This window comes from Rothia nasimurium (assembly GCF_049068285.1).
GTDB lineage: Bacteria > Actinomycetota > Actinomycetes > Actinomycetales > Micrococcaceae > Rothia > Rothia nasimurium_I.
The window spans coordinates 1-174,956 of sequence record NZ_JBLKPV010000007.1 but is presented as its reverse complement, the minus strand read 5'-3'; the positions used below and the strand labels follow the sequence as shown (position 1 = coordinate 174,956).

Below are 174,956 nucleotides of genomic sequence, written 5' to 3'. Positions count from 1 at the left end.
AACCAGACGAACAGGAACGATAACTAAACTAAGAACAGACCACCCAACGGAGAACAAGGAAACCCCATGATCACACCACGAGAACCAAAACGGTTCATACCCTTTAAACTCACGGGCGGCCGCTTCGACAAAGCAGGCGTCAACCTCGACGCCTTCTCCGAACTACGCGCCTACAGAGACGTACTGCGCGCCATCGCCCGCGACATCTACTTCGCAGAATACCCAGACGCAAAACGAGCCCCAAACGGCATCGACAAAGCCCTAGATTTCAATTTTCATGACTACATAGATGGCTCTGTCGTCCCTACAGTCACCTGGGCAGAAGCTACATCTGACCTAGAGTGGATTCAAATGATGTCACATGGACAAGTAGAAGACATGTTCAACCGCATCATCGAAAATCAAGACTGGAGCTCCGCTGTTCTCATCAGCGATACCACCAAGAAAGTCATCGCAAAGTTTGGGGCCACACTTCGAGACGACGAAGCAATCGTCTACACCAACGGAATCCCTTACACTGCCAAAATACGTCAACGCCTTATGGAATCCCTGGACAAGAGCGAGGACATCAAAAGCCAACCACTCGTTGGATTCATTACCGAAATCGACGCCGGACGAAACAGCTTCAAACTTCGCCTACCCACAGGCAAAACAGTACCTGGTGAGTTTACGAACCCCGACCTCTTTAGGTCCCTTCTTCCGCACCTCAATAAGGTGGAAGAAGGCAGCGCACTACGCCTAATCTGTGACTACAGACTAGTCTTCGGAGGCGTCGAAAAAATTACAGACGTCTACGACATCGAGGTATTCATCGCAAGAGACTCCCCTTGGTCCGAGCGCATGTTTGAGCTCATCTTCCTGCGACAAGGCTGGGTTGATGGCCAAGGCAAAGCCGTCGTCATGGATACCGCCGAACTAGCCATGAAGGTACTCGAGGGAGCACAAAAAGCTGGATACTCCCTACCTCACATTTTCCCCACCCCTGAAGGCGGCATTCAGCTAGAACACCACCAAGGCACCAAACACCTTGAACTCACCATCTCACCAGATGATGAGCACGAAGGCTTCTACTACGACTCATCTACCGATGAAACCATCGAAGAAGAACTTTCGACACCAAACGCGATGGTTGACTTTCTGGGGCGGTGGGAAGCATGAGCGAATTCAACGAACTAGAAAACGGCGAAGTAGAAATGACCTCAACAGGCGAAGAATGCCTACGGCTCTGCAGCCCCAGCTGGATATCTGAAGATCGAATGCCCAGCAGCCAAATATTTGGTGACTTCCCCAAAGACAGTGGCAAACTCTCATGCGTCCAGGGCAGTAAAAGCTCAGCTGAAGCTGCATACAAAGACTTTACTGAGCGCCTGGGCCTCAATGCCCATAGCGTATGGGCGGTAACTGTCGGTGAGGTCAAAGGGTTAGCCCAAGAAACTGGTGGAGCCGTTGAGAGTCGTGTGGTGGATGATTCTAAACTGCCAGATCCGGATAAGACCCGAATGGCTAACCATTGCTACATAGACCAGCGCCACCTCAGTAAAGGGCAGAAGAAGAAACTACGCAACAAGCTTCTCGAGTATGCCTTGGCGCGTGGACAGATGCACCCTAACGATTTGACGACCGTGGGGGAGCAGAACATTTTTAGCCCCGGAAACTGATAACTCTAAGTAAATATTGAACCCCGCCCACCTGCACTAGTCGGCAAACTGAAACAGGTGGACGGGGTCGGAACCGAAGGCGCTGGGGCTTAACCCGGTGCCCGGCTCATCTGCACCCAAAAAAGACGGGGGCAGACTCATTTGAAAGGATACCTTAAACCATGGCAACCCGACGATCAAACGGTGAAGGAACCACCCCCAGAAAACGCCCAGACGGCCGCTGGGTTATACAAATCCGCACCACCCAAACCACCACCGGCAAAGAAACCCGCAAAACAATCTACGGCCGCACCCGCGCCGAAGCCGTCGCAAAAGCCCGCACCTACCGCAAACAACTCGAAACCGGAATCCTCGCCGACACCACCAACCAAACCCTCCACCAATGGGCAGAACAATGGGCCACCCACATCGCCGCCCAACGCGTCCGCCCCCAAACCCTACGCACCTACCAGGGCTACCTCCAACGCTGGGTCTACACCACCCCCATCGCCAACAAACCCCTCACCAACATCAAACCCAAAGACATCGAATACCTCTACCAACGCATGCGCGAGGCCGGCATGAAAGAATCCACCGTCCACCACCTCCACCGCGTCCTCGCCATCTGCTTCAAAGCAGCCGTCACCAACGACATCCTCGCCCGCAACCCCCTCGACCGCGTCCCCAAACCCCAGCCCGAAACCTTCGACCCCGTCGTCCTCTCACCCACCAAAGCCCGCGAACTCATCACAGCCCTCGAAGACGACGAAGAATGGGGACTGACCCACACCATCAACCTAGCCCTAGGGCTCAGGCAAGGGGAGCGGCTCGGGCTGTGCTGGGACGACCTGGACGTCGAAGCCGGCGTGCTACGGGTGGAACGCACCATCGTCATGCAAACCTGGAAGCACGGCTGCGCCCCTGCAGGCAAAGCCCCAGTGTGCGGCCGTAAGACCGGCAACGCCTGCCCGCAACGCACCGGCGGCGGGTTCATCATGGGCCCACCCAAAAACAAAGCCGGCGCCCGCCTCGTGCCCCTGCCCGCCCCTATCCTCGCCCGGCTCAAAACCCATAAGGCGAACCAACGACGCCTGCGCCTAGCCTTGGGCAAGGACTGGGTGGGCGCTGTCGACGTTGAGGGGCGGTCCTGGGATCTTATCTTCACCGACCAGTACGGCAGGCTAATCCGCCCCAACTATGATTGGAAGGCTTGGAATGAGTTCACCAGCAGGCACGGTATCGAGGGTATGCGTGTGCATGACGCCAGGCATACTGCTGCGACCGTGTTGTTGTCGATGGGGGTGAGCCCGCAGGTGACCATGTCGATTATGGGCTGGTCCTCGCCGTCCATGCTAGGGCGGTATCAGCATGTGCTTGATGAGATGAGGGCTGAGGCCGCGGAAAAGGTGGCTGGGGCGCTCTTTGGGTGAATGGCGGTCAAAAAGGCGGTCAGGGACCACTCCAAAACGGGCATTACGCCTAGTCCGCCAGTAAATTGTAGGCGGAATGTTTGAGGATTGGGACTTCTAAAAGCCCTAGTCATAGCTAGAAACTGGCCCCTCGCCGCGCCCCGAACTAGGGGAGTGGCGAGGGGTCTTTTCTTGCTAGCGAGTCTCCTTACAACACCCAAGACAGCAACTGGTGCAGCCGTTGGGCTATGGATCTTCACCAGTTGAGGTTTCGTCCGCCCCCGTGATGGGGCGTGGGTTGAGTGCCCGCTCTGTTGCCCCTGGGCGTGCGGGGCGAAATCTTGGGTATTGGGTATAAGAAAACCCTCTTAGCACAGGGGTGTAGGAGGGCTATAACAGTGGTGTAAACGGTTACTATTCTGAGGATAGAATAAACACACGGTTTTCCCAAGTGCCGATCGTATCTTGGAATTCCTCTGGGATGGGAGTTCCATCATAGATGAAGGAATTTTTGATGAAATCCATAGCCATAAAAGGTTCACCTACAAAGAGGAAATCTTCGATATCTTGATGGCGTTTTTTAGGGATAAGGTGCTTGACCCCATCGAAGATTTTTTGGACATCTGAACAGGTTAGTTCCATAGCCTCTGATTATACTTTCTTCTGGTTTTCTCTGAAAGGCTCTGAGATTCTTTACCCCCATCTAGGCTTTTCTTTACTACGCCTTCACCTCGTAATGGATGGACTGTTCCAATAGAAGAGCAATTCCCGGGGTACATACTTGATCTTCTTTAAGTTCCAGCCAAGAGGAAACTCAGTTTTCTCAGGCTTGCCAATCCCCTATGAATGGCGGCCACCCTGCTCATCCCCATCCCAAATGTGCAATGTGGGGCTGATTCACGGCACATGCGAATCAGCCCCTCGTTTTAAGTTTTATGCAACCTATCGTAGGCAAATACTTCAGATCGATAAAGGGCTTACACAACCTGATTCTGCCCAATACCACGGCCTCTGTTATGGCGTCTGCTGTGGTGGGCCATTGGGTCAGCAGGGGTTATGCCATCGCGTAGTTTTTGCTCTTGCTGTTGCTCTCGGCTTCGTTGAAGACGGGGGAATCCTCTGCGAAGATGCGTAGATCGAGCATGGTCTCACCGATGTACAGGGGAACGATTTCCTCTGTGTACTGCTGGAAAATATGCTTCATGGCTTTTTATTTGACTGGTTTCGAAGGGCAACATAAATGGTAGTTTGCTCCATAGCGGAGTTGTATTCGACGAGGAGGTTTGCGAGGTTGACCTTGCCGAAGTGGATTACGCTGAGTTCGCCAATGCTGGTGGCGAGTGCTTGGGATTCTGATGTGTCGTGAGTCATCTCGATTCACTGCTCTTTCCTGAATCCTGGCACCTCCATGGGTGCCCGGGTGCCTGCTGTAGGCTGCGGTTGTTCAGTCATGACAGTGGTCACTGTTGCCTACTGTGGCTTACTGTCGTGTCCTAAAGGCTACCTTATTCTGTGGGAAGGGTAGTGGAGGTCACGCCTGTTGTTGGCTTCTTACCCTCCTTTGCGCTGTGTTTGGGTTAATGGCGGTAAAAAGGTGGTCAGGGAACATCCTACAACGGGCAATACTCCTATTGACCGCTGGGCGTGCGAGGTGAAATCTAGGGGGCTTTTAGGGTGCAAAAAGGAGCACCATCAGATTTGGTGCTCCTTAACAGCCGAGACCTTAAAGTTCTATTTCGCTAATTTCAAGAACGGCTTTTCGAATGTCCTCATCAAACGATATCTTGTTCTCGTGAATGGAGGGCAACATAACTTCTATCGCAAAATCCTGCTCACCTGCAAAAAGTAGGTCTTTTACAAGGTCATCTTGCTTCTCATTCAGATATCTCTTAACTGATTTGTAAATTTCGCAGGCGACTGCATGGATACGGATTTCAGCATCAGTGTTGTAGATTTCATCTCTAGAGTATCTAGAGATTTTGCTATCCCTGTAGTCTGAGGCGATGACTGTAGACATCAGATAATCCTTTCCATACTACTTTCAGAGGTAAATCCTGAATGCTCCCGTCTTCTTTAAATTCTACTACTCTGTCTCCATTTTATTTTTAATGGCGTTGGCAAGCACAGTAAAGCGACCCCTATCCTTACAGTTCGCTCCAAAAGCCGCCGAGCTGGCGCTGCATACTGACAATAGCTCCTGGTTGCCTCAGCGGTCGCATAGATCCATCCTCGCGAGACAACCAAATGGCAAAAGGCGCAGGTCTCAGTACCAGCAGGAACTCGAGCCACTTTTTGGCAGCTTTGTCTTTAATGTCATTGGCAAGCACAGTTGAGCGAGCCGCATCCCTGGATGACAATATTTATTCGAACTGAATGGCTACCAGAGTTGCTGACTTAAGCTCGAATGACAACGATTTGAAGGGTAAAGACTTGCGCTCTGGAAAGGGGATCTGGAAGACAGGGGCGCTTTGTAAGAAACCTAGAGCTTAAGTTTGTGCAACTCTTCAATAGCATCCAACGAATTTTTGGATAACTTGTCGTTGGAATCCTTGTAGTAAGGCTCCATGAAGTCAATAGCAATGCCTTCTTCACCAACGAACAGCAACAATGGTATTTCTTCTAGAAGTATCTCAGGAAGAGATCCTTTAACGATGTCAAACATCTCTTCTGCGGCTGCATGTATACGATCCTCATCTGAGGCACTATGCGTAGACATTGATGGCTCTTTTCGCTTGGTGTGGAATTAGAATTGATGTCATAGAACTATCTGTCGCAACAATATAAACGCTATCACCCCGGAGACTCACTGCTGGTCGTCCTCACCCAGAAGTCACTACTATCACCTACCAGCTGTTTATTTATCTCCACCACCTCTTCCACACCGTTTTCTCGGGGTAGGTGCGGCGGACGTCCGCCAGGGCCTTCATGCGGGCGCGGCTTGGGCCGTCCCACAGAATCCACTTCACAAATTCGAGGTCGAGCTTCTCGGGGCAGCCCTCGGTCATATCCGGCCGGTTAGTGCCCCTGTAAGTGAGCCAGCGACGTCCTGCCCTCCACAGACGCACTAGGCGGGGCGCTAAGAGAATATAAATACGGTCAGCCTCAGCCAGTCGCCGCTCAAAATGCACATTGGAATAGCCGCCCTCAATCACCCAGCCCTCATGTTCGTCCAGAAACCCGCCCACAAGAGCGCGTTCGTCCGCAAGCTCCCGCTCAGCCCACCCCGGCAACCAATGAACGGTATCAAGGTGCAGCAGGGGAACACCATACCCGGCAGCTAACCGCCGCGCCCAGGTGGACTTACCGGCACCGCTCAAACCCAGAACAAGAATCTTCATAGACCCAGCATAGACAACACCACCACCGCATTCATCCTGAAAAAGCGCAACTAGTTGCGGGGAAACAGAATAAATGCGGGGAAAACCCACTCACCCAGCTACCAAGTCCCAACATGTCAAGGAACCACCGGCGTCCGCACCCTGCCCAAAACGAGTACCCTAGATACTGACCCCTTCGAGCAGAAAGTGAGCTATGCCCGCGCCTATCACCAGCTACCAGCAGGCTGAGAAGATTCTGGCAGCCCAGCTGTCTATTGACCTGTGCCTTCCGGAGCAGGCCATTGATATCGCCCAGCAGCACGGCTCAACCCATCTTTCAGCCCGTCGAATTCCCCTCGATGAGATGCATCCGGCCCGCCGCCGCTACCGCGACCACTGGGAGCTACGTCTGATTAACTATCGGGGGCTGACGGTCATCTGTGCCCAGCACCCGCGCGTGCGCGAGGCCGCCGACAACCTACTGGCCGGCGATAACGGCAACTGGGTGGGGGACTACTCTGAGCTGCGCAAACTCAACGACTACCTGACCCCCTACGCCCTGCAGATGAGTGGCACCTCCCTCTTTTTCACCCCCGGCAGGGATTTCTTTACCTCAGGTGCGGACGCCCGCCCCGTCTTAGTACCCGAGGGTTACACGGTGCGGTGGTTAGAACCAACCGAACTGGAGCAGTATCGTGGCAACCCAGATTTTGAGAACGCACTGGGTTTCAAGGAGCTGCGCCCCGATGTGCAGGTGCTGGGTGCCTACGTCGAGGGGGAGCTGGTAGCCCTAGCAGGAGCCAGTGAAGACTCCGATTGGTGCCGCCAGATCGGCATTGACGTACTGGCCGGGCACAGGGGTAGGGGGCTGGCCTCCTACCTGGTGAGGGAGCTGTCGCAGGCAATTCTCGCTGAAGGGTTTGTTCCCTTCTACGGCACCAGCCCCTCGCACATCATCAGCCAGCAGGTAGCTCTGAACGCGGGCCTGCGCCCGGCCTGGTGGGAGTTCGTTTCTACCAGCTTGAACGAAATTTCGGTGGACTAATGCTGCACCTTGACCGCCTTGACCCAGAAGAAAGCGGCACTATGGCCCAGATGGTTGATTCAGCTATGGCGACCGTCCGCGCTGTCGGCAGGGGAGAGGCCCCCAGTACCTTACGGCTTTATCGCCCCAAACCAACTGTGGCTTTTGGGCGCAGGGACGAGCTCAACCCCCGATTTGCCCAGGCCCGAGCAGCTGCTCTGAGTCACGGTTTTGAGCCCCTGGTTCGCACCGTGGGAGGGCACGCTGCCGCCTACCACTCGGGCTGCCTGGTAGTGGATCATTTTCAAAAAGCTTCGGACGCGGTCAGCGGAAATCACGAACGCTACGGTATCTTCGGGTCTATGTTTGCAGAGGCCCTCAAAAGCCTTGGCATTCCAGCTGGCGTAGGGGAGCTACCCGGTGAATACTGCCCGGGCGAATACTCGGTCTGGGGGCAGCTACCCGGTGGGCAGCGCGTCAAACTTATTGGAACTGCCCAGCGCGTAGTTTCAGGAGCCTGGTGGTTTTCTTCTGGCATCGTGGTGACGGGTGCCGATAGCCTGCGCCAGGTAACAACTGATGTCTACCGGGCCCTTGAACTGCCCCTTGCCCCCGCGACAGTGGGTGCTGCCGCCGATATCGAGCCCCTCATCACCGTCGATGATATTGAGGACGCTGTTATCGAAGCCTATGAAAGTGAGGGTTTTTGATGTGCGGCCGTTACGTTCTTGAATTAGCTATGGAGCACCCCCAGTACCTGGCTGGGGTAGAGGTTGATGAGCCTGTCATTAACTACAACGTTGCCCCCACAGCTACGGTGCCGATTCTTGTGGATCGGCTGCTTGGTCCCGATGAGGTGCTTCAGGACGGCGCCACCCCGCAGGGCGCCCAAGGCGGGCTGGTCACCGGGGACGGGACGTCCTCACCGGTCTTTACCCGGGAACTGCACTCAGCCAGGTGGGGTCTGCTACCGGGCTGGGCTAAGGATCCTTCTTACTCATCAAGGGCCTTCAACGCCCGGTCAGAAACCATCTTTGAAAAGCCCACCTTTCGCGAGGCAGCTGTCAGTGGCCACTGCGCGATTCCAGTCAGTGGCTATTATGAATGGAAAACGGAATCAACTGCTGCAGGAAAAACCGTCAAGACTCCCTACTTCGTTCACCGGTCAGATGGCCGCCCCATTTATTTTGCCGGCCTCTATGAGTGGTGGAAGATCCCAGCTGAATTCGCTGGCCCGGACGGCCCCTTCCCAGGCCAGGGTGGGAATTGGTTGCTTTCCTGTTCTATTATCACCATGGATTCACCGGGCAATGGGGAGTTTGACCCGGGTATTCTGGCTGATCTCGGCGAGCAGGTCTACGCCCACCCCGTTGAGCGGGATCTTGGTCAACTCCACGACCGGCTTCCCATTCCCCTTCAAGTATCCGACGACACTTCAAACAATCCGGCAGATACACTCACCTCCTGGCTCCGGTCTGGCTGCCCGGCAGGATCCCCCAAACCAGGCAATGACCCCGCCGGACGCCAGCTCAAGGGGGCATACCGGGCCGGGGCGGCGGCGTCCTTAGAAAATATTAGGAACCAGGCTTTCCCCCAAACCCACAGCTGGCAGCTTACCCCAGCCCACCGGGACGTCGGGAACGTTCGCAATAACGGCCGCTACCTTATCGAAGCAGAGACTGACCTGCTTACCGGCTTTAAACTCTAAAAAACTAAGGGCCCCACCTGGGTAGGTGGGGCCCTCATCGTCATCCGATGCCGGGGAATGCCGGTCTAGATGTAGTCGTTTTCGGGGAACCAGCGGTTGAAGTCCAGCGTCAGGTACAGAGCCAGGGCAGCTGCGTTGGTTTCGCTGATGCGGACGGAAACCTGCTCGTATCCGTCGGCGTGCATCTGGTCAATGCTCTTACGAATGAGCTGTTCAGCCAGGCCTTCACGGCGGCGGGAGGCTGCGGTGAAGAGCTCGTAAATAGTGGGAATGTCCTTGGGGTCTGTGACGACGCGGTGCTTGAGGCACAGGGAGGCTGCCACGATTCGATCGTGTTCGTCCACGACGACCGGGGACGCCTCAGCGTAGAACTCACCGTGTTCACCCTTGAGGATCCTCTCCATCTCAGCAGCTGCATCCTCCTGGCTGCTGAAGCGGTCGTCCTCGTAAGAAGCGAAGTAGAGGCGAGCCAGGGCCTCAGCGTCGCTGACCTGGGCGGGGCGGGTTGCCACGGTCAGAGGCTTTGAAGCCGGTGAGGTTTGTGAAATGAGGGTAATCAAGCCGCTCATTGGAGGCCTCCTTAGGTCAGGGTCTGTTTTACACTGTGATGTATAGAATAATCTGTTGGCTGACGAATTCCTACCGTTTAACCAAGAGTTCACCTAGCCACTGCAAAGTTGTGTCATATTTCAGTGTACTGAGTACCGCTCGATTCAGTGAAAATTGGCGTGTCACAGAAGGGGAAAGTTCACCATGAAGTTTGGGCAAATTCGTTATGAGGGCAAAGTTCGGGCTGTGGTTGAGAGCGGGGGAGAGTGGTACCGTCTTCCCAAGCCGCTTCATAAGTATCTGGGATCTAGCGATCTGCGGTCGGTGAGTCCTGCCCAGCTGGGTGCAGAAATTACCCAGGTTTCCGAACAGGACTTGATTGCCCCACTTCATAAGGTGAAGCGGGTGCTGTGCGTTGGCCTGAATTTTACGGATCATGCTGAAGAAGTTGGGGCTAATCTCCCCACCTACCCCACTATTTTCACCAAGTTTGGGAACGCCCTCATTGGTCCGGGTGAGCAGATCCAGCTGCCCCTGGAAAGCACGAAGATTGACTGGGAGGTTGAGCTGTGTGCCGTGGTCGGACGACGCGCCCGCCGGGTATCGGAGCAGGAGGCCGGGGAGTATCTCTTAGGGTATTCCGTCCTGAACGACGTATCTGTGCGTGATTGGCAGGGTCGCACGAGCGAGTGGTTCCAGGGGAAGAACTGGGATTCAATGACCCCCTTTGGGCCGGTCATCGTGAGCCCTGATGAAGTAGATCTTAAGAAGGGGCTGGCTATGACGTGTTCTGTGGACGGTGAGGTGCGTCAACAGGGGTCTACAGCGAATCTGATTTTTGGACCAGAAAAGGTTCTGGCCTATCTTTCAACCTTTATGACCTTGGAGCCGGGTGATCTCATTGCCTTGGGGACGCCCGCCGGGGTTGGTTTATCCTTGCGGCCCCGTCGTTGGTTGGCCCCCGGGCAGGTTGTTGTGACTTCAATTGAAGGCATTGGCACTTTGACCAATACCTGTTCTGAGCCCTGCTAATGCCTACCTGATTCTGTAGTTTGTACCATGGGTGGCTCGTGCTGAGATCTGTTGCGCCAGAGGTGATGCCCCACCCGGAGTCCGTCTTAAAGGTGTAAATAATAAGGGAAAAGCCCGCCGACCAGGAGCGATAAATACTCGCTGGTGGGCGGGCTTTGTGCGAGTGAACTACTATTCCGGGCGGAATAGCGGTCCAAACTTGTGGTTCACAAAAACTTTGACAATATTATGCAGCGTGCTGGCAGGTTGAGCAAGTGCAGTTGTCACAGGCGCAAGAAGCGCAGACATCCGAGCAGTCAGCGCACTGGCAGGTGTTGTGGTTGCAGGTTGCGCAGGTGCAGTCAGCGCAGGCGCAGGTGGCACACAGATCGTTGCAGTCCTTGCATTCACAGGTGGTGCACTCATCGTAGTGGCCTTCGTGTTCACGGTGGGCGTGGCCGTCGTGGAGGTAATCGACGTGGTCTAGGTGGATGACGGCCTGGTGGCCACAGTCGGGGCCGTGGGTGTGGGCGTGGGTTTCTGACTCACGGTGTAGGGTTGCGGTGCTCATGATTGCTCCTTCGTATGTTGGTGTACATCAGCGATGATGTGTTTGATGTGGTTGTCTGCCAGGGAGTAGAAGGTTTTGCGTCCTTCTTGGGTGCTGGTGACGACTTTGGCTTCTTTGAGAAGTTTGAGGTGGTGGCTGGCAAGGGGTTGGGAGACCCCTAGGCAGGTGTGGATTTCGCTGACGGTATGGGGCTGGCCCATAAGGTGGTGGCAGATCGCGAGCCGTAGGGGGTGGGCGAGTGCCGAGAAGAGCGCAATGGAGGGTTCCAGGTCTTCGGGGGTGGGGCTGCCAACGGTTTCCATAAAGAAAACTTTATATAAAACATAGTTTATGAGTCAAGGGGGGCTGGTTTGTTACAAGGACGTCCCCGCCCGGGCAATTGGGGACGGTTGGGCTGGCTTGGGTGCGGTGGAGCTGTGGATAACTTGCTCTAAAACCCTGTAATACCCAGACACAAACCCCCAACCACTTGCACCAACCCACCCCACCCGATAAAACTAAACACTAAAGACCCAAGCCACAGGCGCACCCCACACGCTTCGGCTACAACCAGGTCTTATCCAAACCCCTGAACAAAGACGTCACAGGAAAGGGCACCCAACCCTATGAACACCCCCAAACCCCACACCCTGCTTACAGCCCTGGCAATAACCACCTTGGTACTCACCGGCTGCGGAAACACCACCCAAACCGCGCCCCTACCAGAACCAACAACAAGCAGCACTTCAGCCAGCACAACCCCCACAGCAACAGACGCGGCAACTAGTACCGCCACTGCAGACCCGGCCCAAGCCAGCGCTTCACCTAGCCAGGCCTATTCAGGCGGTTCTAAAGCCCCGGAAGGTGAATACCGGGCAGCTGATGAATTTGGTCCGGCTCAGAATGTTTCCAAACCGGTTGCCCCGGAGGGAATGCATGTTGAGTCACCGGAGGCTTTGTTCCTTTTTGTTGAGTATTGGAATGATATGCGGAACTACGCCAACCAAACGGGAGATATTTCAAGCATTCAACCCCTAGTTGATGAATCTTTTGAGCAGGAACAAAAATACTATGATTCACTGCAAAAGATTTATGAATCTGGCGGATGGGTCATTGGAGGGAGCCGAATAATTCATTACAGCAAGGACTTGCTAATTTCACATGGCAACGGCGAATATTCGATAGGTTCAAACTTTGAAGTTGAAAATACTGTGCTATGGGTTAATAATGAAGCACGAGCCTACGATAACTCAGATTCAATCTATAAAGGAATTGATCTTCGCCTGAAATTTTTTGATGGCTCTTGGAAAGTCTTGAGCGCAAAGGTAGTGAGCTAAAGTGCGATTTAATAACATAACGCTTACTATAGCCACTCTTATTGTTTTCAGTCCTATAGGTGTTGCAAACGCTGAAACTAAAAGTGGTGCTGAGAATGATGGTTTTTATGTTTCCATTGAAGATATTAATAATTTCTCCATAGCACATGAAGGTTATGAAGAAAATCGAGATACACCTCAACCTATTAATGCGCCTTCTGCTGACGTAGCTGCAGCCGTCCGTCTCATCTACTTCGACACCCCCACCAACCCCAACCACGCAGCCCTCCAAAAAGGCGCCCCCACAGCCCCAGGCACCTACTGCCTAGCCACCAACGGCAACCTCGGCACCCTCAACCTCGTCCCACCCGACTGGGCCGACGGATCAGACACCCCCTACAACACACCCCAAGGCACCATCGGCTGCATCCCCCTCACCCCCAACGAACTCCAAGCCGCAGGCCTAGAACTCACCGAAGAAAACGGCCAACCCGTCCTACGCACCACCCGCATCACCCTCACCACCCACGACTTCAACACCTTCCCCATCCAAGCAGCCACACCCCACCAAGACCGAGCACCCCACACCCTGAAAAACTACAACACCAACTTCTGGGCCAACCCCAACCCCCAAGAATTCACCCAAACCATCAACGGCCAAAACGTCACCCTCAAAGCCACCCCGGTAAGCTACACCTTCGACTACGGCGACGGAACCACCCTTGGCCCGGTCACCTACCCCGGCTACCAGCTAGGTGAAGAAGTGTGGGATGAGCAGACTCCGACCAGCCATCGGTATGAGCAAACCGGTGAGTACTGGTTTACTTTGGCCACGGAGTATCGGGGTGAGTATTCGGTCAATGGTGGGCCCTGGCAGGTGATTGAGGGGACGGTTGTGCGGGTGAGTGAGCCTCAGTTGGTGAATGTGTGGCGGTTGAAGGTGGGTTTGGTGGCTGAGGATTGTGCTGCTAACCCGGACGCCTGGGGTTGTGGTAACTCCTAAGTCAGGCAATAGGTATAGGGGCCCAGCCCAGCTACCTTGACCCCTTCCTTGCCTCCTGGGTTCGCAGCCCCATGGTTTGAGGTGGCGGTAACTCCTTGAAACATCCGGTAAGCCCAGGCCTGGCCTAGTCCAGCCTGGAAGGGTGGCTTAACCCTCACCTGCCGGAAAACCCAGTGGGGGAGCGGGTGCGGTATTCTGTACCTTGTGTCAAAACGTTCTTTGTGGTCAGCAGATAGCACCAGCATGGTGATTCACGGCGATAATCTTGCCGTGCTCAAAAACCTGCCCGCAGAGAGTTTCCAGCTCATTTATATTGACCCGCCGTTCAATACGGGCAAGGTGCAGAAGCGTCAAAGTATCAAGACGGTACGTACCGAGGGTGGTAGTCGGGTCGGCTACAAGGGCCACACCTACGAGACCATCAAGGGCGATATCTACGGGTATTCTGACTCTTTTGAGAACTACTGGGAGTTCCTAGAACCCCGTCTCATGCAGGCCTGGCGTCTGCTCAAGCCCACTGGCACCCTCTACCTGCACCTGGACTACCGCGAGGTCCACTACGCCAAGGTCGTGCTCGATGCCCTCTTTGGCCGCGAGTCCTTCTTGAACGAGATTATTTGGGCTTATGACTATGGAGCTAAGTCCAAGAAGAAGTGGCCAGCTAAGCACGATAACATCCTGGTCTATGTGAAAGACCCCGAGAACTATTACTTCAATTCTGAGGCTGTTGACCGCGAGCCTTACATGGCGCCCGGCCTTGTCACCCCCGAGAAAGCTGAGATAGGTAAGCTGCCAACGGACGTCTGGTGGCACACCATCGTCTCGCCCAGTGGCAAGGAGAAAACCGGCTACGCTACCCAGAAGCCCCTGGGTATTCTGCGCCGCATTGTGCAGGCCTCCAGTGCGCCCGGTGACTGGGTGCTGGACTTCTTCGGCGGTTCCGGCACCACCGGCCACGCCTGCGCCCAGCTTGACCGCAACTTTCTGATGATTGACCAAAACCCCGAGGCTATCAAGGTCATGCGCAAGCGCCTAAAGGCCGTAGACGGTCTTGACGTGACTTTCAAGAAGTCTCGCGCTAAGGCTTCATTGGCGGGGGCCAAGGTCACACCCAAGACGGCTGCTATCAAGAAGATACAATAGGTCTAGACAATAAATTTGCGGGTGACAAGGCAAAGGAGCTTACATGTCCACGCAAGATTTTCCGCCGATTAAGCCCAACCGCACCTGGTTCCTTGTGGCCCTGGGACTGGTAGTAGCAGAAGCGATATATCTGGCCCTGGTCTACCCGTCACTGCCGCAGCAGATCCCGGTGCATTACACTCTGTGGGGTCGGGCGGACGGCTGGGCAGACAAGAGTGTCTGGTCGGTGTTCGGGCTGACAGGTATATTGCTTCCTCATCTTGCCCTCGTTTGGTGGGGCGGTACAGCCATGGGGCGTATGGCAAGCAAGGACGCTTCAGCCCAGTCCCACGACGCGTTTTCACCTCACGCGGGCAAGCAGGGGCAGCGCCAGTTGGCCGCTGCGCAGGCCCTGGGCCTGGACTCCCGGGTTTACTCTGCCCACCGTCTCTACGCCCAGACACAGGCCGTGGTTCCCTTCTTTTCCGGCCTGGCTCTTGCCCTGGTGCTAGCCGTCAAAGCCATTAACCTGACCATGACCGGGGTGCTGGGGGAGGCGTCCGTCCTTATCGCCCCTGTGCTGGTGGTGGGCTACTGCCTCTACCTGACAGCTCGCTCCTACCTAGTTGGCAGAAACTTCGATACCCGCGCCCTCGCAAAGGGCGCAAAGTAGCCTAACCAGCGGTAAAATAAGGTTTGTTCTGCACCCTCGTACCGTGCAGATGTAACGACAGCTCACCCGTTGTAGGGGTGGGCACAAACCTAGGAGACACATTTGTCCGCTCTTTCCATTTCCGTCGCAGGTGCCGCTCAGCAGGTTGAAGCCGGCACCACCGCAGCCGACCTGTTCGCAGAGAACCCCGAGATCGTCGTTGCCCGTATCAACGGCACCCTGGTTGACCTCTCCACCGAACTGACTGACGGCGACGCTGTCGAGCCCGTTTCTGTCCACGAGGAAGACGGCCTGAACGTCCTGCGTCACTCGGCCGCCCACGTCATGGCCCAGGCTGTGCAGAACTACCGCAAGGACGCCAAGCTCGGCATCGGCCCTTACATCACCGACGGTTTCTACTTCGACTTCGATGTTGAAGAGCCCTTCACCCCCGAGGATCTTAAGAAGATTGAGAAGGATATGGTGAAGATTATCAAGAGCGGTCAGACCTTCCGCCGCCGCGTGGTCACCCAGGCTGAGGCTGAGGCTGAGATGGCAAACGAACCCTACAAGCTGGAACTGCTGACCCTCTCCCAGGGCCCTGGCTCCGGTGCGGACGCCGCTGAGGGTGCCTCCGTTGAGGTCGGTGCCGGTGAAATCACCATCTACGACAACGTAGACAAGAAGGGGGAGACCGTCTGGAAGGACCTCTGCCGCGGCCCCCACGTGCCCAATACCAAGCTGATTGCTAACGGTTATGCGCTTATGCGTTCCGGTGGCGCCTACTGGCGCGGTTCTGAGAAGAACCCCATGCTGCAGCGTATTTACGGCACCGCCTGGCCTTCTAAGGAAGAGCTGGTTGCCTACAAGGAGCGCATTGCTGAGGCTGAGCGCCGCGACCACCGCCGTCTGGGTGAAGAGCTCGACCTCTTTTCCTTCCCCAAAACCGTTGGCCCCGGCCTGCCTGTGATTCACCCCAAGGGTGGCGTCATTCTGCGCGCCATGGAAGACTACGTGCGCGCCCGCCACATTGAAGAGGGCTTCGAGTACGTCAAAACTCCCCATATCTCTAAGGAAGATCTCTTCTACACCTCCGGCCACCTGCCCTATTATGCGGACGGCATGTTCCCGGCTATGGAGGACGAGGGCCAGGCCTACCGTCTCAAAGCCATGAACTGCCCCATGCACAACGAGATTTTCCGCTCCCGTGGCCGTTCATACCGTGAACTGCCCCTGCGTCTCTTTGAGTTCGGTTCGGTTTACCGCGATGAGAAGTCCGGCGTGCTATCCGGCCTGACCCGCGTTCGTATGATTACCCAGGACGACTCCCACTCCTACGTCACTAAGGAGCAGGCTCCTGCTGAGGTTGCCCACCTGCTCAAGTTCATGCTGTCCCTCCTCGAAGATTTCGGCATGACAGATTTCTACTTGGAACTGTCAACTCGCGACACCGAGGGCGATAAGAAGGATAAGTTCATCGGTACGGACGAGCAGTGGGAAGAAGCTACAGCTGTTCTGGAGAAGGTCGCTGCTGAGACCGGTCTGGAACTGGTGGCTGACCCGGGCGGCGCTGCCTTCTACGGCCCCAAGATTTCTGTTCAGGCTAAGGACGCGATTGGCCGCACCTGGCAGATGTCTACCGTGCAGTATGACTTCAACCAGCCTGCCCGTTTCGGTCTGGAATACCAGGCATCTGACGGTACCCGCCAGGAGCCGGTCATGATTCACTCAGCTAAGTTCGGTTCATTTGAGCGTTTCATGGGCGTGCTGATTGAGCACTATGCCGGTGCTTTCCCTGCTTGGCTGGCCCCTGTTCAGGTGATTGGTGTGCCGGTTGCTGAGGCTTTCAACGATTACATGGGTGAGGTTGCTGCCAAGCTCAAGGCCCGAGGCGTGCGCGTTGAGGTGGATTACGGTACCGACCGTTTCCCCAAGAAGATTCGCACCGCCTCTAAGGAGAAGGTGCCTTTCATTCTGATTGCGGGCGGTGAGGACGCTGAGAACGGCGCGGTCAGCTTCCGCTTCCGCGACGGCTCCCAGGAAAACGGCGTGCCCGTAGACGAAGCTGTGGAGCGGATTGTGAAGCATATTGAAGAGCGGGTGAATGAGGATCCCAAAGCTCAGATTGCAGAATAAGGAAAACTGAAAACTATCTTTACTGGGAAAAGATAGTCTGAGTAAAGCAAAAATGGGAGCCTACATATCGTGTAGGCTCCCACTGTTTTATGTAAATAATTTGTTAGGTATAGAATCTGGAACTGTCAGGATTACAAAATTAGACTGCCTGAACGGAACATTATCTCCAGTGTTGATATAGCCTGGGGTGAGTAAATCGGGCTGACATATGTACGGTCTCCTGAACCGCCCTGATACTGGGCAATACCGATGGAAATACCCTCAGCAGTTGGGTGCCAGGTGCCGTCAACTTTGGTGAGCAGACCAGCTGCATCCAGCGCGGCGTTGAACTGCTGGGCCTTCACTTTTGAGTCCTTAGGCAAAACACCGTTTTCTTTCCACATGTCAATGAGCTCAGTAGCAATCAGATAACCAGGTTCATGCCGGTCAACCATTTTTGGTTCTGATGCCATAGGGGGCGCAGGTGTTGGCTGCGGGACGCTCATTGGGGGCTCATCCTGCCGGGCCCACGGTGCTTGCTGCACCGGCGTGGGTGCAGATGCTGGCGCAGGTGCAGGTGCAGGTGCAGGTGCAGGTGCAGGGGGAGTGGGCTGCGGCGTCCTCTCCTCCACAAAGCTGACAGGTGTCTCCGATACCAAACCTTGCGAGCCACCGTTGCCAAACCAGTGCGGGCCAATAACCGCACGCTGGCGCACTAGTCCAAAGACAGGGCCAGTATCCTCCCAGCGCCGCTGGCCACCAAAGACAATAAACAAATCCTTGGCACGGGAAACAGCAACATTCATCAGCTCAAGAGTGCCATCCACGAAGGACGCCTTATCAGAATTATCACCGTAAACAGGCGAGAAAAGCACAACCTGACGCTCAGCGCCCTGCAAAGTATGGGCGGTGCCCACGGTTACCTTGTCGGCTAGATCCTCACTCTTCATCCGCAGGGTCTTCCGTACTTCCCGTGCCTGAGCCGCAAACGGGGTCACCACAGCAAACAGGGACTTATCTTTTGCGGCATCAGCATCGGGGTTGTAGATGGCACGGAAGTACTCAAAATTTCCGATAATCCAGTCGGCAATAGCCTCAGCTTCCTGGCTATTGACCCGGCTAGAACCGTTTCGGCGATCCTGGGAATTCTCAACTAACTGGAAAAGGAAAGCTCCAGGCGTTTTGCCCTCAAGCTTGTAGCCCTTGAGGGGGCGCGAAGGAACAAGCAGGCCGTCATAGAGCAAATCATTGCAGTACTCGATAATGTCTGTATGGCACCTAAAATGCTCAGACAGGAACAAGCCAGGATAGTTCTTGGCGCTATACACCCAATTCGAAGACTGGGCAGCTGCTAACATCAGGGACGATGAGTGAGAGGAAGTCAGCCCGAATTCCTTCATGGAATCCCAGCGCCAACCCAGCTCATGTGCATCGGCGATACCCTGATCGGTTTCTGGGTCAAGGCTCCACACCGGAGCTAGCTGCTGGACATCGCCCACGACGAGGGCACGCTTTGCAAGAGCAAAAGCGCCAGCGCCCACAGAGGTATCGACCTGTCCAGCCTCATCAACAATCAACAGGTCAATACGCTCTATATCGAAGTTGTCGGGCTCACCCTGAGGGGCATAGAGCTTAAAGTATCTCGGCACCTGGTAGGCAGTCATCACAAAACATGGTGTCAAGGAGGCAACTTGCTCCCAGTACCTAACCATTAACTCGGGAGTGTTCTTGAATCGTTCCTTATCAGCAATGAGTTGCTCTTCATCAGTAGCGGAAAGTAGCCACTCAGCTTCGTAGTAGTGTACAGCTAGCCAGAACTCGACATAGCGTAGGGTGATATCAAGTGCCTGGTCAAGTTCTAGAAGGGACCTTGCATTCAATAGCCGAGCTACCTGAGTATCGTTAAGAAGGGCAAGGTGGCGAACCTGGCTGATAATCGGTTCAGCTTGCTGTTTGAACTGGCAAGAAGCAAGTTCTTCCTCAGTTACAGCCGCAGCAATTCGGTTGTCGATATTTGAAAGCACAAGACCGATTTCATCCAGCCGGCCACGGTAAAAATCAACAAAGGCTTCGACAGTATAAAATTCATCCGCTGGCTCATGCGGGTCATAGGTGGCGCTGATGATTACTTCTGCTGGCAGGGGAGAGGCTGACTGATCGCTCCATGCGTCCAGCCTGCTCTGAACGATACTTTGCTCCTGCGAAAGTCTAGCCAGTTCTTCTGTGAGCTGGGCACTCGTTGAGTGGACGCGTCGGTCTGCTTCACGACGGGCACGCAGCAGGGCGCATTTTTGCTCTTCACAGGATTTAAGGAAGGCTGCCAATCCTCGTTGTGCTTGCTCTAGACTGTTGACGGCTGGGAGCGAGAAGGCAGCGTAGTAGTCGCTGATTTGCTCTAGGAAATATTGTGTACTTTCCTGTAGGTAAGCCTCTGCAGAATACTCGCTGTAGACGCCTTTCTTGGCAGTGTCTTCCAACAGGTAACCATCGGAACGTGCCTTCTGGGCCTTGGCTTGAGAAGGACAGTAGGTTGCCAGGCCACCTAGGAAATCTGAAGACGCTGCCCCGTCCTCAGCCTTCAGTAGCCAGCGATGTTCAAGCACACCCGGATCGTCCTTCGTGACCGAACCGAAGGAATCAATAATGTTGGTAACAGCCTGGTTATTTGTCGACATGCCAACAATCAGAGGTGCCGGCTTGGCCTCCAACGCATGAGAAACCAGCATGCTCGCAACTACAGATTGAAGCATTGTAGTTTTGCCGGTACCCGGAGGGCCGCTAACTGCCGTGATATCTCCGTAACCATCGTGCATAAAAGCGTGTACCGCTCGGCGCTGGGAAGCAGTCAGCGGGAACTGATCGCTCATACTTCCACAAGTACGCAGGGCAGATTCAAGAAGAGTATCAGCATTCGTGTCAATAGCATCGGCCTGAAAGTTTTGTGGTTTACCGGTCGACAAGAGACCCTCGTATAGGGGAGCGCTCTGATCCGTCGTGTGAAGGAATTGATAGAGACTCAGGACGTGGGCGTTAGCGTTAATGACCGTACCCGGGGTGATATAACAGTTTGCAATGTCAACGACCCACCGAGGGGCAACTCCTTCCTGCAAAGCGGGTTCAAACACGCCCTCATACATGCTGGTACTGTAATCGACAACGTCCGCCCAGGTCTCAATCTTTGACGCTAGCTCACTGCCCTTCGTGTTGCTCCACCGCCAATAGTTAGCGAGAGTTCCCACCATGAATTCGTGGTCGATGACGCTGGGGGACTGTAGGCGGGAGCTCGGAATCCACGGAGCGATCGAGGTGATATCAGCCTGGAGCTCACCCTTGTCGGTTAGCTTTGCGGCGATTAGAGCTAGACCGTTTTTAGTGTCACTTTCAGTGTCGGTAAGGGTCACCACCGAGATAATGACGTCAATGGGCTTAGCTTTCTGCGAGCCAGACTGAGTGCGTGGTTTTTTGAAACGTCCTTGGGCTTCGGCATCCCAGTCAAAGAGTTCCTGGGTATCCTCTTCAGAAAGCTTGCCTAATCTGACATCGAGGAAAGGAATGACCTTGTATTTGTTCTGTTGCCCGAATGCCTGATCTATAAGGTTTGAACGCTTTTGAACGTCCCTAAAATACCCGGTTAGTTGTTGAGTTACCTGATTCATGGAACTCCCTCTTAGCTGTGATGGTAATTACTGCTAAGTTTAGTTGAGAAGCATCCTCGATGAGGTGCGCCTGAAGAATTTTGTCTGAAGAGGGTTCTTGCCCCTTGAGTGATGGTATCAATAGCGATACCATAATTTTATGGGTAAGGAAGGAAAGATACTAGCTCAAATGCAAAGTGCACCTCAAAACGTCCGCTATGCAGAGCTAGTCTCCATCTGCGAAAGGTTCTTTGGCCCTGCACGACAATCTGGCACTTCCCATGCTGTGTTCAAAACACCATGGCAAGGCGATCCCCGTGTCAATATTCAAAACAAAAATGGTTACGCAAAGCCATACCAGGTTAAGCAAGCCCTCCAAGCTATCAACAGACTCAAAGGACAGACCTATGATTGAACACTACACCTACCGTGTTACCTGGTCGCCAGAAGACCAAGAATACATCGCAACCGTCCTCGAAATGCCTTCCCTCTCCTGGCTGGAACCCGACGAGCTAGCCGCCTTGAGTGGAATCAAAAAACTCGTCGCTCAAGTAGCTCAAGACATGCATGCCAATGGTGAAGAAATTCCCCAGGCCTTTGCTGACAGGACTTATTCAGGTAATCTCAGCCTGCGCATTCCGCCTGAACTCCACCGACGCGTAGCCATGGAAGCCCAAGAGCAGGGGATAAGCCTCAATCGTCTACTCAGTGCGAAAATCGCTGCTTAAAACCCAGCCTGTTTTCAACAATAGAAAAGGAATAAGCCTCCTACACATATAGGGCGCTCTTTCCTTCCTTGAACCGTTAATTTAGGCAGAATCTGCGTGAGAGCTGTACCTGGTTTTCCGTACAATAAAACTATGGGGACCCGAGAAAACTCAACGATGAGAATTCCCAAGAAGCTCGGCATGAGCTTTCTGATTGGCGCGGGCTGGATAGCTGTGGGCCTGTGGTTTATCCATAACCCACCGGACTGGAGATACCACCGCGCGCTGGCAACCGGCGTGGGGTGTATTGTCGCCGGCATCTTCACCTTTATCAACTACTACCGGCGCAGGTACGCCCTGATTCTCACGCCCGAGGGTTTCTACAACCACTCAACGGTTCTCGACCACGGCAACCACCTAATACTGTGGAGCGTCATCGGAGACATCACTGCCGATAGGCAGGGCAAGGAAATCAGGGCTGTCATCGCCGATACCCACGCCTATAACTGGACCTTAACCGGTATCCGCGCTCTGACCCGAGTGACCCACGAAGGCGCAGCAAACTCAACCATCGTTATCTCAACGATGGCCATGAAGCTACCAGAGGGGATGAGCATAGAAGATCTGGCAGCAGTCATGAGAGGCTACCGCGATAGAGCTTTGAATCAACCTACAGTAGAAGGGCCTTAAAAACCAAGAAGCTGATACTGAGCGCTTGGTTCAGAAAAACTACCACTCTAGCCGCATCCGTTCGACCTCGACGACCTGCCCGGCGCGAGTTTTTTGTTCAGCGAGATGAGGACGTCGGCCGTCAGTGCCTTGCCTGCCAGCTGGCAACAAGCCTTGGCTGGTAATCCTTTCTAATCTCTCCACTACGTAGCAGGAAACACCTTGACTTCGTTCAGCACCAAGACAAAAATGTAGGTAAGAACCTACATGAAAGGCAGGTGTTATGACTATTAGTACAACCCCAGCTGTTCTTACCTCGAGGCAACTGAATCAAGATGTCAGTGCGGCAAAACGCGCAGCTTCAGTAGGTCCTGTCATCATCACCGACAGGGGTACCCCCTCATTTGTGTTGATGACCTATGAAGATTACAGAAAGCTTGGAAAACAAGACCAGCCAGATGGGGCTCAGTTTCTTCAAAAGATGTCTATGCAAGAAGATGTTGACTTCGACTTCGAGCGCCTCAACTTCGAGCCTCGCTCTGTTGAGTTCTGATGTATGTACTAGACACCAACCTTGTCAGTGAGATTCGCAAGGTCCCAGCCAAGAAAAACCCTGCAGTGCAGCGATGGCTTGAGAAACAGTACTCCGACCAGCTTTTTATCACGAGTATCACGGTTTATGAGTTAGAGGTGGGCGTTCAAAGGCTGGCGCGTAAGGACTCTGCTCAAGCCGCCCTCATCGGTGACTGGTTGCATGGAACCTTACTTCCGGGGTTTGAGGGGAGGGTTCTTGACCTTGATTTCGAATCGTCCCTCATCGCCGCTGCTTATCAAGTGCCCGACCCCAGGCCATCGGCAGACTGTTTCATCGCGGCAATTACCCAGCGCCATCACATGAAACTTGTCACCAGGAACACAAAAGACTTCCTAGCTATGAATATTCCCCTTATAAACCCGTGGAACGAGTAGCCTGATTACTCGAAAGTTTTGCTGGGGCATAACTAATTGGCCGGCCGAGTAAAAACCTCCACCGTTGAAACCACATCACCCTGGGAAAAGTCCTTGATCTCACCACTGGGAGTGTAGCCTAGGGCCCGCCAGAAAGGTTCGGCAATCTCAGCATTAGTTGCCACAATCCCCAAACGTAAAATGCTGATATTTGGGTGCTGCCGAACCGCACCCAGGTAGGCGTCGTGCAGAGCCCGGCCCACCCCGCGTCCTCGAGCCTGCCCATCGACCAAGGCAAGGGCCACATGGGCGAACTCAGCAGATGGAAACCCCAGCACAGCAATCAAAACCCCAACCAGGCGTCCGTCCTCAAAGGCCCCCAACAGTACAGGGGAGTGGGATAAACCGGGTGGGAAGACAGTCAGGTTCTCCAACGCAGAGCCGGGCTCGGCGGGGCAGCCAGAAATCCGCAGGAAGTAATCAGGGTTCTGGTCATAGAGCTCCTGGACCAAATCAGCCTGGTTGGGCGCGAGCGTCTCAACCTGAATCATGCGGCTCCCACTACCAGTCGCTCAATAAACCTGACCGCATTATCGCGGGTGCGAGCTATGCGCTCTTCGAGGGATAGGGTCTCGTCCATCTGGCGAATACCCGCCGGCTTTTTCTTGCCCCGCACATAGTCGGTGCAGGCCAGGTTGGAGCACAGATAGGTGCCGATGGTGTTGCCGCGTCGCCCCGACTCGCCCGGCCGGGCCGCCGTATACAGCGAAATCCCCGACCCCGGGTGCAGAGTCAGGCAGAACTGGCACATCTGAGCGGCCTTACTCTGGGCCTTAGACTTTTGCAGCAGCACGCCCTGCACCTGCCCCTCATGTTCCACGACCAGGCAACCCTTGAGCGGGCTTTTCGGGTCGAGCCAGGAGAGGAAAATCAGGTCATCCCAATTCTGCTCCTTGAGGGTGGGTAGGTTGAGGCGTTTAGCCTCGCCCTTAGAGCAGTTAATAAAAGACGAGCGGACGGCAGCTTCGGTCAGTTCTTGCATACCTGCAAGTTTACCCTTTAATGCGGGAATATCTCGGCCCAGCACCTGGTTGTAACAGATACGCAATCCCTCGTGAAAGGCCGAATGAACATGACATCGCCCCTCTTTGAACCCTTTACCCTGCGTTCCATGACCACCCGTAACCGCCTCTGGGTTCCGCCCATGTGCCAGTACTCGGTTGAAGAGAAGGACGGCAAGCCCACCGCCTACCACATTTCCCACTATGGCGCCCTGGCCCGAGGTGGAGCCGGTGCCGTCATTGTCGAAATGACCGGCGTTGAACCTGCCGCCCGAATTAGCCCCTACTGCCTGGGCCTGTGGAGTGACGACCATGTCGAAGCCTTCAAGCCTGTCGTCGATGCCATTCACGCCGGGGGAGCCAAGGCAGGAATCCAGATTGCTCACGCCGGGCGGAAGGCATCGACACCTGGTGAGCTGGTTCCGCACGATGGCGGTTCTCTGGAGGAAGACGAAGGTGGTTGGGTCACGCTGGCCCCGTCCGCTCTTGCCTACCCCGGTATGAAAGAACCGCAGGCCCTGACCGAAGAGAAAATTGACGATCTGGTTCAGGCTTTCGCCGCGGCTGCAGCCCGCGCGGTTGCTGCCGGTTTTGACTTTATTGAGATTCACGGGGCCCACGGGTATCTGATCACCCAGTTCCTCTCACCGCTTTCGAATCAGCGAGTGGATTCTTACGGCGGATCCCTGGATAACCGGGCCCGCTTTGCCCGCAGGGTTGCCCAGGCCATGCGCGATGCTATGCCGGAGGATATGCCGCTCATCGTCCGCCTGTCAGCCACAGAGTTCGTGGAGGGCGGCATTACCGTTGAGGAAACAGCGCAGGTGGTGCGCTGGCTGGCTGAGGACGGCGTGGACTTCGCAGATATTTCCACCAGCGGTAACTACCCGGCAAAAATTAAGGTCTATGCGGGCTACCAGGTGCCCATGGCTGCCCAGGTTAGGCGTGAGAGCGGGCTGCCGGTAGGCGCTGTTGGCATGATTAACTCGCCGCGACTTGCCGAGTTCATTGTGGGGTCAGGCCAGGCCGATGTTGTGCTGGTTGGCCGTGAAGCCCTACGTAACCCAGCCTTTGCCCTGCACTGGGCTGACGAACTTAAGGCCGAAATTGACTATGCGCCCGCCCAATACCGCCGGGCCTGGGGCAGCCGGCGCTAACCGACGTCCGGCCCTGCCCCCTTGAAATTGAGAGGGGGCAGGAGCGGTACTCCGCTTGGAATCGACAACACAATGAGCAAGTAAACAGAACTGTCACCATGTAATAAAGTTGTCCACCTTTATCTGGGCTTTAGAGCCTAATAGATTTAAAAAGGAGTGAAACTACCAGTCAGGGAGGCGGTGAAGCAATGGCACCCAGTTTGATCAAGACCCGTGGAAAATGTCGGTCAAGCGGTAAGCGACGCTACGTGACTGTAATTGCAGCCAAGCTTGTCATGTCTACTATCCAGTCCATGCACCCCATTCTGCTGGCACCTGGCCGAAGAATGCCCGTCCGCGTCTACAGGTGCCCGGCCTGCAAGGACTTCCACCTCACCAGCTGGGAACGATGGGGGCAACATTTTAGCGCCCCAGCTCCAAGCGAGACAAAGAAGTCCCAGTATCCCAGCCGGGCCCTACCGATGAGGCTCAGCAATCTGCAGCTCAAAGAACTCTTTGATACCGCCTGTTTCGAGAACCGGGATGACCCTCAGACTGTTTCTCTGCTCATCGGAGCCTACAAGGACTGGAAACACCATAAGTCCAAGGCCCATGACAACACCTGTGAAATTTTCAAAATGCTGGTCTTGACGACCTACGATGAGGAAACTTGGTTGCACACGGTAGCCAGCCGGGGCTACTGGCTTGAACCGGGGCTGGAGGAGTACATCCTCCCACCGAATCCCACCAAACCCTTGGCTAAAAAGCCGTACTACCTGCGTCCTCTTGTGATTGGTTCAACGCGCCACTGGTTGGGGCTTCCCTATGCGGAGGCTAATCGGTTCGAACCGCCCACAATGATTCCTCTCGAAAATCTTTCTCCGAGAACCTACTCGCATACGCCGGCCCCGGGTCAGCCCCAGCCTAGGGTGTGGGGTGGGCCGACCCCGGGCGTCCCAACCCACTTTGAAGAAGGCCCCCTGAGGCTCTCTATCAGTCGGCAAAAGAGGGCTACGAAAGGCCTTGTGCCTGTTGTGGTTTTCTTCCACGGCGGATCCTATGTGACCGGGGGAGGAGATGCACCGGGTTACGATACTGAGGCCTTTCTTGCCACCAATAACTTTTTGGTTGTCAAGGTGAATTTCCGGTTGGGTTTATTGGGGTTTCTGGGTGGCGACGGGGTCCGTCCGGCCAATTTAGGGCTCCAGGACGCCCTGTGCGCCCTACGCTGGATCAAGGCCCATATTCGGGAGTTTGGGGGCGACCCCGACCGGGTGACCGTGTACGGCCAGTCAGCCGGGGGTGACCTGGTGGCTAAGCTTCTGCTGGCAGACGGGGCAGTCAATGGACCGAGTGAGGACATGCTTTTTCACCGGGCCATTATTCAGAGCGCCCCCTTGAAATTGGCCTATGGCAAAAAGAAACTCTCCCAGCATGTGTTGGCCAGAACTGCAGACCTTGATCTCCAGGCACCTGCCTCCATCTGGGCTAAGGCCTCGGGCCGGTTTCTCCTGGCCAACCCCATAAAATTTGGTTGGGCCGCCTTGATGCCCCTGGGCTGCCAGTTTGGCTACGACCCCTTACCTGCTGTGCAGGACGAGACAGCCCGCCTAGGCGAGGTAGCCTCCCGGGTGCCAGTTTTGGTGGGTTATCTACCTCGTGAGGTCGCAGGTCTGCTCCCTGCCCTATCTGCCTGGCTAGCCGCCCCAGCCCGTCGTTACCTGGATCCTGCAGTTTCTTGGCTATCGGAGCGTATTTATGGACAACCAGCCCGTGAATTTGTAGCCTGCTATCGGGCAGCCGGGGGATCAGCTACCTGCTACCAGATAGAGACAGGCGAAGACGGCCACTACCGGGAATCTGCCCACAGCACTGATTTGGGCCTCTTCTTTGGGGCCGAGCCGTGGAGTAAGGCTGGGCTCTTGCCCCCTGCGGAAGAGAAGCAATGGCAGGAGCAGGGTACAGCCTTCCGGACGATTTTAGCCGGGTTCATGCGTGATGGAATCCTGGACCGCCGCTTTTACCGTCGGGCCCGTTTTAAAGAAATACCGGTGGATGCTGAGAGGGTGGGGTAGCCGGTGAATGTCCTGGTAACGTGGGATGAAACAGAGCAACTGTGGTTCAGTGACGGTAGATTTTTCAGAACCACCCCACTTTTACTTCCTTGACTGAAAGTGACCTTCTATGCAGATACCTGACTATTCCACAGATGATTTTGAATTGCCCGGTGTGCCCGATGCCTTCCAGCGGCTGTGGACTCCACATCGTCGCGCCTATGTAAAGGGCGGGCAAAAGGACTATACAGAAAAGACCTGCCCATTTTGTGAAGCCCCAGAGCACGATGATGCTGAATCCCTGATTGTTTACCGGGGCGAGCATGCATTCGTCATTCTCAACCTCTACCCCTATAACCCCGGGCACCTATTGGTCTGCCCCTACCGGCATATTCCCAATTACGATGACGCCAGCATTGAAGAGACTGCTGAAATAGCAGAGCTTACCCAGCAGGCAATGAGGGTTCTGCGGCAGGTTAGCCGGGCAGCTGGCTTCAATATCGGCATGAACCAGGGAAAGGTCGGAGGGGCAGGGGTTGCAGCCCACCTGCACCAGCACGTCATTCCCCGGTGGAGCGGGGATACCAACTTCCTGCCCATTGTTGCTGGTACAAAGACTGTGACTCAAACCTTGGCAGAAGTCCGGGATCTCCTGGCGGACGGCTGGGACCGTTAGTTTGTATGAACCCCTAAAAAAGGGAAGCCTGAGTAACAGGTTGGTCGGTAAGACCTGCCACTAGCCTGCAGCCCCGGTTGCTGAGTTCTGCTGTGTTGACCAGGAAGGTCTGTTCGGGGTCCCCAAAATGGGCTGTGAGGAAGGGGCCAGTTCCGCCGGTGAGGTAGAAGCCGTGGGCCCCTGTGGTGAGGCTGGGGTAGGCAAGGAGGGGCTCGGGGTCTTTGGTGCGTAAGGACGCGTAGGCCCGGCCCATCGCCAAAGAGGGCTCCCAGCGGTTGGCGGTAATATCGAAACCTGAGATTGTATCTTCTGTATCTTCTAGGGCCCAGGTGGCTGCTTCTACTGCCATGAAGTGGGCTGATGTGAGTTCAGCTGGGCTGGCTGGATCAAGCCAGGCCTTGTACTTGGTGGAGGAGCGTTTGAACTGGGTTAGGTTTGCATCCTCTGAGACAAGGTCTTCAAGCTTGCGGACGATGATCCCATTGTCAGCGCGGGCTACAAAGGTGGCTGCGGCAACGGCCTGGTTATCTAGACGGCGGGGGTTGGAGTGGAGGGAGGCGGTTCCAACCTTGGAGGTGCCGTCTGGAAAAGTTGCTATATAAAGATAATGTTCAAGGTTAACGTAGGCGAGGGCTGCCTCTGTCATGCGGGCCCCCTGGTGAATACGGTGGATGGGAGCAAACTCATCCCTAGCCAGACAGGACGGGCACTGTTTTCCTTTGAGAATAATCTCCTGGCTGGGACAGGCGAGCTGGGTAAAACCAGGGGTATCTGGTGAAGGGTTAGAAACAGCATAACCAGAACAGTGGATGCCTGCCCCTGGGGTTCCGTCGGCTAGAACTTCTAAACCGAGTAAGGCGCCGGGAGCTAGCGGGATAGTTTGAACCTCACCCGTAGGTTTACCATTAAGTAAAGCCTCAACTTTAATTACCGGCTTCCGGTCGCGCCAGGACATTTCCCGCCAAATAAAATCCGCACCAGCCAGGGGCTGCTCAAGAAGGTTCACGTTCGTTCATTGCCTTTAGGTAGAAGGATACAACCGGCTCCTAGACTACCAGTCAGGCACAAACTCCCAGGGACTACATGAGTTGCCCCGGGCCGTCCTTAACCACTCTGAAACCTCCTGGTGGTAGCTCTCACGGCCGTCTTGCCTCTGAGCGTAAAGAATCAAGCAAGCAGATAGCCCGCCACTCGGTAAGATAGGTTCCATGTCTAGACCCCTAGTTCGCCTTGTTGGCCAAGGCATTCGATATGCAAGTAAGCTCCGCGGTGGAGGTTCTGCCTTCCCCGGCCTGGTCATGGAAAAACTGCACCCTCAATTTGTGGCCGAAGAACTGGCCAAGTTGCCACGGGGTGTCGTTGTCGTCTCTGGAACCAACGGCAAAACTACAACCACCAAGATGGTCGTGCAACTACTCGAGGCCCAGGGGCTCAAAGTCTTTACCAACCGAACCGGTTCTAACTTTGTACGCGGCGTAGCTGCAGCCCTCCTGGGCGAGATGAGCCTGACAGGCAAACTGGATGCTGATATTGCCGTCCTTGAACTCGATGAGGCCCACGCAGTTCATTTTGTCCGTATGGTCAAACCCCGCTATTCCCTCTTGCTCAATGTTCTTCGTGACCAGCTTGACAGGTTCGGTGAGATCGACACGACCCGTCGAATGCTAGCAACAGTGGCAGAAGCTACCACAGGCACCATTGTTCTCAACCGCGAAGATCCCCGGATTCGCTCACTTGCGGAGAAAGCTTCAGTAGGCACCCAGGTGGCTTACTTTGGCCTGTCTGAGAAGCTCCGGGAACTCTTCCCCTCAGATGACGAGATGCGCTCCGGCCAAGGGAAGGACGGAGCCACCCTGGCTCCCGAGCTTCCTGCAGCCAGCGTCGTCCTCACCGACTTCAAGGGAACCGACGCCACCTTCAACCTGGCGGGCCAGGAGGTGGCAGGCACTATCAACCTCTACGGCGTGTACAACATTTATAACGCTGCAGCTGCCATGGCCCTGACCCAAGAAGTCCTGGGTGACCAGCTGGATCAGGCGAAACTTCTGGCTGAACTTGAGCATATTGCACCGGCTTTTGGCCGGGGTGAAACACTTACCGTCAACGGCCAGTCCCTGCAGCTTCTGCTCGTGAAAAATCCCAGTGGCTTCCGCCTGTCCCTGGCTTCAGCAGATGCCCGCGATTACGCCACCATGATCACCATCAACGATGCCTACGCTGATGGCCGTGACGTCTCCTGGCTCTGGGACGTAGATTTTCATTCCCTGGTCAACGGGGGAGTTGCCATGGTGTCCGGCGTCCGGGCCTATGACATGGCTCTGCGTCTTCAGCACGATGACGTCTACGTGGAAGACATCAATGAAAATCTGGAGGAAGCCCTGGCCGCCTTCATCAAGAAGGCAGAAGGACGTCCCATGCGCATTTTCTGCACCTACACCGCCATGCTGGCGATCCGTAAAGAACTGGCAAAGATTACCGACGTGGAGACCGTATCGTGAGTGAATTCGACAAAGCACCTTCAGTTGCTGGGGAACACATCATTACCCAGACCGGTAACAACAAGAGCCTGAAAATCGTTCAACTATACCCCCGGGATATGAACATTTACGGCGACTGGGGCAACACCCTGTCCCTGGCTCGGCGGGCCCAGGCCCACGGCTTTAGCACCGACATCGTAGATTACAACCCGGGCGATGACTTCCCCCTTGACGGAGATATTTTTGTTGGCGGAGGCGGTCAGGATTCAGGCCAGTCCGTCATCCAACATGATCTTTTAGCTAATGCAGATAACCTGAAGAAACTGGCAGAGGACGGCACCCCCATGCTTGTCATCTGCGGTTTGTACCAGCTCTTTGGCCATGAATTCAAAACCGTCAGCGGCGAAAAACTGCAGGGAATCGGTATTTTCGATGCCCGGACGGTCGGTGGCGAAGAGCGGCTCATAGGCAATATCGTCGAAGAATCTGAAGAATTTGGAACAATTATCGGTTTTGAAAACCACTCAGGTCTTACCTACCTCTCAGGCAGCACTAAGCCCCTGGCGTCCGTCACCAAGGGCGAGGGGAATAACACCGAGGATTCTGGTGAAGGTGCCCGGGCCCACAACGTCATTGGAACCTACCTTCACGGCTCCCTCCTTCCTAAGAATCCGGCTATTTCAGACTTCCTGATTAAGCAGGCAGCCCTTAAGAAATACGGTGAGTTTACCCCTGTTCCTATCGACGACAGTTTGGTGGAGAAAGCCAGAGTTTCTGCGGCCTCCCGCCCCCGCTAAGACATTGGCGGCCCCCTCCCAGAAACCCTAGATGCCGCCGTCCGGCCCCTGCGAACTGCGCATACGGGCTGAAATCGCTAGAATAAACTGCTGAAAGGTTGCCCCAATCAGGGCACCGGTTACAACGAAACAAGGAGAATCATGGCAGGTCACTCCAAATGGGCCACCACTAAGCACAAGAAAGCCGCTATTGACGCCAAGCGCGCCAAGATGTTCGCTAAGTACATCAAGGCTATTGAAGTTGCAGCTCGTATGGGTGGCCCCGACCCCGCCGGTAACCCCGCCCTCGACCTTGCAATTTCCAAGGCCAAGAAGAACTCTGTCCCCAACGACAACGTCGATCGCGCCATCAAGCGCGGGGCAGGTCTGACCGGTGAAACTATCGACTACACCGAGATCATGTACGAAGCCCGCGGCCCCCAGGGTACCGCCCTCTACATTGAGTGTCTGACCGATAACCGCAACCGAGCTGCAGCTGAGGTTCGCACCGCTGTCACCCGTAACGGTGGCACCATGGCTGATTCAGGTTCTGTTGCCTTCCTCTTCGAACGCAAGGGCGTTGCAGAAGTTGCAAAGACCGAAGGCCTGACTGAAGATGACGTCCTCATAGCCGTTCTGGACGCCGGTGCAGAGGAAGTCATTGACGAAGGCGACGTTTTCACCGTGGTCTCTGAGGCAACTGATCTTCCTGCGATCCGTAAGGCCCTTGAAGAGGCAGAGCTTGAGTACAACAATGACGACCCCGTCTTCCGCCCCACCATGCAGGTTGACCTCGACGCTGAAGGGGCTAAGAAGTTCCTGAAGCTCGCTGATGCTATTGAGGAACTCGACGACGTACAGAACGTTTACTCCAATGCAGACATCAGCGAAGCCGTCATGGCTGAGCTTGAAGCCGAAAAAGGTAGAAAATGAAGGGGGACGGTATCCCAGTGAATAAGCTAACCCCCGGCATATCCGCCCAGCGCCCGGAGTCCGCAATTGCGCGGGTTTCGGGCGCTGCCCGCATTTTAGGGGTTGACCCTGGGCTGACCCGGTGTGGCTTTGGTCTGATTGATATGACGGCAAATCGGAAAGCCCATTTTGTGAAAGTAGGAGTCTCAGGAACTGCTGCTGCAGAAAAACTAGACCAGCGTATTTTGACAATTTTCCGGGCAGCGGAGGAGTGGCTGGACACCTACCAGCCAGATGTCCTTGCAATTGAACGGGTGTTTGCCCAAGAACAGGTTAATACGGTTATTGGTACGGCCCATGCCTCTGGTGTAGTTATTGCAGCAGCTGCCGCCAGGGGGGTACCGGTACATTTCCACACTCCCTCTGAGGTCAAAGCGGCAGTAACCGGGTCTGGCAGGGCGGATAAAGCTTCTGTGGGCCGAATGGTTACAAGGATTCTCGGCCTTGAAACTATGCCAAAGCCGGCTGATGCTGCGGACGCCCTTGCCTTGGCTATCTGTCACGGGTGGCGAGGCGGCGGGATTGGATCGGGTATCAATATGGCTGCAACTACCCAAACCCATCAGGGTTCTAGCCCGGTGGTAGCCCGCCAGAAGCAACAACTAACACCTGCTCAGCGGGCTTGGATGGAAGCTGAGGCCCGGGCAAGGCGTTAGTGTCTCGTAGCCTTGGGGGGCTTCCCCAAAGGCTTGTATTCGTATATATGTTCGATTAGAATGGGTGTTATGATTAGCTCCCTGACCGGTACCGTCACCCACCTTGGCCTTGAAACTGCTGTCATTGATGTCAATGGTTTTGGCATGCTGGTACATTTGAACCCCCGCACCGCTAGTAGATTGCGCCTGGGGGAGAGCGCTACCGTTTTGACCACCATGATTGTGCGCGAAGATTCCATGACCCTCTACGGTTTCTCTGAACCAGCAGAACGAGAGGTCTTCGACATGATGCTCTCTGTGTCTGGGATTGGCCCCCGCATTGCCCTTGCTGTTCTTGGCGTTCACAGCCCGGCTGAGGTGGAGCGGGCAGTGGCAACTGGCGATGACAAGGCCTTCACTAAGGTGCCAGGGATCGGCCCTAAGGGGGCCCGCCGGATCGTCCTAGAACTTGCCGGTAAGCTGATTCTGGCAGATGGTGCAAGCGATGAGCTCCCGATCAGCCAAGGTGTGAGCTGGAAACCCCAGGTTCAGGACGCCCTGACCTCCTTGGGCTGGACGGAGAAAGACGCCACCGGAGCCATCGAATCCTTCATTGAAGCTAACCCTGCTGCCGAAACTATGGGGGTTGCTGAAGCCCTGCGTGCTGTTCTTGCCACCCTGGGTTCAGCTAAATAGGTAGCACGAGACCGAGCAAACAGTAGAAAAATATGAGTCAATTTCCCCATGCAGACGGCCAGATGGCTGGCCAGCGCCTTGTCTCGATGGACGAGGAACCCGAAGAGAGAATGATCGAGGCGGCCCTCCGCCCGAAGTCTCTGGACGACTTTGTGGGCCAGCAGCGGGTGCGCCAGCAGCTGTCCCTCGTCCTTGAGGCCTCTAAGCTCCGTGGACGGTCGGCTGATCACGTCTTGCTGTCTGGCCCACCGGGGCTGGGCAAGACCACCCTTGCCATGATCATTGCTGCCGAGATGGACGCCCCCCTGCGGATTACATCAGGCCCTGCTATCCAACACTCAGGTGATCTAGCCGCGATTCTTTCCTCCCTGACCCCTGGTGAGGTTCTTTTCCTGGACGAAATCCACCGGATGAGCAGGCCAGCTGAAGAAATGCTCTATATGGCCATGGAGGATTTTAGGGTCGATATTGTCGTAGGCAAGGGGGCTGGTGCTACCTCTATTCCGCTAGAGCTGCCTCCCTTCACCCTGGTTGGCGCTACAACCAGAGCCGGTCTTCTTCCTGGCCCCCTGCGTGATCGATTTGGTTTCACCGGCCACCTGGAGTTCTATACCGTCACTGAGCTAGAAAGCGTCATTAGACGGTCGGCTGGCCTCATGGAGCTGTCAATCACCCCGGAAGGCTTCACCGAAATAGCAAGTCGCTCCCGTGGCACCCCCCGTATCGCCAACCGGCTGCTACGCCGAGTCCGAGACTGGGCTCTCGTCAACGGTATTGAGCGAATCGATGCTGGTTCAGCTGCCCAGGCCCTCAACATGTACGAGGTCGATGAACGTGGCCTCGACCGCCTTGACCGGGCCGTCCTCACCGCCTTGATTACCAAGTTTGGGGGAGGGCCAGTCGGTCTTTCAACCCTGGCTATTGCCGTCGGAGAAGAAACCGAAACAGTCGAGACGGTGGCTGAGCCCTACCTAGTTCGTGAGGGCCTCATGGGCCGGACCCCCAGAGGCCGGGTTGCCCTGCCCCTAGCCTGGGAGCACCTTGGGCTAGAGGTTCCAGAGAACTAAAAACCAGAACCTCAGCACTGGGCGGGCAGAATCTGCAAAAATCACAGGCTGTGAGCAGAACGGCAGGTGCCATAGCAAACCCTTAGCCTAGAATAGGGAGTTAGATCTAACCCCAACTCTAAGGAATACTGTGGAAACTGGTTCACCGGTATTTATGCTTGTCCTGCTTGCTGTGATGATGCTCGTTCTGATTGTGCTTCCTGCACGACGGGCCAAGAAGGCCCAACAGAAGCTCCAGGAACAGCACAACAGTATGGTTCCCGGAACCAAGGTGATGACCAACTTCGGTCTCTTCGGTAGCGTCGTCTCCATCAACAAGGACGATAACACCGCCCACCTTGAAATCGCCCCCGGAACCGTGGTCAAGGTCCACTTGATGACTGTCACCACCATTGAAGATAACTCAACATCAGCCCAATCAACTTCACCCGTCATCAACGGTGAAGTAGCTGAGGAACCAAAGAACTAACACTGCGTGCAGGTGCGCCACCGCTTTCCAGGTGGCGCGCCTTTTCACGTTTTTACCATGTCACCCACCATCAGAAGGGTTACCCATGGCCTATAAAGCCCCAGTCACGAAAGCTAAGGGAGCGCTTGTCTCCATGGCAGCAGTGATGCTCATCATTGCCGGAGGAATCTTCGGCACTACATTTGCCGGTGGAAACTGGCTCCCCAAGCTGGCCCTTGATCTCTCTGGAGGTACCCAGCTCATTCTCTCCCCCCAGGTCAATGACACTGACGGAGGCGAAGTCACCGCTGAACAGCTCGATCAGGCCGTTGAAATCATCCGCCAGCGCGTTGACGGCTCAGGCGTTGCAGAAGCCGAAGTGACCACCCAGTCGGGCAAAAACGTCGTCGTCTCCATTCCGGGCACCCTGAGCCCCGAAACCCGTGAGCTCATTCAGACCTCTGCAGAAATGAGCTTCCGGGCCGTCATCAATGCCGGTGCTCCCCAGGCAGTTGCAGCAGATCAAGCAACGCCTGAAGATCAGCTGCCCAACCCCACCGCCGACCCGACCGACGGTTCAGATTACAACTGGGTAACCCCAGAAATCTGGCGGGAATATGAGCAACTTGACTGCACCGATCCGTCACAGGTAAACACCGACGGCCAGGATCCCAACGCGGCAATTGTTGCCTGTGATGTCACAGGAGCCGAAAAGTATATTCTCGGCCCGATCGAGATCAATGGTACCCAAATTGATACCGCAAGCCACTCCCAGGTAGCTAGTTCATCGGGTTACGCCACCGGTATGTGGGGCGTCAACATCGACTTCAACGAAGAAGCTACCAGCATCTTCCAGGACGTCACAACCCGCCTGAACCAGATTCGCGGAGCGAACCCGAGTGATCCCCGTTCCCGCTTTGCCATCATGCTGGACGGAAAGGTCCTGTCTTCACCGGTGACCCAGGCTGTGATTACCAACGGTCAGCCCCAAATTACCGGCAACTTTGATGAGCAGTCAGCAGGTAACCTCGCTGAACAGCTCAAATACGGTGCCCTTCCCATCAACTTCACCATCCAGTCAGAACAGCAGATCTCTGCAACCTTAGGTGCTGACCAGCTGAAGATGGGTCTGATTGCTGGCCTCATTGGTCTGCTCTTGGTCTTTATCTATTCAATCTTCCAGTACCGCCTGGTAGGCCTGGTCAATATCGTCTCAATCATCATCGCTGGCCTCTTTTCCTACGGCGTCATTGTGCTCCTGGGCCAGGCGATGAACTATCGCCTGTCTCTGGCAGGTGTTGCAGGCCTGATCGTCTCCATCGGCTTGATGGCAGACTCCTTCATCGTTTACTTTGAACGTATTCGCGATGAAATCCGTACCGGCCGTACAATCCCTGCGGCTATTGACCACGGGTGGAAACGGGCAAAGCAAACCATTCTGGCTTCCAAGGCCGTCAACCTGTTGGCAGCGGTTGTCCTGTATTTTGCCTCCGTGGGTAACGTCCGCGGTTTTGCCTTCACCCTGGGCTTGACCGCTATCGCTGACCTCATCATCACCTTCTTGCTGATTCACCCCATGATGGTCATGCTCGGCCAGCGGGACTACTTCAAGAACGGTGGCCGCTACTCAGGAATGGACCCGGTTGCCCTGGGCTCCACCCCGCTCTACCGGGGAGCCGGACGAATCCGCACCCCGGAAGAGACTGAAGAGGTCATCAGCCTGGCCGAGAAGAAACGTCGGGAACGTCTGGCAGCTGAGCAAGCTGAACTGGAATCTGCCCACTCACCCTTAAACCCCGAGGAGGCCAACCGTGGCTAACGCATTAGCTCAATTCGGTAATGACCTACACTCAGGTCGCCGTTCCTTTGGTTTCGTCAACCACCGGGGCCGCTGGCTGGGTATCGCTTCGTTCCTTGTCATCTTGGCTATCCTGGTGCCCGTGGTGAAGGGAGGATTCAACCTCGGTATTGAATTCCGGGGTGGCTCAGAGTTCACTGTCTCCCAGGTGGCTAACACTGATATCTCTATTGGTGAGAAGGCTATCGCTGACGCAGCTCCTGAAGCCAGCGACGTCCGCGTCACGAACATTGCAGAAGGAACCATTCGTGCCCAGATGGGCCAGCTCGGGGATGATCAGACCCTGGCTGTTGGTCAAGCCCTGCAGGACGCCTACTCTGTTTCTGCTGACCAGGTCACCTCATCCTTTGTCGGCCCGACCTGGGGTGCCGGTGTTACCCAGCAGGCTCTCATCGGTCTGGTGTGGTTCATTGTGTTGGTGATGATCGGCATGGCCCTCTACTTCCGGACCTGGAAAATGTCAGTGTCGGCTATTGCTGGCCTGGTCTTCACCATTGTCACCACGGTTGGCTTGTATGCCCTGGTTGGTTTCGAAATCACCCCTAGTGCGATTATCGGCTTCCTCACCGTCCTCAGCTACTCCCTCTACGACACCGTCGTGGTCTTTGACAAGATCAGGGAAAACACATCTGGACTCGAAGACCGGTATGATTCGACCTTCGGGGAACAGGTTAACCTGGCTGTCAACCAGACCCTGGTGCGCTCGATCAACACCTCTATCGTTGGTATCTTGCCCGTGGGCTCTATCCTCTTCATCGGTTCGCTCTTGCTCGGGGCCGGTACCCTCAAGGATCTGTCTCTGGCCCTCTTTGTCGGTATTATCATCGGTACCCTAGGAACCCTCTTTGTAGCAGCGCCCGCCTATGCCGCCCTGCGTCTGGGGGAGAAGGACATCAAGGACCACGCTGAGAAGGTTGCCCGTTTCCGCGCCGGGGAATTGGTTGAGAGTGATGACCAGGACGTGCAGTCGGTAGAGGCTGCTCCCGTGACGATTCACATCAATCCGGTCAAGGTCCAGTAAGACTTCTTGTCTAGTTCTGACTAGGCGGCGGGGTAAGGCCAGGTGCCTTATCCCGCCGCTTATTTGTTCCCTCTGACATATTGTCGTGAACCGACCAATATTTCATCTAAGATAAACCCAAAGCACAAATAACTTGAGGAATAATCAAAGGGGACTGCCATGGACCGTACCGAGATGAAAGCCGCTGAAGGTCAGCACATGCCAGCGCCCACTCCTGTGCGCGGTTCTCACCGGGTGATGTCAGCTTCAGGGCGGGTCCCCACCCGCCTGGTCTTTGGACGGGAAGCCCAGCAGGGACCCGCACCCAGATTTTCACCCGTCCTGGCGCCTGTCATTCGGACGGTGAAAAAATACCACCCTGATGAGGATTTAGAGGTCCTGCAGCGGGCTTTTCAGGTAGCCAATAAGTACCACAAGGGTCAAAAACGCAAGAGCGGGGATCCTTACATCACCCACCCTGTGGCAGTGACGACCATCCTGGCAGAAATCGGGGCCACAGGGCCGGTGCTGGTCGCTGGCCTGCTCCACGATACCGTTGAGGATACTGACTATACCCAGGAACAGCTCACGGCTGACTTTGGTGAAGAGGTTGCCCACCTGGTAGACGGCGTGACCAAGCTGGATAAGGTGTCTTACGGGGAAAACGCTCCGATTGAAACAATCCGCAAATTGGTGCTGTCGATGAGCAAGGATATCCGGGTTCTACTCATCAAACTCGCTGACCGGCTACATAATGCCCGTACCTGGCGATTCGTTTCGGGTGCTTCTGCTGCGAAAAAGGCAGAAGAAACCCTGCAGATTTATGCCCCTCTGGCCCACCGTCTGGGACTTAACACCATTAAATGGGAGCTTGAGGACCTGTCCTTCTCGGCGATGAGCCCTGATATTTATGCTGAAATCGTGCGTATGGTGGGGGAGCGTTCCCCCCAGCTCGATAAGTATCTGATCGAAGCCAAAACCGTTATCCAGGACCGGATGGCTTCTGTTGGAATTAAGGCCACCGTGACCGGTCGCCCAAAGCACTACTACTCCATTCATCAGAAGATGAAAACCAAAGGCAAGGGCTTCGACGAGATCAACGATATCCTTGCTGTGCGTATTCTCGTGGATACCGAAGCTGAGTGCTACACGGCCCTGGGCCATGTGATGTCCCTGTGGACGTCAGTCCCCGGGCGTTTCAAGGACTACATTAAGCAGCCAAAGAACAACCACTACCAATCCTTGCATCTGACGGTTGACGGCCCGGGTGGCCTGCCCCTGGAGATTCAAATCCGCACCTACTCCATGCATGAGGAGGCTGAGTACGGGGTCGCGGCCCACTGGCGGTATAAGGCTGCTTCCCGGGGCGAGAAGATCGATAGCCCCAGCTTCAAGGAACCTAGCACTGCCACGTCAGCTTTTAACATCGGCATCCTGCAGTCAATTTCCGAGATTTCCAACTCCAACCCTGAGTCAAAGCAGTTCTATGACCAGCTGGCTGAAACCCTGGAAACCGATGAGATTGTGGTGTTGACCCCCCAGGGCAAGCCAATTCCCTTGCCTGCTGGTGCTACCCCCGTGGATTTTGCCTATGCTATTCACACTCAGGTGGGCGACCGGACCGTTGGCGCTAAGGTCAATGGCAAGCTAGTTCCACTGCATACCGAACTTGAAACCGGCGTCATGGTCGAGATTATGACGACCAAGGACGAAAACCACGCACCGAGCGAAGACTGGCTTAAGTTCGTCCGGACCTCCAAGGCCCGCACGAAGATCCGCCAGCATTACGCCAAAGGACGCCGCCTTGAGGCCGTCAATCGGGGCCGGGAGCGCCTGACCAAGGCGATGCGCCAGCATGAGCTTCCCCTGACCAAGATGATGACTCCTGAACTGATGTACCAGGTCGCCCAGGAGCTTCATAAGCATGATGTCGCCACCCTGTACCATGCCCTGGGCGAGAATGAGGTGGAGACCCAAACCGTCATTAATGCCCTCATTAGCCTCTACTATGGCGAAGAGGAGGTCGATACCACCCTCGAAGTTGATGCTTTCGATGCCTCCCTGCTGACCACTCGCAGTACCGTTGGCGACGATAACGGCGTTGTCGTGCCGGGGGCTGAAGGTATTTTGACCAAGATCGCCCGTTGCTGCACCCCCGTGCCTCCGGACGATATCGTTGGTATTGTCACCAAGCTTCAGGGTATTTCTGTTCACCGTTCTGATTGCACGAACGTGCTCAACCAGCAGGACGACCCCCGCCAGACCACGGTGGAATGGGCCCCCCGGACGAACTCAACCTATCGGGTTTCCTTGCAGGTAGAGGGTATTGACCGCAAGTCCCTGCTCTCTGACACGATTCGGGTCATTTCTGAGGCGGGCTGCAATATTGTCGATGCTAAGGTCCACACTAGCGATGACCGATTCGTGGTTAACCGCTATACCGTTGAGATTTCAGACCGCTTTATGCTGGAGCACCTGATCAATCAAATCCAGAATGTACCCGGTATCTTCAGGGCTTACCGCCTAACCGGCTCTAAGCCCCAGCCCGCGTCCTAGCGACTGTAAGTGGCCCGGCTCCCTCAAGGGGCCGGGCCTTATATTTTGGGTTAGGTAGTTGACGCAGGGAGGGTTGCTAGCTGGTGACGAGCGAGGTCTGCCAGGTACTGGGCCCGCCGGTAGGATTGACTTTTCACCCGGGGGCACTGGGCTGCAGCTTCAAGAAATGTTTCCGGGGTCGCCCGATTTCCGGGGGTGGTCAGGATATTCAAAACGGCTTGATTGGCATCTGGGTCAGTAGCGTGGTAGCTGATGAGGTCGAGAGCTGTTGTGAGTGGGGTGGTGAGGTTAATTGGCCCAAGGGTGATCGTTTCGTGGGGCAGGACGGTGGTTTGGTGGGCGGCGAAGGAGGGCCGGTAGGTGCGGGGCAGGTTCGTACGCCGGTTTCTGTCGTAATCAACATCAACTCGGGTTTCGGGCAGGGATTCGAGATAACCCATGACCCATGCTGCTGCGTAGCGGGAAAACCTGATGCGGTAAAGATAATCTTCCGGTGAGATGAGGGCCAGGCTTTGGGCCTTGAAGAGCGGGGTGAGTTTGGTTTGGTGGTGGGTATAAATCCCGTGATGTAAATGGACGAGATCTCCCCGGTAGACCATGAGCTCCCACAGGTGGTGGGGAAGGGCAGCTGAATCTTCGGTGATAAAGCAACCTGGTTCGCAAACCTGCCCAAGGACGGGTATCTGGCTGTTAGAGGCAAGATCCCCTTGAGCTTGGAGTGCAAAGAGATGGGTGACCTGGGTGGAAGGAGGTGAGCCTTCCTGCTGGTTCGTAGCCCGGGCGGAGCGGGGGGTGGGTTGCTGGATGGGTAGTTCTGTGAGGAAGTGGACGTACTGTGATGGGGTCATAACAAGGTTGTATCAAACAAAAAGGCCGAAAATGTGACCTTCGGCAAATCTGTGGATAACCTCCATTTTTATCCACAGAAAACCCCCGATTTCTGGTGAAACCGGGGGCTTTTCTGAGTCATCAACTGTCACATATGACGAGAGATGAATAGAGTTTTAGGCGCTGAACTCAGCTGAGGAGGCCTTCAGGGTTTCTAGCCACTGCTTGCGGGCGTCCAGAGCCTCCTGGGCCTTCTTGATCTTGCCTGCGTTACCGCTGGCCTCAGCCTTAGCCAGGTCAGCTTCCAGGCCAGCAATTGCATCTTCGAGCTGGGTCAGCATGGAGTTGGCTCGGGCCTGCTTTTCAGGATCGGTCTTCTGCCACTTAGCGTTCTCTGCCCGGTGGATTTCGTCCTGAACCTTGCGCAGTTCCTGCTCAACCCGGCGGACGGAGTTGCGGGGAACCCGTCCAATCTCTTCCCAGCGGTCCAGAATGCCTTCGAGGGCTTTCTTGGCTGCTGCAATGTCGGTGACAGGCAGGATAGCTCGGGCTTCTTCCAGCAGGGCTTCCTTAGCAACAAGGTTCGCTTCGAATTCCTTGTCCAGTTCAGCATTGACTGCGGTGCGGGCGTCGAAGAAGACGTCCTGGGCAGCGCGGAAGCGGGCCCAGAGGGCGTCGTCTTCCTTGCGGGTTGAGCGGGGAGCTGCCTTCCACTGGTCCATGAGGTCCCGGTACTTGGAGGCGGTAGCAGCCCAGTCGGTGGAGTTCTGCAGGGACTCAGCCTCGGCGATGAGGGCTTCCTTGATGCGCTTGGACTTGGCATTGTTCTCGTCCAGCTGGGAGAAGTGGGCCCGACGGCGGCGGTCAAAGGTGGTGCGGGCTGCGCGGAAACGCTTCCACAGCTCGTCCTCAATGCTCTTGGCCAGATGGTGTTCCCGCTGGGTCTTCTTCCACTCTTCGAACAGTTCGTTCATGCGGGCGTGGGAGTTCTTCCAGTGGATTTTGGCGTCGTCCTGGGCGGTAATAGTCTCAGCCTCAGAGACGATAGCCTCGCGTGCGGCGAGGGCAGCTTCGCGGGCTTCAGCAGATTCAGTCTTTTCGGCTTCTTCACGCTCGTTGATCTTGCTGACCAGGGCAACCAGGCGTTCCTGCAGGGCAGCGTAGTCACCAACCATGTTGCGGACGGCAACCTGCTGGCCAAGATGGGCAGCTGCCTTCTGCAGGTCAGCGGCCTTGGCCTTGCGCTCAACGCGTTCTTCGAGCAGGGCTACCTGGGCTTCGATGTTTTCAAACTTGCGGGCAAAGTAGGCGAGGGCTTCATCGGCTGAGGCGCCAGGTACCTGGCCAACTGCGTATTCTTCACCGTCGACGATGACGAAGACATGGCCGTCTTCATCGACACGGCCGAACTGGCGTGCCTTTTCGAGGTTGACGTTGAGGGTGTCGTCGGATTGTGTAGTCACCGCTATAACTCTTTTCGCATCAGGTGTTGGGGGTGGTCCCCTTTAAGTAATGAAAAGCGCACCAAGGCTGGGCGGTGTCGGTAGGGCTGGTTGTCTGAATTGCCGACAATAATCTACCGCGCTCAGTTGGCGCCTTCCTATCATAGCGATTTTTGGTGGCTTGTGGGGAGAAGGCTCGTGAGTTTGAGTCAGGACGCCGTGGGGCGGGTGGGATAATTTTTGGCTGCTGGGGTGGGGCGGTAGAATAGTGGAGACTGTGCTTGATGAATGGCACCTGTGACCGTTACTTATTTGATCTGGGGGAGCGCATGGCTCGCAAGCAATCTTTGTCTGGTTTTCCGGAGCACCTGCCTGAGGAGCGTCTGGTTGAGAATTATGTTCTAGATACCCTGCGCGAGACCTTTGAGTTGCATGGCTTCTCGTCAATTGAGACTCGCTCGGTGGAAACAATTGAGCAGTTGTTGCGTAAGGGGGAAATCGATAAGGAAGTTTATGCGGTTTCCCGCCTGCTTGATGACGCTGATGAGGCGCGGGGCGGCAAGAAGGAGAAGCTGGCTCTGCACTTTGATTTGACGGTGCCTTTTGCCCGTTATGTGGTGGAGAATGCCGGTTACCTGTCCTTCCCCTTCATGCGTTACCAGATTCAGAAAGTTTGGCGCGGTGAGCGCCCCCAGGAGGGGCGGGCCCGCGAGTTTACCCAGGCCGATGTTGACGTGGTGGGCGATGGTGCCCTTCCCTTCCGGTATGACGTTGAGTTGGCCCTGGTCATCGTTGATGCGCTCTCCAAGCTACCCATTCCCGACTTCAAGCTCCGGGTGAATAACCGCAAGCTGTCTGAGGGGTTCTACCTGGGACTTGGCTTGACTGATACTGCCGGGGTGCTGCGCAATATTGACAAGCTTGAAAAAATTGGTGCGGACGCTGTTGCCCAGCTTCTGAAGGATGAGGTTGGGGCTAGCGATGAGCAGGCAGCAGCCGCCTTGAAACTTGCCAGTATCCGGGCTGAAGATACCTCTTTTGCCGACCAGGTCCGAGCCCTGGGGGTTACCCACGAGCTCATGGAAGAGGGCCTTGCGGAACTCACCGAGGTTATCGGTGAAGCTGCCAAGCGGGCTCCTGGAAAGGTGGTCGCTGACCTGTCTATTGCCCGTGGCCTAGACTACTACACCGGTACCGTCTATGAAACCGTGCTGGTGGGTCACGAGCAGCTGGGTTCAATTTGTTCCGGTGGTCGCTATGAATCCCTTGCCTCCAAGGGCAATAAGACCTACCCCGGTGTTGGTCTGTCTATCGGCGTGACCCGCCTGGTTGCCCGTATCCTTTCCCAGGGTTTTGCCGCCCCCACCCGCAAGGTGCCCACTGCCGTCCTGATTGCTCTCACTAACGATGAGATGTGGTCCGGGGCCCAGGACGTCGCTGATGCCCTGCGTGCCCGCGGTATTGCCTGTGAGGTTTCAGCTACCGCAGCCAAGTTTGGCAAGCAGATTAAGTACGCTGAGAAGCGCGGTATTCCCTTTGTCTGGTTCACTTCAGTGGGGGAGGACGGCCAGCTGACCCACGAGGTCAAAGATATCCGAAGTGGTGAGCAGGTAGCTGCAGACCCGGCCTCCTGGGCCCCGCCGGCAGAAGACCTCACCGTTCGTATCCTGCCTACCGCCTAAACCGGCGTCCAAAAACTCACACCCGGTTCACCTGTGCTGCCCGGCAGCAACACGGTAAAATCGGGAACACCATGACTTGCGGTGCTAGATTTGTAGCGCCGTATCCCATCGAAAGGAAATCAGTGCTACGCACTCATACCCTTGGCGAACTGACCGCTGAGAACATTGGAGAAACCGTCACCCTGGCTGGCTGGGTTGCCCGTCGCCGCGACCACGGTGGTGTTGCTTTCGTCGATCTGCGTGACCGCGAAGGCGTCACCCAGGTGGTCTTCCACAATGAGGCTGACTTCGAGCACCTGCGCAACGAATACGTCCTGCAGGTTGTTGGCGAAGTTACCCGCCGCCCCGAGGGCAATGAGAACCCTAACCTGACCACCGGCGAGGTAGAGGTCATGGTCAAGGAAACCACGGTCTTGAACACCTCAGCCCCCCTGCCCTTCCAGATCGATGAGCACGTAGAAGTGGGCGAAGAAGCCCGCCTCAAGTACCGCTACCTGGACCTGCGCCGCCCCGAGCCCGCTCGTCTCATGCGTCTGCGCTCAGAGGCCAACCGGGCCGCCCGCGAGGTTTTGCACGGCCAGAACTTCACTGAGGTGGAAACCCCCACCCTGACTCGCTCCACCCCCGAAGGTGCCCGCGACTTCCTGGTGCCCGCCCGTCTGGCCCCCGGTTCCTGGTACGCCCTGCCCCAGTCACCCCAGCTCTTCAAGCAGCTGCTGCAGGTGGGCGGTATCGAAAAGTACTACCAGATTGCCCGCTGCTACCGCGACGAGGACTTCCGCGCTGACCGTCAGCCCGAGTTCACCCAGCTGGACATCGAAGCCTCATTCGTTGACCAGGAAGACATCATCGACCTGGGCGAGCGAATCGTTGAGGCTGTCTGGAACCTGATTGACGTCAAGGTGCCCCGTCCCATTGAGCGCATTACCTATAAGGACGCCATGGAGAAGTACGGCTCGGATAAGCCCGACCTGCGCTTCGGCCTGGAGCTCACCGAGCTGACCGACTACTTCAAGGACACCACCTTCCGCGTCTTCAAGGCCCCCTACGTCGGTGCTGTTGTCATGCCCGGCGGCGCCTCCCAGGCCCGCCGTACCCTGGACGCCTGGCAGGAATGGGCCAAGCAGCGCGGTGCTAAGGGTCTGGCCTATGTGCTGATCCAGGAGGACGGCGAGCTGACCGGCCCCGTTGCCAAGAACATCACCGAGGCAGAGCGCGAAGGCCTGGCCGCAGCTACCGGTGCCAAGCCCGGCGACTGCATCTTCTTCGCCGCCGGTGAAGCCAAGGCTTCCCGGGCCCTGCTGGGTGCAGCCCGCGTGGAAATCGGCCACCGCACCGGACTTATTAAGGAGGGCGACTGGTCCTTCGTATGGGTCGTGGATGCCCCCATGTTCGAGTCAGCTGCTGATGCCACCGCTTCCGGTGACGTTGCCCTAGGCCACTCAGCTTGGACTGCTGTCCACCACGCCTTCACCTCACCCAAGCCTGAATACTTGGACTCCTTCGATGAGAACCCCGGTGAGGCCCTGGCCTACGCCTACGACATCGTCTGCAACGGTAACGAAATCGGTGGCGGTTCAATCCGTATCCACCAGCGCGACGTGCAGGAACGCGTCTTCAAGGTCATGGGCATTACTGAGGAAGAGGCAGCCGAGAAGTTCGGCTTCCTGCTGGAGGCCTTCAGCTTCGGTGCGCCCCCCATGGGCGGCATCGCCTTCGGCTGGGACCGCGTCCTGCAGCTGATCGGTGGCACCGACTCTATCCGTGACGTCATTGCCTTCCCCAAGACCGGTGGCGGCTACGACCCGCTGACCGCAGCCCCTGCTCCGATTACCGCCCAGCAGCGGAAGGAAGCCGGAGTGGACTTCAAGCCCAAGAAGGACGGCGAGAAGTAAGCGCCCTTTCCCGGTAGGTACCGTTTAAATCAGAAATACCCACGAACCACGTGGGTATTTCTGTTTTGTCTGGTCTTTTCCAGACCTGTTGATAGGCTAGAAGCCTCAGCTAACCTAAAAACCAAGGAGCACCCATGCGCGCAGTTCTTCAACGGGTTACCTCAGCGTCAGTCACCGTGGACGGCGAAACGGTGGGGTCAATTGACCAGCCCGGCCTGCTGGTTCTGGTGGGCATAACCCACGAAGACGGCCCCGACCAGGTAGCAAAGCTGGCAGATAAAACCGCTAACCTGCGCCTCTTAGAAGGGGAGCGGTCTGTACTCGATGAGGGGGCTCCGGTGCTGGCGGTCAGCCAGTTTACCCTCTACGGGGATGCAAAGAAGGGACGGCGACCTTCCTGGTCACAGGCAGCTCCCGGCCCGGTCAGTGAACCCCTCTTTGATGCCTATGTGCAGGCCTTGCGTGACCTTGGGCTGACGGTTGAAACCGGGCTTTTCGGGGCCAATATGCAGGTCAGTCTCACTAACGACGGCCCTGTGACCCTGATTCTCGATACCGATTCCCTCTAGCGTGGTACCAGTGGAACCTTCCCTTTTTTACCTGGACGATTCAGAACCTGCCACCGAGACCCAGCAGGTACGAACCAGCCGCGAACGGGCCCCGCTGGCAGTTCGGCTCCGTCCCCGCACCCTGGATGAAGTCGTGGGGCAGAAACACCTTCTTACCCCGGGTTCACCCCTGCGGGTACTTGCCGGGGAGAGCGGGGGCCTTGCTGGCCCTTCTTCCGTCATTTTGTGGGGCCCACCCGGTACAGGCAAGACGACGCTGGCCAACGTCATTGCCGGGGGAGCCGGGCGCAAGTTCGTGGAGCTTTCTGCCATTACTGCCGGGGTGAAGGACGTCCGCGCCGTCATGGAACAGGCCCTTGAAGATCGGGATCTCCGGGGGCTTACAACAGTGCTCTTCCTGGACGAGATTCACCGTTTCACCAAGGCCCAGCAGGACGCCCTCCTCCCGGGCGTCGAAAACCGGTGGGTCGTGCTGGTAGCAGCAACCACAGAAAATCCTTCCTTTTCGGTGATTTCCCCCCTCCTGTCCCGTTCTATTCTGCTAACCCTCCAGGGGCTCACCGATGCAGATATTGCAGAACTAGTTGCCAGGGCCGTCACCGATCCCCGAGGCTTTTCTGGGTATGTCACCCTTGAGGACGAGGCTGCCGATCACCTGGTCAAACTCGCAGCCGGGGACGCCCGAAAGGCCTTGACCTCCCTCGAAGCTGCCGCAGCTGTTGCCTTTGGAGAAGCTGAAGCTCAAGGTATTGAGTACTCGGTGAAGCAGCCCCTACCGGTCACCGCTGAGCACGCCCAGCAGGCCCTGGATCGCTCCCTTTTGCGATATGACAAGAAGGGGGACCAGCACTACGACGTCACCAGCGCCTTCATCAAATCAATTCGCGGTTCGGATGTGGATGCTGCCCTCCACTACCTCGCCCGAATGATTGAAGCCGGCGAGGACCCCCGCTTCATAGCCCGCCGCCTCATCGTTCATGCCAGCGAAGATATCGGCATGGCTGACCCTACCGCCCTCACCGCTGCGGTCAACGCAGCCCAGGCCGTCCAGCTCGTCGGCCTGCCCGAAGCCCGCCTCAACCTAGCCCAGGCTACTGTGCACCTGGCGTCCGCCCCCAAATCAAATGCCGTCTACCGGGCCATTGACCAGGCCCTCGCTGACGTCCGGGCAGGAAAAGCAGGGCCAGTGCCATTGCACCTGCGCGATGCCCACTACCCGGGTGCTTCAGCTCTAGGCCACGGTAAGGGGTATATCTACCCCCACGACGAAAAAAACGGGGTAGCCCGCCAGGTCTATGCCCCAGACAAACTCCGGGGTGCAATCTACTACCGGCCAACTGTCTTCGGGGCAGAAAAAGAGCTGGGGGAGAGGCTCAAGCGAATCCGCCTGCTACGACAAACCGACTCAGAATAGGGGCTGTGCCCAAGCCCACCAGGTTCAAGGAAACTGGATACTGACAAAACCTGACAAGCCCGGTAGGCTAGATATTTGGCTGGCAGACTGCCCAAAACGCAGGTTTACCTGATCACCGGGCAGCTCGTAGTGGCTAGAGTGCGGCTGCTCTACACTCTCCACCGCCCAAAACGTGGGCGGCTCCCGGAGGCCAGACCACCAGAAGAATGGCACAGCACCGCTAGGTGAAGGTTCCACGCAGGACCGTGCCAACCGCTAAAGAAAAGGAATACGAACTGTGGCAAACCACAACCGTACCCGCCGTACCGTGCGTCAGTCACGCGCCCTCGGCATTGCACTGACCCCCAAGGCAGAAAAGTACCTCGAGCGTCGTCCTTACGGCCCCGGCCAGCACGGCCGTAGCCGCAAGAAGGCAGACTCCAACTACGCGGTACAGCTGCGCGAAAAGCAGCGTCTGCGCGCACAGTACAACATTCGTGAAGCTCAGATGCGTCGCGCCTACCTCGAAGCTAAGCGCATCGAAGGCCAGACCGGTAAGAACCTGGTCGAGATCCTCGAAACCCGCCTAGACGCCCTCGTCCTGCGCTCAGGTTTCGCTCGCACCATTGCCCAGGCCCGTCAGCTCGTCGTTCACCGCCACATCATGGTAGACGGCATCCGCGTTGACCGCCCCTCCTTCCGCGTCAAGCCCGGCCAGCTCATCCACGTTCACCCCAAGAGCGAGAAGATGGCTCCCTTCCAGGTTGCTGCCACCGGCGCCCACCAGGATGTTCTGCCTGACACCCCCGCTTACCTGAACGTTGAGATCGAAAAGCTCCACGCAAAGCTCGAGCGTTCACCCAAGCGTGAAGAAATCCCCGTCACCTGCGAAGAGCAGCTGGTCGTTGAATACTACTCACGCCTGGCCTAAACCCGCCAAGCTTTCCGACCCGTTCACCCTTGCTACCTTTGGTAGGGCAGGTGGGCGGGTCGCCCTTTTAAGGGGATAGGTTTGTGGGGACGCCCCCGTTTGGGCCCCAGAAGCCAGGGAACAAGGGGGTGTGATTGGGCAGACCGGGGAATGTGCCCCCTAAAAATCCCTATCTGGCCCCCGGGTGAAGTAAGATTGTTATCAAATCGTGTCCTTTGACAGGTGGGGTGTGTCCCTCCAGAGAGCAGGTGCCAATGAGCGGTGCAGATATTGCGGGCCTTATCGCAGCCGGTGTATTCGCTATTTTGGTTGCCCTTCTGGCCATGCCAATCCTAAAACTGGGCAAGGTATTCGATGAGCTAACGGTAACGATTCGGTCACTGAATCAGGAGACCACCCCTCTTATTGAAGAGGTCACCAAAACCGTAGCAAGCACTAATGCCCAGATCGACAAAGTAGACGCCATTACCAGCAACGTTTCTGACGCTTCGGCAAACGTATCTGCCCTCTCATCCCTGGTGACCTCTACTGTTGGCCAACCCCTCATCAAGGTTGCAGCCTTCTCCCATGGCATCCGCAAAGCTGTTAAGGGAACTGGCACCCAGCCTGCTGGGAAGTCTCAGACCGGACCAGAAGCTCCTGCCCCAAATGACGGGGGAGATTCATGGGCTTAATGAAGAACCTGCTCTTGATAGCCGGGGGAGCAGCCGCAGGCTACCTTGCCACCCGCGCTAAGGGGCAGACGTCCTCACAGGATCTAGAGCTGAAAACCAAAGCACCCCTGCAGAACTACCTCCAGGAAGGGGGCCCCGTGGCAAACTTTTTTGATTCCCCCTACGGCCAGCCCCTCAAAGCTACAGCCCTCAGGGCAATCAGCTTCGCAGCTGCCGTAAAAGCCGGTATGGATGAAAAAGAAGCAGAACTCAAAGACAAACTAGACCGGCAGACTCGTGACCCCCGACCAGGCTCCCTGGATACCTGGGATAGCCAAGAAATAAGCCAAAGTAGGACGCAGGACGTCCCTGCTTATTCACTTGAGGGTCAGACCCTCGATTCACCAGAAAATCAAACACCAACCGACCGCCGCATCGCCCGCGATGCTGAACTCGGAAAAGACTTCTTCGCCTAGGCGAAAACCATAAGATTTAGACACCAAAACGAAGGAAGAAAGCCTCGATGCTCTCACAGGAAATCTCAAAGCGCTGGATCGAATTCTTTGAAAAGCGTGGGCACACAGTTGTTCCCTCAGCCTCACTGGTCTCCAACGAACCCGGTGCCATGTTCACCATCGCTGGTATGGTCCCCTTCATCCCCTACTTCCTGGGTCGCGAGACCCCTAAGTTCTCCCGCGCAGTGAGCGTCCAGAAGTGCATCCGCACCCTTGACATCGACGAGGTCGGTAAGACCGCCCGCCACGGCACCTTCTTCCAGATGGCCGGTAACTTCTCCTTCGGCGACTACTTCAAAAAGGAAGTTATCCCCTGGGCTTATGAGCTGCTGACCACCTCTATCGAAGACGGCGGCTACGGCCTTGACCCCGAGCGTCTTTGGGTTACCGTCTATGAGGGCGACGACGAAGCCTACGACATCTGGGTCAACGACTTGAAGTTCCCCGCCGAGCGTATCCAGAAGATGGGCATGGCCGAGAACTACTGGTCAACCGGCCAGCCCGGCCCCGCAGGCCCCGACTCTGAAATCTTCTACGACCGCGGCCCCGAGTACGGTAAGGAAGGCGGCCCCGCAGCCGACGACGACCGCTACATCGAAATCTGGAACCTGGTCTTCATGCAGTACCAGCGCGGTGAAGGCACTGGCAAGGACAGCTTCGAGATCCTGGGTGATTTGCCCAAGAAGAACATCGACACCGGCCTGGGTGTAGAGCGCCTGGCTATGCTCCTGCAGGGTGTTGAAAACTTCTACGAGACCGACCAGGTCCGCCCCGTCCTGGATGCCGCAGCCAAGCTCTCCGGCAAGAAGTACCACGGCTCAGAAAACGCTAATGATGAGGGCTACGAGGACGACGTCCGTATGCGCGTGGTTGCCGACCACATCCGCTCCTCCCTCATGCTTATTGCTGACGGAGTCACCCCCTCCAACGAGGGCCGTGGCTACATCCTGCGCCGTCTCATGCGCCGCGCTATTCGCGCTATGCGCCTGCTGGGTGTGACCGAGCCCTGCCTGCCCGTCCTCTTCCCCGCCTCTAAGGACGCTATGGCCGGTGCCTACCCCTACGTTGCAGAAGACTTTGAGCGGATTTCCCGCATTGCCTACGCCGAAGAGAAGGCCTTCCTCAAGACCATTGAGTCCGGCACTGCCCGTCTGGAAGAAGCAGTAGCTTCTGCCAAGGCCGCAGGTAAGGCAGAGGTGTCAGGTGCTGACGCTTTCGCCCTGCACGATACCTATGGCTTCCCCATCGACCTGACCCTGGAAATGGCTGAAGAAGCTGGCGTGAAGGTGGATGAAGCCCAGTTCCGTGCCCTCATGGAGGAGCAGCGCCACCGCGCCCAGGCAGACGCTAAGGCCAAGAAGGGCGGCATGGCCGACCTCTCGGTCTTCCGAGAGCTAGCCGATGAACGCGGCTCCGTTTTCACCGGCTACGACGAACTGCGTACCGAAACTACCCTGCGGGCCATCCTGGTGGATGGTGTTTCCGTCCCCGCAGCTACCGCAGGTCAGAAGGTTGAAATTGTCCTTGATGAAACCCCCTTCTACGCTGAAGCAGGTGGCCAGGCAGCCGATACTGGCGTCATTTCTGGCAACGGTTTTGTCATTGACGTTTCAGACGTCCAGCAGCCCGTCAAGGGCCTGTCCGTCCACCGCGCTGTGGTGCGTGAAGGTGAAGTAGCTGTCGGTTCTGCCGTCCTTGCCCAGGTTGACGTTCAGCGCCGTCAGGATGGCGAAAAGGCCCACTCCGGCACCCACATCATCCACGCTGCCCTGCACCAGGTCCTGGGCAAGGAAGCAACCCAGCGAGGCTCCTTCAATAAGGAAGGCTACCTGCGCTTCGACTTCGCCTGGGGCGAGGGTCTTTCCGACGCTGCCAAGCAGGAAGTCGAAGAAGTTGCCAACGTAGCTATCCGCGATAACTTCGAAACCATCACCCGGGTCATGCCCCTGGCTGAGGCTGAAAAGCTCGGCGCAACCATGCTCTTTGGTGAGAAGTACGGTGATACCGTCCGCGTGGTCGAAATGGGTGGCGAATTCTCCCGCGAACTCTGTGGTGGTACCCACGTCGGGTCAACCGCTCAGATTGGCTCTCTGACCCTGCTCACCGAAGCATCCGTCGGTTCCGGTAACCGCCGCGTAGAAGCCCTGGTTGGTTTGGACTCCTTCAACCACCTGGCAGCTGAACGAACCCTGGTCAACCAGCTGACCGGTCTGATGAAGGTCCAGTCATCGGCTGACCTGCCCGAGAAGATCAACCAGACCCTGACTAAGCTCAAGGAAGCTGAAAAGGAACTGGCCAAGCTCCGCAAGGAAAAGCTCCAGGCAGAAGCCGGGAAGCTGACTGAAACCGCTGAAATGGTCGGTGCCGTCCGCACCCTGTTGCACAATGCAGGTGAACTCGACGGTAACGCCGTCCGTGAACTGGCCCTGGACTTGCGCTCCCGCCTGGGTGAAGAGGCCGCTACTGTCGCTGTAGCAGGCGTCAATAATGGTCGTCCTGTCGTCCTGGTTGCCACCAACCAGGCAGCCCGCGACGCGGGTGTCAAGGCCGGTGCCCTCGTCCGAGTGGCTGCCGGTGTACTCGGCGGTGGCGGTGGTGGCAAGGACGACGTCGCCCAGGGCGGCGGTCAGGATGCCACCAAGATTGATGAGGCATTCACCGCAATCCGCTCAGCAATTTCCGAGCTGGGAGCCTAACCCAGTGTCATTTACCAGAGGCCGCCGCATGGGGGTCGACGTCGGAAATGCCCGCGTCGGCCTTGCCCTGTGCGACCCCCACGGCATACTCGCAACCCCGCTCAAAACCCTGCGCCGGGATCTGAAGAAGAACTCTGACCGGCGGGTCCTTCGAAAGCTTCTTGAAGTAAACGAAGTGACTGAGGTGTTTGTGGGACTTCCTAGAACCATGCGCGGTGGGGAGAGCCCATCAACTCAGATGGCTCGCGAGTATGCCCAGGCCCTGGCGAATGAGCTAGCTACGGAAGGAATTGACCTTCCCATCTGGCTGGTCGATGAACGGCTGACCACTGTCAGCGCCCATCGGTCGCTGCATGAAGCAGGAGTTTCAAGCAAAGACTTTAAAGCAATGGTCGATCAGGTAGCTGCGGTCAATATTCTGCAACATGCCCTCGATACCCTCAAGGCTGGCCAGCATCTAGCTGGAGAGCGGGTTCATCTTGAACCTGCCGACCAGACTTCCACCGCCCTCCCTACCGACGAAACGGAGAACCCGAATGACTAACAGCTCGAGTTCTAGCCGCCCGCCGCGCAAACCCCGTACCCAGAACCAGCAAACTGACCTTGAAGGTCTGTTGGGGGCCTCGGGGGACGAGGGGTTCGATTCATTCTTTGCTGCAGGAGCTGAGGATGATTTCAACCAGGAGGAGCGGGAAAAGACCCGTAAACGCAGTCGCAATTTTGTGATTTCAGCGGGTTTAGTCTTCCTTGTGGCCCTGGTGCTGGTTGTTGCGATTATCAGCCCCCGATTGGGCTGGTTTGAGCGCAAGGATTATGCGGGTGATGGTAACGGCACCGAAGTGACCTTTACGATTCCTGAGGGTGCTTCCGTCATCGGTATCGCCAATTCCCTGGAGGAAGAAGGCATTATCGCTAACTCCAGCCGCTTCATCGAAGTTTACGGTGAGACTGCCCCTGATGTTTACTTCCAGCCAGGGGATTACAAGCTCCAGGAAGAAATGAGTAGCTCCTCTGTGCTCAATGAGCTGCTTCGTTTCGAAGAGGCCAACACCAACTATGTTGCTGTTGCCCGTACCTGGCGCATGGATAAAACCTTCGAGGCTCTAGCTACCGGTACTGGTATTAGCTCCCAGGAGTTTAAGAGCCTGGCCAATGATCCTGCCCGCTTTGGGGTTCCCTCCCAATTCCCGACCCTCGAGGGCTTCCTCTACCCGGGAGAATATCGATTCCCCAAGGACGCTACTGCTGAAGAAATTCTGCAGACTATGGTTGATAAAACCAAGAAGCAGCTAGAGGCGGTTGGCGTTTCTGGGGACGACCGGATTTTCCATGTGGTAACTGTTGCATCCATCCTCGAATTTGAAGGCATGGAAAAGGACTACAGCCCTATTGCTGGGGCAATCGAGAACCGACTGAATAATCCGGATGGTGAAACCAGCGGCTACCTGCAGTCTGACGCTACAGTAGCCTACGGTCTGGGTATTCAGAGTTACCATATCTCTACCGAACAGAAAAACGATAAGTCCAACCTGTACAACACTTTCTACTACAAGGGCCTGCCCGCCGGTCCCATCGGTTCTCCTGGTGAAGCTGCTATCAAGGCTGCAGCTGATCCTGAAGAGAATGACTATTACTTCTGGGTAACTGTCGATTTGTTCACCGGTGAGACCCTCTTCGCTGAGACCTATGCTGAACATCAGAAGAACGTCAAGGTGTACGAGCAGTTCTGTGAAGACCATGAGGATGTCTGTCAGTAAATGAGCATTTCAACCCAGGTGTGCCCCAAGGCTTTTGTCTTGGGGCATCCCATTAAGCACAGTAAATCACCCCTGCTCCATCGGGCTGCCTACAGGGCAATGGAGCTTGAAATGTCCTATGAGGCTCTTGACACGACCGAAGACCAGCTGGGTTCGGTCTTTGACCAGCAGGGGGCTGACCGGCCTGTCCGGGGTTTTTCAGTGACTATGCCCCTCAAGAGTGCTGTGAAAGAGTATCTCGATGAGTTGACCCCCTTTGCCCAGGCAGTTGGCGTCGTCAATACCGTCTACTGGCAGTCGCATGAAGCGGGGTCTGTGAGAGCTTATGGGCACAACACCGATGTGTCGGGAATTGTCAATGCCCTGGGCCAGACTGGCTACACTGGGCCTGCTGTTCACCCGGCCATTATCGGCGGGGGAGGGACGGCAACAGCTGCCCTGGCTGCCCTCCGGTGTATGGGTGCCACCTCCGTGACCGTATACGTTAGAGATCCAAACCGGGCTGGGGCGGTTCGGGCGGTTGCTGACCGTCTAGGGGTTGTTCTTGAGTTTCAGCAGCTGACGGGCTTCACCATGGGTTACTCCCTCCATGACGTCGTCATTTGCACCCTGCCCTCGGGTGCGGCAGATACCCTCTTGCAGGGAGCTGCTGAGCACCCGGCAGGAACCCTCCTGGATGTCTCGTATGATCCTTGGCCCTCAGTTCTGGCTGCTGAATGGGAGACCCGCAATGGTTCGGTGACGAGTGGCCTTGAGATGCTGATGTACCAGGCCGTTGACCAGGTCAAGCTCTTTACCGGCCACCAACTCCAGCAGGATCTACCCCGGCAGGACGCTGTGCTCAGGGCTATGCGGGAAGCTGTGGGTTTGCCTGCCTCTGACTATGTTCCCCAGAAGATTTGGGAACCTAGCCTGCTCACCATATAAAAAGATTTCTCCCGAATGATGAACCCCTGGTTTGCTATCGGGGGGTATTTTTGGAAATCTTAGGGTAAGAGAAGACCCTAGAACTTGTAAAGAAGGTTTGAGATGCTGCGATGGCTGACCGCCGGTGAATCACACGGCGAAGCTCTGGTCGGAATCATTGAAGGTGTACCTGCCGGCGTTGAACTTACTAGCGAGATGGTTCGTGATGCCCTAGCCCGCCGTCGACTGGGCTACGGCCGAGGCGCCCGTATGAAGTTTGAAGAAGACCGGGTCCGCATCCTCGGCGGTGTCCGTCACGGTAAGACCCAGGGTGGCCCCGTCGCTATTGAGATTGCAAACACTGAATGGCCTAAATGGGTTGATGTCATGTCGTCCGACCCGGTTGACCCTGCCCTGATTGAGGGCCGGGCCCGCAATGCTGCCCTGACCCGGCCCCGTCCTGGTCATGCTGATTTTGCCGGTATGCAGAAGTACGGTTTTGATGAATCCCGCCCTGTTCTGGAACGGGCAAGCGCCCGTGAAACCGCAACCCGAGTAGCTCTCGGTGTTGTTGCTGCCCAGATTCTGAAGGCCCTCAGTGTTGAGCTCGTTAGCCACACCACCTCGATTGCTGACACTGCTGCGCCTGTGGACGCGCCGCGTCCGACTCCCCGCGACGTCGATTACCTGGATGCCGATCCCCTACGCTGCTTCGACAAGGCTACTTCTGAGGCTATGGTCGCCACCGTGGATAAGGCCCATAAGGACGGCGAAACCCTGGGCGGTGTCGTTGAAGTTCTGGCTTACGGCCTGCCCCCGGGACTGGGTTCTTACGTTCACTGGGACCGCCGCTTAGATGCCCGCCTGGCTGCAGCTCTCATGGGTATCCAGGCTATTAAGGGTGTTGAGGTAGGCGACGGCTTTGAAACTGCTAAGCGCCCCGGCACCCGGGCCCACGACGAGATCGTCCCCGGCGAGAACGGCGTCCAGCGGGTTTCTAACCGAGCCGGCGGCATCGAAGGTGGCATGACCATCGGCGATTTGCTGCGCGTGCGAGCTGCCATGAAGCCAATTGCAACCGTCCCCAAGGCCCTGGCCACTATCGACACGTCAACCGGTGAGGTCGCCCGGGCCCACCACCAGCGCTCAGATGTTTGTGCTGTGCCCGCAGCTGGTGTTGTTGCTGAAGCCATGGTCGCCCTGGTTTTGGCAGAAGCTGCCCTTGAAAAGTTTGGTGGCGATAACATCGTTGAAACCCGCCGCAATATGGACTCTTACCTGGCAGCTATCCCCGAATCTCTTGCCTGGGAATCCAACGTAGCTGGGTGGGACGCCTAACTATGCCCAACCGGTCACGTACCCACGCGATCGATATGACGGAGGCTCTTGGACCCAACCAGGTGCGCGAGGTGCAGGAAACCTATATCGAACGAACCCGCCCTGTGGTCATTATTGGGCCCATGGCGGCGGGTAAGTCATATATAGGAACCCACCTGGCCCGCTTCTACGGGTACGAGTTCCTCGATTCTGACCACCTTATCGTTGAGAAATACGGTGAGGTGGCCCAGCTGTTTTCAGACCTGGGGGAGGCAGAGTTCCGCCGGATAGAGGCCGAAGTGATTCGGGACGTCCTGACCTCCCCGGCCCGCCGAAACACTATTTTCTCCCTGGGTGGGGGAGCGCCAATGACCCCTGAGGTTGCCCAGATGTTGAAGGACGAAACCGTTATCTACATCCAGGTGGACGCTGAAACAGTTGCCCCCCGGATTCAAAACAGCAAAACCCGTCCTCTGCTCCAACCCAACCCTGTTGAACGATGGACGGCAATTTTTGAAGACCGTCGTGAACGGTATGAGTCCTTGGCCAGCTATACCCTCAATGCTTGCGGAGGGCGCGGAATTGCCGACATGGCCGCTGAAATTCAAAACTTCATTATCTCCCAACGGAAGGGGTAAGCGTGAGTAGCGTAGCCAACACCGTCATACCTGTAACCGGTTCCCAGCCGAGCGAGAACTACGATGTTCTGGTCGGCCACAACCTCCTGGGCGAAATTCCAGGTATTTTGGGCAACCGAACCCAGCGTATCCTCGTGATCCACCCCCGGGCCTTACGCTCCACAGGCGAGCTGGTCATGGAGCAGATGAAGGCTGCCGGGTATGAGGCTTACTCAGCTGAAATCCCAGATGCAGAAGAGGGCAAGCACATCCAGGTAGCTGCTTTCTGCTGGCAGGTTTTGGGGCAAAACGACTTTACCCGCACTGACGCTATTATCTCTGTCGGCGGCGGCGCAGTTACTGACCTTGCAGGTTTCGTCGCGGCTACCTGGCTGCGCGGGGTCAAGGTTATTCACATCCCCACAACTCTCCTGGGTATGGTGGACGCCGCTGTCGGAGGAAAGACCGGCATTAACACCGCAGAGGGCAAGAATCTGGTGGGGGCCTTCCACCCGCCAGCTGCGGTTCTCTGTGAGCTGGGAGTGCTGCGGACCCTGCCCCAGCATGAGCTTCTCACCGGAATGGCAGAAGTCATTAAATGTGGTTTCATTGCTGACCCTGTGATTCTGGATCTGATCGAGAAGAATTCTGCCGATATTCGTGATTCTCAGTCTGATGTTGTGCGCGAACTGATTGAACGATCCATTCGGGTCAAGGCTGAGGTTGTGTCTGAGGACTTGAAGGAAAGTGGCCGCCGGGAGTTCCTCAACTACGGCCATACCCTAGGCCATGCTATTGAACACGCTGAGCGTTACCAGTGGCGCCACGGGGCTGCCGTTGCTGTTGGCATGGTCTTCGCAGCAGAGCTATCCCTGGCTGCCGGCTACCTGGATGAAGCTGCCGTCGAGCGGACCCGCTCAATCTGCACCGCCCTGGATCTGCCCACTACCTACCCGGCTGACCGCTGGCCGAAACTCTTAGAGACCATGCGCCGCGATAAAAAAGCCCGAGGCAATATGCTGAGGTTCGTTGTTCTAGAGGGCTTAGGCCGTCCTCGTATCTACGAGGTGCCTGATGACTCTATCCTCTTCATGACCTACCAGGAAATCGCAAGCTAAATCAGCGAAGGTTACTAACCGGGAAGAAGCTACCCCTTATCTCAGGGGTAGCTACTGCTGTTTTCTGGGGAAGAAGGTAAGAAGCGCTAGGGTGTGAAACACGCCAAGATACCTGCCAAACCCTTCCGGAACCCGGTAGACTGTTCTACGGTCTACTGCGGAAATCTTTCCGCACTGCTTATTGAAAACTAAACTATTGAGGAGAGTCTCTTGGCTACTACCGCAGATATCAAGAACGGTGTCGTACTCAAGATTGACGGCAACCTGTGGTCCGTCATCGAATTCCAGCACGTCAAGCCCGGTAAGGGTGGCGCCTTCGTCCGCACCAAGCTGCGCAACGTCACCTCAGGCAAGGTAGTCGACAAGACTTTCAACGCTGGCGCCAAGGTTGAAACTGCAACCGTTGACCGCTCTGACTACCAGTACCTCTACCAGGACGGCACCGACTACGTCTTCATGGATATGAAGACCTACGACCAGATCAACGTATCTGAAGTTACCGTCGGTGACGCTGCAAAGTACATGCTCGAAAACCAGACCGCAACCATCGCAATGCACGAAGGTTCCCCCCTCTACATCGAGCTGCCCGCTTCTGTCGTCCTCGAAATCACCTACACCGAACCCGGCCTGCAGGGCGACCGCGCAACCGGTGGCACCAAGCCTGCAACCGTCGAAACCGGTGCTGAAATCCAGGTTCCCCTCTTCCTCGAGACCGGCACCAAGGTCAAGGTAGATACCCGCACCGGCGACTACCTCGGTCGCGTTAACGACTAATTACCGTGCATTCAAGAACCAAAGCTCGACTTCGTGCCCTCGAAGTCCTATTTGAGGCAGACCAGCGCGGGGACGACATCATGGATGTTCTTTCCCGGCGCCGGGTCTATACCTCAGCGCAGATTTCCCAGTATTCCGAACAGATCGTCCGTGGCGTCCGTGACCACGATGAAGAAATCCGGGAATACATTGAAACCTACGCCCAGGACTGGACAATGGACCGCATGCCCAGCGTTGATCGGGTAGCCCTCCGCTTGGGCGCCTGGGAACTCCTCTTTAACGATGAGATCCCCGACGCAGTTGCCATTTCTGAAGCAACCGGCCTGGTTCGTCTGCTTTCTACCGATGACTCCCCGAAGTTCGTCAATGGATTGCTCGACCGCCTCCGTCAGGTCAAGCCCACCCTGCTGGCCTAATCGGTAAATTTTCTCTCCCCCGTCAGGTAACTTTCCTGGCGGGGGAGTTTTGTTTCAGAGGTTAGGTTCCACATGACAAAACAGGGGTCATATACTGGGTGAGCTGGGGGAGGGCATGGTAAATTGTGGGGTGACAGCAACCTTTAAGTCCGTCCTGTGAGGCGGGGAAGGAGGCCGGCACATGACCGACACCACCGGTGTATCTGCCCCAAGCTCGGCTTATTACTCTCCACGAGTGATTCTTGAAGCCGCTGACATAGATCGAGCTCTCACCCGTATTGCTCATGAAATTTTAGAAGCCAATAAAGGTAGCGAAAACCTAGTTCTCTTGGGTATTCCGCGCCGTGGCTACCCCCTTGCTGAACGTCTTGCGGCAAAGATCGCCCAGACCGATCCAGCTTTCACACCAGCCCTTTCACTGGGACAGTTAGACATCACAATGTACCGTGATGATTTGCGCTCCAAGCCTGCCCGGACGCCTGAGCCTACCCGCCTGCCCGCCGTGGGTATTGACGGTAAGAATGTGGTTCTGGTTGATGATGTGCTCTATTCCGGCAGAACAATTCGAGCTGCCCTTGATGCCCTGAAAGATTATGGACGCCCGTCGGTCGTTCGCTTGGCTGTTCTTGTTGACCGGGGCCACCGCGAGTTGCCTATCCGGGCTGATCATGTGGGTAAAAATCTCCCTACCAGTTCAGATGAATCCGTTAGGGTACTACTTGAAGACTTAGACGGTGTCAGCGACCGGGTCATTATTGACACCGAATCCCGGGAAGACAGGGGAGAGAAGTAAGCCATGCGCCATTTGCTCGATACAAAAGACCTCACCCTTGACGAAGCCCTGAATATTCTGGATACAGCAGATTTCATGGGAGAGGTGGGCCAGCGGGAGGTCAAGAAGCTCCCCGTCCTCCAAGGCCGCACCGTCGTCAACCTTTTCTTCGAAGATTCAACTCGAACCCGCCTGTCCTTCGAGGCTGCAGAAAAGCGGTTGTCTGCTGACATCATCAACTTCTCTGCTAAAGGCTCTTCCGTCTCCAAGGGGGAGTCCCTGAAGGATACCGCCCAGACCCTAGCTGCCATCAATGCTGATGCTGTGGTCATTCGCCACTCAGCCTCCGGGGCCCCGCAGCGTCTAGCTGAGGCAGGGTGGATTGACGTGCCCGTCCTCAATGCTGGCGACGGAACCCACGCCCACCCCACCCAGGCCCTTTTAGACGCAATGACCCTGCGCCAATTCAAGAGCCAGGTGGACGGCGTCCCCACCCGCGGTTTGACGCTAGAGGGTATGCGGGTAGCCATTGTCGGTGATATTCTCCATTCCCGCGTAGCCCGCTCAAACCTCTGGCTGCTTCACACCCTCGGTGCGACGGTCAAGTTCGTAGCTCCGCCTACCCTGCTTCCGGTAGAGATCGAAAACTGGCCTGCAGAAATCTATTACAACCTCGATGACGCCATCGAATCAGGCGTGGACGCGGTCATGATGCTCCGAATCCAAAAAGAGCGCATGAACGCTGCCTTCTTCCCCTCCTCAGAAGAATACTCCCGGCTCTGGGGGCTCACCCCTGAACGGTTCTCACGCCTGGATTCAGCAGACCACGAAACAGCCATCTTGCACCCTGGCCCCATGAACCGGGGCCTAGAAATCTGCGCCGAGGCAGCAGATTCACCCCGCTCCTGGGTACTTCGACAGGTAACGAACGGCGTCTCCGTCCGAATGGCTGTCCTCTACCTGCTCCTGACCGGCGGCTCCGCTTCTGACTTCTATTCAGGCTCCTAACACTCAAGGACACGACCAATGACTGAAACTACCTACTTGATTAAGGGTGCCTCCCTTTTGGGAGAGCAGACCGCTGACCTCTTGATTCGTGATGGCATGATCGCCGAAGTTGGCCAGGGCCTTGAGGACGCCAGTGCCCAGGTGATTGAGGCAGATGGGCTCATTGCCCTCCCGGGCCTCGTTGACTTGCACACCCACCTGCGCGAACCCGGCCAGGAGGACGCCGAAACTGTTGAGACGGGCACCCGAGCTGCGGCCCTGGGCGGTTACACTGCCGTCTTTGCCATGGCCAACTCCAACCCTGTAGCCGATACCGCCGGTGTCGTTGAACAGGTCTTTGAGCTGGGCAAGAATTCCGGCTGGGTCAAAGTGCAGCCTATCGGCGCTGTCACCGTCGGCCTGGCAGGGGAGCGCCTCTCTGATATTGGGGCCATGGCTGAATCCCGCGCCCAGGTGCGGGTTTTCTCTGACGACGGTATGTGCGTCTGGGACCCGGCCCTCATGCGCCGTGCCCTGGAATACGTCAAGACCTTCAACGGGGTCATCGCCCAGCACGCCCAGGAACCCCGCCTGACCGTGGGAGCCCAGATGAATGAAGGAAAGGTTTCTGCAGAACTCGGGCTAGCTGGCTGGCCTGCTGTAGCTGAAGAGTCGATCATTGCCCGCGACGTCCTGCTTGCTGAACACGTCGGCTCCCGCCTTCACATCTGCCACCTCTCCACCAAGGGGTCAGTTGAAATTGTGCGCTGGGCCAAGGAACGCGGCATTAAAATAACAGCCGAAGTTACCCCCCATCACCTACTGCTGACCGACGAACTGGTCCGCACCTACGATCCTGTCTACAAGGTCAACCCGCCCTTGCGCACCGAAGAGGACGTGCTAGCCCTACGCCAGGCTGTTGCTGACGGAATCATTGACATCATCGGCACCGACCACGCCCCCCACCCGGCAGAATCCAAGGACTGCGAATGGGCCTGTGCCGCAAACGGCATGACCGGCCTAGAGCAAGCCCTGTCTATCATTCAGAAGACCCTGGTGGATACCGGCTACATCACCTGGGCCGATGTCGCCCGTATCATGAGCTCCAAGCCCGCTGAAATCGGCCTAGCTGCCGATCAAGGACGTCCTCTTGAAGCAGGGGAGCCGGCAAACCTGGTATTGGTTGATCCCGCCGCGACCCGCGTCATCGACCCTGCCACCCAGGCAACCAAGGGCAAGAACAACCCCTACCGCGGTCTAGAGGTTCCCGGTGCCGTTGTAGCCACCTTCTTTGGTGGTCACCCCACGGTACTTGAAGGAAAACTCAATACCCCCGTCTCCCAGGCCTAGCCCGGAACTCTGGTAGGAGAACATTGTGACTGAGAAGCTGATCCCCACCCTGATTCTTGCCCTGCTCTGCGTCCTCATTTTTTGGGCTATGTGGGCAGGATGGACGAGGCGAAAGGCCCGCCAGGCCGGGGTGGGTCAGCTTCCCGAGGTTCCTGCCTCTTACGAGGACGCCGAATCCCTGCTTGCAGTACCCGGTATCTATATAGCAACTACGGTCATGGGCGACTGGCTCGACCGTATTGCCACTCACACCCTCGGGGTGAAGGCAACTGGAACCTTCTTTGTCTTTGAGGACGGCCTGATCATCGCCCGCGACGGGGCCCAGGACCTTTGGATTCCCCAGAACGACATTATCGCCGTCCGCACAGAATCTGGAATGAGCGGAAAATTCGTTGAAAAGGATGGCCTGCTCGTCGTGTCCTGGAACCTCAACGGTCACCCCGTCGACACAGGGTTCCGTACCCAGTACGCCGCCGACAAGAAGTCCCTCACCCAGGCCCTTGCTCTCATCGCTCCCCATGCAGGAACTTCCCTTCCTGCCACCCAGCCCTAAGAATTGACCGGGAAACCGGAACCGACCACCCACCAACAGGAAGTGTGTGAATGTCCCACCAAGCACCCAACTCAAGTGCAGCCGTCCTCGTTCTTGAAGACGGAACCGTTTACCGCGGCGAAAGCTATGGCGCCCAGGGATCAGCCCTCGGCGAGGCCGTTTTTTCAACCGGTATGACCGGCTACCAGGAGACCCTGACTGACCCCTCCTACGCTGGCCAGATCGTCGTCCAGACGGCTCCCCATATTGGCAATACCGGCGTCAACACCGAGGACGCCGAATCTCGCAAGATTTGGGTATCGGGTTACGCCGTGCGCGACGCAGCCCGTCGGCCCTCCAACTGGCGCTCAGAGCGCTCTCTTGATGAAGAGCTGGTAGAGCAGGGCATCGTGGGCATTCAGGGGATTGATACCCGTGCCCTTACCCGCCACCTCCGCTCAGCTGGCTCCATGCGGGCAGGTATCTTCACCGGAGCTGAGGCTGAACTACCCGTAGCGGAACTCGTAGCAAAGGTCCAGGCCTCAGCAGAAATGAAGGGCCAAAAACTAGCAGATTCGGTGTCTATTGAGGAAGCATACACAGTAGAGCCTGCTGATCTGGGCTGGAAAGGCGAGGTTAAGGCAACCCTGGTAGCCCTCGATTTGGGTATCAAGGCCATGACTCCCAAGCGCTTTGCTGAGCGCGGTGTCCGCGTGCATGTCCTGCCCGCAACCGCTTCCCTCCAAGACATCACAGCCCTGAACCCCGATGGTGTCTTCTTCTCTAACGGCCCCGGCGACCCTGCAACCGCAGATGAGCAGGTAGCCCTGCTTCAGGACGTCCTTCGCACCGGCACCCCCTTCTTCGGCATCTGCTTCGGCAACCAGCTCCTGGGCCGGGCCCTGGGCTTTGGCACCTACAAGCTACCCTTCGGCCACCGCGGTATTAACCAGCCCGTCATGGACCGCACCACCGGCAAGGTAGAAATTACCGCCCAGAATCACGGCTTTGCCGTCGATGCTCCCTTGGACGGTGCAGTGACCGCACCAAATGCAGAATTTGGCCGGGTTGAGGTATCCCATGTGGGCCTCAACGACCAGGTCGTCGAAGGCTTGCGCTGCCTCGATATCCCCGCCTTCTCGGTGCAGTATCACCCCGAAGCCGCAGCCGGCCCCCACGACGCTGCCTACCTCTTTGACCGCTTTATCGACCTCATGCTCGAGAAGAAGAACTAAGGATTCCACCCACCATGCCCAAGCGTAACGATCTCAATTCAATCCTGGTCATCGGTTCCGGCCCCATCGTCATCGGTCAGGCCGCCGAGTTCGACTACTCCGGCACCCAGGCCCTACGGGTTCTCAAAGAAGAAGGCGTGCGCGTCATTCTGGTCAACTCCAACCCGGCCACCATTATGACCGACCCCGAGTTTGCCGACGCCACCTATATCGAACCGATTACCCCCGAGGTCATCGAAAAGATTATTGCCAAGGAAAAGCCCGACGCAATCCTCCCCACCCTCGGTGGTCAGACCGCCCTTAACGCTGCCATTGCACTTGATGAGGCAGGTATTCTCGACAAGTACGGTGTCGAACTGATTGGCGCCAATATCGAAGCTATCAACCTGGGCGAAGACCGTGAGGCTTTCAAGGGCGTTGTTGAACGCGCCGGTGGCGAGTCAGCCCGCTCCGTCATCGTCCACACCATGGACGAAGCCCTCGAGGCCGCCAAGGAACTGGGCTACCCCATGGTGGTTCGGCCCTCCTTCACCATGGGCGGCCTGGGATCAGGTATGGCCTACAACGAAGAGGACCTGCACCGCATCGCAGGTGCCGGTATCCAGTACAGCCCCACCAGCGAGGTTCTGCTCGAAGAATCCATCCTGGGCTGGAAGGAATACGAGCTTGAAATGATGCGAGATAAGAACGACAACGTGGTTGTCGTCTGCTCCATCGAAAACTTCGACCCCGTAGGCGTTCACACCGGTGACTCCATTACAGTTGCCCCTGCCCTTACCCTGACCGACCGCGAATACCAGAAGCTGCGCGATATCGCTATCAACGTCATTCGAGAGGTAGGCGTTGATACCGGTGGCTGTAACATCCAGTTCGCAATTGACCCGGCAACCGGCCGCGTCATCGTCATTGAGATGAACCCCCGTGTTTCCCGCTCATCTGCTCTGGCCTCTAAGGCGACCGGCTTCCCCATTGCAAAGATCGCGACCAAGCTCTCCCTGGGCTACACCCTGGACGAGATCCCCAACGATATCACCCAGAAGACCCCTGCTTCATTCGAGCCCACTCTCGACTACGTCGTGGTTAAGGTGCCTCGTTTTGCCTTTGAGAAGTTCCCCGCAGCTGATCCGACCCTGACCACCACCATGAAGTCGGTGGGAGAGGCCATGGCGCTGGGCCGAAACTTCACCGAAGCCCTGCAGAAGGCCATGCGTTCCATGGAGCAGAAGGGCTCCACCTTCCGCTTCGACAACCCTAAACTGGGCAAGGCCGAGCTGGCTGAACTGATTGAAAAGTCAAAGACTGCCACCACCGACCGGATTTTCCAGGTCCAGCGGGCTCTTCTGGCTGGTGCAAGTGTAGAGGAAATGTACGAGGCAACCGCCATTGACCCCTGGTTCCTGGATCAACTGGTGCTTCTCAACGAGGTGGCAGCTGAAATTGCCGCAGCAGGTGCCCTCAATGAGAAGACCCTCCGTCTTGCCAAGCGCCACGGCTTCTCAGATGCCCAGATTGGTGAGATCTTGGGTATGGACGAAGCCGTCGTTCGAGGCATCCGCCACGGCCTGGGCATCCGCCCAGTCTTCAAGACGGTTGATACCTGCGCCGCCGAGTTTGAGGCCTTCACCCCCTACCACTACTCCTCCTACGACCAGGAGGACGAGGTAGCCCACCACGACAAGCCCTCCATCATGATCCTGGGTTCAGGGCCCAACCGAATCGGTCAGGGTATCGAGTTTGACTACTCCTGTGTCCACGCCTCCATGGTGCTGCGTGAGGCCGGCTACGAGACTGTTATGGTCAACTGCAACCCTGAGACTGTCTCAACCGACTACGACATCTCAACCCGCCTCTATTTTGAGCCCCTGACCCTAGAAGATGTGCTTGAAATTGTTGAAGCTGAGCGTCGCACCGGTGGCCTGCTGGGCGTATTCGTCCAGCTAGGTGGCCAAACCCCGCTCAAGCTGGCCCAGGAACTCAAGGCAGCTGGAATCCCGATTCTCGGCACTTCACCTGAAGCAATCGACCTGGCTGAAGACCGCGGTGAATTCTCCCGCGTGCTCGAAGAAGCCGGCCTGATTTCCCCCAAGAACGGTACCGCCTACACATTCGAGAACGCTAAGAAAATTGCGGACGAGATCGGCTACCCCGTCCTGGTTCGCCCCTCCTATGTTCTTGGCGGACGCGGCATGGAAATTGTCTACTCAGAGGCCCAGCTTGCCCGCTACCTAGAGAACGCCACCGAGGTTTCCCCCTCCCAGCCTGCTCTGATTGATAAGTTCCTTGAGGACGCCGTCGAAATCGACGTCGATGCCCTCTTTGACGGAAAAGAGCTCTACCTGGGCGGCGTCATGGAACACATCGAAGAAGCAGGTATTCACTCGGGCGACTCCGCCTGCACCCTGCCCCCCATTACCCTCGGACCGGACATCATCGACCAGGTCAAGGAGGCAACCTACAAGATTGCCGCCGGCGTAGGTGTGCGCGGTCTGATTAATATCCAGTTCGCAGTGGCCTCGGAGATCCTGTATGTCATTGAGGCCAACCCCCGCGCCTCCCGTACCGTCCCCTTTGTCTCTAAGGCAACCGGTGTGCAGATGGCTAAGGCAGCTGCCCTGATCGGTACCGGGAAGAGCATTGCTGACCTCAAGGCCGAAGGCTACCTGCCGCAGGCTATGGACGGCGCCACCTTGCCCACCGAAACCGCAATCGCCGTCAAGGAAGCTGTACTTCCCTTTAGCCGCTTCCGCACCCCCGAAGGTGTAGTGGTTGATTCCCTGCTGGGCCCGGAAATGCGGTCTACCGGTGAGGTCATGGGCCTTGACCGCTATTTCGATACTGCCTTTGCTAAGGCAGAAGCATCAGCAGGTTCTAAGCTGCCCACAGAGGGTAAGGTCTTCGTATCTGTGGCCAACCGCGATAAGCGGAACTCCATCATCTATGTGAAGATGCTGCAGCAGCTGGGCTTCGAAATTGTCTCGACCGGCGGCACCGCCGAGGTCCTGCGCCGTAACGGCGTCAACTCCCAGGTAATTTCAAAGATTGCCGAAACCCCCGAGGGTGAACGCTCCATCGTCGATATGATTCGAGACGGTGAAATCGACCTGATTTTCAATACTCCCTCAGGTGGCCAGGCCCGAGGTGACGGTTATGAAATCCGAGCAGCTGCAACCTCTGTTGGTTGCCCGGTGATGACTACCGCATCTGAGTTTGGAGCAGCCGTCCAGGGTATTAACGCCCTTCGGGAATACGCCTGGGACGTGATGAGCCTTCAGGAACACGGAGCCTCCATCGAAGAAGCCCTCAAGGCCCGGGAGTCCTAGCATGACTACCAAAGGTTTTGGCGATCGCTTGGCAAATGCCATGGCAGAGAAGGGGCCCCTGTGTGTGGGAATCGACCCGCACCCAGCCCTGCTGGAATCATGGGGCCTCGCCGATAGCCCAGCGTCCTTACAAATCTTCGCTGACACCGTGCTAGAGGCCTGTGGCCCTGTAGCTGCAGCCCTCAAGCCCCAGGTGGCCCTCTTCGAGCGACACGGCTCTGCAGGTCTTGCGGTCTTAGAAAACTTCCACCGGGCCGCAGCTGACGCAGGGGTTCTGGTGGTAGCAGATGCTAAACGCGGGGATATCGGCTCCACTATGGCAGCCTACGCCGATGCCTGGCTGGGGGAGAAGTCCCCCCTCGCCACGGACTCGGTCACCCTCAGCCCCTACCTAGGGTTTGAATCCCTGCGTCCGGCCCTAGATCTTGCCCACCAGCAGGGGAGGGGAACCTTCGTCCTCGCCCTCACCTCAAACCCCGAGGGCAAGACTGTTCAGCATGTGGGCGGGCAACAATCAGTGGCTGGGTCCATTGTGAAGGTTGCCCAGGCCGAAAATGCCAAGCATTCATGGGACACGATGGGTCCCTGTGGACTGGTGGTTGGGGCAACTGTCCAAGATGCCCTGACCTCCCTTCAGATTGACCTGTCATCCTTCAATGGCCCCATTCTGGCACCTGGCTACGGAGCCCAGGGGGCCACAGCCCAGGATCTTTACCAGGTCTTTGAGGGCCTTGAAAAGCAGGTACTAGTCAATTCAAGCAGAGGGGTACTCTCTGCTGGAGCTGACCAAAACCATCTGCGAGCGGCTGCTGAAAAAGCCCGTGACGAGCTTATTTGGGCCCAAGGGGCATAATAAAAGCTGAAATTGGTGGGAAATCAATAGATTTCCCACCAATTTCCACTTTAAGGGGTGTCATGAGCAGGTAATACTCTTCCTCAACCAGGTCTGACATGCTATTTTGAGATTGTTGGTTCGCAGGAATAGTCCACATCTCTTTCCCCCAGCGATGCGCACAAGAGGTGGATCATTCACCAACAAACCCACCCTATTGCGCCGTTAGGCGTCTCGCACAGAAGGAATAGAACCATGCCCCTCCAGCCCCTCACTGAAGAACAACGCGCAGCTGCCCGCGAAAAGGCAAAAAAGGCCCGGATTACCCGCGCTGAAATTAAGGACGCTGTCAAAAATAAGAAAATCACTATCGCTGAAGTTCTAAAGCGAGCTGATGCTGACGAGGCAGTCGCTAGACTTAAAGTGACTGACCTGCTGACTTCCCTTCCCGGCGTCGGCGAGGTCCGCACCGAAAACATTCTCAAAGACCTTAACATTGCAGAGTCACGTCGCCTCCGCGGCCTGGGTATCCACCAGCGCAAGGCCCTGATTAACCTGCTCGATCGATAGGGGAAACCCATGGCAGACCAGAAATCTGCACCTAAGCTCACTGTACTCGCCGGCCCGACTGCTGTAGGTAAGGGAACCGTCTCTGCCTATATCCGGGAGAACTACCCCCAGGTGTGGTTTTCTGTTTCAGCCACAACCCGCGATCCCCGTCCCGGTGAGGTTGATGGAGTTCACTATTACTTCGTGTCTGACGAAGAGTTCGATTCGATGATCGAGAATCGGAAAATGCTTGAATGGGCTACCGTCCATAACTCCTATAAGTACGGCACGATTCGCTCCATGGTTCAGCAGCAGCTTGATGCAGGTAAGCACGTCTTCCTTGAGATTGATCTCCAGGGAGCCCGCCAGATTCGCAATGCTATGCCTGAAGCCCAGCTGATATTCCTTGCTCCCCCCTCGTGGGATGAGCTTGTCAACCGTCTAGTGGGTCGGGGGACTGAGTCCAAGCAGGAACAGGAAGCCCGCCTTGACACAGCGAAAATTGAGCTTGCTGCCGAGCCCGAATTCGACGTCACCGTTGTCAACGAAACCGTCGAAGAAGCCGCTGAAGAAATCGTTCGTCTGATGGGCTTGATCGATTAGGCAGACTGAGGCCTTCATTTGTCCAAGGGTGGTGAGATGCAGGGTATGGACCCGTATCTCACCGCCTTTTGCGTGACAAAAAATGACCAGGCAGATAGTATAGATAGAGTTTTATGCCGCCAGAGTCTTGGGCGGTAGCACAGTAGATTTTTAGATGGAGTAGAAGTGGCACACGCATACAACGATGAAGGCATCATCAATCCCAGCGCCGACGCCCTGATTGAAAAGGCTGAGTCAAAGTACGGTCTGGTTATTTTCGGTGCCCGTCGTGCCCGTCAGATCAACGCATACTATTCACAGCTGCATGAGAACCTTTACGATCATGTAGGTCCTCTGGTTGATGCAGAGCCCAACGAAAAGTCACTTTCTGTCGCCATGCGGGAGATCAACGAGGGTTTGATCGAGGCCCGTCATATCAAGGATGGCATTTTCGACGAGAATGGAACTCTTGTTCACGATGAAGAACAGAGCGCCTTCTTGTCAGATAGCGATTTCTACATCGACGAGCCTTTCGTTGAGTACGTCGATGCTGACGATGTCGAACAGGCTTAACCTAGACTCACCATGCGAGTAGTCGTAGGAATTGGAGGGGGCATTGCAGCGTACAAGGCTGCGATGCTCCTTCGCGTTTTTGGTAAAGCCGGGCATGAGGTCATTGCGGTCCCCACTGAAGCTGCTTTGAAGTTTGTGGGAAAGCCGACGCTTGAAGCCTTGAGCGGCAACCAGGTCTCTGTGGACGTCTTTGAGCGGGTTCCTGAGGTCAACCATGTCCGGCAGGCTGAAGAGGCTGATGCTGTGGTTATTGCGCCTGCAACAGCGGATTTGATGGCCCGGCTTGCAACGGGTCGGGCTGATGATCTTCTGACTGCTACCGTCTTGACCACCCACGCCCCTGTCATCCTGGCCCCGGCTATGCACACCCAGATGTGGGAGCACCCTGCTACCCAACATAATGTGGAGATTCTCCGGAGCTACGGGTATCACGTCATTGAGCCAGCTGTAGGCCGCTTGACCGGCCCGGATTCAGGGGTGGGCCGCCTTCCCGAACCCGAGGATATTTTTTCTCAGGCCCAAAAAATTCTGGGCTGGGATCAGGGGGCAGCAGATGAAACCCACATGCTTGCTTCTGACCAGGGGAATAAGCCCCTTGCCTCCCAGAGGGTGCTGATTACAGCAGGTGGTACTCGCGAGGCACTTGATCCCGTCCGGTTTTTGGGTAACCGATCCTCTGGTAAGCAAGGCATTGCACTTGCCCAAGCCGCCCGTGATTTAGGGGCAGAGGTTCACTTGATAGCTGCCCACATCGAGGTAGAGATTCCCCAGGGTCTAAGCCAGGTCACCAGAGTATCTAGCGCTGAGGAACTCAAAGAAGCCGTGTTTTCCCACCTAGGGGATACCGACGTCCTGGTGATGACGGCCGCTGTTGCTGACTTCAAGCCAGCAGAATATGTTACTGCCAAAATCAAAAAGACGGAGGATCCGGGGCAAGATCCCGTCATTCGCCTCGTCCGCAATCCAGATATTCTCAAAGAATCAGTGTTGTATCGGCAGGCCAACCCCGACGCTGCCCCCCACACTATCGTGGGTTTTGCAGCTGAGACCGGGGATGAAACCACATCGCCGCTGGACTACGGTCGGGCAAAATTAGCGCGAAAAGGGTGCGATTACTTGGCGGTCAATGCCGTCAGTGAGACGCTTGGATTTGGTACCGATACCAATACCATTACCCTCCTTGCAGCAGACGCTGGGACCGCCGCTGAGTTCAGTGGTAGCAAATATGACGTTGCCCGGGGGATTCTGCGTCATATTGCTCAACAGAAAAATACTTTTTAACCTTGTAGGCTCCTAGTACCGAGAGAAGTACAGTAGAACCGTGACTGAATACAAAAACCTCCGCCTCTTCACCAGCGAATCGGTGACAGAAGGCCATCCTGACAAAATTTGTGACCAGATTTCCGATGCCATCCTGGATGCCCTGTTGACTGAGGACCCTCATTCCAACGTGGCAGTTGAAACTATGGTAACGACCGGCCAGGTCATGGTGGCGGGTGAAGTAACAACCCGTGGTTATGTCGATATTCCCAAGATCGTGCGGTCAACCATTTTGGGTATCGGCTACAACTCTTCTACCCAGGGTTTTGATGGCGAGTTCTGCGGGGTATCCATCTCTATTGGTGAGCAGTCACCCGATATTAACTCTGGTGTGTACAACTCTCTGGAAGTTCGCCAGGGCACTGCTTCGGACGAACTCGATAAACAGGGTGCTGGCGACCAGGGCATTATGTTTGGGTATGCAACCAATGAAACCGACGTATTGATGCCTGCCCCTATTTACGTTGCCCATCGGCTGTCAGAACAGCTGACTAAGGTCCGTAAGGACGGTACCCTCCCGGGTCTGCGTCCTGACGGTAAGACCCAGGTCACCTTGGGCTACGACGAGAATTTCAAGCCGGTCATGATCGATACTGTTGTGGTTTCGACCCAGCATGCGGCTGACTATGACCTGGCGCAGCTGGATGCTGATATCCGTCAGTATGTGATTGAACCTGTGCTAGCCAGCTTCGACTTTGATGCCTCCCAGGCCAAGTTCATTATCAACCCTGCTGGCCAGTTCGTTCAGGGTGGCCCGGTGGGCGATGCCGGTTTGACCGGTCGTAAGATTATCGTCGATACCTACGGTGGCATGGCCCGCCACGGCGGTGGTGCTTTCTCCGGCAAGGACCCCTCAAAGGTTGACCGTTCTGCTGCCTATGCCATGCGCTGGGTTGCTAAGAACATTGTTGCAGCCGGCCTGGCAGACCGGGCTGAGGTCCAGGTTGCCTACGCTATTGGCCAGGCAGCCCCCGTCGGCATTTATGTCGAGACTTTTGGCACTGAAAAGGTTCCTGTGTCCTCAATTGAAGCAGCCATCCGCAAGGTCTTTGACCTCCGGCCCCTGGCTATCATCCGCGACCTTGAGCTACGACGTCCTATCTACGCGAAGACTGCAGCCAACGGCCATTTCGGCCGCGAGGACTACGACTTTACCTGGGAGCGTACCAACCGGGTCAACGAGCTGAAGGCGGCTGCTGGCCTCTAAGCTACAATGGCCCTATGACCATAGAACATGATTCTGAATCCCTGCAACCTGATTTGTTGCAGGGATTCGATGTACCCGATGCAAAACTTCTCGGCTCCTTAGCCGAGGAGGATTCAGCTGTGGTCTTACCTGTTGCCCGGGTGCATATTGATACCCATGTGCCTCACCTTGATCGCCTCTTTGACTACCGGGTGCCTGCAGAGTTAGATGAGCAGGCCCAGCCGGGGGTGCGGGTCCGGGTGAAGTTTGGTGGTCGCCAGGTCAACGGTTGGTTGAGGGAGCGGGTTGAACAGTCTGATTCACCGGCCAGGCTGATTCCCCTTCTCAAGGTTGTATCACCGGTGCAGGTTGTTACCCCTGAAGTATTTGATGTGGCTGATGCCCTAGCTGACCGATACGCTGGGTTGGTACCTGACGTCCTTCGGTTGGCAGTGCCTGCCCGGGTGGCCAAATGTGAGCAGGCCTTCCTTGAACAAGCTGACCCCAGCCGGTCATCGGATACCCCCCAGCCTGATTACCAGGTCCCAGAGGCCCTCTTTGGCGCCTACTCCCTGTACGAGCATGGCCAAGAATTCTTAGAAGACCTCCTAGCCGGTGCTGAGGCCCGGGCTGTTATGAGTATGGTCCCAGCTGCAAGCTCCGATTCCTGGGAAGTTTTGTTAGCGGGCACCCTCGTTGCCACGGCCTCAACTGGCCGGGGGGCTTTAGCTGTAGTTCCCGACCAAAAATCCTTGGACCGGCTGACCGGCGCCCTGACCGCACTCATCGGTGGTGATGCTTTTGCCCGGCTTACCGCCTCTGATACGCCGACCCAGCGCTACCATCACTATCTCAAGGCCCTCAATGGTTCCGTCCGCATTGTAATCGGTACGAGGTCAGCAGCCTACGCCCCGGTTCCCCATCTCGGGCTCGTTGCCTGCTGGGACGACGGTGATTCTAATGTAGTTGAGCAGAGATCTCCCTACTGTCACGCGAGGGACGTTCTCTTGCTGCGGGCAACGCGTGAAAAGACTGCGGCCCTCTTCATGGGATATTCGGTATCCAGTGAAGCCGCCAGGTTGGTGCGGACCCGCTGGGCTAGTCACCTGCACCCCAACCGGCAGATTCTGCGGGCTGCAACACCGCGGATTATGCCTACCGGCGACGACTACCAGCTAGCACGGGATCCCTTAGCAGCCATAGCCCGGATTCCCCACCAGGCTTTTGCCGTTGCCCAGGACGCCCTGACCCAGGGGCCTGTGCTAATCCAGGTTGCTCGGGCCGGGTACATTCCTCGCCTGTCCTGTCAACGATGCCGTGTTGCAGCTAGGTGCGATAACTGCCGGGGCCCCCTTTCGGTCCACGGCGGCCAAAATACGCCCCAGTGTGCCTGGTGTGGTAGTTTGGCCCATTCTTGGCACTGCGTTGAATGTGGGTATGACCGTTGGCGTTCTGGTCTTGTTGGGGCCCTGCGGACGGCTGAAGAACTGGGGAGGGCCTTTCCCGGGGTGCCAGTGATCGTCTCCAGCGGGGAGAATATTAGGCCAGAGGTAGGGGAGGAGCCTGCCCTTGTGATTGCCACCCCCGGGGGTGAGCCGGTTGCCCGAGGCGGTTATGCAGCTGCCCTTTTGCTGGATGCTGACAGGATGCTCCAGTTTGATTCCTTGCGGGCTCCCGAATCAGCCCTGCGCCGCTGGTTGAACGCTGCTGCCCTGGTGCGTCCTTTTAGTCAGGGGGGCAGGGTAGTGATCACCGCAAGCGCATCTCCGGCCTTAGAAGCTTTCATCCGGTGGGACCCCATGGGGTTTGCCCTCTGGGAGCTGGACGAACGCCATGAGATTGGCTTGCCCCCGGCCGTCCGCACCGCCGCAATCACCGGTAGTGAAACGGCCGTTCAGACCTTTTTAGATTCTTTAGGTATTCCTGAGGACGTACGGGTGAGCGGGCCGGTGCCCCTCTTTGACTCTACCGGTTTCTTTGAGGGAGAGTCGGATGAACCCCTGTATCGGGCGATTCTCTTTTTCTCCTACGGGCGGGGCCAGACTTTCACGCACCATCTGCGATCGGTTAAGGCTGCCCTAGCGGCCTTGAAGAAAAGTGAGCCTGTGCAGATCCGATGCGACGGCCTAGATATTCTCTAGGAGGCTTCAGCTGCCAGGTTCTTGGCTAGGTCAAGGAGGGCGAGGGCACTTTCCTGCCAGCTGTAACGGCGGGCATCAGCAAGGCCCTTTTTAATGAGGTCGAGTTGGTACTCCTTCTCTTCGAGCCTTCGCACGGCCTGGGCAAAGGCAAAGGAGTCTTCTGCCGGGGCGAATATTGCTGAGGGAGCAATCTCGCGGAAAATCGGGATATCGCTGAGGATTACGGGACAACCGGCAGATTGGGCCTCTACTACTGGTAAGCCGTATCCTTCTTCTCGTGAGGCAGTCAACAGGGCGGCAGAGGTAGCAAGAAGTTGGCTGTACTCGTCATCGGTGACACCCCCGTGAAGCACAATATTCTCGCCAAGTAGGGGTGCCAATTCGGCCTCTCGGGCCGGGGCCATTTTGGAGAGTAAATGGAGCTGATAATCCGGCAGGTATTTCATAGCCCTCACAAGGGTTTCTACATTTTTATAGGGCATGAAGGAGCCCATGTAGATCAGGTTCTTGGTGCGCGACACAGCCCGGCTGAGAGCATCTTCTTTAGTGACCACAGAGCCCGGCTGGGGTGCGTTGGGAATAACGTGGATTGGCTTGCGGGTCAGGTGGTTGCTTCGAATTAGAGTTGCGGTAGTTTCTGAAACTGTGGCGACGGCATCGGCAGAATTCAGCAGGTAGCGTTGGGGGGCGTAGCTGGTGTGGAAGGCCCGCCAGCCCAGCCTGACGGGCAGGGGCAGAAAGCCTGGAGGCTGGGGGTGGCTGTAGTAGATCAGGTCGTGGAGGGTCAATATGAGTTTGTAGTGACGGCCCAGCCCACCTAGTCCTAGGGTTTGCATGGGGGAGAAGACAACATCCGGGTGGAAGGCATTGAGCTGGCGGGCAGCTGTCGGTTCGAGAGCGGAGGTAGGGGAATTCAAGAGGACGTGGGGAAGCCTTGGCAACATATCAAGTTGGCGTTCGTCGTGGATAGCCATGACCACCTCAAAGTTCTCCGGCAACAACGGATGGCTGACGTCCTTTAGATCTTTGAGGGCAGTAAGCAGGGAGGCGGTGTAGCGGCTGATACCGTCGTGGAAGCCGATTCTGGTATAGCGGGCATCAACGATGAGTTTCACAGGTCCTCCTGGTGGTGGAAGTCAGAAATCAGGGCGGCAGCCCTTCGGGGGGTTTCGTAATGAATGAGGTGGCCCACGTCAGGAATGATATCGAGTCGCCCTCGTTGCAGGTGGGAGGCCATCTCCTGTTGCAGTTCGAGGGTCCCTAAATCGTCTTTCTCAGCAACTATGAGCTGGACGGGTAAGGGTAAGGACGGGGTGTAGTCGGCTGCCGTTGTAGAAATGGAGGCCCGGTAGGCCTCCAGGACGGCGTCCCTGGTAGCAAATGCCCCAAAGTATGCGGCATGTTGGCCGTTGATAAAGTTTTTCAGCTGCCTATCTTCCGCTTTGATCATGAACTCGCTCGTGATCCGGGTAATGAGTTGAGATCTGAGTAACCCAAAACCTGCCCGGGCGGGTAGGGCGGCTCCAGCAGCGTAGTAAAACTCAGCTAACTTACTCATGAGCTTCTGCTCACCTTCAAGCGCAGGCTGGCAGATTGGGTTGATGAGGGTGAGTTTTTTCACCAGGTTTGGTCGGCACAGGGCCGCGTAGGAAGTGACGATAGACCCGAAGGAATGGCCCACTAGATGCACCGACTGGCCTAGCACACCGTCCATAAAATCAATGAGCCAACTGGCGTAGGTTGAAACCGTGTGTTCAGCATGAGGAATAGGCTCTGTCTTCCCAAATCCGGGCAGGTCAGGTATGACCACCCGGTATTGCAGAAGCTGCGCGGCAATGAGCTCCAGGCCGTGGTGGTCGCCCCGAAAGCCATGAATGAGAAGCAGGACGGGGCCATCTGGGGTACCGTATTCCCACCAGCGGGTCCTAGCCCCAGCCACCACAGACTCCTGCATGGTGCCCGCAGGCCATGACACCGGAACCGGTTCAAAAACGCTATCCATCACAGGTCCTTCCACAGAAGCCAATTGTCCTTTCTTCCCCTCCTAACCTTACCCGGTCAAGGCGAGCCTAAGCGTCCTTCTCAGCCACTAAGAGGACGCCAGCAAGAAACCATCAAGAGCTGTAAACTGGAAGAAAACAAGACTCTTTGATACCCGTGCGCCCAAAAACGGGCAGTGCGTGTTTCACCAACAGACAGGAAACACCGTGACTGCAGAGGTAGAACCTACCGAACAGAACGAGACCACCTGGGACTTCCGCACCATGGAAGCCAAGTGGCAGCCCTACTGGGAAGAAACCAAGGTTTTTGAGCCCACCAACGAAGAAGGCAAGGAAACCCGCTATGTGGCGGATATGTTCCCCTACCCTTCAGGCGACCTCCACATGGGCCACGCCGAAGCCTTCGCCATTGGGGATGTTACCGCCCGTTTCTGGAAGCAGAAGGGCTACGATGTCCTGCACCCCATCGGCTGGGACTCCTTTGGCCTGCCCGCTGAAAATGCAGCTATCAAGAACAATACCCACCCCAAGGAGTGGACCTACAAGAACATTGAGACTCAGGCCGGGTCTTTCAAGCGCTACGGCATTATGACCGACTGGTCCCGCCGCCTGCACACTTCTGACCCCGAGTACTACAAGTGGACCCAGTGGCTTTTCCAGCAGTTCTATAAGAAGGGCCTGGCCTACCGGAAGTTCTCCCAGGTCAACTGGTGCCCCAAGGACCAGACCGTGCTGGCTAACGAGCAGGTCGTCAACGGTGAGTGCGAACGCTGCCACACCCCCGTCACCAAGAAGTCCCTGAACCAGTGGTACTTCAAGATTACCGACTACGCCCAGGAACTGCTGGACGACATGAAGCAGCTGGAGGGCCACTGGCCCGACCGTGTGCTGGCTATGCAGCGCAACTGGATTGGCCGGTCTGAGGGTGCCGAGGTTACTTTTGAGGTTGAGGCAGCAGGCAACAAGCCCGCTACCACCGTAGACGTCTTCACCACCCGCCCCGATACCCTTTACGGCGCAACCTTCTTCATCGTGGCAGCCGACGCCGACCTGGCCCTTGACCTGGTCACTGACGACCAGCGGGCGGCCCTGGAAGCCTACCGGGAAGACATCAAGGTCCTGTCTGAGATTGACCGCCAATCCACCGACCGGGAGAAGACCGGTGTCTTCCTGGGTCGCTACGCTATCAACCCCTTGACCGGCGATAAGCTGCCCCTGTGGGCGTCCGACTACGCCCTGGCTGACTACGGCACCGGTGCGCTGATGGCTGTACCCGCCCACGACCAGCGCGACCTTGACTTTGCCCGCAAATTCGATATCCCCGTCATCACCGTGGTCGATACCGGTGAGGAAGATCCGGCTGAAACCGGCATAGCCACCACCGGTGACGGTGTCCACATCAACTCCGGCCCCCTGGACGGCCTGAATAAGGCTGACGGTATCGCCAAGGCCATTGAGCTGCTTGAAGCCAAGGGCGTTGGCACCGGCAAGGTTAACTTCCGTCTGCGTGACTGGCTGCTGTCCCGCCAGCGCTTCTGGGGTTGCCCCATTCCCGTCATCCACTGTGAAGAGCACGGCGAACAGCTGGTACCCGAAGAGCAGCTGCCCGTCCTGCTCCCCGATAACCTGGCCGGTGAGGATCTAGCCCCCAAGGGCCAGTCCCCCCTGGCTGCGGCCACCGACTGGAACACCGTTCCCTGCCCCGTCTGCGGTAAGGACGCCAAGCGCGATTCCGACACCATGGATACCTTCGTGGATTCCTCCTGGTACTTCCTACGTTACGTCTCACCTAACTTCGATGAGGCCGTCTTCGATCCTGAGCAGATGAAGAAGTGGAACCAGGTCGATATGTATGTCGGCGGTGTTGAGCACGCGATTCTGCACCTGCTCTACGCCCGATTCTTCACCAAGGTTATCCGCGACCTGGGCCTGATTGAACACTCTGAGCCCTTCAAGGCCCTGATGAACCAGGGCCAGGTGCTCAACGAGGGTAAGGCCATGTCTAAGTCCCTGGGTAACGGTGTTGATCTGGGTGAGCAGCTCGATAAGTTCGGTGTGGATGCCGTCCGTACCGTCATGGTCTTTGCCTCCCCGCCCGAGGACGACGTCGACTGGGCCGATGTTTCCCCCGCCGGTATGCAGAAGTTCTTGGCCCGCGCCTGGCGTGTAGCTCAAGACGTCACCAGCGAAGTTGGTGCGGACGGCGCCAAGGGCGATGCAGGGCTGCACAAGCTGGTCCATCGCACCATTCACGACGTTGACTCCCTGGTCGAAAACGGTAAGTTTAACGTTGCCGTGGCAAAGACTATGGAGCTGGTGAACGCCACCCGCAAGGTCATTGACTCAGGTGCCGGTTCTGCCGACCCGGCCGTCCGCGAGGCTGCCGAAGCTATCGCTATCTTGCTCTCCCTCTATGCCCCCTACACCGCCGAGGACGCCTGGCACCTACTGGGCCATGATTCCCCGGTTCTGACAGCGGGCTGGCCTGAGGTTGATCCGGCCCAGCTGGTAGACGATACCGTCACCGCTATCGTCCAGATTAAGGGTAAGGTCAAGGACCGGCTGGAGGTCTCTAAGGATATCACCGAGACTGAGCTGGAGGCCCAGGCCCTGGCTTCTGACGCCGTCCAGCGGGCCCTGAACGGTGCTGAGATTCGGAAGGTCATTGTTCGTGCCCCCAAGCTAGTGAACATCGTGATCTAGGATCGCCTTTTTTATTATGGTCCCGGGGCCAGCTCACTGAGTGAGTCAGCCCCGGGATTTTTATCGGAAGGGGCGGGGCAGTCTTTTGGATTATTCACGGTAAAGTAGGCCTGTGCGTACTATTGCCATCGTCACCGATTCTTCCTCAGCCCTTCCCGACCACCTCCTGGATCAAATGGTTCAGGCCGGTGGATTTATTCAACTCGATCTTCCGGTGACTATCGGCGAGCGCTCAACTGAAGGGATGAGCCGCAGCCAGGTGGATGAAGCAATTGCCATGGCTCATGTTCAAGGGGAGCAGGTTACGACATCCGGACTTGCTCCAGGTGTTTTGATGGATGCCTATGAGGGTTTGGCGGTTCAGGGGTATCGGGCTGTTGTGTCAGTCCATCTGTCTGGTGAATTGTCAGGGACGGTTGAAGCTGCCCGGCTGGCTGCTCGGACGGTTGATATTCCTGTGGTGGTCGTGGATTCCTTGAGTTTGGCGATGGGCTTGGGGGAGCCGGTGTACCGTTTGTACCAGTTGTTGGAGACGGAGCAGGATATTGAAAAAGCCGCAGCGTTCGCCGATGAATTGTGTGCCAGCACTACCCTGTATTTCTTTATTCCGACTCTGGATGCCCTCAAACGTGGGGGACGGGTCAACCCGGCCCTGGCGATGGTGGGGCAGATGTTCCAGATCCGGCCGGTGGCAACTGTGGTTGATGGGCGGTTGCACTATGTTGAGCGCCCGCGGACTACGGCTAAAGCAATTGAGCGTCTGGCTGTCTTGACCAGGGATGAAGCCCGCTCACGGGAGGGGGAACTTCCCGAGGATGTAAGCTGTTGTTCTGAGATTCAGGAGGAATTGTTGCGACGTGGTGGGCGGGTCGTTGCAATTCACTACAGTGGAAATATTGATCAAGCCCACAAATTGCAGGCTGATTTGGGGTCTATCGCTGAAGATGCCCAGCTGAGCCCCTTACCCCCAGTTCTTTCTGCCCATGCAGGATTAGGGGCCCTGGCTACTGTCATCTATTGATAAGGGTAGTGCTGCTGATATAGGCTGTCATACCTTCTTTGAGCTTCACCAATTTAGCGGAATAACCTTCTGTTTTTCCTAGTAGGAGCGGTGAAGCCTTTTCCACAGAGTGACTTTCTAGTAGTAGGCCTAGGGCTATGAGTTTAGCCTGGGGCTATGAGCATCCCACAGAATCGAGCCTATCCAAGCCACCCCGACCTGCGTTTTGAAGATGGGGACTTGCCGCAGGAGCAGCAAGAACCAGAACACCACGAAATTGGGGGCAGGGACGAGCAGATATCCTATCTACTCTCATCCCGAGATCCTGACGCTTCATTCCCTTCCTCCCAGGTGGGGTACGTCCGAGCGGGGGAGAGGCCCCGGCACCGGAAAATACTTGATTCGGTCTTCCCTTCGAACCCAGACCAGTCATTGCCTGAGCCGTCAGCCCAACGTCATATTCGGTGGAAACTTCCCCTTGGCCCCCTTATTGTCTTGGCTTTGGTCTTGTCAGGGGTAACCCTTTGGGGAATTTTTCAACCTTCAGGCGGGTCCCCTCAGGTGATTCCCCTAGAGGGAGGTGCCACGGCCTCAGAATCGGTGCTAGCTTCTAGGCCAGGACCTTCCGGTAATACTCCCTCTGAGTCCGCTTTTTCCACTGAGCCTCCCGTACGGGCAGGCAGCGACCCTACCTCTGGTCAGCTGGTGGTACATGTTGCCGGAGCAGTAGCTCACCCCGGGGTCTACCAGGTTGAAGCAGGGGCTCGGGTTCACGACGTCGTTGAGCTGGCCGGTGGCCTGCTCCCTGAGGCCCATCAGGCATCCATAAACCTTGCTGAACCAGCCCAAGATGGCGTTCAGGTTTATATTCCCACTCAGGAAGAAGCCCACACTGCTGGTGTTCCGGCATCAGGGGCGGTAGTTGGTGTTGATGCTCCTCAAACCCAACCAGCACCTACTGCCCTGATCAATCTCAATACAGCCTCGGTTGAGGAGCTCCAGACCCTTCCCAAAGTTGGCCCGGTCTTGGCCGCAGCTATTGTGGCCTGGAGGGAGGAGAACGGCGGGTTCCAGCACGTAGATGAACTCGATCAGGTTTCAGGGATAGGGCCTGCGACCCTAGCCCAACTTCGCGATAAGGTTACCGTCTGATGAAGGCTCTCCATTGTGCGATCCGTGTCAGGAAGCAATGGTCAGCGCTCCGGCAAGAGCAAGCCCAGAAGGTCAGAAACAAGGTCCTGTTCTTTGACATCAGACTGATGGGTCCTGCTGTTGCATTATGGCTGGCAACTGCCCTTTGGATTCAACTTGGCCCCAAAGTTTTTTTACTTGTCCTTGGTGCTGGATTGGCCCTGTATGCCCTATGTCGGTTTGTTCGGGTCAGTTGGACTAACCACCGGTTTCAGGAACGGGCGGATCAAGTGACCTATCTTGTGGTATTTTCGCTTCTTCTGTTATTGATCCAGAGCAGTTCAATCCATTTCAGGGAATATCAGTCCCTCTGGTCAACCATGGCTGCCCTTAACGGGAGCACTGTGAGAATATCTGGCACAGTTACGGAATCGGTGCCTACCCAGGAGGGCAGATACAGAACTGAACTCACAGCCCAATCAGTGACTGCTCATGGCCATCAGTACCTGATTAATGCCCGAATGGTCCTCTATTCGTCGCAGGGTTTTAGTCCTGACGATCAGATACGAGGCATCGGCAAGCTGACGGTAAAGGGCACCTATTACACTCTCAGCGGCCAGGGGTTCTTGATTGAAGAATCACCCCGGGCTGCCCCCATTGCTGACCTCAAATTAGAACTTAATCAATTTGCCCAGAGGACGGTAGGGCCAGACCATGCTGCGCTCGTGCTGGGTCTTGCCTACGGTGACGATACCAGCATGACTACTGAGACAAGATCAGAGATGCGAACATCTGGGCTGACCCACCTCACCGCTGTTTCAGGGGCTAACATCACCCTGATTTTTGTCTTGGCCTACCGGCTGTGTGCCGCTGTGGTTTCCCAAAGGGTCATGTTAATTCTTGCCGGGGCTGTGGCTTCGACGGGGTATATTGTGTTGGTTGGCCCGGACGGTTCCGTCTTGAGGGCCTGGGTCATGGGCACAATCGGTGCCCTCGGGCTCGTCCTGGGACACGGGGCCTATAGCCTAAGCTACTTAGCCACCTGCATCATTGGCTTGTTACTCTTTGATCCGGCGTATGCGGCTGACGTTGGATTTGCCCTCTCTGCCGTAGCAACAGGTTCTATCCTGCTGCTTGCCCCTGCGATGACACGGCTGGTGAGTGCGGTTCTGCCACCAATTCTGGCTGATCTGATCACCATGCCACTTGCAGCTTCCCTCTGGTGTACACCGATTATTTTAGGACTTTCGGATTCTGTGTACTCGTACACCGTCCTCGCTAACCTCTTGGCAGCACCACTTGTTGCTCCTATTACCCTGCTTGGACTACTCGTACTCACCACTTACACCCTTCATCTTCCCCCAGCAATAACTGAGTTGGTGCTCCACCTGAGCCAGCTTTGTACCGGCCTCCTTCTTGATATCGCATCCTGGTGTTCCTCCTTGCCAGGTAGCGCACTTCCGGTTCAGGCAACCCCCCTCAATCTTTTGGTAGCCACCTCTGGTGTAGTTCTTACTAGCTGCGTTATTTGGTGGGCTGATTACAGGGTGTGTTTGCAGAAACCGCCCCGCCGACCTCGCCTCTACCAAGGAGTTTCCTCATGAAAAGTCATCGTTTGTCTGCCGGCCCCCAGGTTAGGAGGACAGTATCACCGACTACACTGAGCCGGGCAGTTTTCTGGTTGTGCGTTCTTCTTCTGCTCCTAGTCGCTGTTTTGATTTTCAACAGGCACATCGCTTCCCCTCAGATAGAGAAGGCCCCTACTTCCTGGCAATGGGTTACCTGCGATGTTGGCCAGGGAGATGCTCATCTGATTCGCACCGACATTCATGCAGCCTACCTACTGGATACAGGGGACGACGAAAATGCCCTGGCCTCCTGTCTGGAATGGGCACAGGTGGAAACTATTGATGCTCTCATTATCACCCATGCCCATTCAGACCACTACGGGGCCTACCCCTATGTGCTTGAAAACTACCAGCCCCAGCATATTCTGCTGACAGAACAGTTTGACCCTCAAAAAGCACCTGACCTATTCAAAAGATTGAACCCTGTGCTCCTCTCAGCTGGTGACCTTGAGCCTGTAGACATTTCAGGGAAAAATCCAGATCTGACCGGAGAAATTCTGGGGCCCCCTCATCGGTCAGGGCCACCAGTAAGCAACCAAGACATCAACAATTCCTCGCTTGTCATACATTGGAATATCCCCGCCGTGACTGAAAGTACCAGACCCCTGACTGTTTTGAGTACAGGGGACCTTGAGTCGGACGCCGCCCACCGACTGATATCAGAGCAGGGAAGTTCCCTGGAGGCCCACGTCCTAAAAATTCCCCATCACGGGGCTAGCGGTAGCGGAACAGACATCATTACTGCTACCCAACCCCGTCTTGCCGTTATCCCGGTTGGTGCTGGAAATTCTTACGGTCACCCTCACCAGGCCATCATTGATTACCTCTCTAGCCAGCAAATACCGACCTTTAGGACCGACCACAGTGGCCACATCGCCATCCATCACGGCCCCGAGGGAATCAGCGTCACCACATCAACATAACCTGCAGAAAACCTAAATATCTGACAAGATGGATACTCAAAGAAGGAGTACCATGGCAGCCCGTTCCCAGCGTCCTACCGCATCCCCGTCCTCCAGCTGGAGGACAGTCCAGCTGGCCCCCCTTATCCTGCTCCACGGCCCCGAAGAATATTTCGCCCAACGAGCCAAAGCCCGCCTCCGCCACCTCTTTCAGGAGGCAGTTGGATCCTACGAACTCACGAGCCTGAGCGCAAAAGATTACCGGGCAGGCCAGTTAGAGGTCATCGCAAGCCCCTCCCTATTCGATGAACCCAAAATTATTGAGATTGACCATGTGGCAACCATGAATGAGGCCTTCCTCAAAGACGCCCTGAATTATCTCACCGCCCCCCAAGATTCGACCCTAGTCATCCTGCACCATACCGGCGGTGCCAGGGGTAAGAAACTCATCGATGCTATCAAAGCCTCACGGAAATTTCCCCTTGTCGAATGTAAGGCTCTAAAGAATGACAGAGACCGGCTTGATTTCGTGATCCACGAGTTCAAGGCAATCGGTCGCACCGTACAACCTGCTGCGGCCGCTGCCCTCACAGCCGCTACCAGTGACATCTCAGAGCTTGCAGCCGCCATTCGCCAGCTGGCCCAGGACGAACAGGGAGAAATCACCCCAGATGTCATCGACACATTCTTTGGGGGGCGCACTGAGGTCACGGCCTTCAAAGTTGGTGATGCTGCAGTTGCCGGTAACGCCAGAGAAGCCATCAAACTACTTCGCCAGGCTCTCGACACCGGAAGTGACCCCATCCCCGTCCTGGCGGCCCTTGCCCTTCGTATGCGGAATATTGCTAAAGTTCACGGGACCCGGGGCAATAGCCACCAATTGGCAGGGGACCTCAAGATGGCTCCCTGGCAGGTTGAAGCGGCCCAGAGAGACTCCCGGAGGTATTCACCTGCTGATCTAGCTGCACTTCTCACCTTGCTTGCAGATACTGACGCCCAACTTAAGGGTGAAAACCTCGATCCCCTGTACCCTCTTGAAAAGGCAGTTTTAGCAATTGCCCGAGCCTCCCGTGCCGCCTAGGCCAAAGGGGGAAGGGCAGCGACTCGTAGTCCAGTTCAAGACAAAGCACAAGGCCCCGCCCACTCTAAGGTGGACGGGGCCTTGCGTCACTTCGCTCTTAGACGCCGGCTAGAGGGGCCGGAATATGAGAACTTAGGAAAGCTTGTTAACGAGAACGGTCAGACCGGACTTCTTGTTGGCAGCGTTCTTCTTGTGCAGAACACCCTTGGAAACTGCCTTGTCCAGCTTGCGGTTCGCGTTGCGAAGAGCTTCGGTTGCGGCTTCGACGTTCTTGGCCTCAACTGCCTCGTTGACCTTACGGATGGAGGTCTTAAGATCGGACTTGATTGCGTTGTTACGCAGGCGAGCCTTCTCGTTGGTGAGGATGCGCTTCTTCTGGGACTTGATGTTAGCCACGATTAAAAACTTTCTGTTTTTGTCTAATTGGTCGGTGAGGGCTGCGCTGACCGGTCATCGACTGAGCGGCGTGGGGATGCCTATGGCAACCGGAACAGCAGTGCCCGATGACCATCGGACACACAAGGATTAACTTTATCAGTTCACCTGTAATTTGGGGCAGAGATTAAGGCAACATTTACCGAATGGGGGCAAAAGGCGAAGGAGTGCTTTAGCGGCTGTTGAAGGCCTGGGCAATAAAGTCAAAGGTTCCCTGGTCCATGATAGCCCCTTCCCGGCGGATGCCTTGGGGGGAAAGCTGAACAACCCGGTTGAGTTTGACCTCGGAATCGCGGCCTTCCTTATCCCATACTCCGGCCCCAATATCTAGGTAGTTGGGGTCCTTTGAGGTGAAGCTGTTCTTGTCTTTGCTGGTGAGCATTAGACCCAACAGGTAGGGGCCGTTATGGCCAATGATGAGAACGGGGCGGTCCTTGCCTTGGGTGTAATCCTCTTCGAAAGGCACCCAGGCCCAGACAACTTCACCGGGATCAGCGTCACCGTCCAATGAAGGGGAGTAGGCAAAGTGGACGGTCCCAAAAAAGTCGCCCGGATAGCCTCCGTTTTCCCAGCTGCCGCTAGTGGCACCTGAATCTTGTGAGCCAGGAAAACCAGTGGGGTAACCGGTAGCGTACGGGTTTGAAGGAGGGGCAGGACGGTTTGTTCCACCGCTGGTGGGGGCTGAAGGAGCTTGATAATCCCGACCAAAGCTGCCAAAGTTGCCGTCCTTCCGGGGGCTCCTGGCCTGCTCTTGCCTACTTTCAGTACGGGGAGTTGCTCGGTTATCTCGCTCTTTTTGTTTTTGGTACTTATTCCACTCGCGGAAGATTCTCTCGCCTAGATTGAGAATTTGGGTCACGGTACGCATATTGATCTTCATGGTCAATACAATAAACGGTTTAGCCCGGCGCGCAGGCAGACACGCACCTAAGAAATGTGAGAAACTGGATAACTGATTTATTTCGTCAGAGACTTGGTATAGCTCGAGTAAGAGCTTGAAGCTCGTCGTGAAAGGACCTTACACACGTGTCACCCTTGGCGACCAACCCGCCCAAGCCGTCGGCTACTGACCCTTCTGTCATTCGTAACTTCTGCATTATTGCCCATATTGACCACGGCAAATCGACCCTGGCTGACCGCATGTTGCAGGCAACTGGTGTCGTGACCCCGCGCGAGATGAAGGCCCAGTACCTTGACCGCATGGATATTGAGCGGGAGCGCGGTATCACCATTAAATCCCAGGCTGTGCGTATGCCTTGGGAGGTAGATGGTGTTAACTACGCCCTCAATATGATTGATACACCGGGTCACGTTGACTTCACCTATGAGGTGTCCCGGTCTCTGGCTGCGTGTGAGGGTGCTCTGCTGTTGGTGGACGCCGCCCAGGGCATTGAGGCTCAGACCCTGGCCAATCTTTATCTGGCGATGGAAAATGATCTGACCATCATTCCTGTCCTCAATAAGATTGACCTGCCGGCTGCCCAGCCTGATAAGTACGCCGAAGAGCTGGCTAACCTGATTGGGGTTGAGCCCGAGGACGTCCTGCGTGTTTCAGGTAAGACCGGTGAGGGTGTTCCCGAGCTGCTGGATCGCATTGTGGAGCTGCTGCCTGCCCCTGAGGGTCAGGCTGATTCTCCGGCCCGGGCCATGATTTTTGACTCGGTTTATGACTCCTACCGGGGTGTGGTCACCTATGTTCGTGTGGTGGACGGCAAGCTGGAACCCCGCCAGAAGATCAAGATGATGTCCACCGGGGCTGAGCATGAGCTCCTTGAGATCGGCGTGATTTCTCCCGAGCCTAAGCCGACGGACGGCCTTGGCGTGGGCGAGGTGGGTTACCTGATTACCGGTGTGAAGGACGTCCGCCTCTCCCGTGTCGGTGATACCGTCACCGGTGCCCACAAACCTGCTGCCGAGGAGCTGGGTGGCTATGAAGACCCCAAGCCTATGGTTTTCTCAGGCCTCTTCCCGATTGACGGCTCTGACTACCCGGCCCTGCGTGATGCCCTCGACAAGCTGCAGCTCAATGACGCAGCCCTGATTTACGAACCCGAGACGTCTGCGGCTCTGGGCTTCGGCTTCCGCTGTGGCTTCCTGGGCCTGCTCCACCTTGAGATTGTGCGCGAGCGCTTAGAACGCGAGTTCAACCTCGATCTCATTTCTACTGCCCCTAACGTTATTTACGATGTGGTAGATGAGGCAGGTAATGCCCAGCGCGTGACCAATCCCTCTGAGTTCCCCGAGGGTAAAGTCGCTACCATTCGCGAACCCATGGTGGCCTGTACAATCATCGCCCCTAACGAGTTTGTGGGTGCGATTATGGAGCTGTGCCAGTCCCGCCGCGGCACCATGGGTGGGATGGACTACCTCTCCCAGGATCGCGTTGAGCTCCGTTACCGCCTGCCCCTGGCTGAGATTGTCTTTGACTTCTTTGACCAGCTCAAGTCCAAAACCCGCGGTTACGCCTCACTGGACTGGAAGTTTGACGGTGAGGAAGAAGCTGACCTGGTCAAGGTCGATATCCTGCTCCAGGGCGAGAAGGTGGACGCCTTCTCGGCCATTACCCACCGCGATAAGGCCTATTCATATGGCGTGATGATGACCGGCAAGTTGCGCGAGCTGATCCCTCGTCAGCAGTTTGAGGTGCCGATTCAGGCTGCTATCGGCTCCCGCATTATTGCCCGTGAAAATATCCGCGCTATGCGCAAGGACGTTCTGTCTAAGTGCTACGGTGGCGATATTTCGCGTAAGCGTAAGCTGCTGGAGAAGCAGAAGGAAGGTAAGAAGCGCATGAAGATGGTGGGCCGGGTTGAGGTCCCCCAGGAAGCCTTCATTGCGGCCCTGTCTTCCGGTGAAGAAGGCAAGGACAAGGCCAAGAAGTAATGCCTGCCCAGCCTGTAGGCGCGCCGGCACCCTTGGACGGCAGAATCCCTCTCGATTCTGCCGTCCGCTTGTTGGAGCGCGATTTTTCTCTGTATGTGCATGTGCCGTTTTGCTCGGTGAGATGCGGTTATTGCGATTTCAATACCTATGCCACTGATGATTTCGGCAACGGGGTCGGTTTGGGTAGCTACGCTGAGGACGCCATTGCCGAGTTGCGGTTTGCCCGGCAGGTTTTACGGGAATCGGGTGCCCCTGACCGACCCTTGTTTTCGGTCTTTTTTGGGGGAGGAACCCCCACGAAGCTCCCTGCCGCTGACCTGGTCAAGATACTAGCCGAAGCCGTTGATTTATTTGGGCTAGAAGAGGGTGCTGAGGTGACGACCGAGGCCAACCCAGATTCGGTGACCCGAAAGGATCTAGAGATTCTTAAGGCCGGGGGTTTTACCCGGGTGTCCTTTGGTATGCAGTCTGTGGTTCCTGAGGTTCTTAAAGTGCTCGATCGCACCCATACCCCGGCGAACGTCCCCAAGGTCGTAGCCTGGGCAAAGGAGGTGGGGCTGCAGGTTTCTGTGGATCTCATCTATGGTTCGCCGGGGGAGACCCTAGAGCAGTGGGAGCAGTCGGTGCGGGCAGCTGTCTCCTATGGCCCCGACCATATTTCTGCCTATTCTCTGATTGTTGAAGAGGGAACCAAACTGGCAGCCCAGATTCGGCGGGGTGACTACGCTATGCCTGATGAGGACCTCATGGCCGATATGTATCTCTTGGCAGAGGAGATTTTCACCGAGGCTGGCTACCACTGGTATGAGGTATCGAACTACGCCAAGTCACCTGAAAATCGTTCCCGCCATAACTATGCCTACTGGCGTAATCAAGACTGGTGGGGCATTGGTCCCGGTGCCCATTCGCATATTGACGGGACCCGCTGGTGGAATGTGAAGCACCCGGTTCCTTATGCCCACCGGGTGCGGGCGGGGCAGAGCCCGGCTGCAGCCCGTGAGGTGCTGGGGGAGCAGACCCGTAGGTTTGAAGATATTATGCTCATGATTCGGGTCATTGATGGCATTGAGATTTCCCGCTTGCTGCAGGAATCGAATGAACATAGTATTCAGTCCTCCCTGGATTGGTTGGAGGGGCAGGGTCTTCTTGACCCCCAGGCTCGTCAGGACGGCCGCGTCCAGCTCACCTTGAAGGGCAGGCTGTTGGGAGACGCCGTCACCCGGGAATTGCTTCCAGACCTAGGTGACTAGGGGGAAGAGATTGTAGAGGGGCCTGGCTACCGGTTGGTAGCCAGGCCCCCTGTGTATCCAGATTTTATGATCTACTTGCGGCGGGCAAGGAAGCTACTGAAGAGTCTGGTGTTGAAACGGTACTGGTAGGGGTTACCGCGGGTGACCTGGAATCCAGCCATGAGGGCAGATACTGCCAGGTAGGTCCAGGTGAGGGCGGCAAGCAGTCCGAAAAAGCCACCGACTGTAGGTAGGTTGCTCAGCACGATAGCGAGAATAATGATGATGGTGGGTAGCAGGGTGAAGTCGAGGGCTTCACGAGATTCCTGCTCGGTGAAGGGGCCGCGCCCCCGGTAGAGGTAGTAAATTGCAGCTGCGGGAGCGCAACCTAGGACACCACCAAAATGGGCAGCAGTTGCAATATTCCGGTCTGAGGTCACAGACAGGTGGTGTGCTGTAGCTGGGGTGCCCCGGTAGGGGGTTTTGGAGGGGGAAGGTGCGGTCTTCAACTGGTTTTCTCTTCGGGTTAAAAGGGCTGAGCGATGTGGAATCGTTTGGGATGATTCCGTATTGATTTATTCTAGTTTGGAACCTGTGAGTTCAACAGCCCGAACCTCTACCCGCTCTTTTAATTAGGGCTTGGTTTTGGTCACATGCGGGCTGACGACCTGGTTAGGGTTCTAGAGTTACGAAATCGATAAGTTGCTCAACGGGGCCAAGCAGGGTTGGTTCGAGGTCGGTGTAGGTGTTGACCCGGCCTAGGATCTGGTCCCAGCCTGCTCGGATGTCTTCGGGGGTTGAAGCTGGCTTGCCCCAGCGGGTCAGGATTCCGGTTTTCCAGTCTTCTGAACGGGGGATGGTTGGCCAGGTGTCTAGGCCCAGAACTCCGGGCTTGACGGCCTGCCAGATATCTACGAATGGGTGGCCGACGATGAGGACATTTCCGTTGATTCCTGGCTGGGATAAGACCTGCTGGGCAAGGTGGAATTCCTTGCTGCCTTCCACGAGGTGGTCAACTAAAATCCCCAACTTCCGGTGGGGCGCTGGTCCAAAATTGTTCAAAGCTGTTTCAAGATCGTCGATGCCGTGCATGGGTTCAACGACAATCCCCTCAACCCGAAGATCGTGGCCCCACACTTTTTCGATAAGTTCAGCATCGTGGATCCCTTCAACCCAGATGCGGCTTGCCCGGGCTGTTCGGGCCTGGGAAGTGCGGACGGCGATTGAACCAGACCGGGAGACCAGTTGGGTTTCTTTGGGTTTGGCTTGGGTGGGTTCTACAAGGTCGATGGGCCGGCCTTCGAAGAGGAAGCCGGGCCCGAGCGGAAATCGTTTTATCCGGCCGTGCCGGTCCTCAAGACCAACCATCCTCTGGCCGTTCAAGGTGCCAAGCTGGACGACAGCGCCTACGAATCCGCTTGAGAGGTCTTCTAAGACGAGCCCAGGTTTCACAATCAGCCGGGGGAGGGAGGGGCGTCCTTGTGCAGACAAATCTGTCTGCCCCCAGGAGTCTCGGTAATCCACTGGTTGATATCCCCCTTTGAAAGGTCATTAGCCTACAGCGTATCGAATTCTGATTCTAGCCCAGGGGTATTAGAGTTAAGGACAGCATTAGCACTCCACGGTTGACAGTGCTAAGGAATGAACACGTTAGAAAATACCTGGATTGGACGGACAGGAGGCTCCATGAACCACCCACGAAGACTGCAAGTTCTGCAGGCTATCGTTGAGGAATACGTTCATACCCGTGAGCCTGTTGGGTCCAAGACCCTGATTGAACGGCACCAGCTCGGCGTCTCAAGTGCAACCGTCCGGAACGATATGGCAGCCCTTGAGGAGCAGGGACTCATTCGGGCCCCGCACGCCAGTGCTGGCCGAGTGCCCACAGATCAGGGTTACCGCCTTTTTGTCAATCAGATTGCGGACCTTCAACCCCTATCAGCTGCTGAGAAAAGGGCCATCCATACCCTGTTGGAAAGCGCTGAGAGCGTGGATGACATGATGAAGGCCAGCGTCCGCCTGCTCTCTTCCCTCACCCAACAGGTTGCAGTTGTCCAGTATCCCACCGGCCCTGAGGCAATTGTTCGCCATATCGAACTGGTCTCTTTGGCCAGCAACACCCTGCTGGTTATCCTCATTACCAGTACCGGCCAGGTCTATCAACGAACAATCACGGCACTTCATACACCGGAGGAACTGCCGGCTGTACGCCAGGGTCTGATGGACCTCTATGCCCAAGAACCCCTGAATCTCCTGGCTGAGGCCCAGGCACCGGAAGCAGCCCGTCCCCTTGTCCACGAGGTGTTCAAAGCCCTCAACCTGGTGGCCAGCCAGGGCTGTTCAGCTCAGGTTCTTGTGGCTGGAACAGCCTATCTAGCCCAAGCTACCGTGGACTTCCAGGGCAGTATCGCCCCCATTCTCGATGCCTTAGAGGAGCAGGTTGTTCTCCTGAAACTATTGACTAACTTGGAGCACGATGAGCACGGTCTGGCCGTCAGTATCGGGGCAGAAAACAGGGATGAGTCCCTGGCTGAGACCGCAGTGGTTGCCCACAGTTATGGGCCGGGTGGAACAGCCAATCTGGGTGTTGTTGGGCCAACCCGCATGGATTACATCAGTACCCTGTCCAAGGTCAATGCAGTAGCCCGGTATCTTTCAACTATCTTGGGCCAACAGTAACAAGCTTTTAGAATCTACTAATCTACCCCTCCGTTCACGAAAGGTCAGCCCCTTGAGTAGCCATTACGAAACCCTCGGTGTTTCCCGCGACGCAAGCCCTGAAGAAATTAAGAAGGCCTACCGCAAAAAAGCCCGCCAACTCCACCCAGATATTAACCCGTCAGAAGAGGCAGCTGAAGAATTTAAGCGGGTCTCCCTTGCCCACGATGTTTTGTCAGACCCTGAAAAACGGCGCATCTATGACCAGACTGGCAACGAGAACGGTACCGCTGGCGGTTTCGGAGGTGCCGGAGCAGGCTTTGGCGGTTTTGGTGGCTTCCAGGATATTTTCGACACCTTCTTCAATGCCTCCCCTCGTGGCCCCCAAAGCCGGATGCGACAGGGGCAAGACGCCCTGATTAACGTCAAGATTGACTTGAAAGATGCCGTCTTTGGCACCAATAAGCCCATCACCGTTGATACCGCCGTTACCTGTGATCTCTGCCAGGGGGAGGGTACCGCTGAGGGAACCCACCCCGAAACCTGCGACACCTGCCACGGCCAGGGCTACATGCAGCGTCAGGTTCAATCGATTCTGGGCACCGTCGTTCAACCGGTGGAGTGCCCCACCTGCCGCGGGTTTGGCACCGTCATCAAGCACCCCTGCGCCGAATGCTATGGGGAGGGGCGCGTGCGTGAACGCAAGCCTCTGACCATCAAGATTCCTGCCGGTGTCACCAACGGTGCCCGGATCCGCCTGGCTGGCCAGGGGGAGGCAGGTACAGCCGGTGGCCCCAATGGCGACCTCTACGTTGAGCTGCGAGTCAACCCTGACCCCACCTTCAGCCGGGACGGCGATGACCTGGTCGCCACTGTAGGCGTACCCATGACCGCAGCGGCCCTGGGTACCACCATCACTCTTGAATCCTTTGACGGTCCCCAGCAGGTGCAGATTCCCACCGGCACCCAATCTGGCGACGTCATTACCCTCAAGGACCTGGGCGTCAACCGCCTACGCGGCGGCGGACGTGGTGATCTTCGCGTCCAGATTGAAGTACGCACCCCCACCGACCTCACAGACGAACAGAAGAACCTGCTCAAGCAGTTCTCTGAGTTGCGCGGGGAGGACCTACAGGTCAGTGAAACTGTTACCCATAAGCAGGGAGGCTTCTTCTCCCGCCTCAAAGACCACCTCAAATAGGAGGACTCGGTGAGCAACGCTGTCTACTACATCGAACCTGACGAGTTAGCATCCCTAATGCCCGGTTCCACCCTGCACCTGACCGGAGATGAGGGGCACCATGCCCTGGTCAAGAGGCCAGAGCTAGGCGAGGGGCTCGATGTGGTGGACGGGACAGGTAACCGGGCAATTACCAAGGTAGTGGAGCTGAACCAGGACGGCCCCGTGCTGGAGGTTCTGGAACTCACCCAGGACGCAGTGGGTGCGGAGATTTACCTGGTGCAGGCTCTTGCCAAGGGAGATCGGGATATCCAGGCTATTGAGATGGCCACCGAACTTGGTGCCCACGGCATAGTTCCTTGGAGCGCTGACCGGTCCATCGTTCGCTGGAAGATGGACCGGGCTGTTAAGGCCCGGGCCAAGTGGCAGAATACCGTGCGGGCTGCAGCCAAGCAGTCCCGCCGGGCCCTGCTACCTGAGGTCTACGAACAACATTCCACTGCTGACCTTGCTGATTTGGCTCAGGAACTGGGGCAGGAGGCTCTCTTCCTAGTTCTGCACGAAGAGGCTGACAACCGGCTGACTGAGGCCCTTGACCAGCACCTTACCGAGCAGGTCAAAGAGGTCTACTTCATCGTTGGTCCCGAAGGCGGGATCAGCCCCCAGGAGATCGACCTGCTCACCGTCGCCGGAGCCCACCCGGTCCTGCTGGGGCCTGAAATTCTCCGCAGCTCAACCGCCGGGGCCGCCGCCATTTCCGCCCTCAATGTCGCCCTAGGACGCTGGTAAACCCTGTTGGGCTACAGGTAAAGTAAGAACTACCGCTAACGCTTTGTATTTCAAGGAGCTCTGACAGCCCGAACGGGCATTTATGACTACCTCACCAACGGCAAGCAGCCGCCCCCTTTCCGTTGCCCGCACCTTCTCCTTCCGGTCAACCGAAGAAATGGTTGCGGTGCTGGGCCCCCACGATGGAAACATCACCCTGATTGAGCACAGCTTCCCCGGTCTCACTATTCGCCCCAAGGGGCTGGATGTGGTCGTGACCGGTCCCTCCGAAACCGTTGCCACCACCGTCCGCCTGCTCGCTGAACTAACCATTCTGGTAGAAAATGACACCCAGGTCACCAGTGAAGTAGTCAAGCGCATTATGGGCATGATGACGGCCAGCCTCTCCCACCCAGCAACCGCCATCAGCCAGAATATTCTGAGCTCGCGGGGTAAGAATATCCGGCCCAAGACCATTAACCAGAAGTCCTATGTTGATGCGATTGACGCCAACACCGTAGTTTTTGGGATCGGGCCTGCCGGTACCGGTAAGACCTACCTAGCAATGGCTAAGGCTGTTCAGGCCCTCCAGTCCAAGGAGGTCAACCGCATTATCCTGACCCGCCCGGCTGTTGAAGCGGGCGAGCGCCTGGGCTTCCTACCCGGGTCTCTGAACGAGAAGATTGACCCCTATCTGCGCCCGCTCTACGATGCCCTGCACGACATGATGGACCCCGAAACCATTCCGCGTCTGATGGAGGCTGGGACGATTGAGGTAGCACCTTTAGCCTATATGCGCGGACGTACGCTGAATGATGCCTTCATCATCTTGGACGAAGCTCAGAACACCACGGTGGAGCAGATGAAGATGTTCCTGACCCGCCTGGGCTTTGGCTCCAAAATGGTCATCACAGGGGACGTTACCCAGGTCGATCTACCCGGGGGGCAGGCTTCTGGCCTCAAACAGATTCGGCAAATCCTTGAGGGTATTGACGATATCCATTTCGCGGTTTTGCAGGCCGAGGACGTGGTCCGTCACTCCCTGGTATCAGATATTGTGAGCGCCTACGATAAGTGGGATGATGCTAAGTCCTCTATGGAGCGCCGCCGTCACCGCAAGGTTAAGCGACAAACTATTGAGGCCGCTGCCGAGAAGCTGCTACAGCAATCAGGTATCGAAGTACATTCAGAAGAGAAGGCCTAGTTTCATGAATATTGAGTTTGATCTTGAAGACCCCGGCACGGAGGCAAGCGACTTTGTTCGTGAATCTTTTGAAGCTGTAGATATCGAGGTTTTACAGAGGCTTGTCGCCTACGCTTTTGCCCACATGAAGGTATCTCAAGACACTGAGCTGTCTATCGCCATTGTGGGGGAAGAGGAAATGGAGCGCATCCATATTGACTGGATGGACCTTCCTGGCCCCACCGATGTCATGAGTTTCCCCATGGACGAGCTGACTCCCGGAACTGATGAGGAGCCTGCTACCGGCGTCCTGGGTGATATTGTGCTCTGCCCGCCTGTGGCCGCCCGCCAGGGGGCTGACGCTGGCCATTCCACTCTTGATGAGCTGTGTCTGCTAACCACCCATGGAATTTTGCACTGCCTGGGGTACGACCATGCCACGGCTGAAGAGGAAGCTGAAATGTTTGGCATTCAGCGAACGATTCTAGAGGGGTTCCTCGGACGCCCCGCCCCCGTTGAGACGAGGCACTAACCGGTGGTCGTGTCGATACTCCTTGCTCTAGCTGTAGTCGCCCTTGTTCTCCTGGGGTATCTGCTGACTGCTACTGAGTCGTCTTACACTTACCTACCCCGGTCTGAGGCGACCCGTTTGGCTGAGGAATCAGGGGATCAGAAAATTAGGGCTGTTCTTGCTGACCCTGAAGCCTACTTCCGGTCCCTGCGCCTGTGGCGTGTGCTCGCTGAGGTTTCTTCCATCGTTTGTTGCTACGTACTGGTAGACGGCCTATTCCACGCAAGGTGGGCGTCTGTTCTAGTGACCCTACTTGTGATGGCTACACTCACCTATGTATTTTTCGGTGTTGCCCCTCGATTGCTAGGACGGACAAAGCACACCCAGGTCTTTACCCGCATGTCTGGGCTTGTGTACGTCCTCGGTCAGCTTACCCGTCCCTTTTCCTCTGTGCTCACCGCCCTGTCGCGAAAGTTCAGCCCGAAGGACTCGGTGCAGGTCACCGGTATTTTCACCGAAGATGAAATCCTTGAATTTGTGGACCGGGCTAACTCTTCTGAGGCAATCGAACACGATGAAGCAGAGATGGTTCAGTCGATTTTCGAGCTTGATGAAACCCGGATTCGCTCCATTATGGTGCCTCGGGCGGATATGGTCACCGTCGGCATTGATGAAACCGTCGATGACGCGCTGTCCCTCTTTCTCCGGTCTGGCTATTCCCGGGTTCCCGTCCTGGGCACTTCATTTGACGACGTTCGTGGCTTCCTTTACCTCAAGGACGCTATGGCCGGCTTGCGGGATAGGGGGGAGGGGCTGACGATTGCTCAGCTTCTTCGCCCGGCCCGTTTTGAACCGGAATCAAAACGCGTGATGGACCTCTTGAAAGAAATGCAGCGGGAATCTACCCATGTTGCAATCGTCGTTGATGAATACGGAGGAACTGCCGGCCTGGTCACTCTCGAAGATCTCATTGAGGAATTAGTGGGTGATATCTCTGATGAATACGATAACGAAAAGCCGGAGATTTCAATGCAAGAGGACGGCACCTTCAATATCAGTTCCCGCCTAGGCATCTGGGAATTGGGGGAGTTATTCGGTGTTGAGCTCGATGATGAGGACGTCGACACCGTCGGCGGTCTGGTAGCTAAACATCTGGGCCGAGTTCCGATTATCGGTAGCGAGGTCGTCGTTGAAGGAATCCATATTAAGGCTATCGGCTCCCGTGGCCGTCGGAATAAGATTGGAACCTTGCAGGTGTGGGCTGAGCCCCGAACCCCATCAGAGCCTGATATCCAGCAACACCTCTAACTAACTCATCCAAAGCCCCTGACTACGATCGTTAGGGGCTTTGAGGCATCCGAAGCAAATCTGTTGGCCCTGCATACTGTGCTGCTGATGAGAGTTTGCTCCCGGATGAGCCTTCATAGCACGTCTTGTTCAAGCTAGGTCTACTTTTCCCTGTAGAGTGAATCGTAACGACACTTTACCTATGATCCCTGGAGTATTGCGTGCAATTTGCGTCCTTCCCCGACCACTACACCGCCGGTTTTGCTGTCCTTGTTGGCCGCCCGAACGCTGGCAAATCTACCCTGACAAACGCCTTGGTCGGGCAGAAGGTTGCTATTACGTCTAACCGCCCGCAGACTACCCGCCATACTATTCGTGGAATTGTCCACAGGGACGATTTCCAGCTGGTGCTGGTTGATACCCCGGGCCTGCACCGGCCCCGGACACTTTTGGGCGAACGTCTCAACGACATGGTTGCCCAAACCCTCTCTGAGGTTGATGTCATTGGCTTCTGTATCCCAGCGGATGAAAAAATCGGCCCGGGTGACCGTTATATCGCCCAGCAACTTGCAGCCTCAGGCAACAAACCGATTGTCGCTATCGTGACGAAAGCCGATAAGGTCAGCCATGAGCAGCTAGCAGAGCAGCTAATTGCAGTTTCTGTTCTCGGCGATGAAATCATGAGCGCTGAACGGGCAGCTCGGGCCCAACGACGTGAACGGCAGGAACGCAAGAAGGCGGGGGAGGAGCTGCCCTTCCGAAAGGGCAGTGGCCCGGCAGCCCAACGAGGCAAGTCCCAGACTCCTGCTGCACCCCTCAATGACGGCCGGGGCGGTTGGGCCGATATCATTCCGGTTTCCGCTGTCAAGGATTACCAGGTTGAAGAGGTAGCCCAGCTCCTCTCTACCCACCTTCCTGTTTCACCTCCGCTCTATCCCACCGGTGAACTAACGGACGAGCCTGAGGCGACCTTGGTGGCTGAACTGGTCCGTGAAGCAGCCCTTGAAGGGGTTCAGGACGAGCTGCCCCACTCGGTTGCGGTCACTGTTGAAGACATGGCTCTGCGCGAAGGACGGAGCGCTAACAACCCCCTCCTCGATATTCATGTCAATCTTTTTGTTGAGCGTGATTCCCAAAAGGGGATTATTATCGGTAAGCGGGGTGCCCGTCTCAAAGAGATTGGCCAGATCGCCCGCCATAATATAGAGGCCCTCCTTGGAACTAAGGTTTACCTATCAATTCATGTTAAAGTAGCTAAAGACTGGCAACGGGATTCCCGCGCTCTCGGCAAACTTGGCTTTTAGCATCTTCCTTCCCACCTGGGCAGACATTTCACCATGTTCTGACGGCCTCCTGGCCGCCCCTTAGATTTCGGAGACACTGAAATGGCAGATCAGCACCAGGGTACGCACGGCACCGGGCGTCCCCAAGGAAAACACCTGCGTAACCAACCTATCCAATCACGCATCGTGAAATGGGCTGCCCTTTCGTGTATTGCTCTACTCGGTATCGTCCTTGCCCTCGGTGGCTTTGCCTTACTGCGACTCCGGTCTAATGTCCAAACCGCTGAACTCAACATCGGTGAGCTCTCGTCCAACCTGGCCAACGGCCCCCTTGATATTCTCGTAATCGGGTCAGATTCTCGACAGGGTTCAAATAGCCAATACGGGACTGAAGAAGACGCCGCATCCGGTGCCCGTTCTGACGTCATGATGCTGGTACAGGTGAGCGAAGACCGGTCAAATGTTAACGTCATTTCCTTCCCTCGTGATCTGATCGTCAATATCCCTCGCTGTACTGACCCTGAAACGGGAGAGGTCTACCCTTCAACCTTAGATACCCAGATCAATGAGTCCCTGGGCCGGGGTGGCCCTGGTTGCACCGTCGCTACGATCAGCAACATCACCGGTGTCGCAATCGACCATTTCATGCTGGTTGATTTTAATGCTGTCAAAGCCCTGTCTAGCGCTGTTGGTGGAGTTCAGGTGTGCGTCAACCAGGAAATTGATGACCCCTACAGTGGTTTAATGCTGCCTGCCGGCGTGTCAACGGTTGAGGGGGAGCAAGCGCTGGCCTTCCTCCGCTCCCGCCACGGTTTTGGCGACGGTAGCGATACCGCCCGTATTCAGGCCCAACAGAGTTTCCTTGCCTCCTTGCTACGCAAGGTTCAATCAGAGGGTACTCTGAGCAACCCAGCCCAGCTCTACAGCATTGCTGAAGCTATCACTCAGAATGCCACCATCGATAAGGACCTGACCAAGATCAGCAATCTGGTGAGCCTCGGAACCATTTTTGCCCAGGCGGATTTGAGCAAGGTCGTCTTTGCCACCGTCCCCAATGAACCGTACGTTTACGATGCCAATAAGCTGCAGCTCTCAGCTGACGCCGAAGATTTCTTTACCAAGCTGCAAAATGACCAGTCCCTGGTTGAAGAACCGGCACCGGCTCCCAGCGAAGAAACAGCAGTTGCTGAAGAACCCGTAGCAGAACCTGTTCTCTCCTTTGCCCTTCCCGTTGTTGTCACTAACGGTAGCGGGGTTGAGGGGCGGGTCGATACCCTTGTAGGGCCCATCGAAGAGGCTGGCTTTACAGATATCACGGCCGAAGAAGGGGGCACGGTTTACACTGAATCGTTGCTGTACTACCCCTACGGTTTTGAGGCAGAGGCCCAGGCTATCGCAGATATTTTCGGTATCACGCAGGTCATAGCCTCTGAGCAGGTTTACGCCATCTCCTTGGTAATCGGTTCTGATCTAGCAAAGAGCGATAGGATCGAAGTCCAGAATGAAACTGCAATTACCGGTGGTGCAAGCGGTCAGACTGCCGATCAGGTGACCTGCCAGCAAGCATTCACTAGTTACTAAATGCTAAGAACCGGCTGGGCCCCTCCTGCTTGGAAGGTCCCAGCCGGTCTGTACATTCAGATGGTGGACTTATCGTACGTTCTTTCCACCCATAGAAGCTAAGCGTGATAATTTGAAGGTATGAGTGAGATGACCCTAAAACAGCTTATGTGCCGTAAGGAAGCCTGCCGGGTGTAGCTTCCTTACGGGTGAGTGATGCCCGGCTGACTCAAACCTCATTTATGTATCAAAGGTATTACCATGAAAAATTTTCAGAAGCCCTCACCCATGCCCTTCCACAAGTACGTCCCCTTTGACCAGCAGATCAAGGTTGATCTGCCGGATCGGACCTGGCCCAACCAGAAGATGTCCAAGGCCCCCCGTTGGTGCGCAGTAGATCTTCGGGACGGCAACCAGGCCCTAATTGATCCCATGGATACCGAGCGGAAACTGGCAATGTTCAAGCTCTTGGTCAAGATGGGCTACAAGGAGATTGAGGTTGGTTTCCCCTCTGCCTCAGCCACTGATTTTAACTTTGTGCGCACCCTGATTGAAGACGGCCACATCCCGAACGACGTGACGATTCAGGTTCTGGTGCAGTGCCGGGAACACCTGATTCAGAAGACGTTTGAAGCAATTGACGGGGCCCCCAAGGCTATCGTCCACTTCTACAACTCCACCTCTGTTCTGCAGCGCCGGGTCGTTTTCAACCAGGACCAGGACGGCATCTTGGATATTGCCCTGACCGGTGCCCGACTCTGCAAGAAGTACGAGGAACAGCTTGCCGGTGATACTAAGGTCACCTATGAGTACTCACCTGAGTCTTTTACCGGGACCGAACTGGAATACGCTGTCAAGGTCTGCAATGCTGTGACGGACGAACTGGGGATTGGCGAAGGCAAGGAAGTTATTATCAACCTGCCTGCAACCGTCGAGATGGCCACTCCTAACGTCTACGCAGACTCGGTAGAGTGGATGAGCCGCCACCTGACCAACCGCGAACACGTTGTTCTTTCCCTGCACCCGCACAATGATCGCGGTACCGGTGTTGCTGCTGCGGAGCTGGGCTACCTTGCTGGTGCTGACCGTATCGAGGGTTGCCTCTTCGGCAACGGCGAGCGCACCGGCAACGTAGACCTAGTTACCCTGGGTTTGAACCTGTACACCCAGGGCATCGATCCCGAAATCGATTTCTCTGATATCGATGAAATCCGCCGAACCGTTGAATACTGCAACCAGCTGCCTGTGCATGAGCGTTCCCCCTACGGTGGCGATTTGGTCTTCACTGCCTTCTCCGGCTCCCACCAGGACGCTATCAAGAAGGGCTTTGAGCGGATGGAGAAGGACGCTGCCGAGCAGGGTAAGAGCGTCGATGATTTGGTCTGGGCTGTTCCCTACCTGCCCATCGATCCTAAGGACCTGGGCCGGACCTACGAGGCTGTGATTCGGGTGAATTCTCAGTCAGGTAAGGGCGGTGTTGCCTACTTGCTGAAGAAGGACTATGGCCTGGATTTGCCCAAGCGGGCCCAGCAGGAATTTTCGGCTATTGTTCAGGCCCGTACCGACGCTGAAGGTGGCGAGGTTGAGAGCAAGGCCCTGTGGGATATTTTTGCGGACGAGTACCTTCCGGCTTCTGATTCAGATAACCGTTGGGGTAAGTACCGGATTGAGTCGCTTTCCATTGATTCGGAAGAGCACGGTGCCACTACCATGCGGGTTGGTTTGAACGTCAACGGCCATACCTACAACCGGACGGCCCAGGGCAGTGGCCCCATTGAGGCCCTACAGTCGATTCTGGCTAAGGAGGGGGTGGACGTCCGGGTTCTCGACTATTCGGAGCATACTCTGGCCTCAGCTGCTAACGCGCAGGCTGCTTCCTATATTGAAGCAGCTGTAGGCAGCCGGGTGCTGTGGGGGGTTGGTATCGACAGTTCGACCACTCGGGCCTCACTCAAGGCTCTGGTGTCAGCTGTAAACCGCGCCCTGCGTGACGCCAGCGAATAAAGTGATGGGGCCGCACCGGCACTTCCGGTGCGGCCCACTTTTTAGAGTGCCCCGTATTACAGGTCATGGTAGAGACCTGGCACACTAATTATGGGAGAATATAGACGTGACTTCAGCGCTATCTACGACTAAGACCATTCGTGATAGCGCTATTGTTTTGCGGACCCAGGACCTGGGGGAGCACGACCGCATTATTATTTTGGCAACCCGGCAGCGGGGTATTTTACATGCAGTTGCCAAGGGGGTACGCAAGAGCAGTTCGAAAATTGGCGCCCGCCTAGAACCCTTTATGCTGGTTGATATTTCAGCATCTCCCGGCAAGAACCTCGCCACTATTTCACAGGTCGTGACCCGGCGGGCCTACCTGGGCCCTATTATCAATGACTACACCCGATATACGGTGGCAGCGGTCCTGGTAGAGGTGGCGGAGCAGCTACTGAACCATGAAGAAGAGCGTCGCGAGGAGCAGTTTACGCTGTTAGCCGGTGCCCTCTCAGCCCTAGCCAGGGGCACCTACCCGCCCCACCGCGTCCTTGATTCCTATGTGCTGCGGGCCCTGCATACAGCGGGGTGGAGCATGGCTATCGGTGCCTGTGCCGCCTGCGGCAGCTTAGATGACCTCAGCTATTTTTCTCCCTCCTTGGGCGTGCTCTGTAGCGACTGCGCCCGTACCGGCGATTTTCCCCAGCTTAGCCCCCTGGCAACTGCAGAACCGGCTTATCTAGCAGCTCTGGCTTCCGGCAACTGGCCCTTTATTTTGGGGGAGCACCCGGTGGCGCTCCGGCAGAGGGCAGGACGGCATATCATGGACTATGTGCAGTGGCAGCTTGAACGGCCGCTCAAAACCCTGACCACCCTAGAGAAGGATGTCTAGTAGATGACACCGGTGAAGCCCTACAGCCACCCCAGCGGCGCCGTAGCTCCCGCGATTCCGCGTAAGTTTGTTCCCCAGCACGTTGCTGTGGTGATGGACGGGAACGGGCGCTGGGCTAACGAACGCGGCCTGCCCCGCAATGAGGGCCACCGGGCTGGCGAAGCTGCCCTGCTCGATGTAGTAGCCGGTGCCATTGAAATGGGTATTCCCTATGTCTCTGCCTACGCCTTTTCAACCGAGAACTGGCGCCGCAGCCCAGATGAGGTGGCCTTCCTGATGCGGTTCTCATCCGAGGTGCTGGAGCGCCAGCTTGAAACCCTCAAAAGCTGGGGGGTGCGCATTCGCTGGGCCGGGCGCCGACCCAAGCTCTGGAAGTCAGTTATTAATCTGCTTGAAAAGTGCGAGGAAGAAACCAAGCACAACACCCTATGCACCCTGACCATGTGTGTCAATTATGGGGGCAGGGCAGAAATTGCGGACGCCGCCGCCCTCATTGCCGAGGACGTTGCAGCTGGTCGTCTTAAGCCCAAGCACGTCAACGAAAAAATCTTCCAAAAATACCTCGATGAGCCAGATCTTCCTGACGTAGATCTTTTTCTTCGCACATCCGGCGAACAGCGTTTTTCAAACTTTCTGCTCTGGCAGAGCGCCTACGCTGAGATGGTCTTTATGAATGTGTTGTGGCCCGACGTTGACAGAACCGTACTCTGGCAGGCTGTTGAAGAATACGCCCGCCGTGACCGTCGGTACGGTGGAGCTGTCGATAAGGTGAGCCAACCTTAAGTTTCCTTCCCACACTAGGCGAAAGCCGCGGCTGAAAGGGGTCCGAGATGCGGATCTACCCAACCCTGTTCAAACTCTTCTTTAAACCCATGGACGCTGAGAAGGCACACCATGTGGGCATGTGGGGGGTGCAGACCCTTCGTCGTACCGGTATCACTCGCCTGGGAGGTCGTTTTTTTGCTCCTCATCCGTCCCTCGCGACCGAGGTCATGGGACTTACCTTCCCCTCGCCCTTTGGTATTGCTGCTGGCTTCGATAAGGGCGGCCATGCAATTTCAGCCCTGGGCAACCTTGGGTTTGGGCACATTGAGATTGGTACTATTACCGGCCAAGCCCAGCCCGGCAACCCCCAGCCCCGCCTCTTCCGCCTGGTAGATGACAAGGCCATTATCAACCGTATGGGTTTCAACAACGACGGGGCAGCAGCAGCTGGGCCCCGAGTGGCGGCAGCCCGCGCGGACCTTGAAGCTGAATATAAGGGTAAGGTTCGGCCGATTATTGGAGTGAATATTGGAAAGACAAAGGTCGTCAGCCTTGAAGATGCAGTTGAGGATTACCTTGTGTCGACCCGGATCCTAGCCCCCCAGGCTGACTACCTGGTGGTGAACGTCAGTTCCCCCAACACCCCTGGCCTCAGAGATCTACAGGCAATCGAGACCCTGAAGCCTTTGTTGCAAGCGGTTCGGGCTGAAGCTGACCGCGTCGTCCCCACCCGGCATGTGCCCCTAGCTGTCAAGATAGCCCCGGACTTGGCTGATGAAGATATCAGAGATGTTGCTGACATGGCGCTCAGCCTGGGCTTGGACGGAATCATTGCCACCAACACCACCATTGCCCGTGAAGGCCTCGGCCTGACCGCTGATCGGCAAAAGTTAACCGAGATTGGAGCAGGCGGCCTTTCAGGAGCCCCACTCAAAAAGCGTTCACTTGAAGTTCTAACCCTGCTCAAGGCTGCAGTCGGTGATCAAATTTCCTTGATTTCGGTTGGTGGGGTAACCAGCGCTGAGGACGTAGCTGAGCGCCTTGAAGCAGGTGCTGACCTTGTTCAAGGGTATTCAGCCTTTATCTATGAGGGCCCCATGTGGGCAGCCCATGTGAACCGTGGGCTCAAGAAAATTCTCAATCGAACTGTAGCAGCTTCAAAATAATTGATAATGACTTAAATACCTGGGTGGGGCCAGCTTTAGCTGGCCCCACCCAGGTATTGAGCATAATGTGCTTTAGTTGGGGTATTCGCCGCGCTTGACCTGGGGCTTAGGCAGACGGAAACGACGAATCATCATGGAGCGGTTAAAAGCGTAAAAACCTGAACGAGGTTCGATAGAACCAAACTTTTCAGTGAGCTTCTTCTTCAGCCCCCTCCACAGGATCATGTAGTCGATAATCCACAAGAGGATAAAGGCCCACATAGCAAGCACTGTGTACTGCTGGAAAGCTGGGGTAAATAGCCCAACAATGAAGATGGCCAAAATAACGATCAGCATAAAATCGCCTACATTGAACCTGGCATCGACGTAATCCCGGATGTAACGTCGTTGCGGACCGCGGTCATTGACCGGCAGATAACGTTCATCGCCGGTTTGAAGGGCCTGCTGCTGCTTAGCCCGAAACTCCCGGTCTGCTTCCCTTTGAGCTTCCTTTGCCGCCTTTCTGTCGGCAGGAACCAGGGGAGTGCGACGGGCTGCTTCTCGCTCTTTTCTCGAGGGGGTCGGCCGGCCCTTAGGGGGAGTATAGCCGTGGGCGGTGGGCTGGGGATCTGATGCGACCGGCTCAGTAGCAGAGGTTTCTACTGCCTGCTCGGTATCTACTGATTTTTTGTTACGTCCAAACACACTGTTAAGGATAGCGGGCAACATGGATAGAACAGAAGTCACAGCGTATTCTGAGATGTATGACAACTTCTCGTTTTAATCCAGACACCACTCAGCGACTCTCTCATGTTATCGAAGAGCAGTTTGAGAGCCACCTGAAAGCACTTTCTGATCTTGTAGCAATTCCTTCTGTTGCTTGGGAGTCCTTCGACCTGAGTTTTGTTCAAAGTTCTGCAGAAGCTGTTCAGAAACTTGCCCTAGCGGCAGGCTTTGAATCAGCTGAAATCCTTTCCGCCCCCTATGGTGATCATAAGACTGGCATGCCTGCTGTTGTTGCCCACAAGAAAGCTGCCGACGGTTACCCCACCTTTTTGCTCTATGCCCACCACGACGTCCAACCGGCAGGTGATAGAAGCCTCTGGGATACCGAACCCTTTGAGGCAACGATTGTGGGGGACCGGATGTATGGTAGGGGGACTGCTGATGACAAGGCAGGTATAGTTCTGCACCTCGCTGCATTTGCAGCGGCTCAAGAGGTCCTTGGGGATGATTTTAAGGTCGGAGTTACCCTCTTTATTGAAGGTGAGGAAGAAGCCGGATCACCTAGTTTTGAAACTTTCTTGAAAACTTACCGGGAAAAGTTGGCAGGTGATTACATCATCGTTGCTGACTCAGCGAACTGGAAGGCAGGTGTTCCTGCCTTAACTGCCGGCCTGCGCGGGGTTGCCAGCGGTGATATTAGCGTCCGTGTAAGTAGCCATTCTGTACATTCAGGGATGTTTGGTGGCCCACTACTGGATGCTAATACTGTCCTGGTCCAATTACTTTCCACACTTCACGACTCTGAAGGTTCAGTCGCAGTTGAAGGTTTAATATCTGCACCTTCACCTGAAATTGAATATGAAGAATCAGATTTTAGAGCTGATTCAGGAATCCTTGACTCAATGAAGTTGGCAGGTAGGGGGAGTATTTCTTCACGGCTGTGGACTCAGCCGGCAATTTCAGTCATTGGCATGGACATCACTTCAGTCGCAGAATCGTCGAACACCATTGCAGCAACCTCTCGTGCCCGCATCAGTGTTCGCCTTGCACCGGGCCAGAACCCCCAAAAAGCCCATGAAGCCCTGGACCAGCACGTCCAGAAGCACAATATCCATGGGGCTGAAGTAACCTACCAGGCTATAGACTCCGGCCAGCCCTACCAAGCCGATCTTTCAGCTGAGGGGGCCAAGCTGGGGCTAGCTGCCCTCCAAGAAGCCTGGGGTGTTGAACCTGTTACAACCGGCATGGGGGGTTCTATTCCTTTTATCGCAACCCTGGCTGAGGTCTACCCTGAAGCCCAGATACTGATTACCGGTGTAGAAGATCCCGACACCCGGGCCCACAGCGCCAATGAATCCCTGTATCTCCCTGACTTCAAAAAGGCCATGCTTGCTGAGGCTCTAATGATCACTGCATCCAACAACAGGTAGATAAAAAGGTGAGGGTGAACATCTCGCGCCATAGAAATAACCGGCGTAAGATTGAGCTTGAAACTCAATGAAAGGGAAAACCAATGAGTGAAACTGTAGTAGAAGACCTGCCGACCCACGGCGTAAACCTGACCGATGTTGCAGCTGATAAGGTCCGAACTCTTCTGGAACAAGAAGGCCGAACCGACCTGCGTCTTCGCATTGCTGTTCAGCCCGGTGGTTGCTCCGGTCTGATTTATCAGCTCTACTTTGATGAACGGGTTCTCGACGGGGATGCCGTCCGAGATTTCGATGGAGTTGAAGTTATCGTAGACCGCATGAGCGTTCCTTACCTCGAGGGATCTACTATCGATTTTGAAGACACCATCTCTAAGCAGGGCTTCTCTATCGACAACCCCAATGCCCAGGGATCATGCGCCTGTGGAGATTCCTTCCACTAAGAACCCACATAGTTCTCATCTACCCACGTGGGGCCAGCTTCTGCTGGCCCCACGTTCGCTTTCCCCACAGGCTGCAAGAAATACTTGTGTAATGACACGTCGATTCAATGACAGATTGTCACCGGAGAAGCACAAATGAGGGTAAGCTCGTATTGAAAGATTTAACACCTGGGTTCATACTGTCCACACGCAGTACCAGGTGACACGCACATCGCTACAGGAAGGGCCGTCTGTGAGTTCGCAGCATCGAACCAGCAGCAAGGGGCTAAAGCGCAAGGCATACGCTGGTGTCGCCGCAGTCTCTGCGTTGCTTTTGACCGGTTGTTCAGAACAGGCATCAGTGGGCTGGCTGCCCACTAAGCGTGATGTAACCGATAACGCAAATACAATCATGGATCTTTGGATTGGTACCTGGATTGCTGCACTAGCAGTAGGCCTCGTCACCTGGGGTCTCATGCTGTGGTGCATCATCGCTTACCGCCGCCGCAAGTATGAAACCGGCTACCCCCGCCAGGTGAATTACCACCTGCCCCTGGAAATTTTCTACACAGCAATTCCCATCATCCTGATTGTCAGCTTCTTCACCTTCTCTGACCGGGCCGAACGTGAAATCACTGCGCCCAAGGGTGAGAACGGCCAATCAGATGTCACCATCGAGGTTTACGGCAAGCAGTGGGCTTGGGACTTTAACTACCTCGACGAGAACGTTTACTTTGCTGGTGTTCAGGCACGACTTGATAAGGAAGGTAAGGAAGGTGTAGAGGATACCCTCCCCACTCTCTACCTGCCAACCGATTCAACCGTCACCCTTGAGCTGAAGTCCCGTGACGTTATCCACTCTTTCTGGGTACCTGCCTTCCTTGAGAAGCGCGATACCGTTCCCGGTATGACCAACACCATGCACTTCACCACCGGTTCAGAACCCGCCCGTTACGCCGGTAAGTGTGCAGAGCTCTGCGGTGAATACCACTCAGAAATGCTCTTCAACGTACAGGTTGTAAGCCAGGCAGATTACGATGCCTACATCCAGTCACTCCGTGATGCTGGCCAGGAAGGCCGCCTGGGTGATGAGTACAACCGCAACCCCAACATGAACACCAACAACTAAGAGGTAAACAGTGACTACTCTCGAGTACTCTGCGGAGACAACAGCTGTTGCACCGCGGGTGGTTCCTAAGTCCAAGGGACGTATCATCGTCAACTGGCTGACCTCCACCGACCACAAAACAATTGGGTACATGTACCTGATTGCTGCGTTTATTTTCTTCTGCTTCGCCGGTGTCATGGCTCTACTCATGCGACTGGAGCTCTTCTCACCCGGTATGCAGTTCCTCGAAACCAAGGAACAGTTCAACCAGCTGTTTACCATGCACGGTACCCTCATGCTCCTCATGTTTGGTACTCCGCTCTTTACCGGTTTCGCTAACGTTCTGGTTCCGCTTCAGATTGGCGCCCCGGACGTTGCCTTCCCCCGCCTGAACTCCCTTGCATTCTGGTTCTTCCTTTTCGGTTCACTGGTTGCAATCGCAGGCTTCATTACCCCCCAGGGTGCAGCCTCCTTCGGCTGGTTCGCTTACGCACCCCTGAACAGCACTACCTACAGCCCCTCTGTTGGTGGTGACCTCTGGATCTTCGGTCTGGCTCTCCAGGGCTTCGGTACCATCATGGGTGGTGTCAACTTCCTGACCACCATCCTCTGCATGCGTGCTCCCGGCATGACCATGTGGCGTATGTCCGTTTTCACCTGGACCACCCTCATCACTGCGATCCTGATCATCATGATCTTCCCGCCGCTGGCTTCAGCTCTCTTTGCGCTGGGTATGGACCGCCGCCTGGGTGGCCACATCTTTGACCCTGAGAATGGCGGTGCCATCCTCTGGCAGCACCTCTTCTGGTTCTTCGGTCACCCCGAGGTCTACGTTTTGGCTCTGCCCTTCTTCGGCATCGTTTCAGAGATCATTCCGGTCTTCTCCCGTAAGCCAATCTTTGGCTACAAGGGCCTGATTTTTGCAACCATTGCCATCGCGGCTCTGTCTGTGACCGTCTGGGCTCACCACATGTACGTCACCGGCGCGGTCATGCTTCCCTTCTTCTCCTTCATGACCATGCTGATTGGTATTCCTACCGGTGTTAAGTTCTTCAACTGGATCGGCACCATGTGGCAAGGTTCAATCACCTTCGAAACCCCCATGCTCTGGGTTTTCGGCTTCCTGATTACCTTCCTCTTTGGTGGTATTACCGGTATCATCCTGGCAACCCCGCCGCTGGACTTCCACCTGTCAGATTCCTACTTCGTAGTAGCTCACTTCCACTACGTCATCTTCGGTACTCTGGTATTCGGCATGTTCGCAGCTCTCTACTTCTGGTGGCCTAAGTTCACTGGCAAGATGCTGAACGAACGCCTGGGCAAGATTCACTTCTGGATTCTCTTCATTGGTTTCCACATGACCTTCCTGGTCCAGCACTGGGTTGGTGTTGATGGTATGCCCCGCCGCTACGCTGATTACATGGCTGAGGACGGCTTCACCTGGATGAACCAGCTCTCTACCGTAGGTTCAATGCTCCTGGCAGTCTCAATGATTCCCTGGTTCTGGAACCTTTGGACTACTGCCCGCAACGGCAAGAAGGTTGAAGTTGACGATCCTTGGGGCTTCGGTGGCTCACTCGAATGGGCGACTTCCTGCCCGCCCCCGCGTCACAACTTCACTGCCCTGCCCCGCATTCGTTCAGAGCGTCCCGCCCTGGACCTGCACCACCCCGAACTGTCAACCAATACTGACATTGCTGTAGCAGCTCGTCAGGCTTCGCACCGATAAGGAGGCTAAAGAATGAAACTTCTTGCAAACATCTTCGGCCTGATCGGCGTCTTCCTGATTCCTGTAGGCATTGTTTATGGATTCATGACTCATTTCGAGGAATGGGCTGGTTTCCCGGCGATTCTTGCAACAGCTGTCATGTGTCTTTTCTTGTACTACTTCCTGAAGTTCACGGACAAGAAGCACCCTGATATGCCTTACGAGAACCTCGAAGGTGAAGTTGCAGACGCAGCTGGCGACTACGGTTTCTACTCACCTTGGTCATGGTGGCCCCTCTTCATCGGTGTTGCTTGCACCATCGTTGTTGTGGGTCTAGCTATTGACTGGTGGATTGTACTGGTTGCCATTCCCTTCGCAGCAGCTGCTGTACTGGGTTGGGTTTACGAATACAATCGCGGCGATCACGCCCACTAAATCCAACTGGAGTTAGAAAAAGCTCCGGCTCCCTACCGCACGGTAGGGAGCCGGAGCTTTTTTGTGGCAAAGAACCAGCCATGAGTTGAATGGACCGGTCAAATGAAACACGATTGATCCCAGGTGGTGAAAGTAGCTGAGAATGTAGGAAGACGGCACAGGACGGCACAGGACGGCACAGGACGGCACAGGACGGCACAGGACGGCACAGGACGGCACAGGACGGCACAGGACGGCACACGACGGCACACGACGGCACAGGACGGCACACGACGGCACACGACGGCACACGACGGCACACGACGGCACACGACGGCACACGACGGCACACGACGGCACACGACGGCACACGACGGCACACGACGGCACAGGACGGCACAGGACGGCACAGGACGGCACAGGACGGCACAGGACGGCACAGGACGGCACAGGACGGCACAGGACGGCACAGGACGGCACAGAGTGCAGTCTGACCCTTGCTCATACCTGAGAATTCAACGACACGCCGGTGAATCACCAAAATTCAATCAGCGACCGAAGTTATTGCGAGCCCAGCTCGATCAAATCTGTTTCGGACAACAAAATTATTGCCAATCTAATCTCCTTGCCATACCCAAGAAGCTTCGAACAAGTACCGTTGAACGGATAGTGCTTAGCTTTGACGGGGTACACGACCCTAGCTACAGATATTTTCAGTAGGGCGACCGGTACGGCTGACCCCGCAGTTTGGAAGCTTTCTATAACTCTGGCATTCAAAGCAGACTCATTAACAAAAAGAGGGCAGGGGAGTAGTCCCCTGCCCATAGGTTTTGGTGCCTTAAATAACGAGTGTGGGGGCACCCGATAGGGTACCCCCACACTTCACTACAACCGTTTATTACTTATCGATTGAAGGGTTCTGATGGCCTTCAACTGCATGGTCACCGTGGTGATCGTGGTGTGCAGCTTCGAGTTCAGCCGGTGTTACAGCTACAACTCGATCCTCAAACCAGAGCTTTGAGATACCAGCGCGGGTCTTCTCAAGCAGGCCAACCTTGCCCTTCTTATTGGGCTGGGCCGGGATAGGTTCAGGTGATTCGAAGGATACCAGCTTGTAACGGCGGTATTCGTCAAGAGGCTTGTGGACCTCGATGAATTCACCGTGGGGGAGCTGGACAACATTACCGGTTTCGATACCGTGCAGTACCAGTTCACGGTCCTTCCGCTGCAGGGACAGGCAGATGCGCTGAGTAATTGCAAAGGCGATGAAGGGGCCGATGAAGAAGGCGAAACGGAGCCAGTAGGCGACGTCATTGAGGGACACATGGAAGTGGGTTGCAATGAGGTCGGAGCTAGCTGCGATCCAGAGGGCAGAGTAGGCAGTGATACCTGCAGCGCCCATAGCGGTACGGAAGGGAGCGTTCCGGGGACGGTCCAGGATGTTGTGGACGCGGTTGTCCTTGGTTACCCAAGCTTCAATCCAGGGCCAGAAGACCATGCCCATCATGACGGTTCCTGCCATGAGAGCAAAGGGGAACAGGACGCTTAGGACCCACCAGCCACCGAGGAATTCGAATTCCCAGGCGAAGGGCCAGACACCGGGCCAGAGACGGAGGGCACCGTCGCCGAAGCCGACGTACCAGTCAGGCTGGGTACCAGCCTGAACGGGTGAGGGGTCGTAGGGGCCGTAGTTCCAAATCGCGTTGATGGTGAAGGTTGCACCGAGGAAGGCGATAATGCCGAAGACGATGAAGAAGAAGCCGCCTGCCTTAGCTGCGTACACGGGGCCGACGGGGAAGCCGACAACGTTGTTCTCAGTACGGCCGGGGCCGGGGTACTGGGTGTGCTTGTGCAGGACCACCATGAACATGTGGATTGCTACCAAGAGGAGCAAGATCGCAGGGATGATCATGATGTGCAGGGTGTAGAGGCGACCGATGACTGCGGTACCGGGGAACTCGCCACCGAAGAAGAAGAGTGATAGGTAGGTACCTACCAGAGGAATCGACTTCATGATGCCATCGACAATGCGCAGACCGTTACCGGAGAGAACGTCATCGGGCAGGGAGTAGCCGGTGAAGCCAGCCATAATGCCGGTAATCAGAAGTACTGTACCGACGACCCAGTTGAGTTCACGGGGACGACGGAATGCACCGGTGAAGAAGACACGGAGCATGTGTACTGACATTGCCATCATGAACATCAGTGCTGCCCAGTGGTGAATCTGGCGCATGAGCAGACCACCGCGAACATCGAAGGAGATGTCCAGGGTAGAAGCGTAGGCGGCAGACATGTGGGTGCCCTTCATGGGCACGTAGGAACCGTCATAGGTTACTGAAACCATAGTCGGGTTGAAGAAGAAGGTCAGGAAGGTACCTGAGAGAATCAGGATGACCAGGCTGTACAGGGCGACTTCGCCGAACATGAATGACCAGTGATCGGGGAAGATCTTACGACCAAATTCCTTGATAACGCCGGAGGCGCCAACACGCTGGTCGAGGTAGTGGGCAATACGACCGGTTGAGGTCTTTGCTTTGTAATCAGACTGCATTGAAGTCGACATTACGCTTCACCTGCCATTTCCTTCATGTGCTTTGCCCGCTCCCAGTAACCAGGACCAACGGGCTCACGGAAGTCACTCTGGGCAACCAGGTAACCTTCTGAGTCCACAGCAATGGGGAGCTGGGGCAGCGGGTGGCCTGCAGGCCCGAAGATAACCTTGCACTCTTCTGCTGCGTCAAAGGTTGACTGGTGGCAGGGGCAGAGCAGGTGGTGGGTACGCTGCTCGTAGAGGGCAATGGGGCAGCCCACGTGGGTGCAGACCTTGGAGTAGGCGTAAATACCGTCTACGTTCCAGTCTTCACGGCCGGGGGTAACCTTCTTGATTTCTGCAGGATCCAGACGCATCAGCAGAACAACAGCTTTTGCCTTCTCTTCCAGGTAACCATTTTCATGGGTCAGGCTTGAAAGAGTCTCGGGCAGGACGTGGTAGGCAGAGCCCAGAGTAACGTCTGAAGCCTTAATGGGGGTTCCGGAGGGGTCGCGTACGAGACGGACGCCTTCGTCCCACAGGGTGTACTTCAGAACTGAAGGATCAGCAGGACCAAGGTCACGGAACAGGGTGACAAAGGTGAGGGGTGCGAGAACCATTGAACCAATCAGGGTGTTGCGCAGCAGGGGGCGACGCTTGATTCCTGATTCCTCAATGATGGTTTCCATGATTTCCTGAGCTTCAGCGCGGTCCTCTTCAGAGGTGACAGCGTGACGCTCTTCAACCATTTCGTGGTCGGGCATGAGTGAACGTGCCCAGTGAACGATACCGATACCGATACCGAACATGGAGAAAGCGATGCCGAGACCCAGCAGAAGATTCTGCAGACGAAGCATGTTATTTGCTTCGGGGTTCATGACATCGTAGAAGTTGCCGCTCACCTCGATACCGAAATAGCCAACCCAGAAGAGCAGGGAGCCGAGGATAGAAAGGACGAATAGCAGAACTACCTGTCGCTCAGCACCTTTTGCTTTTTTGGGATCGACGTCGGTCAATCGGGGAGCATGCGGGGGAAGTCCCGGGTTGGGGAACTTCTCCTGACTTGCCTCATGAGAGGTAACTACGGCTGCGCTTTCGCGGGTGCCGTCACTATGGTTTCCCATGTGTTGCCTCAAATCTTCCTTGTACGAATTTGATGTGTGTGCGTGAGCTTATGCAGCTCGTGAAGTCAGCCAGAGGGTAAAAGCAATGACAATGACCAGGCCGAGGGTCCAGATGAGGAAGCCTTCGGATACAGGGCCAAGAGAGCCAAGCTTAAAGCCACCGACGGAAGCATTGACTTCCTGAGACTTCAGGTAGGTAATGACATCGCGCTTTTCTTCAGGGGTGATATTGACATCGTTGAAGACGGGCATGTTCTGGGGACCAGTTTCCATTGCCTCGTAGATGTGCTTCTCTGAAACACCCATGAGGGTGGGGGCCCACTTGCCGCGGGTCAGAGCACCGCCTACGCCTGCTGCGTTATGGCACATAGCGCAGTTTGCGAGGAATACCTTTGCACCGTTAGCAGCATCACCCTTGGAAACATCGAGGTATTCGGCATCAGGGATGGTGGGACCTGCGCCAAGTGATGCTACGTAGGCGGAGAGCTGCATGGTCTGCTCTTCGTTGAACTGGCCGGGCTTCATCTGAGCCTGAACACCCTGCATCTGCATGGGCATACGACCGGTGCCAACCTGGAAGTCAACTGCGGCCGCACCAACACCGATGAGAGCAGGTCCGTCTACAGAACCTTCTGCATTGGTGCCATGGCAGGTTGCACAGTTCGCCAGGAAGAGTTTCTGGCCTTCTGAAATATCTTCAGCAGTGTAGCTGGCTGTGGTAGTTGCCTGAGCTTCGTTAGTAGCTGTGGCAACTGCATAGAGGCCACCGGAAAGAAGAAGGGCAAGAGCCAGCAACACGAGAGCTGCGAGCGGATGACGTCGCTTTTGAGAAAGTGCCTTCACGTCGTTGTTCCTTAGTGTGTGTGCTAGTTGGTTTGGTTGAAATTACCGGTTACTTCAAGAAGTAAACGACGGCGAACAGGACGATCCAGACGACGTCGACGAAGTGCCAGTAGTAAGAAACAACAATTGCTGAAGTTGCTTCGTAGTGACCAAAACGCTTAGCAACGTATGCACGGCCGATGATCAGCAGGAATGCAATCAGGCCGCCGGTTACGTGGAGGGCGTGGAAACCGGTGGTGATGTAGAAGGCTGAACCATAAGCATTTGAAGCGATAGTCAAACCTTCAGCAACAAGGTTTGCGTATTCGTAAGCCTGAACGGAAACGAAGAACGCACCCATGATGAAGGTGAGGAGGAACCATTCGACCATGCCCCACTGGCGGAGGTCGAAGAGGGAACCGGTACGGCGAGGCTTCAGCTGCTCAGCCTTGAAAACACCAAACTGGCAGGTAATGGAGCTCAAAACCAACACAATGGTGTTGGCAAGAGCAAGAGGGACTTCAAGCAAAGGCGTGTTTTCAGCCCAGATATCAGGGCGAGAAGCGCGCAGAGTGAAGTACATTGCGAACAGGCCGGCAAAGAACATGACCTCAGAAGCCAGCCAAACCATGGTGCCGACGGCTACCTGGTTTGGGCGGTTCAGAGCGGCATGGGCCGACTTACTTGGAGTATGGGTTGCAGTTGTCACATAGACATTATGTCTATAAAACTGCGCTCGAACCAATAGGTAAGAGCGTTTGCAGCCAGGTGTGTTGTAAATCCTGTAGTAAACCCGCATTTTCAGGGGGTTTCAGGGGATTCTTGCGACACGCATATTCTGTAAAACTTGCGTAACCAGACTCTTGAGTTTCCAAGGCCTCAAAGCATTGATCAACCACATGCTGGACCGGGGGAGTGAAGCATTTCTCTTGTGCCCTTCCCCTCCGTAGAATGTGGCCTATGACTGACACTCTCACTTGGAAATCAATCTTGAACCGCCTTGTGGCCCAGCAAGATCTGACTCGGCCCGAAATTACTTGGGCCATGAATGACATCATGACCGGGTCAACCCCTGAAGCAATTATTGGGGCCTTTTTGGTTGGACTTCATGTTAAAGGTGAAACCCCTGAAGAGCTTTCAGCCCTTGCTCAAGGCATGATTGAAAAAGCTGAGAATATTGAGGTGACTAGGGACGCTGTTGATATTGTCGGGACCGGGGGCGATCAACACAACACTGTAAATATCTCCACTATGGCGTCTTTGGTGATTGCCGGAGCAGGTATTCCCGTCATCAAGCACGGCAACCGGGCCTCAACCTCTTCAAGTGGCAGTGCGGACGTCCTTGCCGAATTGGGCATTAACCTCAACTTGAGCATTAAGGACGTTGCTGGGGCAGTTGAAGCTGCTGGCATCACCTTCCTATTTGCCCAGGTTTTCCACCCCTCGATGAAGCATGTTGCTCCGGTCCGCCGATCAATCGGTGTACCAACTGCTTTCAACTACCTTGGCCCCATGACAAACCCCGCAAAGGTCCGCGCTTCAGCAATTGGGGTGGCGGATGCTGACATGGCTGAAAAAATCGCTGAGGTATTTGCCTCCCGAGGGGACCATGCCCTGATATTCCGTGGATCTGACGGACTTGACGAGCTGACCATTACTGGTGAATCAACCATTTGGGAAACTAACAACGGGGGAGTGACCCCCATAAAATTTGATCCGCGATCATACGGCTTCCAGCTAGCCACCTTAGAATCCCTGCGTGGTGGTGACGCTAAGCATAACGCTCAGGTAGTACATGAAACTTTATCGGGCAAAGAAGGGCCTATTCTGGACTCGGTGTTAATGAATGCCGCAGCTGGCATCACAGCCTTCCGCCCAATTGACGACAAGAGTTTCGAAGAACGCTACCAGGCTGCCCTCAGCGATGCCCGGGCATCAATTGCTGACGGCAAGGCTGCAGCCACCCTGCAGAAGTGGATTGATTACAGCAATAGCCGCTAGGCAGTAACAAAAAAGTGGGACCACCGTATGAATACTACGGTGGTCCCTTTTCTTTCAACTAGAACTTTATATTCTGGCCCTGGCTTTCATGCGGCCGAAGAGCATAAAAGCTAACCGCCAGCCCACCAGAAATACTAGAAGCACCAGGGCAGATACCACTGCAAAAGCCACAGCTGCGGTTTCACCGAAGGAAAGCCGCAGGCCAAGCCCTAAGACAAGGGTGGTCACCCAGACCATGATTCCTTCAAGCCCAAGAGGAAGGACTCGGCGGGAAGCTACAGCCCAGACACCAAGGTGGCTTGCACCCAAGGCAAGGATGAAGGGCAGCGCAACTACAAGCAGCCTCTGAAGAGATTCTTGATGGCTGAGCAGACCAAGTGCAATAAAGACTAAGACCAGCACAAGATCGATGGTAAGCCTGACAGGCTGGGATAAACGGGACATGGTGTTTGCAGACATATCTTCACTGTAGCGCAGGCTCCACATAGGCCAGGGCAATGGTTGGGTACGTAGCAGGACCCAGGGGAGCATTTTTAGCTTTACTTTACATAATGTATATTATCGGTTCTTTATTGACCAGCATATTTACCTTATCTTGAATCCCAAATGCGCTATTAGCATAGATAAACCCCTGGCTGTTTGTGGATCTATCAGGGAAAATAGATAGGACAGACACCACACCAAGGAGGTTCCTATGATCGAATGGTTCTCAGAAAACCTCTGGGCCTTTTGGCTAACCGTTGCTATCCTTCTGGCAATCATCGAGATTCTGATGTTGGACTTTATCTTCCTCATGATGGCCCTGGCAGCACTTGTTACAACAGGTTCTACTTTGGCTACCAATTCATTTGTAGCCCAAGTAGTACTCTTTGCAGCTATCAGTGTTGGATTGCTTCTTGGGCTTCGCCCGCCCCTTATCCGGCGTTTCCATCAGAGTTCACCCAACATTGCGATGAACTCAGAAGGTTTGATCGGCCAGCAAGCAAAGATCACCTCAACTGTCACAGCAGACGGTGGACTTGCACTGATAGCAGGTGATATCTGGAGCGCCCGCCCAGAACCTGCCCAGGCCGTCCTTCCTGAAGGAAGCCTGGCAACTGTAGTTAAAATCCAGGGCGCAACTGCGGTCCTGACCCAGAACCCGTAATTCTCAGAAACTAAACACCAACCAAAGTAGGTCGAAACATGAGCGCGTCATCCCTCACTACTTCTATCATCCTTCTAGCCCTCGTAGCCCTCGTGCTGATAATCCTTCTCAAATCAGTACGAATCATCCCTCAGGCCCGCGCCGGCATTGTTGAGAGGCTCGGTAAATACCACACCACTCTCAATCCCGGCTTCCACGTCACAGTCCCCTTTATCGACCGCGTCCTACCCCTCATTGACCTGCGCGAACAGGTCGTTTCCTTCCCTTCCCAGTCAGTGATTACTGAAGATAACCTGGTCGTTGGGATTGATACTGTCGTCTATTTCCAGGTCACCGATCCCAAAGCTGCGACCTATGAAATCACCAATTACATTCATGCGGTTGACGAGCTAACCAGCGCTACCCTGCGCAACGTCGTCGGTGGTCTCAACCTTGAGCAAACCTTGACCTCCCGCGACCAGATTAATACTGAACTGCGTGGTGTTCTCGACTCCACCACCGGTCGTTGGGGTATCCGGGTTTCCCGCGTTGATATCAAAGAGATTCAGCCTCCCCACTCCATCCAAGATTCCATGGAAAAGCAGATGCGGGCTGAACGCGACCGCCGTGCTGCGATTCTGACTGCAGAGGGCCAGAAACAATCCCAGATTCTTACTGCTGAAGGTGATTCGCGGGCAGCTATCCTGAGGGCAGAAGGCGAAAAGCAGTCCCAGATTCTGACCGCTGAAGGTGACGCCAAGGCAGCTATCCTTCGGGCGGACGGTGAAGCCCAAGCCATCCAGAAGGTCTTCCACGCTATTCATGCCTCCAACCCCAGCCAGAAGCTCCTGACCTACCAGTACCTCCAGACCCTGCCTAAACTGGCAGAGGGCGATGCCAATAAGCTCTGGTTCATCCCCACAGAACTGGGAGATGCGCTTCGCGGCCTTGGGAATGCATTTACCCCTGCTAACCTAGGCCCCACAGCAGCAGATCTTGAGTCTGAAACAAACCCTACTCCCCCAGCCTCACCCCTGGTCGATACTCCGGTCATCAAGGTCACCGAAGATGATCTCAACCCCAACCTGGACAAGCTCAACAGTGGTGTCGAAATCCCTCAAGATCCCGCCACAGAATCTGCAGGTTCAGCTGAAAGCACCACCCAGGGCCTGTAGAGGCAGGGCTGAACAGGCTATAATGGGTATTTAGTCTTCTCGTAACCAGGTCAGCCTTGCTTACGAACCAGCACATCACCGTTTTTGGAGGAATAAAATGAGCGATCGCAGCCTGCGCGGTATGCGCCTAGGTTCCCAGTCCATGGAAACTGAATCAGGCGTCGAACCGGCTCCCCGTCAGCGCGTCGAATACCGTACCGAAGACGGCGAACGTGTTTTTGTCACCTTCTCCCAGGAAGCTGAGATTCCCGCAACCTGGACTGCCAAATCAGGTAAGGAAGCCTACCTCGTCTCAGGCGACGGTAAGGTAGAAGAAAATGCAGATAAGCCTGTTCGTACCCACTGGGATATGCTGCTTGAGCGTCGTAGTGTAGAGGAACTTGAAGAAACCCTGCAACAGAGACTAGAAATCTATCGAGAGCGTCACGCCCTCTAACCATATGCATCAAGCCCACCGGTTATACCGGTGGGCTTGATACTTTTCAGGGTCCTAGAGCCCCATTATTTGCCCGCCCTAGTAGGGCTTGCTTTGACGTGTGGCTCCCCTACCGGCAAGCCGGTGGGCACCAATAAACTGTTGGCTTAGCGCTTAATCAGCTTTTTGACGGTTTCCACCCGTGAAGCTAGGCCCCAACGGGTTACCTTGCTCATGGAATCAAAGATGATGTTGCCATCCATCTTGGAGGCCCCAATTTCACGTTCAACAAAGGTAATTGGAACTTCTACAATCTTGAGTCCAGCCTGTTCAGAACGCCAGGCCAAATCCACCTGGAATACGTAACCCTTTGAGTCAATGCCTTCGAGGTTCAGGCGCTGGAGGGCGTCCCGGGTGTAGGCCCGGTAGCCTGCGGTGATGTCCTTGATTTTGGTCCCAAGAATGAGGCGGGTGTAAAGATTTGCCCCGCGGGAGAGAATCTGACGGTGAACCGGCCAGTTCTTGGTCTTGCCACCTGGAACGTAGCGGGATCCGATCGCCAGGTCAGCCCCGCCCTCAATGCCCTGGATGAGTAAGGGTAGTTGCTCCGGCTGGTGGGAGCAATCTGCGTCCATTTCCACCAAAACGTCGTAGCCCTGGGTCAGGCCCCAGTCGAAGCCAGCCAGATAGGCACCTCCAAGACCGTCTTTAACGGTTCGGTGAAGAACATTGATGTTGGAGTCAGCGGCAGCCATTTCATCGGCAAGCTGACCGGTGCCGTCGGGGCTGTTGTCATCGACCACCAGGATGTGGCTTTCAGGGACGGCCTTGCGCAGGCGTTCTACGACGATGGGAAGGTTTTCCTTTTCGTTGTAGGTAGGAATGACGGTCAGGATACGCATTAGGCCTCCTAGAAGTGGCTCACGGGCTGGTGGTTGGACCAGTCTCCCATTATATAACCTTGCTGGAAAACATGTTGGCTAGGTTGGCCTCAAGCAACTGCAAGACCGTCCCGGTAAAGGCCCAGGAGGTGAGGACGGGGAACATCGGCTGAGAGCACAGGAAGCAAGGGAGTACGAGCCCGGGGGTCAGTAGACCAGGCAGAGATGCGAGAATCAGGGGTTTGCACCATGAGCTCAGTAATTTCCCACAGAGCCAGGTGGGCCGGGGCACCGGGGACGATCTGACCGGTAAAGGGGTTAGATGCCCCTGCCGCCCGGTAAACAGCCCGGGTCATAGATTGGAAGGCTGACCTGGCCGAGACAGCAAGGTCAGGATTCTCAGGGTTAACAGCCATGTTGACAAGCTCCCAGCCCAGGGCTTGAGGGGATCCAAGGGGGTCAGAGCCCAAGGTTACCGATGCACCTGCGGCCAAAGCCCGCCCAAATGCTTCACCCGATGATTCAAAATCAGAGCTAAAGCCCAGGCTGACTTGGAGGTCTTTTGCCATCTGTAGATGCTCATCAGTGAGGGTGAAAAGGCCATCCAGGCGGGGGCTAATACGGACCCGGGTGAGCTGCTCTACAGAGGCCAGACGGGTCAGGTACTCCCCCACCTGGGTCTTCTCTTCAAAAACCCCCACCAGGCTCAAGCGGTGCTTTTCTAAGAAAGAAAGGAGGCTGTCAGTGACCTGTACAGTATCAGTCACATACACACCACCTACCTGCTGATCTGGCCCAAGGCTGAGTTCAAGAGAATCTGCAGGCAGATAGTAAACAGCAGAAACTGCCGTGTGAGTAGGCAGGGTGCTGGAAGGTTCAACCAACATGAGGTGGGCAGAGCCGTAACCAGCTGCCGCCAGGGAATCAAGGAGGGCAGGAGCGTCCTCACTGGTCGAGCTGGCAGCCGCCAGGGCAAAGCTGGGTGCAACAAGAGCCCCCTCCAGCTCAGTGAGCTTCATGCTGTCGTCCACAATAGAGCGGGCACCGGCGACCTGGCCAACCCACTCCACCAGCCCCTCATTGACTACAAGAGCAGTTGCGAAGGGATCTGCAGGGCTATAAACAGACCCGTCAAGTAATACATGGGCAGGCACCGGCGCCTTCCTTTCTGTCGAGAAACATACTAAAACTGGTGGGCAACAACGCCGCGTCGAATCAGATTAATTGCGGCTTCGCACTGGGTCCGCAACTGCGGATCTGTTGCGGAAACATGAGCTATCTGGTCCAGAGAATCAATGACCTGCTTCGTCCAGCGCACAAAGTCACCCGCAGCCATATCAGTTGACTCCAAAGCTTGGGCTAGGGTCTTACCCCGAGCCCATAGATACATGGGCCAGACCATGCCGAAATCCGGTGAATCAGTCTGGGGTAGATGATGCATTTTCTCAGCATCATTGAGCTTGTTCCAATGTTTGAGCATCGTCATGAGCGCAGGCTCAACACCCCGGCCAGGATACTTGGACAAAAGGCCCAGTTCGTCCCGTTTAGCCTCATAAACCAGAGCCGAGACAACAGCAGCTGTAGAGGCAGGATCAAGGCCTTCCAGGAAACCATCCTCCAGGCACAGGGAGGTCAGCAGGTCCTTTTCCCCATACACCCGGCGCAGGGAGGCCCCCTTGCTCGTCAAGACGCGCGACCCGTCAACAGTATCAACATAACCGTAGGAGGCCAGCAGGTTAGTGATCCGTTCAAATACCTGGGCAATAGTGTTCGTGCGGCGTTCAATCTGACGACGCAGACCGTCCGTCTCACGAGACAGTTTATGCCAGCGTTCAGCCCAGCGGGCATGGTTTTCCCGATCCGAACACCCGTGACAGGGGTGCTGGCGCAGGGCCTTCCGCAATTGCTCAATCGTGCCCTCGTCCCCGCGCTCGCGTTCATTAAAGTACTTCTTCTGCGATCCGGCTCGGGCTGGCAAGCCCTGATACAGGGCTTCCCGCATCCGAGAGGCCATGTCCCGGCGGTCCTTCGGGGTCTTGCCCGTGAACTTCTTGGACACCTTAATTTTTGAAATGGGCAGGACGGGGCCGTCCAGGTCGCGGGGATCTAGCCGGCGAATCTGGGCTGCCAGGGTCAAAATTGAAGGCCGAGGGTCGTCCAGAGAGGTAGCTGGGGCAAGGACAAGAGCAGGGCCAGCATTGCGGCCCCGAGGAATCTCGATGATATCGCCCGGCAGGAGGTCAAGGAGGGAGGCGAGAGCCTGGGACTGGCGAAGGCGACTCCGTCCCTTCTCGGCCTTCTTTTCGAGATCGCTCAGTTCCCTGCGAAGCCTTGCGTATTCCGTAAAGTCTCCCAGGTGACAGCTCATCGCTTCTTCAAAACCCGCCAGTGCTTTTTCATTCTTGCGGACCCGGGAGGCCACGCCTACCACAGATTTATCAGCCTGGTACTGGGCGAAAGAGCTTTCCAGAATCTTCTTGGTACGCTCAGTACCAAACTGGGCTATGAGATTAGCGCTCATATTGTAGGTTGGCTTGAAAGATGAGTTGAGAGGGTAGGTTCGTTTGGAGGCCAAGCCAGCCACCTGCTGGGGTTCAAGACCGGGCCGCCACATCACCACAGCGTGGCCCTCCACGTCAATCCCGCGCCGGCCAGCCCGTCCGGTCAGCTGCGTGTACTCCCCCGGCGTGATATCCACATGGGACTCGCCGTTGAATTTGGTGAGTTTCTCTAAAACCACTGATCGGGCAGGCATATTGATACCGAGTGCCAGGGTCTCGGTTGCAAAAACCATGCGAATCAGACCCTCAGAAAAGAGGGTTTCAACAACTTCTTTAAAAACTGGCAGCAGACCAGCATGGTGGGCTGCTACCCCGCGCACCAGGCCTTCACGCCACTCGTAGAACCCCAGAACTGAAAGGTCCCGGGTCTCCAAGGACGCAGTCGCCTCAGCAATGTAGGCCCTAATCGTTTGGGCCTCAGCGTCGGTCGTCAGACGAACATCGGCATCAATACACTGGGAAACGGCAGCGTCACAGCCAACCCTGGAGAAAATAAAACAGATGCCAGGAAGCAGGCCTGCCTTATCCAGGGAACGGATCATTTCAGGGCGGCTGATCCGCTGGGGTCGAACCGGGGCAGCCGAATCAGAATAATCCCGGTGCCGGTCACGTCCTTTGTCGAACCCCTGGGAACGGGACCTCTTCCCCTTCCCCAGCCGGGAAAAAGACTTGCCCTGTGGCCCCCTGGCCGGGCGGGGTCGGCGTCCTACCTTAATCAATTCGGGGTTAACCTCGGGCATTTCTGAGGACGCAGCTGCATCTTCTACCGTCGTATCGCCGGCAAAAAGGTCCATGAGGTGCTTACCCACCATGACGTGCTGCCACAGGGGCACCGGGCGGTGCTCAGACACGATGATGTCAGTAGACCCACGCACGGTGTCGAGCCACGCACCAAACTCTTCTGCATTAGAAATAGTGGCTGACAGGGCAACCACCGCCACATGTTCAGGCAGGTGGATAATGCATTCTTCCCACACAGCCCCGCGGGACCGGTCAGCTAGATAATGCACTTCATCCATGACGACAAAGCCCAGGTTATTCAGGGTTGCAGATTCTGCATACAGCATGTTTCGAAGCACCTCGGTAGTCATCACAACCACGGGGGCTTCGGAATTGATAGAGGTGTCACCGGTCAGCAGTCCAACGGCTTCCTCACCGTAGGCTGCTACTAGGTCGTTGTACTTCTGGTTGCTCAGGGCCTTAATCGGAGTGGTGTAAAAAGCCTTCTTGCCCTGGCTCAGGGCAAGATAAATCGCGAACTCACCCACTATGGTCTTACCGGCACCGGTTGGGGCGGCGACCAGCACACCCCGTCCTTGCTCAACCCGGCTACAGGCTTGCCACTGAAAATCATCCAGGTCAAAGCCAAGGGTCTGCTCAAACCGGTACAGAGCTGTCTTCGACCGGGCGGCACGCTCCTTGGCGTGCAAATACTGTTCAGCGTAACTAGCCATAGTACCTATCTTAGGCGTTTCACCCAACCTCTACCGACCTGATGCCTGCTTTTCGTTTACGCGCGAACATGCAGGTTTCCTCACAAGAAAACCCCCGCACCGTTGAAGCTGCGAGGGTACTTGTTGCCTTATGAGGTTCGGCCGAGGCGATCCAGTTCTTCCAGGGAGGTTGCCCGGTTGAGTTCTTCTTCGCTGAGGCCCTTTTCCAGCTTGGCCCGACGTCGTGCCCGACGCTTGTCGTTCAGCAAAGAAATACCAATAGCGGTAAAGAAGAAGAACAGAAGCGGAACCATCAAATAGACCATGGACATGATTTCACCGCCAGGAGCCGCCATAGCAGAAATGATAGCTACAATCAGCACCACCCAACGCCAAGACTTCAGCATCGCCTTGCCACTAATGAGGCCGATAAAGTTCAGGCCAACCAGCAAGACCGGCAAGACGAAAGCGATACCAAAAGCCAGCATGAACTTGACCACGAAGCTGATGTAAACATCTGCAGTCAGCAGGTTGGTTGCCCCATTGGGGCTGAACTGAGTCAAGGTTGCAATAGCTGTAGGTAAGAGCCACCAAGCCAAACCAGTGCCCAGCAGGAACATGGGAAGGGCAGTAAAGGTAAAGCCCAGGGTATAAAGCTTTTCCCGCTTATAGAGGGCGGGGGTAATGAAGGCCCACAGCTGGTAGATCCACACAGGGCTAGCAATGACCAAACCGATATAGAGGGAAATCCGAATCATCTGGTCAAAAGGTGAGATGGCAGTGGAGTAGTTGAGGGCTGCTGTTCGCCCCTCTTCTGTGTTCAGGGCATAGACCGGGGCACTGATGGCCTCCATGAACGGCTCATACAAGAAAAAACCACCGATAGCACAAATTACTGTTGCTACCGTCGCTTTGATGAGGCGGTTGCGGAATTCTCGAAAGTGCTCACTGAGGGCCATTGAGGCCTGTGGATTTTTCTTTCGGCTGGTTGTTTTAGCCATCGCTGCCTTCTGTTGAAACTCAGAGAGCCCGCAAACCCGTACCTTAGTCAGCAAGGTACGGGTTGGGCTGATAACTCACGAACGCTCTGGGTGAAACCTTAGTTCTGGGTACCCTTGTTCTGGTCAGGGTTGTTGATAACCTCACCTGACACTACGTTGTCCTGAGACTGAGCTGCTGATTCAGCAGTGTTGTTCTTCTGGCTGTCGCTCTTCAGACCATCTACCTCAGACTTGAAGATACGCATGGACTGACCGAGGCTACGGGCCATACCGGGAAGCTTGGGGGCACCAAAGAGGAGAATGACGATGACGACGAGGACGACCCAGTGCCAACCTTGAATGTTCATGTGTGTCACCTTTCTTGGAGACGTTTAAGGTCTCCGACGAGTTGGGGCTGACCGAGTTCTTCACGACGCTGGGCGCGGCGCCTGGATCGGTCGAGCGTTCGAGTGTATTTGCCCTGAATGTAGTCTGTATAGGCTTCACTGACCGGGGTGAAGACCGCCGGTGGGCGGGGCTCTTCAAGAGGTTTGAGGACTGCTGCTTGGCTCAGGGAATCATTAATCGTTGCTTCCCAGGCTGTTGCCGCATCCAAGCTACCCATGAAGGAGCGGAATACCCGATACAGTAGCCAGGCTAGTAGGCAGAGGGAACTCACAAGGAGTACGCTCCACAGGACTATCCAAAACCACCAAGGCATAGACCCCATTATATAGGGAAGTGCTCTCACTTCTTGACCGAAGCCCCTACCGACAATTTATCTACTCTGGTCGGGGCCTGCAATGGGTGGCAAGGAAAGCAGGTTTAATAGTTTGGGGACGAGGGTGGTAGGCTGCAGGATTCTGACGGTTGGTCCGAGCCTCACCAGCAGACTCAGTGCCCAGTCCTCATTGGCTAAGGGTATCCGGTAGAAGTGCCATCCTCTTACCTGGGCTGTCTCAGTAGAGTAACGGCGTAATTGCAGGTCAGCTACTTCCCTCGTAGAACTGGGCAGAGACATATCAAGTGCCAGCACTAAGAGCTGGCTGGGGTGGCGGCCGGATTTGAGGTCGGCAAGCCAGGTGTCAGTTGTAGTGGGGCTCGTAGGATGGACACTAAACTCAGCCCCTTCACACAAGGTCATATTTTCAATAGACTCCAGGGCAAAATGCCGATAGTCCTGGGCCTTCCGGCACCAAGCAAGTACATACTGGGGGCCATTATTCAGGATGAGCTTGAGGGGTTCAATCACCCTTTCCGTTCTTCCGGTCCTTGAGCGGTAGGTGATGAGCAGGGGAACCTTGTGGTGTAAGGCCTGACTAAGAACCGGATCCAAATCGGGCGGTGCGACGGTAACCCGGTTGGGCTGGACTGCCTGCCCGCCCTCTTGCCCTAAAGAATCCCAAAGTTTCGGACGAAGCAGGCTGCCGATTCCCAGGCCGTGGATACTTTCAATAAGGTCAAGAGCCAAACTCAGAATGAGAGCTTCAAGGACAGTTAGTTTTACCCCAGCTGCCAGGGCTGTTTCGCTGTCCACCTCCACAAAATCGTCCTCATCTATCGTGAGGTTAAGAGATTCGAAACCCACACTTGCTGCCAGCCCTTCGAGTTGGATTCTCGCTTTAGCTGGACTTGTTTCAAAAAGTGTTGCAAGTTCCGTCAGGTCCATCCCGCCTGCTTTTTGGACGACTGTGACCATCATCAGCAGCCTAATCAGCTGATCAGAAGCGCTCTCCCGGGACCGTTGCGGGGCGACAGACTTCCAGATGGAGCGTCCTGCCGGGATCTCACAGGTAACAGGAGCCCTGTGCCAGGATGTCAAAACCTGGCGCAAGCGAACCTCGGCCTCCAAGGCTGCGTCCTGATAGCCAGATTCAACCCCAGCAGGAAGGGAATCGAGATCAGCCAGGCAGTGAGTTTTGCCGCTGGCAATAGCCTTCAGCACTGATTCCTCAAGGCTGAAGCTAGGATTGATAGAGACCGGCTCTCCCCCGGCTCCAGGCAGCGAATCATCGTTTCCGTGCTGGGGAACCGTTGCCAACACTGGCACCGAGTGAGGTTCAAGATTAGCCAGAGAATGAGCCATAGAATAGCCCTCTGGGGCAGCAGGACCCTCAGCAGTAACCAGGCTGAGACCCACCATCCGGTCCAGCCGGAAAAGACGAGCAGCCTTCTTGCTCCTATCCCAGCCTTCGATATACCAGTGGCCAAATCGCATGCCAAGCCCCCAGACCGTCACGGTACGGGGCTCCTGATCTTCTGACCGGTAGCGAAATCTCAAAGCCTTACCATCGGCTACAGCAGTCAGGCACTCAGCCAAGCCAACCCTATCAACAAACCGGGCTGAAAGGGCTGGCCCCCTTGCAGCTCGCGGCCGTCCAGCCTCTAGCTTCATAAGGGCAGACCGGGCTGTTCTTTCTAGCTCCGTCCCGTCCCAGGCCCTTGCTGCGGTCGCCAAAAAAGCTAGGTCGGCAGCAGAGAAATCCTGACTACGCCCCCGGGAAATATCCAGGCGGTAGACGAAACCAGCGTCCTCATAGGGAACACGTTCCGCTTCTAAATCAAGGCCGAGGGCCCGCAGCACCTGCTTATCACGCTCAAACATGCGTTCAAAGGCGCTATCGCTTCCAGCCTCCTCATAGCCAGGTACCCGATAGCGAATCTCATCCCGGGTCAGCCCCAAGCGATTTCCTGAAAGGACATCAAGGAGGCAAATGGCACGTTCAACTGCTTTGCTAGTCACATACATAAAGATAGCCCCCGATTCAAAAGAACCGGGGGCTCAACACTTCAGCTATAAACTGAACGTCGGTATTATCGCTTTACTACATCAACAAGATCAACAACGAAGATCAAGGATTCGTTAGGGCCGATGGCAGCTCCTGCACCGCGGGAACCGTAAGCCATCTCGCTGGGGATTTCCAGACGACGGCGGCCGCCCACCTTCATACCGAGCAGGCCTTGGTCCCAACCCTGGATGACCATGCCGACACCCACCTGGAAACGCAGGGGTTCACCACGTCCCCAGGATGAATCGAACTCTTCGCCAGTTGAAAAGGCAACACCGACATAGTGGGCTGAAACGGTGTCACCGGCTTCGACAGTCTCACCAGCGCCTTCAATCTCGTCAATGATGATGAGTTCTTCGGGAACACCGCCCTCAGGGAAATCAATCTCAGGCTTGCTACGATCGAGCTTACGCTGACCAAATGACATGGTTACTCCTTAGAGAAATGAGGGATGAGACTTACTGGTTGGCGGTTTCAGAAGCTTCTGCGGTTGCATCTGCTGAAGCATCAGCATTAGCGGAAGCTGAAGCGTCTGCAGAAGCCGAGGGATCAGCAGTGGCTTCAGGGGCAGTACGTTCGGGCGAGGTCGCAAGAATATCTACAACAAAGACCAGTGCGCCTGCAGGCTGGCCGGTTTCACCGGTATCTTCACCGTAGGCCATTTCGCTAGGAATCTGAATCAGAACACGGGAACCAACGGTCTTACCTTCAAGGCCCTTCTGCCAGCCCTCAATCACGCTATTGAGCTTGAAGTTAATGGGGGATGAACCAAAGTTACCGTCGAACTGTTCGCCGTCTGACCACTTCACACCAACGTAGTTAACGTAAACAGTGTCAGTCGCTGCTACTACAGCCCCATCGCCCTTAATCATTTCTTCAGACTTGAGCTCGGTGGGAGCATCGCCGCGGTCATCAGCCAGGGTCAGGGTTGCAGGTGAACCCTCAGGAGCTGAGAATTCCTTCAGAGCAGGAGATGACAGGTTGGTATCCTCACCAGTAGCTTCCTTGAGGAGCTTACCGGTGACGGTGTAAACCTCAAGATTGGTTGCAGTACCGGCAGAGACGGTCGGTGTTGCTTCAGCAGTTGAGGTTGACTGGGCATCAATGTTGGTGGAGTAAGAGAAAGATACACCGACCTTGGAGCCCTTCAGCAGCTCATACAGTTCAGGAGCTGCAGCCTTCAGCTGCTCACCGACAGGGATAATCATGGGGGCTTCGGTGTAGGTTGAAGCCACAGAGGTCAGATCCTCACCGCTGAAGACGGTTGCATCAACCAGCAGATTGTCGCCGTCCTCGATAGCTTCACCCTGGCCGTCCTCAATCTTGTAGGCCTCGGTACCGGATGCAGCGAAGGGGGTCTCAGCGGCAACGGAAGGCTGGGCGGTAGCGCCATTCAGGTTGTATTCGACATCGGACAGCTTGCTACCGGAGCTGGAACCACCACAGGCGCTCAGAACCAGTGCGAGGATCGCGGCGCTGGAGGCAAAATATACTGACTTCTTCTTCACAAAAATCACTTTCGTTGGAGTGCGCCAACCGTGCGGCGCTTGTCTTCACCGGCTCAATACTAGCCGATATAACTGGGTAGGAGCTGGTAATGCCCTGTATGACTCTCGCTAACTCACGATATTAGATAAAGGGCAACTGACGGGCAGGTGAGCTATCAGAAGTCAAGCCAACCTGGGCAAACAGGGCATCCACCTGGTCGCTGGCTGTAGCGAAAGGATCCTTACACATGACAGTCAGGTGGGGGTAATTATTCAGTTTGAGGTGGACCCAATCCACAGTAAAAGGCTCACCGGCAGCCCGGGCAGCTTGGATAAAGTTACCCCGAATTGAAGCACGAGTACTCGGTGGAGTCACTGTTGCTTCAGCGATTTCCTCGGGGGTCACTAGCTTTTTGACAAGACCCTTCTTGGCTAGGAGGTTAAAGACTCCCCGGTCAGGGTCAATGTCGTGGTAGGCAAGGTCCAGCTGTTGAATTTTGACGTCGTCGTAACCGCTTGCCCCCCGGGCTATCACCGTATCGAGAAGTTTCTTCTTGATTGCCCAGTCAATTTCAGTATCAATCAGGGAGGTATCCCCGCTTTCAACAGCGTCTAGGGCCCTGCCCCATAGGTCCAGCACATAGGCAACGTCCTGGTGGTGTTCCCCTTTCTCTCCCACAAATTTTTCTGCAGCCTGGTGGAAGTGCCTTTGCAGGGTCAGGGCATTGGTTTCTGTGCCGTCAGCAAGCAGGAAAGGAGCTGTACCTGTCAGATCGTGGGAGATCACCCGCAGGGCGGTTGCGGTGTCCTTGATCTCAAAGTTAGCAAGAGGGTAAAAATCCTCCAGCATTCGGAGCACCAGGTCGGTTGCCCCCAGTTTCAGCAGGGTGGTTGCCTGAGACATGTTGGAATCGCCATTGATGACGTGCATCCGGCGGTAGAGGCTAGCGTCCGCGTGGGGCTCATCCCGGGTGTTGATAATAGGACGGGCCCGGGTCGTTGCTGTGGATGAGCCTTCCCAAATATAGTCAGCCCGCTGGGAGAAGGAAAAACTGGGCTGGCCAGCAGTGGCCAGTTTGCGGCCGGCCCACTCCGGCGGGCCGTCAGCATGGACCTTACCGGCACCCACCACAATTTGGCGGGAGATAAGGAAGGGAATCAGGGACCGCACCAGGCGGGAGAACTCCACCTTACGTTCTAGCATGTAGTTTTCGTGGGAGCCAAAGGAGTTACCCGCTGAATCTACATTGTTTTTGAAGAGGAAAATCTGGCCGTCGTAGCCTTCACTGTCCAAATGGTCCTGGGCTTGGTTGACCAGGTCGTTCAGCAGCTGCTCCCCCGCCTTATCTTGCAAGAGGGCATCGCGGATTGAGGCGGTTTCTGCCGTGGCGTATTCAGGGTGGGATCCCACATCCAGGTACAGGCGGCCCCCGTTCGGCAGGAAGACATTGGTGGAACGCCAGGTATCAACGACGGGCTTAAAGAGTTTACGGGCTGCCTCTTCAGGCCCGAGCGGGCCAAGGCCCGTGGGGATATAGCGGATGCCAAATTCAGTTTCGACTCCGAAGATTCTGCGTTCCATCGCGTCATTCTTTCTGCTTTTGAGGTGGACCGGGTGGTGGGAAGGCTACTGGCCGCCCTTTTGGACGAAACCCTTGACGAAGTCTTCTGCGTTTTCTTCTAGGACGCCGTCAATTTCAGCAAGAAGGTCGTCGAGGTCTGATACTGCCTGCTGGTTGACCTCAGCGCTCTGGGTCTTTAGGGTTACTTCTTCAACCTGCTGGCCTGCAATCAGCTGGGTGTCTTGGCGTTGGATACGTTCCATGAGGGTTCCTTTCGAGAGTTGGGTGAAGGGGCGGACGGGCTTTACCCGGCTAAGAGGGTTATAAGCTGGTCCGCATGGTCAAGGGTCAGGAGGTGTTCGACGTCCTTGGCGGTGAAGCGGGTGGGTTCATCCAGGTTCAGGCGGTGGACGTCGACGGAGAGGGGGTTTCGTACGGCCAGGGTGTCCCAGTTAGCGGAGACGACTTCGTCCGGCCAGGTAGTGATGAGTTTGCCGCGGAGGAAGGCCCGGGTATCGCGGGGAGGTTCGGCGGCAGCCTGGGCGATTTCTTCGGGGGTAAAGAGGGTCTGCATCCGGCCCAGGGCAACCAGCTTGTGGTAAATACCCTTGCCGGGGCGGACGTCTGAATACTGAAGGTCGATAGCTGCAAGTTTGGGGTCTGACCAGCTCAGCCCCTGAGCAACGTAGGATCTCATCAGGGCATATTTTGCGACCCAGTCCAGACGGTCTGCCAGGCTCAAAGGATTGCTGGCAAGAGCTTCCAGGGTCTGATCCCAGAGAACCAGGATTTCCGTGGTTGCCTCGTCTGCCTCGTGTTCCAGTTCCCTGGCTGCCTCCAGGTATGCCCGCTGAATCTCCAGCGCGGTCATGCTCCCTCCCCCGGCCAGGGGGAGCTTTTCGGCCAGTGAAAGGTCATGGCTCACGGTGTGCATGGCTGCCACAGGATCAGCCAGCCGGATGCGCGGTGCAACCTTGGCCTCAATGAGGTTGAGTACCAGGGACATGGTGCCAAACTTCAAAAGATTTGAAGTATGTGACAGGTTGGCGTCCCCCGAAATGACATGCAGGCGGCGATACTTGTCAGAGTCAGCATGGGGTTCATCGCGGGTATTGACCATGGGCCGCCGGATAGTCGTCTCCAATCCCACGGTTCGTTCAAAGAAATCAGCCCGCTGGGAAATCTGGAAGCCAGCCTGCTCCCCTGCCCGGCCGAGCCCCACCCGTCCTGCCCCCACCATAATCTGCCGGGTAGCAAAGAAGGGCAAGAGGGCAAGGGTCAAGTATTCAAAATCAACCGAACGAGGCAGCAGGTAGTTCTCATGGGACCCGTAAGACTGGCCTTTCCCGTCCGTATTGTTCTTATACAGATTGACCGGGTGCATGGCAGAAGAACCACTTGTGGTGACCTGCTCAATGGTTTCAACGGTAGTTGCGGCGATATGGTCACCAGCAGCATCCCAGAGGACGGCGTCACGCGGGTTAGTCACCTCGGGCGAGGAGTATTCCGGGTGGGCGTGGTCAACATATAGGCGGGCCCCGTTGGGCAGAATCGAATTCATGGTCACAGCGTCCCAGTCGATGCGTTCGGCAAACTGGCCGGCTTCACTCAGGGCCTCAGCAGCTATATCTTCACTGGTCAGGACGGTCGCGGAATCGGTTAGCTGGGACGGGTGGGCCTGTGCCCGGGGCATGTCGAAACCCCGGGCATCGCTGAGCGGGCTTTCTGACCTATACTCCCACTCGGTCTGCAACCGGGCTGAAAGCTGCTGCTTGAAGAGGGTGTCATAGGTATTGACAACAAAAGCTGAGAGAACTGTCGGGTTAGCTGAGGGCTTATCCGGTGCGAAGACCCCGTATTCAGTTTCGGCCCCCATAATGCGTCGAACGGTCACGGCTATACCCCCTGAGCAGAATTGATGGAGCGGGCTGGAGCGGCATTTAGGACACGCAGGCGAATACTGAGGGTTGAAAGGACGTCCTCAATCTCGCTAATCTGGGGCACCTCAACCTGGTCCTCAAATTCGGAGCGCACCGCCTCAAGCAGGTGCTCGGTGGTAATACCTTCAGCCCCGGTAGACAGATAGGACTTGATAGCCTGCTTCTTTGCCTGATCGACAATATTGCGAATCACGGCACCCGACAGGAAGTCCCCGCGGAAGAGCCAGCGGCTCACCCCGTTCTCCAAATCAACGGTGATGTAGCGGTTAGCCGGTTCAGCTGAGAAGAGATGGTCAATCACAGTCTCAATCATGGCTGTAACTGCCTGCTGCTGAGAACCTGCCTGAGCCACCTCAGCCTGACTAATGGGCAACTTTTCAGTCAGGTAGAGACCAAAAATCTCGGCAGCTCCCACCCGATCAGGTCGGTTGATCCTGATTTTCACGTCGAGACGCCCGGGGCGCAAAACGGCTGGATCAATCATGTCCTCCCGGTTGGTCGCCCCGATGACAATGACGTTATCTAGGCTCTCAACACCGTCAATTTCAGCAAGGAGCTGGGGAACGATAGTGGTTTCAACATCGGATGACCGCCCTGAACCGCGGGTGCGGAAGAGGGATTCCATTTCGTCAAAGAAAACCACCACAGGGTGGCCCGCCCGGGCCTTATCGCGGGCAGCTGAGAAAATATCGCGGATCTGACGCTCGGTCTCACCCACGTACTTATCCAGTAGCTCCGGGCCCTTGATATTCAGGAAGTAGCCGGTTTTCTTGCCGTCGTCCGAAAGCTCAGCAGCACGGGCGGCCAGGGAATTAGCCACAGCCTTAGCAATCAGAGTCTTGCCGTTACCGGGAGGCCCGTACAGCAGAATACCCTTGGGTGGGGTCAACTCATATTGCCGGTAAATATCGGGGTGCAGGAAAGGCAACTCCACTGCATCACGAATGAGGTCAATCTGGGCTCCCAAACCACCGATATTGTCATAGGTAATATCGGGTACCTCTTCAAGAACCATATCCTGAGCCTCAGCCAGGGGCACCAGGGAGGTCACCATCTGCACCCGAGAATCGTAGGTGACAGTATCCCCCACCCGCAAAGAATCCGGATCAAGGTTTCCTGAAATACGGGCAACCATCTTGGTCTGATTTGGAAGCTCAACCAGAACATGACCTGGGTCAAGGACCTCCCTGACCATCACGACGTCCCCAAAACCCTCAAAACCAAGGGAAAGAACGACCTGAGAATACTCATTGAGCAGGACGGTCATCCCCGGCTTCAGCTCAGCCAGCTGGACCAAGGGGGAACAAGCAACCCGCACTAGGCGGCCCCCCATCATGACGTCCAGGCTCTCCTCAACCTCAGCCGGGCTCTTACCGTCGGCAAGATCCTGGTAGGTCATCCGGGCACCATTGACCGAAAGCACCACCGCAGAGTTCAGGGGAGGAACGACCTCTTGTGCCAGGGCCATCCGCATGTGCTCAATCTCGTTCTTCGCCCGAGTTAGAGCCGTCACCAGCTTCTGGTTCTTCTCACCGGCAGCCCGCAACTGCCGGTCAAGGTTCCGGCGATTATCATTGGCAATATTGAGCTGCCTCAAAATGCGCTCATAGTCTGTCGATGAAACATTTACATGTTCAGCCATCGCTTCACTTCCTCACGCCAGAACCATTCAGCCCCGCAGGGCCAGTAGCCGGGGCCAAGAATTGTTAGATCGCTCAGCCCCGGCACCATATTCACTTTAGTTGTTTTCACTTTCAGCAACTGCCCGGGCAGCTGCCGACTTATCAGCCAAGCTCAAAGCATCGCGGCCGGCGCGACGCAGCTTTCGGTCAGACACATTGCGCTCGCCTAAGGCTGCCGGAGTCCAGGCATTGAGATCTTCTTCAGAGAAGTCAGTCTTAGAAGCCCGACGCTTGGGCGCCAGCCGCTCGGCCCCGTCCGCCAGGCGGCGGGCAGTAATCAGGAAGCCGGTGTGGGCAACCATGCGGTGGTCAGGGCGGACGGCCAATCCCTCAACGTGCCAGCCACGCACCATAGTCTCGTGGGACTCAGGCTCAGTAAAACGGCCATCAGCACGCAGGGCCTCAGCGACCCGGGACAGCTGGGTGACGGTAGCAACGTAGCAGATGACAACGCCACCGGGGGCTAGGGCAGTTGCCACAGCATCCAGGCACTCCCAGGGCGCCAGCATGTCAAGAACGGCCCGGTCTACAGAGCCCGGCTCCTCAACGTCGCCCAGGGTCTCTGCCAGATCTCCCAGGGTCAGGGACCAGGCGGGGTGCTGGCCACCGAAGAAGGTCTCGATATTGCCGCGGGCAATATCAGCAAACTCCTCCCGGCGCTCAAAGGAACGCAGGTGGCCCTTGTCGCCAACTGCACGGAGCAGGGCGATAGACAGGGCACCGGAACCAACACCTGCTTCAATAACACGGGCACCGGGGAAGATATCAGCCATGGTCACAATTTGACCTGCGTCCTTGGGGTAGACAACGGCAGCACCCCGGGGCATTGACAGAACAAAATCCTTGTAAAGGGGGCGAAGGGCCTGGAACTTGAAGCCCTCTGAATTCTCAAGAACAGTGCCTTCCACCTGGCCAATCAGTTCTGAGTGCTTGAAGAAACCGCGGTGGGAATGGTACTCACCGCCCTCAGCCAGGGTAATAGTGGTCATGCGGCCGCGTTCGTCAGTCAGCTGGACCCGCTCACCGGGACGGAAGGGGCCACGGCGGTTGATGCTACCTGTTGGGTTGGTCATGCTCTTCATATCTCTTTTCAGTCAAAATGTCTCACACCCATTGTCTCAGATAAATACCTGGACGGCATATGAAAGCTAGAGGGCTTTCTCACCAGCAAGGTTAATCATCTGTGATCGAAGGGCCTGAGCGGTGACCAGGCCCACCGGACGGCCGGAATCCTCTACAATCCAGGCCACAACGTCGTCCCTCTGCTCTTCGGGAAGCCGGTGGTAGGCGAACCCGTTGAATTCATCGACTGTATCCAGCAGGCCAGCCTGAACATCCATCGTGCGGGTCGCCAGGGGCTGGCCTAAAGCAGCCAAGGGCTGGGAGTCAAGGGTACCCACCGCAGCTTCCAGGGCAAAGGGCAGGACGACGGCGCTCGGCTCTAATCCGCCAGCTCCCAAATTTCGCAATAGGACGAGAGGGGACGCCCCATCCCAGGTCTGGGAGGCCTGGCCGATCAGGTCATCAGCAGGAGCAAATTGAACTGGAACCATCAGCTGGGAAGCCCGAAGTGGGTGATTTGGGTTGCGGTCCTCCCCCAGCCTTCGCAGGGAGTGGGAGGCCCCCGTCCACAGGTAGTAGCCAAGGAAGGCAGCTGCAATGAGGGCAAACATGGACTGCCAGGTCCCCGTCACCAGCAAAAAGCCCACCAGTAAAGCGATGAGGAGCAAGCCAGAGTAGGCAGTCACCCGGATTGCAACAGACCTGCGGCCCGTCAACATAAAGACCAGGGCCTCCAGAGCGTGACCCCCGTCTAAAGGAAAGGCAGGTACCAGATTAAAAATACCCACAGCACAATTCACCTGGGCAGCCAGGATGAAACCAAAGAAGTCTGCCGACCCCGTATTCCACCAGACCATATAGCAAAGAGCGGCTACCACGAAATTCACTATTGGCCCGCTGACTGCCACCCAGAAACTTGAGGAGGCTGAGGAGGTGTGCATTTTGGTATGCCCGCCCCACATATTCACGTTAATAGCGTGAACCCTCACACCCCGGGCATGAGCGACCGCAGCATGGGCCAACTCGTGAAGCAGGACGCCAACAGCTAGGGTTACCGCGGTGATAGCAGCTGCAAGGAACCCCTGGGCAGTCGTGAGGCTACGCCATGAAGCTAGATTGAGGCCGTATCCAATGATGACTACAGCCATCAAAGGAAACCAGGACGGCTTCACCACAATAGGTGCACCCACAAAACGACCAATGCGGATACCAGAACCCAAAACCATAGAACGAACCTTTTGTAGAACTACAGACAGGGCCGGGACCAACCCTTGTGCACCCCTAGTCTATGCAATAACCATCTCCCTCAGTGAGCAAGCTGCCCATCAGGTAAGATATGGGGGGTGATGAATCTACCGCTCCCTGTCGATGCCCTGGCCCATTTCCATGCCACATCAACTGCGCCTACCCACCCCCCGACCGTCCTGCTCGTAGCTTTCGACGGTTGGAATGACGCAGGTGAAGCCGCCACCGAATCAGTACGGAAAATCAACACCCACTACCAGGGTAGCCCCGCCCAGGGATTCAACCACGAGCACTACTACACTTTTACTGAAACCCGGCCCCTGCTCACCCCCAGCGCCGACGGCGGCTCTGAGCTGATCTGGCCCGAACTGAAGTTCACAGAAGCACAGACCACCTCCGGCACCCGGATTCTCACGCTCACTGGCCCCGAGCCCTCCCTGGCTTGGAAGAACTTCTGTGCAGACTTCTTTGCTTTTGTAGCCCAACACCAAGTTGACCTCGTGGTACTCTGCGGATCCCTGCTAGATGAAGTACCCCATACCCTACCCCTGCCCGTCGGCATCACCAGCTTTTCCCAGGCTGCCCTCGACCTCCCAGGCGTTCAGCCATCAACCTACAGCGGGGAAACGGGCCTGATCGGCGTTCTGGCCCATGAAGCCCCCCAGTACGGGGTCAATGCCCTCTCCCTATGGGTCTCAGTCCCCCACTATGTAGCCCACCCACCCCAGCCCAAGGCAGCATTTGCCCTGCTCTCCGCCCTTCAGCCCATCCTGGGCTTCCCCATGCCCCTGGAACATTTCCAGGACGAGATGATGCGCTGGGACCGGGCGGCAGACGATCTTCTGGACGACGAACCTGAGCTCAAGGCCTACGTCCAAAACCTCGAATCCGCCGCAGAAGCAGAGCGGGACATCAGCGATTTCAGCCAAATCGATATTGCCGCTGAATTTGAGAAATTCCTCAAGGACCGCAACGACGGTGAAGCCCAGGCCTAGCTTTCTGGTAGGCCACCTCACAGATCATCATCACAACAAAACCGCCCCCACCCCCGGCACGATAGCCAGGTGTGGGGGCGGTTTAGTCAATCCCTTTTCTACTCGGTGATATCTACACCCAGGCGAGCCATGAGCAAATCAGCCACCAGCTGACCGCCGGCACCACCGTGTTCAAGGGCAGAAAGGGCCCACTGGTCAATGGATACCAGGGCTGCAGGGGTATTGAGATCATCAGCCAACTGGGCGCGGACGGACTGCAGAAGGGCCAGGGCAGCCTCATCAGACTCACCGGGAGCTGCTGCCACAGCAGACCGGTAGAGGTCCAGACGGCCCGTAGCTTTCTCCAGGAGGGCATCGTCCCAGAACCAGTCGGTACGGTAGTGATTATCCATAATTGCCAGGCGAATGGCAGCCGGAGCCACCCCGGCAGCCCGAAGTTTAGAGACTAGAACCAGGTTGCCCAGGGACTTACTCATTTTCTCTCCGTCCAGCCCCACCATTCCGGTGTGCATAAAATGGCGGGCCATGGGCTGACCATTGAGGGCAAAGGAGTGGCTGGAACCCAAGTCATGGTGGGGGAAAATCAAGTCAGAGCCGCCCCCCTGAACCGAGAAAGGGGCACCCAGATACTGGCCAGAAATGACGCTGCACTCAATGTGCCAGCCGGGGCGGCCACGTCCAACTTCAGAATCCCAGGCCGGCTCACCGGGCCGCTCAACCCGCCACAAGAGAGGGTCAAGGGCATGACGTTTACCAGGACGATCCGGATCACCGCCCCGCTCTCCGAAGATGGTGAGCATTTCTTCCAGGCTGTAATGGGCCACCTGCCCCAGCTTCCAGGCACCCGGCTTGCCAGCCCCAGCCGCTTCAGCCGCCTCAAGATCAAAGTAAATATCCCCCTCGGGGTGGACGGTGCCGTCCTCGGCTGTAAAACCAGGCACCCGGTAAGCCACGCCGGCCTCCAGAAGACGGGCAACGGCGTCCGCAACCGCAGGAACGGAATCAACAACGCTGACATAGTGGTCTGGGGCGATGACGTTGAGAGCCACCATGTCGGTGCGGAAGAGCTCAGTCTGGTCTTCAGCTAACTCACGCCAATCAACCCCGGTCGCCTCGGCCCGCTCTAGCAGGGGGTCATCGACATCGGTCACATTCTGTACGAAGGTCACCGGCACACCGGCATCCCGCCAAGCCCTGTTCAAAAGGTCAAAAGCAACATAGGTGGAAGCATGGCCCATATGGGTGGCATCGTAGGGGGTAATACCACACACATACAGCCCGGCCTTCTCCTCCCGCTCTAGGGTCACCCGGTTACCTACGGCAGTATCAAAAACCGTGGGCAGGGGGGCCTGACCCGGCAGGGACGGAATGGTGGGCTGATCCCAAGCTCGCATGAACACCTCGCGTTCGTCGGGGCTTCACACTGAAGCCATACATTCTTTCTAGCTAAAACAATACCTGCCCGGAAAAACTTCCGGGCAGGTATCAAAAGTGACTCACGTCTTATGCAGCCAGTACGCCAACACCCAGCAGGATGTAGAGCACCAGGCCAAGGGCAATGCGGTACCACACAAAAATGCTGTAGCTCTTATTAGAAACGTACTTCAAGAACCACCCGATAATCAGGTAGCCCACCACGAAGCTCACCACAGTTGCCACCATGGTTGACCCAAAACCGTAGTAACCGGTAAAACCATCTGAAATGCTACCGGCCAGCTTGTACAGGCCGGACGCAAACACCGCAGGGATTGCCAGCAAGAAGGAATAGCGGGCAGCAGCTTCGCGGGTATAGCCCATCAGCAAACCCGCCATAATGGTGCCACCGGAACGAGAAACACCCGGCACCAGGGCCAGGGCCTGGGCGAAACCAAACAGGATGCCGTGCTTGACGGTCAGGTCCTTAATCTCGCGCTGTTCCTTGCCGATTCGGTCTGCGATACCCAGGAAGACTGCAAAAACAATCAGCATGGTCGCAGTGATCCAGAGGCTGCGGAAGGTTGAATCAATATAATCTTCCAGCAACAAACCCAAAATCGCGATCGGCAGGGAGCCAATGATAATGAACCAACCCATCCGGGCGTCAGGGTCCTTCTTATCAACCTTACCGACCAGAGAACCGAACCAGTTCTTAATAATGCGAACGATGTCCTTCCAGAAGAACACCAAAACAGCCGCCTCAGTACCCAGCTGGGTAATGGCGGTAAAGGCCGCGCCGGGGTCTTCTCCGTTCGGCAGGAACTGCCCCACGATACGAATATGACCCGATGACGAAATCGGCAAAAACTCAGTTAAACCCTGGACGAAACCCAGGATAATTGCTTGTATCCATTCCACAACCAAAAACTCTACGCGAGTGAAACAAAAAGCACAGCACCGCGCGCGGTGCTGTGCTTCGAATAACAGGTAAGACCCGCTACACAGGTCTACTTCTCGTCGTCGCTCTGGTAGTACTCAACCTCATCGACGTCATCATCTTCGTCGTAGTCATAGTCGTATTCTTCGTCTTCATCATCGTCTTCGATGAAAACTTCCAGAGGGGTCACCTCTTCATAGGCCTCAAACAGGGCTTCTTCGTAGCGCTCAAAAGCGTTTGCGATGGCCACATAGGCGTTATCGACAGTTGCGTCGTGGTCGCCGCGGCTGTTGACGATAGCATTCAGGTGCTCATCCAGAGCTGAAACGAGGTTGGCCAGTTCGGCCCGAGGATTAGTACTCATACAGTAGACGTTACAGCCTTTTCACCCGACAAAGAAACACCAGGGGGCAAAGTCACACGATCCGTAGTTAACTAACCGGCTTGAGAGGGCAGCTGCCGGGAGCAGATGGGCCCGGTCGTCCTTTCCTCAGCTGGGTTAAACGAGGGGGTGCCCCGCACCTTCTGGTACGGGGCACCTGCTGGAATACGCTCGGTTCAAAGAACCTCACTAGGGGACTTTCAGTATATTAGAAACCCAGTGATGCCAATGAAGCATTGATAGCGTTAGCTGAAGCACGCAGACGCTCAACTTCTTCGTCGGTCATGGGGACGTCCAGGACCCGCTTGACGCCGTCACGGGAGACTACTGAGGGCAGGGAGAGGGCTGCTTCACCCTCGATGCCGTAGCGGCCGCGGATCTGGGTGGCTACGTTCAGGACGGCGTCCTGGCCGTGCAGGATGGCCTCTGCGATGCGGGTTGCTGAGATACCGATGGCGTAGTTGGTTGAACCCTTACCTTCGATGACCTTGTAGGCTGCCCGCATGGCCTGCTCAGCCAGTTCTTCCTTGACCTCGTCGGTGAAGACCTTTTCGCCTTCGTCGTTGGTCCAGTCGTTGAGGGGGACCATACCGATGTTGGCTGCTGACCAGACGGGGAACTCTGAGTCGCCGTGCTCACCGACGATGTTGGCGTGAACGGACTTGATAGACACTCCGGCCTTTTCGGCAATCAGCCAGCGGAGGCGGGATGAGTCCAGGACGGTGCCGGAAGCGAAGCAGCGCTCGGTGGGCAGGCCGGTAATCTTCTGGGCTACTACGGCCAGGACGTCACAGGGGTTGGTGACGATCATGAGGATGGCGTTGGGGGCGACCTCCATGACCTTGGGAAGCATGGACTTGAAGATGTTGACGTTGGCTTCGGCCAGTTCGAGGCGGGGCTGGCCGGGCTTCTGGCGGGCACCTGCGGTTACGATGATGAGATCGCAGTCGCGGAGGATTTCGACGTCTCCGGAGCCTGATACTGCTACTTCGTGGGCGAACATGGTGCCGTGGGCGATGTCCAGGCCTTCTGCTTCAGCGCGATCTCCGGCGATGTCGTAGATTACTACTTCGTCAGCTGCACCGCGCAGGGTTGCTGCGTAGGCGGTTGCTGAGCCGACGCCACCTGCGCCGATTACGCCGAGCTTGGTGTGCTTCTTTTCGAGTGCCATGGTGGAGGTTTCCTTTCACAGAATCTGTGAGTGATTGCGTTGTTTGGTATGTCTCCAGTATGCCAGAAAAAATGACTGTTTATGTGGGTTTGTGTGTTGTTTATTTGGGGTTATCCCTACCTTAAGGGGGAATTTCCCCACAAAACCAAATAGGTTTGTTTTGACCCTTTGTGAAAGGTCACATTCACTCGCTCCCCACAGTCTGCATGAAGGAGCAAACTGCACCTAAGACACACCTACCCCTTCTGCCAACCGTCACTCTGATGAGACTTCACCACCACCTTTAGGTTCCACAGAAGCTGGTGAAGAAGCGGGATTCCGGCGGGGCACCTTCCAGATCCTCACATCCTGCCTGGCGCTCGAAAGGGCGGCTCACAACATCCAGAATACGCAGGATTGGCTCCCTATCCCCCGCCTCTACCTGCCGAAGCGCTGCCTCCAGGGCCAGGTTACGAGGAATATAGACCGGGTTATGCAGGGCCATCAGCTCCCGTGCCCGTTCAGGACTCGTGCCAGTTGCCAGACGGAGGGCCCCCACCTGCTCCTGCCACCTCAGCCCAAGATCACCCGTCAAGAGACAAGACCCCTCTGCCAAGGCCCTGAAAAACCCGGTAAAATCCAAGCCCTCGCGCTCTAGTAAACCCAGAGTTTGCTGCCCCAAACGTCCAACGTTGGCGCGGACGTCCTCGCCCACCCCATGCAGCTCAAGCCCCAACTTGGCTGCAAAAGCCTCGATCTGTCGCCCAACCACGTCCTCTTCATACTCAGAGATCACCCCGGTGGCCAGATGGATCGCCCGATTGGGATCCTTAGGGTCAATAAGATCCAGGAGGGTTTCGGCAAAACGGGAAAGGTTCCAGGCGGTAATCCCCGGCTGGTGGTTATAGGCATACCGACCCTGGCGGTCTATGGAGCTAAAAACCTTATCCCGCTCAAAAACATCAATAAAGGCACAGGGGCCGAAATCAATCGCCTCCCCTGAAATCGTGACGTTATCAGTATTGAGCACCCCGTGGACAAACCCCAGGGCCTGCCAGCTTGTCACCAAGCTAGCTTGGCTTTGCGCCACGGCCCGCAAAAGACTCAAAGCACGCTCGCCACTTGTTTCACCTGCGACAAGATGTGGATAGTGCCGGGCAAGGGCATAGTCAACCAATTGGCCCCTAACCTCCTGCGGGCAGTGATACTGGGCAAATTGGAAAGTACCAACCCGTAGATGACTAGCAGCTACACGAAGAACCAGGCCTGCTGGCTCCGGCTCGGGTGCCCGTCTCTGCACCTTCTCCCCGGTTTCAAAGACGGCCAGGGCCCTGCTGGTGGGAACCCCCAGAGCATGGAGGGATTCCCCTATGACAGCCTCTCGCCAGACTGCCGAGAGCGGGGCCTTGCCGTCCGAACCGGGGCGGGAGAAGGACGTCCGCCCGCTGCCCTTCAGGTGCAGGTCGACCCGGGTCGGACCCAAGCGGTGGGGGTGTGAACCCCCAGCACCTGGCACTACAAGTTCACCCACCATGTGGGCCCGCCCGTCCCCCAGCACGGGGGAAAGCTGGCCAAACTGGTAGCCCGAATAGGCCAGGGCATAGGTGGGGGCCCCTCCCCTGCCGGTCATCCAGGTAATCCCCGCTTCACTGCGAAGCCAACCTGAGTCGAGCCCCAGTTCCTGGGCAAGGTTTTCATTAAGCCAGGCTAGACGGGTTCCTTGCGGAATATCTGGCTGAGCAGGGTGGGCTAGGCCAGGGAAGGTTTCCCTGTAGGTATGCTCTAGGGGTGGGGCGGACGTACGGGCTTCAGTAGGTTGCATAGGGCAAGTCTATCGCCCTCTCGTAGGCAATAATTTGTGGGTTAGGGGCTGGAAGCTGCGCACCAGCTCAAAATTTTTTCCCAGGCGCCAGCCGAAAATAATCAGTTTAACTGATGAGTAAAGTTGATAAACCATAGCTTCCAAGTGAAACAGAGCGCCTGAAAAGCCTGGAAAGGCAAAAAGAAACCGACTCCTGTTTCCAGGAGCCGGTTTCTTCTCTATCCCAAATTGGGTTCTTGTGCGCGAGGGGGGACTTGAACCCCCACCCTCTAATACGAGGACTAGCACCTCAAGCTAGCGCGTCTGCCTATTCCGCCACCCGCGCAAGGTGTCATGCAGACTTCTTTCAAAGTCGTGCTGGCAACGAATAAATACTATACACAGGTGTATAGGTTTATGCAAACCAAAGTAACCCCATATCCTATAAGCTCCACCACATCCTGCGTGAACCCTACCCTAAGAACCTGGGCGCAACTTTTCTAGCTTTCCACCTTATCTGCCTATAACCCGAGGGTGTGGTGGTGCGGCGTGTTTGGGGTGGCCGTGGTGGGTGACGCGTCCGGGGTGGGACACACTTTTCTGCCTATAACCCCAAGTAGCACCCACTACCAGGTACACCGGACACAAAAAACCGGCCCCCGTTTCCAGGAGCCGGTTTCTTCTCTATCCCAAATTGGGTTCTTGTGCGCGAGGGGGGACTTGAACCCCCACCCTCTAATACGAGGACTAGCACCTCAAGCTAGCGCGTCTGCCTATTCCGCCACCCGCGCAAGGTGTCTTGCAGACTTCTACCGAAGTCGTGCTGGCAACGAGTAATTACTATACATTAGCCTGCCAGCTTTGCAAAATCCGTCCGCCCCACCCCAGGAACCTCGAAAGACCGACCCAAGCCCTCGCAGCCAGTACGAAAGCCCAGGTGGGAGGTAGACCTTACCCACAAGGAGGGCTAAGATGGTGACGTGAATAACGAAAATTTGACTCAAGAAGAAGCTGCCCTCCGCGCTTCCCTCATTGCCATTGATCACTACGACGTCCACATCGACCTCACCAACGCCGGTGCAGAGTTCGAAACCTACCCCGTAGCCATGACCGTCCGGTTCACCGCAGAACCCGGCTCTAGCACCTTTATCGACTACATCCACCAGTCCATTGACTCCATCAAGCTCAATGGCGAGCGCCTCCCACTTGAGCAAGTGGTTGAGGGCTCTCGTATTCTTTTGCCTGGTTTGCTGGCTGAGAATGTGTTGACGATCAAGGGCCGGTCCTATTTCAGCCGCTCAGGCGAAGGTCTGCACCGCTACATTGACCCCGCCGACGGCAAGATTTACCTCTACACCCAGTACGAACCCGCCGACTGCCGCCGGGTTTTCCCTAATTTTGAGCAGCCCGATTTGAAGGCTGTCTTCAATTTCCGTATCACGGCTCCTAAGAGTTGGGTGGTGAGCTCCAATGGTGAGTTGGACCGGGAGATTGATGATCCGTCTGATTCTTCTATTTCTAAGCGGGTCTTCAAGCCCACTGCCCGTATCTCCACCTACATCACCGCGCTTGTGGCTGGTGAGTACTTTACCGCTTTCGATACTTATACCCCTGCGTCCGCCGTCAATTCCGGGCCTATCCCCCTGGTTGCCTATTGCCGCCAGTCCCTCAAAGAGCATTTTGACTACCAGAACATTTTTACTGTGACCAAGCAGGGTTTGGATTTCTTCCAGGACCTCTTTGATTACGCCTACCCCTACCCCAAGTACGAGCAGGCCTTTGTGCCCGAGTACAACCTGGGGGCGATGGAAAACCCGGGGCTCGTAACCTTTACCGAGGGTTATATTTATGTGGCTGGTGCGGATGAATCTCAGTTGGAAAGCCGGGCCAATGTCATTTGTCACGAGATGAGTCACATGTGGTTTGGTGATTTGGTGACGATGAAGTGGTGGAACGACCTGTGGTTGAAAGAGTCTTTTGCTGACTTTATGGGGCATTTGGGTGCTGCTGAGGCCAACGGCTATAAGGACGCCTGGGTCACCTTTGCCAATTCCCGCAAGGCCTGGGCTTATCGCCAGGACCAGCTACCGACTACCCACCCCATTGTCGCTGACATTCCCCACCTTGAAGCCGCCCGCCAGAACTTTGACGGCATTACCTACGCCAAGGGTGCGAGCGCCCTGAAGCAGCTGGTGGCTTATGTTGGGTTTGATCAGTTTGTTGAGGCTGCGCGGGTTTACTTTAAGCGGTTTGCTTGGGGTAATACGACTCTTGATGATTTCTTGGGTGTTCTTGATGAGGTTTCTGATCGGGATGTGCGCACCTGGGCTGAGGCCTGGTTGAAGACCAGTGGTTTGTCTGAGCTGTCGTGTGAGCGTGTAACCGGTACTGATGGTTCTGTGAAGCTGGTGGTGCGTCAGGTGCTGCCTGAGGGTGTGCCGCTTGAGCTGGGTCGTCCGCACCTGTTGAAGATTGCCCTGTTCGCGTCAGAGGGTGGGCGTCTGGTGCCTACGGGTGTGGTGTCGGCTGATATTCCTGTGGGTCAGAATGAGGTGCAGGTTGAGTTGACTCAGCAGGAGCAGGCTCTTGTGGCTGCTGCTGATGTGGTTTTGCTCAATGCTGAGGATTTGACCTATGCCAAGGTTGCCCTGTCGGAGGCTGATGGGCTTGAGTTTGCTTTGAGTCAGGTGTCGACGGTGGAGGATGCCCTGTCGCGCGGCCTGCTGTGGGGTAGCTTGTGGAATATGGTGCGAGATGGCCGTCTTGAGGGATCTCGTTTTGTTCAGGCTGTGGGGCAGGCTGCTTCACAGGAGAGGTCTGCGACCTTGCTGTCTAACCTGTTGGATCAGGCCCAGGCTGTTATTAGTCTCTATACCCCGGAAGGGCAGCGGGAGTTTTTGTGGGATGCCCTGTATACGGCTCTTGCTCAGGCTCTGGAGTCGGCTGAGTCTGGGAGTGATGAGCAGTTGATTTTGGTGCGGGCTGTTCTTGCTGTGTCTGCCCATTCTGCCTTGGGTCTTGAGTTTGCTCAGGAGGTTGCCCGGGGTGCCCGTGAGGATGTGCCTGGTTTCTTGCCGGGTGCGGACGGGGTGAAGTTCAGCCAGACTTTGGGTTGGAAGTCTTTGGGGGCTTTGGCTGTGCAGCAGCAGGTGACCTCTGAGGAGCTGAAGGAGGCGAGGTGTTTCCGTCCTTCTGCTACTGCTGAGCGTGGGTTTGCCTTTGCTCAGGCTGCTTTCTCAACTGGTGAGGCTAAGGCGGCTGCTTGGTCGGCGGTGACTGAGGACCTGAGCCTGTCTAATGAGTTGTTGACGGCTACGGCTTCGGGTTTCCAGCATGGGCCTGAGGATTTGCGGCGGTCCTACCGCTCTGCTTATTTTGACTTGCTTGCCCCGACGTGGGCTGGGCGTTCTGGTGGTATGGCTACCCGGGTTATTCGCGGTCTGTACCCCAATGTTGAGCTGGCCGAAGGTAGCGAATCTGACCACCCGGTCGTCCTGGCAACCCAGAATTGGCTTCAGGCCCATCAAGATGCTCCTTCGGCCTTGCGCCGATTGGTCATTGAGTTGCTTGATGATGCCCAGCGGATTTTGCGGGCCCAGGCTGCTAACCTGCAAGTTGACTAGTCGCTGAAGGAGAGGTTGATTACCCCCCTAGTGGGGGGCTGCCTCAAAATATGGGAAGAAAGCCGGTTTTGGGTTGCTTGTGTGCGAACCAAAACCGGCTTTTCGTGAGAAGCTATAAAGAGTAAGTTTTATCGTCAATAAGGAGCAGGCTGTGGCCGACTATGTGCTGGGCGATCGTGGCAGCGTCACCATCATCACCGATGATTTTTATGATGCCGAGATTCTTCAAATTTTTGAAGAACTTCACATTGATCGCGAAAAGGTGTGGCACGGTGAGGCCCATCTGGTGCCCGAACCTGATAACCCCTACCAGCCCAATGCTATTGCCGTCTATGTTGATGATTTGAAGGTTGGCCGTTTCACCCCGGAGACTTCAGCAGCTTATTGGGCTCCTATTACCCGGGTTGTTGCTTCCGGTTACTCCCCTGTTGCCCAGTTGCAGCTGTCAGCTGTTCTGCGTGGTTCTAGCGGTGAAACCCATATTGAGAGTAGCGGCGTGCTGTCTCTGAGCGCACCAGGCTCCCTCTTTCCGCTCAACAATGCCCCGACCCAGGCCACCCTCCTACCCCAGGGGCCTTCCATGAAGGTGCTGGACGAAAAGAACCACTCGGAGTACCTGCATTCCATCCTTCCCCCGTCCGGTGAAGGGCGGGTCATACTCAGCCTGGAGAACAACCAGATTAAGCTGGCGGACGGACGCGTGGTGGACTCGGTCGATGTCCTCCACGACCGCAAGGTGGTTGGTCGCCTCTCCACCCAAATCTCAGAACAGCTGGCTCCGGTCATCCGGTATGCCTATGACCACAACAAGCTCACCAGCGCCTGGGGCACCATTCGGGGCAACGCCTTTGAGCTGTCTTTGACGGTACAGGCTGTGCGAGCAGCAGATATCCCGGCCGACTGGTTCGAGGACCTTCCCAACTACCTGCCCGAGTTGCTTGCACCTGCTCCCGCCTACGACGTCCCTGCGGCCTACATCGCCACCGAAGGGGAAAACCAGCGGGGAACTGTGCCTAAGAAGAAGCGCACCCTTCTTCCGGCCCGCACCAGCTCCCCGGCACCGACTGTTGATACAAGCGACCAGGTAGAGGCTGCTGAAGGTACTGAAAGCAACCCGCCGGCCTCCCTTGGCCTGCAACGGATTTCCGTCCTGCTTGGCATTGCCGGTGGCCTAACCCTTGCCATCGGTCTTGTCACCATTTTCTATAAGCCTATGCTCGGAATCCTCTGCGTGGTTCTGGGGGCCTCAGTTGCCTTTGCAGCCCTCTTCTTTGGCCGCGATAATTCCTTCACCGACGACGAAGTTTCAGAAGATCCCTTCGAGAACTAGCTTCATTTAGCACAAGAGCGGGGGTGGCTTTGGGCCGCCCCCGCTCTTGTGTTTTTGCCCGGCTGCCCTTCGCATTTTGATTACACCGGCCTTCCCCTCCTGGCATTCCAGCTAAACAAGGGGCAGATACCTTGTGAGGTACCTGCCCCTTGTCTTACCCACTATTGGGGTAGGGTGTCTTTGATTTAGTCAGCTCCGTAGGAAGCAACGAAATTATTCATGCTTCCACTCTTCATAGCCTGGGACATGGCTGAGGTTGCAGCTGCATCAAGCACCACAATGGACTGGCCGTTCCAGGACCAGCCGGTACCAGCATTGGGCAAGGTCATTGTCACCAGCTGGGTATTGCCGTTGGCCAGCACAGGCTGGGCAATACTCACAATCTGGGAGGGGCTCAGACCGGAGTCAACGCTCATGTAGGGGGCAACTGACTGAACTGCCGGCAGGAGTTTAGCTGCAGAAGACATAGCACCTTCTGAACGCAGTTTGTTGTACACACCGCGAATAAAGGCCCGCTGGTTGACAACACGCTGGTAGTCGCCGTTGGAGAAGGTGTACCGCTCACGCACAAAAGCCAGAGCCTGGTTACCGTTCATGCTATTGACGCCAGCGGTGAAGGTGTAGGGGGTAGCACCGGAGGTAGTAAACCCAACGGGGACGTTGACGTCCACCCCGCCCAAGGTGTTCACCAGGGCCTTGAAGCCCTCAAAATCAATTTCTGCCACATGGTCCATGCGGATACCCAGCAGCTGCTCAATGGTAGCCACCTGCAAGGCAACACCACCGTAGTTCAAAGCAGCGTTCACCTTAGCAGAGCCGTAACCGGGAATGTTGACCCAGGTATCACGCATCACCGAAATCAGGTAAGCGGCAGAACCATCAGCAGGAATATGCAGCACCATGATGGTGTCAGCGCGAGAACCACTCACCCGGGTAGCAGCTTCACCGGAGCGCTGGTCGGACCCCAGCAGCAGAATATCGGTTGAGGCTGCGTTTTCAGGGCGGGCAGTCACCTGGCCACCTGAAACAGCATCTAGGATACCGTCGCCGTTACCATCACCCTCGGTGATATTAGTCTCCAGCCCAGCCCCCGAATTCTCTTCATTCTGAATTTCCTCGGTGACCACAGCATTTTCTTCAACGAGCTTCTTAAGCTCCTCTTCACCGACCGGATCAACCTCAGCTACAGTGCCGTCCTCCAGGGGCATAGCCGTTTCAACGTCAAGTACGTCTGCCTGCTTCCAGGCACTGTTGAGCATAAAAAGGTAGGTGCCTGCCCCCAACAGGACCACCAGAAGGAGGGAAAGCACAATCCAAAGTAGGGGTTTGCGGCGTTTCTTTTGCGGTTCAGGTGCGGTAGTTGACATGGTTCCTTCCGGCTAAAGGTGGCATCCTGCAAACCAGCGTGCGACAGCTGGTGCAGGGCTCGAGTGCAATTTAGGTCAATTCTAGTTCTATACGGACGCAAAACACCCCGGTTTGGGCTGGAAGTCACTCAAACCGGGGTGTGATATTACGCGACTACCGCTGTTTTGTGAACGGTAGCGCGGGCACAAGAAAGACTAGGCCTTCTTGCCGCCGAAGCCTGCGAAGCGAGCGTTGAAGCGCTCAACACGGCCAGCGGCGTCCATAATGCGCTGCTTACCGGTGTAGAAGGGGTGTGAAGCTGAGGAGATTTCAACTTCAACGAGGGGGTACTCGTTGCCGTCTTCCCACTTTTCGGTCTTCTGAGAAGTCATGGTTGACTTGGTCAGGAAGGTCTCGCCTGATGCGAGGTCGCGGAAGAGGACGTAGTTGTATTCAGGGTGGATGCCAGCCTGCATGATATATACCTTCTTCTTGCCCTGGATTTTGCCAGTGCAAATCTTGTTGCTACCGGGGCGGGTGCCGACCGGTGGTTGCGGTTTACAACCGAGGCTCTACTCTACCACCTTTACCCCTGCTTATGGGCGGGGTTGGGGTGGCGAGTCAGTTAGCTTCTTCACGCACCGGCACAGCCAAGCAAGGGGAAGTCTAGCGGGGGCGGGTTTCCCAGAAGGCGACAGCGCTCGCTGCAGCCACATTCAGTGAATCGACCCCGTGGCTCATGGGAATTATGACGGTATGCTGGGTGGTTGCCAGGGTGCTCTTTGCTAGGCCGTGCCCCTCGGTTCCCAGAATCAGGGCAAGTTTCTGATCCCTACGTTCTGCCAGTTCGGTCAGACTCAGAGAGTCTTCCTCCAGGGCCAGAGCTGCGGTGGTAAAACCTGCTGAATGGAGGGTTTCCAGGGCCCCTGGCCAGGAGTCAAGACGGGCCCAGGGCACCTGGAAGACAGTGCCCATCGAAACACGAATAGAGCGGCGGTAGAGCGGATCAGCACAGCGCGGGGTCACCAGAACCAAATCAACATCGAGGGCTGCAGCCGACCGGAAAATGGCGCCAACGTTCGTGTGGTCTACGATGTCTTCCAGGATCGCGACGCGACGCACCCCCTCAAGTAGGGCCTGCAAGGGGGCAGGTTCAGGCCTAGCCATAGCTGCCAGGGCCCCGCGGTGCAGGGCAAAGCCGGTGACATGCTCCAGCTCGTCCTCACTGCCCACAAAGGCGGGGATCTCGGGGTGGGCCTGCAACACGTCGAGTAGGTCGTCCGCCCACTTCTCGCTCATGAGGAAGGACACCGGCCGGTGCCCAGCCGCTAGCGCCCGGCGAATGACCTTAGAGGATTCAGCAATGTAAATCCCCCATTCGGGTTCTTTGACGGAGCGCAGTTTGACGTCGGTCAGGTGGGTGTAGAAGCGGGTGGCGTCGTCCGGGGCTGAGCTGAGCGGACGTACGTTAGGCAGGGCAGCAACACGGGCAGAACGTTCTGCTAGCAGCTCAGGAGTGAGCTGTTTGGGTTTCATACTGGCTTACTTAGCGGGCAAAGGCAGAATAGCGGCCAGAATCGTGAATGGTGAGGTCAAGTTCAAGACCGTAGGTAGCCGAAACATTGGCCTGGGTGAGGGTTTCTTCGATAGGGCCTGCAGCTACAATTTCGCCCTCCCGCAACAGCAGGGCGTGGGTGAAACCTGCCGGGATTTCTTCCAAGTGGTGGGTCACCAGAATCGTTGCAGGGGCAAAGGGATCAAGAGCCAGGTGGGTCAGGCGCTTGACCAAATCTTCACGCCCGGCAATATCCATACCTGCACCGGGTTCGTCGAGAATCAGCATTTCGGGGTCGGTCATCAGGGCCCGGGCAATGAGCACGCGCTTCTTCTCGCCTTCCGAGAGGGTACCGAAGGGGCGGTCAGCCAGATGAGCTACCCCCCAGTCCTCCAGCAGGGCCTTACCCTGGTTATCGTCAAAAGAATCGTATTCTTCGTTCCAGCGGCCCGCTACCCCGTAGGCTGCGGTGATAACGACGTTGAGGGCAGTTTCATTGGCAGGAATTTGGGCAGCGACGGGGGCAGAAGACAGACCAATCCGGGGTCGGAGGTCAAAGACGTCAACAGCGCCGAGAATTTCATCGAGAATATCAACTTCACCGCGGGTGGGGTGCAGGCGGGCAGCGGCGATATTGAGCAGGGTGGTCTTACCCGCGCCATTGGGGCCAAGGACGACCCAGCGCTCGCCTTCTTCAACCTGCCATGAGATGTTGTGAATGAGGTTTTTGCCACCACGGGTGACGGTGACCTGGTTGAGTTCAAGTACTGATGCCATGATTCACAACTTTAGTACGTTTTGGGGCGGGCACCTAGTTGGCCGGTGGTGTTGCAGGTAGGTTGAAGAGATGAGGACGGTGGACCGGCTAGGTCGCATGTTTGCAGGTGGTTTGTCAGCAGCCTGAGCACCGGTGCCCTTAGAATGGCTGGTATGAGTACTTCTGTGAATATTGTTGCTATTTCCCGGGCTGATGCCCCCGTCCTTGCCTCTGAGGAGCAGATCTTTGCTGCCCTGAGTGCTGTTGAAGGTCTGGAGGTCGAGGCCGGCCTGTTCATGGAGGTACCTGCCTCCCAGGTCAAGGGAGAAGCTCCTGGCCCTGCCTACCAGGTCTATATTGCTGCTGCCGAGTGGCAGCGAGGTAGCGTGGACGACGCCCGCGGAGCCTTGGGTCTACTCGATAGCCCCAGCTCCTTGGGCTTTGATCTGAACGTGGTCCCGGCAGAGCTGGCTAACGATGAGAAGAAGCTGCTCATTATGGATGTTGATTCGACCCTGATTCGCCAGGAGGTCATTGATGAGCTGGCTGCAGCTGCTGGCCGGAAGGAAGAGGTCGCTGAGGTCACCGAGCGGGCTATGCGCGGTGAACTCGATTTTGAAGAATCTTTGCGTGAGCGAGTTGCTACCCTAGCTCAACTTGATGAGTCAGTCATTGCTGATGTCGCGGCAAAGGTACAGCTCTCCCCCGGCGCAACCCGCCTGGTTGATGTCTTCTTGGCTGCTGGCCACGAGGTTGCCGTTGTTTCAGGTGGCTTTGTGCAGGTGCTTGAGCCCCTGGCTGCCCGCCTGAACCTTTCCAAGGCGCGCGCAAACGTCCTGGAAATTGAGGACGGCAAGCTGACTGGGCAGGTTACCGGACAGGTGGTGACCGGTGAGGTCAAGCGGGAGTCGCTGAAGGAATGGGCTAAGGAGTTCGATATCAAGCCCTCCCAAACCATTGCTGTGGGCGACGGGGCAAACGACGTGCTCATGATCCTTGAGGCTGAATTGGGTGTTGCTTTCAACGCCAAGACTGCCCTGCTTGAGGTTGCCGACGCCCAAATTAATACCCTGCGCCTGGATGCGGTGCGCCATTTAGCTGGGCTCTAGGGGCAAGTAGGGCCTAGCCGACCCCTAAGATAAGAGAAAGGACGCTGGTAGTTACCTACCAGCGTCCATTCTGTTCTTGCGGGAGCACCCCTACCTTTGGACCACAATCAGCTCAAAAAACCCCATAAAATGGCCTATTTTTGAGCTGATTGTGGTCCAAAGTGTTGGTGGTTACTTGATGAAGCCGCCAGCCCCACCGACCAGCTCGATGTGCCCGGTCTCGACATCGGCAGTTACCATTTTTGCTACTTCCTGGGCGAACTCATTGACGGTGTAGAGCTTGCCAGCTTCTTCGCGGCGGGCCTCAATCGCACCGGGGTGCAGGCGGTTGAGCAGGGCGGCGGTGACGGTACCCTCAATCATGTCGGCAGAGACAACCACCAGGGAAATGCCCTTTTCGGTGAGGGCAGGGATTTCTGCTAGTAGGGCGTCCTCGCCGGCGCGCTTGGACTCAGCTACCGGCTTGTACTCGGGCATGGTCTCTACTTCGCGGATGAAGTGGGCCTGGTGGCTGGTCACAAAGACGATGCGGCCACCCTCGGGCATCTTCTCAGCTGCCAGACGGGCTAGGCGTAGCTGGGAGTCGCGGTTGAGCACCATAGCGTAGTCATCGGGCATACCGGCTTCCATACCGCCAGAAGCGTTGAGAATGAGGTAGTCCAGGGAGCCGAAGTTCTCGATGGCAGCCTCTACCAGGGCGGCGGCGTCCTCGGCCTTGGTGACGTCCCCCTGAACGGCTACAGCCTTGCCGCCGGCTTCTTCAATCGCGGCAACAACCTTGGTGGCACGGGGGGCCTTGGAGCGGTAGTTGACGATGATGTTGGCACCCTGGGCGGCCAGGATCTGGGCGGTATCTGCACCCACGCCGCGGGAGGATCCGGTAATGATGATGGTCTTGTTCTGAAGTGACATTCTGAGTCCTAAATATGTGTTGTACAAATGATTACTGCGGGGGTAGAGGGCGGTAGCTCCCCGCCCTGACGTACACAGTAGCCTGGGAAGGTGTGTGCCCCGTCCGCTGGCTCTGGGATGGAGTGCCCGGGTGCGAGCGCGCGAGCACTCAGGAGGGCACGGAATGCGATTCCCCTTAGTGGCCCATTCCCAGGCCGCCGTCTACAGGAATCACGGCACCTGAGATGTACCCTGCGGCGTCGGAGGCCAGGAAGAGGGCTACGTCGGCGATTTCTTTGGGTTCGGCGAAGCGGCGGGCGGGGATGGAGTCGGTGTATTGCTTTTTGAGGTCGTCGGAGAGTTGGTCGGTCATGTCGGTTTTGATGAAGCCGGGGGCGATGACGTTGGCGGTGATGTTGCGGGCGCCGAGTTCGCGGGTGATGGAGCGGGCCATGCCGACGAGGCCTGCCTTGGAGGCTGAGTAGTTGACCTGGCCGGGGTTGCCGTAGAGGCCGACGACGGAGGAGATGAAGATGATGCGGCCGCCCTTGTTTTTGAGCAGGCCCTTGGTGGCGCGTTGGGCGACGCGGAAGGCGCCGGTGAGGTTGGTGTCGATGACGGAGGTGAAGTCTTCTTCCTTCATGCGCATGAGCAGGGTGTCTTTGGTGATGCCTGCGTTGGCGATGACGACGCCGACGGGGCCAAATTCGGCTTCGACGGTGGTGAAGGCGGCGTCGATGGAGGCTGCGTCGGTGACGTCTGCTTTGACGGCGAAGAATTCTGCGGGGGGTTCGCCGGAGCGGTAGGTGATGGCGACGTTGTAGCCGGCTTTTTTGAATTCGGTGGCGATGGCGTAGCCGATGCCTCGGTTGCCGCCGGTGATGAGTACGGTGGGGTTGGTCATTGTTTCACCTTGTTGTGGGGGTTTGGTTCTGTCCCTATCTTACGCTCTTGAGAAAAAAGTGGTGCTTTGTTCAAGTAGGCGCGTGTTATTTGACCTGGCGGGTGTGGTTAGGTGGTGTCAGGTTGGGTGAGGCAGTTTTGTAGCAGGAGTAGACTGGTTGGGGTGCCATGTGGTGCCGGATTTTTGTGGTTCTTGTGTGTTCAGGGAGGTGAATGTGGTGGCGCAGAAGTATTGGACTGCCGAGGATTTGAAGGCTGCCGGGTATTCTTCCGGTGAGCCTGAGGTTTTTGAGATCACCGGTGCTGATGAGCGTCAATCGGTGGGGGTCAGCTCCCGGGCAAAGGTTTATGCTTTCAAGATGCTTTTGCGGGTTACCTGCATTGTTGCTGCCGTCCTCACCGATGGTATCTGGCAGTGGATTTTCATTGCCGGTGCGGTTGTTTTTCCCTGGTCAGCTGTGGTAGTTGCTAACGGCAATGCTCGACAGGGCGGTGGGTCTTTTACCTCTATGCTTCCGCCCGAGCAGCAAGCTGCCATTGAAGCAGCCCAGGCTGAACGGGTTGCCCGGACCAGCGAAGGTACCGGCACAGGAGGCGATACTGCAGATTCAGCTGAATTTGGTGATGGCGCCGGTTTGGCTGAGTCCCTCATTATTGAGGGCGAGATTGTTTTAGACGCTGATGAGTCAGGACGCGGTGACGAAGGGTAGACATGGATATTTTGGGTTCCTTGGGGTCTGGCCATTTGCCCCACAACAGTGATGGCCCCCAGTTTGTGAAGTGCAATCGTAAGGGGTGTGTGGCTGAGGCTGAGTTTGAGGTCTTGTGGAATAATCCCAAGATTCATACGCCTGAGCGGCGGAAGTCCTGGGCCGCTTGTTCCGAGCATGTCCAGTATCTTCAGGATTTTGTGGTGGCTCGTGGTTTTTGGAAGGAAACGGTGCCCCTAGGTTAGGGTATGTGGGTGAAGAAATACGGTTTTTTGTTCTCCGGTAAGTGGCTGGGTATTTTTGCCCTGACGGTTGCAGCTTCCCTGCTGTGCCTCTATTTGGCCGGCTGGCAGATGGGTCGCAAGGAGGCGCTTGATTTTTCGAATGAACGGATTTCGCAAAATTATGATGCTGCCCCCCTGGCCTTGAGCGACCGGCCTGATCTCTTTTCGTCGGAGAATTCTTCCCTGCGCTGGCAGCCGGTGACCATGAGTGGCACCTACCTGACTGAGCACCAGTATCTGGTGCGCAACCGTCCCTATAAGGGTTTGAACGGTTACGAAATTCTGGTTCCCTTCCAGACCGCCGATGGGCAGATTCTGGTGATTGACCGCGGGTGGATGGAAGCGGCTTTTGGGGACGCTAGCTCAACGGCCCAGCAGGTTCCAGCAGCCCCCAGCGGCTTGGTTACCCTTACCGCCCGCCTGGTCGAGGGGGAAATTGATACTGGTTCTTCCCCCCTGCCCGGCCAGCTCTCCAGCATTGACCTACCAGAACTCAAAGACTTGACCGGCCTCGATGTGGCTACCGTCAACTACGGCGTACTTGCAAGCGAAGACCCGGCCCCGACGTCCGCCCCCATTCTCAAAGAGAAGCCAGAAGAAGACTACGGCCCCAATCTCTCCTATTCGGTGCAATGGTACTGCTTTGCCATCATGTTCTATATCGCCTTCTTCTGGTCAGCCCGCCAGAAGGTCCGCAATGACGAGCTAGATGCCCAGGTCGCTGCTGAACTGATGGCCTACTTCAACCAGTTCTACGATGAGAACGGCACCTACATTGGCAATGAGGACGAGGAAATCGTCCGGCGCCGCATGGATTTCGTAGATGACATGCCAGCTCACATGAAATCGATTGTGCGCCCGAAACTGCCCAAGAAGGGCAAACACCTGACCGATGAGGAAATCGAAGACGCCCTGATTGACGGGTACATCTCCTAAAAGAATTCCCCTCCACCGCAGCTGGTGGAGGGGAATTGTCTAGGGGCTTATCTAACTACCTTCAACTTCGTGGCTAAAGACCACGCCGTCCTCGGTAAAGTGATCAATCATGGCCAGGGAGTAAACGTCAAAGCCGCGCTCGCGGAACTCTTGACCACCGCCCTGGAAAACCTTTTCAATAGCAATCCCGTAGCCGACAACTTCAGCCCCACCCTGCTCACACAGGGAGGTCAGCCCGTGCAGGGCCTGGCCGTTAGCCAGGAAGTCATCAATAATCAGGATCTTATCCTGCGGGGTAACAAAGCGCTTATCAACGCGGATGTCATACTCAATCTTCTTGGTGTAAGAGAAGACCTTGGCATGGTAGGTGTCATTGGACAGGGTCTTAGAAGAAATCTTCTTGGCAAAAACCATGGGCACCCCCAGGTGGAGGGCTGCCGTCATGGCCATTGAAATCCCTGAGACTTCTAGGGTCAGGACGCGGGTGACACCGGCGTCCTTGAAGTGGTCAGCGAAGTCCCGGCCCATTTCCATCATGAGTTCAGGGTCAACCTGGTGGTTGACGAACTGGTCTACCTTAAGAATATTTCCGGGAAGGATTCGCCCTTCTGAGCGGATTTTATCTTCGAGAAGTTTCATGCTGTTTCCTTGGGTGTACGGTCAACCAAAACAATGTTGAGCAAGAGGGCTACCAGGGTTCCGGTGGAGATACCGGAGGAGAGAATCATCTGCAGGGCGGTAGGCAGGTTAGCCAGCATGTCGGGGCGGACGGTCACGCCAATACCCAGGGCCAGGGAGATGGAGACGATCAACAGTTCCCGGTCGCCCAGCTCAATGGAGGCGAGGGTTTTAATACCCTGGGCTGCCACCAGGCCGAACATGATGACGCCAGCTCCGCCCAGCACCGGCTGGGGCATCACTGAGATCAGAGCTGAGAGTTTGGGGAAGACACCCAGGGCAACGAGGATGATGCCGGCAACAATCATGACCCGGCGGGAGGCCACCTTGGTCAGGGTGATCAGGCCAACGTTCTGGGAGAAGGCGGTGTTGGGGCCTGCCCCGAACATGCCTGCGAGCGCTGAGCCGACACCGTCCGCAAGGACGCCGCCGGAGACCTGCTTCTCGGTTACCTTTGCCTGGCTTGCCTGGCCGATGGCCATCATGATGCCGACGGTACCAATGGTTGAGACGATGTAGGCGGGGATGAAGGCGAGGGTTGAGGCCCAGTCGAAGTGGAGGCCGTAGGAGAAGATGTTGGGCAGGGCGAACCAGGCGGCGTCGCTGACAACTGAGAGGTCAACGAGGCCTAGGGGGATGCAGACCAGGTAACCTGCAACCATGCCGATGAAGACGGCGGCTGCCTTGAGGATGCCGCGGCCGAAGTGGTTGATGGCCAGGGTGAGGGCCATGACGCCGAAGGCGATGGTGAGGTTTTGGAGGGAACCGTAGCTGTCGGATCCGACGCCGCCTGCTGCCCAGTCCATGGAGACTGGGAGCAGGGTGATGCCGATGAGGGCTACGACGGTGCCGGTGATGAGGGGCGGGAAGAAGCGCATCAGGGGTTTGATGAAGCGAGAGAGCACGATTTCAACGAGGGATGCGCTGAGGGTTGCTGCGACGATGCCGGCCATGCCGAATTGGGAGCCGACGGCGATGGTGGGGTTGACGAAGGTGAAGTCTGTGCCCATCATGCCGGGGACGCGGGCGCCGACGGGTCCGATGCCTTTGGACTGGATGAAGGTGGCGATACCTGCGACAAAGATGGAGGCGCTGACGATGAGGGAGGTCTGGGCGACGGTGAAGCTAAGAGCGTTGGCGACGACCAGGGGTACCGCAATAATCCCGGCGAAGGCGGCCAGGATGTGTTGGAGCGCTAACAGGATGGAGACGCCGACGGGTGGGGTGTCGTCCATGGTGTAGAGCATGGTGTTTGAAGTTTCAGCAGGGGTCGGGGTTTCTGACCCGTGGGTATGTTTGTTCAAACCAATTGACTTTCAGTATGTAGTTGTGAGGCCACCTGTGGGTGGCAGGGCGGGGAAAACTTGCCCTAGTTTTTAGTGTACGCCCGGGGTGGGGTTTTTATGGGTTGAGTTGGGGGTTTTAGGCGGTGGTGTTGGGTGGGGATGTCCGGGGCAGGCGTGGGGGCTGAGGACAGGTGGGGGCAACTCGAATGATTAGAACAGGTGTTCGAATCGTGGTAGGGTGGGGCCTATGATTCATATTCTTTTCACACGGAGGGGTGATTAGGTCGCCATGATGGGTTATTCCCATTCCGTCAGTGCAGCTGCTGCCTGGCTGGCCCTCATTGAAGCAGGAGTTGTCCCCCTAGAGGATCCAGCAACGATCGCGGTGACCACCCTCGCTGCAGCAGGAGCTGGTATGTTTCCCGATGTGGATCATCCCAAGGGAACCATCGCCCATTCCATTCCCCCGGTCAGCGGCTGGGTAGCCCGAGGCGTCAGTCTGATTTCTGGCGGCCACCGGAAGGGCACCCATTCTTTGGTGGGACTTGCAGCCTTTTGGGCTCTTGCTTATTTTGCTGACCGCCTCACCTATGCGGGTATTCCCGTGCTGGCTCTAGCACTTGCAGCTTTTGCCGGGGGCCTGGCCTTGCGGACCTTCAAGGCACCTGGTGGCTGGGCCGGGGCCGTCCTCATGGTTTTCGGCGTTTGGGCAACAGATTCCTTGGTGTACATGCCCTGGGCCATTCTGACGGGGGCCGCCACCCACTTACTGGGAGATGCCCTCACCACCCGCGGCATCAATCCACTGTGGCCGGTGACCATCAAGCCCCTGGTTCCGAGCAAGCTGTGGCGCAAGAGCGGCTATATGGCCCTTCCCCTGCTGGGGGACGCCGACAGCACCAGGGAGAAGATCCTCACCCTTGGACTCTCCTGCTATATCGCGCTCTTTGCGCTCGCTGCCCTGGGTTTTGTGGATACATACCCAGCCCAATTGCCAGCTGTTATTTTTGACCCAGCCTGAGTTTGATCAGGGGTTAATAGTCAAGGAGCCAGATGCTTAATCAAGCGTCTGGCTCCTTGCGTATGTCACCCTGTCATCACTTCATGTAGTCACTCACGAAAGGCGGGTGGAAGGAAAACTTTTATGTATTCGCCTCAGCGAAGAAGGGGTTTAGTCTTCGGTCCAGTAAACGTCGACCTCTACGCCCTCTTCAGCAGCGATTTCGGGGTAACGTACGTCGTGTGATTCCAGCATAGAATCATCCTTTCTTCTACACCCAACGTCGGTGTTGGGTCTCGAGGTTCAGTTCATCTGCGAACTGTTTTCTGTCTTGCTCTGAAGCCTTACTTGGCGGGGCCTCCTAGCTGTTTTCAACTCTACTCCCCCGTTCTCACAGAACTCCACCCCCGGACGTCCGTTATCATTTCGTGACCTTTGTTTGACTGATAGAAACCCACATAACACACGGGTGCACTCCCCTTGGCGTGATGCGCCAAACAGTGGGTTTGAGTCAAAAACCTACACATAAGCGGGTTGGTACGAACCAACCCGCTGTATGAGCCTCCCAGAATCTAAGCACCTGAGATTAGGCCAAGGAGATGAGGTCCTGGTATTCCTTACTCCACAAATCTTCTACCGCATCAGGCAAGAGCAATACCCGTTCAGGATCAAGAGCCTCAACCGCGCCCTCATCGTGGGAGACCATCACAATAGCCCCCTGGTAGTTCTTCAGGGCATTCAGGATTTCTTCGCGGGAGGCCGGATCCAGGTTGTTGGTCGGCTCATCGAGCAGCAGCACGTTAGCGGACGAGGCCACCAGGGTCGCCAGAGACAGGCGGGTTTTCTCACCACCAGAGAGCACCCCGGCAGGCTTATCAACATCATCACCAGAGAAGAGGAAGGAACCCAGGATGGTGCGCACCCGGGTATCATCCAAATCAGGGGCTGCCGACTTCATGTTTTCAAAGACGGTGCGATCATGGTCCAAAATTTCGTGTTCCTGGGCAAAGTAGCCCACCTTAGCTCCATGGCCGTAGATAACTTCACCGGTATCGGGCTGGGTACTCTTAGCCAGCATACGCAGCAGGGTGGTTTTACCGGCACCATTGAAGCCCAGCACCACCACGCGCGAACCCCGGTCAATCGCCAGATCAACATCGGTAAAGATCTCCAGAGAGCCATAGCTCTTAGAAAGCCCGGTGGCAGAGAGGGGGGTCTTACCGCAGGGGGCAGGGTCGGGGAAGCGGATGGCCGCAACCTTATCAACCTGCCGCTCCTCTTCAAGGCCGCGCATGAGCTTTTCAGCTCGTTTAATCATCTGCTGGGCCGCAACAGCTTTGGTGGCCTTAGCCCGCATCTTATTGGCCTGCTCCATGAGCGCTGAGGCCTTCTTCTGAGCATTAGCGCGTTCGCGCTTGCGGCGGGCTTCGTCCTGCTCGCGCTGGAGCAGGTAGTTCTTCCAGCCCATGTTGTAGATGTCGATGACGCAGCGGTTGGCATCCAGGTAGAAGACTTTATTGACCACCAGTTCCATGAGTTCCACGTCGTGGGAGATGACCAGAATACCGCCCTGGTAGTTCTTCAAAAACTCACGCAGCCAAACCACAGAATCAGCGTCCAGGTGGTTGGTAGGCTCATCAAGCAGCATGGTGTCTGCATTGGCAAAAAGAATGCGGGCCAGCTCCACGCGGCGGCGCTGACCACCTGAGAGGGTGGAGAGGGGTTGGTTGAGGACGCGCTCAGGCAGGTCGAGGTTGGCGGTAATGGTTGCCGCCTCCGACTCAGCGGCATAACCGCCACCGGCAATAAACTCAGCCTCTAAGCGGTCATAGCGGCGCATGCCCTTGGCGTGCTCTGCCGGGTCTTCACTGGCCATCATTTCCTGGGCCTGACGCATTTTGCGGGCCACCCCGTCCAGGCCGCGGGCCGAGAAGATCCGGTCCTTAGCCAGCTGGGTCATGTCATCCACCTTGGGATCCTGGGGCAGGTACCCGATGGTGCCACCCCGCTGGACGGTTCCGTCTGCCGGCAGGGTCAACCCTGCCAGGACCTTTGTCATAGTGGTCTTGCCGGCACCGTTGCGGCCCACCAGCCCAACCTTATCCCCCTTATCAATGCGGAAGTTGACGTCTTCCATCAAGAGGCGGGCGCCAGCGCGTAGTTCGAGGTTTGAGACAGCAAGCACGGAAAGAAGATCCTTTGAATTTCAGATGTTAAGCCAACACGCTATTCTACCTGCCCCACCATTTTTGAACACCGTTCAAATGCCGGTTATATTTATGCTCATGACTACAACAACTCCCCCGGCGAAAGCCTCCCTCCCCGGCCGCGATCTGGCCCTCATTGCAGTCTTTGCAGCCTTTATCGCCGTATGTGCCATTCTTCCTGCCATACCGGTTGGCCCGGCAGCTGTGCCCATTACCCTCCAGACCTTGGCCATTTACTCAGCAGCCCTCATTCTAGGTGGCAAACGGGCCACCTTGGCTGTTGCCCTCTACCTGGCAGCAGGTTTCTTGGGCCTGCCGGTATTTTCCGGCGGCAAGGGGGGCTTTGGCACCTTCGCTTCCCCCTCGATCGGCTACTTGATCGGCTTCCTGCCCGGCGCCTTGATTACCGGCACCCTAGCTTATGCTTTCTTGCGTCGCCAGGTATCGGCCGGCGTCCGCTTTGCCCAGTTGGTCTTGGCCGTTTTGCTCGGCTTCTCCATGATTCAGGCCCTGGGTATTGTAGGCATGATGATCAACGCTAAGTTGAGCTTCACTGCTGCAACCACCGCTGCCCTGGTCTATGTTCCCGGTGATCTCATCAAGTGCCTGGTTGCAGTCTTTATTGCCCTGGCCGTCCACCGGGCCTTCCCAGCTCTTGCCCGCTCCTAGACTCCTGCTAGTAGTATCAACACCGTGTTGTTCAAGAAAAAATTAGCGTCACCCCCCGCCCCGGCCACCTTTGACCCCGGGGCGGGTTTAGCTACCCGTGCAGCTGAAGTTACGGTAGAGACCGGATCTGGCCAACGCACCCTCCTCCACGAAATCACCGTCACCCTGACGGCACCCAGGACGGCCGTGCTCGGCCTCAACGGATCTGGCAAGTCAACCTTTTTACGGCTCTTCAATGGACTCTCCCCCCTAACCTCGGGCCAGGTTTTGGTCCACGGGGTTCCGGTGGCTGATTACCTAGGCCAGGTGAGATCCCATATTGGCCTGCTTTTTGCAGATCCAGGTGCCCAGCTGGTGATGTCAACCGGTGTAGAAGATGTTGAGCTGTCCATCAAACATCTCAAAGATAAGGACGCCCGCCGCACCGCCGCCCTTGCTGCCCTGGCTGAGTGCGGGGTTGAGCACCGGGCCTTCGACTCGGTCTATAGCCTCTCAGGTGGGGAGAAACAGCTCACCGCCCTGGCAGCCGTCCTTGCCGTTAAACCTCAGGTTCTACTTTTGGATGAACCAACTACATTATTAGACCTCAAGAACACCTTGAAACTTATTGACCTGCTAGATTCCCTCCCCCAGCAGCAGTTGATTTCCACCCATGACCTTGAGCTGGCGGCGTCCTGCCAGGAGGCTATAGTGATTCATGAAGGTCGCCTCATTGCCCAAGGCCCAGCTGACCGGGTGATACACGATTACCGTCGCTGGTGTGCCCAAGGCTTCCCTACCATAGAAGCACCACAAGAAACAGAATCGGGCCAGGAAAAATCATGAACCCGGCCTATAACCTCTTTGGCACCTACCAGCCCCTTACCACCCCTATCCACCGCTGCCCCCTCTGGCTCAAAGGCCTTACCCTGGTTGCCCTGGGTCTGCTATTGGCCTTCACCACCCATTGGATGTACGGCACCGCCAGCCTCGTGACAGTCCTTGCCCTGGGAACCCTCGCCCAGATTCCACCGACTACCTGGGTTAAGACTTTCATCTCCCTGGCGTGGCTCATCCTGATCCTTGCCATCTACTACACCCTGGCACGTAAAATCCAGGCGGGTGCTGACGTCCTGCTAACCCTTCTGACCATGATTTGCGCGTCCAAGGTCCTGCTTTGGAGCACCCCCATGCCCGCCATTATCGACGGCTTCGCCCGGCTCTGTGGGCCCCTACGCTGGCTAGGGATCTCCCCCGACCGCATTGGCCTGGCCCTAGCCCTGATGATTCGCTCTATCCCCGCCATCATGGACCGCTGGCTCCTCATCAACCAGGCAGTCACGGCCCGGGGCCTCAAAGTCAGCCCCTTCAGACTCATGATCCCCCTGGTTATTTCCACCGTCTCCTATGCCCAAGACACCGGCGATGCCTTAGCAGCCAGAGGCCTCGATGCCCCCTAGCGTCCCCTCCAGAATGAGGTGGTGAAAAGTACAGCCCTACCAGGCTGCCGAATACCGCCTGTACCAGGAGCAGGTGGGCCATAATAGGAAGGACGAAGGTGCAGAGATGCACCTTTTTTCTTTATCGAAAAGCCCTAGGATTCTATGAACATCACCCGCTTCATTCACCGGCGAGAATGGCTGCTCGCCCTGGTTGCGGTGTTATCCATCGTCGCCCAGGTCTACCTTGACCTCAAGGTTCCCGAGTACATGGAGAACATCACCCTCACCATTTCGACCCCCGGCTCAGAACTGGGGGACGTCGTCTCTGACGGAACCCTCATGCTGGCAGCAGCACTGGCCTCCATGGTCTGTGCCATTATCACCGGCTTCTGTACCGCTATTTTCGGCACCACCCTTGCCCGACGCCTGCGGGCCGGGGTCTACAACAAGACCTTTGACCTCTCCAGTGCCGAGGTGAACCACATTGGCACCGACAGCCTGATCACCCGCTCCACCAACGATGTCACCCAGGTGCAGATGTTTGTGGTGATGGGCCTACAGATGAGCATTAAGGCCCCCATTATGGCGGTGTGGGCCAGCTCCAAGATCGCTACCCAGTCGCTGACCTGGACCATTCCCACAGGTATCGCCGTCCTCGCCACCCTGCTGGTTCTGGGGGTGGCGATGGGTCTAGCAATCCCCCGCATGATGCGCATGCAGAAAATCACTGACCGCCTCAATCGGGTCACCCGTGAGCACCTGACCGGCCTGCGGGTTATTCGGGCTTACACCACCGGCGCCTTCCACGAGGAGCGGTTTGAGGAGGTCAATACCGACCTGCGTAACACCACCCTCTTCATTAACTCGACCATGGCCTTCATCATGCCCCTGCTGACTGCCATTATGACCGGCCTATCGCTCTCCATCTATGTGCTGGGTGCTGTGCTGATTAACGGTACAGCCGACCTGACCGAGCGCGTCACCCTCTTTGGGCAGATGGTGGTCTTCTCCACCTACGCCCTGCAGGTTGTCACCAGCTTCATGATGATGACCGTTATCTTTGTGATGGGACCGCGAGCGCTGGTTGCCTGGCGCCGTATCCGCGAGGTTCTGACAACTCAGGCGGCGATTGTGGACGGCGGGGTCAGCGCTGGTGCTGCCCCGGCAGGTTCCCTGGAGTTTAGGAATGTCAGCTTCCGTTACCCCGAGGCTGACGGGGACGCCCTGCATTCGATTTCCTTTACGGCAGCCCCGGGTGAGACGGTGGCTATTATTGGTTCGACCGGCTCGGGTAAGTCGACCCTGGTGAATCTGATTCCGCGGTTTGCCGATGTGCGCGAGGGCGCGGTGCTGGTGGACGGTGTTGATGTGCGCGATTGGAACCAGAAGGACCTGCGCGCCCGCCTGGCTTATGTACCTCAAAAGAGTGTGCTCTTCTCGGGCTCGGTGGCCTCTAACCTGGCCCTGGGCGAGAGCCTGCAGGCTGTGACCGCCGAGGACGTGGTGGCGGCAGCTCATGCAGCTGCGGCAGCTGAGTTCGTGGACAAGAAGGAGGACGGCTACGCTTCGGCTGTTGCCCAGAACGGTAAGAACTTCTCCGGTGGTCAGCGGCAGCGCCTGTCCATGGCTCGGGCCTTTGCCCGGGGCGGGGAGATCATGATTTTTGATGATTCCTTCTCGGCTCTGGACTATAAAACTGAGCGAGATATCCGCAGTCAGCTCAAGAACTCCGCAAAGGGGGCGACCATCGTGGTGGTAGCCCAGCGTATCGGCACCGTCCGGGAGGCCGATAAGATTCTGGTGCTTGATAAGGGCCGACTGGTCGGCTCCGGTACCCACGAGGAACTCTTGGCCAGCAACGAGGTCTACCAGGATATTGCCCTGTCCCAGCTCTCTGAGGAGGAACTTCGCTCATGAGCCAGTCACCAGTTTTTACCCCCGAAGAGCTAGAGTCAGCCCGCAAAGGTCTTAAGTCTGCAGGCCAGCTGCGCGATAGCCAGCTCAAAAGCGAGAAGGGCTCCCGCCCCGGTGGCTTCGGTGGCCCCGGTGGCCCGCCGCGCCACACCCTGCCGGGGCAGGCGTCCGCCCCCTTCAAACAAACCATAGGTAAGCTACTTGCCTACCTGCGCCCGGTGCTACCCGGCATGATTGTTGCCATTGTGGCTGCCGTTATCGGGGTTGTTCTCACCATTGTTGCCCCGCAGTTCCTCTCGGCAATCACCGACGAGATTCAGAAGGGCTTCACAGGCCAGCTGGATATGGGCGAAATCTACCGCCTCATGTGGATCTCCATCGGCATGTTGGTGGCCTCCTTACTCTTGAGCCTGGTGGAGGGGCAGATTATGGCCCGCTCGACCGTCTGGGTATCGCGCTCCATGCGCCACGATTTGGACCGCAAAATTGACCGGCTGCCCCTGGCCTACATGGATAGGGGCTCAACCGGCGATACCCTCTCGCGCGTGACCAACGATGTGGATACCCTTCAGCAGACCCTCAATAACTCCCTGGCCACCACTATCACCGGTGTGGTCACCCTGGTGGGCTCAACCATCATGATGTTTGTTACCGACTGGCGCATGGCCCTAGCTGCCATTGTTGCCTCCCTGCTGGGTATTATCGCCTCAGGCTTCGTGCTGGCCCGCAGCCAGAAATACTTCGTGGCCCAGCAGCAGCTCCTGGGTAAGCTCAATGGCCACATTGAAGAAACCCTCAGCGGCCATTCCATGATTCGCGCCTACAACGGGGAGGCAGGCGCCCGCGCCGAATTTGCCGACCGCAATAGCGACCTCTACCGGGTGGCCTGGAAGTCCATGTTCTTCTCGGGCCTTATGTTCCCCCTCATGGGCTTCATCGGCAACCTGGGCTATGTGGTGGTCTGCGTGGTTGGTGCCGCCCTGGTTCTCAACAACAGCATCACTTTCGGTGTGATTGTGGCCTTTATCGTCTACGTCCGCCTCTTCACCAATCCCCTGGGTCAGCTGGCCCAGTCGGCTACCTCCCTGCAGTCGGCGGCAGCCGCTGGCGCTCGCGTCTTTGAGTTCTTAGAGGCAGAGGAGCTGGAGGACGAGTCCGCCAAGACCGCCGCCCTGGATCAGCCGGTGCGCGGGGCGGTGGACTTTGAGGACGTCCGATTCAGCTACGAGCCGGGCAAGGAGATTATCCACGGCTTTACCGCCTCGGTGGCTCCCGGCCAGAAGGTCGCGATTGTGGGCCCGACCGGTGCCGGCAAAACCACCCTGGTCAACCTGCTCATGCGCTTCTACGAGCTCGATTCGGGGCAGATTCGCATTGACGGGGTGCCCACCACCGATCTGACCCGTGAGCAGGTTGATTCCCTCTTTGCCATGGTGCTGCAAGATACCTGGCTCTTTGAGGGCACCCTGCGGGAGAACGTGGTGTACGGGGCTGGTGAGGTCAGCCAGGAGCGCCTGGATGAGGTCATGGCCTCGGTTGGCCTGGACGAGCTGGTATCGCAGCTGCACGACGGGTACGACACGGTACTGACCGACCAGACCCAGCTTTCTGCCGGGCAGAAGCAGCTGGTCACGATTGCCCGCGCCATGGTGGCTCAGAAACCCCTACTGATTCTGGATGAGGCTACCTCGTCGGTCGATACCCGCACCGAGCTGCTGATTGCCCGGGCCCTGGGCCAGCTGGCAGTGGGTAAGACCTCCTTCGTGATTGCCCACCGTCTCTCGACCATCCGGGATGCCGACGTCATTTTCGCTATGCGCGACGGCGACATTGTCGAATCCGGCTCCCACGCTGAGCTGCTGGAGCGCGGCGGCTTCTACGCCGAGCTCTACAACTCGCAGTTCGCGGGGACGGACGAGTAAGCCCCACCCCCGCCCCCAAGGGGACCTGATTTCCAAAAAGGGACCGCATAATGTGCGGTCCCTTTTAGGTTTTGAGGTCCCCTTCCAAGCGCTGACCAGGCTAAAATATGTGTGATTGCACCTACACCTTCTCGCACAGTCATGAGGCGCTATGTCTAACTTTGCTTTTGTTCACCAGGCCTTACCGGAGCTCTACCAGGATTGCGCCAAGGCTGAGGGTTATTTGGTGACGGACGCGCCCACCGCCTGTTTCTACGCCCGGCGGGCTATTGAGGGTTTGGTTGAGTATATCTACCGGGTGCGGGGTATTTATCGCCCAGAGCAGGCCACGCTGGCGACCTTGACCAGCAATGAGGCTTTCTCTGTATTTCTCGATAATGACAAGCGCCTGAAGTTCAAGACTATCCGCCACCTGGGAAACGATGCGGCCCATAACTCCCGGAGGGTCCTTTCTGAACGGGACGCCGAACGGGCGGTAACCGACCTGTATCATCTGATGGTCTGGGGTGTGTACAACCATTCGGCAACCCCGGCTTTAGCTCCTATGGGCAGGTCTTTTGACCGCCAGCTAATTCCCACGCTGCGCCGCCAGGCAGAGCAGCGAGCTCTGACCCAGCAGCGCATGGCTGAGGCTGAGGCCGAACGCACGGCTGAGCTGGAGAGACTTGCTGCTGAGCACCAGGCACGGGTTGACGCTATGGACGCCGAGCTTGAGCGTCTTCGCGCTCAGTTAGCTGAAGCCCAGGCGGCTAGGCCCCTGCCCGACACCCATGACTATAACGAGGCTGAAACCCGCGACTACTTCATCGACCTGCTCCTGGGTGAGGCTGGCTGGCCCCTTGCCAATACGCGGGACCGTGAGTACCCGGTGACGGGTCTGCCCACCCCCAGTGGGTCGGGCCGGGTTGATTACGTGCTGTGGGGTAGGGACGGCCGCCCCCTCGGCTTGGTTGAGGCCAAGCGGGCGCGGGAGTCGGTGGATGTTGGCCGCGACCAGGCAAAGGCCTATGCAGACGCGCTCCAGGCGGCGACCGGCGTCCGCCCGGTTATTTTCTATACCAACGGCTATACCCACTACCTGTGGGATGACGCTGCCGGTTACCCGCCGCGTGAGGTGCAGGGTTTCCTCACCGAAGATGAGCTGGCCCTTTTGATTGAGCGCAGGACCAGCCGCCAGCAGTTGAGCGGTCAGCAGGTGAATACTGAGATTGCGGGGCGCGACTATCAGCTGCGGGCTGTTGCTTCGGTGGCTGAGGCTTTTGATGCCCGGCGTCGTAAAGCCCTGCTGGTGATGGCGACCGGTTCGGGTAAGACCCGCACAACCATCGCGCTGGTGGACCTGCTTTCACGCGCCGGGTGGGTCAAGCGCGTCCTGTTCCTGGCTGACCGCACCGCCCTGGTGAATCAGGCGGTTAAGGCTTTTAAAACCCATCTGCCGAACCTGGCTACGGTGAATCTGGTGGAAGATAAGCAGGCCAATGGCCGGGTCTATGCCAGCACCTACCCCACCATGCTGAACATCATTAACCGCACCCGGGCTGAGGGCGAGGCCACTCTGCGCGAATTCGGCCCCGGTTACTTCGATTTGATTGTGATCGATGAGGCTCACCGGTCGGTCTATGCCAAGTACAAGGCGATTTTTGAGTACTTTGACGCCCTGCTGGTGGGGCTGACCGCTACCCCTAAAGACGAGGTTGATTTCAACACCTATGCCCTCTTTGACCTAGAAGCCGGCGTGCCAACCGACGCCTATACTCTCGATCAGGCGGTGAGCAATGGTTACCTGGTTCCTGCCCGGGGCTTTAGCGTGGGCACCCGTTTCTTGCGCGAGGGTATCCGCTATGACCAGCTCAGTGAGGCTGAGCAGGAGCAGTGGGAGTCTGCTGACTGGGGCGATTCTGTGCCCGATGAGATTACGAGCGAGGCCCTGAACCGCTTTCTTTTCAACGCCGATACGGTCGATAAGGTACTGACCACGCTCATGGAGCACGGCTACCGGGTAGCTGACGGTGAGTTGCTAGGTAAGACCATTATTTTTGCTAAGAACCAGGCCCACGCTGATTTTATCTATGAGCGGTTTAACGCGCTCTTCCCCGGTTATGGCGGCTCCTATGCCCAGGTGATTACTAACCGCACGTATGCGGCTGAGTCGGCGATTGAGAAGTTCTCTGAGCCGGAGTCTCTACCCCGCATTGCCATTAGTGTGGATATGCTCGATACCGGCATTGATGTGCCTGAGATTCTGAACCTGGTCTTTTTCAAGCTGGTACGGGCCAAGACCAAGTTCTGGCAGATGCTGGGGCGCGGCACCCGCCTGGCTCCCGATATTTTTGGCCCCGGGGCCGATAAGACGGACTTTTTGGTCTTCGATTTCTGCCAGAACCTGGAGTATTTCAGCCAGGATCTGCCCGGCTCTGAGGGTCAGCTAGCTAAGCCTGTCTCTCAGCGGGTGTTTGAAACCCGGGTGAGGCTGGCCCGGGCCCTGGTGGGCTCTGGCACCGTGAGTGCTGGGGACGATTACGCGGTGGCTGTGCGCTCTGATCTGGCTGCCTTTGTGGGCAGGTTCGATATAGGCAATGTGCTGGTGCGCCCCCACCGGGCTGCAGTGGAGCACTTTGCATCCGCGGACGCCTGGGCGCAGCTTTCTGAGGCGGAGGCCGAGTTGGCGCTGAGCTTGGGGGCTGTTGCCTCCACTGTGCCGGTTGAAGGAACCCTGGAGGCCAAGCAGTTTGACCTGCTCATGCTCGGGGCCCAGCTGTCTACCCTCACCGGTGATTCTGCCGCGCTGGCCCGTGCCAAAGAGGTGGCCCAGACCCTCGCCGAGGACCTGCTGACTAAGGCAGCGGTTCCTGCCATCGCGGCCGTCCTGCCCCACCTGGAGCAGCTGGCCGCAGATGACTGGTGGGTGGATGTCTCCCCTGCCCTGCTGGAGTTCATGCGCAAGAAGCTGCGCGGTGTCACCCATCTGCTTGATAAGGGCCAGAAGAAGATTGTCTACACCAATTTTCAGGACGAGCTTATCGACCCGGTAGAGGTCGAGGTAGTGCGCACCCAGGTGGGCATGAACCAGGAGCGGTTTGAGCAGAAAATGCAGGAGTACCTGCGCGAGCACCTGGATGCGGTTGCCGTGCAGAAGGTTCTTCGCGGTAAGCAGCTAACGGACGAGGATTTTGCTGCTCTGGCTGATTTGATCGACGCTTCGGGTATTGGCGGGCCGGCAAATGTGCAGGTGGCGCGTGAGTCCGGGGGTCTGGGTGTGTTTGTGCGCTCGCTGGTGGGTTTGAGCCAGGACGAGGCCCGGGCAGCTTTTGCGGTCTTTTTGGATGAGTCACGGTATTCGGCGACGCAGATTCGGTTTGTGCAGCGCATTGTGGATGAGCTGAGTGAGAATGGCACGGTTGACCCGTCGCGTCTCTATGAGGACCCCTATGTGAGTTTGGGTGACCCGCTTGAGATGTTCGGGGACGATGACGCCTTTGAGATTGTTTCAATTCTCAACCGTATCAGGGCTACGGCCGAGGTGGCTTAGTAGAGTGTAGGGGCTGGTGACCCCATATACTTAGAGCTATGGCTATTGCAATCTCGGGCGAGACTAAATCGCGTATTGATCGTATTTGGAATGACTTCTATTCGGGCGGTATTTCTAACCCGCTAGAGGTTATTGAGCAGCTGACTTATTTGCTGTTTATTCGTCGTTTGGATGATGCGCAGACTCGTGCTGAGAAGCAGGCCCGGTTGACTGGCCGCCCGCTGGAGAACCCGGTGTTCGGTGAGGGTCAGGAGCTGTTGCGGTGGCAGAATTTTAAGAATCAGGACCCGCAGGTCATGTTCGATGTGATGACCTCGGGTGTGTTTCCGTTCTTGCGTAATCTTGGGGCTCAGCTGGGTGGTGAGGAGTCTACCTACACCCAGCATATGAAGGACGCTACTTTTAAGGTTCCTACCCCTGCCCTGTTGGCTAAGGTTGTTGACCAGCTTGATGCTATTACACTTGATGATCTTGATACGAGTGGCGACTTGTATGAGTACCTGCTGTCGCACTTGTCGGTTGCGGGTCGTAATGGCCAGTTCCGCACTCCGCGTCACATTATTGAGTTGATGGTGGCGATGATGGCCCCTGATGTTGAGGACGTCATTGTGGACCCTGCCTGCGGTACGGCTGGTTTTTTGGTGGCGGCTGCTGAGTGGGTGCGTGAGAATCGTGACCCGTTTACGAGTGCGAAGCACCGGGAGCATTTCCATGGGGGTATGTTCCACGGGTATGACTTTGATTCGACCATGTTGCGTATTGGGTCGATGAATATGATGTTGCACGGGGTGAATAACCCTGATATTCGCTACCGTGATTCTTTGAGTGAGGGTGCCAGTGAGGACGCCGAGAAGTACTCTTTGATTCTGGCGAATCCGCCGTTTGCGGGGAGCTTGGATTATGAGGCGACAAGCCAGGATTTGTTGAAGGTTGCTAAGACCAAGAAGACTGAGTTGCTGTTTTTGGCCCTGTTTTTGAAGTTGTTGAAGCCTGGCGGGCGGGCTGCGGTGATTGTGCCGGATGGTGTTTTGTTTGGGTCGTCGAAGGCGCATAAGGACGTTCGCCGCGCCCTAGTTGAGGACCAGAAGCTGGATGCTGTGGTTAAGTTGCCTTCGGGTGTCTTTAAGCCTTATGCAGGTGTGTCAACCGCGATTTTGTTCTTCACGAAGACGAATTCGGGTGGCACTGATGAGGTGTGGTTCTTTGATGTTGAGGCTGATGGGTTCAGTCTGGATGATAAGCGGAACCCGGTTGAGGCTAATGACCTGCCGGAGGTTTTGAAGCGCTGGGCTGAGCGTGATGGGGCTGAGCGTGAGCGGGCCCGCACGGAGAAGTCTTTTACTGTTCCTAAGAGTGAGATTGTGGAGCAGGGCTATGATCTCTCTATTAACCGCTATAAGGAGCTGGTTTTTGAAGAGGTGGCCTATCGCTCCCCTGAGGAGATTATTGCGGAGCTGGAGCAGACCCAACGAGAAATTGGCGAGCACATCGAGCAGCTGAAGAAGGTGATGGGGCTGTGAGCGAGACAAAGACGGTCAGGCTCGGTGATGTCTGCCAGGTTGTGTCTGGTGCTACCCCCAAAACTTCAGTTGAAGAGTATTGGGATGGGGATATAAATTGGGTAACCCCTGCTGATTTAAGTAAGCTTTCAGGCGCATATATCTCTGAGACTCCACGAAGAATTACTGAGGCTGGTTTCAAT

At 56.4% G+C, this 174,956-nt stretch carries 158 protein-coding genes and 2 tRNA genes; 102 read left to right on the top strand and 58 right to left on the bottom strand.

The features are described 5' to 3' along the window. The first annotated feature begins 66 nt into the window (after positions 1-66). From ACMXX3_RS07970 to ACMXX3_RS07960, 3 genes are all read left to right on the top strand, one after another. Positions 67-1,158 carry a hypothetical protein gene (locus ACMXX3_RS07970; RefSeq protein ID WP_421084193.1) on the top strand — a complete coding sequence of 364 codons (1,092 nt, stop codon included), beginning with the start codon at positions 67-69 and terminating at the stop codon, positions 1,156-1,158. Then, positions 1,155-1,658, top strand: coding sequence for a hypothetical protein (locus ACMXX3_RS07965; RefSeq protein WP_421084192.1), 504 nt, complete (start codon positions 1,155-1,157; stop codon positions 1,656-1,658). Before ACMXX3_RS07970 ends, ACMXX3_RS07965 begins: the two co-directional genes overlap by 4 nt. A 161-nt stretch (positions 1,659-1,819) precedes the next feature. Further along, complete coding sequence (locus ACMXX3_RS07960) at positions 1,820-3,067, top strand: tyrosine-type recombinase/integrase (protein ID WP_421084191.1); 1,248 nt, start codon at positions 1,820-1,822, stop codon at positions 3,065-3,067. A gap of 393 nt (positions 3,068-3,460) precedes the next feature. Here the strand turns inward: ACMXX3_RS07960 and ACMXX3_RS07955 are convergent, their stop codons facing one another. The 6 genes from ACMXX3_RS07955 to ACMXX3_RS07930 form a co-directional block, all read right to left on the bottom strand. Then, positions 3,461-3,688 (bottom strand): hypothetical protein, encoded by a 228-nt coding sequence (locus ACMXX3_RS07955; protein WP_421084190.1) that lies wholly within the window; start codon positions 3,686-3,688, stop codon positions 3,461-3,463. A gap of 412 nt (positions 3,689-4,100) precedes the next feature. Continuing rightward, positions 4,101-4,250 carry a hypothetical protein gene (locus ACMXX3_RS07950; RefSeq protein ID WP_421084189.1) on the bottom strand — a complete coding sequence of 50 codons (150 nt, stop codon included), beginning with the start codon at positions 4,248-4,250 and terminating at the stop codon, positions 4,101-4,103. Beyond that, positions 4,247-4,417 carry a hypothetical protein gene (locus ACMXX3_RS07945; RefSeq protein WP_421084188.1) on the bottom strand — a complete coding sequence of 57 codons (171 nt, stop codon included), beginning with the start codon at positions 4,415-4,417 and terminating at the stop codon, positions 4,247-4,249. Before ACMXX3_RS07945 ends, ACMXX3_RS07950 begins: the two co-directional genes overlap by 4 nt. Before the next feature lie 352 nt (positions 4,418-4,769). Further along, positions 4,770-5,063, bottom strand: coding sequence for a hypothetical protein (locus tag ACMXX3_RS07940; RefSeq protein WP_421084187.1), 294 nt, complete (start codon positions 5,061-5,063; stop codon positions 4,770-4,772). A 462-nt stretch (positions 5,064-5,525) separates the two neighbouring features. Beyond that, a complete protein-coding gene (locus ACMXX3_RS07935; protein ID WP_421084186.1) occupies positions 5,526-5,762 on the bottom strand; it encodes a hypothetical protein in 237 nt (78 codons plus the stop codon). A gap of 142 nt (positions 5,763-5,904) precedes the next feature. Then, a complete protein-coding gene (locus ACMXX3_RS07930; protein WP_421084185.1) occupies positions 5,905-6,384 on the bottom strand; it encodes a hypothetical protein in 480 nt (159 codons plus the stop codon). Between the two features lie 193 nt (positions 6,385-6,577). On the opposite strand from ACMXX3_RS07930, the gene ACMXX3_RS07925 reads away from it, so the two are divergent. Genes ACMXX3_RS07925 through ACMXX3_RS07915 form a run of 3 tightly spaced genes read left to right on the top strand, consistent with a single transcriptional unit; the run spans position 6,578 to position 9,095 of the window. Next, a complete protein-coding gene (locus ACMXX3_RS07925) occupies positions 6,578-7,408 on the top strand; it encodes a GNAT family N-acetyltransferase (RefSeq protein WP_421084184.1) in 831 nt (276 codons plus the stop codon). After that, positions 7,408-8,097 carry a lipoate--protein ligase family protein gene (locus tag ACMXX3_RS07920; RefSeq protein WP_421084183.1) on the top strand — a complete coding sequence of 230 codons (690 nt, stop codon included), beginning with the start codon at positions 7,408-7,410 and terminating at the stop codon, positions 8,095-8,097. The genes ACMXX3_RS07925 and ACMXX3_RS07920 overlap by 1 nt, the downstream gene beginning before the upstream one ends. Then, complete coding sequence (locus ACMXX3_RS07915; protein WP_421084182.1) at positions 8,097-9,095, top strand: SOS response-associated peptidase; 999 nt, start codon at positions 8,097-8,099, stop codon at positions 9,093-9,095. The genes ACMXX3_RS07920 and ACMXX3_RS07915 overlap by 1 nt, the downstream gene beginning before the upstream one ends. A gap of 65 nt (positions 9,096-9,160) precedes the next feature. Here the strand turns inward: ACMXX3_RS07915 and ACMXX3_RS07910 are convergent, their stop codons facing one another. Then, a complete protein-coding gene (locus tag ACMXX3_RS07910; RefSeq protein ID WP_421084181.1) occupies positions 9,161-9,664 on the bottom strand; it encodes a GNAT family N-acetyltransferase in 504 nt (167 codons plus the stop codon). 184 nt (positions 9,665-9,848) lie between these two features. On the opposite strand from ACMXX3_RS07910, the gene ACMXX3_RS07905 reads away from it, so the two are divergent. Continuing rightward, entirely contained in the window at positions 9,849-10,676 is an 828-nt protein-coding gene (locus tag ACMXX3_RS07905; RefSeq protein ID WP_421084180.1) for a fumarylacetoacetate hydrolase family protein, read from the top strand. 226 nt (positions 10,677-10,902) lie between these two features. On the opposite strand, the gene ACMXX3_RS07900 is transcribed toward ACMXX3_RS07905, so the two are convergent. Next, complete coding sequence (locus tag ACMXX3_RS07900; protein WP_421084179.1) at positions 10,903-11,226, bottom strand: hypothetical protein; 324 nt, start codon at positions 11,224-11,226, stop codon at positions 10,903-10,905. Then, positions 11,223-11,528: an ArsR/SmtB family transcription factor gene (locus ACMXX3_RS07895; protein ID WP_421084178.1), complete on the bottom strand. Its 306-nt coding sequence runs from the start codon at positions 11,526-11,528 to the stop codon at positions 11,223-11,225. Before ACMXX3_RS07895 ends, ACMXX3_RS07900 begins: the two co-directional genes overlap by 4 nt. A gap of 303 nt (positions 11,529-11,831) precedes the next feature. Between ACMXX3_RS07895 and ACMXX3_RS07890 the strand changes: the two genes are divergently transcribed. The 5 genes from ACMXX3_RS07890 to thrS all read left to right on the top strand — a co-directional run bounded on the left by ACMXX3_RS07890 (position 11,832) and on the right by thrS (position 17,434). Further along, complete coding sequence (locus ACMXX3_RS07890; RefSeq protein WP_421084177.1) at positions 11,832-12,542, top strand: DUF6318 family protein; 711 nt, start codon at positions 11,832-11,834, stop codon at positions 12,540-12,542. A gap of 1 nt (position 12,543) precedes the next feature. Continuing rightward, positions 12,544-13,524 (top strand): hypothetical protein, encoded by a 981-nt coding sequence (locus ACMXX3_RS07885; RefSeq protein ID WP_421084176.1) that lies wholly within the window; start codon positions 12,544-12,546, stop codon positions 13,522-13,524. A 243-nt stretch (positions 13,525-13,767) separates the two neighbouring features. Then, positions 13,768-14,667, top strand: coding sequence for a DNA-methyltransferase (locus tag ACMXX3_RS07880; protein ID WP_421084201.1), 900 nt, complete (start codon positions 13,768-13,770; stop codon positions 14,665-14,667). Between the two features lie 43 nt (positions 14,668-14,710). Continuing rightward, complete coding sequence (locus tag ACMXX3_RS07875) at positions 14,711-15,319, top strand: DUF1648 domain-containing protein (RefSeq protein ID WP_421084175.1); 609 nt, start codon at positions 14,711-14,713, stop codon at positions 15,317-15,319. 102 nt (positions 15,320-15,421) lie between these two features. Further along, positions 15,422-17,434: a threonine--tRNA ligase gene (gene thrS / locus ACMXX3_RS07870; RefSeq protein WP_421084174.1), complete on the top strand. Its 2,013-nt coding sequence runs from the start codon at positions 15,422-15,424 to the stop codon at positions 17,432-17,434. Between the two features lie 131 nt (positions 17,435-17,565). Here the strand turns inward: thrS and ACMXX3_RS07865 are convergent, their stop codons facing one another. Then, positions 17,566-21,069, bottom strand: coding sequence for an AAA domain-containing protein (locus ACMXX3_RS07865; RefSeq protein ID WP_421084173.1), 3,504 nt, complete (start codon positions 21,067-21,069; stop codon positions 17,566-17,568). 386 nt (positions 21,070-21,455) lie between these two features. Here ACMXX3_RS07865 and ACMXX3_RS07860 point away from each other — a divergent pair, with 386 nt between their 5' ends. The 4 genes from ACMXX3_RS07860 to ACMXX3_RS07845 all read left to right on the top strand — a co-directional run bounded on the left by ACMXX3_RS07860 (position 21,456) and on the right by ACMXX3_RS07845 (position 23,393). Then, entirely contained in the window at positions 21,456-21,776 is a 321-nt protein-coding gene (locus tag ACMXX3_RS07860) for a type II toxin-antitoxin system HicB family antitoxin (RefSeq protein ID WP_135012356.1), read from the top strand. A gap of 180 nt (positions 21,777-21,956) precedes the next feature. Further along, positions 21,957-22,445 carry a hypothetical protein gene (locus tag ACMXX3_RS07855; RefSeq protein WP_421084172.1) on the top strand — a complete coding sequence of 163 codons (489 nt, stop codon included), beginning with the start codon at positions 21,957-21,959 and terminating at the stop codon, positions 22,443-22,445. Positions 22,446-22,707: 262 nt separating this feature from the next. After that, on the top strand, positions 22,708-22,977 hold the full coding sequence (locus ACMXX3_RS07850; RefSeq protein WP_421084171.1) for a type II toxin-antitoxin system prevent-host-death family antitoxin: 270 nt from the start codon (positions 22,708-22,710) through the stop codon (positions 22,975-22,977). Continuing rightward, positions 22,977-23,393 carry a type II toxin-antitoxin system VapC family toxin gene (locus ACMXX3_RS07845; protein ID WP_421084170.1) on the top strand — a complete coding sequence of 139 codons (417 nt, stop codon included), beginning with the start codon at positions 22,977-22,979 and terminating at the stop codon, positions 23,391-23,393. The genes ACMXX3_RS07850 and ACMXX3_RS07845 overlap by 1 nt, the downstream gene beginning before the upstream one ends. A gap of 32 nt (positions 23,394-23,425) precedes the next feature. Here the strand turns inward: ACMXX3_RS07845 and ACMXX3_RS07840 are convergent, their stop codons facing one another. Beyond that, complete coding sequence (locus tag ACMXX3_RS07840; protein WP_421084169.1) at positions 23,426-23,923, bottom strand: GNAT family N-acetyltransferase; 498 nt, start codon at positions 23,921-23,923, stop codon at positions 23,426-23,428. Then, positions 23,920-24,414 (bottom strand): FBP domain-containing protein, encoded by a 495-nt coding sequence (locus ACMXX3_RS07835; protein ID WP_421084168.1) that lies wholly within the window; start codon positions 24,412-24,414, stop codon positions 23,920-23,922. Before ACMXX3_RS07835 ends, ACMXX3_RS07840 begins: the two co-directional genes overlap by 4 nt. Positions 24,415-24,504: 90 nt before the next feature. Between ACMXX3_RS07835 and ACMXX3_RS07830 the strand changes: the two genes are divergently transcribed. From ACMXX3_RS07830 to ACMXX3_RS07820, 3 genes are all read left to right on the top strand, one after another. Next, entirely contained in the window at positions 24,505-25,590 is a 1,086-nt protein-coding gene (locus ACMXX3_RS07830) for an NADH:flavin oxidoreductase/NADH oxidase (RefSeq protein ID WP_421084200.1), read from the top strand. A 248-nt stretch (positions 25,591-25,838) separates the two neighbouring features. Continuing rightward, entirely contained in the window at positions 25,839-27,644 is a 1,806-nt protein-coding gene (locus tag ACMXX3_RS07825; RefSeq protein WP_421084167.1) for a carboxylesterase family protein, read from the top strand. 109 nt (positions 27,645-27,753) lie between these two features. After that, positions 27,754-28,299 (top strand): HIT family protein, encoded by a 546-nt coding sequence (locus tag ACMXX3_RS07820; RefSeq protein ID WP_421084166.1) that lies wholly within the window; start codon positions 27,754-27,756, stop codon positions 28,297-28,299. Positions 28,300-28,312: 13 nt separating this feature from the next. Here ACMXX3_RS07820 and ACMXX3_RS07815 read toward each other — a convergent pair whose 3' ends face one another. Further along, positions 28,313-28,945 (bottom strand): hypothetical protein, encoded by a 633-nt coding sequence (locus ACMXX3_RS07815; RefSeq protein WP_421084165.1) that lies wholly within the window; start codon positions 28,943-28,945, stop codon positions 28,313-28,315. Positions 28,946-29,498: 553 nt separating this feature from the next. Between ACMXX3_RS07815 and ACMXX3_RS07810 the strand changes: the two genes are divergently transcribed. The 10 genes from ACMXX3_RS07810 to ACMXX3_RS07765 all read left to right on the top strand — a co-directional run bounded on the left by ACMXX3_RS07810 (position 29,499) and on the right by ACMXX3_RS07765 (position 40,784). Further along, the gene (locus ACMXX3_RS07810) at positions 29,499-30,797 is read left to right on the top strand and encodes a MurT ligase domain-containing protein (protein WP_421084199.1); all 1,299 of its coding nucleotides are present in this window, start codon (positions 29,499-29,501) and stop codon (positions 30,795-30,797) included. After that, positions 30,794-31,573, top strand: coding sequence for a type 1 glutamine amidotransferase (locus ACMXX3_RS07805; protein ID WP_421084164.1), 780 nt, complete (start codon positions 30,794-30,796; stop codon positions 31,571-31,573). Before ACMXX3_RS07810 ends, ACMXX3_RS07805 begins: the two co-directional genes overlap by 4 nt. Before the next feature lie 141 nt (positions 31,574-31,714). Continuing rightward, complete coding sequence (locus ACMXX3_RS07800; RefSeq protein WP_421084163.1) at positions 31,715-32,485, top strand: YebC/PmpR family DNA-binding transcriptional regulator; 771 nt, start codon at positions 31,715-31,717, stop codon at positions 32,483-32,485. A 65-nt stretch (positions 32,486-32,550) separates the two neighbouring features. Beyond that, positions 32,551-33,180, top strand: a complete 630-nt coding sequence (ruvC, locus tag ACMXX3_RS07795) for a crossover junction endodeoxyribonuclease RuvC (RefSeq protein WP_421084198.1) — start codon at positions 32,551-32,553, stop codon at positions 33,178-33,180. Positions 33,181-33,249: 69 nt separating this feature from the next. Beyond that, a complete protein-coding gene (gene ruvA, locus ACMXX3_RS07790; RefSeq protein ID WP_421084162.1) occupies positions 33,250-33,855 on the top strand; it encodes a Holliday junction branch migration protein RuvA in 606 nt (201 codons plus the stop codon). Between the two features lie 62 nt (positions 33,856-33,917). Beyond that, a complete protein-coding gene (ruvB, locus tag ACMXX3_RS07785) occupies positions 33,918-34,922 on the top strand; it encodes a Holliday junction branch migration DNA helicase RuvB (RefSeq protein ID WP_421084197.1) in 1,005 nt (334 codons plus the stop codon). 130 nt (positions 34,923-35,052) lie between these two features. Next, positions 35,053-35,391 (top strand): preprotein translocase subunit YajC, encoded by a 339-nt coding sequence (gene yajC, locus ACMXX3_RS07780; protein ID WP_421084161.1) that lies wholly within the window; start codon positions 35,053-35,055, stop codon positions 35,389-35,391. A gap of 85 nt (positions 35,392-35,476) precedes the next feature. Continuing rightward, positions 35,477-37,189 carry a protein translocase subunit SecD gene (secD, locus tag ACMXX3_RS07775; RefSeq protein ID WP_421084160.1) on the top strand — a complete coding sequence of 571 codons (1,713 nt, stop codon included), beginning with the start codon at positions 35,477-35,479 and terminating at the stop codon, positions 37,187-37,189. Then, positions 37,182-38,249: a protein translocase subunit SecF gene (gene secF, locus ACMXX3_RS07770; protein WP_421084159.1), complete on the top strand. Its 1,068-nt coding sequence runs from the start codon at positions 37,182-37,184 to the stop codon at positions 38,247-38,249. Before secD ends, secF begins: the two co-directional genes overlap by 8 nt. 159 nt (positions 38,250-38,408) lie before the next feature. Beyond that, on the top strand, positions 38,409-40,784 hold the full coding sequence (locus ACMXX3_RS07765; protein WP_421084158.1) for a RelA/SpoT family protein: 2,376 nt from the start codon (positions 38,409-38,411) through the stop codon (positions 40,782-40,784). 50 nt (positions 40,785-40,834) lie between these two features. On the opposite strand, the gene ACMXX3_RS07760 is transcribed toward ACMXX3_RS07765, so the two are convergent. After that, on the bottom strand, positions 40,835-41,632 hold the full coding sequence (locus tag ACMXX3_RS07760) for a hypothetical protein (RefSeq protein WP_421084157.1): 798 nt from the start codon (positions 41,630-41,632) through the stop codon (positions 40,835-40,837). A 156-nt stretch (positions 41,633-41,788) separates the two neighbouring features. Continuing rightward, positions 41,789-43,075 carry a DUF349 domain-containing protein gene (locus ACMXX3_RS07755; protein ID WP_421084156.1) on the bottom strand — a complete coding sequence of 429 codons (1,287 nt, stop codon included), beginning with the start codon at positions 43,073-43,075 and terminating at the stop codon, positions 41,789-41,791. A 308-nt stretch (positions 43,076-43,383) separates the two neighbouring features. Here ACMXX3_RS07755 and hisS point away from each other — a divergent pair, with 308 nt between their 5' ends. The 29 genes from hisS (at position 43,384) to ACMXX3_RS07610 (ending at position 75,672) form a co-directional block, all read left to right on the top strand. Further along, positions 43,384-44,736 (top strand): histidine--tRNA ligase, encoded by a 1,353-nt coding sequence (gene hisS / locus ACMXX3_RS07750; RefSeq protein WP_421084155.1) that lies wholly within the window; start codon positions 43,384-43,386, stop codon positions 44,734-44,736. A gap of 122 nt (positions 44,737-44,858) precedes the next feature. Then, positions 44,859-46,631, top strand: a complete 1,773-nt coding sequence (aspS, locus tag ACMXX3_RS07745; RefSeq protein ID WP_421084154.1) for an aspartate--tRNA ligase — start codon at positions 44,859-44,861, stop codon at positions 46,629-46,631. A 134-nt stretch (positions 46,632-46,765) separates the two neighbouring features. Beyond that, the gene (dtd, locus tag ACMXX3_RS07740; protein WP_421084153.1) at positions 46,766-47,200 is read left to right on the top strand and encodes a D-aminoacyl-tRNA deacylase; all 435 of its coding nucleotides are present in this window, start codon (positions 46,766-46,768) and stop codon (positions 47,198-47,200) included. A gap of 10 nt (positions 47,201-47,210) precedes the next feature. Beyond that, positions 47,211-48,614 carry a replication-associated recombination protein A gene (locus ACMXX3_RS07735; RefSeq protein ID WP_421084152.1) on the top strand — a complete coding sequence of 468 codons (1,404 nt, stop codon included), beginning with the start codon at positions 47,211-47,213 and terminating at the stop codon, positions 48,612-48,614. A 277-nt stretch (positions 48,615-48,891) separates the two neighbouring features. Continuing rightward, positions 48,892-49,524, top strand: a complete 633-nt coding sequence (gene rpsD / locus ACMXX3_RS07730; protein WP_377129319.1) for a 30S ribosomal protein S4 — start codon at positions 48,892-48,894, stop codon at positions 49,522-49,524. A 254-nt stretch (positions 49,525-49,778) separates the two neighbouring features. Beyond that, positions 49,779-50,198, top strand: coding sequence for a DUF948 domain-containing protein (locus ACMXX3_RS07725; protein ID WP_421084151.1), 420 nt, complete (start codon positions 49,779-49,781; stop codon positions 50,196-50,198). Then, positions 50,189-50,653: a peptide chain release factor 4 gene (locus tag ACMXX3_RS07720; protein WP_421084150.1), complete on the top strand. Its 465-nt coding sequence runs from the start codon at positions 50,189-50,191 to the stop codon at positions 50,651-50,653. The genes ACMXX3_RS07725 and ACMXX3_RS07720 overlap by 10 nt, the downstream gene beginning before the upstream one ends. Positions 50,654-50,700: 47 nt before the next feature. After that, a complete protein-coding gene (alaS, locus tag ACMXX3_RS07715) occupies positions 50,701-53,388 on the top strand; it encodes an alanine--tRNA ligase (protein ID WP_421084149.1) in 2,688 nt (895 codons plus the stop codon). A 28-nt stretch (positions 53,389-53,416) separates the two neighbouring features. Beyond that, positions 53,417-53,932, top strand: coding sequence for a Holliday junction resolvase RuvX (ruvX, locus tag ACMXX3_RS07710; RefSeq protein ID WP_421084196.1), 516 nt, complete (start codon positions 53,417-53,419; stop codon positions 53,930-53,932). Further along, the gene (gene mltG / locus ACMXX3_RS07705; RefSeq protein WP_421084148.1) at positions 53,925-55,145 is read left to right on the top strand and encodes an endolytic transglycosylase MltG; all 1,221 of its coding nucleotides are present in this window, start codon (positions 53,925-53,927) and stop codon (positions 55,143-55,145) included. Before ruvX ends, mltG begins: the two co-directional genes overlap by 8 nt. Beyond that, positions 55,146-56,072 (top strand): shikimate dehydrogenase, encoded by a 927-nt coding sequence (locus ACMXX3_RS07700; protein WP_421084147.1) that lies wholly within the window; start codon positions 55,146-55,148, stop codon positions 56,070-56,072. It begins immediately after the preceding gene. Positions 56,073-56,174: 102 nt separating this feature from the next. Then, positions 56,175-57,389 carry a chorismate synthase gene (aroC, locus tag ACMXX3_RS07695; RefSeq protein WP_421084146.1) on the top strand — a complete coding sequence of 405 codons (1,215 nt, stop codon included), beginning with the start codon at positions 56,175-56,177 and terminating at the stop codon, positions 57,387-57,389. 2 nt (positions 57,390-57,391) lie between these two features. Next, entirely contained in the window at positions 57,392-58,006 is a 615-nt protein-coding gene (locus ACMXX3_RS07690) for a shikimate kinase (protein ID WP_421084145.1), read from the top strand. A 2-nt stretch (positions 58,007-58,008) separates the two neighbouring features. Next, on the top strand, positions 58,009-59,103 hold the full coding sequence (gene aroB / locus ACMXX3_RS07685) for a 3-dehydroquinate synthase (RefSeq protein ID WP_421084144.1): 1,095 nt from the start codon (positions 58,009-58,011) through the stop codon (positions 59,101-59,103). Between the two features lie 210 nt (positions 59,104-59,313). Further along, entirely contained in the window at positions 59,314-59,877 is a 564-nt protein-coding gene (gene efp / locus ACMXX3_RS07680) for an elongation factor P (RefSeq protein ID WP_237188238.1), read from the top strand. 5 nt (positions 59,878-59,882) lie between these two features. Then, positions 59,883-60,293: a transcription antitermination factor NusB gene (gene nusB, locus ACMXX3_RS07675; RefSeq protein ID WP_421084143.1), complete on the top strand. Its 411-nt coding sequence runs from the start codon at positions 59,883-59,885 to the stop codon at positions 60,291-60,293. 181 nt (positions 60,294-60,474) lie between these two features. Further along, complete coding sequence (pyrR, locus tag ACMXX3_RS07670) at positions 60,475-61,086, top strand: bifunctional pyr operon transcriptional regulator/uracil phosphoribosyltransferase PyrR (protein ID WP_421084142.1); 612 nt, start codon at positions 60,475-60,477, stop codon at positions 61,084-61,086. A 3-nt stretch (positions 61,087-61,089) separates the two neighbouring features. Then, positions 61,090-62,073, top strand: a complete 984-nt coding sequence (locus tag ACMXX3_RS07665; RefSeq protein WP_421084141.1) for an aspartate carbamoyltransferase catalytic subunit — start codon at positions 61,090-61,092, stop codon at positions 62,071-62,073. 18 nt (positions 62,074-62,091) lie between these two features. Further along, a complete protein-coding gene (locus ACMXX3_RS07660) occupies positions 62,092-63,402 on the top strand; it encodes a dihydroorotase (RefSeq protein ID WP_421084140.1) in 1,311 nt (436 codons plus the stop codon). 25 nt (positions 63,403-63,427) lie between these two features. Beyond that, entirely contained in the window at positions 63,428-63,955 is a 528-nt protein-coding gene (locus ACMXX3_RS07655; protein WP_421084139.1) for a hypothetical protein, read from the top strand. Positions 63,956-64,005: 50 nt separating this feature from the next. After that, on the top strand, positions 64,006-65,169 hold the full coding sequence (gene carA, locus ACMXX3_RS07650) for a glutamine-hydrolyzing carbamoyl-phosphate synthase small subunit (RefSeq protein WP_421084138.1): 1,164 nt from the start codon (positions 64,006-64,008) through the stop codon (positions 65,167-65,169). Positions 65,170-65,183: 14 nt separating this feature from the next. Then, on the top strand, positions 65,184-68,489 hold the full coding sequence (gene carB, locus ACMXX3_RS07645; RefSeq protein WP_421084137.1) for a carbamoyl-phosphate synthase large subunit: 3,306 nt from the start codon (positions 65,184-65,186) through the stop codon (positions 68,487-68,489). A 1-nt stretch (position 68,490) separates the two neighbouring features. Beyond that, positions 68,491-69,342, top strand: a complete 852-nt coding sequence (pyrF, locus tag ACMXX3_RS07640) for an orotidine-5'-phosphate decarboxylase (protein ID WP_421084136.1) — start codon at positions 68,491-68,493, stop codon at positions 69,340-69,342. Between the two features lie 234 nt (positions 69,343-69,576). Further along, positions 69,577-69,891, top strand: a complete 315-nt coding sequence (mihF, locus tag ACMXX3_RS07635; RefSeq protein WP_421084135.1) for an integration host factor, actinobacterial type — start codon at positions 69,577-69,579, stop codon at positions 69,889-69,891. 9 nt (positions 69,892-69,900) lie between these two features. Then, positions 69,901-70,473, top strand: a complete 573-nt coding sequence (gene gmk, locus ACMXX3_RS07630) for a guanylate kinase (protein ID WP_421084134.1) — start codon at positions 69,901-69,903, stop codon at positions 70,471-70,473. A gap of 165 nt (positions 70,474-70,638) precedes the next feature. Continuing rightward, complete coding sequence (rpoZ, locus tag ACMXX3_RS07625; protein ID WP_237188222.1) at positions 70,639-71,025, top strand: DNA-directed RNA polymerase subunit omega; 387 nt, start codon at positions 70,639-70,641, stop codon at positions 71,023-71,025. A gap of 12 nt (positions 71,026-71,037) precedes the next feature. Then, on the top strand, positions 71,038-72,306 hold the full coding sequence (coaBC, locus tag ACMXX3_RS07620; RefSeq protein ID WP_421084133.1) for a bifunctional phosphopantothenoylcysteine decarboxylase/phosphopantothenate--cysteine ligase CoaBC: 1,269 nt from the start codon (positions 71,038-71,040) through the stop codon (positions 72,304-72,306). A gap of 40 nt (positions 72,307-72,346) precedes the next feature. Further along, positions 72,347-73,552: a methionine adenosyltransferase gene (gene metK, locus ACMXX3_RS07615; RefSeq protein ID WP_421084132.1), complete on the top strand. Its 1,206-nt coding sequence runs from the start codon at positions 72,347-72,349 to the stop codon at positions 73,550-73,552. A 14-nt stretch (positions 73,553-73,566) separates the two neighbouring features. Further along, positions 73,567-75,672: a primosomal protein N' gene (locus tag ACMXX3_RS07610; RefSeq protein WP_421084131.1), complete on the top strand. Its 2,106-nt coding sequence runs from the start codon at positions 73,567-73,569 to the stop codon at positions 75,670-75,672. Here ACMXX3_RS07610 and ACMXX3_RS07605 read toward each other — a convergent pair. Together ACMXX3_RS07605 and ACMXX3_RS07600 are read right to left on the bottom strand one after the other, a co-directional pair. After that, entirely contained in the window at positions 75,669-76,787 is a 1,119-nt protein-coding gene (locus ACMXX3_RS07605; RefSeq protein ID WP_421084130.1) for a glycosyltransferase family 4 protein, read from the bottom strand. The genes ACMXX3_RS07610 and ACMXX3_RS07605 overlap by 4 nt on opposite strands. Next, on the bottom strand, positions 76,784-77,674 hold the full coding sequence (locus ACMXX3_RS07600; protein WP_421084129.1) for an alpha/beta fold hydrolase: 891 nt from the start codon (positions 77,672-77,674) through the stop codon (positions 76,784-76,786). The genes ACMXX3_RS07605 and ACMXX3_RS07600 overlap by 4 nt, the downstream gene beginning before the upstream one ends. Before the next feature lie 262 nt (positions 77,675-77,936). Here ACMXX3_RS07600 and leuS point away from each other — a divergent pair, with 262 nt between their 5' ends. From leuS to holA, 6 genes are all read left to right on the top strand, one after another. Beyond that, the gene (gene leuS, locus ACMXX3_RS07595) at positions 77,937-80,375 is read left to right on the top strand and encodes a leucine--tRNA ligase (protein ID WP_421084195.1); all 2,439 of its coding nucleotides are present in this window, start codon (positions 77,937-77,939) and stop codon (positions 80,373-80,375) included. 112 nt (positions 80,376-80,487) lie between these two features. Then, positions 80,488-81,396, top strand: coding sequence for a DegV family protein (locus ACMXX3_RS07590; RefSeq protein WP_421084128.1), 909 nt, complete (start codon positions 80,488-80,490; stop codon positions 81,394-81,396). 540 nt (positions 81,397-81,936) lie between these two features. After that, complete coding sequence (locus ACMXX3_RS07585) at positions 81,937-82,527, top strand: helix-hairpin-helix domain-containing protein (protein ID WP_421084127.1); 591 nt, start codon at positions 81,937-81,939, stop codon at positions 82,525-82,527. A 461-nt stretch (positions 82,528-82,988) separates the two neighbouring features. Then, positions 82,989-84,110: a ComEC/Rec2 family competence protein gene (locus ACMXX3_RS07580; RefSeq protein WP_421084126.1), complete on the top strand. Its 1,122-nt coding sequence runs from the start codon at positions 82,989-82,991 to the stop codon at positions 84,108-84,110. A gap of 110 nt (positions 84,111-84,220) precedes the next feature. Beyond that, positions 84,221-85,057, top strand: coding sequence for a ComEC/Rec2 family competence protein (locus tag ACMXX3_RS07575; protein ID WP_421084125.1), 837 nt, complete (start codon positions 84,221-84,223; stop codon positions 85,055-85,057). 52 nt (positions 85,058-85,109) lie between these two features. Continuing rightward, positions 85,110-86,117: a DNA polymerase III subunit delta gene (holA, locus tag ACMXX3_RS07570; protein ID WP_421084124.1), complete on the top strand. Its 1,008-nt coding sequence runs from the start codon at positions 85,110-85,112 to the stop codon at positions 86,115-86,117. A 132-nt stretch (positions 86,118-86,249) separates the two neighbouring features. On the opposite strand, the gene rpsT is transcribed toward holA, so the two are convergent. Then, a complete protein-coding gene (gene rpsT, locus ACMXX3_RS07565) occupies positions 86,250-86,513 on the bottom strand; it encodes a 30S ribosomal protein S20 (RefSeq protein WP_421084123.1) in 264 nt (87 codons plus the stop codon). 211 nt (positions 86,514-86,724) lie between these two features. After that, complete coding sequence (locus ACMXX3_RS07560) at positions 86,725-87,420, bottom strand: type II toxin-antitoxin system PemK/MazF family toxin (RefSeq protein ID WP_421084122.1); 696 nt, start codon at positions 87,418-87,420, stop codon at positions 86,725-86,727. A 158-nt stretch (positions 87,421-87,578) separates the two neighbouring features. Between ACMXX3_RS07560 and lepA the strand changes: the two genes are divergently transcribed. Next, on the top strand, positions 87,579-89,435 hold the full coding sequence (gene lepA / locus ACMXX3_RS07555; RefSeq protein ID WP_421084121.1) for a translation elongation factor 4: 1,857 nt from the start codon (positions 87,579-87,581) through the stop codon (positions 89,433-89,435). Continuing rightward, positions 89,435-90,685 (top strand): radical SAM family heme chaperone HemW, encoded by a 1,251-nt coding sequence (gene hemW / locus ACMXX3_RS07550; RefSeq protein ID WP_421084120.1) that lies wholly within the window; start codon positions 89,435-89,437, stop codon positions 90,683-90,685. The genes lepA and hemW overlap by 1 nt, the downstream gene beginning before the upstream one ends. Positions 90,686-90,756: 71 nt before the next feature. Here the strand turns inward: hemW and ACMXX3_RS07545 are convergent, their stop codons facing one another. Next, a complete protein-coding gene (locus tag ACMXX3_RS07545; RefSeq protein WP_421084119.1) occupies positions 90,757-91,173 on the bottom strand; it encodes a DUF4870 domain-containing protein in 417 nt (138 codons plus the stop codon). Between the two features lie 163 nt (positions 91,174-91,336). Next, positions 91,337-92,188, bottom strand: a complete 852-nt coding sequence (locus tag ACMXX3_RS07540; protein WP_421084118.1) for a DUF3097 family protein — start codon at positions 92,186-92,188, stop codon at positions 91,337-91,339. A 162-nt stretch (positions 92,189-92,350) separates the two neighbouring features. On the opposite strand from ACMXX3_RS07540, the gene hrcA reads away from it, so the two are divergent. The 12 genes from hrcA (at position 92,351) to ACMXX3_RS07480 (ending at position 105,903) form a co-directional block, all read left to right on the top strand. Continuing rightward, the gene (hrcA, locus tag ACMXX3_RS07535) at positions 92,351-93,343 is read left to right on the top strand and encodes a heat-inducible transcriptional repressor HrcA (RefSeq protein ID WP_421084117.1); all 993 of its coding nucleotides are present in this window, start codon (positions 92,351-92,353) and stop codon (positions 93,341-93,343) included. A gap of 52 nt (positions 93,344-93,395) precedes the next feature. Then, positions 93,396-94,523 carry a molecular chaperone DnaJ gene (gene dnaJ, locus ACMXX3_RS07530; protein WP_421084116.1) on the top strand — a complete coding sequence of 376 codons (1,128 nt, stop codon included), beginning with the start codon at positions 93,396-93,398 and terminating at the stop codon, positions 94,521-94,523. A gap of 9 nt (positions 94,524-94,532) precedes the next feature. Next, entirely contained in the window at positions 94,533-95,291 is a 759-nt protein-coding gene (locus ACMXX3_RS07525; RefSeq protein ID WP_421084115.1) for a 16S rRNA (uracil(1498)-N(3))-methyltransferase, read from the top strand. Between the two features lie 82 nt (positions 95,292-95,373). Further along, positions 95,374-96,474 carry a PhoH family protein gene (locus ACMXX3_RS07520; protein ID WP_421084114.1) on the top strand — a complete coding sequence of 367 codons (1,101 nt, stop codon included), beginning with the start codon at positions 95,374-95,376 and terminating at the stop codon, positions 96,472-96,474. 4 nt (positions 96,475-96,478) lie between these two features. Continuing rightward, complete coding sequence (gene ybeY / locus ACMXX3_RS07515; protein ID WP_421084113.1) at positions 96,479-96,985, top strand: rRNA maturation RNase YbeY; 507 nt, start codon at positions 96,479-96,481, stop codon at positions 96,983-96,985. A 9-nt stretch (positions 96,986-96,994) separates the two neighbouring features. Then, the gene (locus tag ACMXX3_RS07510; protein ID WP_421084112.1) at positions 96,995-98,272 is read left to right on the top strand and encodes a hemolysin family protein; all 1,278 of its coding nucleotides are present in this window, start codon (positions 96,995-96,997) and stop codon (positions 98,270-98,272) included. 200 nt (positions 98,273-98,472) lie between these two features. Next, on the top strand, positions 98,473-99,555 hold the full coding sequence (locus ACMXX3_RS07505) for a GTPase Era (RefSeq protein WP_421084111.1): 1,083 nt from the start codon (positions 98,473-98,475) through the stop codon (positions 99,553-99,555). Positions 99,556-99,636: 81 nt separating this feature from the next. Continuing rightward, entirely contained in the window at positions 99,637-101,115 is a 1,479-nt protein-coding gene (locus ACMXX3_RS07500) for an LCP family protein (RefSeq protein ID WP_421084110.1), read from the top strand. 240 nt (positions 101,116-101,355) lie between these two features. Next, entirely contained in the window at positions 101,356-103,098 is a 1,743-nt protein-coding gene (leuA, locus tag ACMXX3_RS07495) for a 2-isopropylmalate synthase (protein ID WP_421084109.1), read from the top strand. Between the two features lie 106 nt (positions 103,099-103,204). Further along, positions 103,205-103,972 carry a DNA repair protein RecO gene (recO, locus tag ACMXX3_RS07490; protein WP_421084108.1) on the top strand — a complete coding sequence of 256 codons (768 nt, stop codon included), beginning with the start codon at positions 103,205-103,207 and terminating at the stop codon, positions 103,970-103,972. A gap of 3 nt (positions 103,973-103,975) precedes the next feature. After that, positions 103,976-104,755, top strand: a complete 780-nt coding sequence (locus ACMXX3_RS07485; protein ID WP_421084107.1) for an isoprenyl transferase — start codon at positions 103,976-103,978, stop codon at positions 104,753-104,755. A gap of 47 nt (positions 104,756-104,802) precedes the next feature. Next, positions 104,803-105,903, top strand: a complete 1,101-nt coding sequence (locus ACMXX3_RS07480; RefSeq protein ID WP_421084106.1) for a quinone-dependent dihydroorotate dehydrogenase — start codon at positions 104,803-104,805, stop codon at positions 105,901-105,903. Between the two features lie 72 nt (positions 105,904-105,975). Here ACMXX3_RS07480 and ACMXX3_RS07475 read toward each other — a convergent pair whose 3' ends face one another. Then, on the bottom strand, positions 105,976-106,587 hold the full coding sequence (locus tag ACMXX3_RS07475) for a DUF3043 domain-containing protein (protein ID WP_421084105.1): 612 nt from the start codon (positions 106,585-106,587) through the stop codon (positions 105,976-105,978). Between the two features lie 59 nt (positions 106,588-106,646). On the opposite strand from ACMXX3_RS07475, the gene ACMXX3_RS07470 reads away from it, so the two are divergent. The 5 genes from ACMXX3_RS07470 (at position 106,647) to ACMXX3_RS07450 (ending at position 111,708) form a co-directional block, all read left to right on the top strand. Further along, positions 106,647-108,038 carry a dipeptidase gene (locus tag ACMXX3_RS07470; RefSeq protein WP_421084104.1) on the top strand — a complete coding sequence of 464 codons (1,392 nt, stop codon included), beginning with the start codon at positions 106,647-106,649 and terminating at the stop codon, positions 108,036-108,038. 83 nt (positions 108,039-108,121) lie between these two features. Beyond that, positions 108,122-108,478: a HesB/IscA family protein gene (locus tag ACMXX3_RS07465; RefSeq protein ID WP_421084103.1), complete on the top strand. Its 357-nt coding sequence runs from the start codon at positions 108,122-108,124 to the stop codon at positions 108,476-108,478. 232 nt (positions 108,479-108,710) lie between these two features. Next, on the top strand, positions 108,711-109,586 hold the full coding sequence (coxB, locus tag ACMXX3_RS07460; RefSeq protein WP_421084102.1) for a cytochrome c oxidase subunit II: 876 nt from the start codon (positions 108,711-108,713) through the stop codon (positions 109,584-109,586). A 10-nt stretch (positions 109,587-109,596) separates the two neighbouring features. Then, positions 109,597-111,294 carry a cytochrome c oxidase subunit I gene (gene ctaD, locus ACMXX3_RS07455; protein WP_421084101.1) on the top strand — a complete coding sequence of 566 codons (1,698 nt, stop codon included), beginning with the start codon at positions 109,597-109,599 and terminating at the stop codon, positions 111,292-111,294. A gap of 12 nt (positions 111,295-111,306) precedes the next feature. Beyond that, entirely contained in the window at positions 111,307-111,708 is a 402-nt protein-coding gene (locus tag ACMXX3_RS07450; protein ID WP_421084100.1) for a cytochrome c oxidase subunit 4, read from the top strand. A gap of 877 nt (positions 111,709-112,585) precedes the next feature. On the opposite strand, the gene ACMXX3_RS07445 is transcribed toward ACMXX3_RS07450, so the two are convergent. From ACMXX3_RS07445 to ACMXX3_RS07430, 4 genes are read right to left on the bottom strand one after another with little or no spacing between them, the layout of a single operon-like run. Continuing rightward, complete coding sequence (locus ACMXX3_RS07445; protein ID WP_421084099.1) at positions 112,586-114,250, bottom strand: cytochrome b; 1,665 nt, start codon at positions 114,248-114,250, stop codon at positions 112,586-112,588. Next, entirely contained in the window at positions 114,250-115,341 is a 1,092-nt protein-coding gene (locus ACMXX3_RS07440; RefSeq protein ID WP_421084098.1) for a Rieske 2Fe-2S domain-containing protein, read from the bottom strand. The genes ACMXX3_RS07445 and ACMXX3_RS07440 overlap by 1 nt, the downstream gene beginning before the upstream one ends. A 48-nt stretch (positions 115,342-115,389) precedes the next feature. Then, a complete protein-coding gene (locus ACMXX3_RS07435) occupies positions 115,390-116,184 on the bottom strand; it encodes a c-type cytochrome (protein WP_421084097.1) in 795 nt (264 codons plus the stop codon). 49 nt (positions 116,185-116,233) lie between these two features. Then, on the bottom strand, positions 116,234-116,872 hold the full coding sequence (locus ACMXX3_RS07430) for a cytochrome c oxidase subunit 3 (RefSeq protein WP_237189158.1): 639 nt from the start codon (positions 116,870-116,872) through the stop codon (positions 116,234-116,236). Positions 116,873-117,123: 251 nt separating this feature from the next. Between ACMXX3_RS07430 and trpD the strand changes: the two genes are divergently transcribed. After that, entirely contained in the window at positions 117,124-118,164 is a 1,041-nt protein-coding gene (gene trpD / locus ACMXX3_RS07425; protein WP_421084096.1) for an anthranilate phosphoribosyltransferase, read from the top strand. Between the two features lie 66 nt (positions 118,165-118,230). On the opposite strand, the gene ACMXX3_RS07420 is transcribed toward trpD, so the two are convergent. After that, positions 118,231-118,623, bottom strand: a complete 393-nt coding sequence (locus ACMXX3_RS07420; protein ID WP_421084095.1) for a DUF3054 domain-containing protein — start codon at positions 118,621-118,623, stop codon at positions 118,231-118,233. 235 nt (positions 118,624-118,858) lie between these two features. On the opposite strand from ACMXX3_RS07420, the gene ACMXX3_RS07415 reads away from it, so the two are divergent. From ACMXX3_RS07415 to ACMXX3_RS07405, 3 genes are all read left to right on the top strand, one after another. Continuing rightward, positions 118,859-119,311 (top strand): NfeD family protein, encoded by a 453-nt coding sequence (locus ACMXX3_RS07415; protein ID WP_421084094.1) that lies wholly within the window; start codon positions 118,859-118,861, stop codon positions 119,309-119,311. 38 nt (positions 119,312-119,349) lie between these two features. Then, positions 119,350-120,465 (top strand): SPFH domain-containing protein, encoded by a 1,116-nt coding sequence (locus tag ACMXX3_RS07410; protein ID WP_421084093.1) that lies wholly within the window; start codon positions 119,350-119,352, stop codon positions 120,463-120,465. A gap of 97 nt (positions 120,466-120,562) precedes the next feature. Continuing rightward, positions 120,563-120,901 carry an RNA polymerase-binding protein RbpA gene (locus tag ACMXX3_RS07405; RefSeq protein WP_421084092.1) on the top strand — a complete coding sequence of 113 codons (339 nt, stop codon included), beginning with the start codon at positions 120,563-120,565 and terminating at the stop codon, positions 120,899-120,901. A gap of 146 nt (positions 120,902-121,047) precedes the next feature. Here ACMXX3_RS07405 and ACMXX3_RS07400 read toward each other — a convergent pair whose 3' ends face one another. The 15 genes from ACMXX3_RS07400 to ACMXX3_RS07330 form a co-directional block, all read right to left on the bottom strand. Continuing rightward, the gene (locus tag ACMXX3_RS07400) at positions 121,048-121,782 is read right to left on the bottom strand and encodes a polyprenol monophosphomannose synthase (protein ID WP_421084091.1); all 735 of its coding nucleotides are present in this window, start codon (positions 121,780-121,782) and stop codon (positions 121,048-121,050) included. An 89-nt stretch (positions 121,783-121,871) separates the two neighbouring features. Beyond that, the gene (locus ACMXX3_RS07395) at positions 121,872-122,915 is read right to left on the bottom strand and encodes a hypothetical protein (RefSeq protein WP_421084090.1); all 1,044 of its coding nucleotides are present in this window, start codon (positions 122,913-122,915) and stop codon (positions 121,872-121,874) included. Positions 122,916-122,944: 29 nt separating this feature from the next. Beyond that, complete coding sequence (locus ACMXX3_RS07390; protein WP_421084089.1) at positions 122,945-125,776, bottom strand: DEAD/DEAH box helicase; 2,832 nt, start codon at positions 125,774-125,776, stop codon at positions 122,945-122,947. Between the two features lie 128 nt (positions 125,777-125,904). Beyond that, positions 125,905-126,756: a twin-arginine translocase subunit TatC gene (gene tatC, locus ACMXX3_RS07385; RefSeq protein ID WP_421084088.1), complete on the bottom strand. Its 852-nt coding sequence runs from the start codon at positions 126,754-126,756 to the stop codon at positions 125,905-125,907. A gap of 98 nt (positions 126,757-126,854) precedes the next feature. Beyond that, entirely contained in the window at positions 126,855-127,103 is a 249-nt protein-coding gene (gene tatA, locus ACMXX3_RS07380) for a Sec-independent protein translocase subunit TatA (RefSeq protein ID WP_421084087.1), read from the bottom strand. A 5-nt stretch (positions 127,104-127,108) separates the two neighbouring features. Further along, positions 127,109-127,414 (bottom strand): hypothetical protein, encoded by a 306-nt coding sequence (locus ACMXX3_RS07375; RefSeq protein ID WP_421084086.1) that lies wholly within the window; start codon positions 127,412-127,414, stop codon positions 127,109-127,111. 99 nt (positions 127,415-127,513) lie between these two features. After that, complete coding sequence (locus ACMXX3_RS07370) at positions 127,514-129,478, bottom strand: helix-turn-helix transcriptional regulator (protein WP_421084085.1); 1,965 nt, start codon at positions 129,476-129,478, stop codon at positions 127,514-127,516. A 71-nt stretch (positions 129,479-129,549) separates the two neighbouring features. Further along, on the bottom strand, positions 129,550-129,951 hold the full coding sequence (locus tag ACMXX3_RS07365) for an FKBP-type peptidyl-prolyl cis-trans isomerase (protein WP_421084084.1): 402 nt from the start codon (positions 129,949-129,951) through the stop codon (positions 129,550-129,552). A 31-nt stretch (positions 129,952-129,982) separates the two neighbouring features. After that, positions 129,983-131,032, bottom strand: coding sequence for an FKBP-type peptidyl-prolyl cis-trans isomerase (locus tag ACMXX3_RS07360; RefSeq protein ID WP_421084083.1), 1,050 nt, complete (start codon positions 131,030-131,032; stop codon positions 129,983-129,985). 121 nt (positions 131,033-131,153) lie between these two features. Then, positions 131,154-132,593 (bottom strand): Pup--protein ligase, encoded by a 1,440-nt coding sequence (gene pafA, locus ACMXX3_RS07355; protein ID WP_421084082.1) that lies wholly within the window; start codon positions 132,591-132,593, stop codon positions 131,154-131,156. A 45-nt stretch (positions 132,594-132,638) separates the two neighbouring features. Continuing rightward, complete coding sequence (locus ACMXX3_RS07350; protein ID WP_421084081.1) at positions 132,639-132,836, bottom strand: ubiquitin-like protein Pup; 198 nt, start codon at positions 132,834-132,836, stop codon at positions 132,639-132,641. A 41-nt stretch (positions 132,837-132,877) separates the two neighbouring features. Then, a complete protein-coding gene (dop, locus tag ACMXX3_RS07345) occupies positions 132,878-134,467 on the bottom strand; it encodes a depupylase/deamidase Dop (protein WP_421084080.1) in 1,590 nt (529 codons plus the stop codon). Positions 134,468-134,469: 2 nt separating this feature from the next. Beyond that, positions 134,470-136,155, bottom strand: coding sequence for a proteasome ATPase (gene arc / locus ACMXX3_RS07340; protein WP_421084079.1), 1,686 nt, complete (start codon positions 136,153-136,155; stop codon positions 134,470-134,472). Positions 136,156-136,251: 96 nt separating this feature from the next. Next, positions 136,252-137,277, bottom strand: coding sequence for a tRNA (adenine-N1)-methyltransferase (locus ACMXX3_RS07335; RefSeq protein ID WP_421084078.1), 1,026 nt, complete (start codon positions 137,275-137,277; stop codon positions 136,252-136,254). A gap of 66 nt (positions 137,278-137,343) precedes the next feature. After that, positions 137,344-138,483 (bottom strand): site-2 protease family protein, encoded by a 1,140-nt coding sequence (locus ACMXX3_RS07330; RefSeq protein ID WP_421084077.1) that lies wholly within the window; start codon positions 138,481-138,483, stop codon positions 137,344-137,346. A 120-nt stretch (positions 138,484-138,603) separates the two neighbouring features. Between ACMXX3_RS07330 and ACMXX3_RS07325 the strand changes: the two genes are divergently transcribed. Next, on the top strand, positions 138,604-139,497 hold the full coding sequence (locus tag ACMXX3_RS07325; protein ID WP_421084194.1) for a PAC2 family protein: 894 nt from the start codon (positions 138,604-138,606) through the stop codon (positions 139,495-139,497). A gap of 98 nt (positions 139,498-139,595) precedes the next feature. On the opposite strand, the gene mshC is transcribed toward ACMXX3_RS07325, so the two are convergent. From mshC to ACMXX3_RS07290, 7 genes are all read right to left on the bottom strand, one after another. Further along, positions 139,596-140,891, bottom strand: a complete 1,296-nt coding sequence (gene mshC, locus ACMXX3_RS07320; RefSeq protein ID WP_421084076.1) for a cysteine--1-D-myo-inosityl 2-amino-2-deoxy-alpha-D-glucopyranoside ligase — start codon at positions 140,889-140,891, stop codon at positions 139,596-139,598. Positions 140,892-141,000: 109 nt separating this feature from the next. Then, positions 141,001-141,831 carry an undecaprenyl-diphosphate phosphatase gene (locus ACMXX3_RS07315; protein ID WP_421084075.1) on the bottom strand — a complete coding sequence of 277 codons (831 nt, stop codon included), beginning with the start codon at positions 141,829-141,831 and terminating at the stop codon, positions 141,001-141,003. An 89-nt stretch (positions 141,832-141,920) separates the two neighbouring features. Beyond that, positions 141,921-142,214, bottom strand: coding sequence for a hypothetical protein (locus ACMXX3_RS07310; protein WP_421084074.1), 294 nt, complete (start codon positions 142,212-142,214; stop codon positions 141,921-141,923). A 226-nt stretch (positions 142,215-142,440) separates the two neighbouring features. Next, a complete protein-coding gene (locus tag ACMXX3_RS07305; protein ID WP_421084073.1) occupies positions 142,441-143,403 on the bottom strand; it encodes an L-lactate dehydrogenase in 963 nt (320 codons plus the stop codon). 283 nt (positions 143,404-143,686) lie between these two features. Continuing rightward, complete coding sequence (locus ACMXX3_RS07300; protein ID WP_421084072.1) at positions 143,687-145,204, bottom strand: protein adenylyltransferase SelO family protein; 1,518 nt, start codon at positions 145,202-145,204, stop codon at positions 143,687-143,689. Between the two features lie 239 nt (positions 145,205-145,443). Further along, positions 145,444-145,529 (bottom strand) — tRNA-Leu (locus ACMXX3_RS07295). Between the two features lie 359 nt (positions 145,530-145,888). Further along, positions 145,889-145,974, bottom strand: a tRNA-Leu gene (locus ACMXX3_RS07290). Between the two features lie 189 nt (positions 145,975-146,163). Between ACMXX3_RS07290 and pepN the strand changes: the two genes are divergently transcribed. Then, positions 146,164-148,806, top strand: coding sequence for an aminopeptidase N (gene pepN / locus ACMXX3_RS07285; RefSeq protein WP_421084071.1), 2,643 nt, complete (start codon positions 146,164-146,166; stop codon positions 148,804-148,806). 151 nt (positions 148,807-148,957) lie between these two features. Continuing rightward, positions 148,958-150,136 (top strand): hypothetical protein, encoded by a 1,179-nt coding sequence (locus ACMXX3_RS07280; protein ID WP_421084070.1) that lies wholly within the window; start codon positions 148,958-148,960, stop codon positions 150,134-150,136. 185 nt (positions 150,137-150,321) lie between these two features. Here ACMXX3_RS07280 and ACMXX3_RS07275 read toward each other — a convergent pair whose 3' ends face one another. From ACMXX3_RS07275 to ACMXX3_RS07260, 4 genes are all read right to left on the bottom strand, one after another. Continuing rightward, complete coding sequence (locus tag ACMXX3_RS07275) at positions 150,322-151,503, bottom strand: LCP family protein (protein ID WP_421084069.1); 1,182 nt, start codon at positions 151,501-151,503, stop codon at positions 150,322-150,324. Between the two features lie 195 nt (positions 151,504-151,698). Beyond that, positions 151,699-151,959 carry a type B 50S ribosomal protein L31 gene (locus tag ACMXX3_RS07270; protein WP_237189067.1) on the bottom strand — a complete coding sequence of 87 codons (261 nt, stop codon included), beginning with the start codon at positions 151,957-151,959 and terminating at the stop codon, positions 151,699-151,701. 190 nt (positions 151,960-152,149) lie between these two features. Continuing rightward, positions 152,150-153,019 (bottom strand): TrmH family RNA methyltransferase, encoded by an 870-nt coding sequence (locus tag ACMXX3_RS07265; RefSeq protein WP_421084068.1) that lies wholly within the window; start codon positions 153,017-153,019, stop codon positions 152,150-152,152. 10 nt (positions 153,020-153,029) lie between these two features. Further along, complete coding sequence (locus ACMXX3_RS07260; protein ID WP_421084067.1) at positions 153,030-153,815, bottom strand: ABC transporter ATP-binding protein; 786 nt, start codon at positions 153,813-153,815, stop codon at positions 153,030-153,032. Between the two features lie 153 nt (positions 153,816-153,968). On the opposite strand from ACMXX3_RS07260, the gene serB reads away from it, so the two are divergent. Then, entirely contained in the window at positions 153,969-154,904 is a 936-nt protein-coding gene (gene serB / locus ACMXX3_RS07255) for a phosphoserine phosphatase SerB (protein ID WP_421084066.1), read from the top strand. Positions 154,905-155,075: 171 nt separating this feature from the next. On the opposite strand, the gene ACMXX3_RS07250 is transcribed toward serB, so the two are convergent. Next, positions 155,076-155,816 carry an SDR family oxidoreductase gene (locus ACMXX3_RS07250; protein WP_185172947.1) on the bottom strand — a complete coding sequence of 247 codons (741 nt, stop codon included), beginning with the start codon at positions 155,814-155,816 and terminating at the stop codon, positions 155,076-155,078. A 175-nt stretch (positions 155,817-155,991) separates the two neighbouring features. Next, positions 155,992-156,699 carry a beta-ketoacyl-ACP reductase gene (locus ACMXX3_RS07245; protein WP_421084065.1) on the bottom strand — a complete coding sequence of 236 codons (708 nt, stop codon included), beginning with the start codon at positions 156,697-156,699 and terminating at the stop codon, positions 155,992-155,994. Between the two features lie 217 nt (positions 156,700-156,916). Between ACMXX3_RS07245 and ACMXX3_RS07240 the strand changes: the two genes are divergently transcribed. Continuing rightward, positions 156,917-157,408 (top strand): DUF3099 domain-containing protein, encoded by a 492-nt coding sequence (locus tag ACMXX3_RS07240; RefSeq protein ID WP_421084064.1) that lies wholly within the window; start codon positions 156,917-156,919, stop codon positions 157,406-157,408. A gap of 248 nt (positions 157,409-157,656) precedes the next feature. Then, complete coding sequence (locus tag ACMXX3_RS07235) at positions 157,657-158,628, top strand: SURF1 family protein (protein WP_421084063.1); 972 nt, start codon at positions 157,657-157,659, stop codon at positions 158,626-158,628. Between the two features lie 51 nt (positions 158,629-158,679). On the opposite strand, the gene ACMXX3_RS07230 is transcribed toward ACMXX3_RS07235, so the two are convergent. Next, positions 158,680-159,267, bottom strand: a complete 588-nt coding sequence (locus tag ACMXX3_RS07230; RefSeq protein ID WP_421084062.1) for a xanthine phosphoribosyltransferase — start codon at positions 159,265-159,267, stop codon at positions 158,680-158,682. Beyond that, a complete protein-coding gene (locus tag ACMXX3_RS07225; protein ID WP_421084061.1) occupies positions 159,264-160,610 on the bottom strand; it encodes a nucleobase:cation symporter-2 family protein in 1,347 nt (448 codons plus the stop codon). The genes ACMXX3_RS07230 and ACMXX3_RS07225 overlap by 4 nt, the downstream gene beginning before the upstream one ends. A 271-nt stretch (positions 160,611-160,881) precedes the next feature. Between ACMXX3_RS07225 and ACMXX3_RS07220 the strand changes: the two genes are divergently transcribed. Further along, the gene (locus ACMXX3_RS07220; protein ID WP_421084060.1) at positions 160,882-161,613 is read left to right on the top strand and encodes a metal-dependent hydrolase; all 732 of its coding nucleotides are present in this window, start codon (positions 160,882-160,884) and stop codon (positions 161,611-161,613) included. 565 nt (positions 161,614-162,178) lie between these two features. Here ACMXX3_RS07220 and abc-f read toward each other — a convergent pair. Beyond that, complete coding sequence (gene abc-f / locus ACMXX3_RS07215) at positions 162,179-163,777, bottom strand: ribosomal protection-like ABC-F family protein (RefSeq protein ID WP_421084059.1); 1,599 nt, start codon at positions 163,775-163,777, stop codon at positions 162,179-162,181. Between the two features lie 100 nt (positions 163,778-163,877). On the opposite strand from abc-f, the gene ACMXX3_RS07210 reads away from it, so the two are divergent. From ACMXX3_RS07210 to ACMXX3_RS07175, 8 genes are all read left to right on the top strand, one after another. Further along, positions 163,878-164,468, top strand: a complete 591-nt coding sequence (locus ACMXX3_RS07210; protein ID WP_421084058.1) for a biotin transporter BioY — start codon at positions 163,878-163,880, stop codon at positions 164,466-164,468. Between the two features lie 24 nt (positions 164,469-164,492). Beyond that, a complete protein-coding gene (locus tag ACMXX3_RS07205) occupies positions 164,493-165,293 on the top strand; it encodes an energy-coupling factor ABC transporter ATP-binding protein (RefSeq protein WP_421084057.1) in 801 nt (266 codons plus the stop codon). Continuing rightward, the gene (locus ACMXX3_RS07200; protein ID WP_421084056.1) at positions 165,290-165,907 is read left to right on the top strand and encodes an energy-coupling factor transporter transmembrane component T family protein; all 618 of its coding nucleotides are present in this window, start codon (positions 165,290-165,292) and stop codon (positions 165,905-165,907) included. Before ACMXX3_RS07205 ends, ACMXX3_RS07200 begins: the two co-directional genes overlap by 4 nt. 144 nt (positions 165,908-166,051) lie before the next feature. After that, entirely contained in the window at positions 166,052-167,806 is a 1,755-nt protein-coding gene (locus tag ACMXX3_RS07195; RefSeq protein WP_421084055.1) for an ABC transporter ATP-binding protein, read from the top strand. Continuing rightward, positions 167,803-169,725, top strand: a complete 1,923-nt coding sequence (locus ACMXX3_RS07190) for an ABC transporter ATP-binding protein (protein ID WP_421084054.1) — start codon at positions 167,803-167,805, stop codon at positions 169,723-169,725. Before ACMXX3_RS07195 ends, ACMXX3_RS07190 begins: the two co-directional genes overlap by 4 nt. Positions 169,726-169,876: 151 nt before the next feature. Then, entirely contained in the window at positions 169,877-173,254 is a 3,378-nt protein-coding gene (locus ACMXX3_RS07185) for a DEAD/DEAH box helicase family protein (protein WP_421084053.1), read from the top strand. A 38-nt stretch (positions 173,255-173,292) separates the two neighbouring features. Then, positions 173,293-174,774 carry a type I restriction-modification system subunit M gene (locus ACMXX3_RS07180; RefSeq protein ID WP_421084052.1) on the top strand — a complete coding sequence of 494 codons (1,482 nt, stop codon included), beginning with the start codon at positions 173,293-173,295 and terminating at the stop codon, positions 174,772-174,774. Further along, on the top strand, positions 174,771-174,956 hold a 186-nt coding region (locus ACMXX3_RS07175; protein WP_421084051.1), incomplete at its 3' end, for a restriction endonuclease subunit S. The genes ACMXX3_RS07180 and ACMXX3_RS07175, both read left to right, overlap by 4 nt.

What these genes read in the sequence shown, in the direction of transcription:
- ACMXX3_RS07275 (WP_421084069.1), bottom strand. Translation starts at nt 151,503, where the DNA reads ATGTCAACTACCGCACCTGAACCGCAAAAGAAACGCCGCAAACCCCTA.
- hemW (WP_421084120.1), top strand. Translation starts at nt 89,435, where the DNA reads ATGCCTGCCCAGCCTGTAGGCGCGCCGGCACCCTTGGACGGCAGAATC.
- ruvX (WP_421084196.1), top strand. Translation starts at nt 53,417, where the DNA reads ATGGGGGTCGACGTCGGAAATGCCCGCGTCGGCCTTGCCCTGTGCGAC.
- ACMXX3_RS07725 (WP_421084151.1), top strand. Translation starts at nt 49,779, where the DNA reads ATGAGCGGTGCAGATATTGCGGGCCTTATCGCAGCCGGTGTATTCGCT.
- ACMXX3_RS07815 (WP_421084165.1), bottom strand. Translation starts at nt 28,945, where the DNA reads ATGACAGAGGCAGCCCTCGCCTACGTTAACCTTGAACATTATCTTTAT.
- ACMXX3_RS07335 (WP_421084078.1), bottom strand. Translation starts at nt 137,277, where the DNA reads ATGAAGAGCATGACCAACCCAACAGGTAGCATCAACCGCCGTGGCCCC.
- ACMXX3_RS07485 (WP_421084107.1), top strand. Translation starts at nt 103,976, where the DNA reads ATGACACCGGTGAAGCCCTACAGCCACCCCAGCGGCGCCGTAGCTCCC.
- ACMXX3_RS07470 (WP_421084104.1), top strand. Translation starts at nt 106,647, where the DNA reads ATGACAACTTCTCGTTTTAATCCAGACACCACTCAGCGACTCTCTCAT.
- ACMXX3_RS07765 (WP_421084158.1), top strand. Translation starts at nt 38,409, where the DNA reads ATGGACCGTACCGAGATGAAAGCCGCTGAAGGTCAGCACATGCCAGCG.
- coaBC (WP_421084133.1), top strand. Translation starts at nt 71,038, where the DNA reads ATGCGAGTAGTCGTAGGAATTGGAGGGGGCATTGCAGCGTACAAGGCT.
- ACMXX3_RS07235 (WP_421084063.1), top strand. Translation starts at nt 157,657, where the DNA reads ATGTGGGTGAAGAAATACGGTTTTTTGTTCTCCGGTAAGTGGCTGGGT.
- ACMXX3_RS07300 (WP_421084072.1), bottom strand. Translation starts at nt 145,204, where the DNA reads ATGCAACCTACTGAAGCCCGTACGTCCGCCCCACCCCTAGAGCATACC.
- tatC (WP_421084088.1), bottom strand. Translation starts at nt 126,756, where the DNA reads ATGGCTAAAACAACCAGCCGAAAGAAAAATCCACAGGCCTCAATGGCC.
- ACMXX3_RS07185 (WP_421084053.1), top strand. Translation starts at nt 169,877, where the DNA reads ATGTCTAACTTTGCTTTTGTTCACCAGGCCTTACCGGAGCTCTACCAG.
- ACMXX3_RS07760 (WP_421084157.1), bottom strand. Translation starts at nt 41,632, where the DNA reads ATGACCCCATCACAGTACGTCCACTTCCTCACAGAACTACCCATCCAG.
- ACMXX3_RS07895 (WP_421084178.1), bottom strand. Translation starts at nt 11,528, where the DNA reads ATGGAAACCGTTGGCAGCCCCACCCCCGAAGACCTGGAACCCTCCATT.
- ACMXX3_RS07610 (WP_421084131.1), top strand. Translation starts at nt 73,567, where the DNA reads ATGACCATAGAACATGATTCTGAATCCCTGCAACCTGATTTGTTGCAG.
- ACMXX3_RS07835 (WP_421084168.1), bottom strand. Translation starts at nt 24,414, where the DNA reads ATGCAAGAACTGACCGAAGCTGCCGTCCGCTCGTCTTTTATTAACTGC.
- ACMXX3_RS07900 (WP_421084179.1), bottom strand. Translation starts at nt 11,226, where the DNA reads ATGAGCACCGCAACCCTACACCGTGAGTCAGAAACCCACGCCCACACC.
- hisS (WP_421084155.1), top strand. Translation starts at nt 43,384, where the DNA reads ATGGCTCGCAAGCAATCTTTGTCTGGTTTTCCGGAGCACCTGCCTGAG.
- ACMXX3_RS07890 (WP_421084177.1), top strand. Translation starts at nt 11,832, where the DNA reads ATGAACACCCCCAAACCCCACACCCTGCTTACAGCCCTGGCAATAACC.
- ACMXX3_RS07210 (WP_421084058.1), top strand. Translation starts at nt 163,878, where the DNA reads ATGACTACAACAACTCCCCCGGCGAAAGCCTCCCTCCCCGGCCGCGAT.
- ACMXX3_RS07665 (WP_421084141.1), top strand. Translation starts at nt 61,090, where the DNA reads ATGCGCCATTTGCTCGATACAAAAGACCTCACCCTTGACGAAGCCCTG.
- ACMXX3_RS07720 (WP_421084150.1), top strand. Translation starts at nt 50,189, where the DNA reads ATGGGCTTAATGAAGAACCTGCTCTTGATAGCCGGGGGAGCAGCCGCA.
- ACMXX3_RS07970 (WP_421084193.1), top strand. Translation starts at nt 67, where the DNA reads ATGATCACACCACGAGAACCAAAACGGTTCATACCCTTTAAACTCACG.
- ACMXX3_RS07230 (WP_421084062.1), bottom strand. Translation starts at nt 159,267, where the DNA reads ATGAAACTTCTCGAAGATAAAATCCGCTCAGAAGGGCGAATCCTTCCC.
- ACMXX3_RS07500 (WP_421084110.1), top strand. Translation starts at nt 99,637, where the DNA reads ATGGCAGATCAGCACCAGGGTACGCACGGCACCGGGCGTCCCCAAGGA.
- ACMXX3_RS07940 (WP_421084187.1), bottom strand. Translation starts at nt 5,063, where the DNA reads ATGTCTACAGTCATCGCCTCAGACTACAGGGATAGCAAAATCTCTAGA.
- ACMXX3_RS07600 (WP_421084129.1), bottom strand. Translation starts at nt 77,674, where the DNA reads ATGGATAGCGTTTTTGAACCGGTTCCGGTGTCATGGCCTGCGGGCACC.
- ACMXX3_RS07350 (WP_421084081.1), bottom strand. Translation starts at nt 132,836, where the DNA reads ATGGAACGTATCCAACGCCAAGACACCCAGCTGATTGCAGGCCAGCAG.
- carA (WP_421084138.1), top strand. Translation starts at nt 64,006, where the DNA reads ATGTCCCACCAAGCACCCAACTCAAGTGCAGCCGTCCTCGTTCTTGAA.
- ruvA (WP_421084162.1), top strand. Translation starts at nt 33,250, where the DNA reads ATGATTAGCTCCCTGACCGGTACCGTCACCCACCTTGGCCTTGAAACT.
- secD (WP_421084160.1), top strand. Translation starts at nt 35,477, where the DNA reads ATGGCCTATAAAGCCCCAGTCACGAAAGCTAAGGGAGCGCTTGTCTCC.
- ACMXX3_RS07955 (WP_421084190.1), bottom strand. Translation starts at nt 3,688, where the DNA reads ATGGAACTAACCTGTTCAGATGTCCAAAAAATCTTCGATGGGGTCAAG.
- ACMXX3_RS07390 (WP_421084089.1), bottom strand. Translation starts at nt 125,776, where the DNA reads ATGGCTAGTTACGCTGAACAGTATTTGCACGCCAAGGAGCGTGCCGCC.
- aroC (WP_421084146.1), top strand. Translation starts at nt 56,175, where the DNA reads ATGCTGCGATGGCTGACCGCCGGTGAATCACACGGCGAAGCTCTGGTC.
- pafA (WP_421084082.1), bottom strand. Translation starts at nt 132,593, where the DNA reads ATGGAACGCAGAATCTTCGGAGTCGAAACTGAATTTGGCATCCGCTAT.
- ACMXX3_RS07915 (WP_421084182.1), top strand. Translation starts at nt 8,097, where the DNA reads ATGTGCGGCCGTTACGTTCTTGAATTAGCTATGGAGCACCCCCAGTAC.
- ACMXX3_RS07925 (WP_421084184.1), top strand. Translation starts at nt 6,578, where the DNA reads ATGCCCGCGCCTATCACCAGCTACCAGCAGGCTGAGAAGATTCTGGCA.
- ACMXX3_RS07690 (WP_421084145.1), top strand. Translation starts at nt 57,392, where the DNA reads ATGCCCAACCGGTCACGTACCCACGCGATCGATATGACGGAGGCTCTT.
- ACMXX3_RS07800 (WP_421084163.1), top strand. Translation starts at nt 31,715, where the DNA reads ATGGCAGGTCACTCCAAATGGGCCACCACTAAGCACAAGAAAGCCGCT.
- ACMXX3_RS07415 (WP_421084094.1), top strand. Translation starts at nt 118,859, where the DNA reads ATGATCGAATGGTTCTCAGAAAACCTCTGGGCCTTTTGGCTAACCGTT.
- tatA (WP_421084087.1), bottom strand. Translation starts at nt 127,103, where the DNA reads ATGAACATTCAAGGTTGGCACTGGGTCGTCCTCGTCGTCATCGTCATT.
- ACMXX3_RS07450 (WP_421084100.1), top strand. Translation starts at nt 111,307, where the DNA reads ATGAAACTTCTTGCAAACATCTTCGGCCTGATCGGCGTCTTCCTGATT.
- ybeY (WP_421084113.1), top strand. Translation starts at nt 96,479, where the DNA reads ATGAATATTGAGTTTGATCTTGAAGACCCCGGCACGGAGGCAAGCGAC.
- ACMXX3_RS07330 (WP_421084077.1), bottom strand. Translation starts at nt 138,483, where the DNA reads ATGGTTTTGGGTTCTGGTATCCGCATTGGTCGTTTTGTGGGTGCACCT.
- mshC (WP_421084076.1), bottom strand. Translation starts at nt 140,891, where the DNA reads ATGCGAGCTTGGGATCAGCCCACCATTCCGTCCCTGCCGGGTCAGGCC.
- carB (WP_421084137.1), top strand. Translation starts at nt 65,184, where the DNA reads ATGCCCAAGCGTAACGATCTCAATTCAATCCTGGTCATCGGTTCCGGC.
- dtd (WP_421084153.1), top strand. Translation starts at nt 46,766, where the DNA reads ATGCGCGCAGTTCTTCAACGGGTTACCTCAGCGTCAGTCACCGTGGAC.
- ACMXX3_RS07270 (WP_237189067.1), bottom strand. Translation starts at nt 151,959, where the DNA reads ATGCAGGCTGGCATCCACCCTGAATACAACTACGTCCTCTTCCGCGAC.
- ACMXX3_RS07965 (WP_421084192.1), top strand. Translation starts at nt 1,155, where the DNA reads ATGAGCGAATTCAACGAACTAGAAAACGGCGAAGTAGAAATGACCTCA.
- ACMXX3_RS07220 (WP_421084060.1), top strand. Translation starts at nt 160,882, where the DNA reads ATGATGGGTTATTCCCATTCCGTCAGTGCAGCTGCTGCCTGGCTGGCC.
- ACMXX3_RS07910 (WP_421084181.1), bottom strand. Translation starts at nt 9,664, where the DNA reads ATGAGCGGCTTGATTACCCTCATTTCACAAACCTCACCGGCTTCAAAG.
- serB (WP_421084066.1), top strand. Translation starts at nt 153,969, where the DNA reads ATGAGTACTTCTGTGAATATTGTTGCTATTTCCCGGGCTGATGCCCCC.
- ACMXX3_RS07830 (WP_421084200.1), top strand. Translation starts at nt 24,505, where the DNA reads ATGACATCGCCCCTCTTTGAACCCTTTACCCTGCGTTCCATGACCACC.
- ACMXX3_RS07860 (WP_135012356.1), top strand. Translation starts at nt 21,456, where the DNA reads ATGATTGAACACTACACCTACCGTGTTACCTGGTCGCCAGAAGACCAA.
- ACMXX3_RS07820 (WP_421084166.1), top strand. Translation starts at nt 27,754, where the DNA reads ATGCAGATACCTGACTATTCCACAGATGATTTTGAATTGCCCGGTGTG.
- ACMXX3_RS07660 (WP_421084140.1), top strand. Translation starts at nt 62,092, where the DNA reads ATGACTGAAACTACCTACTTGATTAAGGGTGCCTCCCTTTTGGGAGAG.
- ACMXX3_RS07950 (WP_421084189.1), bottom strand. Translation starts at nt 4,250, where the DNA reads ATGAAGCATATTTTCCAGCAGTACACAGAGGAAATCGTTCCCCTGTAC.
- trpD (WP_421084096.1), top strand. Translation starts at nt 117,124, where the DNA reads ATGACTGACACTCTCACTTGGAAATCAATCTTGAACCGCCTTGTGGCC.
- ACMXX3_RS07195 (WP_421084055.1), top strand. Translation starts at nt 166,052, where the DNA reads ATGAACATCACCCGCTTCATTCACCGGCGAGAATGGCTGCTCGCCCTG.
- gmk (WP_421084134.1), top strand. Translation starts at nt 69,901, where the DNA reads ATGGCAGACCAGAAATCTGCACCTAAGCTCACTGTACTCGCCGGCCCG.
- ACMXX3_RS07840 (WP_421084169.1), bottom strand. Translation starts at nt 23,923, where the DNA reads ATGATTCAGGTTGAGACGCTCGCGCCCAACCAGGCTGATTTGGTCCAG.
- ACMXX3_RS07310 (WP_421084074.1), bottom strand. Translation starts at nt 142,214, where the DNA reads ATGAGTACTAATCCTCGGGCCGAACTGGCCAACCTCGTTTCAGCTCTG.
- ACMXX3_RS07845 (WP_421084170.1), top strand. Translation starts at nt 22,977, where the DNA reads ATGTATGTACTAGACACCAACCTTGTCAGTGAGATTCGCAAGGTCCCA.
- ACMXX3_RS07920 (WP_421084183.1), top strand. Translation starts at nt 7,408, where the DNA reads ATGCTGCACCTTGACCGCCTTGACCCAGAAGAAAGCGGCACTATGGCC.
- ACMXX3_RS07400 (WP_421084091.1), bottom strand. Translation starts at nt 121,782, where the DNA reads ATGCGTATCCTGACCGTCATTCCTACCTACAACGAAAAGGAAAACCTT.
- ACMXX3_RS07405 (WP_421084092.1), top strand. Translation starts at nt 120,563, where the DNA reads ATGAGCGATCGCAGCCTGCGCGGTATGCGCCTAGGTTCCCAGTCCATG.
- ACMXX3_RS07190 (WP_421084054.1), top strand. Translation starts at nt 167,803, where the DNA reads ATGAGCCAGTCACCAGTTTTTACCCCCGAAGAGCTAGAGTCAGCCCGC.
- ACMXX3_RS07305 (WP_421084073.1), bottom strand. Translation starts at nt 143,403, where the DNA reads ATGGCACTCGAAAAGAAGCACACCAAGCTCGGCGTAATCGGCGCAGGT.
- ACMXX3_RS07465 (WP_421084103.1), top strand. Translation starts at nt 108,122, where the DNA reads ATGAGTGAAACTGTAGTAGAAGACCTGCCGACCCACGGCGTAAACCTG.
- ACMXX3_RS07250 (WP_185172947.1), bottom strand. Translation starts at nt 155,816, where the DNA reads ATGTCACTTCAGAACAAGACCATCATCATTACCGGATCCTCCCGCGGC.
- pyrR (WP_421084142.1), top strand. Translation starts at nt 60,475, where the DNA reads ATGACCGACACCACCGGTGTATCTGCCCCAAGCTCGGCTTATTACTCT.
- ACMXX3_RS07260 (WP_421084067.1), bottom strand. Translation starts at nt 153,815, where the DNA reads ATGGCATCAGTACTTGAACTCAACCAGGTCACCGTCACCCGTGGTGGC.
- ACMXX3_RS07265 (WP_421084068.1), bottom strand. Translation starts at nt 153,019, where the DNA reads ATGAAACCCAAACAGCTCACTCCTGAGCTGCTAGCAGAACGTTCTGCC.
- ACMXX3_RS07960 (WP_421084191.1), top strand. Translation starts at nt 1,820, where the DNA reads ATGGCAACCCGACGATCAAACGGTGAAGGAACCACCCCCAGAAAACGC.
- mltG (WP_421084148.1), top strand. Translation starts at nt 53,925, where the DNA reads ATGACTAACAGCTCGAGTTCTAGCCGCCCGCCGCGCAAACCCCGTACC.
- pyrF (WP_421084136.1), top strand. Translation starts at nt 68,491, where the DNA reads ATGACTACCAAAGGTTTTGGCGATCGCTTGGCAAATGCCATGGCAGAG.
- holA (WP_421084124.1), top strand. Translation starts at nt 85,110, where the DNA reads ATGGCAGCCCGTTCCCAGCGTCCTACCGCATCCCCGTCCTCCAGCTGG.
- ACMXX3_RS07520 (WP_421084114.1), top strand. Translation starts at nt 95,374, where the DNA reads ATGACTACCTCACCAACGGCAAGCAGCCGCCCCCTTTCCGTTGCCCGC.
- ACMXX3_RS07905 (WP_421084180.1), top strand. Translation starts at nt 9,849, where the DNA reads ATGAAGTTTGGGCAAATTCGTTATGAGGGCAAAGTTCGGGCTGTGGTT.
- ACMXX3_RS07200 (WP_421084056.1), top strand. Translation starts at nt 165,290, where the DNA reads ATGAACCCGGCCTATAACCTCTTTGGCACCTACCAGCCCCTTACCACC.
- ACMXX3_RS07325 (WP_421084194.1), top strand. Translation starts at nt 138,604, where the DNA reads ATGAATCTACCGCTCCCTGTCGATGCCCTGGCCCATTTCCATGCCACA.
- ACMXX3_RS07420 (WP_421084095.1), bottom strand. Translation starts at nt 118,623, where the DNA reads ATGTCTGCAAACACCATGTCCCGTTTATCCCAGCCTGTCAGGCTTACC.
- mihF (WP_421084135.1), top strand. Translation starts at nt 69,577, where the DNA reads ATGCCCCTCCAGCCCCTCACTGAAGAACAACGCGCAGCTGCCCGCGAA.
- ACMXX3_RS07700 (WP_421084147.1), top strand. Translation starts at nt 55,146, where the DNA reads ATGAGCATTTCAACCCAGGTGTGCCCCAAGGCTTTTGTCTTGGGGCAT.
- ACMXX3_RS07365 (WP_421084084.1), bottom strand. Translation starts at nt 129,951, where the DNA reads ATGTCATTTGGTCAGCGTAAGCTCGATCGTAGCAAGCCTGAGATTGAT.
- ACMXX3_RS07440 (WP_421084098.1), bottom strand. Translation starts at nt 115,341, where the DNA reads ATGGGAAACCATAGTGACGGCACCCGCGAAAGCGCAGCCGTAGTTACC.
- ACMXX3_RS07410 (WP_421084093.1), top strand. Translation starts at nt 119,350, where the DNA reads ATGAGCGCGTCATCCCTCACTACTTCTATCATCCTTCTAGCCCTCGTA.
- ACMXX3_RS07560 (WP_421084122.1), bottom strand. Translation starts at nt 87,420, where the DNA reads ATGCGTACCGTGACCCAAATTCTCAATCTAGGCGAGAGAATCTTCCGC.
- ruvB (WP_421084197.1), top strand. Translation starts at nt 33,918, where the DNA reads ATGGCTGGCCAGCGCCTTGTCTCGATGGACGAGGAACCCGAAGAGAGA.
- ACMXX3_RS07445 (WP_421084099.1), bottom strand. Translation starts at nt 114,250, where the DNA reads ATGTCGACTTCAATGCAGTCTGATTACAAAGCAAAGACCTCAACCGGT.
- alaS (WP_421084149.1), top strand. Translation starts at nt 50,701, where the DNA reads ATGCTCTCACAGGAAATCTCAAAGCGCTGGATCGAATTCTTTGAAAAG.
- ACMXX3_RS07245 (WP_421084065.1), bottom strand. Translation starts at nt 156,699, where the DNA reads ATGACCAACCCCACCGTACTCATCACCGGCGGCAACCGAGGCATCGGC.
- hrcA (WP_421084117.1), top strand. Translation starts at nt 92,351, where the DNA reads ATGAACCACCCACGAAGACTGCAAGTTCTGCAGGCTATCGTTGAGGAA.
- ACMXX3_RS07865 (WP_421084173.1), bottom strand. Translation starts at nt 21,069, where the DNA reads ATGAATCAGGTAACTCAACAACTAACCGGGTATTTTAGGGACGTTCAA.
- ACMXX3_RS07935 (WP_421084186.1), bottom strand. Translation starts at nt 5,762, where the DNA reads ATGTCTACGCATAGTGCCTCAGATGAGGATCGTATACATGCAGCCGCA.
- ACMXX3_RS07880 (WP_421084201.1), top strand. Translation starts at nt 13,768, where the DNA reads ATGGTGATTCACGGCGATAATCTTGCCGTGCTCAAAAACCTGCCCGCA.
- ACMXX3_RS07875 (WP_421084175.1), top strand. Translation starts at nt 14,711, where the DNA reads ATGTCCACGCAAGATTTTCCGCCGATTAAGCCCAACCGCACCTGGTTC.
- leuA (WP_421084109.1), top strand. Translation starts at nt 101,356, where the DNA reads ATGAAAAATTTTCAGAAGCCCTCACCCATGCCCTTCCACAAGTACGTC.
- leuS (WP_421084195.1), top strand. Translation starts at nt 77,937, where the DNA reads ATGGAAGCCAAGTGGCAGCCCTACTGGGAAGAAACCAAGGTTTTTGAG.
- ACMXX3_RS07945 (WP_421084188.1), bottom strand. Translation starts at nt 4,417, where the DNA reads ATGACTCACGACACATCAGAATCCCAAGCACTCGCCACCAGCATTGGC.
- ACMXX3_RS07855 (WP_421084172.1), top strand. Translation starts at nt 21,957, where the DNA reads ATGAGCTTTCTGATTGGCGCGGGCTGGATAGCTGTGGGCCTGTGGTTT.
- arc (WP_421084079.1), bottom strand. Translation starts at nt 136,155, where the DNA reads ATGGCTGAACATGTAAATGTTTCATCGACAGACTATGAGCGCATTTTG.
- ACMXX3_RS07180 (WP_421084052.1), top strand. Translation starts at nt 173,293, where the DNA reads ATGGCTATTGCAATCTCGGGCGAGACTAAATCGCGTATTGATCGTATT.
- ACMXX3_RS07850 (WP_421084171.1), top strand. Translation starts at nt 22,708, where the DNA reads ATGACTATTAGTACAACCCCAGCTGTTCTTACCTCGAGGCAACTGAAT.
- ACMXX3_RS07480 (WP_421084106.1), top strand. Translation starts at nt 104,803, where the DNA reads ATGCGGATCTACCCAACCCTGTTCAAACTCTTCTTTAAACCCATGGAC.
- ACMXX3_RS07930 (WP_421084185.1), bottom strand. Translation starts at nt 6,384, where the DNA reads ATGAAGATTCTTGTTCTGGGTTTGAGCGGTGCCGGTAAGTCCACCTGG.